This is a genomic window from Pseudomonas sp. GW821-FHT01E10 (assembly GCF_059422365.1).
Genome location: NZ_JBWKWT010000005.1, coordinates 111,633 through 339,103 on the forward strand (window position 1 = coordinate 111,633; position 227,471 = coordinate 339,103).

Genomic DNA, 227,471 nt, shown 5'->3' on the forward strand with positions numbered 1-227,471 from the left:
CGGGATCGGTTACAACCCTGAGAAAGTCAAGGCAGCACTGGGCGTCGACACGATCGATTCCTGGGACACCCTGCTCAAGCCTGAAAACATTGCCAAGCTCAAGGGCTGCGGCGTGAGCTTCCTGGATTCGCCGACCGAAATGCTGCCGGTCGCCCTGCATTACCTGGGTCTGCCAACCGACAGCCAGAAGAAAGAAGACATCAAGAAAGCCGAGGAGCTGTTCCTCAAGATTCGTCCTTCGATCACCTACTTCCACTCCTCGAAGTACATCTCGGACCTGGCCAACGGCAACATCTGCGTAGCCGTCGGCTATTCGGGTGACGTCCAGCAAGCCAAGTCCCGTGCTGCCGAAGCCGGTGACAAGGTGAAAGTCAGCTACGCCATTCCAAAAGAAGGCGCTGGCAGCTTCTACGACATGGTCGCAATCCCCAAGGATGCGGAAAACGTCGAGGGGGCCTACAAGTTCATGAACTACCTGCTGCAACCGAAAGTAATGGCTGACATCACCAACGCTGTGCGTTTCCCTAACGGTAATGCTGAAGCCACCCAGTATGTGAGCAAGGACATCACTTCGGATCCGGGCATCTATCCGACTCCTGAAGTACAGGCCAAGCTGTATGCGATCGCTGATTTGCCAGCCGCCACCCAGCGTGAACTGACCCGCAGCTGGACCAAGATCAAATCCGGTAAATAAGTAATAAACCCTGTAGCAGCTGCCGAAGGCTGCGTTGAGGTCCGAAGGACCTCCGCTTTTCGACAGCACAACTGCTTCGCAGTTGAACGCAGCCTGCGGCCGCTGCTACAGGATCTTCATAAAGTTTGCTGGAACGGTTTTTCGAGGGTAAGTTGCGCGCCGGTTTTGTTGTCAGGCAGCCATGGCTGTCATGTAGCGCGGGGCAACTTGGGCCCAACTAATTTTAGAGGACCTCCACTTGCCTGTTTTTTCTTTGTTGCGCAATGCCCTGCTGGTCGGCGCCGGGCTGACGCTTGCCGTCAGTGCCCAGGCCACCGGCACGGTGCATATTTATAACTGGTCGGACTACATCGGTGAGACCACCCTGGCCGACTTTCAGAAAGACGCCGGTATCAAGCCGATTTACGACGTATTCGATTCCAACGAAACCCTGGAAGGCAAATTGCTGGCCGGGCGTACCGGTTACGACGTGGTCGTGCCGTCCAACCATTTCCTTGGCAAGCAGATCAAGGCCGGCGCTTTCCAGAAGCTCGACAAGTCTAAGCTAGGCAACTATTCCAACCTCGACCCGGTGTTGCTCAAGCGCCTGGAGCAGAACGATCCGGGTAACCAATATGCCGTGCCATATCTGTGGGGCACCAACGGCATCGGTTACAACGTCGACAAGATCAAGGCTGTGCTGGGGCTCGACAAGATCGACTCCTGGGATGTGGTGTTCGAGCCGCAAAACATCAAGAAGCTGCACAGCTGCGGCGTCGCGTTCCTCGACTCCGCCGATGAAATGATGCCCACGGTCCTCAATTACATGGGCCTGAACGCCAATAGCACCAACCCCGAAGACTACAAAAAGGCCGAGGCTAAATTGCTGGCGGTGCGGCCTTATGTGACGTACTTCCACTCATCCAAATACATCGCGGACCTGGCCAACGGCGATATCTGCGTTGCAATCGGTTTTTCCGGCGATATGTTCCAGGCCAAGGCCCGCGCGGCTGAAGCCGGTAAAGGCATAAACATCGCCTACTCGATTCCAAAAGAGGGTGGCGCGCTCTGGTTTGACATGCTGGCGATCCCCAAGGATGCGGCCAACGTCAAGGAAGCCCACGCCTTCATCAACTATTTGCTCAAGCCTGAGGTGATCGCCAAGGTCAGCGATACCGTGGGCTACGCCAACCCAAACCCTGGGTCGGACAAACTGATGGAACAATCCATACGCACCGACGCGTCGGTTTATCCGCCGCAAGCGGTCCTCGACAAGATGTACGTGTCCATCGAGTTACCGCCGAACATTCAACGTTTGATGACGCGCAGCTGGACCAAGGTCAAGTCGGGCAAATAGCGTCAAACTATCCAGGTTCGCCACGTTGAGCGAACTGCAAATTCTGTTGGGAGTTTCGTAAATGGCAGTTGCCTCCGGCGCCTATAAGAAAGCCCTCGAGGGCGACCAATCACCTAAACAGGTGTTGGTCAAAATCGACCGGGTCACCAAAAAGTTCGACGAGACGATTGCCGTGGACGACGTGTCCCTGGAAATCAAGAAAGGCGAAATCTTCGCCTTGCTCGGCGGCTCGGGTTCGGGCAAATCCACCTTGCTGCGGATGCTGGCAGGTTTCGAACGGCCCACGGAGGGGCGCATTTTCCTCGATGGTGTAGACATCACTGACATGCCGCCGTACGAGCGGCCGATCAACATGATGTTCCAGTCCTATGCGTTGTTCCCGCACATGACCGTGGCGCAGAACATCGCCTTCGGCCTCAAGCAGGACAAGATCCCGACGGCCGAGGTCGATGCCCGCGTGGCCGAGATGCTCAAGCTGGTGCAGATGAGCGAGTACGCCAAGCGCAAACCGCATCAGCTGTCCGGTGGTCAGCGTCAGCGCGTGGCCCTGGCGCGTTCGTTGGCCAAGCGGCCGAAGCTGTTGTTGCTCGACGAACCGATGGGCGCGCTGGACAAGAAGCTGCGTTCGCAAATGCAGCTGGAACTGGTCGAGATCATCGAACGCGTCGGCGTAACCTGCGTCATGGTGACCCACGACCAGGAAGAGGCCATGACCATGGCCGAGCGCATCGCGATCATGCACCTGGGCTGGATCGCCCAGATCGGCAGCCCGATCGACATCTACGAAACCCCGACCAGCCGCCTGGTCTGCGAATTCATCGGCAACGTCAACATCTTCGAAGGTGAAGTGGTGGACGACGCCGAGGGCCATGCACTGATCACCTGCAAGGATCTGGACCGCAACATTTACGTGGGTCACGGCATCAGCACCTCGGTGCAGGACAAGTCCGTTACCTATGCGATCCGTCCGGAAAAACTGCTGGTGACGGCCGAAATGCCGACCTGCGAACACAACTGGTCCAGCGGCAAGGTGCACGACATCGCCTACCTCGGCGGCCATTCGGTGTTCTACGTCGAACTGCCGAGCGGCAAGCTGGTGCAGTCCTTCGTCGCCAACGCCGAGCGCCGTGGCCAGCGCCCGACCTGGGGTGACCAGGTTTACGTGTGGTGGGAAGACGACAGCGGCGTGGTACTTCGCTCATGAACATGCGCAAACTCAAACGCCGGCTCAATCGAATACTTCCCGGTGGCCGTCAGCTGGTCATCGGGGTTCCGTTCATCTGGCTGTTCATGTTCTTCATGCTGCCGTTCTTCATCGTCCTGAAGATCAGCTTCGCTGAAGCCGACGTGGCCATTCCGCCGTACACCGAGATCTACACCTTCGTTGACCAGAAACTGCAGGTGCTGCTCAACCTGGCCAACTACGCGATGCTGGGCGATGACGAGTTGTACATCGCCGCTTACCTAGGCTCGCTGAAGATGGCGCTGTTCAGCACCATCCTCTGTCTGCTGATCGGCTACCCGATGGCCTATGGCATTGCCACCGCCCGCAAAGAGCTGCAAACGGTGCTGGTGCTGCTGATCATGATGCCGACCTGGACCGCGATCCTGATCCGCGTGTATGCGTGGATGGGCATCCTCAGCAACAACGGGCTGCTCAATGGTTTTCTGATGAGCATGGGCTGGATCGACGAGCCGTTGCAGATCCTCAATACCAACCTGGCGGTTTATATCGGGGTTGTTTACTCCTATCTGCCGTTCATGATCCTGCCGCTCTACGCCAACCTGGTGAAACACGATCACAGCCTGCTGGAAGCCGCATCGGACCTCGGTTCGAGCAACTTCAACAGCTTCTGGAAGATCACCGTGCCGCTGTCGAAAAACGGCATTATCGCCGGCTGCATGCTGGTGTTCATCCCGGTGGTGGGGGAGTTCGTGATCCCGGAACTGCTCGGTGGTCCGGAAACCCTGATGATCGGTAAAGTGCTCTGGCAAGAGTTCTTCAACAACCGCGACTGGCCGGTGGCGTCTGCCCTGGCGGTGGTGATGCTGGCAATCCTGATTGTGCCGATCATCCTGTTCAACCGCAGTCAGGCCAAGGAAATGGAGGGTAAAGAATGAAGCGCTTCCGTTTCTCGAACCTGATGCTGGTGCTGGGTCTGCTGTTCATCTACGCGCCAATGCTGATCCTGGTGATCTACTCGTTCAACGCCTCGAAACTGGTAACGGTGTGGGGCGGCTGGTCGGTGAAGTGGTACGTCGGCCTGCTCGACAACACGCAACTGATGGGCTCAGTGGTGCGCTCGCTGGAAATCGCTTGCTACACGGCGATAGCGGCGGTGGCATTGGGGACGCTGGCGGCGTTCGTGCTGACCCGCATCACCCGCTTCAAGGGCCGCACACTGTTTGGCGGCCTGGTGACGGCGCCGCTGGTGATGCCGGAAGTGATCACCGGTCTGTCGCTGTTGCTGCTGTTCGTGGCCATGGCGCAGATGATCGGCTGGCCGCAGGAGCGCGGCATCGTCACCATCTGGATCGCTCACACCACATTCTGTGCAGCCTATGTGGCGGTGGTGGTGTCGGCGCGCTTGCGTGAATTGGATTTGTCCATCGAAGAAGCGGCCATGGACCTCGGTGCGCGGCCATGGAAAGTGTTCTTCCTGATCACCATCCCGATGATCGCGCCGTCACTGGCGGCCGGCGGCATGATGTCGTTTGCCTTGTCGCTGGATGATTTGGTGTTGGCGAGCTTTGTTTCGGGGCCAGGGTCGACGACCCTGCCGATGGAAGTGTTCTCGGCGGTGCGTTTGGGCGTGAAGCCTGAGATCAATGCCGTGGCCAGCCTGATTCTGCTGGCGGTGTCGCTGGTGACCTTCCTGGTCTGGTTCTTCAGCCGTCGCGCCGAAGAAAGCCGCAAGCGTGCGATCCAGCAAGCCATCGAGGAAGCCGCTGCCGACTCCTGGAAACAACCGGACGTACGTCGGGCGCAGGCACCGGAAGCGGCTTAAAACTGCTGCCGATCAAAAGATCGCAACCTGCGGCAGCTCCTACAGTGGAATGTGAATCCCGTAAGAGTTGCCGCAGGCTGCGATCTTTTGACTTTATGGCCCAGAGTTTTGCGGCGAAGGCGTCAGCCCGGCCAGAAAAAATCTACCGCGCCGGCAACAGCTTCAAGGTGCTGCGGGTATTGGCCATCACTTCTTCCTCATTGAAATTCGCCTGGTAATAAACCCCTTCGATATACGCCTCGGCTTGGTCGGCATAATGGCTGTCGAACGGCACGCCGCTCTGGCCCACCGGGTTGATGGTCAGGCTGTGGGCCGGGTCGGCGAAGTCGATCAGCCGCCGGGTCGACGGGCCGTAGGTCACGGGCCACGGCGCCGGGCCGATCTTGGCCGAGAGGTTGTTCGGTACTTCGTGGGTGCCGGGGGCCGCGAATGGGCCAACGTTGAAAATCTGGTCCAGGGGCTTTTGCATCCCCAGCGGATGGCCGTGGGTCAGGGTGTGCGCCTTGCCCCACTGCCATTGCGCGGAATCGGCGCCAAGGGTGGCTTTGAGATGAGCCATGCTCGCTTGCCAGGCCACCTTGACCGTATCGGCGCGGGTTTCCTTGCCAGGGGTGTTGCGGTTGTCCCACCACGGCGAGTCGGCGGAGGCCGCCAGGCGCGGCAGCGCGGCATCGATCACCCGGGTCGGGAGCAGCGTTTCGAAGAAGTCATTGCCCAGTTCATCGCGCAGCGCCGCGTCGGCGAGGTTGAACAGGAACTGGTTGAACAGGGTGGCGCTGATGGAGTCCAGCGGGTAATCGCCGCTCCACTGCGCCAGTTGCTCCACCAGTTTGAGTTCGGCCGGATCGCTCACCACTTCACGCAGTACCGGCAGCAAAGGCGCCAGCAAGCGCGGCCCGTAGGCGGTGGTGGTACCCAGTTGCAGCTTCTGGTTGGCCGCGTTGTCCCACTTCACGTTCTTGTCGCTGAGCTGGCGATTGAGCTGCTGCCCGCGATCGGCGAGGTTGTAGTAGCCGGGAATTTCCATGCCGGTCGGCGACACCGGTTGGAAGTTGGCCGAGACGATGTAGCCCCGCGCCGGGTTCTCTTCCTGCGGGTTGGCACTGAACGGGTAAAAACCTTCCTTGTCCGCCTGAGGGGTGCTGCCGTCGAGGATGAAACCGGGCTTCACCCCGGCCGGACGCTTGGGCAGCAACGCCGAGGCCCACCAGCCGATGTCGCCCTTGGCGTTGGCGTAGACGATGTTCAGCCCCGGTGCCTGAACCTTGGCGGCCGCGGCGCGGGCCTTGGCCAGGGTGTCGGCGCGGTTGAGCTGGTAGAAACCGTCGAGGATCGGATTCGGGGTTTCGAGGAACGCCCACCACATGGCAACCGGCGTCTTGCCGGCGGCAGTGCCAAGCGCATCGTTGACGATCGGGCCATGGGGCGACTGGCGCAGCGTCAATGTGACCGGTGACTGGCCTTTCACTGCGATCTGTTGTTCGGTGGTGACCATGTCCACCCACTTGCCGCGATACCAGACCTGGTCCGGGTTGTCCGGGTTGACCTTCTCGGCGATCAGGTCCAGATCGTCGTTCTGGAACATCGTCAGGCTCCAGCCGAAGTCCAGGTTGTGGCCGAGAAATGCAAACGGCACCAGCGCCTGATGGTAGCCATACAGCTCGAAGCCTGGCGCCGACAGGTGCGCCTCGTACCACACTGACGGCACCGAGAAGCGTATGTGCGGGTCACCGGCCAGCAGCGGCTTGCCGCTTTTGCTGCGGTTGCCGGAAATCACCCAGGCGTTGCTGCCTTCGAATTGCGGCAGGCCGTGGTCGGCCAGAGCCTGCTCACTCAGACGGGCAAGGGCGTTCAGGTCTTTCCAGTCACTGGCGGCGAGGACCGGCGCGGGGCTGGGGCGCCTTTTGGCCAGCAGGCCCTTGGGCTGCCAGTCGAGGTCGAAGATGTTCAGGTAATCGGCGCCCAGTTGGTCACGCACGTAAGTCAGCAAGGGTTCGGTGCGAAACGCCGCGGCAAAGCTGTAGGCCATGTAGCCGGCGATGCTGATGCTGTCTTCGGCGGTGAAAGGGCGCTTGGGGATTCCCAGCACGTCGAACTCTACTGGCGCGGCGTGGCTGTCCTGATATTGATTGATGCCGTCCAGATAGGCTTGCAGGGCCTTCCACGCCGGCGACTCACGATCCAGCGCGGCCACGTAACTGTCAGCACGTTCGCGGATGCGCAGGCTGCGAAACAGTTTGTCGGTGTCGAGCAGTTTCGGGCCGAGGACTTCGGCCAGCTCACCACGGGCCAGGCGCCGCACGGCTTCCATCTGGAATAGTCGGTCCTGGGCCTGCACGTAGCCGAGGGCGCGGTAGAGGTCGGTTTCGTTTTCGGCGCGGATATGCGGCACGCCGCGCTCGTCGTAGCGCACGGTCACTGAGCCTTGCAGATGCTGCAACGCCACCTGGCCCTGGCGCGTCGGTTGTTTGCTGTACACATACCAGCCGCCCCCGGCGGCGAGCGCGACGATCAGCAAGGCAAGTACGGTCAGGACGCGTTTCATGGTGGCTCCTTGTTCTTTCGGGATTGCCGCCCGTGTGGGCTGCAAACGTGTAGCACAGACCTCCTGTGCCGGGCATCGCGGTCCTGGAAAAGTCAGGAATGCCTTACTTCGCCACCGCGGGCCACGGGCAGTAGCAACCCACCGCCATCGTATGGGTGGCGTTCACCGCCCTGCCTGCGTTCAGCGCTTGCAGGATAGGCTCGATAAAACTGTTGCTCGAATTGCAGGTCAGGCCTTCGCTGTACGGGCCGAAATATGCCAGCTTGCCGTCGCGGTCCCATATCGCCACTGCCGGACTGGCGGGAATCTGTTCGGAGCCAGGCAGGACAGCGAGGGTTTTCAGGCGGCTCAAGGTGCCGGGCAACTGGCCGTGACTGCCGGGCTTTTGTACCGTATAGAACTCGACGCCCTGCGGTACATATTGCTCAACCAGTTCAGTCAGGTGTTGTTGGTTGCCGACATTGCATGGGCAGGCCGGGTCCCAGAAGTGCACCAGGCGAATGGCGCCGGGGCCGGCGAGTTCGTCGGGCAGGCGCAACGGGTCGCCGGAGAACACGGCGGTGTGCGAACTGAAGGCTCGCAGGTAGCGTCCCTGAAACCAGTCGTAAGCGGCCCACAGCACACTGGCACACACAAGGGCGAGCAGGCTGGCAAGCAGTGTGGTGCGATAGGCCGGGCGCATGGGTTTCAATCCTCGAAGGTCGGCTAGCTTGCCATGCTTGCTGCGACAGATGAATATCGCAGGCCGATAAAGTCCGTTTAGCGCTCTGGAATAGCCCATGTCTGCCACTTTCGACCCCGATCATTTGCGTGCCAGCCTGCGGCCGTTGGCCGAGTGGCGGCCGCTGTCGACGGAGGCCATGGCCTATCAGCGTTTTTACGGGCTGGATTTTCCACAGCGGACCCTGCGCCGTGGCTTGGGGCGTTTCGAGATCGATGGTTATGAAGTGGTCAGCCAGCTCTGGTGGCCCGAGCGGGCGAAGGCGACGCTGTTTCTATTTCACGGCTTCTACGATCACACCGGGCTCTACCGGCATGTGATTGAGTGGGCGCTGGACCAAGGGTTTGCGGTAATCGCCTGCGACCTGCCGGGGCATGGCTTGTCCAGTGGCGAACGGGCGAGTATCAAGGACTTCGCCGAGTACCAGAGCGCCCTGCAAGGCCTGCTGGCCGAGGCGCAGTCGTTGGGCCTTCCGCAGCCCTGGCACTTGTGCGGGCAAAGCACCGGCGGGGCGATTGTGATCGACCATGTACTCAATCAAGGTGCGAGCAGCCCGGCCCAGGGGCAAGTGATTCTGCTGTCGCCCTTGGTGCGGCCGCGAGCCTGGGGTTGGTCGCGGCTCAGTTATTACCTGCTCAAGCCGTTTGTCAAAGGCATCGCCCGGCGCTTCAGCGAGAATTCCAACGACCCTGACTTCCTCGCGTTCCTGCAGGCCGATCCGCTGCAACCGCTGCGTCTGCCAACGGCCTGGGTCGGTGCGCTGGGACGGTGGATCAAGCGTATCGAAGCGGCACCGAGCAGCCCGCGGCGGCCGCTGATCGTGCAGGGGCAGGCGGACATGACCGTGGATTGGGAGCACAACCTTGAAGTGCTGCGAGGCAAGTTCGATCGGCCCCAGGTGTTGATGCTGCCTGAGGCGCGGCATCATCTGGCGAATGAGTCGCCGGGGCTGCGGCAGGAGTATTTCGGGTTTTTGACCAAGCGCATGAGTCGGGATCGGCGGTGACATTTCGATAGTCTTCGCGGGCCATTTCACGGACGCCAAAAATTACTGGGTCAGGCTCGACGTACTTTGCCCCACTGCCAACCCCGCCCGAATCGCCGCCAATGCCGCTTGGTAATAAGCCTTGCCTTCAGAGGACTCGGCAAAGGTCGAAAACTCTTCCAGTTCGTCATCCGACAGGTCGCGATAGACATACAGCAGCGTGTTGTTCAGGTCGGCGCCGATCTGCTCCATCAGGCGCTGGCGCTGACCGTTCAACATGCCTTGAGCCTGACCGTTGCCGAGCAGGCCGGGGATCATCGAACTCAGGCTGTCGGCCGCGACGCCTGCGATCGCCAGGCTGACTTCAGCGCCGGCCTCGCGGGCGGGCAGGGCCTGGGCCAGGTGGCCGATGATCAGTTGACGGGTATCGCTGGCTTGCATCTTCGGCAAGCCCTTGGCGTTTTTCGCCAATTGATCGCGACGGGTCGCCAGCAGTTCGGCGGCGACGATTTTCTTGCCCAGGGGCGATTGAAAGAAGGTCAGCGCAGGTTTCGGGTCGGCGAGCTTCTTGCGCAGTTGCGCTTCGGCGCGCTGGTCCATGGCCTTGGGGGCGAACCGCAGATTGCTGTTGTCGACCAGGGCCTGGAACACTGCCGGTGGCAAGCTGTTCTGATAGCGCTGCTGAGCGGCCGAGAGAGCATCGTTGAAATGCGCGCGTTGTTCTGGCCAACCGGCGACCTTGTACAACTGGTCGTGGCCGTCCGCCCAGGCGGGCAAAACGCAGAACATCAACAGTGAGAAAAGCAAGCGACGCATAGGGACTCCTGTCAGCAGGCGACTATTCTCCGTGCGGCATTCGTACTTGTCGAGAATTCGTATCAGGTTGAGTACCTTATCCGACCAATCCTCCGCTGCGTGGCTCTGTCGGATTTGCGGGCACAGGAATACTATGCGCGCCATGCACATACCCTCTGATCATCCACTGCTGTTACGTATCGTCGACGACCTGGCCGAACACGGCTGGTCGCAGCAGAATATTTTCCTGCCCCTGGACCTGACCCGGGCGCTGGCCGCCGAATGTCGTAAACGTGCCGCCGAGGGTGAGCTCGCCCCGGCCGCCGTGGGGCGCGGGGCGTTTTCGGAGATTCGCGAGGGCATTCGCGGCGACCATATCCAGTGGCTCGAACCCGGCCAGGCCGAGTCCTGCGACAGCTACCTGGGGTTGATGGACAGCCTGCGTGAGGCGATGAATCGTGGTTTGTTCCTGGGCCTGGAAGATTTCGAAAGCCATTTCGCCCTATACCCGCCCGGCGCTTTCTACCTCAAGCATGTCGACCGTTTCCGTGACGACGACCGGCGCATGGTCTCGGCGGTGATCTACCTCAACGACGCCTGGCTGCCCGAGCATGGCGGTCAGTTGCGCATGTACCTGGACGAAGGCGTCGAGCACGATGTGGTGCCCACCGGCGGATGCCTGGTGGTGTTCCTGTCGGGCGACGTGCCCCACGAAGTCCTGCCCGCGACCCGAGAACGCCTGTCCTTGACGGGCTGGTTCCGCCGTCGTGGCAACGAGCCGTTCTAATCATGCAAAAAATTCTGGTAAGCCGCTGTTTGCTCGGTCACCGCGTCCGTTACGACGGCGGGGCCAGCGGGCCGTTCGATCTGTTGGAACAGTGGATTGCCGAGGGCCGGGTGGTGCCGTTGTGTCCGGAAGTCGCCGGCGGGTTGCCGACACCCAGGGCTGCGGCGGAAATTCCCGGCGGGCAGGGCGGTGAAGTGCTTGATGGCCTTGCATCGGTCATCACCACCGAGGGCGAGGACGTCAGTGCCGAGTTTCTATCGGGGGCTTCTCAGGCGCTGGAGCTGGTGCAACAGCACGGCATCCGGATTGCCGTGCTCAAGGCCAACAGCCCGTCTTGCGGGAATCTGCTGACCTATGACGGGACGTTCAGTGGAGTGAAGGTCAGCGGTGAGGGCGTGACCGCCGCGCTGCTCAAGCGCCATGGTGTGCAAGTCTTCAGCGAGCTGGAGTTGCCGCAAGCGGCGCAGGCCCTGGCAACCCTGAAGTAACAGCCCGCAGGGTTACTCATTCGCCCGAATCAAGGTTTCGGCGCCACACCCGCATCTGCCCCAAACCACTTTTGCTCCAGCGCCTCCAGCCGGCCATCGGCCTTGATCCGCTGCATTGCATTCTCAAGGCTGGCATGAAACGCCGGATTACCCTTCTGAAACGGAATCGCCAGGCTCACAGGGGTGGCCTTCGGTTTTTGTTCCGTCAGCGACTGCACCAACAGGATTGATCGCGGTTGCTCTTCTTTCTGCGCGATCAATTGTGCGTTGGTGTGAATGTAAGGTTCGCTGAAGTCGAAACGATCCTTCAGGTCCGGGGTCAGTGCTATGTGATTGATGGCAACGTCGTATTTGCCGCTTTCGACGCCGGTCATCAGATCGTCGGAATCGGTGACGACGAAGTCGGCCCGTACATCCAGCTCATTGGCCAGCAGTTGACCCAACTCGACCTCGAACCCGGTCAGTTTGCCGTCATCCTTGAAATTGAAGGGCGGTGTATTAGCCTCAAGAGCAATGCGCAATTCGCCGCGGTCGTTTACATCGTCCATCAGTTCGGCATGAGCCAAAGGGCTCAAAAGGGGTAGCAGGCAGATCAGGCCAGGCAAAAAGCGCATGGTCACTCCTTTGAATTCATTTATCTATCGCGACGCGCTGTTCAGGCTCGCTTTGCTATGGTTATTGAGTGCCTTCGACAACGAATGGCCGTTAAGTTGTTCACGGTCGAGCGAATTTTACGGAAAAACTGGAGAAGAGAATGAAAAGCTTTATGTCACGAGCAGCATTGGCTGGTGTGCTGATGGGTGTTTCGGTGCTGGCCGGTGCCGCCACCCCGGCTCCGAAGGGGGCAGAAGTGTTCATCGTATCTCCTGCGGACGGAGCCACGGTCGCGCAAACCTTTACAGTGAATTTCGGCGTCAAGGAAATCGCACTGGCACCAGCGGGCGACACCACCAAAAACACTGGGCACCACCATCTGCTGATCGATGTCGACAAACTACCGGCTGCCGGCGCTCCGATTCCAAACGATGCCAATCACATGCACTTTGGCAAAGCGCAGACTCACGCTGAAATCAAACTGGCACCGGGCAAGCACACCTTGCAGCTCGAACTGGGCGACAGCGGTCACATGCCGTTCGATCCGCCGATCGTGTCGAAGAAAATCACCGTGACGGTGAAGTAGCTTTTCCACAGCGATGAAAAAGCAGCCGTAAAAAAGGGAGCTCCGAGGAGCTCCCTTTTTTGTCGCTCAAGTCGCGATCAGAACAACACGCGGCAACGAATGGTGCCGTTGATGTGCTGCAGCTTCTCTTGCGCCATTTCCGAGTAATCGGCATCCACGTCGATCACGACGTAGCCGACTTTCTCGTTGGTCTGCAGGAACTGACCGGAAATGTTGATGCCGTTTTCGGCGAAGACCTTGTTGATCTCGCTCATCACACCCGGAATGTTTTCGTGGATGTGCAGCAGACGGTGCTTGCCAGGGTGAGCCGGCAAGGCCACTTCCGGGAAGTTCACGGACGATACCGACGTACCGTTGTCGCTGTACTTGACCAGTTTTTCCGCCACTTCCAGGCCGATGTTGGCCTGCGCTTCAGCGGTAGAACCACCGATGTGCGGGGTCAGGATCACGTTGTCCAGGCCACGCAGCGGGCTTTCGAACTCTTCTTCGTTGGAGCGTGGCTCCACCGGGAATACGTCGATGGCCGCGCCGATCAGGTGCTTGTCCTTGATCGCGTCCGCCAGGGCGTCCAGTTCGACCACGGTGCCGCGCGCGGCGTTGATCAGGATGCCGCCCTTCTTGATGGCGCGGATTTCCTTCTCGCCGATCATCCACTGGGTGGCAGCGGTTTCCGGAACGTGCAGGGTGACGATGTCGGACATGCCCAACAGCTCGTGCAGGTTGCCGACCTGGGTGGCGTTGCCCAATGGCAGCTTGGTCACGGTGTCGTAGAAGTAAACCTGCATGCCCAGGCCTTCCGCCAGGACCGACAGTTGAGTGCCGATCGAGCCGTAACCGACGATACCCAGCTTTTTACCGCGGATTTCGAAGGAGTTGGCTGCGCTTTTGATCCAGCCGCCACGGTGGCAGGAAGCGTTCTTCTCAGGGATGCCGCGCAGCAACAGAATCGCCTCGGCCAGCACCAGCTCGGCAACGGAGCGAGTGTTGGAGTACGGCGCGTTGAATACCGCGATACCGCGTTCGCGAGCCGCGTTGAGGTCGACCTGGTTGGTGCCGATGCAGAAACAGCCGACAGCCACCAGTTTCTTCGCGTGATCGAAGATCTCTTCGGTCAGTTGAGTGCGGGAGCGAATGCCGATGAAGTGAGCATCAGCGATCTTTTCCTTCAGCTGGGCGTCCGGCAGAGAACCTGTGAGGTACTCGATGCTGGTGTAGCCCGCCGCCTTGAGGACGTCGACAGCCGATTGGTGGACGCCTTCGAGAAGAAGGAACTTGATCTTGCTCTTATCGAGAGAAGTCTTGCTCATCTGCGTAAACCTGTGTCCCGGAGAAAAAATGGCAGGGAAGGGAGCAGCCAGAGCTGACCCGGACGGCAGGAAAGCCGTCGCCGCAGAACAGCCTTTGGGCACTATCCTGCGGGGTCGGTATGCTAGCATATGCGACCTGCTAACACTCATTCTGCGACGTGAAGCGTACTCAGGATGACCATGAATTGTTCGAGAGTTCTGTCGATGACCAATCCTGCGCTGATTGATGAGCTGAAGACCCTGGTTGAGCCTGGCAAGGTGCTGACCGACGCCGACTCCCTGAACGCTTACGGCAAGGATTGGACCAAACATTTCGCCCCGGCCCCGACGGCCATTGTGTTCCCCAAGACCATCGAGCAGGTCCAGGCCATTGTCCGTTGGGCCAATGAACACAAGGTTGCGCTGGTGCCGTCCGGCGGTCGTACCGGGCTTTCTGCCGCAGCAGTGGCGGCCAATGGCGAAGTGGTCGTGTCCTTCGACTACATGAACCAGATTCTCGACGTGAACCTCACCGATCGCACCGTTGTTTGTCAGCCGGGCGTGGTTACCGAACAATTACAGAACAAGGCTGAAGAGCACGGTTTGTACTATCCGGTGGACTTCGCTTCGGCAGGTTCCAGCCAGATAGGTGGCAATATCGGCACCAATGCCGGCGGGATCAAGGTGATTCGCTACGGCATGACCCGTAACTGGGTGGCCGGCATGAAAGTCGTCACCGGCAAGGGCGATCTGCTGGAACTGAACAAAGACCTGATCAAGAACGCCACCGGCTACGACCTGCGTCAGCTGTTCATCGGCGCTGAAGGCACCCTGGGTTTTGTCGTCGAAGCCACCATGCGTCTGGACCGTGCGCCGAAAAACCTCACCGCGATGGTGCTCGGTACAGCCGATTTCGATTCGATCATGCCGGTATTGCACGCGTTCCAGAGCAAACTTGACCTGACTGCCTTCGAATTCTTTTCCGACAAAGCCCTGGCCAAGGTCATGGCACGCGGCGATGTGCCGGCGCCATTCGAATCCGACTGCCCGTTCTATGCGCTGCTGGAATTCGAAGCGACCACCGATGAAGTAGCCAACCACGCCCTGGAAACCTTCGAGCACTGCGTCGAGCAGGGCTGGGTGCTGGACGGCGTGATGAGCCAGAGCGAAACCCAGTTGCAGAACCTCTGGAAGCTGCGCGAGTACATCTCCGAAACCATTTCCCACTGGACGCCGTACAAAAACGACATTTCGGTCACTGTGTCGAAAGTCCCGGGGTTCCTGAAGGAAATCGACGCGATCGTCGGCGAACACTACCCGGACTTCGAAATCGTCTGGTTCGGCCACATCGGCGACGGCAACCTGCACTTGAACATCCTCAAGCCGGATAACCTGAGCAAGGATGAGTTCTTCGCCAAGTGCGCCACCGTCAACAAGTGGGTGTTCGAAACCGTCGAGAAGTACAACGGTTCGATTTCCGCCGAACACGGCGTGGGCATGACCAAACGTGACTACTTGACCTATAGCCGCTCACCGGTTGAGATCGAGTACATGAAAGCCGTCAAGGCGGTGTTCGACCCGAACGGCATCATGAACCCGGGCAAGATTTTCGCTGTTTGATTCTTCGAATTTTAAGAGCACGAAGCAGGAGTCGGTCAATGAGCTATCAGCACCAGTATGTCGACGGAACGCGTATTCATTTTCCGCTGGGGAAAGTGGTGTGCATCGGCCGCAACTACGCCGAACACGCCAAGGAACTGGACAACCCGGTGCCCACCGAACCACTGCTGTTCATCAAGCCCGGCAGCTGCGTGGTGCCACTGGAAGGCAGCTTCAGCATTCCGACCGAGCGCGGTTCGGTGCATTACGAAGCAGAAATAGCGGTGCTGATCGGCAAGCCATTGTCGACCAAGCCGAGCCGCGAAGAAGTGCTGGATGCCATCTCCGGCTTCGCCCCGGCCCTGGACCTGACCCTGCGCGACAAGCAGGCCGAGCTTAAAGCCAAGGGCCTGCCGTGGGAAATCGCCAAGTGCTTTGACGGTGCGGCGGTGATTGCGCCATTCGTGGCTGGCAGCACGTTTACCGACCTGACCGACATCGGCATCCGCCTGACCATCAATGGTGAAGTCCGCCAGGATGGCAACACCAAGGACATGCTCAATCCGATCGTGCCAATGATCCAGTACATGGCCGGCTGCTTCTCGCTGCAGGCCGGTGACGTGATCCTCACTGGCACGCCGGTGGGCGTTGGCCCGCTGAACGTCGGTGACGAACTGGTGCTCGAATTGCCGGGTGTCAGCCGCTTTACCAGTAGCGTTCTCTAAAAAGCAAAAAACCGCAGCCTGCCGCAGGCTGCGATCTTTTGATCTTGGCTGCCCACACAGGGCAATCCGGCCATTTCCCGTTTTTTTCACATTTTGTCTGGATAATTCCGGGGCTTATGGCATCTGAGCCTGTCCCAATGTGCTATTACCCATAGCCTGAATTTCTGGAACGCATCCCTGAATGGCCATCGAATCGCTGCCCAAGCTGAAAACTGCCCGCCGCTCGCGCTTTGTCATGCGTTGGTATTCCTGGCTTTTACTGGTGGCGGTCGCCGCTTATGGCCTTGCGTTTGCGATGCATTGGGATGATCGCGGTGTGCTCTGGGTGAAGGAGCGCTTCGAAAGCCCTGCCGAACGAAAAGAGAGTGTCTGGCTGCCGGACTATCGGGCGGTGATCGACGCCAAACTGCTGCCGGGCATGGAGAAGGACGAAGCGTCGGACGTGTCTTACGACCCGCAGACCAAAACCCTGTTCTCCGTGATGGGCAAGAACCCGTTCCTGGTCGAGCTGACGTTGCAAGGCGACGTGTTGCGCAAAATGCCGCTGGTGGGGTGGAGCAACCCGGAAGGGGTGACGGTAATGGGCAATGGTTTGCTGGCGATTACCGATGAGCGCGAACACCTGCTCTCGATCGTCAAGGTCGATGCCGATACGCGCGAGCTGAACATCGCCAATTTCCCGAAGTACGATCTCGGTCCCTCGAAAAACCAGAATAAAGGCTTCGAAGCCGTCGTCTGGGATGCCCGTCGCCAGCAACTGCTGCTGGGTGAAGAGCGTCCACCAGCGCTGTTCAGCTGGAAAAGCGATGGCAGCCAGATCCTGAAGGGGGACAAGCAGAAACTCTCCAGCGACGCACTGGATGTCCGTAACCTGTCGGCCCTGGCCATCGATCCGCGCACCGGTCACACCCTGGTGCTGTCCGCCGACTCTCACTTGTTGCTGGAACTGGACGAGAAGGGCGAGCAGGTCAGTTTCATGACCTTGCTCGGAGGGTTCAATGGCCTGAAGAAAACCATTCCCCGTGCCGAAGGCGTCACCATGGACGAAGCAGGCACGCTGTACATGGTGAGCGAGCCGAACCTGTTCTACCGCTTCGAAAAGCAACAGGTTCGGTAGTTGCGGTAGAAGGTCGCGGGCCATTAGGGTTTTAATTCAGGCAGCCGTGGTGTTTCATCCGCCCGTCCTGTTTCCGAGTTTGCCTGAATGCGTCGACTTGTCCGCCCCAAACCCCTGATGCTGATCCTGTCGGTCATTGCCCTGATCGTGTTGGTTGCCGTCGGCCAGTACCAGCGCCTGTTCGAACGCAGCGGGTTCAATGTGCAGGCGCTATGGCAGCCGATGAATACCCGATCCATTGGCCTGGACCAGTATCAGGTGGCGATCGAGGCGCGAGTCATTGACGGTCTGGACGACGATGTTTCAGCGCTGACCTTCGATCCCGTGCGCAAAAGCCTGTTCACGGTCACCCAAAAAAACGCCGAGCTGATCGAGTTGTCCCTGGAAGGCAAAATCCTGCGGCGTGTGGCGCTGGTCGGATTCGGCGACCCGGAAGCAGTGGAGTTCATTAGCGCTGACACTTACGTGATCACCGATGAGCGTGAGCAACGGCTGATCAAGATTCATCTGCGCAAGGGCACGACGTTCCTCGATGCCGCGGACGCCGAGCAGATGACCCTCGGCGTGCACATGAGCGGCAACAAGGGATTCGAGGGGTTGGCCTATGACTCGGTGGGCAAGCGCTTGTTCGTCGCCAAGGAGCGCGACCCGATGCTGATCTACGAAGTGCAGGGCTTTCCCCATTACAACCCGGAGAAGTCCTACGCGGTGCACGTGGTGAACAATCCCAAGCGCGATGGCGGAATGTTCGTGCGAGACCTGTCGAGCCTGCAATATGACGAGCGCAGCGGCCATTTGCTGGCACTGTCCGATGAGTCGCGGTTGATTCTTGAACTGGATGTGGACGGGCGACCGCTGAGCACCCTGTCACTGAGCAAGGGTCGTCAGGGATTGCACAAGCCGGAAGGCATTGCCATGGATGACGACGGCACCCTGTACCTCGTCAGCGAGCCGAACCTGTTCTACGTCTTCAAAAAACCGGCACAGCCCTGACCAACACCGCAAAACCAATTGTAGGAGCGAGCAAGCTTCGCTCCTACAAATGGGTGTGGCATCAGGCCTTGAGGGTTTTCACGCCTTCGCTCGTGCCCAACAGCAGCAAGTCCGCCGGGCGCGCCGCGAACAAACCGTTGGTGACCACGCCGACGATGGCGTTGATCTGTGCTTCCAGCTCCACCGGGTTGGTGATCTGCATGTTGTGCACGTCAAGGATGATGTTGCCGTTATCGGTCAGCACACCTTCACGGTAAACCGGGTCGCCGCCCAGCTTCACCAGTTCGCGGGCCACGTGGCTGCGAGCCATCGGGATCACTTCCACCGGCAATGGGAACGCACCGAGCACCGGCACCAGTTTGCTGGCGTCGGCGATGCAGATGAAGGTCTTGGCCACGGCCGCCACGATCTTCTCGCGGGTCAGGGCTGCACCGCCGCCTTTGATCAGGTGCAGGTGCTCGTCGCTTTCATCGGCGCCGTCGACGTAGAACTCCAGATCGCTGACGGTATTGAGCTCATACACCGGAATCCCGTGGCCCTTGAGGCGCGCGGCGGTGGCTTCGGAACTGGCCACTGCGCCGTCAAACGCGCCTTTGTGCTTGGCCAGGGCGTCGATGAAGCAATTGGCGGTAGAGCCGGTGCCGACCCCGACGATGCTCTTGTCATCGAGTTTAGGGAGGATGAAGTCGACGGCGGCCTGAGCCACTGCCTGTTTGAGTTGATCCTGGGTCATGCGGGCTCCGAGGTGCCGAAGAGGGGGACGAAAGGCCGGCATTATAGGCCTCGCGATGTGGAAGGTCATTGCCAGTGTGTCGAATGGAGACGAGGGGGCTTGTCTGTGGCGAGGGAGCTTGCTCCCGCTCGGCTGCGCAGCAGTCGTAAACCTGCCAATACAGTGTGTTTGAAGAAACGGGCTGCCTGTTTTGGGGAGCACTTCGCACTCCAGCGGGAGCAAGCTCCCTCGCCACAATGAGTCTCTTGCGTTTGCGAGTGGCTAAAACCACCTGTTTAGTGTGGTCGCCCGCCCGAAAGCCGGGTTAGACTCCTTGGCCCTGCCCAACCCGTTCAGTGATGCTTTCCGATGCTCGAACAGTACGTCAAAAAGATCCTCACCTCGCGCGTTTATGACGTTGCCGTAGAAACCCCATTGCAGACTGCTCGCCAGCTCTCCGAGCGGCTGGGCAACGAGATTTGGCTCAAGCGTGAAGACTTGCAGCCGGTGTTCTCGTTCAAGATTCGCGGCGCTTACAACAAGCTGACGCAACTGAGCGATGAAGAGCGCGCCCGTGGCGTGGTCACCGCTTCGGCGGGCAACCATGCGCAAGGCCTGGCCCTGGCAGCCAAAGTGCTGGGCGTGAAAGCGACCATCGTGATGCCCAAGACCACCCCGGAGATCAAGGTCGAGGGCGTGCGTTCGCGCGGCGGCAAAGTGGTACTGCACGGCGATTCGTTCCCGGAAGCCCTGGCCTACTCGCTGAAACTGGTCGACGAAAAAGGCTACGTCTACATTCACCCCTACGACGATCCCCACACCATTGCCGGGCAGGGCACGGTGGCCATGGAGATTCTGCGCCAGCACCCGGGGCGTCTGGATGCGATCTTCGTTCCGGTGGGCGGTGGCGGATTGATCGCCGGGATTGCGGCGTACGTGAAATACCTGCGTCCGGACGTCAAGATCATCGGCGTCGAACCGGATGACTCCAACTGCCTGCAAGCCGCCATGGCGGCCGGTGAGCGCGTGGTGTTGCCGACCGTGGGCCTGTTTGCCGATGGCGTCGCGGTGGCGCAGATCGGCCAGCACACCTTCGATATCTGCAAAGACTACGTTGATGAAGTGATCACCGTCAGCACCGATGAAATCTGTGCGGCGATCAAGGATATCTACGACGATACCCGCTCGATCACTGAACCTGCCGGCGCCTTGGGCGTGGCCGGGATCAAGAAATACGTCGAGCAACGTGGCGTCACCGGCCACACCTTCGTGGCCATCGATTCCGGCGCCAACGTCAACTTCGACCGCTTGCGACACGTCGCCGAGCGTGCCGAGCTGGGCGAGGGCCGCGAAGCTATCATCGCCGTGACCATCCCCGAGAAACCGGGCAGCTTCAAGGCGTTCTGCGAAGCCATCGGCAAGCGCCAGATCACCGAATTCAACTACCGCTACAACACCGGCAGCGAAGCGCACATCTTTGTCGGCGTGCAGACCCATCCGGAAAACGACCCGCGCAGTGCGCTGCTCGCCAGCCTGACCGAGCAGGGTTTCCCGGTACTCGACCTGACCGACAACGAACTGGCCAAATTGCACATTCGCCATATGGTTGGCGGGCGTGCCGCCCAGGTGGTCGATGAGGTGGTGCTGCGCTTCGAGTTCCCGGAGCGTCCGGGTGCGTTGTTCAACTTCCTCAACAAGCTCGGTGGGCGCTGGAACATTTCGATGTTCCACTACCGCAACCACGGCGCGGCGGATGGCCGTGTGGTCGCGGGCCTGCAAGTGCCCCACGACGAGCGTCATCTGGTACCGGCGGCGCTGGAAGAAATCGGCTACCCGTACTGGGACGAAAGCGACAACCCGGCCTATCAGCTGTTTCTCGGCTGAGCGGCTACGCTGATGGGCAGCCTATAAGGAATTCGAACAATGGAAACGTTAACCGCCCTCAAAGTCGCGCATGGCGTGGCGACGGTGCTGCTGTTGATCAGCGCACTGGGGCTGGCAATCTGGGTCTGGCGCACTCGTCGTAACGGTGATGCGACGGCGCCTGCGCGTACCTTGCAGCGACCGCAGGTGTTCATCTGGTTGTTGATGGGCCTGGCGCTGTTGAGCATGCCGTTTACCGGCTGGTGGATGGTGCATCTGGTGGGCTGGCCGTTGGGGCAGACCTGGTTGCTGGCGTCCAGTGTGCTGTACACCGTGGCGGCGCTGGGCTGGTTCTGGCTGCTGGTGCGGCTCAATCGGCTGCGCAAGGCGCCGGCGGCGGGGAATGGGAAGTTTACGTTGGCGTTGGCGTTGTTCAGTTTTGTCTGCTTGATCGCCATTGCGGGGTTGATGGGGGCCAAGCCGGTATAGCGCGGAATCTGTAGCTGCTGCGAGGTGCGAGGCTGCGATGGGCTGCGAAGCGGCCCCGAAGGGCGGTCCTGCGGACCGCAACGCAGCCTCGTACCTCGGTAGCTGCTACAGGCTTAATCAATCGCGCAAACTGATCACCGGCCAGCCACGTTTCTCGGCCTCGGCCCGCAAGTTAGGGTCCGGATCGACCGCGATCGGATTCGTCACTTGCTCCAGCAACGCCAAGTCGTTCATCGAGTCGCTGTAGAAATAACTGTCTTCCAGGCTGTGGCCGGTTTCTTCCAGCCAACGATTCAACCGGGTCACCTTGCCTTCACGGAAGCACGGGATATCGGTGCTGCGCCCGCTGTACCGGCCGTCGATCATTTCGCATTCGGTGGCGATCAGGGTTTCAACGCCTAAACGCGTGGCAATCGGCCCGGTCACAAAACGGTTGGTGGCGGTGATGATGACCAGCTTGTCGCCGGCCTCACGGTGTTGGGCCAACAGTTCGAGGCCCTTGGGCAGCACGAGCGGTTCGATGCAGTCGCGCATGTAATCCAGGTGCCATTGATCCAGTGTCGCCATTTCGGTGCGGCCGAGGACTTCCAGGCAGAAGTTCAGGTAGGCGGCCTGATCCAGCTTGCCGGCCAGGTAGTCCTGATAGAACTCGTCGTTGCGTGCCTTGTAGGCGACGGCGTCGAGGAAACCGCGTTCGCACAGATAATCGCCCCAGGCGTGGTCACTGTCGCCGCCCAGAAGCGTGTTGTCCAAGTCGAATAAAGCCAGCCGCATTGCAGTTACTCGCTGAAAAGTCTGTAGAAAGGTCTCCAGAATACGGACTTTTCACAAGAGTGCACATAAGGTAGGTCGGCTCGTTGCTGCTTTCACAACCTTTGTGGAACAATGCGGCGACATGCGTTTGCGAGGTTGTTGCCGTGATCGACCCCGATGGTTTCCGCCCCAATGTCGGGATCATTCTGACGAATGATGCTGGCCAGGTGCTATGGGCTCGCCGAATCAATCAAGATGCCTGGCAGTTTCCACAGGGCGGGATCAACCCCCAGGAGACGCCGGAAGACGCCTTGTACCGCGAGTTGAACGAAGAAGTGGGCCTGGAGCGCGAAGATGTTGAAATTCTCGCCTGCACCCGGGGCTGGTTGCGTTATCGTTTGCCGCAACGTCTGGTCAGAACGCACAGCCAACCGCTGTGCATCGGCCAGAAGCAGAAATGGTTTCTCCTGCGCCTGATCTCCAACGAGCAGCGGGTGCGGATGGATTTGACCGGTAAACCGGAATTCGATGGCTGGCGCTGGGTCAGCTATTGGTATCCGTTGGGCCAGGTGGTGACATTCAAGCGCGAGGTGTATCGACGCGCTCTCAAAGAGCTTGCCCCGCGCCTTTTAGCGCGCGACTGACGACGGAGTTCGACCCCGAGCCATGCTCAATACGCTGCGCAAGATCGTCCAGGAAGTTAACTCCGCCAAGGATCTCAAGGCGGCGTTGGGGATTATTGTGTTGCGCGTCAAAGAGGCCATGGGCAGCCAGGTCTGCTCGGTCTACCTGCTTGATCCAGAGACCAACCGCTTCGTGCTGATGGCCACCGAGGGCTTGAACAAGCGCTCGATCGGCAAAGTCAGCATGGCACCCAACGAAGGTCTGGTCGGCCTGGTCGGCACGCGTGAAGAACCCCTGAACCTCGAAAACGCCGCGGATCACCCGCGCTACCGTTACTTCGCCGAGACCGGTGAAGAGCGCTACGCGTCGTTCCTCGGGGCGCCGATCATTCACCACCGCCGCGTCGTCGGCGTATTGGTCATTCAACAAAAGGAACGCCGCCAGTTCGATGAGGGTGAAGAAGCCTTCCTCGTGACCATGAGCGCGCAGCTCGCCGGCGTTATCGCCCATGCCGAGGCCACCGGTTCGATCCGTGGCCTGGGCCGTCAGGGCAAAGGTATCCAGGAAGCAAAGTTCGTCGGCGTACCTGGTTCGCCGGGCGCGGCGGTCGGCACCGCAGTCGTCATGCTGCCGCCGGCCGATCTGGATGTGGTGCCGGACAAGACCATCACCGACATCGATGCAGAACTTGGGCTGTTCAAGACGGCCATCGAAGGCGTGCGCGCCGACATGCGTGCCTTGTCCGCCAAGCTGGCAACCCAGCTGCGACCTGAAGAGCGGGCCCTGTTCGACGTCTACTTGATGATGCTCGACGATGCTTCGCTCGGCAGCGAAGTCACCACCGTGATCAAGACCGGTCAGTGGGCCCAGGGCGCGCTGCGTCAGGTGGTTACCGATCACGTCAACCGTTTCGAACTGATGGACGACGCCTACCTGCGTGAGCGGGCCTCGGACGTCAAGGACCTCGGCCGCCGTTTGCTCGCCTACTTGCAGGAAGAGCGGCAGCAGACGCTGGTCTACCCCGACAACACCATTCTGGTCAGCGAAGAACTGACGCCGGCAATGCTCGGCGAGGTACCGGAAGGCAAGCTGGTGGGCCTGGTGTCGGTACTCGGTTCTGGCAACTCCCACGTGGCGATCCTGGCGCGCGCCATGGGTATTCCGACGGTGATGGGCCTGGTCGACCTGCCGTACTCCAAGGTCGACGGCATCCAGATGATCGTCGACGGCTACCACGGCGAGGTCTACACCAACCCGAGTGACGTGCTGCGCAAGCAGTTCGCCGACGTGGTCGAGGAAGAGAAACAACTGGCCCTCGGGCTGGATGCATTACGCGACCTGCCGTGCGTAACGGTTGATGGCCACCGCATGCCGCTGTGGGTCAACACCGGCCTGCTGGCGGACGTGGCACGGGCGCAGAAGCGCGGTGCCGAGGGCGTGGGTCTGTACCGCACCGAAGTGCCGTTCATGATCAACCAGCGTTTCCCGAGCGAAAAGGAACAGCTGGCGATCTATCGCGAGCAACTTGCCGCGTTCCATCCACAACCAGTGACCATGCGTAGCCTGGACATTGGCGGTGACAAGGCGCTGTCGTACTTCCCGATCAAGGAAGACAACCCGTTCCTCGGCTGGCGCGGGATTCGCGTGACCCTCGACCACCCGGAAATCTTCCTGGTGCAGACCCGCGCCATGCTCAAGGCCAGCGAAGGCCTGAACAACCTGCGTATTCTGCTGCCGATGATTTCCGGCACCCATGAACTGGAAGAAGCCTTGCACCTGATCCACCGGGCCTGGGGCGAAGTCCGCGACGAAGGCACCGACGTGCCGATGCCGCCGGTTGGCGTGATGATCGAGATTCCGGCAGCGGTGTATCAGACCAAGGAACTGGCGCGGCAGGTGGACTTCCTGTCGGTCGGCTCCAACGACCTGACCCAGTACCTGCTGGCCGTGGACCGAAACAACCCACGGGTGGCCGACCTCTACGACTACCTGCACCCGGCGGTGCTGCAAGCCCTGCAGAGCGTGGTGCGCGATGCGCATGCCGAAGGCAAACCGGTGAGTATCTGCGGCGAAATGGCCGGTGACCCGGCGGCGGCGGTGCTGTTGATGGCAATGGGCTTCGACAGCCTGTCGATGAACGCCACCAACTTGCCGAAAGTGAAGTGGATGCTGCGTCAGATCAACCTGAGCAAGGCCAAGGAACTGCTCGCCGAGCTGATGACCATCGACAACCCGCAAGTTATCCACAGCTCGCTGCAACTGGCGCTGAAAAACCTTGGGTTGGCACGGATGATCAATCCGGCTTCGGTCAAGACCCTTTAAAAGGCTGATGGCCTCATCGCTGGCAAGCCAGCTCCCACAGGAATTTGGGTCGATTCACTGATTTGTGATCAACACCAAAACCTGTGGGAGCTGGCTTGCCCGCGATGGGGCCAGTCCAGGCAGCACAAAATTAAATCCTGACTTCCACTTCCCCCAAATGCCCCCCATACGGCCCGAAACTCCGCTCGACCATATGCCGCATCCCATTCGCCTGAACAATCAACGCCGTGCTCGCCCGCGTCCCATAAGCCTGGCTCTTGATAAACACGCTCGACAACAACGTCTCGGTGGCTTGCCCCACGCCAGTGTCCGGCAGCTCGGCAAGTGGTGCGATCTGCGGATCGCTCAGCAAGGCCAATAACGCCTGTGGTTGTGGATCGTCCAGGACTTCGCTCAACGCTGCCTTGGCCTTGAGCACTTTTGGCCACGGCGTATTCAGCCCCGCGTTCGATAACCCATAAAGCCCTGGTTCGAGCCTGACCGCCGAGGTTTCCCGAGCGTTGAAGTGCCAGAGCTCTTTGGCATTGCCGATCAGCAGATTGAACCCGGCATATTCAGCCGAACGTGCGATAACGTCGCTTAAATAGTCTTCAATGGGCGTTTCCCCGCTGAGAAACTGCGCCACCAGTTCGCCTCGCGACTTGGCGGCCGGCGGTTGAAGGGGATTACGGATGTTGGTCAGTGCGGCGAAGCGCCCATTGGCGCCGACACCGAGCCACGTACCGCCGGCCTCGAGGTCACGCCCGGCGTAGACATGCGGGGCGTGCGGCCATTGCGCCAGGGGCAGGCTGGGCCGGGCATAGAATTCGTCGCGGTTGGCCGCCACGATCAGCGGCTGGGCATGACCCGGCCGCCAGGCAAAGACAATCAGGCACATAAGGTGGTCCTTGTGTGTTTTTTGCTCACTCTACGCAGACATCGCTCATCGATCCATCGCCATCCGCAGTGGAGCCCGAGGCCATGCATCCGTTACCATGCCGCTCCTGTTTCGGGATGCTTGGGGACGTGGCCATGGAATTTTTGCTCTATCTGGCGCTGGGCGCCTGTGCGGGCGTGCTGGCCGGGCTGTTTGGGGTAGGCGGCGGGATTATCATCGTCCCGGTGCTGGTGTTCAGCTTCACCTTGCAGGGATTTGATCCGTCGATCCTGACGCATCTTGCAGTCGGTACTTCCCTGGCGACGATCATTTTTACGTCGGTCAATGCGGTTCGCGAACATCATCGCCGCGGCGCCGTGCGTTGGCCGATTTTTGCCTGGATGACTCTCGGCATTCTGATCGGTGCCGGTTTCGGCGCGCTGACCGCCGAAGCGATCTCCGGGCCGAATCTGCAGAAGATCATCGGCATATTCGCGTTGATCATCGCTGTTCAACTCGCCTTGGACTTCAAACCCAAGGCCAGCCGAACGGTGCCCGGTAAAGTCGGTCTGACCGTGGCCGGCAGTGTGATTGGCTGGGCTTCGGCGATTTTCGGGATCGGCGGCGGCTCGCTGACCGTGCCATTCCTGACCTGGCGCAGCGTTCCGATGCAACAAGCGGTGGCCACATCGTCGGCCTGTGGCCTGCCCATCGCTTTGGCAAGTGCATTAAGTTTCATGATTCTGGGCTGGCACGATCCACTGCTGCCGGCCCATAGTCTCGGTTTTGTTTATTTGCCGGCGCTGCTGGGGATCGCTCTGACCAGCATGGTCTTCGCCCGCCTCGGTGCACGACTGGCCCACAGGCTGTCGCCACGCTTGCTGAAAAGACTGTTTGCCGCTTTGCTGTTTTGCGTCGGCTTGAACTTCCTGCTCTGACACCTAACGCAATCCTGGCTTAATCCTGGCGTGACAGCGTCGCCCGGGAATTTTGAAGGTTTCAACTCTAACGAGGAGTCGCAATGCTGCCTTACCCGCAGATCGACCCGGTGGCCCTGGCCATCGGTCCGCTGAAAATCCACTGGTACGGCCTGATGTATCTGGTCGGCATCGGCGGCGCGTGGCTGCTGGCGTCCCGTCGGCTGAACCGCTTCGACCCGACCTGGACCAAGGAGAAACTCTCCGACATGGTGTTCTGGATGTCGATGGGCGTCATCGTCGGCGGCCGTCTGGGTTATGTGCTGTTTTATGATCTGAGCGCTTACCTGGCCAACCCGATGTTGATCTTCGAAGTGTGGAAGGGCGGCATGTCGTTCCACGGTGGCTTCATCGGTGTGATGCTCGCAGCGTTGTGGTTTGGTAAAAAGAACAACAAGTCGTTCTTCCAGCTGATGGACTTCGTTGCGCCGATGGTGCCGATCGGTCTGGGTGCCGGGCGCATCGGCAACTTCATCAACGCCGAGTTGTGGGGCAAGCCGACCGACGTGCCGTGGGCGATGATCTTCCCGCCGTTCAGCGACCCGGCGCAGTTGCCGCGTCACCCGTCGCAGCTGTACCAGTTTGCGCTGGAAGGTGTGGCGCTGTTCCTGATCCTCTGGCTGTTCTCGCGCAAGCCACGGCCGACCATGGCGGTATCCGGGATGTTTGCGCTGTTCTATGGCATTTTCCGTTTCATCGTCGAGTTCGTCCGCGTTCCGGATGCGCAACTGGGCTATCTGGCGTGGAACTGGCTGACCATGGGCCAGGTGCTGTGCGTACCGATGATCGTCGGCGGTCTATTCCTGATCTGGCTGGCTTATCGACGCGCCCCGGCGGCCCCCGCAGCGGCTGTATAAGCAGCTGGCGCAAAAAATTCGAACCCCGGGGCGACGGCTCCGGGTTCAAGGACACAGGTAATTCATGAAGCAATATCTCGATCTGGTCGCCCACGTCATCAAGAACGGCACCAAACAGGCCAACCGCACCGGCGTGAACACCATCAGCTTTCCGGGTGCGATGCTGCGCTTCGATTTGCAGGAAGGTTTCCCGGCGATCACCACCCGCAAGATGGCCTTCAAGTCGGCCATCGGCGAGATGTGCGGTTTTCTGCGCGGGGTGAACAACGCCGCTGAATTCCGTGCGCTGGGTTGCAAGGTCTGGGACCAGAACGCCAACGAAAACGCCCAGTGGCTGGCCAACCCGTTCCGTCAGGGTGAAGACGACCTCGGCGAGATCTACGGCGTGCAATGGCGCAAATGGCCGGCGTACAAGCAGATCCCGGTCAGCAACCAGGCCGCCATCGAGCAGACCCTGAGCCAGGGTTATCGGCAGATTGCTGAAGGCGAAGAAGATGGCCAGGCGTATGTGGTGTTGTACAAGGCGATCGACCAGATCCGCCAGTGCGTCGACACCATCATCAAGGACCCGGGCAGCCGTCGCATTCTGTTCCACGGCTGGAACGTTGCGCAGCTCGATGAAATGGCCCTGCCGCCGTGCCACTTGCTGTACCAGTTCCACCCGAATGTCGAGACCAGGGAAATCTCCCTGACCCTCTACATCCGCTCCAACGACCTGGGCCTGGGCACGCCGTTCAACCTCACCGAAGGCGCCGCGCTGCTGAGCCTGATCGGTCGCCTGACCGGTTACACGCCGCGCTGGTTCACCTATTTCATCGGTGATGCCCACGTCTACGAAAACCACCTGGACATGCTCAACGAACAGCTCAAGCGCGAGCCATTCGCCATGCCGAAGCTGAAGATCTCCGACCGTGTGCCAGAGTTTGCCAAGACCGGTGTGTATCAGCCGGAGTGGCTGGAGCTGATCGAGCCAAGTGATTTCTCGCTCGAAGGCTATGAGCACCACGCTCCGATGACGGCGCCGATGGCGGTCTGAGTCTGGCACCGCTTCGCGGGCAAGCCTCGCTCCTACAGGTTCACACGATACCTGTAGGAGCGAGGCTTGCCCGCGAAGGCATTCTTAATGCCCATGGCTTCGGCCGACATGGGAATGCTCAACCTCCGTCGCCACAACCCCGCCACTCACCTCCAGCCGCTGCAAAATCCCGCACTGATCGATATCCGGCCCTTCGCTGCAGCGTTGGCGCAGGTCGAGCAGTTGTGTCTGCAAGGCCAGCAAACCGTCGATTCGTGCCTTCACATGATGGATATGTTCGTCGATCAACGCGTTGACGTTTTCACATTGATCCTGCGGGCTGTCGCGCAGGGCCAACAGGCTGCGGATTTCCTCCAGGGTCATGTCGAGGGTCCGGCAATTGCGGATGAAGGTCAGGCGTTCGGCGTGGGCCTGGGTGTAGACGCGGTAATTGCCGTCGCTGCGGGCCGGTTCCGGCAGCAGGTTTTCGCGCTCGTAGTAGCGGATGGTTTCCACGGCGCAGTCGGTGAGTTTCGCCAGTTCTCCTATTTTCATCGCGTCAATCTCCAAAAGGGTGCTTGACCCTATAGTGGCTACAGGGTCTTTACTTGGCAACAGGCACCTTCATGGACGCGACCAATGAGCGATTCTCTTCACACCCACAAACCCGAGGCTGATCACGATCACGATCACGATCACGATCACAGCCACAAGCTGCAGCCTGCGTCCCAGCATGCCCATGGTAGCCATGATCATGGCGGCCACGGCGATTCCTGCTGTTCCTCCAAAGCCGCGGCGCCATCGCTGATCAAGTTGAGCGAGACACCGACCGCCGGCGCGCGGCTGAGCAGCTTCCGCATCGAGGCCATGGACTGCCCGACCGAGCAGACGCTGATCCAGAACAAACTCGGCAAGCTTGCGGGCGTACAGCAACTGGAGTTCAACCTGATCAACCGGGTGTTGGGCGTGACCCATGACCTGCCAGGCACCGCGCCGATCATCGAGGCGATCAAGTCCCTCGGCATGCACGCCGAGCCGCTGGAACAAGGCGTCGAAGCGCCAATACCTGTGCCAGAGAAAAAACCTTGGTGGCCATTGGCGCTGTCCGGCGTTGGTGCGTTGGCGGCTGAAGTGATCCACTTCACTAACGCGGCGCCCACTTGGGTGGTGGCGGTGATTGCGCTGATCTCAATCCTCAGTGGCGGCCTGGGTACCTATAAAAAGGGCTGGATCGCCCTGAAAAACCTCAACCTGAACATCAACGCGCTGATGAGCATCGCGGTGACCGGTGCGGTCCTGATCGGCCAGTGGCCGGAAGCGGCAATGGTGATGTTCCTGTTTACCGTCGCCGAGTTGATCGAAGCCAGGTCCCTGGACCGGGCGCGCAACGCCATCGGCGGACTGATGCAGATGGCGCCCGAGCAAGCCACGGTGCAACAAGCCGACGGCAGTTGGGTCGCACAACCGGTGAAAAGCATCGAACTGGGCGCACGGGTGCGGGTGCGTCCCGGTGAGCGGATCGGTCTGGACGGCGAAGTGTTGTCTGGCAGCTCGACCATCAACCAGGCGCCGATCACCGGTGAAAGCCTGCCGGTCGAAAAAACCATCGGCGACAAAGTGTTCGCCGGCACCATCAACCAGTCCGGTTCACTGGAATACACCGTGACCGCAGCGGCCGACCACTCGACCCTCGCGCGGATCATCCACGCCGTCGAACAGGCCCAGGGCGCGCGGGCGCCGACCCAGCGTTTCGTCGACAGCTTTTCGAAAATCTACACACCGGCGGTGTTCATCCTGGCCCTCGCCGTGGCGGTGATCCCGCCGCTGTTCATGGATGCGCTGTGGTTCGACTGGATCTATCGGGCGCTGGTGTTGCTGGTGGTCGCCTGCCCATGCGCCTTGGTGATTTCCACTCCGGTGACCATTGTCAGCGGCCTCGCGGCAGCGGCGCGCAAAGGGATTCTGGTCAAGGGCGGCGTCTACCTGGAGCACGGCTACAAACTCGACTACCTGGCCCTCGACAAGACCGGCACCCTCACGCATGGCAAACCGGTGCAGACCGACTATTTGTCCCTCGACCCGACCGCCGATCAAACAGCCCCGGCCCTTGCGGCGGCGCTGGCTGGTCGCTCGGATCACCCGGTGTCGCTGGCCATCGCCAACGCGGCAGTTGTGGATAACCAGCGCGCGCCGCTGACTGTGGATAACTTCGAAGCCTTGGCGGGGCGTGGAGTACGCGGTGAGATCAATGGTGAGCTCTATCACCTGGGCAACCATCGACTGGTGGAAGACTTGGGCCTGTGTTCTCCAGCGCTGGAAGAAAAACTGTTTGCTCTGGAGAAACAGGGCAAGTCGGTGGTGCTGTTGCTCGACAAGTCGGGTCCGCTGGCCTTGTTTGCCGTCGCGGACACCGTGAAAGCGACCAGTCGCGAAGCGATCCAGCAGTTGCATGAACTGGGCATCAAAACCCTGATGCTGACCGGTGACAACGTTCACACCGCCGAGGTCATCGCCGCCCATGTGGGCATCGATCAGGCGCAAGGCGATCTGTTGCCGAGCGAGAAGCTGCAGGCCATCGAAACGCTGTATGCCCAGGGCTATCGCGTGGGGATGGTCGGCGACGGCATCAACGACGCTCCTGCACTGGCGCGGGCCGAGATCGGTTTCGCCATGGCGGCCGCCGGGACCGACACCGCCATCGAAACCGCCGATGTCGCCCTGATGGACGACGATCTGCGCAAGATCCCGGCCTTCATCAGCCTGTCGCGGCAGACCTCCAATATCCTCAAACAGAACATTGCCCTGGCATTGGTCATCAAAGCGATCTTTCTTGGGGTAACCTTCGCCGGGATCGCCACCATGTGGATGGCGGTGTTCGCCGACATGGGCGTGAGCCTGCTGGTGGTGTTCAACGGTTTGCGCCTGTTGCGCAAATAGACGATGGGGAAAGGGTGTGCTGAGTGCCGAGCTGAAGGCGTTTTACATGGTGGCCCGGCTGGGCAGCATTACCCTGGCGGCGAAAAAGCTCGGCCTGAGCCAACCGACGGTGACGACCCAGATCCGGCACCTGGAAAGCCAGTATTCGGTTGAGCTGTTCTACCGTGGCGGCCGCCGCCTCAGCGTCAGCGACGAAGGTGCGCGGCTGTTGCCGATGGTCAAGGCACTGCTGCAGCAGGAAGCCGATATCGAGTTCTTCCTGCGTAACAGCGGTCAGGTCCAGGGCACGTTGCGCATCGCCGCCACGGCGCCGTATTACATCCTCGATCTGGTGAAGACCTTTCGCGAGCGCTTGCCGCAGGTGGAGGTGTCGGTGGAAATCGGCAACTCCCAGCAGGTGCTCGAAGCGCTGGAGGATTACCGGGTCGATGTTGCCGCGTCCTCGCAGTTGCTCGACGATGCGCGGTTGATTCGCCGGGTGCTCGGCAGCGATCCGCTGGTGTTGGCGGTGCATCGAAATCATCCGCTGGCGGTGCATGACCATGTGCCGCTCAGTGCGTTGGCTGGGCATACCTTGTTGATGCGCGAGTCGGGCTCGACCACCCGGCGCTTGACCGAAGAGTTGCTGGCCAGTGCCGGGGTGAGTTTCGGGCCGCTGCTGGAGATTGGCAGCCGCGAGTCGATCCGTGAAGCGGTGCTGCGCAACATCGGCATCAGCATCATCGCGCGGCAGGAAGTGCCGCACGATCCGCAATTGCGGGTGCTGACCCTCGAGAATGCGCCGCAGATTCCCGAGTACCTGTACTGCCTCAAGGAGCGAAGAGGCGCCCGGCTGCCGGCGGCGTTTCTCGGACTGGCGCAGGAAATGGCCCCGGCGTAGATCCTTGTGGCGAGGGAGCTTGCTCCCGCTGGACTGCGCAGCAGGCCCATTTTCTGGGGCCGCTTCGCAACCCAGCGGGAGCAAGCTCCCTCGCCACAGGTTACTCATCGCTCGTTCTACCCAACCCAAATCCTTGAATACCACTATCGGCCGTTTTTGCCTCGTTGCCACATGACGGACGCATTGCAAACCTAGGATGGCCCTCATCTGCTTGATGAGGCCTGTCCATGAACCACTCGATCGCAACTGCCCTGACCAACCCCGGCGCGCCGATGAAAGTGCGCGGCGTGCAGAAGCGCTTCGGCGCGTTCACCGCGCTGGATAACGTTTCCCTCGACGTGGCAGCCGGTGAACTGGTGTGTCTGCTGGGGCCGTCGGGTTGCGGCAAGACCACCTTGCTGCGTTGCATCGCCGGCCTTGAGCGCCAGGACAGCGGCGAGTTATACCTCGGTGATCGCGACGTTTCCCACCTGGCGCCTCAGGCCCGGGACTACGGCATTCTCTTCCAGTCCTACGCGCTGTTTCCCAATCTCACCGTCGAAGCGAACATCGCCTACGGCCTCGCCGGCAGCGGTCGCGATGAGGTGCGCAAGCGTGTCGGTCAGATGCTGGAGCTGGTTGGCCTCACCGGCAGCGAGAAAAAATACCCCGGCCAGTTGTCCGGCGGTCAGCAGCAACGCGTAGCGCTGGCCCGGGCTCTGGCGCCGGCCCCTTCCTTGTTGCTGCTGGACGAACCGATGTCGGCGCTCGATGCCCGGGTCCGCGAGCATCTGTGCACCGAGTTGCGCCAATTGCAGCGCAACCTCGGCATCACCACCCTGATGGTCACGCACAATCAGGACGAAGCCATGCTGATGGCCGACCGCATCGCCGTGATGAACAACGGCAAGGTCGAGCAGTACGCCACACCGCAGGACATCTACGACCGCCCGGCCACACCGTTTGTGGCGGAGTTCGTCGGTCAGGGCAACTGGCTGCCGTTCCGCCGTAGCAGCGACAGTCATGCCCTGGTCGGCGGGATGCACATGCGCCTGGCCGAAGGCAGTGCGAAAACCGCGTCGGGCCGCTTGTTCTGCCGCCCCGAAGCGATCAACGTCAACCCGCTGGTGCATGAAGAAAACCTGTTCCCGGCCAAGGTTCGCGAAATCACTTTCCTCGGCAATCGTTGCCGCATGAGCTTCGAACTCGATCAGCTGCCGGGTCATGCATTGCTGGCGGAACTGGCGCCGGAAGCGATGCCGCGTCTCGGTGCGCAGCAGATCATGGTCGCCTTGCCGCCGCGTAGCCTGCAGGTGTTCGCCTGATGAGCGCGAACGTCGCGCTGCCGATACCGCACAAGCAGCTTCGGCAGGCCTCGCGTGCCGAGATCGGCGACCGGCTGTTCGTGGTCGGCGGCAAGCTGCTGTTGTTGGTGTTGCTCTGTGTGGCAGTGTTGATGCCGTTACTGGCGATCTTCTGGCGCGGGTTCAGTTCGCAGGCCGGGCAGGGCGGTGGTCTGGTGGCTGCCGGTGAATTGCTGACCGGTGCGAATTTCCATTGGTTGCTGGGTAACAGCCTGAAGGTTTCCCTCAGCGTGGCGGCGATTGTCGTACCGTTGGCCTACCTGTTTGCCTACGCCCTGCAACGCACGTTGATTCCCGGCAAAGGTATCTGGCGCGGCATGTCGCTGCTGCCGTTGATGGCGCCGTCGATGTTGCCGGGGATTGCGCTGGTTTATCTGTTCGGTAATCAGGGCCTGTTGCGCGGTCTGTTCTCGGACAATATCTACGGTTTCTGGGGCATTGTGCTCGGCGAGGTCATCTACACCTTCCCGCACGCCTTGATGATTTTGCTGTCAGCGCTGTCCCTGGCGGATGCGCGACTGTTCGATGCCGCCTCCAGCATGGGCGCGAGCCCGGCGAAAGCCTTTCGCAGCATCACTTGGCCGGCGACGCGTCAGGCGGTGTTCGCAGCGTTCTGTCTGGTGTTCACCCTGACCATCACCGACTTCGGTGTGCCCGTGGTGGTCGGTGGCGACTATCAGGTATTGGCGCTGGAAGCCTACAAAGCGGTGGTCGGCCAGCAACAATTCGGTCGCGGCGCACTGATCGGCATGGTTCTGCTGCTGCCGGCGCTGTTCAGCTTTGGTGTCGACGCCTGGCTGCGTCGGCGTCATGGCGATTCCATGAGTGGTCGGGCGCAAGTCTTTCAGCCAATGCCGTCGAGGCTGCGCGACGGTTGTTATCTGGCCATCGTGCTGCTGATCTGTGCGGTGTTGCTGCTGGTGTTCGGCATGGCGGTGTACTCGTCGCTGGTGAAGTTCTGGCCGTACAACCTGTCGCTGTCGCTCAACCATTACCAGTTCAACGACACCGCGGGCGGCGGCTGGCTGGCCTACGGCAACAGCGTGAAGATGGCGTTGTGCACGGCGTTGATCGGCAGCGTGCTGATCTTCACCGGCGCCTACCTGATGGAGAAAACCCGTGGCCAGCGCGGCCTGAATCTGACACTGCGCATGCTCAGTTTCGTACCGATGGCGGTGCCGGGTCTGGTGCTGGGCCTGGGTTACGTCTTCTTCTTCAACCTCAGCGGCAATCCGCTGCATGTGCTCTACGGCAGCATGACGCTGCTGGTGGTTTGCACCATTGCTCACTATTTGACCACCGCGCAAATGACCGCCACCACCGCGCTGCGCCAGCTCGACGCCGAGTTCGAAGCCGCCGCGCTGTCGCTCAAGGCGCCGCTGTATCGGCATTACCTGCGAGTCACCGTGCCGATCTGCCTGCCGGCGTTGCTGGACATCGTGCGCTACCTGTTCGTCTCGGCCATGACCACCGTTTCGGCGGCAATCTTCCTCTACAGCCCTGACACCATCCTCGCGGCGGTGGCGGTGCTGAACATGGACGACGCCGGCAACGTCGGCGGTGCGGCGGCGATGTCGACCCTGATTCTGTTCACCTCGGCGGGCGTGTCCCTGCTGCTGGCCTGGGCCTCGCGCGGTTTATTGCGCCGCTCCCAGGCCTGGCGGCAGACCGCGCCCGGTCTTTGATTCACACCTTCAACTCACACAGGAATTGCACCATGTTCAAGCCCTTGGCCCTGGCCGCTGCTGTCCTCACCGCTTTCAGCCTGAACGCCTTCGCTGCGAAAACCGAGTTGACGGTGTACACCGCCCTCGAAGCCGAACAACTGAAGACCTACAAAGAAGCCTTCGAGAAGGCCAACCCGGACGTCGAGATCAAGTGGGTGCGCGATTCCACCGGCATCATCACCGCCAAGCTACTGGCCGAAAAAGCTCGCCCGCAAGCCGACGCGGTGTGGGGTCTGGCGGCATCGAGCCTGGCGATCCTCGATCAGCAAGGCATGCTGCAAAGCTACGCGCCGAAGGACCTGGGCAAGATCGGCGGTAACTACCGTGATGTTGCCAACCCACCGGCCTGGGTCGGCATGGACGTGTGGGCGGCGACCATTTGCTTCAACACCGTCGAAGCCGAAAAGCAGGGGCTGAGCAAACCGGTCAGCTGGCAGGACCTGACCAAGCCTGAGTACAAAGGCAAGATCGTCATGCCCAACCCGGCCTCGTCCGGCACCGGTTTCCTCGACGTCAGCGCCTGGCTGCAAACCTTCGGCGAGAAGCAGGGCTGGCAGTACATGGACGACCTGCACCAGAACATCGGCCAGTACGTTCACTCCGGTTCCAAGCCGTGCAAGCTCGCCGCTGCCGGTGAATTCCCGATCGGTATTTCCTTCGAATACCCGGCTGTTCAACTGAAGCGCCAAGGCGCGCCGCTGGACATCATCCTGCCGAAAGAAGGCCTGGGCTGGGAGATCGAAGCGACTGCCGTGATCAAAGGCACCGCGCATGAAGAAGCAGCGAAGAAACTGGCCGACTTCTCTGCAAGCCCGGCGGCGATGGAGCTTTATAAAGAGAACTTCGCAGTGCTCGCACAACCGGGTATCGCCAAGCCACAGACCGAATTGCCGGCGGACTATGAGCAGCGCTTGATCAAGAACGACTTTGCCTGGGCCTCGAAGAATCGCGACGAGATCCTGACTGAATGGCGCAAGCGCTATGACGGCAAGTCCGAGAAAGTGGCTGCCAAGTAACTGACTCACACCTTGTGGCGAGGGAGCAAGCTCCCTCGCCACAAAAAGCGGGATTATCTTCATGACACACCACAGCGACATGCTGATCGTCGGCGCCGGCATTCTAGGCCTGTCCCACGCCTATGCCGCCGCCAGGCGCGGCCTCAAGGTCAAAGTCTTCGAGCGCAGCGCCACACCATTGGGCGCATCTGTACGCAACTTCGGTCAGGCACTGGTCACCGGCCAGCCACCAGGGCCGATGCTCGAATTGGCCAGGGCCAGTCGAGAAATCTGGGGCCGATGGGCAGAACTTGCCGGCCTGCACCTCAAGCGCAACGGCTCGTACCTGTTCGCGCGTACCGAAGCGGAAGAATACCTGCTGGAAGCCTTCTGCGCCGGGCGTGCCGTGGAGCACGGTTACCGTGTCGAGCTGTTGCGCGGCAACCCATTGCGGGATTTATACGGCGGTCAATTCAGCCATCACCGCGCCGCGTTGCACGGCATGGACGATCAACAGCTGTATTCCCGCGAGGCGATTCCGGCATTGATCGACTACCTGCGCCGTGAGTGGGGTGTCGAGTTTCACTTCTCCACCCTGGTGCGCGACATCGAGCCGGGCCGCTTGCACAGCACCGCCGGCACCTTCAGCGCCGAGCAGATCATCGTTTGCTCCGGCCACGATTATCAAACTTTGCTGGCCGAGCCGATTGCCGAACTCAACCCGCAAATCTGCCGCCTGCAAATGCTCCGCGCCCGGCCGCAGATCAACCTCAACCTGCAACACGCACTGCTCACCGGTCTGAGTTGCGTGCACTACGGCGCCTTCGCCGATCTGCCGGAAGCTGCGGCGGTACAGGCGCAAATTCTGCGCGAGGCGCCCCATCTGCATGAAAACGGCATTCACCTGCTGATCAGCCCGACACCGTACGGTGAGTTGATCATCGGCGACTCCCACCATTACGGCAGCGATCCATCACCGTTCAATGCCGAACAGGTGGACGACTGGATGCTCGAACTGGCCGAGCAGACGTTGGGCTGCAAAGTGCAAGTGGTCGAGCGTTGGCAGGGTGTTTACGGTTCACGCGGCCCCGGCCCGTTTTCTTTTCTGCGTCCGATGCCGGGTGTGAGCGTGGCGCTGATGCACTCCGGTGTCGGCATGAGCGTCGGGCCGGCGTTGGCGGAACGTAATGTCGCCAGCTTATTGGGAGACAGGTGATGGACCGCCATCAGAAAGTGATCGCCGAGGTGTTCGGTCTGTACGAACGGTTTGGCGATCACGACTACATCGGTGAACCGGTGTCGCAGATCGAGCACATGTCGCAAGCGGCCGAACTGGCGATGGCCGAGGGCTTCGATGATGAAGTGGTACTGGCGGCGTTCTTTCACGACATCGGGCATCTCTGTGCCGAGGGGGTCGAGAGCATGGGTGGCTTCGGGGTGGTCAGCCATGAGCGTTTGGGCGCTGATTATTTGCGTCGGGCCGGTTTCAGCGAACGCATGGCGCGGCTGGTGGAATATCACGTGCAGGCCAAGCGTTATCTGACGCTCAGAGAGCCTGGGTACTACGAGCGTTTGAGTGAAGCCAGTCGGCGGACGCTGGAGTATCAGGGTGGGGTGATGAGTGCTGAAGAGGCTGAGGCTTTTGAGCTCGATCCATTGTGCGAGGTCAGTCTGCGGATGCGTCAGTGGGATGAGTGCGCCAAGGACATGGACGTGCCGGTGATGGACCTCGACGTCTTGAAACGCAAGGCTGCGGGCCTGTTGTCCGGCGTTCTGCGCTGAGTTGTCTGACACACGATAGGGAATCGGTTTATGGATCAACGCGCGTCGAAGCATCAATCTGGCCTTTTCGCAAAGGAGCGCATGGATGCATTTTTTGAAAGTGATTGCACAGGATCGAAGCGGGAAGGGCTCGGCAGATACCGTCGTTTTCCAGTTCTTTGAAGGTGAACAGTTGCAGCGCGAGGCGACGGACGCGGATCGTCAACAGCTCAAGTCGTTTGGCAAGACGTACTTGAAATGCGCCTGGTATAACGCGGATGAAGCTGAGGAGCGGCACTTGCGCATCTTCTCGCAGAATCCATCCGCTGACGGTACGCCTGAGACGGTACGACTGCATTTTCATGACGGACCGAGGATTGCCTACAAGGCTGCGGTCCGCGATCTGGATAACGATGGGGTTTTTGAGTGGGTGTTGAGCTCGGATGTGGACAATGACGGGCGAGCGAACAGGACCGATCGTAGCCGTGTGAAGGCATTGGCCAAAGAGTTTCTGAAACTGGATTGGCGCTGACGATCGTTGGTTAGAGCTGCTGCGCCAACACCTCAACCTGCTCCTGCCGCTCCGCCTGATTCACCTTCGAATGAGGATTGAGCGACGACCACAGCGGATGTGCCCGCGCCTTGTTCAGCGCTTCCGGCAGTTTGCCTTCGCGCCAGGTTTTGTCCTGTGGTGTGGCGACCTGAATGCTGTCCATCGCCGCGTGCCCGCGCTGGTTCAGGGCTTGCAACAGTTGTCGCTGACGCAGGGCCAACAACCGCAGCACGCTGTCGTCGACAGTCAGTTCTCGCTGGCCCTTGATCTTGCCCAGCAGGCGGCTGCCGTAACTGCGGGCGGTTTGCAGGGCGCCGCCGGCAATCGCTCCGGCCAGTGCCGCCGCGCCGAGGGTCAGGCCGCCCACCAGCAAATCGACGCCGGCCCCGGCCGCCGCGCCAGCCGCGATGCCACCGCCGACTCGCACACCGAGCTGCTTCAGGGTTTCCGGGTTGAACAGGTCATCGCCCCAGCGGCCATCGAGCAGCGGCAGGTCACTGGCCGCCGCGTCCTGTGGGCGGAAGGCGTAGAGCTTGAGCAAGGCTTCGACGCAACGTTGTTCACGCTGACGCACCGCTTTGCGCAGTTCGCTGATCGCTTGCTGTTCCTGCTCCGCCTCGCTGGCGACACTGCGGCGGCAGGCGGCGCAATCGATCAATAAATCGGCAATCAACTGCGCTGCACTCTGCTGACGGGCCAGGCGTTGGGCCTGCTGATCGGCGATCAGGCGTTCCAATTGTTCGCGGGAGTTTTCCAGCAGCAGCGCGAGGCTTTCATACAGTCGGCGTTCGCCATCTTCCGGCGGCGCGACGCTGTCGAACCGCACCAAGGCATGCAAGCCCAACCGCGCCAGGGCTTCACGCCAATCCGGTTCGCGCTGCTGGGCGCTGCTGACAAAATTCAGCACTGGCAGCAGCGGTTTGCCGCAACTGGCCAGCACTTGCAGTTCGTCGCGGTACTTGGCCAGCACTGGCTCCCGAGCGTCGATCACATAGAGGCCGGCGTCGGAGGCGAGCAATTGTCGCAACACCTTGGCTTCCTGTTCGAAGCGCTGCCGGGCTTCGCTGCCCTCAAGGAAGCGCGCCAGCCGCGCCGGGCCGTCGAGGCGTTCACCGGGTCGCTCCAGGCGCTCGAGGTAGTCGAGCAGGGCGATGGCATCTTCCAGGCCCGGCGTGTCGAACAGATCGAGCAACGGCTCGCCGTCTACCGACAATCGCGCGCCTTCGACGTGGCGCGTGGTGCTGGGGCGATGGGAGACTTCGCCGAAGCCGACATCCCGCGTCAGCGTTCGCAGTAACGAGGTTTTGCCGACGTTGGTGTGGCCGACCACGGCGAGTTTCAATGGCCGTTTCCAGGCATCAGTCATGACCCGTCTCCAGCCAGCTCAACGGCGCGCAATCGGCGAATGGCAAGTCCAGTTGTTGCAGCGCAACGTGCCAGTCGCCCAGGCGTTCGGCATCCAGCGCTTCGCCGGGCGGCGCTTGCAGCAACCACACGCGGGTGGCGGTGGCGCTGCGAGCCAGTTCGGCAATCAGCGCGAGGCTGCCACGGTCCGGCGAACGCCGTGGATCGCAGGCGATGGCCAGGCGGGCCGGGGGAAAGCGACTCAGCTGTTCGAGCAGTTTGTGCCGGGATTCGCGGCTGTCGAGGATGCCGGCGTCGTTGACGCTTTTCGGCAGCTGCGGCGGCCAGGGGCGTTGATCGTCCAGCTCGATGGCCACCAACAGTGCGCCATCGCTTTGCAGATCGCTGGCCGCGTTTTCAACCCGGTGAAGTTGCTCAGGCGCGGCATCGCTAATACCCAGGCGTTCGCTGGTGGGCATCAGCCGTTCGCGCAGTTGGGCGTAGCCGGGCAGGTTCAAGTCCAGATGCAAGGCTGCCTGGCCGGTTTTCCAGCGCCACCGGCAGAACAATGCGAGCAGCAAACGCGGTAACACGCCGTACACCAGCAGCACGCCCACCAGCCACGCCGCCCAAGCCTGGCGGGCGCTTTCGATGTTCAGCGCGGCATCGCCGCTGGCGCGGATCATCTCCACGCTGGGCACACTTAAACCGAGCAAGGCCGGCAGGGCGCCGAGGGCCTGGGTCATGGCGACGAAGGTGTCGGCGCCGAGAATGGTGGTCTCCCAGACGAAGCCATAGCGCCGGGTCGCCATCAGCGTCAGCAGCATCACCAAGGCACTGAGCATCGCCAACAACCACAAGCCGTTGACCAGCACACCCAGCGCCCACCGATTGAGTTTCTGCCGTTGCAGTAACAGCAGCAGGGCTGGCGCCAGTTGCGCGGCGTTGGCATCGCGGGCGAGTTTTTCACTGAGCCACAACCACAAGCGTCCGAGAGCGGCGCCCTGTTCGCCGGCGAACACAAGGCCCAGGGCCCAGCTCAATAGCAGAATCAGGTTCAGCCCCAGCAGGCTGCCCAAGGCCCAGAACACATTGACCGGGGACTGGCCGTCGCCCAGCGCGGCAAACGCCAGGCCGGCGCCACTGATCACGGCCAGCACGGCGAGCACGATCAACGCCAGTCGCGCGCCTTGCAGCCAGTGTTTGAGGGCGCGGGTCTGCCCGTCGCGCTCGGCCAGCCACCGGGCGCGGCATTGAATACGCGTCGGCAGGTCGCCGCCGGCGCTACGGGCGACTCGGTTGGCTTCCAGATCATCCAGGGGGCCGGCGTGTTCTTCACGCAGGCGTATGGTTTCGCTCAGCCAGAGGTTTTGCAGGGGCGTCAGTTCAGTCACGCGGCATCCCGTCGCTTCATTGAGCGATGAGCATAACCGCTGTGACGCTTATCGGGGTAAGGGAGGCTCTGGTATCCTCGCCGGCATGACTAAATCACTCCCCCTCAGCCTGATCGCAGCCCTCGGTGAAAACCGTGTGATCGGCGTCGACAACAGCATGCCCTGGCACTTGCCGGGGGACTTCAAATACTTCAAGGCCACCACCCTCGGCAAGCCGATCATCATGGGGCGCAAGACCTGGGATTCCCTCGGTCGTCCGCTGCCGGGCCGGTTGAACATCGTGGTCAGTCGCCAGGCGGATCTGCAGCTGGAAGGCGCGGAGGTTTATCCGTCACTGGAGACGGCCGTGGTTCGCGCCGAGGAATGGGCGCTGGAGCAGGGTGCCAATGAGTTGATGTTGATTGGTGGTGCGCAGTTGTATGCGCAAGGTCTGGAGCAGGCCGATCGGCTATACCTGACGCGCGTGGCGCTGAGCCCGGAAGGGGATGCGTGGTTTCCGGAGTTTGATGTGAACCAGTGGAAGCTGGTGTCGAATGTTCCGAATCCGGCAGAAGGCGACAAACCGGCGTATAGCTTTGAGGTTTGGGAGAAGGCCTGAGCGCATCGCGGGCAAGCCCGCGATAGCGATCCATCAGGCGCCAATCAAGCCTGAGCCAACGCCCCATGCTCATCTGCGTCCAACAGCGCTTTATCCGTCTGCTGCATGATCTGGCTGGTGATCGCCCCAGCGGTGATCGAGCCACTGACGTTCAACGCCGTGCGACCCATGTCGATCAGCGGTTCAACGGAAATCAGCAACGCCACCAGTGACACCGGCAAACCCATGGCCGGCAACACGATCAGCGCGGCGAAGGTTGCACCGCCACCAACCCCGGCCACCCCGGCCGAACTCAGCGTCACAATCGCCACCAACGTCGCGATCCACAGCGGGTCCAGCGGGTTGATGCCCACGGTTGGCGCAACCATCACCGCCAGCATTGCCGGGTACAGACCGGCACAGCCGTTCTGGCCAATGGTCGCGCCAAACGAGGCAGCGAAACTGGCGATGGACTGTGGAATACCCAAACGGCTGGTCTGGGCTTCGATGCTCAGCGGAATGGTGGCGGCGCTGGAGCGGCTGGTGAAGGCGAACGTCAGCACTGGCCAGATCTTGCGGAAGAAGCGCAACGGGTTGATCCCGGCGGCCGACACCAGCACGCCATGGATCACAAACATCAGGCCCAGGCCGATGTACGACACCACCACGAAACTGCCGAGCTTGATGATGTCTTGCAGGTTGGAGCCGGCGACCACTTTGGTCATCAGCGCCAACACGCCGTATGGGGTCAGCTTCATCACCAGGCGCACCAGACGCATCACCCAGGCTTGCAGGGTGTCGATGGCGTTGATCACTTTCTGACCTTTCTCGACATCATCCTTGAGCAGTTGCAGCGCCGCGACCCCAAGGAATGCGGCGAAGATCACCACACTGATGATCGACGTCGGTTTGGCGCGAGCGAGGTCGGCGAACGGGTTCTGCGGGATGAACGACAACAACAGTTGCGGCACATTCAGGTCGGCGACCTTGCCCGCATAGTCGGTCTGGATGGTTTGCAGACGCGCCATTTCCTGGGTGCCGGCGACCAGACCTTCGGCGGTGAGGCCGAACAGGTTGGTCAGGCCGATACCGATCAGCGCCGCGATGGCGGTGGTGAACAGCAGCGTGCCGATGGTCAGGAAGCTGATCTTGCCCAGCGACGAAGCGTTGTGCAGACGGGCCACGGCACTGAGGATCGAGGCGAACACCAGCGGGATCACGATCATCTGCAGCAACTGCACGTAACCATTGCCCACCAGATCGAACCAACCGATCGAAGCTTTCAACACCGGGTTGCCCGCACCATAAATCGTGTGCAGGGCGATACCGAATACCACGCCCAGCACCAGCGCCAGCAACACCTTTTTCGCCAGGCTCCAGGTGGTGTGACGGGTTTGCGCCAGGCCAAAGAGCAAGGCGAGGAATACCAGCAGATTGAGGATCAGCGGCAGATTCATAGAGGCTCCATAGACTTGTGCCAGCCACCTTCGTGTGTGACTGCGAACCGGTGAGCCTAACAGCTTGATATGTAATGATTTAATATCAAAAACAGCGGTCAACTGTCGTTTTTGGAATAAGCCAATGCCGCTATAAGGAATGCCGCTGACGGAATCAGGATGCAAGCGGTCGCGGGCAGGCGAGGACTGTCACACTTATTTGTTAGCGTCGATTTCTTTGAACCGGGGAGAAACGCCGATGAAGCTTGCACCGAAATTTCTTGCTGCTGCACTTGGATTGGGTTTGAGTCTTGGCCTTGCCGGCCAGGCGTTCGCTACCGACCTGAAGCACTGGCCAGCGGATCAGGCCAAGGCGCTGGACGCGATGATCGCGGCCAATGCCAACAAGGGTAACTTCGCGGTGTTCGACATGGACAACACCAGTTACCGCTACGACCTCGAAGAGTCATTGTTGCCGTTCATGGAAAACAAGGGCCTGATCACCCGCGAGAGCCTCGACCCCTCGCTGAAACTGATCCCGTTCAAAGACACCGCCGACCACAAGGAGAGCCTGTTCAGCTACTACTATCGTCTCTGCGAAATCGACGACATGGTCTGCTATCCATGGGTCGCCCAAGTGTTTTCCGGCTTCACGCTTCAAGAGCTCAAGGGCTACGTCGATGAGCTGATGGCGTCTGGCAAACCGGTGCCGAGCACTTATTACGACGGCGATGTGGTCAAGACCATCGACGTCCAGCCGCCGAAAGTCTTCACCGGCCAGGCCGAGCTCTACAACAAGCTGATGGAAAATGGCATTGAGGTCTACGTGATGACCGCTGCCTCCGAAGAATTGGTGCGCATGGTCGCTGCCGATCCGAAGTACGGCTACAACGTCAAACCGCAGAACGTGATCGGTGTGACCACGATGCTCAAGGACCGCAAGACTGGTGAACTGACCACGGCGCGTAAGCAGATCACTGCGGGCAAGTATGACGAGAAGGCCAACCTTGGCCTCGAGTTGACCCCGTACCTGTGGACTCCGGCAACCTGGATGGCCGGCAAGCAAGCGGCGATCCTGACCTACATCGATGAATGGAAAAAACCGGTCCTGGTGGGTGGTGATACGCCGAGCAGCGACGGTTACATGCTGTTCCACAGCGTCGACGTGTCCAAGGGCGGCATCCATTTGTGGGTCAACCGCAAAGACAAGTACATGACCCAGATTAACGGCATGATGGCCAAGCACGCAGCGGCCCAGGCGAAAGAAGGGTTGGCGGTGACGGCGGACAAGAACTGGGTGATCGTCAAACCGGAAGAGATTCAATAAGCGCTGTGATCTCGTTCCCACGCTCTGCGTGGGAACGATCAAAAAAATGCCCCGCACTTGGCGGGGCATTTTTTTGTTCGACGGTTAAGTATTACAGCCCGTCGAGCATCGCTTTGTTACGCACGGCACCCTTGTCGGCGCTGGTCGCCAACAGGGCATAGGCTTTCAGAGCGGTGGTCACTTTACGTGGACGCTTTTCCACCGGCTTCCAGCCTTTCTTGTCCTGCTCGACCCGGCGCGCGGCCAGTTCTTCGTCGCTGACCAACAGGTTGATCGAGCGGTTCGGAATGTCGATCAGGACCTTGTCGCCGTCCTGCACCAGACCAATCGCGCCACCGGCAGCGGCTTCTGGCGAAGCGTGGCCGATGGACAGGCCCGAAGTGCCGCCGGAGAAACGGCCGTCGGTCAGCAGGGCGCAGGCTTTGCCCAGGCCTTTGGATTTCAGGTAAGAGGTCGGGTAGAGCATTTCCTGCATGCCCGGGCCGCCTTTCGGGCCTTCGTAACGAATGATCACGATGTCGCCAGCCTTCACTTCGTCGGCGAGGATGCCGCGTACGGCGCTGTCCTGGCTTTCGAAGATCTTCGCGTTGCCTTCGAAGACGTGGATCGACTCGTCGACACCGGCGGTTTTCACCACGCAACCGTCCAGCGCGATGTTGCCGTACAGAACGGCCAGGCCGCCTTCTTTCGAGTAAGCGTGTTCGACACTGCGGATGCAGCCGTTTTCACGGTCGTCGTCCAGGGTTTCCCAGCGGGTCGACTGGCTGAACGCGGTTTGCGTCGGGATGCCCGCCGGGCCAGCCTTGAAGAAGTGATGCACCGCTTCGTCGTTGGTCTGGGTGATGTCCCACTTGGCGATACCTTCGGCCATGGTCTTGCTGTGTACGGTCGGCAGGTCGGTGTGCAACAGGCCGCCACGGGCCAGGGAGCCGAGGATGCTGAAGATCCCGCCGGCGCGGTGCACGTCTTCCATGTGGTACTTCTGGATGTTCGGCGCGACCTTGCACAGTTGCGGTACATGGCGGGAGAGGCGGTCGATGTCGCGCAGGTCGAAATCGATCTCGGCTTCCTGGGCCGCGGCCAGCAAGTGCAGGATGGTGTTGGTGGAACCGCCCATGGCGATGTCCAGGGTCATGGCGTTTTCGAACGCCTTGAAGTTGGCGATGTTGCGCGGCAACACCGACTCGTCGTTCTCGCCGTAGTAACGCTTGCACAGCTCGACGATGGTGCGGCCGGCTTGCAGGAACAGCTGTTCGCGGTCGCTGTGGGTGGCCAGGGTCGAACCGTTGCCCGGCAATGCGAGACCCAGGGCTTCGGTCAGGCAGTTCATCGAGTTGGCGGTGAACATGCCGGAGCAGGAGCCACAAGTAGGGCAGGCGCTACGCTCGTACTCGGCGACCTTCTCGTCAGAGGCGCTGGAGTCGGCGGCGATCACCATGGCGTCGACCAGGTCGAGACCGTGGCTGGCCAGTTTGGTCTTGCCGGCTTCCATCGGGCCGCCGGACACGAAGATTACCGGGATGTTCAGGCGCAAGGCGGCCATCAGCATGCCAGGGGTGATCTTGTCGCAGTTGGAAATGCAGACAATGGCGTCGGCGCAGTGGGCGTTGACCATGTATTCGACGGAGTCGGCGATGATCTCGCGGCTCGGCAGCGAATAGAGCATGCCGTCGTGGCCCATGGCAATGCCGTCATCCACGGCGATGGTGTTGAATTCTTTGGCTACACCGCCGGCCCGTTCGATTTCACGTGCGACCAGTTGACCCAGATCCTTCAGGTGCACATGGCCCGGTACGAATTGGGTAAAGGAGTTGGCAATAGCGATGATCGGCTTCTTGAAGTCGTCATCTTTCATCCCCGTGGCGCGCCACAGTGCGCGAGCACCGGCCATGTTGCGACCGTGGGTGGATGTTTTCGAGCGGTAATCAGGCATGGAGCACTCCGGGCGGCAAATCAGGTATCAAAAGGGAAGTGAGCTTCTATTGACGTCTGGAACACTCAGAAATGGCCGTGTGTCCGGAAGTTGCCGATAACTTTGCGGGATCGCCGCGCGCCTCAGCTTGAGCTCATAAACCCGCCGGGGGATGACTGGCGATGAATCTCGCGATTCTACACCGCTGGCGTCAGGAGGGAATGCCGGAAAACGTTGATCCAGTGCTGACGGGGCGTGTGGGATGACGACTGGCAGGATTATTCGACGCTTGGGCTGGCTCCCGGGCTCTTGGCTCGGCTATGGATACGACTGTTGAGTACCAGCGCCACGCTGCTCAGGATGATAAAGCTGTATCCCAGCGTGGATTGCAGGTTGGCCGGGCTCAGGCTGATGAGCGCACTGATCAACCCGCCACAGATGAAAATCACCGTACTGCCGGCCGACGCCGAAGTTCCCGCATTTTCAGGGAACAGGCTCATGGCTTTGGACGTGGCGGCCGGTCGGGCAATGGTGGTGCCGGCGGTACAGATGAGCATCGGTACCAGGACGGTGATCGGGGACAACGCAAAGTGGCTTGAGAGGTAAAGCATGATCAGGCCGGACAGCAGGATCAGGCTCAGCCCGCTGATGACTTGATGGCCGGGACTGAGACGTTTACCCAGCAGCGTCGCAACCATGCCGCCGATAATGTAGGCGCCGCCGTATGCCAGCAGGACCAGGGAGAAGTCATAGGCCGATAGCTGCAGTCGATCCATGAAAATCAGCGGCGAAATCACGATGAAGGAAAAATGGCAGGCGAAAGCAAAGGCTGAAATCAGCCAGTAGGACAGAAAGTCGACATCGCACAAGACCCGGCGGTAGGGCTGGAAGATATTCGATAGCGCCCTGGTTGCCGCAGGCCGAGTGTTTTCGAGAAAAAAACAGGCCTTGAGCAGTACTATTCCAGCCAGTGCGATAAACACCACAAAGCTGCCCTGCCAGCCCAGCGTGGCTTGCAGGAACGTGCCGGCCAACGGTGAGACCGAGATGAAAACGCCGGTGGCAGTCACCATCAGGATCCGCAAGCGGTCACGCTCCTCGCCCTCGAACAGGTCCTGGATCAATGCTTGTGACAGCACGAAACACCCGCAGCCGAGTGCCTGAATCACACGGAACAACAGGAAGTGAACATAGTCCGTGGTCAGCGTGCAGCCCACTGCACCCAGCATCGAGATGGTTATTCCAGCGAGCAACAGTCCTTTGCGCCCGATCACATCCGACAGCGGCCCGATCAGCAGTTGGGAGACCGCTATGCCGACGGCAAACAGACTGATCGACAGCGCAATGTCGGCGGGTGTGCTGCGAAAGTGTTCGGCGAGCGCCGGGAAAGAGGGCAGCAGGACATCCAGCGGGAACACGCCAAGCAGTACCATGGCCAACAAAAGGCTGACCGCCCCCCGACGTTGTTTGACGGTCGCCGCGGATTGTCCTTCAGCCATCGATAAGCCCTGCCTTCATGAACAGTTGCTGGTTGGAGGGCAGGTCGAAGAAACCAGCCTTTTTTAACGCCTGAAGCGTTGCGCCAGCACCGGATCGCGCCCGTTGATGGGTGGCTTGGGGGCTGGTCAGTCCGCCAAGAATTTCCGTGATGGAGGTCTCGCCAAGACCCGCGCTGAGCAGGCTTTCGCGCATCCATCGCTCATCGGCTTCGAAGAACATCCGGATGATGTCCAGCAGCGCTTTGGCGACAAACGTGCGTTGAGGGCTGTTCAGCGTCAGCCACAGGTAATGGAACACTTCAGAGAAATAGCGACTATGGCGCGCCTCGTCCGCCAGATGATCCCTGAGCATTGCCTGGACGCTGGAAACCAGGTCGTTACGGCAGACATCGAGCAGTTCCTTGGCAATGATCGTCTCCGACACGAACCCGACGAGGAACCAGGCCAGCGCCCTGTATCTTTCCGGGGCGCCGTCAAGCAGGGCGTTCAATCGCATGATGCGGTGGGGCATGACCGGACGTCGGCTGATCCCGTAGAAACTGGCTACTTGCTCGGCAAGGCTGTTGGAAAACAGGGCGTGATAACCCTCGTCGGTATAAAGCTGAAGCGCGGCGGTCTTCATTCGTGCGGGAATGTGGACGTTCAGTTCATCATGGATGATGGTTTCCACGGAGCGGTTGACGATGCGGTGCTCAAGCAAGGTGGTGTAGTCGAGGAAGTACACCAGATGACTGGCCGACAACCGATGGATGACGGTTTGACCTGCCGCCTGGATGGCCGGGTGAGTCAGGTAAGCCAGGAAGCCTGGAGGAAACCAGTGGCGCGTTTCCAGTTGCTGTTCCAGGTCTGGTGGTAATAGATAGTCGTGTTCGCTGGTGCGCACTGACGCACGGGTATTCCAGTCGCCCAGGGTGTAACGATGAGCCCAGGACACGGGCTGCTCCAACGGGGCAATGATGGGAGTGGTCATTGTTGCGGCTCCCGACTGCTCAGAAGATCTTTCAATTCCTTGCACATCACTTGTCCGTCGCTGTAGCCACAGCCGACAAAAAACAAAGGTTGTTCCGCGCTGTTCTCGATCCCCAGCAAGACCTCGACCTGATCATCGGCCAGCGCCCCCGTCAGCCAGGTGTTCAACCCCAGTGCAGTGGCCACCAGTTGGAATGTTTGCGAGATATGCCCTGCTTCCACGAAGGCCATTCGGTAGGCTCGCGAGTGTTCATATTTCCACCACAGCTTGTCGAACCGACTGGTGATGAACAGGCCCACGGGCAGGTTGTTGATGAAGTGCTGTCCACACAGCAACTGCCCCAGTGGTGAGTCAGGTGTCGGGTTGACGAAACTCAAGGCGTGGTCGGTGGGGTGATAGGCGTAGAGCCCGGGTTTCAGGCCGCTGACGTTGTGTACATGAAGAAAGCCTTCGCAGGCATTCAGCCCGCCACCGGATGGGCTGCTGCGCCGGGCATCGAGACCTTCGACAAGGGTTTCGTCGACATCGTTTTCGCGCTCATGCAAGTAGCCAAGGGACAGGTAAAGCAGCGTGCCGATAGCTTCCAGTGAAACTGCTGCGTCCGTGAAGGTGCGGCAGGTTTTTCGGCCGATCAGGACGTTGGCAAGAGACCCTTCCGGCAGGCAGGAAGGCTTTGGCAGGCCAATCAGCTCCCGCGCCTGGCGTTCTGTGGGCCGGTTGCTCGGCGCAGGAGCGGCCAGCACTTCGGTGCAGTGGTCCAGGTAGTGTCTGGACCATTCATGAATATCCTGAGGGATATGTTCGCAGGGGATGTTTTTGGTACCGATATGGAATATCTTCGACAGTTCATCCCAGCCCCATTCAACAGTACCTTGTATTGATGTTGTCAGTATTCCTGCGTTCAGGAGTTGAGTGTCAACTATGTTGCTGTCGTTATAAAGTTCGGGGTTGTTGATTAGTTGCGTAAGTCTGCTTGAGTACTCAAGGCTTAGTTCAAATTGTTTGTGATTTTTGTAATCCCAGACTATTTGGCCAGGAGTGCGAGGAAGTATGAATAAATATGGGTTTATCTGCATGGTGGGGCGGTTCGCTCTGGACGGGTGCCATAGAACACGCTGGGTAGCCGGCACTCCCCAGCGTCTCATTTACTTAGCGGGCTTTTGGTGCAACCAGAAAAGCCAGGTTGGCGATTTTGTTAGCTTCCAGAGTAATTGCTTTCATGTTGTTGACTCCTTGTCATTTGATAGTGAGTGTCACTTCGAGGTGACAACTCAATCATAGGCTTTAATAGGCTCTTATCAAGGGGGGATTAAGTAGGAATATTCCAGTAATTTTGTCGGAGCGGTCTTGGGGTTGGAGAAAGTTTGTAAGTTATATTCTTTCAAATCAAATGTGCAGGGAAACGTCCTGCAAGTTTGTAGGACTGCAAGAGTAAGACGATGGGGCGGGAGAGGAGATGTCGCGGCGTCAGAATGGCTGACGGAGAGCCTGTCGGCTCCCCGTCAAACCGGCGTACTCAGCTGTTTGGCAGCAGACGGCAGGTAATGCTCTTGATGTAGCGGGTTTCGGCAATGGCTGGGTGAACCGGGTGATCCGGGCCTTGTCCGCCGCGCTCCAGCATCTGGATGTTGCGGTCCAGGTGACGGGCGCTGGTCAGCAGGATGTTCTGCAAATCGTCTTCCGGCAGGTGCATCGAGCACGATGCGCTGACCAGGATGCCGTCCTTGCTGAGCAGGCGCATGGCTTGTTCGTTCAGGCGACGGTAGGCACCTTCACCGTTTTTCATGTCTTTCTTGCGTTTGATGAATGCAGGAGGGTCGGCCACGATGACGTCGAAACGTTCTTCGCTGGCTTTCAGCTCTTTGAGGGCTTCGAACACGTCGCCTTCAATGCAGGTCATTTTTTCGGCGAAACCGTTCAGTGCGGCGTTGCGCTCGACGCCGTCGAGGGCGAAGGCCGACGCATCGACGCAGAACACTTCACTGGCGCCGAAGGCGGCCGCTTGCACGCCCCAGCCGCCGATGTAGCTGTACAAGTCCAGCACGCGTTTGCCTTTGGCATAAGGTGCCAGACGCGCGCGGTTCATGCGGTGGTCATAGAACCAGCCGGTTTTCTGGCCCTGGATGACCGGCGCTTCGAACTTCACGCCGTTTTCTTCCAGCGCCACCCACTCCGGCACCAGGCCGAACACGGTTTCGACGTAACGGTTGAGGCCTTCGGCGTCACGGGCTGCGGAGTCGTTCTTGAACAGGATGCCGCTTGGCTTGAGCACTTGGGTCAGGGCCGCGATCACGTCATCTTTGTGAGCTTCCATGGTCGCCGAAGCGATCTGGACCACCAGGATGTCGCCGAAACGGTCGACCACCAGGCCTGGCAGCAGGTCGGAGTCGCCGTAGACCAGACGATAGAACGGCTTGTCGAACAGGCGATCGCGCAGCGACAGGGCGACGTTCAGGCGATGCACCAGCAGCGATTTGTCCAGCGGCAACTTGATGTCGCGCGACAGCAGGCGGGCGCAGATCAGATTGTTCGGGCTCATGGCAACGATGCCCAGCGGCTTGCCGCCGGCGGCTTCGAGGATCGCCTGATCGCCAGCCTTGAAGCCGTGCAATGGGGTGGCGGCTACATCGATTTCGTTGCTGTAGACCCACAGGTGACCGTTGCGCAGGCGTCGGTCGGCGTTGGCTTTGAGGCGCAGGCTAGGCAGGGACATGACGTCGCTCCGGAAAAAAGAGCGGGAGTATAGCGTGTTGAGGGAGTGGCGGGTTTGACGGACGATGAAACGCGCATGGCGCCATCGCGGGCCCGCACACATATGGATTGAGTTTGACTGGCTGTCGGATCGATCTTTTTAAGGGTTAGAATCCCCGCCTGACCCGGAGTGCGTACTTATGTCCCAAGAGCTGTCTTCTGAACAGATTCAACAGTCCCTGCAAGGCATCAGTGTGCCGGCCCAGCCGCAGATCATGGTGGATCTGCAGATGGAGCAATATATGCCCGACCCGGACCTGGAGGTGATCGCCAAACTGATCTCCCAGGATCCAGGCCTTTCGGGCGCCTTGTTGAAAATCGTCAATTCGCCGTACTACGGCTTGAGTAACAAGATCACCGCGATCCAGCGTGCAGTAAACCTGTTGGGCAGTCGTTCGATCATCAACCTGATCAACGCGCAGTCGATCAAGGGCGAGCTGAACGACGAGACCATCGTCACCCTTAACCGTTTCTGGGACACGGCGCAGGACGTGGCGATGACCTGCCTGAGCCTGGCCAAGCGCGTCGGTGTCCAGGCTGGCGATGAAGCTTATGCGCTGGGCCTGTTCCACGATTGCGGCATTCCGCTGATGCTCAAGAAATTCCCCGATTACATGAAAGTGCTGGAGCAGGCCTATGCCAACGCCAGCGTCGAATGCCGCGTGGTGGATACCGAGAACAAGCACTACAACACCAACCACGCCGTGGTCGGGTATTACACCGCCAAGTCCTGGCGTCTGCCGGAACATGTCACCCAGGCCATTGCCAACCATCACAATGCCCTGGCCATTTTCAGCGATGAGTCATGCCGCAATACGCCGCTGAAAAACCTGCTGGCAATCCTGAAGATGGCCGAGCACATTTGCGCCTCCTATCGGGTGTTGGGCAACCAGGCCGAAGACCACGAATGGAACAATGTCGGGCATCTGGTGCTCGATTACATCGGTCTATCGGAATACGATTTCGAAACCCAGAAACAAGAAATTCGCGACCTCGCCACACGTTGAGTGTCGAACCTCGCCTGATTCGAGAGCCCCATGCCAGAACTGCCGGAAGTCGAAACCACCCGCCGCGGAATTGCACCGCACCTGGAAGGCCAGCGCGTCAGCCGGGTGATCGTGCGTGAGCGCCGTCTGCGCTGGCCGATCCCCGAAGACCTGGATGTGCGGCTGTCGGGCCAGCGCATCGTGCTGGTGGAACGGCGGGCCAAGTATTTACTGATCAATGCCGAAGTCGGCACGTTGATCAGCCATTTGGGCATGTCGGGGAATCTGCGGCTGGTGGAAGCTGGCTTGCCGGCGGCCAAGCATGAGCATGTGGACATCGAGCTGGAATCGGGCCTGGCCCTGCGTTACACGGACCCGCGTCGGTTCGGGGCGATGCTCTGGAGTCTGGACCCGCTGAATCACGAACTGCTGGTTCGCCTGGGGCCGGAGCCGTTGACCGATCTGTTCGATGGCGAGCGTCTGTTCCAGCTGTCCCGCGGGCGATCCATGGCGGTCAAGCCGTTCATCATGGACAACGCGGTGGTGGTTGGCGTCGGCAATATCTACGCGACCGAAGCGCTGTTTGCTGCCGGCATCGACCCGCGCCGCGAGGCCAAGAGCATTTCCCGGGGGCGTTATTTGAAGCTGGCGATCGAGATCAAGCGCATCCTGGCGCTCGCCATCGAACGGGGCGGCACCACGTTGCGGGATTTTATCGGCGGCGACGGCCAGCCGGGGTACTTCCAGCAGGAGCTGTTCGTGTACGGGCGTGGTGGTGAACACTGCAAGGTCTGTGGCACGGGGCTGCGGGAAGTCAAACTCGGGCAGCGCGCCAGTGTCTTTTGTCCGCGCTGTCAGAGCTGATATCGGCTACGGTCTATAGTCAGTGTTCTCACTGCCTAGCCGAAGGACCGTGCCATGAATCTGTTTCGAACCTTTGTCGTCACGCTGCTGCTGAGCATCGCTGCGCCCACGCTGGCTACTGAGAACGGCAGCGGCGACCCGCGTTACACCATCCAGAATCCACCGGCCTACGCCATGCTTGGCGATCTGCTGATTGCCCGACCGTTGCTGGTGGTGGCGACAGTGATCGGTGCCGGGGCGTTTGTGGTGTCGCTGCCATTTACCGCGCTGGGCGGCGGCATTGGCGATGCAGGGCAGGCGCTGGTGGTCGACCCGGCGAAAGCGGCGTTTGTGCGGTGTCTGGGGTGCGTCGGGGAAGGGTTTGAGCAGCGGGAGTGAGGCATAAAAAAGATCGTCCGAAGGTTCGGGCCGCCTTCGGACGATCTTTCCAGGCTTTCAAGCCTTACCGGTAATCTTCCGGTACTTCTCCATCAACTGTTCTTCAGTTTCCGGATGGGCCTCGTCCAGTGGAATGCAATCCACAGGGCAGACCTGCTGGCACTGCGGTTCGTCGTAGTGGCCGACACATTGCGTGCACAGGTTCGGGTCGATCACGTAGATCTCTTCGCCCTGGGAAATGGCGGCGTTCGGGCACTCGGGTTCGCAGACGTCGCAGTTGATGCAATCGTCGGTGATGATCAGGGACATGCTAACTCCAGCCGGGGCGGCAGGCCCTGGCGCAATAAACCAATGCGCACAATTGTGCCGCATTGGCGCCCGCAGTGCACGCGGGCGCGATCAAGTGCAGCAGATCGCAGCCTTCGGCAGCGCCTACTTTTTGAAGCGTTCGGTGAGGGCATCGGCCACCACCGGGTGGACGAACTTGGTGATATCGCCGCCCAGGGCCGCGATTTCACGGACCAGTGTCGAGGAAATGAACGAATAACGCTCGGACGGGGTAAGAAACAGGCTTTCCACATCCGGTGCCAGTTGGCGGTTCATATTGGCCAGCTGGAATTCATATTCGAAGTCCGACACCGCGCGCAAACCACGCAGGAACACATTGGCGTTCTGCTCTTTGGCGAAATGCGCGAGCAGCGTCGAGAAGCCGACGACTTCAACGTTCGGCAAATGTTTGGTGACCTCGCGGGCCAGCTCCACACGTTGTTCCAAGGGAAACAGCGGGTTTTTCTTCGGGCTGGCGGCGACGGCGATGATCACGTGATCGAACAGGCGCGAGGCGCGTTCGACCAGATCGCCATGGCCCTTGGTAATAGGGTCGAAGGTACCTGGGTACAACACTCGGTTCATCGCGTCGTCCTGGCGGGAGTCCGTTGGGGAGTCGGATGGTATCGCAGCCTTCCCGGTCGGCCAAGTCGCCTGTTGGGTAAGAAAGCACTATAGACGATGGGAATATTCCTCGTTTTCATGGGTTTTTCAAACGCTGGGCCAGTGAATTCGCCAGTTGTGCCGTCAGTCCGTAGACCGACAATTGTGGGTTTGCACCAATGCTGGTGGGGAATAGCGAGCCGTCGTGAATCGATAGATTGTGCAGTTGGTGATGTCGGCCGAGGCTATCGGTCACGGCGTTTTTCGGGTCTTCACCCATGGCACAACCGCCCATTACATGAGCACTGCCCAGGCGCGTGCGATACAGCTCAAGGCTCAATCCATCGATCAAGGCACGCGCTTCGGTGAGGGTTCTGACGTAACGGGCGTCGGCATGCATCGGCATCACGGCGTTGGCGCCACCGGCGAACTGGATCTCGGCCATGCTATGGAACGCCCGACGCAACCCGTCCCAGGCATACGATGAAACCTGATAGTCGAGCACCGGCGTGCCGTCACTGCGCAATTCGACATTGCCGCCGGGGCTGTCCGGGTGAAAGCCGTCTCGCAGCAATGCCAGCATGGCGTGGGTATGCGGAAGGTTTTCCATGTGCCGGGCGTTTTCCGTGCCGAAGCCACCGAGCAGGGTGGTGGCCAGCGCCGGGTGCAGCGGTGGGACCTCCAATTTGTAGGACATCTTGCCGGTGATGCCGTCCTGCCACTGGAAATGGTCGGAATAAATCGACTGCGGCGCGCCGTAGAACGGGTTGATCACCTCGTCGAACAGCCCGGCGGACATGTTGACCAAATGCAGGAACGTCCGTTTTCCCAGTCGCTCATGGGGATCCGGCGCCTCTGAACGCAATAGCAGCGCCGGGCTGTTGATCCCGCCGCCGGCCAGCACGTAATGCCGTGCCTTGACCGTGATTGTGCGTCCGGTAGGGGCAACGCAACGCTCATCCATCGCCACACAGTGCAGACCCGTGACCCTGGCGTCCTTGATCGACAACTTTTCAGCGCGGGCTAGATAGAGCAGCTCGCCACCTTTTTCCAGGGTCGCCGGGATGGTCGTGACCAGCATCGATTGTTTGGCGTTGGTCGGGCAACCCATGCCGCAGTAGCCGATGTTCCAGCAGCCGCGCACGTTGCGCGGGATCACATGCCAGGCGTAGCCGAGTTTTTCGCAGCCTTTGCGGATGACGTCGTTGTTGGCGTTGGGCGGCACTAGCCACGGGGCGACGCCCAGGCGTTGTTCCATTTTCTCGAACCAGGGCGCCATCTCGGCCGGTGTGTGGCCTACGACGTCATGTTCTTTGGCCCAGTGTTCGAGCGTCTGATCCGGGGTGCGAAAGCTCGAAGTCCAGTTGATCAGCGTGGTACCGCCCACCGCCCGGCCCTGGAGGATGGTGATCGCACCGTCCTTGCTCATGCGCCCGATGCCTTCCTGATAGAGGCTGGTGTAGGCCTGATCTTCGAGCATCTTGAAGTCGCTGCTGGTCTTGAGTGGGCCTTCTTCGATGAGCAAGACCTTGTAGCCTGCGGCGCTGAGGATTTCGGCGGTGGTTCCGCCGCCGGCACCGCTGCCGATGATCGCCACATCCGCTTCGAGGGTCAGGTCCTGGGGCAATTGCGAACCGTTATAGGTTTTCCAGCCACGGGCCAGGCCTTCGCGAAACGGATCGGGTACGGGCATGTTCGGGTTCTCTTGTTGTTATGTTTTGGGTGCGATGGTGAGGCGGCTTGCCCGCGAAAGGGACGCCACGGTTTCAGACCGTAGGCGGCCCCGGATACCCACAATGCGCCCAAGACTCCGCCCGGCTGTACCACGCCATCATCACCATTTGCAGCAACGAGCTATGGCCCATGCGCAGCAGGCTCAACGAGCTGTTTTCCCAACGGTCGAGAAAATGTCGGATGGCTTCGCTGCTGGCGTTTTCCCAGCTGCCCCAGATCCCGGTCAGTGGGCCGCGGGTGATGCTCATCCCCAGCGCATCGAACAATTGTCGGGTCAGCTTGAGCATTTCCGGCGACAGGTGATCGAGGCTGTAATCCAGGCTTTTGAGGGTGCCTTCGACGGCGGCCGGCATTTTCTCGACGGCCAAGGCTCCGTCGAGCATCACCGGGATCAGTGCCCGCAGAAACAACAGGTCACCGCTGCGCAGAGTCGCGAAACCGCTGGCCGCCGTGCTCGACGAGCAGCCGCTGAGGCTCGCGCCGAATCCGGCTGTGGCCAGAAAGGCGCTGGCGCCCAGGCTGAATTTAAGCAGGCCGCGCCGTGACAGCGCGGGTGTGTCGGACAGGCTTGGGCTCATTATTGTTATTACCCGGCGGTGTTGATCGTTAGCGGATAAACAGCTTCTGGATCAGTTTCTGAATGGATTTGCCGTACGGCGGATAGATCAGCTTCGCCGCGTTGAAGCGCTGTTTGATCAGCACGCCCTTGGCCTTGCTGAAGGTCAGGAAACCCTCATGGCCGTGGTAGTGGCCCATGCCCGAGGCGCCGATGCCGCCGAACGGCATGTCGTCCTGGGCAACGTGCAGCAAGGTGTCATTGAGGCATACGCCGCCGGAATGGGTTTCGTGGAGAACGCGGTTTTGCTCGCGCTTGTCGTAGCCGAAGTAATACAGCGCCAGCGGACGAGGCCGTTGGTTGATGTAGGCAAATGCTTCATCGAGATCCTTGTAGGGGACGATCGGCAACAGCGGGCCGAAAATTTCGTCCTGCATCACCGTCATGTCGTCGCTGACGTTGAGCAGCAGGCTATGACCCATGCGCCGGCCCTGGCCCTGATCGAACAGCGGAATCAGCAGCGCGCCCTTGCTGGTAGCGTCGCTGAGGTAACCGTTGAGCCGCGCCAGTTGTCGGTCATTGATGATGGCGGTGTAGTCCGGATTGTCGGACAGGGTCGGATAAAACCCGCGAATTGCCTGGCGATAGGCTTCGACGAAGGAGCCGACGCGGTCTTCCGGCACCAGCACGTAGTCCGGGGCGACACAGGTTTGCCCGGCGTTGAGGGTCTTGCCGAAAGCGATGCGTTCGGCGGCATCCTTGAGCGGCACATCGCGGGAAACGATGGCCGGGGACTTGCCGCCCAGTTCGAGGGTCACTGGAGTCAGGTTCTCGGCGGCTGCGCGCATCACGTGTTTGCCGATGCTGGTGGCGCCGGTGAACAGCAGGTGATCGAAGCGCAACCGGGAGAACGCCACGCCGATGTCGGCCTCGCCGAGCACCACGCAGACCAGGTCTTGAGGGAATATCCGCCCCAGCAATTCCTTGAGCAGCAAACCGGTGGCGGGGGTCGATTCGCTGAGTTTGAGCATCACCCGGTTACCCGCCGACAGCGCCCCCACCAGTGGCCCGATGGCCAGATACAACGGGTAGTTCCACGGCACGATCACCCCGACTACGCCCAGCGGTTGATAAACGACTTTGGCCGAGGCGGGTTGAAAGGCGATGCCGACTTTACGCCGCGAGGCCTTCATCCAGCTTTTGAGGTGTTGGCTGGCGTAGTGAATACCATGCAGACTGGGCATCAATTCGGCGAGCAAGGTTTCGTCGGCGCTGCGGTGGCTGAAATCCTGGCTGATGGCGTCGATCAAGGCCTGGCGCTCATTGCTCAACAGGTCCCGCAATGCCTTTAGCCATTGTTGGCGCTGAGCTGCCGGCGGCATCGGGTTGCCTGTATACGCAGCGCGTTGAGCATCGAACAGGGTTTGGAGCTCGTCCAGAGGCTGCTGCAAGTTCTTCAGGTAGGCGATGTCAGCAGGCATGGTCGGCTCCGGATTTATTGTAATGAGGGGATTTTTAGAGTCAGTACTCTAAAAAGTCAAATGACATCCTGACGCAGCTTTGTTTTATCCACCCGCGGATAGGTCGTAAGATGCCCGTCACCGCACTCTGAATTAAAGCTCAAGCCATGGCCCCTCGGATCAAAACCAGCGAGCGCATCGTGCAGAACAGCCTGGAGCTGTTCAATCAGCAGGGCGAGCGCAGCATCAGCACCAACCACATTGCTGCCCACATGGAGATTTCTCCGGGCAACCTGTACTACCACTTCCCCAACAAGCAGGCGATCATCGCTGTGCTGTTCAGTGAGTACGAAAGCCTGGTGGACAGCTTCCTGCGCCCACCCCAGGGCCGCGCCGCGACGGTCGAAGACAAGCGCTTCTACCTCAAGGAATTGCTCGCCGCCATGTGGCGTTACCGTTTTTTGCATCGCGACCTCGAGCACTTGCTCGACAGCGATCCCGAGCTGGCCGCCCGTTACCGGCGCTTTTCCCAGCGCTGCCTGATCCAGGGCACCGCCATTTACGAAGGGTTCGTCGCCGCTGGCATCCTGAACATGGATAAGGTTCAGATCGAGTCCCTGACGCTGAACGCCTGGATCATCCTCACGTCGTGGGTGCGGTTTCTGTGCACCACGCGGGAAAACTCCAACCACTTGAGCGAACAGGCTATTAAGCGCGGCGTGTATCAGGTGTTGGTGCTTGAGGCCGGGTTCGTCACCGATCAATCGCGCGACGCGGTAAATGCGCTGTTCGACGAATTTTACGTGCCACTGGCCCAGGCGCTGGAAGAAGTGCATTAGGATTCAAGACTGACAACATCACAGGAGCCCGTTATGCCCATTGCGCAACTGATCAGCCCGCAAGCGTTGGACCTGAAAAAGGAGACCCCGGGGCTGGTGATTCTGGATTGTCGTTTTGCCCTCGAAGACCCGGATTATGGTCAGCGCAGTTATGCCGAAGGGCATATTGCCGGGTCGAGTTTTGCCGATCTCGAGCGTGATCTGAGCGGGGCGGTGGTCAAGGGGGTTACCGGGCGTCATCCGTTGCCTGAACCCGAAAAGCTGATCGAGCGCCTGCAAGCCTGGGGCATCAATGCCGACAGCGAAGTGGTTTTGTACGATGACGGTCCAGGCGCCTACGCGGCGCGGGCCTGGTGGTTGCTGGCCTGGCTGGGCAAGCGCGACGGTGTGTTCATTCTCGATGGCGGGCTGAAAGCCTGGCATGCCGCCGGATTACCCCTGAGTCTTGATCCGCCGTCGATCAATCGCGGCACCTTCACCGGGACGCCGGATGCTTCGCTGGTGCTCAGCGCCAAACAGCTCCAGAAACGTCTCGGCCAGCCCGCGTTGACCTTGCTCGACGCCCGCGCCCTGCCGCGCTTCAAGGGCGAAGTGGAACCGATCGATCCGATTGCCGGGCACATTCCCGGCGCACAATGCGCCGCGTTCACCGAAAACCTGGGCAGCGACGGACGTTTTCTGCCCGCCGATCAGCTCAAGCAGCGGTTTGCCGCGAAGCTCGGTGATCGTTCGCCGACGGAGCTGGTCGCGTATTGCGGTTCCGGCGTGACGGCCTGCCACAACCTGTTCGCCCTGTGCCTGGCGGGTTATCCATTGGGGGCGTTGTATGCCGGTTCGTGGAGTGAGTGGATCAACGACCCTGCACGAGGCGTCGCCACCGGCGAGTAAGCGCAGAGCAGATGTGGGAGCGGGCCTGCTCCCACATTTGGATCTTCGTTGTCATCTATGGTCGGGCAATTGCCGCGCGCTGCGATACGCTCCCGGTCCAACGCCATAAACCTGCTTGAATTGCCGACTCAGATGACTTTGGTCGGCAAAACCCAGTTGCGTCGCGACTTCCAGCGGCAGACAGCCGTCCTGTAACAACGCCCGTGCCCGAGCGATACGCTGCTGCATCAGCCAGGCGTGCGGCGGCATGCCGGTGGTGCGGCGGAACACCCGGGCGAAGTGGAAAGGGGACAGGTTCACCGTCGCCGCCAGTTCTTCCAGCGAGGGCGGCGCCGCCAATTGCGATTGCAGCCGTTCTTTGGCCAAGGTCACCGCGCGGTGTTCCTTGCCGGGTTTGCCGGCGATCGGGACAGCTGCGTGGCGTTGCAACAGCGACAACATCATTTCCCGCCAGACCGTTTGCTGCTGCAGGGCCGTGGACGGACTTTCCAGCAGTCGATGCAGTTGGCAGAACCCCCTCACCAGATCCGGGTCGCGGTACAGCGTGGCGCCAAACACCGGCAAGGTGTCGCTCGGCAGTTCAAGCTCTTCCAGCAGCGAGAGAATTTGCCCGCTGTCGGGATAAAACGCCCGGTACAACCAACCGTCTTCCGTACCTTTGTGGCCGGTGTGCAGTTCGTCCGGATTGATCAGCACCAGCGTGCCGCTGCCCGCCAGATGCTCGGCACCGCGATAGCGATAACGCTGGGCGCCGGCCATGATCATGCCGATCACATAGCCGTCATGCACATGCGGGGCGAAACGGTGTTCGATGTAGCGCGCAGACAACAACTCGACCCCGGCCAGCGGTGCCGTTTGCCAGAAGTGGATCGACTCGCCCTGATCGACTTCCACTGGTTACTTGCGTCCTGTGGCGGCCAGCCATTGGGGAATGCGCCGTTCCAGGTAGTAACCCGGTTGCCTGAACGAACCCTCGACGAAACCGACATGCCCGCCCTTGGCCTGCAGCTCGAATTGAGTGCTGGCGGACAATTCGTCGGCTTGCGGCAGGCTATGCGGAAACACAAACGGATCGTCAGCCGCCTGGATAATCAGGGTCGGCGTGCGAATCTCTCCAAGGAAATAACGACTCGAAGCGCGACGATAGTAATCCGCGGCATCGGCGAAACCATTGAGCGGTGCGGTGACCCGGCCGTCGAAATCCCAGAAGGTACGCAAGTTCTCCAAAGAGCCCAGCGCCTCCAATGCCGCCAGGCCATCCTCATGTCCCTCATGCTGGAATCTGCGTTGCTTGTTCTTGATGTAGGCGACCATCTCTCGCATGAAATGCGCTTGGTAGAACTGGGAAAAACCCTGGCTGATACGATCGGCACAGTGATCGAGGCGAAACGGCACCGACACTGCCACCGCACCGAGTACACCGCTGTTGCTGCCGGTTTCACCCAGATGCTTGAGCAACACGTTACCGCCCATGGAATAACCGACCGCATACAGCGGCGCGAGGGGGCGTTGGGTGCGCAGGTGCCTGATGGTTTCGGCCAAGTCTTCACTGGCCCCGGAATGGTAGCTGCGCGGCAACAGATTGGGCTCGCCGGAGCAGCCTCGCCAGTTCAACGCGACGCTGGCCCAACCCTGGGCACCCAACGCTTTCTGCATGCCGGCCACATAAGGCGAATTCGACGAGCCGGTCAGGCCGTGCAATACCAGCACCAACGGTGCATTCGCGCTGTGTGGGCCGTGCCAGTCCAGGTCAAGGAAATCGCCATCTTCAAGCCACAATCGCTCGCGCTCACGCTCGATATGTGTGGTTTTGCGCCATAGCGGTCCCCACAAGGTTTGTAAGTGCGGATTACCCAGGCCGTAGGCGGGCGTGAAGGCAGGGGTGAAACGTTCTGGCAGATGGGACACGATTGCTCTCGATGCTGCGGCGCGTACCCGCAGCGTTAGCTGACTGAGCTTCGCACCGTTTTCTCAGGCCGGACTAGCCGGCGATCCCTGCCATACGTTGCCACAACGCGTAGTACACACGTCCCGATTTTTGCTCCCGATGCAGGCGCCAATTTTCTGGCAAACCCAATATCGACGGTGCGCTTTCGCTTTCAGTGTAGACCCACGCATCGTCGGCCAGCCAATGACGTTCTTCGAGCAGAGTGCAAACCACAGGCAACAGATTCTGATTGAACGGCGGGTCGAGGAATACCAGGTCGAACGCCGTGGCCGGTTGGGTTTCCAGATAGCGCAAGGCGTCGGCAGTCTGTACCTGGCCGTTGGTGCAGCGCAGGGTGCCCAGATGTTCTTTCAGGCTGGACACCGCGATGTTGCTGGCGTCCAGCGCCTGGCCCATGGCGGCGCCACGGGACAAGGCTTCCAGGAACAGCGCGCCGCTGCCGGCAAACGGATCGAGTACCTTGGCCCCGGCGACGTAAGGCGCGAGCCAGTTGAACAGGGTTTCCCGCACCCGGTCCGGCGTCGGGCGCAGGCCCGGAGCATCCGGGAAGCTCAGCTTTCGGCTGCGCCATTCGCCACCGATGATGCGCAGTTGGTTCACACCGTTATGCACGTTATGGACAGGTTTTTTTGGGCGAGTGGCCATTAATGCTCCGGAACCCCGAGCGGCTGCTCGGCAGGTTTGTCAGTAGGGGCCGGCAACGGCTTTTGTGGCACGGTCGGGCCAGCGCTGACGATGACCAGTTTATCCGTGCTCAGGTGTTTGTTCAGTGCGGCTTTGACTTGCTCGACGGTCAGGCTCTGGGACTGTTGCATGAAGTCTTCCAGGTAGCTCAGCGGCAAGTTGTAAAAGCCCATGGCGCCGAGCTGACCGACGATATCGGCGTTGCTGGCGGTGGACAGCGGGAAGCTGCCGGCCAGTTCACGCTTGGCGTCGTCGAGTTCTTTCTCGGTGGGGCCGGTCTTAAGGTAGTCGGCGAGCACATCCTGCACCAGTTTCAGGGTGCCTTCGCTCATTTCGGCGCGGGTTTGCAGGTTGATCATGAACGGGCCGCGAGCCTGCATCGGGCTGAAACCCGAATACACGCCATACGACAAGCCACGCTTCTCGCGCACTTCGCTCATCAGCCGGGTGCCGAAACCGCCGCCGCCAAGAATCTGGTTGCCCATGGACAGCGCTGCGTAATCCGGATCGTCACGGTCGATACCCAGTTGCGCGATCATCAGGTTGGTCTGTTTGGACGGAAACTCAATGTGGCCGATGCTGGGCTTGGGGTCGGTCGGTTGTTCGATTTTCGCCAGGGCCGGGCCTTTGGGCAGGTCGGCGGACACTTGTGCGGCAACTGCCTCTGCCTCGGCACGCGACAGGTCGCCTACCAGCGCAATCACCACGTTGCCGGCGGCGTAGGCTTTCTGATGGAAGGCTCGCAACTGCGCCAGGGTAATCGGGGGAATACTCTTGGCTGTGCCGTCGCTGGAGTGTGCGTACGGATGATCGCCGTACAAACGGTTCATCAGCTCCAGGCTGGCGAGTTTGCCGGGGTTCTGTTTCTGGTATTCGAAGCCGGCGAGCATCTGGTTCTTGATGCGCGCAAACGAGTCGGCGGGGAAGGTCGGCTTGCCGACGACTTCAGCGAACAGCTTCAAGGCAGGCTCGCGCTTGTCCACGGCACTGAGGCTGCGCAGGGAGGCAAGCGCCATGTCCTTGTACGCGCCGTTGCTGAAGTCGGCGCCCAATCCTTCGAAGCCCTGAGCGATGGCGCCGACATCTTTGCCGGCCACACCTTCGTTGAGCATGGCGTTGGTCAGCAATGCCAGGCCGGGTGCATCACCGTCCTGGCTGCTGCCGGCGGCGAAGATCAGGCGCATGTCGAACATCGGCAGTTCACGGGCTTCAACGAACAATACCTTGGCGCCTTCGGCGGTATTCCAGGTCTGCACGTTCAGCGAGCGATGGCTTGGGGCCTTGCCGTCGAGTTCGGCCAGCGATTGCAGCTTTTGGCTGGACTTGGCCTTGTCGAGGGCTTCGCTGGCGTTGGACTCGTCGGGTTTTGACAGATAGAAGGCGGCAGACCCGATCAGTGCAACAGCGATCAGGCCGATCAGGGCCAGACGCGACTTTTTACGCTCACTCATGAGTCGTCTCCTGTGGCAGTACATGGGCGACGCTGAGACGTTCGCGGGTGAAATACAGCTTGGCGGCCTTCTGGATATCTTGCGGGGTCACGCTTTCCAGGTCGGCGAGTTCGGTGTCCATCAGTTTCCAGGACAGGCCGACGGTTTCCAACTGACCGATGGCGGTGGCCTGGCTGGTGATCGAGTCACGCTCAAAAACCAGGCCGGCAATGACCTGCGCTCGTACCCGCTCCAGTTCTTCAGCGGATGGCGCGGTGGTTTTCAGTTGTTCGAGCAGTTTCCACAGGCCGGCTTCGGCCTGGGCCATGGTTTTATTTTTCTGGGTGTTCGGCGAAGCCGACAAGGTGAACAGGCTGTCGCCACGGGTATAGGCGTCGTAGCTCGACGACCCGCCGGACACCAGCTCTTCGCCGCGTTCCAGTTGCGTCGGGATGCGGCCGCTGTAGCCGCCGTCAAGCAGGGCGGAAATCAAGCGCAGGGCGTTCACCGAGCGTTTGTCTTCGGCGGTGGCAATGCTCGGCACGTTGAAGGCCAGCATCAGGCTCGGCAATTGGGTCTGCACATGCAGGGTGATCTTGCGTTCGCCGGGCTCAGCCAGCTCCAGCGGGATTTTCGCCGGTGGCACGTCGCGCTTGGCGATCGGGCCGAAGTAACGCTGGGCCAGGGTTTTGACTTCGTCCGGGGTCACATCGCCGACCACCACCAGAGTGGCGTTGTTCGGCACATACCAGGACTGGTACCAATGGCGCAGTTCTTCGACTTTCATGCGGTCGAGGTCGGCCATCCAGCCGATGGTCGGCGTGTGGTAACCGCTGGCGGGGTAGGCCATGGCCATGAAACGTTCGTAGGCCTTGGACATCGGCTTGTCGTCGGTGCGCAGGCGACGCTCTTCTTTGATCACCTCGATTTCGCGGGTGAACTCGTCGGCCGGCAGGCGCAGGTTGGCCATGCGGTCGGCTTCCAGTTCGAAGGCCACGCCCAGACGGTCGCGGGCCAGCACCTGGTAATACGCGGTGAAGTCGTCGCTGGTGAAGGCGTTCTCCTCGGCGCCGAGGTCACGCAGGATCAGCGAGGCTTCGCCGGGGCCGACTTTCTCGCTGCCCTTGAACATCATGTGTTCCAGTGCGTGGGACAACCCGGTCTGGCCCGGGGTCTCGTAGCTGGAGCCGACCTTGTACCAGATCTGGGAAACGACGACCGGCGCACGATGGTCTTCGCGCACGACAACCTTCAGGCCGTTGTCGAGGGTGAATTCGTGGGTCGGTTGTGGATCGGCAGCCAGGGCCGAGAGGGGCAGACAAACTGTGCTGAGCAGCAGGCCTGCAGCGCGGCGGGCTAGAGCATTCATTCGTTTTTAAACCTGTTGGGCTGCCCGCTTGGTCTTAGCGTCGGCGGGCGAGAGGGTGCTAGGATACTGATCCGTTTTACTGGCGGCCACGCCTATCAAGCCTTTGATCGGCTTGCAGGTTGTATGGGTTACCGGCAGAAGCTTTGAGTTTGTCAGCTAAACTCTGCGTTTTCGCCGACGATGCCGTTCCAGTCCTTCGTATTAGTCGACCTTTGAGGCGCCGTTGGCTCCTCGACAAAATGTTGCGCGTGAACAAGCTGGATGAATCGCAGTCTGTTCAGCATCGAATTATTTATTTGCCGAGGCGCCTTTTGGCGCGTCGCTACCGTGAGATAGCCGTCCTCCATGTTTGGTTCCAACGACGACAAGAAGACCCCAGCTGCGGCTGGTGAGAAGAAAAGCCTGTTCGGATGGCTGCGCAAAAAGCCGCAGGAACCCGTTGTCGAACAGCCACAGCCACTTTCTGAGCCAACCCCGGCACCGGTTATAGAGCAAAAGCCTGCGCCGATTGCCGAGCCGGTGCTGCAACCTGCGGCCGCGCTCGTACCTGAAACCGAAGTCGCGGCCCCATTGCCGCTGACGCCAGTTGCCACGCCGTGGCTGACTTTGCCGGTAGCGGAAGAGCCGGTGGCGTTGGTTGAAGATGAGCAAGCGCCGCACATCACGCCACCGATTCCGGCCCCGACTGCGTTTGCGCCGGAGCCGGTTCGGGCGCCAGTGGTTGAGCCGGCAGTCGTTGCACCGGCAGCCGTTGCGCCCGTGTTCGTGGCCGAACCTGCTCCAGTGGTTCCAGAGCCGGCAGTGCCAGCATTTGTTGCTCCGGTTGCTCCGGTTGCTCCGGTTGCTCCAGCGCCTGCACCCGTCATCGCTCCTGTTGCCGCCACACCGGTTGCGCCCCTCGAAACTCCAGTCGAGCCTGTGCGTACCGAAGAGACCAAAGCCGGTTTCTTCGCCCGTCTCAAGCAAGGCCTGTCCAAGACCAGTGCCAGCATTGGCGAGGGCATGGCCAGCCTGTTCCTCGGCAAGAAAACCATTGATGACGAACTGCTCGAAGACATCGAAACCCGTCTGCTGACCGCCGATGTCGGCGTCGAAGCGACGTCGGTGATCATTCAGCGCCTGACTCAGAAAGTCGCCCGCAAGGAGCTGGCCGATGCCGACGCGCTGTACAAATCCCTGCAAGCCGAATTGGCAGCGATGCTCAAACCGGTCGAGCAGCCGCTGAAAATCACCTCGCAGAACAAGCCGTTCGTGATTCTGGTGGTCGGCGTCAACGGTGCCGGCAAAACCACCACCATCGGCAAGCTGGCGAAGAAGCTGCAACTGGAAGGTAAGAAAGTCATGCTCGCCGCCGGTGACACCTTCCGCGCCGCAGCGGTCGAGCAACTGCAGGTCTGGGGCGAGCGCAACAAGATTCCGGTGATCGCCCAGCACACCGGCGCCGACTCGGCTTCGGTAATTTTCGACGCTGTGCAGGCCGCCAAGGCCCGTGGCATTGATGTGTTGATCGCCGACACCGCCGGTCGCCTGCACACCAAAGACAATTTGATGGAAGAGTTGAAGAAGGTTCGCCGGGTGATCGGCAAGCTCGATGCCGACGCGCCTCATGAGGTGCTGTTGGTGCTCGACGCCGGTACCGGCCAGAACGCCATCAACCAGGCCAAGCAATTCAACCAGACCGTCGAATTGACCGGCCTGGCGCTGACCAAACTCGACGGCACGGCCAAGGGTGGGGTGATTTTCGCCCTGGCCAAGCAGTTTGGCTTGCCGATCCGTTACATCGGCGTTGGTGAAGGCATCGACGATTTGCGTACTTTTGAAGCAGAACCCTTTGTCCAGGCATTGTTTGCCGAGCGGGAGCGTTCATGATTCGTTTCGAACAGGTCGGTAAACGCTACCCGAACGGTCACGTCGGCTTGCATGAGCTGAGCTTTCGAGTCCGTCGGGGCGAATTCTTGTTTGTCACCGGCCATTCCGGCGCCGGTAAAAGCACCTTGTTGCGGCTGTTGCTGGCCATGGAGCGTCCGACCACCGGCAAATTGCTGCTGGCCGGGCAAGACCTGAGCACCATCAGCAATGCGCAGATTCCGTTCCTGCGCCGACAGATCGGCGTGGTGTTCCAGAACCACCAGTTGCTGTTCGATCGCACGGTGTTCAATAACGTCGCGTTGCCGTTGCAGATCCTTGGCCTGTCCAAGGCCGAGGTCGTCAAGCGCGTGGACTCGGCCCTGGAGCGCGTGGCGCTCTCGGACAAAACCGATCTCTACCCTGGCGACCTGTCTACCGGCCAGCAACAGCGCGTCGGCATCGCTCGCGCCATCGTTCACCGCCCGGCCTTGCTGCTGGCGGATGAACCGACCGGTAACCTCGACCCGCGTCTGGCGGCAGAAATCATGGGCGTGTTCGAAGACATCAACCGTCTGGGCACCAGCGTGCTGATCGCCAGTCACGACCTGGCGCTGATTGCCCGCATGCGTCATCGCATGCTGACCCTGCAGCGTGGCCGATTGATCGGCGACGGGGAGGCTGGCGTATGAGTGCGACACGTAGCCCCAAGGTTTCCGAGCGTGTGGCCCCGAAGGCCGCCGACCCGCAACCACAGCAGAAGAAAAAACGCGACGATGACGATGGCCCGGATTTCGCCACGCTGTTCCGCGCCTGGATCGAAAGTCATCGCGCCAGTTTGCTGGACAGCTTGCGTCGCTTGGGCAAGCACCCGATCGGCAGCTTCTTCACCTGCATGGTGATGGCGGTGGCCCTGAGCTTGCCGATGGGTCTGTCACTTTTGCTGAATAACGTCGAGCGTCTCGGTGGCTCCTGGCAGCGTGCGGCGCAGATTTCCCTGTATCTGCAACTTGAGGCCAGCCCTGCCGAGGGTGAGTCGTTGCGTGAGCAGATCAAAGGCATGCCGGGCGTAGCGGATGCCGAATACGTGGGTCGCGATCAGGCGCTGGAAGAATTCCAGCAGCAGTCCGGTCTGGGCGAAGCCCTTAAGGAACTGCCGGAAAACCCGCTCCCGGGCGTGGTCCTGGTGACTCCGAAAGAGGTCGACAAGCCTGCGCTTGAAGCATTACGACAAAAACTTTCCGAGTTGCCGAAGGTACAACAGGCGCAACTTGATCTAGTCTGGGTCGAGCGTCTGGCGGCCATTCTCAAGCTGGGCGACCGTTTTGTCTTCGGTCTGACCGTGCTTTTGGTTTCTGCATTACTTTTGGTGATAGGCAATACCATTCGTCTTCATATTGAAAACCGCCGCACAGAGATAGAAGTGATTAAACTCGTCGGCGGCACGGACAGTTATGTGCGCAGGCCCTTTCTGTACATGGGCGCGCTATATGGCTTCGGTGCGGGGATTCTTTCCTGGGGCGTATTGGCGTTCGGCCTGAACTGGCTGAACGACGCGGTGGTTGGACTGGCCGGTTTGTACGGCAGTGATTTTGCGCTGGCCGGAGTGCCAGTTGCCGACGGTCTGTCGCTCTTGCTTGGCGCGGTGCTGTTGGGGTATATCGGTGCATGGATTGCAGTCGCACGCCACCTGCGGGAGCTTGCGCCAAAGTAATATCATTTTGCTCGTATTGACCTTTCAGCGTTTATGGGAACTTGTTTTTTGGTTTCCGGTCAATTTTCGCAGTGCTGAACTGCACGAGTTATGTAAGTCGGAGGTTTTTTCGTATGACCAATTCTTTGCAACCTGCATATGCTCTGGTCCCGGGTGCGAACCTGGAGGCCTATGTGCACACGGTGAACAGCATTCCATTGCTGACGCCGGAGCAGGAGCGTGAACTGGCCGAGAGTCTCTATTATGAGCAGGATTTGGGGGCGGCTCGGCAGATGGTGCTCGCCCACCTGCGTTTTGTCGTACACATTGCCCGTAGCTATTCCGGTTACGGCCTGGCCCAGGCTGACCTGATCCAGGAAGGCAACGTCGGCCTGATGAAAGCGGTCAAGCGTTTCAACCCGGAAATGGGTGTGCGCCTGGTGTCCTTTGCGGTGCACTGGATCAAGGCGGAAATCCACGAGTTCATCCTGCGCAACTGGCGGATCGTCAAAGTCGCGACCACCAAGGCTCAGCGCAAGCTGTTCTTCAACCTGCGCAGCCAGAAGAAACGTCTGGCCTGGCTGAACAACGAGGAAGTCCACCGTGTGGCGGAAAGCCTCGGCGTAGAGCCGCGGGAAGTGCGCGAGATGGAAAGTCGCCTGACCGGCCATGACATGGCCTTCGACCCGGCCGCGGAAGCGGACGACGACAGTGCCTTCCAATCGCCGGCCAACTACCTGGAAGACCACCGGTACGATCCGGCCCGTCAACTGGAAGATGCCGACTGGAGCGACAACTCCAACCACAACCTGCACGAAGCGCTTGAAGTGCTGGACGACCGCAGCCGCGACATTCTCTATCAGCGCTGGCTGGCAGAAGAAAAAGCCACGCTGCACGACCTGGCGCAGAAGTACAACGTGTCGGCCGAGCGTATTCGTCAGCTCGAGAAGAGCGCGATGAACAAGCTCAAGTTGTCGATCGCTGCGTAACTGCGGCAACGGCAATAAAAAACGCCCCGATCATTGATCGGGGCGTTTTTGTTTCTGCCCAATTTCCGGTTTAGCGTCGACTTTGTGGGATCTTCGGTGTCATTGAGCCCATGGCGCCCGGCGGGAATCGTTGAGGCCGACCAGATAGCTGTCCCCGCCCAACTGATTCATCTGCTGGCGAATCCACCCCGCCCGCCTTGCAACGTAAGAAGTCGGATGGCTGGCACTCCACACCCGCGGGTTCGGCAGTACCGCGGCCAACAAACTTGCCTGCTGCCGGGACAGCGAACCAGCGCCCACGCCAAAGTGATGCCGGGCCGCTGCTTCGGCGCCGAACACACCTTCATCCCACTCGACGCTATTAAGGTATACCTCAAGAATCCGCTGCTTGGGCCAGAACACTTCGATCAGCCCGGTAAACCAGGCTTCCAGGCCTTTACGCAGCCAGCTGCGGCCAGACCACAGAAACAGGTTTTTCGACACTTGCTGGCTCAGGGTGCTTGCGCCGCGAATCGAGCCGCCGCGCTCGTTATGTGCAAACGCCGCCTGAATCGCGCTGAAATCAAAGCCCCAATGCTCGGCAAACTTCTGGTCTTCACCGGCAATCACCGCGACTTTCAGGTCGTCGGAGATTTCATCCCAGGGTTTCCAGGTGCGTTGCAGATCGATGGGCTCGCCGTCGACCCAGGATTCGATCTTGCGCTCGACCATCAATGCCGTTCCCGGTGGCGGCACCACCCGAAACAGCAGAACCAGCAAAACACTGCCGACCGCGAACCAGAGCAGGGCCTTTGTGAAACGACGGAAAATTAACTGCAGCATAGAGATGGCTTGGCCGAACCCGTTGAGCCGGCCATTATACAGACCCTGCTGATCGAGTCTGACTGGAGTTCTTCATGCTGCGTGGCTTTCTGATGCTTGCCGCTTTCTTCGGATTCACCGGCGTTGCCTTGGGCGCATTCGCCGCCCACGGCCTGAAAAACCGCCTGACGCCTGAGTATTTGGCGATTTTCCACACGGGCGTCACTTATCAACTGGTGCATACCCTGGCGTTGCTGGGTGTTGCATTGCTGGCCACGCAGATTCCCGGTCGTCTGATTACCTGGGCCGGCGCGTCTTTTGCTCTCGGCATTGTGTTGTTTTCCGGCAGCCTGTACCTGCTGACGATGACCGGCGTCAGCAAGCTCGGGATCGTTACACCGTTCGGCGGCCTCGCGTTTCTGGTCGGCTGGGTTTGCCTGGGGCTAGCCGCCTGGCGGCTGAGCTGACCACGCAGTCCATTTCGTGACGAATGGCTTGGGTCGCCAAGTCTGATCGGGCTAGAATGCCAGCCCCTAAAAATGATGGCGGCATTCGGCATGCGCATTCAGTTGAACGGCGAATCCCTTGAACTGCCCGACGGTGAAACCGTTGCGGCCCTGCTGACCCGTCTGGAACTGACCGGGCGCCGGGTGGCGGTCGAGCTCAATCTGGATATCGTCCCGCGCAGCCAGCACGCTGAAACCACGCTGAACGACGGCGACTCGGTCGAAGTGGTACACGCCATCGGCGGCGGCTAGCCGCCCGGCCCGAGCGGCCACAGAATCATTGTGCAAGAACCTCACCCCAACAGAGGATTTCCCATGAGCATCGTTCGTAGCGACAAGCCCTTCGTCCTGGCCGGTCGTACTTACCAGTCGCGTTTGCTGGTAGGCACCGGCAAGTACCGTGACATGGAAGAAACCCGCCTGGCCATCGAGGCTTCGGGTGCCGAGATCGTCACCTTCGCCGTGCGCCGGACCAACCTCGGCCAGAACCCGGGCGAACCGAACCTGCTCGAAGTCCTGTCGCCGGATCGCTACACCTTCCTGCCGAACACTGCCGGTTGCTACGACGCCATTGAAGCCGTGCGCACCTGCCGCCTGGCCCGTGAGCTGCTCGACGGCCACAACCTGGTGAAGCTGGAAGTGCTGGCGGATCAGAAAACCCTGTTCCCCAACGTGATCGAAACCCTCAAGGCCGCCGAAGTGCTGGTCAAGGAAGGTTTCGACGTGATGGTGTACACCAGCGATGATCCGATCATTGCCCGTCAACTGGCGGAAATCGGCTGTATCGCGGTCATGCCGCTGGCTGGTCTGATCGGCTCGGGCCTGGGGATCTGCAACCCGTACAACCTGCAGATCATCCTCGAAGAGGCGAAAATTCCGGTGCTGGTGGATGCCGGTGTCGGTACTGCCTCCGACGCCACCATCGCCATGGAGCTGGGCTGTGAAGCGGTGCTGATGAACTCGGCCATCGCCCATGCCCAGCAGCCGATCATGATGGCTGAAGCCATGAAACACGCCATCGTGGCAGGTCGTCTGGCCTACCTCGCGGGCCGCATGCCGAAAAAACTATATGCCAGCGCCTCCTCGCCGCTGGATGGTCTGATCAAGTAAGAGCCATTGATGACTGAATCAAACGACACGCCTATCCAGCAGGAAGAAGGCGAAGAGCGCCAACACCGCCGCATCAAGAGTTTCGTGATGCGCGCCGGGCGCATGACCGAAGGCCAGCAACGCGGCCTGGAGCAGGGCGCTCCGCTGTTCGTGCTGCCTCTGGCCGATGCGCCGGTGGATTTCGACCAGGTGTTCGGCCGTTCGGCGCCGCGCTCGCTGGAAATCGGTTTCGGCATGGGCCATTCGCTGTTGGAAATGGCCGCGGCCTCGCCGGAGCAGGATTTCATTGGCGTTGAAGTTCACCGTCCGGGTGTTGGCGCGCTGCTCAATGGCGTGCTGACTCAGGGCCTGACCAACCTGCGTGTCTACGATTGCGATGCGATCGAAGTGCTCAACCGTTGCATCGCCGACAACAGCCTCGACCGCCTGATGCTGTTTTTCCCGGATCCGTGGCACAAGAGCCGTCACCACAAGCGTCGTATCGTTCAGGCATCGTTCGCTGAGCTGGTGCGCAGCAAGTTGAAGGTCGGCGGTGTGTTGCACATGGCCACCGACTGGGAGCCGTACGCCGAGTACATGCTGGAAGTGATGAACGTCGCTCCGGGCTATCGCAACCTCGCCGAAGACGGCAAGTGCGTCCCGCGCCCGGCCGAACGCCCGATCACCAAGTTCGAACGCCGCGGCGAACGTCTTGGGCATGGCGTGTGGGATCTGAAGTTCGAAAAGCAGAACTGACCGACCTGAAATCCGTAGGAGCGAGGCTTGCCCGCGAAGGGGACGCCGCGGTGTAACTGATACACCGTGTCATCGTTCTTCGCGGGCAAGCCTCGCTCCTACGGGATTTGTGTTGTGCCCGGCTTAGCGGCGGTCTGCCACAACCCCGATCAACACCAGCACCACCAACAACACCGGCGCCAGGCTGTAGTTGTTGAACTGGCTCAAGCCTTTGATGATCCATGGCGTGGCATAGATCAGTGCTACGCCGCTGCCGACCATGCACAGCAGGGCCATCAGCGGGATGCGCAAGGCGCCGGCGATGCTGCCCAGGCGTTGGTCGACCCAGCCCTTGAGGTCGGCGCCAAACAGCACGAGCAGGCAGCCCACCAGTGCCAGAGAGATTTCCGACAGGTTGCTACGGCTCCAGCGGGACACGGTGGCGAGCAGGTCGAGTACCAGATCCATTCGATTTCCTTATGTCAGAAAAGTCTGCAGCAAGTCATTGAGAAAGAGTTGTCCGCGCATCGTGGCTGCCAGACGTGACGGTTCGACCTGCAACAAGCCACTTTGTTCGGCCTCTCGGCGGCCTTCGGCAAGGCTTTCCAGGGGCAGCCCGGTGCGCTCCGTATACAACCGCGCTTCGACGCCCTCGGTCAGGCGCAAGGCGTTCATCAGGAACTCGAACGGCAGTTCTTCGTTGGTCAGCGCTTTCTCGCCAGCCTTGAAGCTTTTGGCCGGATTGAGGTAATCCTTCGGCAGGCGAGTCTTCCAGGTGCGTACGATGCGCCCGTCCGGATGGCTGAGCTTGCCGTGGGCACCGGCGCCGATGCCGATGAAGTCGCCGAAACTCCAGTAATTGAGGTTATGCCGCGCCGGACGGCCGGGCTGGGCATAGGCCGAGACTTCGTACTGCGCGTAACCGTGCTCGGCCAACAGCGCCTGGCCGGCCTCTTGAATGTCCCACAGGGCGTCATCTTCCGGCAGCGTCGGCGGCTGGTTCCAGAACACCGTGTTCGGCTCCAGGGTCAGCTGATACCAGGACAGGTGCGTCGGCTTCAGGGCGATGGCCTGGCGCAGGTCGCTCAGGGCATCGTCCAGCGTCTGATCGGGCAAACCGTGCATCAGGTCCAGATTGAAGTTGTCGAAGCCAGCCTGGCGCGCCATGTCGGCGGCACGCACGGCTTCATCGCCGTTGTGGATCCGCCCCAGCGCCTTGAGTTTTTCTTCCTGAAAGCTCTGGATACCGATCGACAGGCGATTGATGCCCAGCGCCCGGTAGGCGCGGAATTTCTCCTGCTCGAACGTTCCTGGATTGGCTTCCAGGGTGATTTCTATGTCGCTGGCAAACGGAATACGTTGCTCGACACCCTTGAGCAAACGGCCCAACGCCTCGGCGCTGAACAGGCTCGGCGTACCGCCACCAAAGAAGATCGAACTCAGTTCGCGGCCATAGACCGCATGCAGGTCCTGATCGAGGTCGGAGAGCAGGGCGTCCACATACTCTTGTTCCGGCAGCACTGGGCTGGCGGTGTGGGAGTTGAAGTCGCAATAAGGGCATTTGCGTACACACCACGGGATGTGGATGTACAGCGCCAAGGGCGGCAGCACAGGCAAAGCGGCCCGAGGCGAATGCGCGCCGCCGAAGATCAGCGGCGACGCGGACGATTCAATGGTCATTTCAAGCCCAGACGCTGGCGCAGCAGATCCATTGCACGGGCGCGGTGACTGATCTGGTTCTTGTCGCTGGGCTTAAGCTCGGCGCTGGAGCACTCGCGTTCTGGCACCCAGAACAGCGGATCGTAGCCAAAACCGTGCTCACCGCTGGCCTGGGTCAGGATGCGCCCATGCCACAGGCCTTCGCAGAGGATTGGCAACGGATCGTCGGCATGACGCACCAGCGCCAACACGCAGACGAATTGCGCGCCGCGCTCCGCTTGTGGCACGTCTTTCATGACGTCGAGCAGTTTGGCGTTATTCGCCGCATCGCCCTTGCCGTCGGCATAACGGGCCGAATAGATACCCGGCGCACCGCCGAGGAAATCCACCGCCAGCCCCGAATCGTCGGCCAAGGCCGGCAGGCCGGAAATACGCGAGGCATTGCGGGCCTTGAGAATGGCGTTTTCGACGAACGACAGGCCGGTTTCTTCAGGCTCAACGCTGCTGAACTCGCCGATCGAGCGCAAGTGCACCGATTCGCCCAGCATGGCCTGGAGTTCCTTGAGTTTGCCGGCGTTATGGCTGGCCAGTACGAGTTGCGTGAAATTGATCATTCGCCGGGGAAGAGCTCTTGGTTGAAATTGATGGTGTTGATTTTGTCACCGGTCTGCACCTTGATTTCAAAGGTGCGGATTTCCTGCTGTGGCACCGGATACTGGGCGATGTAGTAGACCGCGCCGGTTTCGGTGATCTGTTTGAACTGCAATGGGACGCTTTGGCTGGTCAGGTCTTTGACCGTCCCGCTGACTTGTGCGGTTTGCGGTTTGCCGTCCTTGATCACCGACACGTTGATCACGCCCTGGTTCTTGCTGCGGATCAGCTCGGCAGCCTTGGCGATGTCCGGTGTCAGATAAGTCGAGTTGAAGGTGTTGTAGTGCACTGTCACATCGCCAAATGTTTCCTGGCGTTCGCTTTTGATGACGTCGGCGGCCATGGCGGTGACGCTCAGGCAGGCAGTAAGTACAAACAGCGCTAGACGACCCATGATCGTTCTCCTCGAAGTGTCGTGATTCAGACCGCGACCTTGTGGTCCGGCAGACCGGGACTGCTGACGCGATAGATACCGATCTCACCTAACAGATTAGGCCATAGCTTACTGGCCCACCCGTGTCGATGCTGTTGATCCACGGCAAGTCGATCAATGACCTTGGCTTCACGTTCGCGACACAGCGCTTCAAAGTCTTCGAAGGTGCAGAAGTGAATGTTTGGCGTGTTGTACCAGGTGTACGGCAGAAACTCCGAAACCGGCATCCGGCCCTTGCTCGCCAGGTACCAGCGGCAGCGCCAGTGGCCAAAGTTGGGGAAGGTGATGATGCACTGGCGACCGACCCGCAGCATTTCGTCGAGGATCTTGTCCGGGTAATGCACGGCTTGCAGGGCCTGGGTCATGACCACGATGTCGAAACTGTTGCTGGCAAAGTTGCCCAGGCCCTTGTCCAGGTCCTGCTCGATGACGTTGATGCCTTTGGCGACGCACTCGGCAATGTTGTCCGGGTCGTTTTCCAGGCCATAGCCGGTGACCTGCTTGTGGTCACGCAGCCAGGTCAGCAGCTCGCCGTCACCGCAGCCGAGGTCGAGCACGCGGCTGCCGGCGGGGATCCATTCCTGGATGATTTCCAGATCGGCTCTCATGTCTTCCTCAAAGCGATATGCGGTTCATGTAATTGCTGAAGGCCTGCAAGTAACGCGGGATCGGAATCAGGAAGGCATCGTGGCCTTGCGGAGCGTCGATCTCCAGATAGCAGACGTCTTTCCTGGCCGCCATCAGCGCGTCCACCAGCTCCCGCGAGCGGGCAGGGGAGAAACGCCAGTCGGTGGTGAAGGACATCACGCAGAACTTGGCTTTCGCGCCTTCGAAGGTTTTCGCCAGGTCATCGTCGAAGTTCGCCGCAGGATCGAAGTAGTCCAGCGCCTTGGTCATCAGCAGGTAGGTGTTGGCGTCGAAACGTCCGGAAAACTCCTCGCCTTGATAGCGCAGGTAGCTTTCGACCTGGAACTCGACACTGTGGAAGTCGTAGTTGAGCTTTTCGCTCTTCAGACCGCGGCCGAATTTTTCGCCCATGGAGTCATCGGACAGGTATGTGATGTGCCCGACCATTCGCGCCAGCATCAGCCCGCGCTTGGGGATTACCCCGTATTCCTGGAACGAACCGCCGTGGAACTCCGGGTCGGTAAGAATCGCCTGGCGTGCGACTTCGTTGAACGCGATGTTCTGCGCCGACAGTTTCGGTGCCGAGGCGATCGCCAGGCAGTGCCGCACGCGATCCGGATAGGTGATGGTCCACTGCAAGGCCTGCATGCCGCCCAGACTGCCGCCGATCACCGCCGCCCATTGGCCGATGCCGAGCAGGTCGGCAAGGCGTGCCTGGCTGTGCACCCAGTCTTCCACGGTCAGTACAGGGAAGTCGGCGCCAAACGGCTTGCCGGTTTCCGGATTGACGCTGCTGGGGCCGGTGGAGCCGTTGCAACCGCCGAGGTTGTTCAGGCTGACCACGAAGAATTTGCGGGTGTCGATCGGTTTGCCGGGGCCGATGCAGCTGTCCCACCAACCGGGTTTGCGGTCGTCGGGGCTGTGGAAGCCGGCGGCGTGATGGTGACCGGACAAGGCATGGCAGATCAGCACGGCATTGCTCGCCGTGGCGTTCAGCGTGCCATAGGTTTCATAGATCAGGTCATAAGCGGGCAGCGAACGACCGCAGGCCAGGGCCAGGGGTTCACTGAAGTGCGCCACTTGCGGCGTCACCAGACCAACAGAATCGGGGGGGAAGGCAGCTGGCATCGACCCTGCTCTCATTGAAATGAGGCGTAAGTCTAAAGACCGCTGTGGCTAGCGGCAAGCAAAGGCCGGGCCTGATTTTCCCTCGCCACATTGAGGTCAGGCCGGGCGCACCAGATCCGGCAAATCCGGCAGCTTCTTCGGCGAACAGATCCGCACTCGCTTCTGCCGGTTCAACTCGCCGCTGATCAGGCTGACCTGGCTCTTGGAAACCCCGAACGCCTTGGCCAGAAACGCCATCAGGTACGCATTGGCCTTGCCCTCGACCGGCGGCGCCGTCAGACGGATCTTCAGGCGATCACCGTGCAGTCCGCAGAAATCATCGCTGCGGGCCGCAGGTTGCAGGTGACATTCCAGAATCAGGTCATCACCGTCCCAGCGAAAGTAGCTCACCGGATCAGATCAGCAGGCGCAGGATCTGCGGCATCATGGTCAAGGCTGCGAGGTTGTTGATCACCAGCATGTCGATCAGCTTGAGCACCATGAACGCCAGGATCGGCGAGATATCCAGGCCGCCGAGGTTTGGCAGAATCTTGCGGAACGGCGCCAGGGCCGGCTCGCAGATCTGGTTCACCAGCTCGGCGCCGGGGTTGTGGCTGCCCGGCGCGACCCAGGACAGGATCACGCTGATGATCAGGGCATAGAAGAAGATATTCAGGAACAGCGCCGTTACGCCGATCAGCGACCAGATCAGCAATTGCAGCGGGTTACCGGTGGTGCCGAAGGTCAGCAGCAGGGTCAGGGCCATCAACGCCAGTTGCACGAGGATTGCCAACACCAGCGAGGACATGTCCAGGCCGAACAGGCTCGGGATGATCCGGCGCAGTGGCTTGAGCAGTGGCTGGGTGGCTTTCACGGCGAACTGGCACAGCGGGTTGTAGAAGTTTGCGCGCACCAGTTGCAGCACGAAACGCAGCAGCACGATCAGCAGGTACAAACTGCCGAGGGTTTGCAGCACGTAAATCGCCGCAGTGTTCAATCCAATCATGTAAGGCTCCTTATTTGCCCAGTTGTTCGGCCATCTCGGCCGAGCGGTGCGCGGCGGCGCCGAGTGCTTTTTCCACCAGGGCTTCGAAGCCGCCGGCCTGGAACGCTTTGATCGCCGCTTCGGTGGTGCCCGCAGGCGAGGTCACGCGGCGACGCAGTTCAGCGGCGTCGACATCACTGGCGACTGCCATGTGTGCAGCGCCCAGCGCGGTTTGCACGGTCAGTTGTGCAGCGATTTCGGGTGGCAGGCCGAGCTTCACGCCAGCGGCGGTCATGGCTTCGATCAGCAGGAAGAAATACGCAGGGCCAGAGCCGGAAACGGCGGTGACCGCGTCCAGTTGCTGTTCTTCGTCCAGCCACAAAGCGATGCCGACTGCCGACAGCAGCTCTTGGGCCTGCTGGCGTTGCTCGGCGCTCACTTGGGCGGTGGCGTACAAACCGCTCACACCCTGGCGCACCAGCGCCGGGGTGTTGGGCATGCAGCGCACGATCGGCTGGGCACCCAGCCAGTTGTTCATGCTGGCGCAGGTGATGCCGGCCGCAATCGACACCACCAGCTGGTTCGGCTTGAGGCTTGGGCGAATGGCTTCGCAAACGGCTTTCATCGCCTGTGGCTTGACCGCCAGCACGACCACGTCCACGCCCTCAATGGCTTGGGCGTTGTCGGCAAACACTTCGATGCCGTGTTCGGCTTTCACGCGGGTACGGGTTTCTTCGCCCGGATCGCTGGCGCGGATCTGCGCGGCGTCCAGACCTTTGGCGCGCAGGCCGCCGATCAGGCTGGCGGCCATGTTGCCGGCTCCGATAAAGGCAATACGAGTCTTGCTCATGTCAGGTCCTTATAGAGAGGTGAGTCAGCCATGTTCATGGTCGACTGTAATCGCGGGCGCCAAACAGGGCCGTACCGATACGGACCCAAGTGGCGCCCTGGGCGATGGCCGACTCGAGGTCGTGGCTCATGCCCATGGAAAGTGTGTCGAGTGGCAGGTTCAGGCTGGCTTGCAGGCTCTGCACGGCAGCAAAAGCGGCGTCCTGGGCGGCGCGATCTTCAGTCGGCTCGGGAATCGCCATCAGCCCGCGCAATTTCAAACGCGGCAGCGCACTGATGGCATCGGCCAGGGCGGGCAGGTCGGCCGGGGTGCAGCCGGATTTGCTGGCTTCACCACTGACGTTGACCTGGATGCAGATGTTCAAGGGCGGCAAATCGGCAGGGCGCTGTTCGGACAGGCGTTGTGCGATTTTCAAACGATCCACGGAGTGCACCCAGTCGAAATGCTCGGCGATAGCACGAGTCTTGTTCGATTGAATGGGGCCGATGAAGTGCCAGATCAAGGGCAGGTCGGCCAATTCGAGCTGTTTGCCCAAGGCTTCCTGCAGGTAGTTTTCGCCAAAGTCGCGGATCCCGGCGGCATAGGCTTCACGCAGGGCCTCGGCGGGCTTGGTTTTGCTCACGGCCAATAGCTGGATGCTGTTCTCATCGCGGTGGGCGGCTTTGGCTGCTGCCTGGATGCGTGAACTAACCTGAAGAGTGTTGTCTGCTATCGTGGACATCAAGAGGCGCCAGCGGTCTGAAGGTTCGCGGCATTCTACTGGAATTGAGGAGCGCTATGGATATCACTGAGCTGCTGGCTTTCAGCGCCAAACAAGGCGCGTCCGACCTGCACCTGTCCGCCGGTCTGCCACCGATGATCCGTGTCGATGGCGATGTGCGACGCATCAACTTGCCGGCCCTGGACCACAAGGAAGTGCATGACCTGATCTACGACATCATGAACGACCTCCAGCGGGTGGACTTCGAGAAGCATCTTGAAACCGACTTTTCCTTCGAAGTGCCCGGCGTGGCGCGTTTCCGGGTCAATGCCTTCAACCAGAATCGTGGCGCGGGCGCGGTGTTCCGGACCATTCCGTCGAAGGTCCTGAGCATGGACGATCTGGGCATGGGGGACGTGTTTCGCAAGATTACCGAAGCGCCCCGGGGCCTGGTGCTGGTGACCGGCCCGACCGGCTCCGGCAAGTCCACCACGCTGGCGGCGATGATCGATTACCTGAACAACCATCGCCATCACCACATCCTCACCATCGAAGACCCCATCGAGTTCGTCCACGAATCGCGCAAATGCCTGATCAATCAGCGTGAAGTCCATCGCGATACCCGCAGCTTCGCCACGGCCCTGCGCTCGGCCCTGCGTGAAGACCCGGACGTGATTCTGGTGGGGGAAATGCGTGACCTGGAGACTATTCGGCTGGCGTTGACCGCCGCCGAGACCGGCCACCTGGTATTCGGCACGCTACACACCACCTCGGCGGCGAAAACCATCGACCGGGTGGTGGACGTGTTTCCGGGTGACGAGAAATCGATGGTGCGCTCGATGCTCTCCGAGTCGTTGCTGGCGGTGGTGTCCCAGGCACTGATCAAGAAAATCGGCGGCGGGCGGATTGCCGCCCACGAAATCATGCTCGGCACCTCGGCGATCCGTAACCTGATCCGTGAAGACAAGGTGGCGCAGATGTACTCGTCGATTCAGACCGGTGGGTCGCTGGGGATGCAGACGCTGGATATGTGCCTGAAGGATCTGGTGACCAAGGGTGTGATCAGTCGCGAGCATGCGCGGGAGAAGGCGCGGTCGCCGGATAATTTTTGAGGGTTGGAGCGCGACCTGTGGCGAGGGGGCTTGCCCCCGTTCGGCTGCGAAGCAGTCGCAAACTCGGGCGATGCGGTCTTTCTAGTAACGCTTGGTGGCAGGTTTTGGGGCCGCTCCGCGGCCCAACGGGGGCAAGCCCCCTCACCACAATCGGATCAGCGCTGTACGACGCGCAGTTGATTCGGTTCTTTTGGCAGAACCCGCTTGGCAACCACGTAGTGGTTATCCCAATACGGCTTCTTCAGGGTGTCGATGCTTACCGACTTGCCACGGCGTGGTGCGTGGATGAAGCGGTCGTTGCCCAGGTAGATGGCCACATGGTTGACCCGGCGGCTCTTGATGTTGAAGAAAATCAGGTCGCCTGGCTTCAGTTCGTTGCGATCGACTTTCTCACCGTGACCGCTGGCCATGGCATTGGAGGTGCGTGGCAGGTCGAAGGTCGCGTCGTTGAACGCGTATTTCACCAGGCCGCTGCAATCGAACCCTTTACTTGGGCTGCTGCCACCCCAACGATAAGGTGTGCCGAGCACGTTTACCGCGCGGCTCAACACGTTGCTGCTTTCCTTGGTCGCCATCGGCGGAACCAGCTTGCCGTTGGCGCGGCTCAGTTGGGTGGAGCGTTTTACCGTCTGTTGGTTTTTGCTCGAAGGAGCAGAAACATGGGATTTTGGGGTGTAACCATTAACGTTCGGAAGACGTTGCTCACGATTGGTGGCGTGGGCGGCCAGGGGCAATAATAGGCAAATGGTTAGCCATGTCTTGAAAAATGGACGCATTAGGCAAGGCTCGTATGGGTTAGCGCGCAACTTTATAACAGCTTTTTTGTCCCTTCCGAGGCCGTTGGTCGATTCAACCTTGGGGTCAACGGAACCAAATAAGCGGAAAAAGGACGCAATTGTCTGACACAAGTCAGGCGGTACAGGGCTTTGACGGAAGTGAAGGTAGCATTTGCCGTATGTCGGCTGCCTGTAAAAAAGTCACAAAGAATTCAAGAATATTTCTCTATCGCGTGAATCGAGGTCATCCATGAACACCTATCGACAACCCGTTTCACAACAAGACACGCACAGCAAAGTGATCGGTTACCTGCTGTGGATTTTCGGTTTTACCGGGGCTCACCGCTTCTATTACGGCAAGCCGGTGACCGGGACGATCTGGTTTTTGACCTTGGGCCTACTGGGTATTGGCTGGTTGATCGACGTGTTCCTGATTCCGGCCATGGATCGTGAAGCAGACCTGCGCTTTACCGCCGGCCCCATCGAATACAACGTCGCGTGGATTCTGCTGACGTTCCTTGGGGTATTCGGCGTACACCGGATGTATCAGGGGAAGTGGATCAGCGGGTTGCTGTACCTGGTCACGGGCGGGTTGTTCTTTCTGGGGGTGTTGTATGACTTCTGGACGCTGAACGATCAGATTTCAATTCGTAACGCGCAGAACAGAGGCGCCTTCCAGTAAGTAGCGGCGAGGGAGCAAGCTCCCTCGCCACAGGGTTTTACGCCTGGTGGCTGATCCGCCCATCCACCAGGGTATAACGCACCACGCCCGGCAGGCTGTGGCCAATGAACGGGCAGTTTTCGCCCTTGGACAGCCAGGTTTCACCGGCCACGGTCGAGGCCGTCGGGTCAAACAGCACGATGTCTGCCGCGCCACCTACTGCCAATTTCCCTGCCGGCAGGCGCAACGCCTCGGCAGGGCCGGCACTCAGGCGTGCCAACAGCGTCGGCAGGTCGAGCAAACCGTCTTCCACCAAGGTCATCGCCAGCGGCAGCAGCAGTTCAACGCTGCTGATGCCCGGTTCGGTCGCGCCGAACGGTGCCAGCTTGGCGTCGCGCTCATGGGGCTGGTGATGGCTGGAGATGGCGGATACCACACCGGACTTCACCGCTGCCCGCAGGCCGTCGCGGTCGGCGCGGGTGCGCAGCGGCGGCTGGACGTGATAGAGGCTGCTGAAGTCGATCAGCGCTTCGTCGGTGAGGATCAGTTGATACAACGCCACATCCGCCGTGACCTTCAGCCCGCGAGCCTGGGCCTGAGCGATCAGCGCTACGCCGCGCGCGCTGGTGAGCTGGCTGAAGTGCGCACGTACGCCGCTTTGCTCGACCAGCAGCAGATCCCGGGCCAGGGCCACGGTTTCGGCGGTTTCCGGAATGCCCGGCAGACCGAGGAAGCTTGCGGTCGGGCCTTCATGGGCCAGGCCACCTTCGGCCAAGTCGTGATCCTGCGAGTTGAAAATCACCGTCAGGTCGAACGTCGCCGCGTACTCCAGCGCCCGGCACAGGGTGCGGGTGTTGCGGAAGCTCTCCAGGCCATTGCCGAAAGCCACGCAGCCGGCATCGCGCAAGGCGACCAGTTCGGCCAGCTGCTCGCCGTCCAGGCCTTTGCTCAGGGCGCCGATCGGGAAGACTTTGGTGTTGCCGGCCTCACGAGCACGGTCGAGGATCAATTCGGCCACGGCCGAGGTGTCCAGCACCGGTTTGGTTTTCGGCGGGCAGCACAGGCTGGTCACGCCGCCGGCGGCAGCTGCGCGGGTTTCGCTGGCGATCGAGCCTTTGCGGCTGTAGCCCGGCTCGCGCAGGGCAACGTTCAGGTCAACCAGGCCCGGGGCGGCCACCAGGCCCTTGGCGTCGATGGTGTCGACGGCAACAAAACCGGCCGGAGCGGCGCCAAGGGCGACGATCTTGCAGGCTTCAACATGGATGTCAGTCACTTGATCCAGGCCGCTGGCCGGATCGATAACGCGTGCGCCGAGAATGCTGAGCTTCACTGGGCGTTCTCCTGCTCGAATTGGCGCTGGGCTGTTTGCCCGCTCATGGCCATGGACAGCACGGCCATACGAATCGCGATGCCGTAGGTCACTTGGTTGAGAATCACCGAGTGCGGACCGTCGGCCACCGCCGACTCAATCTCCACCCCACGATTGATCGGCCCAGGGTGCATCACGATGGCATCGGGTTTGGCACCGGCCAGGCGCGCGGTGGTCAGGCCGAACAGGCGGTAGAACTCGCCTTCGCTCGGCAGCAGGCCGCCGGTCATGCGCTCACGCTGCAAGCGCAGCATGATCACTACGTCGACGTCTTTCAGGCCTTCGGTCATGTCGGTGTAGACCTTCACACCGTATTGCTCGATGCCGATCGGCAGCAGGGTTTTCGGCGCGATCACGCGGATGTCCGGGCAGCCGAGGGTTTTCAGGGCCAGCATGTTCGAGCGCGCCACCCGCGAGTGCAGGATGTCGCCGACGATGGCCACCGAGAGGTTTTCGAAGCCACCCTTGTGCCGACGAATGGTGAGCATGTCGAGCATGCCCTGGGTCGGGTGCGCGTGACGGCCGTCGCCACCGTTGATGATCGCCACTTGCGGGCAGACATGTTCGGCAATGAAGTGCGCCGCGCCGGAATCACCGTGACGCACGACGAACATGTCGGCGGCCATGGCTTCGAGGTTGCGCAGGGTGTCGAGCAGGGTTTCGCCCTTGCTCGCCGATGACGTGGACACGTTCAGGGTGATCACGTCGGCCGACAGCCGCTGGGCTGCCAGTTCGAAGGTGGTGCGGGTGCGGGTGGAGTTCTCGAAGAACACATTGCACACGGTCTTGCCGCGCAACAACGGGACTTTTTTCACCGCCCGGGCGCCGACTTCGAGGAACGAGTCGGCGGTGTCGAGGATTTCCGTCAGCAGCTCGCGGCGCAAACCGTCGAGCGAGAGGAAGTGGCGTAGCTGGCCCTGATCATTGAGCTGCAGCGGGCGCTTGGTTTCTAGAGGCGTCATCGCGAGGGGGACTCTCAATAGGGCGAATTAAAGGGCGAGGTCTTGCAGTTCGAGCTTGAGCTCCGGGCCGGACAGCTTCACCCGTTCGTGGGCCGCCAGCGACAAGGTCGCGCCAACCACGTTCGGGCGGATCGGCAGCTCGCCGGCGTCCAGGTCCAGCAGGCACACCAGCGTTACGCTGGCCGGGCGGCCGTAGTCGAACAGTTCGTTCATCGCGGCACGGATCGTCCGACCGCTCATCAGTACGTCGTCGATCAGCACCAGATGCTGGCCTTCGATCTCGAAGGGCAGCGCCGAAGGGCGTACTTGCGGGTGCAGGCCGCTCTGGCTGAAGTCGTCGCGGTAGAAGGACACATCAAGGGTGCCCAGCGGCGCGTCGCTGCCCAACTCCTTGAGCAACGCCTGAGCGACCCAGATGCCACCGGTCCGAATACCGATATAACGCGGTTCGCTGATGCCACGGTTTTCCAGGTAAGCCTTGAGACGGATCGCCATCTGGCTGATCAGTTCGGCGGGATTAGGCAGGCTCATGGTTTGCTCCTTCTTGGTCCCGAGCCCTGCTTTTGGGGTATAGCGCCTGGGTGGGGGCTCGGGTTGTAGCTAAAAGAGACGCGCAGCGACTCGTCAGGATCAGGTGCTTGAGGATTCGAACAGTGCGGTGTTTTCGTCGAGCCAGCCTTGCAGTAGCAGGGCGGCGGCGATGGCATCGACCGGGTTGTCGCGGTAACTGCCTTTCTGGCCGCCACGGACCAGGCGTTCGCCTTTGGCCTCGAAGGTGGTCAGGCGTTCGTCGTGAGTATAGAAGGGCAGGTTGTAGCGGCCGTTCAGGCGCCGGGCGAATTTTTCGGCCCGCAGGCACATGTCGCTGGGCGTGCCGTCCATGTTCAACGGCAGGCCGACCACCACGGCGTCGGGTTTCCACTCTTTGATCAGGGCTTCGACCTGATTCCAGTCGGGAATGCCATTTTGTGCCTTCAAGGTGCACAGCTCGCGGGCCTGGCCGGTAATCACCTGGCCGACCGCAACGCCGATCTGCTTGGTGCCGTAGTCGAAACCCAGAATCAGCCGCAGGGCCATCAGGCGTGCCCCGCCTGGCTGGTGAGCAGGCTGAGGTTGATACCCAGGTGCTTGGCCGCCGCTTCGAGACGTAACTCGCTGCTGGTGTTGAACAGGATGTCGGCATGGAACGGGCAAGTCAGCCAGGCGTTGTCGGCCAGTTCGGCTTCCAGTTGCCCGGCTTCCCAACCGGCATAGCCGAGGGTGATCAAACTTTTCGCGGGGCCGACGCCATCGGCGATGGCGAACAGCACGTCCTGGGAGGTCGACAGCGACAACTCGCCATCCAGATCAACGGTAGCCTGATAGGTTTTTCCCGACGGGTGCAGGACAAAGCCGCGATCGGTTTGCACCGGGCCGCCGATAAAGATCGGCACGTGCTGGCAGAGCACTGGCGGTTCGATATCGGGGCGCAATTGCTCGAGGATATCGGCCAGGTTCAGGTCCTGCGGACGGTTGACCACCAGCCCCATGGCACCATTGGCCGTGTGCTCGACGATGTAGGTCAAGGTGTGCGCAAAGTTCGGGTCGGCCATGTGGGGCATGGCGATCAGGAAGTGATGCTTGAGGTAGCTGGGGCTGACGTTCTTCATGAGCGCTAGTGTGGCGTTGGAGGGGCGAACTGACAAGCTGAGGATGCACAGGAAATGCCTGTGCAGGTGTCTTTTTGATCCGGGCTTGCCCGCGAAGGCATTGGCTCGATCACTGCAAATCTTCCGGCTAATTACTGGACAACCGGTCCCCGCGCGCAAACCTCCAGGTGCGGATGATTTCCAGGCGGTCGATGTCCGACAGATCCCCGGTAAACGGTGCGAACGGCGCGGCCAGCCGCACGATGCGCTGCGCCGCCTGATCCAGCAGCGGTTGGCCGGACGATTCCAGCACCAACACTTCATACAGCGAGCCGTCGCGGTTGATCGAGACCATCAGGCGCAAATTGCCATAAATCTGTTTGCGTCGGGCCTCGTCGGGGTAGTTGAGGTTGCCGATGCGCTCGACCTTCTTGCGCCATTCATCCTTGTACCAGGCACCCTTGTCGCGCATGGTCGACGCGGCGCTCAAGCGGTGGATGCGCGGGCGCTTGGCGTACAGCTGTTGCTCGTTGGCCAGTTCCGCTTCCAGGCTGGCGATGTCGCTGGACAACTGTGAGCTGTCGAAGGTCGGTGCTTCGACCTTGGGCTTGGTCTCGGTCTTGACGTCTTCCTGCTTGGTCGCGGCTTTTTTCGGCTTCGGCGCGACCGTCGTCACGGCGGCCTTGGGCGCGGCTTCCTGCACTTGGGGTTTGGCGGTTGGCGGCGGAGTGACCGTCTGCACCTTGTTGTCCTGGAAGGGCGCGACCTCGGTGGTCTTTGGAATGGCCTTTTTATCCAGGGTGCCGCTGCCTTGCTGATTCTCTTGAGCGAGGAAATCGGCTTTTTTCGGCTTGGTTTCGCTTTTGAAGGTGGCGAGGGTGATTTCCAGGGTTTTGCTGATTTGCTTGGGTTCGACCATGGTGAACCCGACGCCCAACAGCAAGGCCAGGTGAATCAGCGCCGCGAGAAACAGGGTAAAACCGAGGCGATCGGCCGGGCGCACGCCACGATGGGCGAGTTCAGGGGGCAGATCGGACGGGAGTGTCATGACAAGAAAACCAACATCGCGTTTTTTACAGGCCGGCGATGATAACGCAATGTTGGTTGTCTCTTGGCTGTTCTCGATCAACGAGCCTTGAGCTTCTGATCGATGGCATCCATCAACTGGCCGCCGATGTCGGTGCCGAACGCGTTATCGATCTCGCGAATGCAGGTCGGGCTGGTGACGTTGATTTCGGTCAGGTGCTCACCGATCACGTCGAGACCGACGAACAGCAAGCCCTTCTCGCGCAGGGTCGGGCCGACTTGCGCGGCGATCCAGCGATCTTTCTCGGTCAGCGGTCGGGCTTCGCCACGGCCACCGGCGGCGAGGTTGCCACGGGTTTCGCCTGCTGCTGGAATCCGCGCCAGGCAATAATCCACAGGCTCGCCGTCGATCATCAGGATGCGCTTGTCGCCATCAACGATCGCCGGCAGGTAGCCCTGGATCATGATCTGCTGTTTGCCATGCAGGGTCAGGGTTTCAAGAATCACCGACAGGTTCGGGTGGCCGGCGGTATGACGGAAGATCGACGAACCGCCCATGCCGTCCAGCGGCTTGAGGATCACGTCACCGTGATGGTCGGCGAATTCACGCAACACGTCCGGGCGACGGCTGACGATGGTCGGCGGCGTGCACTGCGGGAACAGCGTGGCGAACAGCTTCTCGTTGCAGTCACGCAGGCTTTGCGGCTTGTTGACCACCAGCACGCCAGCGTTCTCGGCTTGCTCCAGCAGGTAAGTGGAGTAGACGAACTCCATGTCGAACGGCGGATCCTTGCGCATCAGAATCACGTCCAGGTCGCTCAGCAGTGCGTCGGATTCGGCGCCCAGCTCGAACCACTTGTGCGGGTCGGCGAAGACTTTCAGCGGACGCATCCGCGCGCGCGCCTGGCCCTCGGCCTGATACAAATCGCGCTGTTCCATATAGAACAGTTCCCAGCCACGCTTTTGCGCGGCCAACAGCATGGCCAGCGAGCTATCCTTTTTATAGGAGATGCTGGCGATAGGATCCATGACAATCCCGACGCGAACGCTCATGGGGTTTTCCTCGAAATTGGGGTGGAAAGTGCGATGAAAAAGTGGCGTCAGAGTGGCGCTGAGTGGGTTCCCGGTCAAGGAAAAACCACCGCACAGGTCACCCGATAGATTGGACGGGGAGACTGTGCTAAAAAGGCTGCCATGCCGTCTTGGCCCTTGAGTATCAAGGGTTTCGGGCCGCAAACGGACAAATTGATTCACAAAGGCGACGGTAGAGCCCCTATGGAACAGCATTCCAGCGCCTTGAAGGTCATGGTGATCGATGATTCGAAAACGATTCGTCGCACCGCCGAAACGCTGTTGAAAAACGTGGGCTGTGAAGTCATCACCGCAATCGATGGTTTCGATGCCCTGGCCAAGATTGCCGACAATCACCCAGGCATCATCTTTGTCGACATCATGATGCCGCGTCTGGATGGCTATCAGACCTGCGCGTTGATCAAGAACAACAGTGCGTTCAAGTCCACGCCAGTGATTATGCTGTCGTCCAGGGACGGGTTGTTCGACAAGGCCAAGGGGCGGATCGTCGGCTCCGACCAGTTTTTGACCAAGCCTTTCAGCAAGGAAGAACTGCTGAACGCGATTCAGGCCCACGTACCGGGCTTTGCTGTCGTTTCGCCGCAGTAGGACACGCACAGTGACGCTCGGCCAGTGGGCCTTGCGTCGACAAGAATGGGGAAGACCATGGCACGTATTCTGATCGTCGATGATTCGCCGACCGAAATGTACAAACTGACCGGCATGCTCGAAAAGCACGGTCATGAAGTGTTGAAAGCCGAAAACGGCGCCGACGGCGTGGCCCTGGCCCGTCAGGAAAAACCCGACGCGGTACTGATGGACATCGTCATGCCCGGCCTCAATGGTTTCCAGGCGACCCGTCAGCTGACCAAAGACCCGGAAACCGGGCACATCCCGGTGATCATCATCACCACTAAGGATCAGGAAACCGACAAAGTCTGGGGCACGCGCCAGGGCGCCAAGGACTACCTGACCAAACCGGTCGATGAAGACACCCTGATCAAGACGCTGAACAACGTGCTGGCCGGTTGATCGTCCGGCCATGACCGAGTCGCTGACGGCCTTCGAACTGCTGCTGCAGATTGATCAACGTTGTCGTCTGCTGGCGGCGGACCTGCCGTCCCAGCCGACTCGACAGGACAGCTGGAGCGGCATCGGTTTTCGCTTGGGCGAGCACGGGTACGTCGCGCCCATGGGCGAAGTCAGCGAAGTCCTGCACGAACCGCGCGTTACCCAAATGCCGGGGGTCAAGCCCTGGGTCAAGGGCGTAGCGAACCTGCGTGGGCGGCTGCTGCCGATCATGGATGTGTACGGCTTCTTTTATGGTTATGAGGCCGGCCATGAACTGTCGGCCCTGCGCAAGCAGCGGCGGATACTGGTGGTGGAGCACAACGACGTGTTCGCCGGGTTGCTGGTCGATGAGGTCTTCGGCTTGCAGCACTTTGCCCAGGACAGCCTGGAGCCGGTGCCCATGGACGAGCTGCAGGGGCCGATCGCGCCGTTCGTCAAAGGCCGCTTTCAGCGTGAACAGAATTGGCAGGTGTTCAGCCCGTTTGCGTTGGCGCAGTCGCAAGGTTTCATGAATGTAGCGCTGTAGCCGGGGAGTAGGTTGAATTGGGCAGGACAGGCGAGGACCGATGATTAAAGCAAACGCAGGTACGCCGGAAGGGTCGCGCAGCCGGTCGCAGATCATCGTGCTGTTCATCGCGCTGATCATCTTCATCATGCTGCTGTTCGCCAACTTCGCGTACCTCAACACCCAGGCGAATTACGACAAGCAGTACATCGGCCACGCCGGTGAGCTGCGGGTGCTGTCGCAACGCATCGCCAAGAACGCCACCGAAGCCGCCGCTGGCAAGGCCGCGGCGTTCAAGTTGCTCAGCGATGCGCGCAACGACTTCGCCCTGCGTTGGGGCTATCTGAAGAAAGGCGATCCCTCCACCGGCCTGCCGCCGGCACCGTCCACCGTGCGCCCGGAAATGCGCGCGGTACAGCTGGATTGGGAGCGGCTGCTGAAAAACACCGACGCCATTCTCTCCAGCGAACAGACCGTATTGTCGTTGCATCAAGTCGCCGCGACCCTGGCCGAAACCGTGCCGCAGTTGCAGGTCGAGTATGAAAAGGTCGTCGAAACCCTCCTGCAACGTGGCGCCCCGGCCGCTCAGGTGGCGATGGCCCAGCGTCAGTCGCTGCTGGCCGAGCGGATTCTCGGTGCAGTGAACACCGTGCTGTCCGGCGACGAAAACTCGCAGCAGGCCGCCGACGCCTTCGGTCGCGACGCGGCGCGTTTCGGCCAGGTACTCAACGGCATGCTTCAAGGCAATGCGGCCCTGAAAATCAGCCAGGTCGAAGACCGCGATGCCCGTGCCCGGTTGACCGAGATTTCCGAGCTGTTTGAATTCGTGTCGGGCTCGGTGGACGAAATCCTCGAAACCTCGCCGGAGCTGTTCAAGGTCCGCGAATCGGCCAGCAACATTTTTACCCTGTCGCAAACCCTGCTCGATGAAGCTTCGCACTTGGCCAGCCGTTTCGAAAACCTCGCCGGCGGGCGCAACACCGATACCATCGGCGGCTACGTGCTGGGTTTGCTCGCGTTGATGTCGATCATTCTCATTGGCCTGGTGATGGTGCGCGAAACCAACCGTCAGTTGCGTGAAACCGCTGAGAAGAACGAGCGCAATCAGAGCGCGATCATGCGCCTGCTGGACGAAATTGAAGACCTGGCCGACGGTGACCTGACCGTGACCGCCTCGGTGACCGAAGACTTCACCGGGACCATCGCCGACTCGATCAACTATTCCGTCGACCAACTGCGCGATCTGGTGGCGACCATCAACCTCACCGCCGGCCAGGTCGCCGCCGCCGTGCAGGAAACCCAGGCCACCGCGATGCACCTGGCCCAGGCCTCGGAGCATCAGGCGCAGCAGATTTCCGAAGCCTCCATGGCGATCAACGACATGGCCGAGTCCATCGATCAGGTCTCGGCCAATGCCGCCGAATCCTCAGCGGTGGCCGAGCGCTCGGTGGAAATTGCCAACAAGGGCAACGAAGTGGTGCACAACACCATCCACGGCATGGACAATATTCGCGAGCAGATCCAGGACACCGCCAAGCGCATCAAGCGCCTCGGTGAGTCTTCTCAGGAAATCGGCGACATTGTCAGCCTGATCGATGACATTGCCGATCAGACCAACATCCTCGCCCTCAACGCGGCCATTCAGGCGTCCATGGCCGGTGACGCCGGGCGCGGTTTTGCGGTGGTGGCCGACGAAGTACAGCGGCTGGCCGAGCGCTCGTCCGCGGCGACCCGGCAGATCGAAACGCTGGTGCGGGCAATTCAGACCGACACCAACGAAGCGGTGATTTCCATGGAGCAGACCACCACCGAAGTGGTGCGCGGCGCGCGTCTGGCGCAGGATGCCGGAGTGGCCCTGGAAGAAATCGAAGGCGTATCGAAGACCCTCGCGGCATTGATCCAGAGTATTTCCAACGCCGCGCAGCAACAGACGTCTTCGGCCGGCCAGATTTCCCTGACGATGAACGTGATCCAGCAGATCACCACGCAGACCTCGTCCGGCTCCACCGCCACTGCCGAGAGCATTGGCAACCTGGCGAAAATGGCCAGCCAGCTGCGGCGTTCGGTGTCCGGTTTCACCTTGCCGGCCAAGCCTGCGCAAGCTGCGGACAACGCTTGAACCGCCTCAGGGCGTATGCATTTGATTGGAGTAGTTATGGGTGATCGGCACGACTATGTGGCCCTCGAATGGGTCAAAGGCGAGATTGCCGAAACGCTGAAGCAGGCTCATCGGGCGATAGAAACCCTGATCGACGACCCGCAGGCGACGCACGCGCTGAGTGAGTGTCTGGCCTGTGTCCATCAGGTGCACGGCAGTTTGCAGATGGTCGAGTTCTACGGCGCGGCGCTGCTCGCCGAAGAGATCGAGCAACTGACCTGCGCCTTGCAGCAGAACCGCGTCAGCCATCGCGACGAGGCCATTCGTTTGCTGCTGCATGCCCTGGGGCAATTGCCGACTTACCTCGACCGGGTGCAAGGCGCCCGGCGTGACCTGCCGCTGGTGGTGTTGCCGCTGATCAACGACCTGCGCAGTGCCCGTGGCGAAAGCCTGTTGTCGGAAACCAGCCTGTTCAGCCCGCAACTGCCGGAACTGCCGCCCCTGAGCGAAGAAGCCCTGGCGCTGCTGGAGCCGTCCGACTTGCCGGATGTGCTGCGCAAGTTGCGGCAAATGCTGCAGATGGCGCTGGTCGGCTTGCTGCGCGAGCAGGATGACGAAACCCACTTGGCTTACCTGGCCAGGGTTTTTGCACGCCTTGAAGGGCTGTGCGGCAATGCGCCGCTGAGCCCGTTATGGCACGTCGCTTCGGCGCTGGTCGAAGGCATGCGCAATGGCTCGATTGCCAACAGCCCCGCGTTGCGCAGTCTGTTCAAGGACGCCGACAAAGAGCTCAAGCGTCTGCTCGAGCAAGGCATGCCCGCGATCAATCAACCGGCACCGCCAGAGCTGCTCAAGAGTTTGTTGTTCTATATTGCCAAGGCCGAACACCCCACCGGGCAGATGCTGACCATGAAAGATCGCTACTCACTGGACGACGCGCTACCCGACAGTGCGATGGTCGATGAAGAACGGGCGAGGCTGGCCGGCCCTGATCGCGATGCCATGCGTTCGGTATTGGCGGCGTTGTGCGAAGAGCTGGTGCGGGTCAAGGAGCGCCTGGACCTGTTCGTGCGCAGCGACCGCCAGCACACCTCGGACCTCGAAAGCCTGCTGGCGCCCCTGCGGCAAATCGCCGACACCCTGGCGGTGCTCGGTTTCGGCCAGCCGCGCAAGGTCATCATCGATCAACTGGCGGTGGTGCTGAGCCTCGCCCAGGGCCAGCGCGAACCTAACGACGCGACCCTCATGGACGTCGCCGGGGCCTTGCTCTACGTCGAAGCGACCCTGGCCGGCATGGTCGGCACCGTGGAGCCGGAAAGCCAGGAAGACAGCCGTCTGCCGACCACCGACCTGACGCAGATCCACCAGATCGTGATCAAGGAAGCGCGCATCTGCCTGCAGCAGGCCAAGGACATGATCGTCGACTACATCGACGCCGACTGGGACCGTCAGCATTTGCAACCGTTGCCGGCATTGCTGACCCAAGTGCGCGGTGCGCTGGCGATGATTCCGTTGGCCCGCGCGGCGAGCCTGGTCGAGGCCTGTAACGGTTTCATCCGCGAGCATCTATTGGTGGACCCGGGGCAGCCCGGCTGGCAGCAACTGGACAGCCTGGCTGACGTCATCACCAGCATCGAGTATTACCTGGAGCGTCTCAGCGACGACCCCGAAGCGCCCGGTGAACAACTGCTCGACGTTGCGGAAAAAGGCCTGGCCGCACTCGGCTGTTTCCCCAGCGAACAGCACGTGCCGAAGCTTGAGGATGTGCTCAGCCCCAGTGAAGCCCTGGTGATGCAGGACATGCAGGAGCTGGACGACCCCGAAACCGTCCAGTCGTTGGCCGATGTACTGGCCAGCCCGGTGTCGTCCGTCAACCCGCCGGCACTGACGATGCCCGGTAGTCTGTTGCCGCCGCCCGCCGATGAACAACCGGTGGACGATGAACTGCGGGAAGTCTTCCTCGAAGAAACCGACGAAGTTCTGGAAATCCTCCAGGAGTACCTGCCGCGCTGGTCGGCCAATCCCGACAGCACATCGGTTTTGAGTGAATTACGCCGCGCCTTCCACACCCTCAAGGGCAGTGGCCGGATGGTCCGCGCGTTGGTGCTGGGCGAGCTGGCCTGGGCGGTGGAAAACCTGCTCAACCGCGTGCTTGAACACAGCGTTGCACCTTTGCCTGCAGTGCAGCAACTGGTGGGCGACGCGCTGAAGTTGCTGCCGGAACTGGTGGCCGAGTTCGCCGCCAACGCCCAGCGCCAGCGCAACGATGTCGATCAATTGGCCGCCCGCGCCCATGCCCTCGCCAAGGGTTATGAACCGCTGTCCGATGAGGACGCGCAGGATGTCGCGGCGCTCGATCCGCTGTTGCTGGAGATCTTCCGCAACGAAGCCGAAACCCATTTGAACAGCCTCAATCGCTTCCTCGATCAGGCCGCCGAGCACGTACCGCTGCAGGCCAGCGACGAGTTGCAGCGAGCCTTGCACACCCTCAAGGGCAGCGCGTCGATGGCCGGCGTGCTGCCGATTGCCGAGCTGGCGGCGTCGCTGGATCAACTGGCCCGGGAGTACAAGGCGCACCGGATTGCCCTCGACCTGGACGAAGTCGAGTTGCTGCTGGAAGCCGAAGGCTTGTTCCGCCTGGGGCTGCGACAGCTCAAGAGCGACCCGCTGGCCGAAATCCCCGGCGCCCGTTCGTTGATTGAACGCACCCGGACATTGCTGGCCGAACATTTGCAAAGTCTGTCGAGCGCGCCCGGCACGGGGCTGCGGATCAAACGCGACCCGCAACTGATCAACAACTTCCTCGCCCAGGGCATGGACATCCTGCTGGACGCCGAAAGCCTGTTGCAGCGCTGGCAGCAGCATCCCGGCGAGCGCCAGGAACTCAGCGCACTGCTGGACGAATTGACGACACTCGGCGAAGGCGCGCACCTGGCCGACCTGCATCCGGTGGATGAACTCTGTGAAGCCTTGCTCGATCTCTATGGCGCTGTGGAAGAAAGCAGCCTGGCGGTCAGCGACAGGTTCTTCCACGAAGCACAAAGTGCCCACGAAGCGCTGATCAACATGCTCGATGAACTGGCTGCCGGCCAGGAAGTCACTGCGCAACCGCAGCGGGTGCGGGCCTTGCGCGACTTGCTGGATGAGAGTCTCGACCCATCCGCCATGGGCCTGATTCGCAGTGATGGCAGCCGCACCCTGAGTATTCGAGAACTGGGCAGCGCCACGGCCGAGCTGGAGCAGGCCGCGACTGAGGTGGATCTGGACGACGAAATCGTTTCGATCTTTCTTGAGGAAGCGGTGGATATCCTTGAAAGCGCCGGCCAGGCCTTGCAACGCTGGTTGAGCGACCCGGAAAACGCCGCGCCGCTACTGTCTTTACAGCGCGATTTGCACACCCTCAAGGGCGGTGCGCGGATGGCCGAGGTCGAGCCGGTCGGCGATCTGGCCCATGAACTGGAAAGCCTTTACGAAGGCCTGGTGGACCGCCGTTACAGCCACAGCGAAGCGCTGGCGCAGTTGCTGCAACAGAGCCATGACCGACTGGCCGTGTTCCTCGAACAGTTGCAGCACAACCGTCCGTTGGGCGATCCGGGCGAATTGATCGAGGCCATTCGTGAGTTTCGTCTGGGTAATGCCGGCAGTGCCGAGGTGATCGAACCGGCGGCCAGCAACGACTCGCCGGGGCATGATCCCGAGCTTCTGGACATCTTCCTCGAAGAAGGTTTCGACATCATCGAAAACTCCGGCGCGGCGCTGTTGCGCTGGCAGGCCGAGCCTTCGAATCGTCAGGAAGTGGAAACCCTGCTGCGCGACCTGCATACCCTCAAGGGTGGCGCGCGAATGGTGGAAATCGCGACGATCGGCGACCTGGCCCATGAGCTGGAATTCCTCTACGAAGGCTTGTCCGCTGGCGCGCTGCAACCGACCGCGGCGCTGTTCACGCTGTTGCAAAGCAGCCATGACCGACTGGCGCAGATGCTCGACGCCACCCGCGCCGGTCAGCCACTTCCACCGGCCGATCAGCTGATCGAGGCGATCAAGAATTTCAGCCACCCGGCGGTGCCGGAAACACCGACACCGGCGGCGATGCCCGCAGCGCCCAAAGCCGAGCCAGCCGCGTTGCAACCCGAAGGCGCCGACACGGTCAAGGTCTCGGCGGAGTTGCTCGACGATCTGGTCAACCTGGCCGGGGAGACTTCGATCTTCCGTGGCCGTATCGAACAACAGGTCAACGATGCACGGGTGGCCCTGAGCGAAATGGAAACCACCATCGAGCGCATGCGCGACCAGTTGCGCCGCCTCGATACCGAAACCCAGGGGCGGATTCTCAGCCGTCAGCAAGTCGAGGCCGAGCGCCTGGGTTATGAAGAGTTCGACCCGCTGGAGATGGACCGTCACTCGCAGTTGCAACAGCTGTCGCGGGCATTGTTCGAGTCCGCCTCCGACCTGCTTGACCTCAAGGAAACCCTCGACCGGCGCAATCAGGATGCGGAAAACCTGCTGCAACAGCAGGGCCGCATCAACACCGAATTGCAGGAAGGCCTGATGCGCACGCGCATGGTGCCGTTCGAACGAATGCTGCCGCGTTTGAAACGCATCGTGCGTCAGGTTTCCAGCGAACTGGGCAAGGATGTGGAGTTCATCGTTGGCAACGCCGAAGGCGAGATGGACCGCAACGTCCTCGAGCGCATGGCCGCGCCGCTGGAACACATGCTGCGCAACGCCGTCGACCATGGGCTGGAATCGGCCGAGGTACGGATCGCGGCCGGGAAACCGGCTCAAGGCAAGATCACCCTCGACTTGTCGCGAGAGGGTGGCGACATCATTTTCGACATCTGCGACGACGGTGCCGGCGTGCCGCTGGACGCCGTGCGGCGCAAGGCGATCAAGCGCGGCTTGCTCGCCCCGGACAGCGACATCAGCGACCGCGACGTGCTGCAATTCATCCTGCAACCGGGGTTTTCCACCGCCGAGAAAATCACCCAGATCTCCGGGCGTGGCGTCGGCATGGACGTGGTTCACGAAGAAGTCCGGCAGCTCGGCGGGACCATGAGCATCGACTCGACGTCGGGGCAGGGCGTGCATTTCCGGATTCGCCTGCCGTTCACCGTGTCGGTCAACCGCGCGCTGATGGTGCAGTGCGGGGAGGATCAATACGCGATCCCGCTGAACACCATCGATGGCATCGTTCGCGTGCTGCCCAACGAACTCGAAGGGCATTACCGGCTCGATCCACCGAGCTACGAATACGCCGGGCAACGCTATGAGCTGTGCTACCTCGGCGATCTGCTGAAAACCAGTACCCGCCCGAAACTGCTGGGCCAGAGCCTGCCGTTGCCGGTATTGCTGGTGCAGTGCAACGAACGGCACGTTGCGGTGCAGGTGGACGCCATGGCCGGCACCCGGGAAATCGTGGTCAAAAGCCTCGGCCCGCAATTTGCCGCAGTGCAGGGTTTGTCCGGTGCGACGATTCTCGGCGATGGTCGGGTGGTGCTGATTCTCGACTTGCTGGCGCCGATCCGCGCGATGCAAGCGCAGGTGCCGCAACGACCGGTGACACAGGACGTCGAGCCCGAGGCGCAACGGCCGTTGCTGGTGCTGGTGGTCGATGATTCGGTCACCGTGCGCAAGGTCACCAGCCGTCTGCTGGAGCGCCACGGCATGAACGTACTGACCGCCAAGGACGGTGTCGACGCCATGCTACTGCTGGAAGAACACATGCCCGACCTGATGCTGCTGGACATCGAAATGCCACGCATGGACGGCTTCGAAGTGGCGACCCAAGTGCGCGCCGACGAACGCTTGCAGCATCTGCCGATCATCATGATCACCTCCCGCACGGGTCAAAAACACCGCGACCGCGCCATGGCCATCGGCGTCAACGACTACCTCGGCAAGCCGTATCAGGAATCGGTGCTGCTCGACAGCATCGCCCGCTGGAGCAAAACCCATGCATGAGCACCGCTCCAGCAACCTCACCGGTTTGCTGCTGCCCCTGGCCGACCGCAACCTGATCCTGCCCAACGTCGCCGTCGCCGAACTCATCGATTACCAACCCGGCGCCTTCGACCTCGACACCCCTGCGTGGTACTTGGGGCGGGTGACGTGGCGGGAACGGCAGATTCCGTTACTCAGTTTTGAGTCGGCATGTGGCAGCAAAGTGGTGATCGGCGAGCGGGCGCGGATCGTCATCCTCAATGCCCTTGGCGGGCGGCCTGAGTTGAAGTTCATTGCGCTGCTGGTGCAGGGGATTCCGCGTTCTTACAAGCTCGACAGTCAGTTGAGTTATGTTGACGTGCCGTTGTGTTCGCTGGAGAAGGCGGCGGTGCAGGTGGGGGAGCAAGTGGCCAAGGTGCCTGACTTGCTCGCGCTGGAAGACCTGCTTGTGAATGCGGGTCTGGTCTGACCGGACCCTGTGGCGAGGGGGCTTGCCCCCGTTCGGCTGCGCAGCAGTCGTAAAACCATTGTTCTCGGTTTACCTGATACAGCTCGGTTGCAGGTTTTGGGGCTGCTTCGCAACCCAACGGGGGCAAGCCCCCTCGCCACAGGGGGTGGTGCGTTAAACCCCGGCCCGAGCCTTCATCTGCAACGACTCATGATGATCCAGCACCCGCTCCACCAACAACTGCACGCCATCGGCCAAACGGCTGAGCGCCAAGGCTACAGAGCGGCGTGAGCCTTCCACATCGTCCGCGAGATCGGCAGCAATGGCGCTGATGGACAGCAGGTCTTCGGAGGCATTGGCCAGAAGGGCTTCGGTGTCGATGTCGGGGGAGACGCTGAAGAGGCGGAGTTTGCGGCGTTTGGCCGGTTTTTCGTGGAGCGGAGGGAAGTAATGGGAGAAGGCGCGGTCGGCGGCTTCCTTCATTTTTTCTGCATCGAGGGATGCTTGGGAATCGACGCCGGTTTCCGGGGGATTGGGAGTAGCTTTGAACATAGTGAATCACCGTATAGGGTTGGAGCTGGCCCATTCGGTTTCCAAGACGAAGGGGTGACAGCTGTACGCAGGCTGGAAACCCGGGGTACGGCAACCCGGTCGACCCGAAGGTCTCCCGCGCACAGCCGCCATAACGGAGTGCACACTTTGAAAGGTGCGCAAGCATACGTTATGAAGGGCGCTTTGGCGCCAGTAACTCATCGGGGTTTCCAGTCCCGGTCGCTGAGGTTGTCAGCGACACACAAACGATAAAGATCAACGCAAAACCTCACCAGTCAGCGGCTTCCGGCATTGCTGTAGGCAGCGACGCACGACTGTGTAGCCTCACACCGTTCCTGCTGACATACCTTTAAACACAAAACCCCAAGCGGTCGGACCTTTCTGTGGCGAGGGAGCTTGCTCCCGCTGGGTTGCGAAGCAGCCCCAAAACCTGCAATCGAGGTGTATCAGGTACACCGAGAACAATGGTTTTACGACTGCTTCGCAGCCGAACGGGGGCAAGCCCCCTCGCCACAAAGGTTTCTGCATTAGGTTGAAGATTCCCAAAAAGGGACCTATCGTTCCTTTTTTGGGACTTATCGGTCGTTGCCGTGAAAAACCTGTCATTGAGTGAAGCCTTGTTCACCACCACCCAGCAAAAAGTGCTCGGCCTGCTGTTTGGTAAACCCGACCGAAGTTTTTACGCCAACGAGATCGCCCGCTGGGCTCAAGTGGGTAAAGGCAGCCTCATGCGCGAGCTGGATCGGTTGCAGCGGGCAGGCGTGCTGACCATGACCCGTCAGGGCAACCAGACCCACTATCAAGCCAATCCCGACTGCCCGATCTATGCCGAACTGCTGGGCATTGCCCGCAAAACCTTTGGTATTACCGAGCCTCTGCGTCAGGCGCTTCAACCCTTTGCCGAACAGATCACCTGGGCATTTGTGTACGGCTCTATCGCCAAGGATCAGGCAAACGCATCCAGTGACATTGATCTCATGCTGATCGGCGAGGGCCTGCACTACAGTGAAGTGATGGAGCGGCTTATACCAATGGAGGAGCAGTTGGGCCGCGTCCTCAACCCGACGCTCTACACCCCCGACGACTGGGCCGCAAAACTGGCGGCTGAAAATAGTTTTGTCGTGCGGGTAGCGCAGCAGGACAAGATCAATCTGATGGGGGCAAACCCTTTGGAGTCCAAGGATGGGCAGCAACGAGAACCTGGAAAACCTGTTACGTAGTGGTGGACTGAAAGCTGAGCCGCCGGATCGCAAGGAATGCGAAGGGCTGATGCGTTCGGCTGTGGATCGATTGAAGGACGCCCAAACGTCTTCACTTTCCTTCGCGAGTCGTTTCGACCTGGCATACAACGCTGCCCATGCCCTTGCACTGACGGCTCTTCGTTTGTGCGGCTACCGTTCAGACAAACGCTATCTGGTGTTTCAGTGCCTGGTTCATACCGCTGATATTGGCAAAGTACAGGTTCGGCTATTCGCCCTGTGTCATGAGCGACGAAACCTGGCGGTGTTCGATCATTACGGTCAGCGTAATGATCCGTCTCTCTGCTTGATTGATGCCCCCCACCCAACACTCCTAAGGTGACTCCCACGACAGCGAACCCGTGGAGTGGTCATGACAACAACAATATCCCCCGACTCGCGATGGACGCGGCGGCGCAGCGAAAAGCAGCGGCGTCTCGAATTGGTGAAGGGGCTTGCCGACGGTGTGGTGTTGCCCACCGACAAGATCGTGGCAGCGCTGGAGGCGTTGATTCTGCCCGGCGACCGTGTGGTGCTGGAGGGCAATAACCAGAAGCAGGCGGATTTCCTTTCCCGCTCCCTGGCCAAGGCCGATCCGGGCAAGCTGCATGATTTGCACATGATCATGCCCAGCGTCGGGCGCTCCGAGCACCTGGATCTGTTCGAACGCGGCATCGCGCGCAAGCTCGATTTCTCGTTCGCCGGTACCCAGAGCCTGCGCATCAGCCAGTTGCTCGAAGACGGTTTGCTGGAAATCGGCGCGATCCACACCTACATCGAACTCTATGCGCGGCTGGTGGTGGACCTGATCCCCAACGTCGTGCTCTCGGCCGGTTTCATGGCCGACCGCGCCGGCAACATCTACACCGGCCCAAGCACCGAAGACACGCCCGCGTTGATCGAACCGGCGGCCTTCAGTGACGGCATCGTCATCGTCCAGGTCAATCAACTGGTGGACGATGTCAGCGACCTGCCTCGCGTGGATATCCCCGCCTCCTGGGTCGACTTCGTGGTGGTGGCGGACAAGCCGTTCTACATCGAGCCGTTGTTCACCCGCGACCCACGGCACATCAAGCCTGTGCACGTGTTGATGGCGATGATGGCGATCCGCGGGATCTACGAAAAACACAATGTTCAGTCGCTGAACCACGGCATCGGCTTCAACACCGCCGCCATCGAATTGATCCTGCCGACCTACGGCGAATCCCTCGGCTTGAAGGGCAAGATCTGCCGCAACTGGACGCTCAATCCGCACCCAACCCTGATTCCGGCCATCGAAAGTGGCTGGGTCGAAAGCGTGCATTGCTTCGGCACCGAACTGGGCATGGAAAACTACATCGCCGCCCGGCCTGATGTGTTCTTCACCGGCCGCGATGGCTCCCTGCGCTCCAACCGGATGTTCAGTCAGCTCGCCGGGCAATACGCGGTGGACCTGTTCATCGGCGCGACCCTGCAAGTCGATGGCGACGGTCATTCTTCGACAGTGACTCGCGGTCGCCTGGCCGGTTTCGGTGGCGCGCCGAACATGGGGCACGACCCGCGCGGGCGTCGTCACGGCACACCCGCCTGGCTCGACATGCGCCACACCGACGTGGCCGAGCCGATGCTCGAACGCGGCAAGAAACTCGTGGTGCAAATGGTCGAGACCTTCCAGGAGGGCGGCAAACCGACCTTCGTCGAAACCCTCGACGCGGTGGAGGTGGCGAAGAAAAGCGGCATGCCGCTGGCGCCGATCATGATCTATGGCGACGACGTCACCCACCTGCTCACCGAAGAAGGCATCGCCTATCTGTACAAGGCCCGTTCCCTCGAGGAACGCCAGGCGATGATCGCTGCCGTCGCCGGGGTGACCGCCATCGGCTTGCGCCACAACCCCAAAGACACCGCGCGCATGCGCCGCGAAGGGCTGATCGCCTTGCCCGAAGACCTCGGCATCCGCCGCACCGACGCCACTCGCGAACTGCTCGCAGCGAAAAGCGTGGCCGATCTGGTGGAATGGTCCGGTGGCCTCTACAACCCGCCCGCCAAGTTCAGGAGCTGGTAATGCACGCATTCAACCTGCAACCGAAAACGTTAACCCTGGCCGAACGGCTGGCGGACCTGGCGGTGGACGCGCTGATCGACGAAGCGGACCTGTCGCCGAAACCGGCGCTGGTGGACCGTCGCGGCAATGGTGCGCACACCGATTTGCACCTTGGGCTGATGCACGCTTCGGCGTTGTCCCTGTGGCCGGCGTTCAAGGCAATGGCGGACGCGGCCATCGAGTTCGGTGAAGTCGGCCTGCCCCTGCGTGAAGCTGTCGGGTGCATTGGTCGTGAAGGCGAGCAAGTGATGCTCGCTACTACAGGCGGTGTGAACACCCATCGTGGGGCGATCTGGGCCTTGGGGCTTCTGGTCACTGCCGCCGCGCTGGAACCTGAATCCTGTGCCGCAAGCTCAATCGCTTTGCGCGCTGCACGCCTGGCCTTACTCGACGACCGTTACTCGCCACGTCCTTTAAGCCACGGTGCCCAGGTCGCCCAACGCTACGGCGTTCGCGGTGCCCGTGAAGAGGCGCAGCTTGGTTTCCCGGCGGTGCTGCACCGTGGTTTGCCGCAACTAAAACGCAGCCGTGCTGCAGGCCATGGCGAACAGAACGCCCGGCTCGATGCTCTGCTGGCGATCATGACGACACTGGCCGACACCTGCGTCCTTTACCGCGCAGGCGAACAAGGCCTGCACACCATGCAACTCGGCGCGCAAGCCGTGCTCGATGCCGGCGGCAGCGCCAGCCTCGCCGGTCGCCGTCGTTTGCATGAGCTGGACCAACAATTAATCGCGTTGAATGCCTCGCCCGGTGGCGCTGCGGACTTGCTCGCAGCCTGCCTGTTCATCGACCGCATTGAGTCGCGCGACGGCATCTCCCAGGGAGCGTTTTGATGGAAACCTTATCCTTTGAATTCCCCGCCGGGCAGCCGCCACGGGGCAGGGCGCTGGTGGGCTGTGTGGGCTCGGGCGATCTGGAAGTGCTGATCGAACCAGGGCTGGCGGGCAAGTTGACGATCCAGGTGCAGACCTCGGTCAATGGCAGTGAACAACGCTGGCAGCATCTGTTCGCACGGATGTTCGATGGCCAGACACCGCCCGCGATGGCGATCGATATCCACGATTTCGGCGCCACCCCCGGTGTAGTGCGCTTGCGTCTGGAACAGGGCTTTGAGGAGATCGGTCATGACTGACAGCGCAGCGCTTCTCAACCCATTCCTTGAAAGGCAGAGCTTCGTCGAACTCGGTGCCCGGCAACGGGCAAAAGCGCTGCTCGATGCCGGCACCTTCCGCGAATTGCTCGACCCGTTTCAGCGCGTCATGTCGCCCTGGCTGTCGCGCCAGGGCGTGGTGCCGCAAGCCGATGACGGGGTGGTGATCGCCAAGGGCAGCATTGGCGGTTTGCCGGTGGTGATCGCGGCCATCGAAGGCGCGTTTCAGGGCGGCAGCCTGGGTGAAGTCGGCGGGGCGAAGATTGCCGGTGCGCTGGAACTGGCCGCCGAGGATAACCGCAAAGGCATTCCCACCCGTGCCGTGTTGCTGCTGGAAACCGGCGGCGTGCGTTTGCAGGAAGCCAATCTCGGGCTGGCGGCGATTGCCGATATTCATGCGGCGATCGTCGATCTGCGCCAGTACCAACCCGTGGTTGGCGTGGTCGCTGGCAGCGTCGGCTGCTTTGGCGGGATGTCGATTGCTGCCGGGCTGTGCAGCTATTTGCTGGTGACCCAGGAGGCGCGCCTGGGCCTGAACGGTCCGCAAGTGATCGAACAGGAAGCCGGGCTTGAGGAATACGACTCCCGGGATCGTCCTTTCATCTGGAGCCTGACCGGTGGCGAGCAGCGTTTCGCCAGCGGTTTGGTGGATAGTTTTGTTGCCGACGATGTGGCGCAGGTGCAACAACAGGTCAGCCAATTGCTCAAGCGCGGTTTGCCAGCGCAGCAGCGCAGTCGTCAGGCCGAGTTGTACCTGCAACGGCTGGCTCGTCTGGACGCCGCACCGCAAATCGAGCCGTCAGTGGTTCGCGATCTGTATCAAGGAGAGCGCTCATGAGCACGTATTCCCTCAGAGGCCTGAACTGGTTCAACGCCTTGAGTGCAGGCGCAAAACCGGTGGAGGGTTTGCCGGCTTCATTGAAAGTGGCTGACGGCGTCTTGGGTGACCGGCCCGTTCGCTTCATCGCTGTGGTGGCTGATCCTGACAACCGGTTCGTTCGTGCGCGCAATGGCGAGGTCGGGCTGCTGGAAGGCTGGGGGTTGGCCAAGGCGGTGGATGACGTCATCACCGCTGATGCTGACAAAGCGCACAAACGCGCCTTGATCGCCATCGTCGATGTGCCGAGTCAGGCTTACGGTCGGCGCGAAGAAGCCCTTGGCATTCATCAGGCCCTGGCCGGTGCGGCGGACAGTTATGCCCGCGCCCGACTGGCCGGCCATGCGGTGATCGGTTTGCTGGTGGGCAAGGCGATGTCCGGGGCGTTTCTGGCTCACGGGTATCAGGCCAACCGGCTGATTGCGTTGCGCGATCCGGGGGTGATGGTGCATGCGATGGGCAAGGCGTCGGCGGCGCGGGTGACGTTGCGCAGTGTCGAAGAGCTGGAGGCGTTGGCCGCCAGCGTGCCGCCGATGGCCTATGACATCGACAGCTATGCCAGCCTGGGCTTGCTCTGGGAAACCTTGTCGGTGGAGCAGATCGAGCAGCCGACGACGGCGGATCTGGCTCGCGTGACGGAGTGCCTGAGCCAGGCGATTGGCGATGTCGCTGCCAGCGGTCGCGATCTGAGCAGCCGCTTGGGCGCGAGTAACCGCGCAGCGTCGAGCAAGGTTCGTCAACTGCTGAGAGCGCAGTGGTGAACACGTTTCTGGCCCACGACCTGCTTTGGGGGATGACCCTGGAGCAGTTGCCGGCGGATGCACCTGCGTGGGTGGTCGAGTCGATCAGCGCGGGTCAGCCGGTGGTAGTCCGGCGCGCGATCACCGCGCCGGATCAGATCGCGGTCGGGGTGCGTGGGCGCTTGCGCGAGCAGCGTTATGCAACGTCGATGGCGATCGCGGTGATTTCGAATCGGGTAAGGCCGGAAGACCTTTGCCATGCAGAGTCGACTCGCGACCTGCCGGCCCTGCGAGCGCTGGCGCAACTGCGGCCGATGCTCGACGCCTGCGGTTGGGTGTGGGGTGTCAGCGGCAGCGCCGGGTTCGAATTGGCCAGCGGTTTTACGGCGCTCCATGAGCGCAGCGACCTCGACTTGATCCTGCGTACACCGCAGCCGTTGAGCCGTACTCAAGCGCGGGCATTGATGATGCTTCTCGGCAGCGCCGAGTGTTTGGTGGACATGCAATTGCAGGCGCCGAATGGCGCTGTCGCCCTGCGCGAATGGGCTAGCCCGTCGCAACGGGTTCTACTCAAAAACGCCCATGAAGCGTGTTTGGTCAACGATCCCTGGAACCCGCAGGAGCAAGCAGCGTGAGCAGCTTGCTGGTGTTCCCCGGCCAGGGCGCGCAGCAGCCGGGCATGCTCCATCGTTTACCTTGGGAAACGCTGATCGAGGCCAGCGAGGTGCTTGGCGAAGACGTCTTGCTGCTCGATTCTGCCGAGGCGTTGCAGTCGACAAGGGCGGTTCAGCTGTGCCTGCTGATTGCCGGCGTCGCCGCTTCGCGTCAGTTATCAATGGCACCGGATTACGTGGCGGGACTGTCCATCGGTGCCTACCCGGCGGCGGTGGTTGCGGGCGCCTTGAGTTTCAGTGATGCGCTGCATCTGGTCAGCCTGCGCGGTGAGCTGATGCAGCAGGCTTATCCTCAGGGCTACGGCATGACCGCGATCATCGGTCTGGAATTGGCGACGGTGGAAGGGTTGCTGGCGCAGGTTCACAGTGTTGATACACCGGTTTACCTGGCCAACATCAACGCCGATAACCAGGTGGTGATTGCTGGCAGTGATTCGGCGATGAAAGCAGTTGCCGACCTGGCGCGCAGCCGTGGCGCCGGTCTGGCCAAGCGTCTGGCGGTCAGCGTGCCGTCCCATTGCCCGCTGCTGGAAACACCGGCGAAAACTCTGGCCGAAGCCTTCGCCAAGGTGCAATTGAAAACGCCGACCCTGGGTTACCTGAGCGGCAGTCGAGCCCGGCCCGTCATCAACACGGATGCCTTGCGCGACGACCTGGCGTTCAACATGTGCCGCGTCGTCGATTGGCGCGGTACGGTGCAAAGCGCTTACGAGCGCGGCGTGCGTTTACAGATCGAACTGCCGCCCGGTGCGGTGTTGACCGGGCTGGCGCGCCGGGTGTTCGAGCAGGGCACCGTGATTGCCTACGACGGTGCACGGCTCGATACCTTGCAGGCGCTGTTGCGTGAGGAGGGAAGCCGCCAACCCTAGATCACCGACTCAGGTTGCGAACTACAAAAACAACAATTCCGACGATGCACTTTGAGGACTACAACAATGATTATTTACGGTGTGGCGCTGTTGGCGATCTGTACGCTGGCAGGGGTGATCATGGGTGACATGCTCGGCGTGTTGCTGGGTGTGAAATCCAACGTCGGCGGGGTCGGGATCGCGATGATCCTGCTGATTTGCGCGCGGTTGTGGATGCAAAAACGCGGCGGCATGACCAAGGATTGCGAGATGGGCGTCGGCTTCTGGGGCGCCATGTACATTCCGGTGGTGGTTGCCATGGCGGCGCAACAGAACGTGGTCACCGCCCTGCACGGCGGCCCGGTGGCGGTGCTGGCGGCGATCGGTTCGGTGGTGCTCTGCGGCTGCACCATTGCGTTGATCAGCCGAACCCACAAAGGCGAACCCTTGCCCGATGAACCGGTGGACATAACACCGGTCGGCACGCCAGTAGGAGGTCGCTGATATGTGGGAACTCATTGAGAAAGGCCTGGTAAATAACAGTCTGGTCACGGCATTCGCGTTTGTTGGCGTAATCATGTGGGTGTCGGTGATTCTGTCCAAGCGCCTGACTTTCGGGCGGATTCATGGCTCGGCGATTGCCATCGTCATCGGCCTGGTGCTGGCCTGGGTTGGCGGCACCATGACCGGCGGGCAAAAAGGCCTGGCGGATCTGTCACTGTTTTCCGGCATCGGCTTGATGGGCGGCGCCATGTTGCGTGACTTCGCCATCGTTGCCACGGCGTTCGAGGTGCAGGCCACCGAAGCGAAAAAGGCCGGGATGATTGGCGTCATCGCGCTGCTGCTGGGCACGATTCTGCCGTTCATTGTCGGGGCGAGCATTGCCTGGGTGTTCGGTTATCGCGATGCGATCAGCATGACCACCATTGGCGCGGGTGCGGTGACGTACATCGTCGGGCCGGTGACGGGTGCTGCGATTGGGGCCTCATCCGATGTGATGGCGCTGTCGATTGCCACCGGGTTGATCAAGGCGATTCTGGTGATGGTCGGCACGCCGGTGGCGGCGCGCTGGATGGGCCTGGATAACCCGCGCTCGGCGATGGTATTTGGCGGCTTGGCCGGGACGGTGAGTGGTGTGACTGCCGGGTTGGCGGCGACGGATCGGCGGTTGGTGCCGTATGGCGCGCTGACGGCGACGTTCCATACCGGGCTTGGGTGCTTGCTTGGGCCTTCGTTGCTGTACTTCGTTGTTCGCGGGATTGTTGGTTAACGAATGACTGCTTCTTGTGGCGAGGGAGCTTGCTCCCGCTGGGCTGCGCAGTAGCCCCAACTTCTACCACCGAGGTGTATCAGGTAAATCCGGTGGCCTGGTTTTGCGGGCGCTCCGCACCCGAGCGGGAGCAAGCTCCCTCGCCACATTCAAGCCTGGCGATTGGCATACATCCGGCACTCCGCCAACAGCGCCAGCAGATTCGGGTCACGCTCCTTGGCCTTGAGAAACACCACGCCAATGTGCTGCTGCAACCGGTACTTTTCCTGCAATGGAATCAGCTTCACCCGGTTCTCATACACCGCCGCAATCCGCCCCGGCAGCAACGCATAACCCACCCCCGAGCTGACCATGCTCAGCAGGGTGAAGATGTCGTTGACCTGCATCGCCACCTTCGGCTCGAACCCCGCCTGCTTGAACACTCGAATGCCGTCCTGGTGCGTGGCGAAGCCTTGGGTCAAGGTGATGAACGTTTCGTCGCGCACCTCGGCCAGGTCGACTTCGCTCCGCTGGGCAAAGGGCGAGTCCGCCGGGGTGGCGAGGAAGATGTCATCGGAAAACAGCGGGATCTGTTCGCAGTCCGGGTCGTTGACGCTGTCGTCCAGTGACACCAGGATCGCGTCGACTTCCATGTTCTTGAGTTTGTACAGCAGGTCGATGTTCGAACCCAGGATCAGGTCGATATTGAGTTCGCTGCGGCGGATTTTCAGGCCCATGATCAGCTGCGGCACAGTCTTCACCGTCAGCGAATACAGCGAGCCGAGCTTGAAGCGTTCGGCGGAGAACCCGGCGGCTTCGCGGGTCAGGCGCACGGTTTCGAGCACGTCCTGAATCAGCTTCTGCGCCCGCTCTTCCAGCACATAAGCGCTTTCCAACGGGGTCAGGTTGCGCCCTTCGTGCTTGAATAGCGGGCAACGCAGGGCGCTTTCCAGGGAGTGGATGGCGCGGTGCACGCTGACGTTGCTGGTCTGCAACTCGACGGCGGCGCGGGCCAGGTTGCCGGTGCGCATGAAGGCCAGGAACACTTCGAGTTTTTTCAGGGTCAACTCTTCATCGATCAACATGGGCCAGACTCTTATTCGTATGTCTCGATTGTGCCCAATTGGCTAACGTTTGGCTCGATGGCTTTCGTAGGGGGGCATTGTGTTCTGAAACATTGCGCTTTTAACCTTGAGGCCTGAGCCTTGCGCGCGGCGGTAATGAACGTAGAGGTGAGCAACACATGTATCACGGGGAAAGATTGAACGCCTGGACGCATTTGGTTGGGGCGGTGGCGGCATTGGTCGGGGGCGTGTGGCTGCTGGTGATCGCCAGTATGGATGGCAGTCCGTGGAAGATCGTCAGTGTGGCGATTTACGCGTTTACCTTGCTGGTGCTCTACAGCGCCTCGACCGTGTACCACAGCGTGCGTGGGCGCAAGAAAGCGATCATGCAGAAGGTCGATCACTTTTCGATCTACTTGCTGATTGCCGGTAGTTACACGCCGTTCTGCCTGGTGACCCTGCGCGGGCCATGGGGCTGGACCTTGTTCGGGATTGTCTGGGGGCTGGCGCTGATCGGTATCCTGCAAGAGATCAAACCGCGCTCGGAAGCACGGATTCTGTCGGTCGTGATTTACGCGGTGATGGGCTGGATCGTGCTGGTGGCGGTCAAGCCGTTACTGGCGGCACTGGGCCCTGTCGGCTTTACCTTGCTGGCGTCGGGCGGGGTGTTGTACACCGTGGGGATTATCTTTTTTGCCCTCGACCATCGTCTGCGCCACGCCCATGGGATCTGGCATCTGTTCGTGATAGCCGGGAGTTTGCTGCACTTTGTGGCGATTTGGTTCTACGTCTTGTGACTGCTTTTGTGGCGAGGGGGCTTGCCCCCTCGCCACAAGGCCCTAGAAGTCACCCCAGAGTTGTTGGGCCACCGCCAATGCCACCACCGGCGCGGTTTCGGTGCGCAGCACGCGCGGGCCGAGGCGGGCGGCGTGGAAACCGCCAGCCTTGGCCTGTTCGACTTCGACGTCCGACAAGCCGCCCTCCGGACCGATCAGGAACGCCAGGCTTGCAGGTTTGGCGTGGCTCACCAGCGGCTCGGCCACCGGATGCAGCACCAGTTTCAATTCGGCCGCGGTCTGCTTCAACCAGTCAGCCAACAGCAATGGCGGATGAATCACCGGCACCCGTGAACGCCCACACTGCTCGCAGGCGCTGATCGCCACCTGACGCCAGTGCATCAGGCGTTTGTCGGCGCGTTCGTCCTTGAGGCGGACCTCGCAGCGGTCGGTGAAAATCGGGGTGATTTCGGTGACGCCCAGTTCGGTGGCTTTTTGAATCGCCCAGTCCATCCGCTCGCCACGGGACAAACCCTGGCCGAGATGGACCGCCAGCGACGACTCGACCTGACCGGTAAAGCTTTCATCGATTTGCACCACCACGCGCTTCTTGCCGACTTCCACCAGTGTGCCGCGAAACTCATGGCCCGAGCCGTCGAACAGTTGCACCGCATCACCCTCGGCCATGCGCAGCACACGGCCGATGTAATGCGCCTGGGCTTCGGGCAACTCGTGTTCGCCGGTGCTCAAAGGGGCGTCGATAAAGAAGCGGGACAGTCTCATCTTGGGTCTCTACGGTAAGTTCGGATCGAGTTGCTTTTGTGGCGAGGGAGCTTGCTCCCGTTCGAGCGCGAAGCGGTCGCAAGGTTTACCTGACACTCCTCAGTGTCAGGTTTTTGGGGCTGCTACGCAGCCCAGCGGGAGCAAGCTCCCTCGCCACAGGGTTACTACTCAGTGGCAGCTAGCCCGGATCGCGATAGCCCGGATGAAAGTCCTTCGGTACCGCCACGCTGACGCTGTCACGGGTGGCGATGTCGATGCCTTCGCTGGCCACTTCGGCCAGAAAATCGATCTGCTCCGGGGTAATCACGTAAGGCGGCAGGAAATACACCACGCTGCCCAACGGCCTCAGTAAAGCACCTCGTTGCAGTGCATGCTGGAACACGGTCAAACCGCGACGTTCCTGCCACGGGTAAGCGGTCTTGCTGGCCTTGTCCTTGACCATCTCGATCGCCAGCACCATGCCGGTCTGGCGCACTTCAGAGACGTTCGGGTGATCGGCCAGGTGCGCGGTGGAGGAGGCCATGCGCTGGGCCAGAGCCTTGTTGTTCTCGATGACGTTGTCTTCTTCGAAGATATCCAGCGTCGCCAATGCCGCCGCGCAGGCCAGCGGATTGCCGGTATAGCTGTGGGAATGCAGGAAGGCGCGCAGGGTCGGGTAGTCGTCGTAGAACGCGCTGTAGACCTCATCGGTGGTCAGGCAGGCCGCCAACGGCAGGTAACCGCCAGTCAGGGCCTTGGACAGGCAGAGGAAGTCCGGGCGGATACCAGCCTGTTCGCAGGCGAACATTGTGCCGGTACGACCGAAGCCGACGGCGATTTCATCGTGGATCAGGTGCACGCCATAACGATCACAGGCGTCGCGCAGCAGCTTGAGGTACACCGGGTGATACATGCGCATGCCGCCGGCGCCCTGAATCAGCGGCTCCAGAATCACGGCGGCCACGGTATCGTGGTTGTCGGCCAGGGTCTGCTCCATGGCGGCGAACATGTTGCGTGAGTGTTCTTCCCAGCTCATGCCCTCGGGGCGCAGGTAGCAATCGGGGCTCGGCACCTTGATGGTGTCCATCAGCAGGGCTTTGTAGGTTTCGGTAAACAGCGGCACGTCGCCCACTGCCATCGCCGCCATGGTCTCGCCGTGGTAGCCGTTGGTGAGGGTGACGAAGCGTTTCTTGTTCGGCTGGCCGCGGTTGAGCCAGTAGTGGAAGCTCATTTTCAGCGCGACTTCAATGCACGATGAACCGTTATCGGCGTAGAAACACCGGGTCAGGCCTTCGGGCGTCATCTTCACCAGACGCTCGGACAGCTCGATCACCGGCTGATGGCTGAAACCGGCGAGGATCACGTGTTCCAGCTGATCGACCTGATCCTTGATGCGCTGGTTGATCCGCGGGTTGGCGTGGCCGAACACATTGACCCACCAGGAGCTGACGGCGTCGAGGTAGCGTTTGCCTTCGAAGTCTTCCAGCCACACGCCTTCACCGCGCTTGATCGGGATCAGCGGCAGCTGTTCGTGGTCTTTCATCTGGGTGCAGGGATGCCATAACACGGCGAGATCGCGTTCCATCCACTGTTTATTCAGGCCCATTTTCTGTCTCCTCGAGGCTACCCGTGACGTAGGCGGGTAAACAATCGCGCAAGCCTATGCAATGCGCGTCACGGGGACAACCCATTGTGTCGATTGAGCTACTTTGTATAGGACGATAGACGTCGCTGGCGGCGTTTTGATGGCTGACGTATTCTTCGCGGCTCTTTGAGTCGTCTGACTCGTAAAACCGCTATTTCCTCGTGTATTTCCGGAGTTCTCTGAATGTCTGCTGGTTGGCTGCGCGCCTGTGCGCTGGTGATGTTAGGACTGTTCAGCGTTTCGGCGCTGGCCAAGGATAAAACGGCGATCGTGGTCGGCGGCGGGCTTTCGGGCCTCACCGCGGCGTACGAACTGCAGAGCAAAGGCTGGCAGGTCACCTTGCTGGAAGCCAAACCGACCCTGGGCGGTCGTTCCGGCATGGCCACCAGCGAGTGGATCGGCAACGACAAGACCCAACCGGTTTTGAACAAGTACATCTCGACGTTCAAGCTGAGCACCACGCCAGCCCCCGAGTTCGTGCGGACCCCGGGTTACCTGATCGACGGTGAATACTTCAGCGCCGCCGATCTGGCGACTAAACAGCCGGCCACCAGCGACGCGCTGAAACGCTACGAAAAGACTCTGGATGACCTGGCGCGCTCGATCGAAGACCCGCAAAACCCGGCCGCCAACAGCACGCTGTTCGCCCTGGACCAGATCAACGTGGCCAACTGGCTCGATCGCCTGAATCTGCCTGCCACTGCGCGTCAGTTGGTGAATCAGGAGATTCGTACCCGTTACGACGAACCTTCGCGCCTGTCGCTGCTGTATTTTGCCCAACAAAGCCGCGTCTACCGTGGCATTGCTGACCGTGACCTGCGCGCCTCGCGCCTGCCCGGCGGCAGCCCGGTGCTAGCCCAGGCCTTCGTCAAACAACTGAAAACCATCAAGACCGGTTCCCCGGTTTCGTCCATTACCCAGGACAAGGATGGCGTGAGTGTCAAGGTCGGCAGCGTTGGCTATCAGGCGGACTACGTCGTGCTGGCCGTGCCGTTGCGCGCACTGAGCAAGATCCAGATGACTCCGGCGCTGGACGCCCAGCACATGGGCGCCATCAAGGGCACCAACTACGGCTGGCGTGACCAGATCATGCTGAAGTTCAAGACGCCAGTGTGGGAAAGCAAGGCGCGCATGTCTGGCGAGATCTACAGCAACGCCGGTCTGGGCATGTTGTGGATCGAGCCGGCCTTGAAGGGCGGCGCCAACGTGGTGATCAACATTTCCGGCGACAACGCGCGGGTGATGCAGGCCTTTGGCGACAAGCAAATGGCCGATCAGGTGCTGATTCGTCTGCACGCCTTTTATCCACAGGCACGCGGTTCGTTCACCGGTTATGAAATCCGCCGCTACAGCACCGACCCATCAATGGGCGGCGCTTACCTGGCCTTCGGTCCGGGGCAGATCAGCAAATACTGGCGCCTGTGGGAGCGTCCGCTGCAACGTGTAGCCTTTGCCGGCGAACACACTGACACCTTGTACCCAGGCACCCTGGAAGGCGCCTTGCGCACCGGTCAGCGTGCAGCCAGTCAGCTGGAAGACCTGGCAGCGGGCAAATCGTTTGAACCGGCGAAAGTTGTGCCGGCAGCGACCGCTGCGGCGGCAGGCGCGGTAGTGGCGAAGAAAGGCAATTTCTTCAGCAACATGTTCGGTGGTTCGTCCGATAAAGCGGCCGACAAGGCAGAACCTGCGAAGGTTGAAGCGAAAGCTGAAGAGACCAAGCCTGGCTTCTTCTCGCGGATGTTTGGTGGTGGCTCCGACAAGGCTCCGGCCAAGGCGCCAGAACCCGTGGCCCCCGTTGCTCCGGCACCCGCGCCAGTTGCTGCGCCGGCTCCGGCACCTGCACCGGTTGAGGCACCGAAGCCAGTGGTGCCGGCGCAAGCCGAGCCGGTGAAGAAAGCACCGGCCAAAGCGCCAGTGAAAAAGCCTGCTGCCAAAACCGGGGCCAAAAAGGCTCCGGCCAAGGCAACGGCGAAAAAGGCTGAGCCAGTGAAGAAACCAGTGGCGAGTACCGCTGCGAAGGCACCGGTGGCGACTGAAACCAAGACACAGTAAGTCTTGGGATCAAAAAAAAGCGCGGCAGAGATGCCGCGCTTTTTTTATGTCTTTGCACCCTCGTAGAGGCCGGCTGATTCTTTGGTACTAAGGTAGATCGACGATATGGACTTCGTCGCCTTGGTAGTCGCTGATATAGGCGCAGTTATGATGATCAAGAACCATATGATGCGGGTCGATAGCCCCAGGGATGGGAAACCTGCGAACAATCTTATGGGTGGCGGTATTCACTTCCACGACCTCTTTTTCGGTGTGATCAACGGCGTAAGCGTTCTTTTTGCTAAACACTATTTCCCCTTCGCAAGCCACAAAATCGAAATGCCGGGTGGTCAGTGACCGGGTGTCCAACACGGTCAGTCTTCGAGCGTCCAGACCCACGATATACACTTTTCTACCGTCGGGACTGACAGTAACGGCTGACGGATATTTTTCGGTTTTGATGATGTTGATGACTTCGAACGTCTTGCTGCTGATGACCGTGAGCGCGTCCTGAAAAGGGCGACCAGGGGAATCGGTACTGGAAATATAGAGACGCGAATCGTCCTGGCTGATGTCCACACTTATGGACGGTGAAGGTAACCCTCGGACTCTGCTCACCACATAAGTGCGAGCGTCAATTATCGCCAGCCACTCTTTATCCTGCCGTACGGTGACGTAAACATGCCTCCCGTCCCGGCTCGCGACGACTCCCCAAGGGTGTCTACCCACCGTGATGTTACCCACCGCGTATGTTTCGGTATCAATAACCGAAACCGAACTTGAACCGTAGTTGGTCACGTAAGCTCTTTTCCCCTCATGGCCAAGGGCAATGCTTCGGGGATACTGCTCCACGGCGATGGTGCGGATTACCTTTTTGTTCCGGGTGTCGATGACGGACACATTGTCCGACATGTAATTGCAAACAAATACACGTGATCCATCGTTGCTGATGGCCATCCCTCGCGGTCCTTCCCCTACGGGTATTGAATTGGATTGACTGCGTGTTATCACGGGGGATGAACTCGAATTGTGACTCATGGTAGAACTCCTGTTCAGACACTTGGACTGACGTCCAAGTTCAAGTTCATCAATGACCTGCAATGAAAGCCACTGTTAAATGTGACAGTTCTGACGAGTGGTATCGGCTCATAAATGAATATAAGGAGGGTGCGTGAAGGTTTTTTCCTTCGGTTAACACTCTCTTAACCTCCCGGCCCCAAGGTCTTGATCGTATTTCTCGATATTTCAGAGCGAAATTTTCCGCTTTAAATCGATAGATAACTCGATAGTCTTGGGCGCAGTTCTTACAGGATTTGGGCAATGCAGCTACGTAACTCTTCTTCCCGCTACGGTTGGGTCAGCATCTTTATGCACTGGGGTGTGGCGTTGGCCGTCTTCGGCCTGTTTGCGTTGGGGTTGTGGATGGTCGGTCTCGATTACTACAGCACCTGGCGTAAAGACGCGCCGGATCTGCACAAGAGCATTGGTCTGGTGTTATTTGCCGTGATGTTGCTGCGGGTAGTGTGGCGCTTCATCAGCCCACCGCCGCCGCTCTTGCCAAGCTATAGCCGCATGACCCGCCTTGGCGCCAAGTTCGGCCATTCGTTCCTTTATCTCAGTCTGTTCGCTGTGATGATCGCCGGTTACCTGATTTCCACCGCAGACGGTGTCGGGATTCCGGTGTTTGGCCTGTTTGAAATTCCTGCACTGGTTTCCGGACTACCGGACCAGGCAGACACCGCGGGTGTGATTCATTTGTACCTGGCCTGGCTGCTGGTAATTTTTTCCGGTTTCCATGCGTTGGCTGCATTGAAGCACCACTTTATCGATCGTGATGCGACCCTGACGCGAATGCTGGGGCGCAAAGCCTGATGTTCTACCTCGACTCCAAAGGAATAGAAAGCATGTTGAAAAAGACGCTCGCCGCTCTGGCAATCGGTTCTGCTCTGCTGTCGGCTAACGTGATGGCGGCCGACTATGTGGTCGACAAAGAAGGCCAGCACGCCTTTGTTGACTTCAAGATCAGCCACTTGGGCTACAGCTACATCATCGGTACCTTCAAGGATATCGACGGCAAGTTCAGCTTCGACGCTGCCAAGCCTGAAGACAGCAAGATCGAGTTCAATGTGCGCACCGCCAGCGTGTTCACCAACCACGCCGAACGCGACAAGCACATCGCCAGCGGTGACTTCCTGAACGTGGGCAAATTCGCCGACGCCAAGTTCGTCTCCACCAGCGTCAAACCTACCGGTAAAAACGCCGCAGGCAAAGACACTGCCGACGTGACCGGCAACCTGACCCTGCTGGGCGTGACCAAGCCAATCGTGGTCAAAGCCACGTTCCTGGGTGAAGGCAAGGATCCATGGGGCGGCTACCGTGCCGGCTTCGAAGGCACCACCAGCATCAAGCGTTCCGATTTTGGCAAGCAGAAAGACCTGGGCCCAGCGTCCGACGCAGTCGATCTGTACGTGACGTTTGAAGGTGTCAAAGCGAAATAATCTTCGCACCTGACACAAAAACGCCCCCGATCTCACGATCGCGGGCGTTTTTTATGGTCGGAGAAAATCTGCAGGGATGTTCTCAACTGAAATGAAAATGCCCCGATCGCAAGATCAGGGCATTTTTTATAACGGTGCTAACTCAGCGGTTGCGGGTCAGCAATGCTGGTTTTTCGCCGCGCGGACGGCCTGGCAGTTGATCCAGTTGCTCAGGGGTCGGGAAGCGATCGCTTTTCGACTCCTTGTGAATGATCTTCGGTGCCGGGCTCCGCGGGTTCTGCACGGCCGGTTCCGAACGAGACTGGTCGTCACGGGCCGGACGGCGGTTGCGTGACTCTTCGCGACGGGCCTGGCCGTCACGTGGAGCGCCGTTGCGCGGGCCACTGCGCTTGGCCGGTGGGGTGCCGGTGGTTGCGCCGCTGCTGTTGCGCGGACCGTTCTGGCGACCTTGTGGCTGACCGGCGCGCGGAGCGCCAGCGCCTTGTGCCGGTGCGCCCGGACGGCGGCCACGGCCCTGAGCCGGTTTGGCTTGAGGCACGTAGTCGACGCGGTTACCGAAGTTATCGATATCGTCGTCCAGGAACTCGTCCGGAGCACGGTCGGCGGCGGCGCGAGGGGCCGGGCGCTGTTGCTCGCGGGCCGGAGTGCCTTCGCGTGGCTTGTGTTCACGGGCCGGGCGCTCGCCACGGCCGGCGGCAGGTTTTTCCTTGCCACCCTTGTCCTTGCCTTTGTCTTTACGACCGCCACCACCACCGCTGCCGTTCGGGCCGTCGCCGCGTGGGCCACGTGGGGCGCGCGGGTTACGCACATCCGGACGCTCGCGGACCTCCGGTTTCTCGGCTTCCACAGCGCTGGAGTCGAAGCCCATCAGGTCGCCGTCGGCGATTTTCTGCTTGGTCATGCGCTCGATGCTTTTCAGCAGTTTTTCTTCGTCCGGAGCGACCAGCGAGATCGCCTCGCCCGAACGACCGGCACGGCCGGTACGACCGATACGGTGCACGTAATCTTCGTCGACGTTTGGCAGTTCGAAGTTGACCACATGAGGCAACTGGTCGATGTCGAGGCCACGAGCAGCGATGTCGGTGGCGACCAGGATGCGCACTTCACCGGCCTTGAAGTCGGCCAGGGCCTTGGTGCGGGCGTTCTGGCTCTTGTTGCCGTGGATCGCGACGGCGGTGAGGCCGTGTTTGTCCAGGTACTCGGCCAGGCGGTTGGCGCCGTGCTTGGTGCGAGTGAATACCAGCACCTGTTCCCAGGCGCCGGCAGTAATCAGGTGTGCCAGCAACGAACGCTTGTGGCTGGCGGCCAGACGGAATACGCGTTGTTCGATCCGCTCGACCGTGGTGTTCGGTGGCGTGACTTCGATGCGTTCCGGGTTGTGCAGCAGCTTGCCGGCGAGGTCGGTGATGTCTTTGGAGAACGTCGCCGAGAACAACAGGTTCTGCCGTTTGGCCGGGAGGCGGGCGAGGACCTTTTTCACGTCATGGACAAAGCCCATGTCGAGCATGCGGTCGGCTTCGTCCAGCACGAGGATTTCCACGTGGGACAAATCGACACTGCCTTGGCCGGCGAGGTCGAGCAGGCGACCTGGGCAGGCCACCAGCACGTCGACACCACGGGACATGGCTTGAACCTGCGGGTTCATGCCGACGCCACCGAAGATGCAGGCGCTGACGAACTTCAGGTCACGGGCATAGACCTTGAAGCTCTCGTGCACCTGAGCCGCGAGTTCGCGGGTTGGGGTCAGGACCAGTACGCGTGGTTGGCGCGGGCCGTGACGCTGGGATTTGTCCGGGTGACCGTTGGGAAACAACCGCTCCAGAATCGGAAGGGCGAAGCCACCGGTTTTACCAGTACCTGTCTGAGCCGCAACCATCAGGTCGCGACCTTGCAACACGGCGGGAATGGCCCGCTGTTGCACCGGAGTAGGCTCGGTATAGCCCGCTGCCTCGATGGCGCGGACTAAAGCCTCGGAGAGACCGAGGGAAGCAAAGGACATGAGTAATCCTGTTTTAGTTAGGGCTTGGCCCAATGGGAGTCTTGCCTGGCGCGAATGGCGTTTAAGAGGACGCAATCCCGTCCGGTCCTGCTGGGCCTCGAAGGCTCGTCTGGAGCGCTCGCGCGGGCTGAAAAGCTGCGCTGTAGCGGGATCGAGATGCCTTGAACAAGTCCGAGCGTCCGGGCGTGAGCCTGGCGGGAAGGCCGGAGTATAACAGAGCAATCACTGTGCGCCGCTTTCCTGCTGCTCAACGGTTTTTCCGCCGGTTGCGGTGGCGCTGGCGGCCCGGGCTTCGGCAGCCGGACCGGCACCATAGCGGGCGCTCAGTTCGGCGTAGGCCGGTTCGCGCTTGAAGCGCTTGAGCTCGGCGCCGAAACGCTGCACCAACAAATCCATCCCGGCATTGCGGCGCACCGCCAGGTACTGGCTCTGCTGGCTGATGACGGTCGGGTTCTCGGTGATCTTGTCGCGGATGTCCAGTTGATCGAGCAAGTGCTGGCCGACCCGGCGATCGGTGATCAACAGGTCGATCCGCCCGCGCACCAGTTTGCCGAAGTTGGCTTCATGGGTAGGCGCCGGTTCCCGGGTAAACAACGTCGATTCGCTGAAATCCTTGCTGTACAGGTAGCCCGGCGAGGTGCCGATGGTCAGGCCTTTCAGGTCGTCCAGGGTGCGAAACGGGAACGGCCGTTCATTGGCGTAGAACATCACGAATTCGACTTGCGAGAGCGGTTCGCTGGGGTAGAGCAGGGTCGCTTCGCGTTCATCGCTGTGGAAAATATCCAGCACACCGTCCGCCTGGCCTTGCTCAAGCATCGACAGGCAGCGCTTCCACGGCAGGAACTGCCATTCCACGTCAATCCCGAGGCGTTTGAAGACGATGGCCGTGGTTTCGTAGTCGAGCCCGAGGTTCTTGCCACCTTCTTCATAGACGTAAGGCGCCCAGGGTTCGGTGACAATACGCAGCTTCTCGCCGCGAGCGGTGAAGCTCAGGCAAGTGAATAGAAGCACGGTCAGTAACTGGGTGATCAGGGGCATGGCTTGAGATTACGACGAGAAATCATAAAGAGCCAGAAACCGGATCCAGAAGCTCTGGATCGGGCATTAAAAGCAAAAGATCGCAGCCTTCGGCGGCGCCTGCAGAGGTACATATTCCCCTGGAGGCGCTGCCAAAGACTGCGATCTCTTGATTTGCGTTAACGGCTATTAGCGCGGCAACTTCAGGTTATTCCATACCGCCAGGCTCGGTTCAGCCTGGTTCAGTGTGTAGAAGTGCAGCCCCGGTGCGCCACCTTGCAACAGGCGTTCGCACATCTCGGTGACGACTTGCTCACCAAAGCTTTGAATGCTCTGGGTGTCGTCGCCGTAGGCTTCCAGTTGCTTGCGGATCCAGCGCGGGATTTCCGCGCCGCAAGCGTCGGAGAAGCGCGCCAGCTTGCTGTAGTTGGTGATCGGCATGATCCCCGGCACGATCGGGATGTTCACACCCTTCGCCTGTACACGCTCGACGAAGTAGAAATAACTGTCGGCGTTGAAGAAGTACTGGGTGATCGCACTGTTGGCACCGGCGTTGGCCTTGCGCACGAAGTTGTTGAGATCGTCTTCGAAATTGCGCGCTTGCGGATGCATTTCCGGGTAAGCGGCGATTTCGATGTGGAAATGATCGCCAGTCTCTTCACGAATGAATTCAACCAGGTCATTGGCGTGACGCAACTCGCCGCTGGCCATGCCCATGCCCGAGGGCAGGTCACCGCGAAGCGCGACGATTCGCTGGATGCCGGCTGCCTTGTACTGGGTCAGCAGGCCGCGCAGATCGTTCTTGCTGTCACCCACGCAAGACAGATGCGGAGCGGCAGGGACTTTGACTTCACTTTCCAGCTGCAACACGGTGTTGAGGGTGCGATCACGAGTCGAACCGCCAGCGCCGTAGGTGCAGGAGAAGAAGTCGGGATTGTAGGTCGCCAGCTGACGGGCAGTGGCGATCAGTTTTTCATGCCCAGCATCGGTCTTCGTCGGGAAGAATTCGAAGCTGTAGCGACGTTCTTGGGACATGGTCATATCCTTGGAAACACGTAAGCCTTGTAGGCGCCGTGCTTCCTGTAGGAGCGAAGCTTGCTCGCGAAGCAGGCGCCGCGGTCTTTCAGCAGCACCGCGGTGAAGCGTTCGCGAGCAAGCTTCGCTCCTACAGGAAGCGTGGTTCCTGCATAAGTCCGCTCCCATGGGGAGCGGACTGCTGGACCGATCAGTAGCGGTAAGCGTGCGGCTTGAACGGGCCTTCGACGGTAACGCCGATGTAGTCAGCCTGTTGCTTGGTCAGTTGAGTGACCACGCCGCCGAAACCGCGGACCATTTCCAGGGCCACTTCTTCGTCGAGTTTCTTCGGCAGTACTTCAACGGTCAGGCGCTCGGCTTTCTGGGCTGGCGACAGGTCGGCGTACTTCTGGCCGAACAGGAAGATCTGCGCCAGAACCTGGTTGGCGAACGAACCGTCCATGATGCGGCTTGGGTGACCAGTGGCGTTACCCAGGTTAACCAGACGGCCTTCGGCCAGCAGGATCAGGTAGTCGTCGTTCTGAGCGTCGAAAGCGCCTGGACCGGTGCGGTGAACCTTGTGAACCTGCGGCTTCACTTCTTCCCATGCCCAGTTCTTGCGCATGAAAGCGGTGTCGATTTCGTTGTCGAAGTGACCGATGTTGCAGACCACAGCGCGTTTCTTCAGGGCTTTGAGCATGTTTGCGTCGCAAACATTGACGTTGCCGGTGGTGGTCACGATCAGGTCGATCTTGCCCAGCAGCGCTTTGTCGATACTCGCTTCGGTACCGTTGTTGATACCGTCGATGAACGGCGAAACCAGTTCGAAACCGTCCATGCAGGCTTGCATGGCGCAGATCGGGTCGACTTCGGAGACTTTAACGATCATGCCTTCCTGACGCAGGGACTGGGCCGAGCCCTTGCCCACGTCACCGTAACCGATGACCAGCGCTTGCTTGCCGGACAGCAGGTGGTCGGTGCCGCGCTTGATCGCGTCGTTCAGGCTGTGACGGCAGCCGTACTTGTTGTCGTTCTTGCTCTTGGTCACCGAGTCGTTGACGTTGATGGCCGGGATTTTCAGCTCGCCCTTGGCCAGCATGTCCAGCAGACGGTGAACGCCGGTGGTGGTTTCTTCGGTGACGCCGTGGACGCGGTCCAGTACTTGTGGGTACTTCTTGTGCAGCAGCTCGGTCAGGTCGCCGCCGTCGTCGAGGATCATGTTGGCATCCCAAGGCTGGCCATCCTTGAGGATGGTTTGCTCCAGGCACCACTCGTACTCTTCTTCAGTCTCGCCTTTCCAGGCGAACACCGGGATGCCGGCAGCGGCGATGGAAGCGGCGGCCTGATCCTGAGTCGAGAAAATGTTGCAGGACGACCAGCGTACTTCGGCACCCAGGGCAACCAGGGTTTCGATCAGCACGGCAGTCTGAATAGTCATGTGGATGCAGCCGAGAATCTTCGCGCCCTTGAGCGGTTGCTCGACGGAGTACTTGCGGCGCAGACCCATCAGGGCCGGCATTTCGGATTCGGCGATGATGGTTTCGCGACGGCCCCAGGCAGCCAGGGACATGTCGGCGACTTTGTAATCGTTAAAATCTGCAGGCGTGATAACAGCGCTCATGAAGAGCCTCCATTCGTAATGTATGCGAATGGGCGCCGTTGTGCGTTTAGTGTCTGGCCGTGGCCAGTCAACGCCCCATCCGAGCCTGACAGGTTGAACCTGCTGCAGCGCCCCTCGGACAGGTGGCGGGAAAACGGTATCAATCAAACATGACCGTTTTGAAACGGGGGCGATTATAGCGGGCTATGCTGATCTTCCAAAGCGTTTCTGTTGGTCAATGTCCGAACGGTAATCGAGACCATAGTCGATGCTTGATAGAGCTCTAGTCCGGGCTCTGCCATGATGGCCGGCATCAATCGGCAAGACGGTCAGGAGTGAGTATGAATTTCCACACCCGCAAATGGGTAAAACCCGAAGACCTCAACCCCAACGGCACGCTGTTCGGCGGCAGCCTGCTGCGCTGGATCGACGAAGAAGCGGCGATCTACGCCATCGTCCAGTTGGGTAATCAGCGCGTGGTCACCAAGTACATTTCCGAAATCAACTTCGTCAGCGCCTCGCGTCAGGGCGACATCATCGAGTTGGGCATCACCGCCACCGAGTTCGGTCGCACCTCGATCACTCTGACCTGCGAAGTGCGCAACAAGATCACTCGCAAGAGCATTTTGACGGTAGAGAAGATGGTGTTCGTGAACCTGGGCGAAGACGGCCTGCCCATGCCGCACGGCCGGACCGAGATCAGGTACGTCAAAGACCAGTTCAAGGATGATGACATTGGCGAGTAGTTGCCGCTCTGTGGCGAGGGAGCTTGCTCCCGTTGGGCCGGGCTGGCGCTCCAGCGCGAAGCGGCCCTGAAATCTATCATTGGGTTCTTTCAGGCAGGCTTCACGTCAGCTTACGACTGCTTCGCAGCCGAGCGGGAGCAAGCTCCCTCGCCACAGGGTTTGCTGCGTTCCCCCGGTAGTGAACAGCTCCGAACCCCGCGTGTCGTACGTAAACGACACGCCACCGGTTCAGGAGCAGCCTTATGGACACGCCCAACGACGGCAAGACCCCGGACCTCTCGGCACAGGAACAGCGCGAGGTCGATAAAAACCAGCCCCCGCGTGCGGCGGTGTTGCACGAAATCATTCGCACCCAAGGCGATCAGGAACTCGAACGTAGCGTTGCGGCGCTGTGGTGGTCGGCGCTGGCTGCCGGCCTGACCATGGGCCTGTCGCTGATGGGCATGGGACTGCTCAACTCGCGCCTGCCGGACGGCGAAGGCTACAAGGTGATCGCCAGCTTCGGTTATTGCGCCGGTTTTCTAGCGGTGATTCTCGCCCGTCAGCAACTCTTCACCGAAAACACCCTGACCGCCGTGCTGCCGATCATGAGCAAGCCAACGTTGGGTAATGTCGGTCGGTTGCTGCGGCTGTGGACGGTGGTGCTGGTGGGCAACCTCTGCGGCACCTTGCTGGTGGCATATGTGATGCTGCACCTGCCGATATTCGACAGCAAGACCGATCTGGCCTTCCTTGAGATCGGGCGCAAGGTCATGGAGAACGATGCCGGCAAGATGCTCGCCAAAGGCATCATCTCCGGCTGGATGATCGCCACCATGGTCTGGATGATCCCGTCCATGGAAAGCGCCAAGATGTGGATCATCATCCTCATCACCTATTTCATGGCGCTGGGCGATTTCACCCACATCGTGGTCGGATCGGTCGAGGTTTCTTACCTGGTGTTTGCCGGCGAGTTGCCGTGGAAGGATTTCTGGTGGGTGTTCGCAGGTCCCACGCTGGTGGGGAACATTATTGGCGGCAGTTTTATCTTCGCGCTGATCAGTCACGCGCAGATTCGCAGTGAAAGCGGGCCGCCGAAGACCTCTGCGGAGCGGGCTCAGGAATCCGAACCGCAGAAGATCAAAAAATGATCAATGTCAGCTAGAGACGTTGATTGCGGCAGCACTGCGACGTTGCAGGTAGATGAAGAACAGCGCCGTCAGCAGCGTGAATACGCTGACCAGTGCGCCGGTCCACGGCAAGTCCGCCAGGTCCGCGCCACTGGCCACCACCAGTCCGCCAATCCAAGCCCCGGCGGCGTTGCCGAGATTGAATGCGCTTTGATTCAACGTCGACCCGAGGTTTGGCGCCTCATGGGCCTGATCGATAATCAGCAATTGCAGGATCGGGCACAGCGCGAAGGCGAAGATGCCCCACAACACCAGCGTGATCGCCGCCGGTATCACTGAATGGCTGGTTTGGCTGAAGGCGGCCAGCACGATGGCCACGGCCAATGTCATCCCCACCAGCGAAGGCAGCAAACGACTGTCCGCCAATCGGCCGCCGAGCATGCTGCCCCCGGTCAAGCCGACCCCGAACAACAGCAACATGATGGTTACGCCATGCGGACTGACGCCGGTGATGTCCTGCAGGATCGGCGCAATGTAAGTGAACACGCTGAACAGGCTGGTAGACGCCAGCACGCTCATGCCCAGCGCCAGCAGCACATTGACCTTGCCCAGCACTTTGAATTCGCTGGCCAGGTTGGCTTTGTCCATGGGGATTTCCTTGGGCAGCCAGACCCACTGCGCAATGGCTGCAATCACGCCAATCACCGACACTGCCCAGAAGGTCGAGCGCCAGCCGGCGTATTGCCCCAGAGCAGTGCCCAATGGCACGCCCAGCACGTTGGCCAAGGTCAGGCCGGTGAACATCATGGCAATTGCCTGGGCTCGTTTGTTCGGTGCCACCAGACTGGTAGCGACCACTGAGCCGATGCCGAAAAACGCGCCATGGCACAGCGCGGTGATCACTCGTGCGGCCATCAAGGTGGCGTAGTTCGGCGCCAGGGCGCAGAGGATGTTGCCGAGAATGAACATCAGCGTCATGCCCAGCAGTGTGGCTTTGCGCGGCATGTTGGCGGTGCCGACCGCGAGAATCGGCGCACCGAACACCACGCCCAGGGCATAACCGGTGATGAGCAGGCCAGCATGAGGAATGCTCACGGCGAGGTCGCGGGCGACATCGGGCAGCAAGCCCATGATGACGAACTCAGTGGTGCCGATGCCGAAAGCGGCAACGGCCAGTGCAAGCAAGGCGAGTGGCATGCGCAAGGTCTCTGTCGGTAGTCTTGACGCTTTGATCAGGCATACGCAGGCCGACGACCGTTCTCGATGAGAGCGGGCAGAGGCAGGAGTTATTGGAATTAGTCTGTGCGCAACTGAGTGCGGCGTGGTCGCTTGCAGTATAAACAGCTGCGGACATATGGCGAATCAAATCTCTGTCCCGCGATGTAGGGGCAATACAAGGAGTGTGCCGTGCTTGCGACAATTCTGGTGTTGGTGGCGGCGCTGTTGCACGCGGCGTGGAATACCCTGATCAAGTTCAGCGCGGAGCGGCTGTTGGTGGTGGCCTGCATGGACAGCGTGGCGTTGCTGTTTGTCGCGCTGATGCTACCCTTCGTGGCGCTGCCGCCACTGGATATGTGGCCGTGGATTCTTGCGTCGGCGGCATTCGAGTTGCTCTATCGCTACCTGTTGATCCAGGCCTATCGGGTCGGCGATCTCGGCCTGGTCTATCCGTTGATGCGTGGCCTGTCACCGTTGGTGGTGCTGGCGCTGACGCTGATCTTCGCCGGTGAAGTGCTGACGGCTCAGCAGATCTTCGGGATTTTGCTCATCCCGTTCGGCATGGTGTGCCTGCTCTGGCAGGGCGGTGGCGGGGTGCGCCTGCCGTGGTCGATGCTGCCGGTGGTGGCGCTGATCGGGTTGTGCATCGGTTGCTACACCTTCATCGATGGCCAGGCCTTGCGGCGCTGGTCCCATCCGCTGGACTACCTGGTTTGGGTCACAGTGCTCAGTGCCTGGCCGTTCCCATTGCTGGCGCTGGTGCGCAAACGCCCGGCGTTCATGTTGTTCTGGCGTGAGCAGTGGCGGTTGGGGTTGGCGGTCGGGTTCTGCGTATTGTTCAGCTACGCTCTGGTGCTGTGGGCCATGCAGCTCGGATCGATTGCCGAGGCTGCGGCGCTGCGCGAGATCAGCGTGATTCTGGTGGTGCTGTTCGGCATGCGCTACCTCAAAGAACCTTTTGGCAGGCCACGGCTCTTAGCCTGTGGACTGGTATTGATCGGCATGTTGGTGATGAAGTTTTAGTCGCCGCTGATGGAATTCGATTCTCTACAACTTGAAGAAGGGACTGCGTTATGACGGTTGCTCTGTGGTGCATTTTGATTGCGATCTGCTTGCCTTATCTGTGCACAGGCGTCGCCAAGTTCAGCAATGGCAAGTTCGGGCTGAAACAGAATCACGACCCAAGGGCGTTTCTGGATTCGCTCGAAGGCGTGGCCAGGCGTGCGCATTCGGCGCAGTTGAACAGCTTCGAAGTGACCCCGGCGTTTGCCGCGGCGGTGATCGTGGCGCATCTGGCCGGCAATGCCGAACTGGTGACGATCAATGTGCTATCGGTGCTGTTCATCACCAGTCGGCTGCTGTACATCATTTGCTATCTGGCGGACTGGGCGATTCTGCGGTCGCTGGTGTGGGCCATTGGCATGGGGCTGATTGTCAGTTTCTTTGTGGTGTCTGTTTAACGGCAAGATCAAAGGATCGCAGGCTGCGCCATTCCCAGCAGGGATCGATGTTCATTCGCGATATTGCGACGAACGCTCTCGATGTTGAAGCTGGCGCAGCCTGCGATCTTTTGCTTCTAAAGTTTGTCAGCCACCTGCGGCACCTGAGGCAACGCCGCCCCTTTAGGCCAGAGCATCCAGATCTGCCCCTGCTGTTTCATGTCGCCGGCCAATTGCCCGGCGGCTTCGCCCGTGCCCCAGAACAGGTCTGCGCGGACCTCGCCGGCAATCGCGCCGCCGGTATCTTGAGCGGCCACCGGACGCACCAGTGCGCTGCCGTCCGGTCGCGTCGTCGATAACCACAACAGGCTACCGAGCGGAATCACCTTGCGATCCACTGCCGCGCTATAACCTGCGGTCAATGGCACATTCAGCGAACCGCGCGGCCCTTCGTTGCTGTCCGGGTTGCGATTGAAGAACACGTAGCTGGGGTTGCTGCCGAGCAGTTCGGGAATGCGCGTCGGATTGGCCTTGGCCCAGTTATCGATGGCGCTCATGGTTACCTCTTCTTTCTTCAGCTCGCCCTGATCCACCAGCCAGCGGCCGATAGGTCGATAGGGGTGGCCGTTCTGGTCGGCATAACCAATGCGCAATTGACGGCCATCATCGAGCTGGATGCGCCCCGAACCCTGGATTTGCAGGAACTGCAGGTTCATCGGGTCGGTCAGCCAGGCAATCACTGGCGCCTTCACGCCATTGGTTTCAATGGTTGCCGCATCGTCATAAGGCTTGAGCACGCGACCTTCGAGTCGTCCGCGCAGGCGTTTGCCTTTGAGTTCCGGGTAAATGCTGTCCAGCGAGACGATGATCATGTCCTCGGGCACGCCGTACACCGGGATGTTCGCTTGCTCGGTCTGGGTCAGGCTGCCGGGATACACCGGTTCGTAGTAACCGGTGATCAGGCCGTTGGGGTTGTCATTGGTGGCGCGCAAGCCGTAAACATCGAGGTTTTGCTTGAGGAAGCCGCGGATTTCGCTGGCGGTTGGCTGAACATTGGCGGAAGCGGCGCAGGTGCCACCCCAGACCGGGTCGGCCTTGAGTCGGGTGCAGGCGCTGCGCCACGAGCCAAAACCGGCGACGAGGTCATTGTCGGACACCGCTGGAAGGGCTTCCCAGGTAGCGCTGGAGTAGGTCGCCAGTGCGTGGGTTTTCGGTTTGCTACTGTCGCCACCGGTGCAGCCAGCAAGTATGGCCACCATCGGAAGGGTCCAGGCCAGGTTGTGACGCCACGCCTTGAAACGGCTGTTCATGGAGTAATTCCTTTGCCGGTTGCCTGAGTGCTCCATGCGCTCAAACAACCCGTATTGATAATAGGGCTATTGGTCTTTGCCGGTGACGCGAGGATACTGGCTGCCGTTTCCAGTGATCTGAAGCCACCATGACTCTTAAAAGACTCTCTGTTGTATTGCTGGCCTGCCTGACCTTGTCCGCCTGCGGCGGTGTCGACCCGAACTCGCCTCTGGGCCAGCGCAAGGCGATCTTCAAGCAAATGCTCAAGACCGGCGAAGACCTGGGTGGCATGTTGCGTGGGCGTATTCCGTTCGATGGCCCGAAATTCGCCGACGGTGCCGTGAAGCTCGACGCGTTGTCCCATGAGCCGTGGAAACATTTCCCGCAGGTGCGCGAAGCAGATCACACCAGCGCCAAGGACGATGTCTGGCAGAAGCAGGCACGCTTCCAGGAAATGGCCCGCACCCTTGAAGGCGCCACCGGTGAACTGGTGATCGCCAGCCAGGTTCAACCCTACAAGGCCAGCAACCTGGGGCCGGCGGTGCAGAAAGTCGAAGACGCCTGTAGTGCCTGCCATAAAGAGTTTCGGGATCATTGAGGTGGCGTGTTCAAACCGGATTACTTATCCAGCTCGTCGAGCGCGTCCTGTAAATCCTTGCGCGATTGAGCCAGTTTGTCTTTGCGTTTGTTGATCTTCTCGGCGTCGCCTTTTTTCATCGCCTTGTCGAGGTCGGCCTGACGCCGGCTGACTTCGTGCTTGGCGTCGAGCACCTTGTTTTCCCGTTCCTTCTTCAAGGAAGCGTCGGTGCAATGGGCGGTGACCTCGCTCAGGGCGGTTTCCAGGCCTGCCTGTTGATCGGCGTTGCCGTGAGATTTGGCCAGTTCGATCTGGTTGATGATGCCTTGTTTTTTGGCGGCGCAGCCGGTCAGGCCCGGGGCGTCTTCGTCGGCCATTAATGGAGCGGCCATCACGCTGCACAGGGTCAACAAGGCGAGCGGTGAAAGAAGTTTCATAAAGGCTCCAGGTGAAAAAATCGATGTAGCGATGGGCTGTTTGAGCGCATCGGTACCTATGGGTTCCCAGGCTGACGGGCGTCGCCGGCTGCTAAAAACCGTCAATCCCGGCAACACGTAATGTCTCGCTCAAGGCCAGGACCTGCGGGTCGCGGAAAAATGCGCTCAGTTGCGCCGCGCGTCCCGGGCCGATGCCGGTTTCGGCCTGCCATTGTTCGGTGTTTCGTTGCGCCAGCACCTGCCATGAATCGGCGAGATGTGCCTGGCCGGTCGGCGGCAAGCCCAGGGCTTTGAGCCAGCGAGCGAACGGTCGTTGCCGGGCGCTGTTGAAACTGTTCAAAAGACGAGCACTGCTGCGTTCGCCGAAGCCGTCAATGTTAGCAAGCTCTTGCTCATCGAGGGTCAACCAATCGAGCAGGTTGTCGAGACGTTCGGCCTTGAGCAGTTTCTCCCAGGTGCCCGGCCCGACATGCGGCAAGGCCAGCCCCTGTTTGCCGCTGAGCCAGGCCAGCCGTGCGAGAAACTGGCTTTCGCATCCGGGTGTCGGCTGCCAGCAACTCAACGGATGAAAATCTGCTGCCAGCGGTGCGTTCAATTCAGGACGTTCGGTGCTGCGCAATACCACACCGTCGAGCCTGGGGATGGTCAGCCCGGCCAGGCTGATGGCGACCTGATCGCCGGGACGAATGTCCAGCGCTTCCCAGCGCTGCAGGGAGCTGACGCTGACACGCTTGATCTGCCGGTCATCGAGCATCACCGGTGCCAGATCCAGCACCGGTGTGATCCGGCCGGTCCGTCCAATCTTGAAGTGGACCTTGCGCACCTCGGCCAACGCCTGGGCGAAGGGGTACTTCCAGGCGACACTCCAGAAAGGCGTTTTCGCCTGCCAGCGCTCGGCGGGTGGGCGCTGGTTCTGTCGTAAAACGACGCCGTCGCTGGCAAAGGGCAGGGGCGAGCGATACCAGTAATCGCGCCAGCGTTCGGCGTCGGCGAAGGCCTCGATCGGCTGGCTGTAGGGCGCGGTGCTCGGGAATCCCAGCTCATCCAGAGCCGCCACGCGGGCGGGCAGGCTTTTCGGGCCTTGTGGCCAGTCCCAGACGAACACGCCGATACCGGCGGCTTGCTCGGGGTTCAGCGTCTTGCGTGCCATTAACCCGGCCACCGTGGCGCGGGCATTGAGGCTGCCGGCCTCGGCTTGCACGTGTTCGGTCAGGCGCCAATAGAGTTCGCCTTGCAACAGCAGGTCGAGCGGTTGTGGAAGTTTTTGAGGGATGGCGGCGATCTGGCGCGCTGAGGCAGTCCAGTCGTGGCCGGTTATCCCGTCACCACGACTGATCGCCTGGTGCAGCCAGCCGTTGCGATAGATCAACGTCACAGCCACACCGTCGACCTTGGGTTGAATCCAGACCTCATCCCGATTTTTCAGCCAGGCTTCGACGGCGCGCCCATCGCGCAGTTTTTCCAGGCCGGTGTGGGCGATGGGGTGAGCAATCGTGCCACGGGCAGTGCGCAACGGTTCGGCTGAAGGGCCTGAGTCAAAACACTCGCGCCATTCGCTTAGTCGTATGCGGGATTGATCATAGAGTTCATCGGCGACCAAAGAGCGTCCTTCGCGATGATAGCTGTCGTCCCAGAGGTCGATTCGCTTTTGCAGTGCGTTGATTTCGTCCAGAGCGCGGGCCGGCGGCCAATCGGGGCAGTCGGCGGCATTGGCGGTCAGGCAGGTGAGGGTCAGCAGGAAACCGAAAAACAGGCGCAGGTTGGGCAGCATCGAGAGCGTCCTTGCTCGTTGGGATGCTTTCAAGGCTAGTCAGGTTTCGAGTGTGGAGTGCAGAGGTGTAATTCTGCGTGTTTCGAGGTGGGATCTTCTTCATGAAAAAGCCCCGCACGGCGAACCGTGCGGGGCTTTTTGTACAACCGGAGAAGTCTTACAGGCCGGCAGCAGAACGCAGAGCGTCGGCGCGGTCGGTTTTTTCCCAGGTGAACGTGGTGAACGTATCGTCGCCCACGGTTTTGGTTTCCGGGGTGCGACCGAAGTGGCCGTACGCCGCGGTGTCCTGGTACATCGGGTGCAGCAGGTCGAGCATGGTGGTGATCGCGTATGGACGCAGGTCGAACACTTCGCGGACCAGTTTGACGATCTTGTCGTCGCTGATCTTGCCGGTGCCGAAGGTGTTCAACGAAATCGAAGTTGGTTGAGCGACGCCGATTGCGTAGGAAACCTGAATCTCGCAACGCTCGGCCAGGCCGGCAGCCACGATGTTCTTGGCCACATAACGACCGGCGTAGGCCGCCGAACGGTCAACCTTCGATGGATCTTTACCGGAGAACGCGCCGCCGCCGTGACGGGCCATGCCGCCGTAGCTGTCAACGATGATCTTGCGACCGGTCAGGCCGCAGTCGCCCACCGGGCCGCCAATGATGAACTGGCCAGTCGGGTTGATGTGGAACTGGGTGTCCTTGGACAGCAGTTCGGCAGGCAGCACGTGCTTGACGATCAGTTCCATCACGCCTTCGCGCAGGTCTTTGTAGGACACTTCCGGGTTGTGCTGGGTCGACAGTACAACGGCGTCGATACCGACAACCTTGCCGTTTTCGTAGCGGCAGGTCACTTGCGACTTGGCGTCTGGACGCAACCAAGGCAGCAGGCCGGACTTGCGGGCTTCGGCCTGGCGCTGAACCAGTTGGTGCGAGAAGGTGATCGGTGCTGGCATCAGCACGTCGGTTTCGTTGCTGGCATAGCCGAACATCAGGCCCTGGTCGCCGGCGCCCTGGTCTTCAGGCTTGGCACGGTCAACACCCTGGTTGATGTCGGGGGACTGCTTGCCGATGATGTTCATCACGCCGCAGGTCGCGCCGTCGAAGCCGACATTGGAGCTGTTGTAGCCGATGTCGAGAATCACGTTACGGACGATGTCTTCCAGATCGACCCAGGCCGACGTGGTGACTTCACCTGCGATGATTGCCACGCCGGTTTTCACCAGAGTCTCGCACGCCACGCGGGCGAACTTGTCTTCAGCAATGATGGCGTCCAGCACCGCATCGGAAATCTGGTCGGCGATTTTGTCCGGATGCCCTTCAGACACGGACTCGGAGGTGAAGAGGGAGTATTCGCTCATCTCGATTTTTTCCTGAATTTACCGATGGTGAGTGTCGCCAGCCGGTCGCTGAAAATGGCGGACCTGTATCTGGAAACCATTACGTAAGCCTACATAGAGGCTTTCCCCGGGAACGAGTCCCGCAGCGGTGGCCCAACGGGCCAGATCGTCCTGTTCAAACCCCAACCAGAGATCACCGCAGGCCTCCCTGGCCCAACTCTGGTTGTGGCTACATAACTCTGTCACTAACAGGCTACCGCCTGGTTGCAGCAAACCGGCCATGTGCTTGAGCGCTTCGGCCGGCGCGGCAAAATGGTGCAGCACCATGTTCAATACAACGCAGTCGGCCTGAAGGTTTACACCGTTCAATGCATCGGCCAATTGCAGGCTGACGTTAGCCAGCGTTTCACGTTCGCAGACCTGGCGGGCCAGTTCGAGCATCGCCGGGCTGTTGTCCAGCGCCGTGACCTGAGTGAAGCGACGCGCCAGCTCCGGCAGAAAGGCACCATCGCCGGGGCCTACTTCGATGGCCGTGGCGCCGGGGCCGAAACTCAGCTTGTCGAGCAGGGCCACCACGCTTTCGCGGTATTGCGGCAGGCCGGCGATCAAGTCTTGCTGGGCGCGAAACTTCTCCGCGACCCGCGAGAAAAAGTCCTGGCTGGCCGCCTCACGTTGCCCGTGGACCTGACCGATCCGCGCCTGGACGTCAGTCGGCAGGGTCAGGTTATCCACTTCTTCGAGCAGCGCGGCATGCAGCTTGCCGCCCAGCAGATCGGTGTGGGGCAGGGCACGACGGTAGAAAATCGCATTGCCTTCACGGCGGGTCGCCACCAGTTCGGCCTGGGCCAATACCTTGAGGTGATGACTCATGCCGGACTGACCGATGCCGAAGATCTGCGCTAGTTCCAGTACGCCGAACGAATCGTTGGCCAGCGCGCGCAATACATTCAGCCGCAGAGGATCGCCGCCGGCCTTGCACAGGGCCGCCAGCTCATCGCAATCGTCATGTTGAATGGAAGGCACGCGCAGATTCATAAGGCCAGCAGTCTAGTGACGGTAAGAAAACACCGCAAGAGCAATATCAAAAAGTTTTGATATTGGTCGATAGATGGCACTTCTTAACGTTAGTTTCAGTCCACAAACCAACAGCGGAAAGGTTTCATCAGTCGAATACGCCGTTATCCATTGGAAAAACGCCTTCGGATGACTATCTGTCATTGCCCCGAGGCGGGTCGGTGAGGGAAAATGCTCGCCTTTTTTCCGTTTCGTTTTATTCACTCTCGATTCAATATCCGCAGGAGATCAGCGATGCCCAGCCGTCGTGAGCGCGCCAACGCCATTCGTGCCCTCAGCATGGATGCCGTGCAAAAAGCCAACAGCGGCCATCCCGGTGCCCCTATGGGTATGGCGGATATCGCCGAAGTACTTTGGCGTGACTACCTGAAGCACAACCCGAGCAATCCATCGTTCGCCGACCGTGACCGCTTCGTGCTGTCCAACGGTCACGGCTCGATGTTGATCTACTCGCTGCTGCACCTGACCGGCTACGACCTGTCGATCGATGACCTGAAAAACTTCCGCCAGCTGCACAGCCGTACCCCGGGTCACCCGGAATATGGCTACACCCCGGGCGTTGAAACCACCACCGGTCCACTGGGCCAAGGCCTGGCCAACGCAGTCGGTTTCGCCCTGGCGGAAAAAGTCCTGGCGGCGCAGTTCAATCGTCCTGGCCATAACGTCGTCGATCACCACACCTACGTATTCCTGGGTGATGGCTGCATGATGGAAGGCATTTCCCACGAAGTCAGTTCCCTGGCCGGTACGCTGGGCCTGGGCAAACTGATCGCCTTCTACGATGACAATGGCATCTCCATCGACGGTGAAGTCGAAGGCTGGTTCACCGACGACACGCCGAAGCGTTTCGAATCCTACAACTGGCAAGTGATCCGCAATGTCGACGGTCACGATCCGGAAGAAATCAAGATCGCGATCGAAACCGCGCGCAAAAGCGCACAACCGACGCTGATCTGCTGCAAGACCACCATCGGCTTCGGCTCGCCGAACAAGCAAGGCAAGGAAGATTGCCACGGCGCCCCGTTGGGTGACGCGGAAATCGCCCTGACCCGTGAAGCGCTGAAGTGGAACCACGGCCCGTTCGAAATTCCGGCTGATATCTATGCCGAGTGGGACGCCAAGGAAGCCGGTCGCGCTGCCGAAGCCGAGTGGGACCAGCGTTTCGCTGCTTACTCTGCTGAATTCCCTGAGCTGGCCAATGAACTGGTTCGTCGCCTGAGTGGTGACCTGCCGGAGGATTTCGCCGAGAAGGCCCAGGCCTACATCGCTGAAGTCGCGGCCAAAGGCGAATCCATCGCCAGCCGTAAAGCCAGCCAGAACGCCCTGAACGCCTTCGGCCCGCTGCTGCCTGAACTGCTCGGTGGTTCGGCTGACCTGGCCGGCTCCAACCTGACCCTGTGGAAAGGTTGCAAAGGCGTCACCGCCGAAGACGCCAGCGGCAACTACATGTACTACGGCGTTCGCGAGTTCGGCATGAGCGCGATCATGAACGGCGTGGCCCTGCACGGCGGCCTGGTGCCTTACGGCGCGACCTTCCTGATGTTCATGGAATACGCCCGCAACGCAGTGCGCATGTCGGCGCTGATGAAAAAACGCATCGTCTACGTGTTCACCCACGACTCTATCGGTCTGGGCGAAGACGGCCCGACTCACCAGCCGATCGAGCAACTGGCCAGCCTGCGCTGCACGCCGAACCTCGACACCTGGCGTCCGGCCGATGCCGTTGAATCGGCGGTGGCCTGGAAGTTCGCCCTGGAGCGTGACGACGGTCCTTCGGCACTGATCTTCTCCCGTCAGAACCTGCAACACCAAACCCGCAACGCGATCCAGATCGAAGAGATCGCCCGTGGCGGTTACGTGTTGAAGGACTGCGCAGGCGAGCCTGAGCTGATCCTGATCGCCACCGGTTCGGAAGTCGGCCTGGCCGTTCAAGCCTTCGACAAACTGACTGAGCAAGGCCGCAAGGTTCGTGTGGTGTCGATGCCATGCACCAGCGTCTTCGAAGCCCAGGACGCCGGCTACAAGCAATCGGTTCTGCCATTGCAGGTCAGCGCGCGTATTGCCATCGAAGCCGCCCACGCGGACTACTGGTACAAGTACGTGGGCCTGGAAGGTCGCGTGATCGGCATGACCACCTACGGCGAGTCGGCGCCTGCGCCGGCCTTGTTCGAAGAGTTCGGCTTCACCCTGGAAAACATCCTGGGTCAGGCTGAAGAGCTGCTGGAAGACTAAGGCACGCCGCGGTGGTTTTATGGCCACCGCGTTCCCTGTGTAGGAGCTGCCGCAGGCTGCGATCTTTTGATCTTAAAAGATCGCAGCCTCGTTTCACTCGACAGCTCCTACAGGGATTTGTGTTGTTAGCAAGAATTCGTCTGCCGCGACTATCGAGAACCCCATGCCTCAACCGCGTCCTTACAAAGTTGCACTCAACGGCTACGGCCGGATTGGTCGTTGTGTCTTGCGTGCGTTGTTTGAGCGAGGCTCGACGGCTGGGTTTGAAATTGTCGCGATCAACGATCTGGCCGACATGGCCAGCATCGAATACCTGACACGCTTCGACTCCACTCACGGGCGGTTTCCCGGTGAAGTGAGGGTTGAGGGCGATTGTCTGCATATTAAGGGCGACTGCGTGAAGGTCCTGCGCAGTGCCACCCCCGAAGGCATCGATTGGGCGTCGTTGGGCGTCGATCTGGTGCTGGAGTGCTCCGGCGCTTATCACACCCGTCAGGATGGCCAGCGTTTTCTCGACGCCGGTGCGCCACGGGTGCTGTTTTCCCAGCCGATGGCCAGCGAGGCGGATGTCGACGCCACCATCGTCTACGGCGTGAACCAGGATTGCCTGACCGGTGACGAGCTGCTGGTGTCCAACGCGTCCTGCACCACCAACTGCGGCGTGCCGCTGTTGCGCCTGCTGGATCAGGCCATTGGTCTGGAATACGTGTCGATCACCACCATCCACTCGGCGATGAACGATCAGCCGGTGATCGACGCCTATCACCACGAAGACCTGCGCCGCACCCGTTCGGCGTTCCAGTCGGTGATTCCGGTGTCCACTGGTCTGGCGCGAGGCATTGAACGCTTGCTGCCGGAACTTGCCGGGCGAATTCAGGCCAAAGCCGTGCGGGTGCCGACGGTTAACGTGTCCTGCCTCGATATTACGATGCAGACCGTAAGCGATACCGACGCCACCGAGGTCAACCGGATTCTGCGCGAGGCCGCCACCCATGGCCCGCTCAAAGGCCTTCTGGCCTACACCGAGTTGCCTCACGCCAGTTGTGATTTCAATCATGACCCCCATTCGGCCATTGTCGATGCCAGTCAGACCCGCGTTTCCGGCCCACGGCTGGTGAACATCCTGGCCTGGTTCGACAACGAATGGGGTTTTGCCAATCGAATGCTGGACGTTGCAGAACACTATTTACAAGCAGTTGCTACTCCACAATCTGTCTTTCAAAAACCTGCTCTCTAAAACAGCTATCCAGGAATTGCGACCCATGACCGTGTTGAAGATGACCGACCTCGATCTGCAAGGTAAGCGCGTACTGATCCGCGAAGACCTCAACGTCCCAGTCAAGGACGGTGTTGTCACCAGCGATGCGCGTATCCTGGCTTCGCTGCCGACCATCAAGCTGGCCCTGGAAAAAGGCGCGGCAGTGATGGTCTGCTCGCACCTTGGCCGTCCGACCGAAGGCGAGTTCTCGGCCGAGAACAGCCTCAAGCCAGTGGCTGACTACCTGAGCAAGGCCCTGGGCCGTGAAGTGCCGCTGGTGTCCGATTACCTGGGCGGCGTCGACGTGAAAGCCGGCGACATCGTGTTGTTCGAAAACGTGCGCTTCAACAAGGGCGAGAAAAAGAACGCCGACGAACTGGCCAAGCAATACGCCGCCCTGTGCGACGTGTTCGTAATGGACGCTTTCGGCACCGCTCACCGTGCCGAGGGCTCGACCCATGGCGTGGCCAAATTCGCCAAAGTCGCCGCTGCTGGCCCGTTGCTCGCCGCCGAACTGGACGCACTGGGCAAGGCCCTGGGCTCCCCGGCCCAGCCAATGGCCGCCATTGTTGCCGGCTCCAAAGTGTCGACCAAACTCGACGTACTCAACAGCCTGAGCCAGATCTGCAACCAGCTGATCGTTGGTGGCGGCATCGCCAACACCTTCCTGGCCGCTGCCGGTCACCCGGTTGGCAAATCGCTGTACGAGCCGGACCTGCTGGACACTGCCCGTGAAATTGCGGCGAAAGTCAGCGTGCCATTGCCAGTGGACGTGGTGGTCGCCAAGGAATTCGCTGAAAGCGCGACCGCGACTGTCAAGCTGATCGCCGACGTGGCTGCAGACGACATGATCCTGGACATCGGTCCACAGACCGCGGCGAATTTCGCCGAGCTGCTGAAGTCGTCCAAGACCATCCTGTGGAACGGCCCGGTGGGCGTGTTCGAATTCGACCAGTTCGGTAACGGCACCAAAGTGCTGGCCCAGGCCATCGCGGAAAGCACGGCGTTCTCCATTGCCGGCGGTGGCGACACCCTGGCGGCCATCGATAAGTATGGCGTTGCCGAGCAAATCTCCTACATTTCTACCGGCGGCGGCGCGTTCCTCGAATTCGTCGAAGGCAAAGTGCTGCCGGCCGTTGAAGTCCTGGAAAGCCGGGCCAAGGCCTGAGGCCGCTCATTTGACCAGGCAAAGGAGTGTTCAGATGGTCAGGACATTAATGCTGTTGATCGCCGCGGGTATGCTGGCGGCTTGCGGGAGTAACCCGAAAGCCACGCCGGAGCCCGCGCCATCCGCGTCGGATAAAGGCTGCTACCAGGCTGACTGGCAAGCGGAAACCAACCCGGTGATCAACAAGCGGTCCGGGCCCGATGGCCTGGACAAATACGAGACACAGACCCCGACCAAGGAACATGGCTGCCCTTGACGGGTCTGACTCTTTAACTCAGGGCTGGCGGCGTGTGCTGTCAGTCGAGGAACACGGATGAAACGCTTTATTGCCGTTGCGGCAGTGGCATTGCTGGCAGGTTGTTCGAATTTCGAACTGTTCAAGCCTGCCGAATCAACGGGCAACTGGACCACCTGGACCTGCGACAGCCAGGCCAAAGTGCTCTGGCGCTACACTGATGTGAGCCGCAAGGCAGTCGATGTTCGTTTGGGCGGCGCCGATCAGGTCTACCGCCTGAAGCTTGAACCGGGCGCCGAAGGCTCGCTGTACAGCAACGACATGCTGGCGTTTCACATAAAGGGTGAGGAAGGCCTGGTGTACTGGGTCGCCACCAATGATTTGATTGGCCGCGGTTGTAAAGCGCAGTAACAACGCCGATCGCAGGACTATTGTTGTGGCGAGGGAGCTTGCTCCCGCTGGAGCGCGAAGCGGTCCCAAAGCCAGTCGATTTGGTGTTTCAGAAGGACCGAGTCGACGGGTTTACGACTGCTTCGCAGCCGAACGCGAGCAAGCTCGCTCGCCACAGGTTCTTCGTTACGCACAGGTTTTTGTTGTACCGAATTCGCAGCCCGGGCCAACCCCCGATCTGCAATAACTTGAATAGCCGCCGCCGCTACGGCAGGCTGGCACGATTAACGACCCTCAACCGGGAGAGACACACACAATGGCACTTATCAGCATGCGCCAGATGCTGGACCACGCAGCCGAGTTCGGCTACGGCGTTCCAGCCTTCAACGTCAACAACCTTGAGCAGATGCGCGCCATCATGGAAGCCGCTGACAAGACTGACTCCCCGGTGATCGTCCAGGCTTCGGCCGGTGCTCGCAAATACGCAGGCGCCCCGTTCCTGCGTCACCTGATCCTGGCGGCCATCGAAGAATTCCCGCACATCCCGGTGTGCATGCACCAGGACCACGGCACCAGCCCTGACGTCTGCCAGCGCTCCATTCAACTGGGCTTCAGCTCGGTCATGATGGACGGCTCCCTGGGCGAAGACGGCAAGACCCCGACCGACTACGAGTACAACGTTCGCGTTACCCAACAAACCGTGGCCATGGCTCACGCCTGCGGCGTATCGGTGGAAGGCGAGCTGGGCTGCCTGGGTTCGCTGGAAACCGGCATGGCTGGTGAAGAAGACGGCATCGGCGCCGAAGGCGTTCTGGATCACAGCCAAATGCTGACCGACCCGGAAGAAGCCGCGGACTTCGTCAAGAAGACCCAGGTCGACGCCCTGGCCATCGCCATCGGCACCAGCCACGGCGCCTACAAGTTCACCAAGCCACCTACCGGCGACGTGCTGGCCATCGACCGCATCAAGGAAATCCACAAACGCATCCCGAACACCCACCTGGTGATGCACGGTTCGTCTTCGGTTCCGCAAGAGTGGCTGGCGATCATCAACCAGTACGGCGGCGACATCAAAGAAACCTACGGCGTACCGGTTGAAGAAATCGTCGAAGGCATCAAGCACGGCGTGCGCAAGGTCAACATCGACACCGACCTGCGTTTGGCGTCCACCGGTGCGATGCGTCGCCTGATGGCCACCAACCCGAGCGAGTTCGACCCGCGTAAATTCTTCGGCGCGACTGTTACTGCGATGCGTGACGTGTGTATTGCGCGTTATGAGCAGTTTGGTACTGCCGGTAATGCTTCGAAGATCAAGCCGATTTCGTTGGAAGCGATGTTCCAGCGTTACCTGAAAGGCGAGTTGAACGCTAAGGTTAACTGAGCCTGAGCGTTAAGCTGCGTTGAATAAGAAACCCGCCGAGAGGCGGGTTTTTTATTGGAAGAAAGTTTGCTCGCCTTGCACCAACCGAGCCGCGATTACTCCTTCGGTTCGACGTGATCCAGCGCCAGATTCACCGCCAGTTCACCGAGCATGACCACTTGGGCAATGCCCAGCAGGGTCTTGCGATGTGAGGTTTCCAGCAGCGCGGCGAAATTATTGAGCATGAGGGTGGCCGAGCCGAGTGTTTCGCTGGCGTTGGCCAGCAGGGCTTCGGTGTTGTACTTCGGATTGGCGAGGTACATGGGCTCGGGTTCGTGGGTGGTGGCCATGATTTGGGCGGCGGGGTTGAGGTAGTGGTCGAGGGCGCGCTCGGCGGCTTCGTGGAGTTTTTTTGAATCGAGGGATTCGTAGGGGGATGCCGGGTCTGTGACCGGCGGATGCGGCGTTGATTTAGTCATTTGCTCGAAACCTGATTGGAGTGCCCCTCTCTGGCTACTAATCAAAGTGGAGGCAACTGTACGCAGGTTAGTAGACCGGGGTTTCGAGCAAGCCGGCGCACCCGAAGGTGCCCTGCGCACAGTTACCATCAAGCGCAGGAATCGAAATCCCTGACTGACAGATGCTTGTGCACCAAGCTCGAAACCACGGGCTACTAAACCCGATCACTGCGAATCAGTGACACGAATCAAGTTACCGATGGCCTCCCAGACGCACAAGCCGGCGGATTCTGGCGTACCCGTAGGCAGTGACGCAAGCCGATGTAGGCCTCATGAAGTAACGCTGCGTGTCTTTAAACGTTGGCGTTTAAGTGGGGGCTGATGCCGGTCAGTGAAGAGATGGAGTTGGACATAAAGAACCTGTGGCGAGGGAGCTTGCTCCCGCTGGGCCGCGAAGCGGCCCCCAAAAAGAGGGTCTGCTGCGCAGCCCAACGGGAGCAAGCTCCCTCGCCACAAAGGGTGGATTCCTGCGGTCTTTCAGGGATTACGTATTGTGATCGATATCCAGATGGCTGAACGTCACTTCCCCGCCTTCAGTGGTGTACCCGGTGTTGTCCTGCACATAAACCCCGGCCTTGAAATACAGCGGCTTATCACGCCACATCGTGCTGATGTCGGTGTCCCATTGGTACCCCGCTGCACTGATGCCTAATGCACCGCCCGGGCTGAGGTGGATGAGGTAGGAGAATTCCTGATTGAGTTTCACGCCGGTGGCGATGGTGATGACCCGGGCGGTGTCGTCGTCGGGGTGCATGCGGACTTTGGCGACGATGTTGCCGGTCGAGGTGGAGGTTTTGTATTGATACTCGACCTTCACCAAGGGCTTCTGGCTCTTATAGGCGTGAATCTGACCAATGACGATCTTGCCCGAACTGGGCACCTGGCTGACCGAGAGGGTGGCACGCAGGGTGTTGTCCGCGTCAGGGTAGTACCAGTTTTTCAGCGTGCCGTTGCTGTAGGTTTCGCGCAGTTCGGTGCGCGGGTAGATCGCGTTTTCGGTTTTGGAGCCGGTGACCGGGGACCAGAAAAATAAAGTGCCGGTGTCGGAGTGGAAGTATTGATCCTTGAAGCCGTCCACCAGCTTGGTGGTTTCGACAGTGTACGGCGGGCTGCCGACGGGAACACTGAGGTTCCAGGTTGCGAGATCGATCATAATTCAAGCTTCCACTTTTTTACTGCACGTGCGTGCCAGAAGCTCTAGCTCGCGCCTTCGGGTGGGTCTTTATAAGCGTAGAAGGCCTCTTTGTTAATGCCCTTCTGGCAGATGATTGGCGTCAACAACCTGTCGAAATGCCATCCTTCCCGGTTTATAAGGCCTGCAGGGCTGACCGTTAGTCGGCTATATGAAACTTTACCGAAGTGATGGGATACGAGCGGCTTCTGCTTTAAGGGATCCGGGTCTAGAGTGAAGTCGCAATAGGTGACCGGTTTTAACAAAAGGCCGGCCTGAGGCCCCGAAAAAGAGATGCAGCATGGAATGCGCACAATCTAAGCCAGCTGAAGGCAACTCAATCCTGTTAATTGTTGATGATTACCCTGAAAACCTGATCAGCATGCGCGCGTTGTTACAGCGCCAGGATTGGCAGGTCATGACCGCGGCTTCCGGTTTTGAAGCCCTTGGCCTGTTACTCGAACACGATGTCGACCTGGTGCTGCTGGATGTGCAGATGCCGGGCATGGACGGTTTTGAAGTGGCGCGCTTGATGCGCGGCAGCCAGCGAACCCGTCTTACGCCAATCATTTTTCTTACCGCCAACGAACAGTCCCAGGACGCCGTGATCAAGGGCTACGCCAGTGGCGCGGTGGATTACCTGTTCAAGCCGTTCGATCCGCAAATTCTCAAGCCTAAAGTCCAGGCGTTGCTCGAGCACCAGCGTAATCGCCGTGCCTTGCAGCGGTTGAGCCATGATCTGGAAGTCGCCCGGGCCTTCAATGCCTCGGTGCTGGATAACGCCGCCGAAGGCATTTTGGTGGTGAGTGAGGACGGGCTGATTCGCTTCGCCAACCCGGCGATGTCTCGCTTGCTCAATGCCACGGTGAACGACCTGCAAGGCAAGGAGTTTCTGGATTTCCTGCAAAAACCGCACATTCCGATCTGGGCCGATTCCGAGTTGTTTGCCGGTTACAAACGCGGTGAAACCCTGCGCTTGCACGATGCGCTGCTGCGTACCGCGCCCGGCCAGCAAGTGCCCGTGGCGTTGTCTTGCGCGCCTTTGCCCGCCGAACAACATGCGATGGTGGTGACGGTGCTGGACATGTCGGTGGTGCGCCATCTGCATCAGCAGTTGGAGTTCCAGGCGGTGACCGACCCGCTGACCGGGCTGCTCAATCGCCGGGGTTTCTACCAGACCGTTGAAAACCTGCTGCTGCGCGGCGAACGTTCCGACAGCACTTGGGTGCTGTTGTACCTGGACCTCGACGGCTTCAAGCGGGTCAATGATTCCCTCGGCCACGATGCCGGCGACCGGGTGCTGCGTTGGGTGTCCGAGCAGTTGAAGGCATGCCTGCGGCCCTTCGATATTCTGGCGCGGATGGGGGGCGATGAGTTCACTGCGTTGCTGGATCTTGAGCTCCCCGAGCAGGCGGCAAAGATTGCCGAGAAGCTCATCGAGCGGGTGTCGATCTGTCAGCAGATCGAAGGCATGGACATCGCCTTGGGTGCCAGCATCGGCATCGCCACTTATCCCGATTGCGGGTCTAATCTGGACGGGCTGATGCGCGCCTCCGACATTGCCATGTACGAAGCCAAGCGCGCCGGGCGTCAGCAATATCGCTTCTACGATCACGAAATGAACGGCCGGGCACGCTCGCGGCTGATGCTTGAAGAGAGCGTGCGCACGGCCATCGAGAACCGCGATTTCAACCTGGTGTATCAGCCCCAGGTGGCGATTGCCGATGGGCAGATCCGCGGGTTCGAAGCGTTGTTGCGCTGGCAGCATCCGAGTGTCGGCGATGTACCGCCGGGGCTGTTTTTGCCGTTGCTGGAAGAGGCGCGGTTGATCAGTCGCCTGGGTAGCTGGATTTATCATCGCGGGGCCAAACAGCGCAAAGCCTGGGAAACCTTGTTTGCCGAAGATCTGGTGCTGGGCGTCAGCTTGAGCAGCACCCAATTCGGGTTGCCCAACCTGGTCACCGAGCTGCGTCAGGTGCTGGAGCGCCATGGCCTGAAGCCGCAGCAGCTGGAAGTCGAGGTCACGGAAGAGGCCTTGATGTCTAACCCCGACGAGACCCGCAAACAACTGCGTTTGCTGCGCAATCTGGGGGTACGGGTGGCGCTGGATGACTTCGGCTCCGGGGCTTGTTCGCTGGCGCATTTGCGCGACCTGGAACTGGACACGCTCAAGCTCGACCGGCATTTGATCGCCCGGTTGCCAGGGTCCGAACGGGATGCGGCGCTGGCACGCAGTGTCATCGATTTGTGCAACCGGTTAGGGCTGTTGGTGATCGCCGAAGGGGTTGAAACGGTGGCGCAATATGAGTGGCTGCAAGCCAACGGTTGCCAGTATGTGCAGGGTTTCCTGGTGGCGCGGCCGTTGATGGCCGAGGATACCGGTCACTTTGTCGAGCCGTTCGACTGGGGCGCGCTGACGAGTTGAATTCGCTACACTGGCAACCTTTTCGTGATGCGTGTTGCCGCTCCAATGACTGTGTTGAAATACCTCCAGGCTTATCCTGCCGCGTTGCAGGACCAGGTGCGCCAACTGATCGCCGAAGGTCGGCTGGGCGATTACCTGAGCCAGCGCTATCCGGAAAAACACGGGGTGCAGAGCGACAAGGCGCTGTACGCCTATGCCCTGGACCTCAAGCAGGAATACCTGCGTAACGCCCCGGCCATCGACAAGGTGTTGTTCGACAACCGTCTGGACCTGACCCACCGCGCGCTCGGTCTGCACACCGCGATCTCACGGGTGCAGGGTGGCAAGCTCAAGGCCAAGAAAGAAATTCGCATCGCCTCGCTGTTCAAGGACGCGGCGCCGCAGTTTCTGAAGATGATCGTGGTGCATGAGCTGGCGCACTTCAAAGAGTCGGATCACAACAAGGCGTTCTACAAGCTGTGCGAGCACATGTTGCCGGGGTATCACCAGGTGGAGTTCGATTTGCGGGTATACCTGACGTGGCGGGATATGCACTGAACAAATCTGCTAATTAATCGGGAGCGCATGGATGGACGTGAGCAAGACCAAGAGCAGCTTCTACCGCCGATTGTACGTGGCGTACCTGATCGACAGTGGGCTGGCCAGTAACGTCCCTGCATTGACCGAGGTGACCGGCATGCCCCGACGCACGGCTCAGGACACCATCGCGGCGTTGGCGGATCTGGATATCGTTTGTGAATTCGAGCAGGAAGAAGGCGCACGTAACCACGCGGGGCGCTATCGGATTCGCGAGTGGGGGGCGATTGATCGGGGGTGGATCGAGCGTAATCTGCGGCAGATCAAAGCGGTGCTTGAATACCCCTGAATTCCCGACCCCGATCATTCCCACGCAGAGCGTGGGAACGCTCATAGGGGCCTCAGGAACGGCGCATCCCGATATGCGGAATCTGATCCTCGAGGTATTCCTCACCCACCACCACAAACCCGTACCGCCCGTAGTACCCCTGCAAATGCGCCTGGGCCGAGAGGTAGATCGGCACCTCGGGCCAGTGCTTCTCGGCCTGTTTCAACGCCTGGCTCATCAACTCATGCCCAAGCCCGGCACCGCGTGCCTGGGGTGCAATGATCACCCGGCCAATCACCACGTCGCCGCCCTGCAATTGCGGGTCGAGCAATCGCAGGTAGGCCACCAGCCGATCCCCGTCCCAGCCCATCAAATGGCAAGTGTCACCTTCCAGGTCCTGGCCATCGATGTCTTGATAAGCGCATTTCTGCTCGACGACAAACACTTCGGCGCGCAGTTGCAAAATGGCATACAGCTGCTCTTTACCCAGATCGCTGTGGTGTTTGCAGACCCAATCGATTGTCATCTTCACATTCCTTGAACAACGTTGTTCCGATACTAAGCGCCCTGAGGCGGGATGTCTTTATCGCAGGGAATCTGTGATAAAGACCAAAATGCCATCATTCATTTCTCGCGAAGTTGTCTTCTTTGTGTAATCTGCGATGAAGCGCTGTGCAATGGCCTCAATGAGCTAATGTTAGGACCTGGGTTCGCCGGTAGAGGAATCTTGGAGTTTTGGCTGAAAAACACGTCGGGCAGCCCGCCCGCTAAGGATTTCTGGCATGCCGCGGTTTCATCGAGCGTTTGCTTTGATCGGATTGCTGTTGCTGACACAGGCCGAGGCTGCGGAAAAGCTGCGTCTGGTCGCCGATGCCTGGCCACCCTTTACCGACGCCACGCTGGTCAATGGCGGTGTGGCCACGGACATCGTCAGCACCGCGCTGGCCCGGGCCGGTTACGCCAGCGATTTCGAACAAGTGCCGTGGGCCCGGGCCTTGTTTGGGGTGGGCGAGGGACGTTACGACGTACTGGTCAACACCTGGTACACCGACGAGCGCACGAAGCTGGGGCAATTTTCCGGCGAGTACCTGCTCAACCGCGTGCGCTTTCTCAAGCGCAAAGACACGCCAATCGAATACAACAACCTGCAACAACTGCACACCTACCCGATAGCGGTGGTACGCGGTTATGCCTATTCGCAGGAATTTGATGAGGATGTGTCGTTGCAGAAGGTCCCGGTGCATAACTTCGCCATGGCTGTGCGCATGGTCGCGGCCGATCGGGTCAAGCTGACTTTGGAAGACGAGTTCGTCGCCCGGTATTACCTGGCGCGGGAATCACCCAAAGTGCGCAATGCCGTGGAGTTCCTGCCCAAGCCGTTGAGCGAGAACAGTCTGCATATTCTGGTGAGCCTGAAGAACCCGGAGCATGAACAGATCGTCGCCGGTTTCGATCGCGAGATTGCGGCGATGAAGGCTGACGGGAGTTATGAGAAGTTGCTCAGGCAGCATGGGATGTGATCTGAAAGGCCTGCAGTGTCCGAGCTGAAGCCTTCGCGGGCAAGCCCGGTCGCTGCACATTTCAGGCTTCGTTAGTGTCCTTGATCAAATGCGCCGCCAACGTCCGCAACGGCCCCAGTTGCCGACAGATCAACGCCAGTTGTGTCTGTACCAGCCGCTGGCCTTCATCGATTTCATCCGGCATCTGCTCAAGCGCATTGGCCAGTGCTTCTTCCTCATCACTCTGAATCGCAATCGGCTGTTTGCTCGCCAGGCCCTGGGCAATGTCGTCGAGGCTGGCGGCCACGCTCACGCCCGCACCGTCGATCAGGTGCTCGCGCACATCCGACGGCAGTTGGGTTTCACGGTGTGCCCCAAGCCCCGACAAATAGCTGAGCAGGGTGTGCGACAGCACCAGGAATCGGAACCCGACATCGGCTTCCTTACGGAAGTGCCCCGGCTCCATCAGCATGTTGGCCAGTGTCGTCGACAACGCCGCGTCGGCGTTGTGCGCGTTACGTCGGGCCAGGCGGTAAGCCAGGTCGTCGCTTTTACCGGCGGCGTATTGCTGCATGATCTGGCGCAGGTAAATGCTGTTGCAGGTCAGGGTATTGGCCAGCACTTTGTTCAGGCGTCGGCCCTGCCAGTCCGGCAGGAACAGGAATACCGCCAGGCCGGCGATCAGGCTGCCGAGCAAGGTATCGAACAGTCGCGGCAGAAGCAGCCCGTAACCGTCGCCCACCTGGTTGAAGCAGAACAGCACCATGATCGTAATGGCGGCTGTCGCCAGGGTGTAGCGGGTGGTGCGGTTGGTAAAGAACACCACCCCGGCGACGATGGCGAAGCTCGACTGGATCAACGGGTTGGGGAACAGATCGAACAGCGCCCAGGCCACGGTCAGGCCGATGGCGGTGCCGATGATCCGTTGGCCCAGTTTGCGGCGGGTGGCGCCGTAGTTCGGCTGACAGACAAACAACGTGGTGAGGATGATCCAGTAACCTTGCGAGGGGTGGATCAAATGCACCATCGCGTAGCCGATGCTCAATGCCAGGGGCAGGCGCAGGGCGTGGCGGAATAGCAAGGACGTTGGCGTCAGCTGTGTGCGCAAGCGAATCCACACATCCTTGAGGCTGCGTGGCGAACGGTCGAGCAGGCTGCTGTCGGTGGCGTCTGCAAGCGCATCGGGGTTGCTGGCGTCGCTGAGCAAACGGTCGAGGGTGCCGAGGTTGGCGGCCAATGCCCGCAACGAGCGCAACAGACCGCGCCAGGCCGGATTGCTCTGGATGCGCAGGTGTTCGAGGGAGGCGTGCAGGTCGCTCAAGGCTTCGGCGAAGCTGGCGTCATAGATGAACGGCTGGCGCATCTGGATCGATTCGGCCAGCGCGCGGCACACCTTGCCTTGTTGGCGCAGCAGGCGCTGACAGCGGAACAGTACGTCGCTGTGGAAGAACGCCTCGGCCAGCGCGTTGTAAGGGTAGTGCGAGGAGCTGGCGCGCTCGTGGATGTCCTGGGCGAGGAAGTACAGCTTCAGGTAACGGCTGAGTTTCGCCCCCGGCCGGCCATCGCCGACCCGGTGCAGAATGATTTCCTTGGCGGCGTTCAGGGCTGCCACCACCCGACCGTTCTGCTGGGCCAGTTCCAGGCGGCGCGCTTCCACGTCCAACTGCCGGATCGGTTCGAACAACGACGATTTCAGTTTCAGGTAATAACCCAGTTCACGGAACAACCGCGCCAGGCTCTGTTGCACCGGCTGGTTAGAAAACAGCACCTGCCACAACACCGAGAGCAAGCCATACCACGCCGCACCCGCCACCAGCAGTACCGGCTCGTGCCAGAAATCAGTGACTGCGCCGCCGCGCTGGTCCACGCCGATCATGGTGTAGACCGACAGAATCAGCGTCGCTGACGCAATCGCGCCATAACGCTCGCCCAGCGCGCCGAGCATGGTCAGGCAGAAGCTGGCCAGGGCAAAGGCGATGATAAAGAGGATGGGGTAGGGGAAGAGCAGTTCGACGGACAGGGCGGCGACCATAAAACACACCAGCGTCACGGCCAGTGCGTTGAGGCGGCCCTGCCAACTGTCGTCGGTTTCGGCCAGGGCGCTGGCGATGATCCCCAGGAACAACGGGATCAGCAGCCCCATTTGATCCTGAGACCAACACAGCGCCATGGTGCCGGTCAGGGCGATGAATACCCGAACGCTGTAACTGAATTTATCCAGCGCCCAGAGGCGACGCAGAGACTGCCGAAATGTGGTCGATGACATGAAGTGCGAAGGCCTTCCGAGGCAATGACGCTAAATTGAGCCACTAATGACGCCGACGCAATGGCGCCGATCACATCAGACAGCAAAATCTGTTCCTTCCTCGTTCTGTGTTGCCTGTCAGGACGTCTTCGCGGGCAAGCCTCGCTCCTACAGGGATTTAGGTGACCCTTGTAGGAGCGAGGCTTGCCCGCGAAGAACGATAACGCGATCGGTCAGACGTATTGCGCCGCCGCGTAACCGGAGGCCCAGGCCCATTGGAAGTTGAAACCACCCAGATGCCCGGTGACGTCGAGCACTTCACCGACGAAGTACAGGCCAGGGCTTTTCAGCGATTCCATGGTCTTGGACGACACCTCGCGCGTGTCGACGCCACCCAGGGTCACTTCGGCCGTGCGGTAGCCCTCGGTGCCGGCCGGCACGACTTTCCAGCTCGCCAGTTTTTCAGCGATGTCTGCAATTTCTGCGTGGGTGTATTGCTTCATCGGTTTGGAGACGAACCAGTTGTCTGCCAGCAAGTTGGCCATCTTTTTGGTGAAGATTTCACCGAGCAGGGTTTTCAGCTCACTGTTGGGGCGTTCGACTTGCTGCTGTTGCAGCCAGCTCGGTACGTCGTGATCCGGCATCAGGTTGATCTCTACCGTGTCGCCGGATTCCCAGAACGAAGAAATCTGCAAAATCGCCGGGCCGCTGAGACCGCGGTGGGTGAACAGGATGTTCTCGCGGAAACTCTGGTCGTTGCAGCTCACCAGGCAATCCACCGACGTACCGGACAGCTCGGTGCACAGCTCCTTGAGCTGATCGGTGATGGTGAACGGTACAAGACCGGCGCGGGTCGGCAGCAGGTCGTGGCCGAACTGCTTGGCCACCTGATAGCCGAAACCGGTGGCGCCGAGGGTCGGAATCGACAGGCCGCCAGTGGCGATCACCAAGGATTGGCAAGTGATCTGGTCCAGCGTGGTATCCAGCAGATAACCGCTTTCGAGCTTCTCGATGGTCTGGATCGAGGTGTCCAGGTGCAGGCTGACGCCAACCTGATTGCACTCGTCGAGCAGCATGTCGAGGATGTCGCTGGATTTGTTATCGCAGAACAACTGGCCGAGTTTCTTCTCGTGGTACGGCACGCCGTGTTTGGCCACCAGACCGATGAAGTCCCACTGGGTGTAACGTGCCAACGCAGATTTGCAGAAATGTGCGTTCTGCGAGAGGAAATTGCTCGGCTCGGTGTACATGTTGGTGAAATTGCAGCGGCCACCGCCCGACATCAGGATTTTCTTGCCGGCCTTGTTGGCATGGTCAAGCAACATCACCTTGCGCCCGCGCCCGGCGGCGGTCAGCGCACACATCAACCCTGCGGCGCCAGCGCCAATGATCACGACTTCGGTAGAGCGCAAAACGGTGTCCTCACATAAATCTCAGAGCTAACGGCGATCCCGTAGGAGCGAGGCTTGCCCGCGAAGAACGATAACGCGTTGCATCAGGTGTACCGAGTTTTCGTTCTTCGCGGGCAAGCCTCGCTCCTACAGGGGGGGCGGTGCGGTTTTACAAAATGCGTACGCGCAGCGAACGGCCTTTGATTTTACCGTCGTTCAGACGCTGCAAGGCTTGCTTGGCGATCCCGCGTTCCACGGCCACATAGGCCTGGAAGTCGAAAATCGCGATCTTGCCGACCTGGGCGCCGGGAATGCCCGCCTCACCGGTCAGTGCGCCGAGAATGTCGCCTGGACGGACTTTGTCTTTACGGCCCGCACCAATGCACAGCGTGCTCATCAGCGGCAGCAGCGGACCGCCGCCCTGGGACGTGAGGTTATCCACCTGATCCCAATTCAACGGCGACTTCTGCAGTTGCTCGATGGCTTGGGCGCGATGGGCTTCGGACGGTGCGACCAGGCTGATCGCAATGCCTTTCTCACCGGCACGACCGGTACGGCCGACACGGTGAATGTGGATTTCCGAGTCACGGGCCAGTTCGACGTTGATCACCATGTCCAGCGCATCGATGTCCAGGCCGCGTGCGGCGACGTCGGTGGCAACCAGTACCGACGTACTGCGGTTGGCGAACATGGCCAACACCTGGTCGCGGTCACGCTGTTCCAGATCGCCGTGCAGGCCGACGGCGGAGATGCCTTTGGACGTCAGGTGATCGACGGTTTCCTGCACCTGCTGCTTGGTGAAGCAGAACGCCACGCAGGACGCCGGACGGAAGTGGCCGAGCACCTTGGTCACCGCGCTCATGCGCTCTTCCGGGGAGATTTCGTAGAAGCGCTGCTCGATCTGCGTGTCGTCGTGGAACGCCTCGGCCTTCACTTGCTGCGGATTACGCATGAACTTCGACGCCAACTGCTTGATGCCCACCGGATAGGTGGCGGAGAACAGCAGGGTCTGGCGACGTTCCGGGCACTGGGCGATGATTTCTTCGATGGAATCGTAGAAACCCATGTCGAGCATGCGGTCGGCTTCGTCGAGGATCAGCGTGTTCAGGCCGTGAAGCACCAGCGAACCCTTGCGCAGGTGTTGCTGGATGCGCCCTGGAGTGCCGACGATGATGTGCGCGCCGTGCTCCAGCGAGCCGATCTGCGGGCCGAAAGACACACCGCCGCACAGGGTCAGGACCTTGATGTTGTCTTCGGCACGGGCCAGGCGACGGATTTCCTTGGCGACCTGGTCGGCCAGCTCACGGGTCGGGCAGATGACCAGTGCCTGGCAACCGAAGAAGCGCGGATTGATCGGGTTCAACAGGCCGATACCGAAGGCGGCGGTCTTGCCGCTGCCGGTCTTGGCCTGGGCGATCAGGTCCATCCCCTTGAGGATCACCGGCAAGCTTTGCGCCTGGATCGGCGTCATCTGGGCATAACCGAGGGAGTCGAGGTTAGCCAGCATGGCGGCGGACAGCGGCAAAGTATTAAAAGCGGTGGCGATGGTGGTCACGGGACTGGCCTGCAAAACAAAATGTCGCGCAGTGTATCAGTCCCAGGCTCTCCACCTGCAAATTCTGGACGAATAGCCGTAGCAGCTGTCGAGGTACGGGGCTGCGTTGCGTGTCCGCAGGACCGCCCCGGCTGGGCCGCTTCGCAGCCCAACGCAGCCTCGTGCCTCGGCAGCTGCTACGGGTCAGTGCTCGATATCGTGCTCACGGCTGACCATCCGTCGGCCATCCTTTGGTGAAAGCTGCGAGAAGATGGTTGCAGCCAGCATCGCCATGACGCCGACCGTCACAAAAGTCAGCTGGAACGCGCCCAGCACCGTGTCCACGTCGTCATTGCCCATCTCCGCCGTGAATCCGCCGAGCAGCGCACCGGCGCACGCCACGCCCAGGCTCAGGGACAATTGCGCTACCACCGACAGCAAACTGTTGCCGCTGCTGGCGCTGGCGTCGTCGAGGTCGATCAGTGTCACGGTATTCATCGCGGTGAACTGCAAGGAGTTGATCGCCCCCAGAATCGCCAACTGGCCCAGCAACAGCCAATACGGTGTCTGCTCGCTGACCAGGCCCATGCTTGCCAGCATGATCCCCAGCGCCAGTGTGTTGCCGGTCAGCACGATGCGGTAGCCGAAACGTTCGATCAACGGCCGCGCCACCGATTTGGCGACCATCGCGGCCGCGGCCAGGGGCAGCATGCTCATCCCGGCCTGTGACGGCGAATAGCCCAGCGCCACTTGCAGCAGCAACGGCACCAGGAACGGCAATGCGCCGCTGCCCAACCGGGCGAACAGGTTGCCGAGGATGCCCACGGCGAAGGTCCGGGTCTTGAACAGCGATGGCGCAAACAGTGGATTGTCGATGTGCCCGGCCCGCAGCCAATAGGCCGCCAGACAGGCCATGCCGGCAAACAACAGCAACATCACCCGCAAGTGCGGCAGACGCAGTTCGCCGAGGCCTTCCATGGCGATGGTGATCAGCACCATCGCCGCGCCGAACAGCAAGAAGCCCAGGCTATCGAAGCGGGTGCGCTCGCTGCCGCGCAAGTCGGGGATGAATTTCCATACCGCGTAGCAACCGAGAACGCCCACCGGCAGGTTGATCAGGAAGATCCAGTGCCAGGTCAGGTATTGCACCATCCAGCCGCCCATGGTCGGGCCGATCAGCGGGCCGAGCAGGCCGGGAATGGTGATGAACCCCATGATCCGCACCAGATCCGAGCGCGGATACGCGCGCAGCACTACCAAGCGTCCGACCGGCAACATCAAGGCGCCGCCCAGGCCCTGGATCACCCGGGCGCCGATCAGCATGCTCAGGGTGCTCGACAAGGCGCAGAGCAATGAGCCGATGCTGAACAACAGGATGGCGCCGAAGAAAATTTTCTTGGTGCCGAAACGGTCGGCGATCCAGCCGGAGGCGGGAATCAGCAAGGCGACGGTGAGCATGTAGGCGATGATCACACCCTGCATGCGCAGCGGGTCTTCGGCCAGGTCCCGGGCCATGGCGGGGAGGGCGGTGTTGAGGATTGTCCCGTCGAGGGACTGCATGAAGAAGGCAATGGCCACGACCCATGGCAACCAGCGGGCGGTGACGGCGTCGAGAGGTGGGCGGTTGGGCATGGGGCCTCTTGTTAATGCAGATTCGTGGCTGGCGCTGAACCCTGTGGCGAGGGAGCTTGCTCCCGCTCGGCTGCGTAGCAGTCGTAAATCCGGTGAATGCGGTCTGTCTGATAGAGCACATTGCCGGTCTGGGGCCGCTTCGCAGCCCAGCGGGAGCAAGCTCCCTCGCCACAGGTTTTTGTGTTTACAGGGTCAAGGTCAATCGGCTGACGAGCGCTCCCGGCAGCAATGCCGAAGACGTGTTCCGCTGACTGTAGGTGCTGGCCGACAACATCAGCTCGCGTTCCTCGGTCAACGCTTCCAGCTGCGAACCGAGCAGGCTGTAGGCGCTGTCATCGAAACGCATGGTGCTGACCGGTGCCTGAATCTCGCCGTTCTCGACCCAGAAGGTCGCGAACCGTGTCATGCCGGTCAGGCGCGCCGCCGGTTGGTCCGAGTAGTTCAGGTACCACAGGTTGCTGATATACAAACCGGTGCCCAGTTGCTTGAGGATCTCGGCGTCAGGCAACGAGCCGGCCGCCATGTTCAACGCACTTGGCGCTTCACCGCCGCCAGCACCGTTGGCGGTCAGGCCGTACTCGGCGGCGCTGCGTGAACCGACCAGTTGCTCACCCGCCTTGCCCTCAACAATCAGCCGCAGATCACTGCGCGGATAACCTTCACCGGAGAACGCTGGGCTCAGGGAGCCGCTGACTTTTTCATCCAGGGACACCAACGGGCTGAACGAGCTGTCGCCACCGTAGAGCTTCTGCAACGGACTGCTCTTGCTGGCAATCGACTGCGCCGAGAACCCGCCCCAGCTGAGCATGCCCATGATTTCTTCCAGGGCTGCCGGCGCGAGGTAGGCGCGGTACTGACCCGGCGCCAGCGTGCGCAATGGCCGCCCGAGAAACGCCAACTGCTCGCGGGCCTGCTGGAAACGCCGGGCAAAGCCTTCGCTGTTCCAGTCGTGCCCGGCATAGCTGGCTTTCACCGCCTGACCGTTTTCATGGAACAGGCTGAAATCGAAGTTGAAGCTGTTGGCCTGATGCCAGCCGAACGCGCCCGAAGAACTGGCGAAACCGCGACTGATCGGCCCGGCGGCATAGAAACCGACCAGATCCAGCCCCTCGCCGGCCTGAGTGATTTCAGCGACCACCTGCTCGGTGTCCGGCAGCGGATGATCCTGCACGTTGTTGCTCTGCCAGTCGTCATGGTTGAGCAGCAGGTACGGGTCCTGAGGCAGCAACGGCAGGGTTTCGCGCAACTGTTGTAGCCCATCGGCCAGACGCTGAAGGTCGACTTCCGGATCGCCCGACAACGTGATATCGAGGTCGGCGTGGCGGCCGTCGTTGATCAGTTTGAAGCCGATGCTTGCCTGCTGCACCTGCCCGGCCTGACGCACCTTGGCGTGGTTGAAACGCACGAAGGCCGACGATTCGGCGGCGTAGCTGAGGGTGAACTGCTCAGGCGTGCGCAGTGCATCGCGCAGCCAGTTGACCAAGGCCTTGAACGAATCGGCCTGGTTTTTTGAAGTGCTCGTGGACGTACTCATCAGGCATCTCCCCCAAACACATCAACATTGCTGAACACACAGGCCGGCGACGCATGGCCGACACGGATCACCTGGTTCGGTTCGCCCTTGCCGCAGTTCGGCGTCCCCAGCACCTTGAAGGTGCTGGCGTCACCGACGGCGCGCAGGCTCTTCCAGAATTGCGCGGAAATCGCCCGGTAGTTCGGGTTCTTCACCACGCCTTTGAGTTCGCCGTTTTCGATCAACTGGCCCCATTCGCAACCGAACTGGAATTTGTTGCGCGCATCGTCGATGGACCACGAACGGTTGGTGCTCATCAAAATGCCGTGCTCGATGTTGCCGATCAGTTGCTCAAGCGGCTGATCGCCGGGCTCGATGTTGAGGTTGGCCATGCGGTCGATCGGCGGACGGTTCCAGCCGCAGGCGCGGCTGTTGGCCACGCCGTCGAGGCTGGCCCGGAACTGCGAGAGCGCGCCGCCCAATGGTCGCAGCAGCAAACCTTGCTTGATCAGGAATTGCTTGCTGGCGGCGGTGCCTTCGTCGTCATGGCCGTAGCTGGCGAGCTGTTCGGGGATGTCCGGGTCGAATGTCACGTTGAGCAGTTCGGAGCCGTATTGCAGGCGGCCGAAGTCTTGCGCCTTGACGAAACTGGTGCCGGCGTAATTGCGCTCGTCGCCCAGGATGCGGTCCAGTTCCAGCGGGTGACCGATGGACTCGTGGATCTGCAGCATCATCTGGTCGGGCATCAGCAACAGGTCGCGCGGGCCTTGCGGGGTGTTCGGTGCCAGCAGCAATTGCAACGCCTGGTCGGCGACTTTCGGGCCGGCGCCGATCAGGCCGCAGCGGCTGATCACATCAAAGCCGCCCTGCTGACCGAAATTCTCGCGGCCGAGGGTGCGGGTCTGGCTGTCGCTACCGTCGTAGGCGGTGACGTCCATGCTCGGGTAGACGAAGCGCTGGGCCTGGCGCAGTTCGGCGCCGGCGCTGTTGAGGTAGATCTGCTCGACGTTGGTGATACCGATGCTCGCCTGCCAGTTCACCAGGCGTTCGTCCTTGGGCACGGCGGCAGATTCGGCGCCGAGCAGTTGGTAGCAATCGCTGAGAGACGGGAAGGGTTGGTCGAGGCTCGGCGAGAAATAGTCGGCGCGCTCGCTGGAAACCGCTTGCTCACGCAAGTCGAGGAGGGCGTGTGGCTTGAGTCGACGGGCTTGTTGCTCGGCCTTCTCCAGCGCGGCTTGCAGCCCGGACTGAGACAAATCGTTGGTCGCGGCATAGGCTTCGACGCCGTTGACCCGAACGGTCAGCATCGCACCTTCGTCCCGGCTCAGGCTCGGTGGTTCGGCGACGTTCTTGCGCACTGAAAGATACTGACCGGATTCGCGAACATAACGCAGCGAAAAGAATTCAGCGCCCGTGCGCAACGCAGCGAAGCGCTGCTTGAGCTGGGGGTGGAAATCGAACATTCGGGAACCTCCTTGGTATGGAGTGGCGGCGAATCGGTGTTGCGAGGGGGGGGAACGTTTGCGTGGCGCTAGATTAGGCCTGCGTGGGGGGTAGGATCAAGTGAAGAGCGGTGTAGGAAGAGTTGAGGTTGGGTGAGTCAGGAATTTATCTTATTGCTTGGGCGGACGCTTTCGCGGGCAAGCCTCGCTCCTACAGGGCGAATGCGATTCCCTGTAGGAGCGAGGCTTGCCCGCGAAGGCCGCGCCTCGGTGTTACGGCTTACTGAGCGCTCACATCCCGCAACGGCTTGCCCTTCACCGGTGCACCGCCGGCCACGTAGTATTTGGCCTTGCTGCGCGGCAATGGTTTGCGACCGCGGATCTTGTCGGCGATTTTCTCGGCCATCATGATCGTTGGTGCGTTCAGGTTGCCGGTGGTGATGATCGGCATGATCGAGGCATCGACCACGCGCAGGCCTTGCATGCCATGCACACGACCTTCGCCATCGACCACGGCCATTTCGTCGGTGCCCATCTTGCACGAGCAGGACGGGTGGAACGCGGTTTCGGCGTGCTCGCGGATGAACTTGTCCAGCTGCTCGTCGGTTTGCACGTCGATGCCGGGGCTGATTTCGCGACCACGGAAGGCATCCAGCGCCGGCTGTTGCATGATTTCACGGGTCAGGCGGATGCCATCGCGGAATTCCTGCCAGTCCTGCTCGGTGGCCATGTAGTTGAACAGGATGCTCGGGTATTCGCGCGGATCCTTGGACTTGGCCTGGATGCGACCGCGGCTTGGCGAACGCATGGAACCCATGTGCGCCTGGAAGCCGTGCTCTTTCACGCCGTTGCTGCCGTTGTAGTTAATCGCTACCGGCAGGAAGTGATACTGGATGTTCGGCCATTCGAATTCCGGGCGGGTACGAATGAAACCGCCGGCTTCGAACTGGTTGCTGGCGCCGATGCCGGTGCCGTTGAACAGCCACTCGGCACCGATGGCCGGCTGGTTGTGCAGGAGCAGCGACGGGTACAGCGAGACCGGTTGGGTGCAGGCGTATTGCAGGTACAACTCGAGGTGATCCTGCAGGTTTTCACCGACGCCCGGCAGGTCGTGGACCACCGGAATATCAAGCTTTTTCAGCAGTTCGGCCGGGCCGACACCGGAGCGTTGCAGGATCTGCGGCGACGCGATGGCGCCGGAGCACAGCAACACTTCTTTGCGGGCACGGACTTCAACGCGTTCTTCGGCGGCACCGATCAGGTAACGCACGCCGACTGCACGCTTGCCTTCGAACAGAATCTTGTCGGTCAGGGCGTGGGTGACGATGGTCAGGGTCGAACGCTTCTTGGCGATGTCCAGGTAACCGCGAGCGGTACTGGAGCGACGGCCTTTCGGCGTCACGGTGCGGTCCATCGGGCCGAAACCTTCCTGCTGGTAACCGTTCAAGTCTTCGGTACGCGGGTAACCGGCCTGCACGCCTGCTTCAACCATCGCGCTGAACAGCGGGTTGTTGCCGGCTTTGGGCGTGGTCACGCTGACCGGACCGTCGCCACCGTGGTAGTCGTTCGGGCCGATGTCACGGGTTTCCGCCTTGCGGAAATACGGCAGGCAGTCGAGGTAAGTCCAGTCTTCCAGGCCTGGCAGTTTCGCCCAGTTGTCGTAGTCCATGGCGTTGCCGCGGATGTAGCACATGCCGTTGATCAGCGAAGAACCACCCAGGCCCTTGCCGCGACCGCATTCCATCCGGCGACCGTCCATGTGTGGCTCTGGATCGGTTTCGTACGCCCAGTTGTAGCGACGACCTTGCAGCGGGAACGCCAAAGCCGCCGGCATTTGTGTGCGGAAATCCAGACGGTAATCCGGGCCGCCCGCTTCGAGCAGCAGGACGGTGACGCCTTCGTCTTCAGTCAGACGGGTCGCCAGGGTGTTACCGGCCGAGCCGGCACCGATGATGATGTAATCGAATACTTGGGACATTGAATGCACCCTCTTTGAAGTTGGTCAGGTCGCGGTCGCGGATTTGTCACTTACTGTGGCGAGGGAGCTTGCTCCCGCTCGGCTGCGCAGCAGTCGCAAATCAGCGACCGTGTTCTGTCTGAATGAGCGCTGAACCTGAAGTTGGGGCTGCTTCGCAGCCCAGCGGGAGCAAGCTCCCTCGCCACAAAGGCCCCAGCTTCAGGTTCGCGTCAGATCAGAAAACCGAGGCGTAATCGCCCAGTTCGACCTGTACCGATTTGATGCGTGTGAAGTTGTTCAGCGAGCTGATGCCGTTCTCACGGCCCACGCCCGACTGCTTGTAGCCGCCGACCGGCATCTTGGCGTCGGACTCGCCCCAGGCGTTGATCCAGCAGATACCGGCTTCCAGTTGATGAATCACGCGGTGCGCGCGGTTCAGGTCTTTGGTAACAACGCCGGCAGCCAGACCGAAGTCGGTGTCGTTGGCGCGACGGATCACTTCTTCTTCGGTTTCGTAGGTCAGGATGCTCATCACCGGGCCGAAGATTTCTTCGCGCACGATGGTCATCTCGTCGGTGCAGTCGGTGAACACGGTCGGGGCCACGAATGCGCCTTTGGCGAATTCGCCGTCGGTCAGACGAGCGCCGCCGCACAGCAGGCGAGCACCTTCTTCCTTACCTTTGGCGATGTAACCCAGCACGCTTTCCATGTGGGCGAAGCTGACCAGCGGGCCGAAGTTGGTGTTTTCGTCTTCCGGGTTGCCAACGCGGATGCGCGCAACGCGCTCAACGATCTTGGCTTCGAACGCGGCTTTCAGGTGGCTCGGGACGAACACGCGAGTGCCGTTGGTGCAGACCTGACCGGAGCTGTAGAAGTTGGCCATCATCGCGGTGTCGGCGGCGCGATCGAGGTCGGCGTCGTCGAAAATGATCAGCGGGGATTTGCCGCCCAGTTCCATGGTCACGTCTTTCAGCGTGGAAGCGGAAGCGCTGGCCATGACTTTCTTGCCGGTGTCGGTGCCGCCGGTGAAGGAGACTTTTTCGATGCGTGGGTGTTCGGTCAGCCAGGTGCCGACTTCACGGCCGCTGCCGGTCAACACGTTGAACACACCAGCCGGCAGGCCGGCTTCGGTGTAGATCTCGGCCAGTTTCAGGGTGGTCAGCGAGGTGACTTCGCTTGGCTTGAAGATCATCGCGTTGCCGGCCGCCAGGGCTGGAGCGGATTTCCACAGGGCGATCTGGATCGGGTAGTTCCACGCGCCAATACCGGCCACGATGCCCAGCGGCTCGCGACGGGTGTAGACAAAAGAGGTGGTGCGCAGCGGAATCTGCTCGCCTTCGATGGCCGGTACCAGACCTGCGTAGTATTCCAGCACGTCAGCGCCGGTGACGATGTCGACGTAACGGGTTTCGGAGTACGCCTTGCCGGTGTCCAGGGTTTCCAGGGCGGCCAGTTCATCGTTGCGCTCGCGCAGGATGTCGACGGCACGACGCAGGATGCGTGAACGCTCCATGGCGGTCATCGCGGCCCAGATTTTCTGGCCCTTTTCGGCACTGACCACTGCACGCTCGACGTCTTCCTTGGTCGCACGCTGTACGGTTGCGAGGACTTCACCGTTAGCCGGGTTGATGGCTTCGAAGGTGGCGTCGCTGCTGGCGTCACTGTAACCGCCGTCGATGTAGAGTTTTTGCAGTTCGAAACGGGCCATAAAGTCCTCGCAAGTGCATAAGTTGGTTGGCGTTAACCACTGGGACGTGCCGTGTAGCGTTGGCGACGCTGATCAGTGGCGTTCAGGGGCTGAGCGGTTTTATGTGTGCTCTAACTCACCTGCTTGGCCAATTGGATATCCATGTATTCGTAAGCGATTCTTTGCGCCTGCTCGGTGTCGAAAGCATCTCCCGACAACGCGCCGCGCAACCACAAACCGTCGATGAGGGCTGCCAGGCCCCGGGCGGCGCTGCGCGCTTGATCAAGCGGCAACGCACGGCGGAACTGGCAGCACAGGTTGGAATACAGACGGTGATCGTTGATCCGCTGCAACCTGTGCAAAGACGGCTGGTGCATGCTGGTGGCCCAGAAGGCCAACCAGGTTTTCATTGCCGGGCCATTGACCTGGCTGGCGTCGAAGTTGCCTTCGATAATCACCTGCAGATGCGCCCGTGGGCTGTCATCTGCCATCGCCTGACGGCGCGCGGTGACGTTCTCGCTGAGGACGCTCATCAGATACCGCATCGTGGCGGCGATCAGGCCATTCTTGTCCTGAAAGTAGTGACTGATGATGCCATTCGAGACACCGGCCAAACGGGCGATCAGCGCAATGCTGGCGTCCCCCATGCCGACCTGATCGACGGCCTGTAGCGTGGCTTCGATCAATTGCTGGCGGCGGATGGGTTGCATACCGACCTTGGGCATCTTGCACATCTCCTTAGGCCTCCCGGTGGACGAAATACGCCTACCGGATTGAGGGCCAGTCTATTTTGTTTTGATTGAACGTTCAATCAACAAAGAATAAGATCTGCGACAATTCGTCGCTGCCTACAGGTTTTTCCTACGTGTAGTGGGCGGAAAAACGACATCTGAACATGCTCGAAACCCACGCGCACTGGCGTTCCATGGGTTTCGGGCTTTTTTCGGGGTGTCTTTATATCACCCGCCGGTCGGCTGCCAACTAATCGATTGGTCGGGTATCGCGTTGCCTTGTGTTCTTCTCTCGCACTGCCCGGAGCATCTGTGCCATGAGTTCTGCCTCTCTAATAAAGACCCCACCCGAGAAGGTGATGGTCAACGGTTGGGTGTTCTACACCTCTACCGCGTTGATTCTGTTGTTGACCGCCATTCTGATCATCGCCCCGCAAGAGGCCGGCAGAATGCTCGGCATTGCCCAGGCGTGGTTGTCCCGCAGCTTCGGCTGGTACTACATGGTAGTGATCGCCGCCTACCTGGTGTTCGTGGTTGGCCTGGCGTTTTCGTCTTATGGCAAGCTCAAGCTGGGCAGCAAGGACGATACCCCGGACTTCAGCTACGGCGCCTGGGCGGGGATGCTGTTCTCGTCGGGTATCGGCATCTCGCTGTTGTACTTCGGTGCGTCCGAGCCGCTGGACCATTACTTCAACCCGCCGGAAGGCGTCGCCGGCAGCAACCTTGCCGCACGTCAGGCAGTGCAGCTGACGTTCCTGCATTGGGGCCTGCATGGCTGGGCGATCTACGCCTTGGTCGGCCTGGCCGTGGCGTACTTTGCTTACCGTCATAACCAGCCGTTGGCATTGCGTTCGGCGCTTTATCCGCTGGTCGGCGAGCGTTGGGTCAAAGGCGCGGCCGGTCATGCGGTGGACGGCTTTGGCATGTTCGTGACCCTGCTGGGGCTGGTGACGAACCTGGGGATCGGTTCGCTGCAAGTGTCGTCGGGGCTGGAAAACCTGTTCGGCATGGCGCACAGCAACACCAACTTGCTGATCGTGATCATCGTGATGAGCACCGTGGCGACCATCGCCGCTGTGTCCGGCGTGGAAAACGGCATTCGCCGTCTGTCCAACCTGAACATCGTGCTGTTCAGCGGTCTGCTGATTTTCGTGCTGTTGTTCGGCCCGACTCTGCACCTGCTCAACGGCTTTGTGCAGAACATCGGTGACTACCTCAATGGCGTGGTGCTGAAGACCTTCGACCTCTACGTGTATGAAGGCGACAGTGAGAAGTCTGACCGCTGGCTGGGCCTGTGGACCCTGTTCTACTGGGCCTGGTGGATTTCCTGGGCGCCATTTGTCGGCATGTTCATCGCGCGTATTTCCCGTGGTCGCACGGTGCGTGAGCTGGTCGCCGGCGTGCTGCTGATTCCGCTGGGTTTCACCCTGGCATGGCTGTCGATCTTCGGTAACTCGGCCCTGGACCTGGTGATGAACCATGGGGCGGTGGAGCTCGGGAAGACGGCGCTGGAACAGCCATCGATGGCGATCTACCAGTTGCTTGAGCATTACCCGGCGTCGAAAGTTGTCATTGGCGTGTCGATTTTTGTCGGTTTCGTGCTGTTCCTGACCCCGGCGGACTCCGGCGCGGTGATGATGGCCAACCTTTCGTGCAAGGGCGGCAACGTCGACGAAGACGCGCCGCACTGGCTGCGGATTTTCTGGTCGGTGGTGATCACCCTGGTGACCATCGGTCTGCTGTTCGCCGGTAACTTCGAAGCCATGCAAACCATGGTGGTGCTGGCGGGGCTGCCGTTCTCGGTGGTGCTGGTGTTCTTCATGTTCGGTTTGCACAAGGCCATGCGCCAGGACGTGCAGATCGAACAGGAGCAAGCGGAACTGGCAGCGCGTGGTCGTCGTGGTTTCAGCGAGCGTCTGACCCAGCTGGATCTGCAGCCGAATCAGTCGATTGTTCAGCGTTTCATGGACAAACAAGTCAGCCCGGCGCTGGAAGAGGCCGTGGTTCAACTGCGTGGCAAGGGCCTGAACGTGCAAACGTTGCTGGGTAAAGCCAAGCGTTGCATGGGCCTGCGGATCGAGATGGAAGAGGGCAACCCTTTTGTCTACGAAGTGAGCCTGGACGGTTATCTGGCGGCGGCGAGTGAAGCGGTGTCGGCCGAAAGTGCCGATGAACCGCGCGCACGTTACTACCGCGCTGAGGTGTACCTGCACAACGGCAGCCAGGACTATGACTTGATGGGCTTCACTCAGGATCAAATCACCCGTGACGTGCTCGATCAGTTTGAAAGCCATCGGCAGCTGCTAGGCCGGGTTTATAGCTGAGGTTTGAGGTGATGCGGTGCAGTGAATGCACCGCATCTCCATTGTGGCGAGGGAGCTCGCTCCCGTTCGGCTGCGAAGCAGTCGTAGATCCTGGTTACGCGATCTATCTGAAATACCGTGGTGTCTGGATTGGGGTCGCTCCGCAACCCAGCGGGAGCAAGCTCCCTCGCCACAGTTGTCGGTATTCCAGACCTGATATCTGCACAAACAAAAACGCCGCGATCATCTCGCGGCGTTTTTGTGTCTGCTGTCTTGCTTACCCCAGGTTCTTGCCGAGCAGCGCGTGGTACAGCTCGCTGTCGCCCAGGATCCCGACCACTTTGTTGTTGTCGTGCAGCACCAGCTTGTTGCCGGTCTGGTAACGAATCTGCAGCGCATCACGCATGCCGATGTTGGAGTCCACCAGTGTTGGCCGACGGCCCAGGGCTTCAACCGCTTGCCCAGGTATCCATTTCTGCAGATCCAGGCTCGAGCCGTTCTGGCGCGCGCCTTTGATGGTGTTGCCTTCGGCCAGGTCCAGCCACGAATCGCCGCCCGGATCCAGGCACACCGAACCGTTGATGCGTTTGCAGTTGTCCAGGGTGCGCATCAGGCTGCGACCACACAATACGTTCAGCGGATTGGTGTGGGCGACGAAGGTGCGCACATAATCGTCCGCAGGGTTCAGGACGATTTCTTCCGGCACGCTGTACTGGATGATCCGGCCGTCTTTCATGATCGCGATACGGCTGCCCAGCTTCAGGGCTTCATCGAGGTCGTGGCTCACGAAGACGATGGTCTTGCTCAGCTTGTTTTGCAGTTCCAGCAGTTCATCTTGCAGGCCTTGGCGAATCAGCGGGTCGAGGGCCGAGAACGGTTCGTCCATCAGCAAGATGTCGGCGTCCATCGCCAGCGCACGGGCCAGGCCGACACGCTGCTGCATGCCGCCGGAGAGCTCATTGGGTTTCTTGTTGCGCCACTGGGTCAGGCCCACCAGCTCAAGCTTCTCGTCCACCAGTTTGCGGCGTTCTTTCTCGGGGCGACCCTGCATTTCCAGACCGAAGCTGATGTTCTCGCGCACCGTCAGCCAAGGCATCAGGGCGAACTTCTGGAACACCATCGCGATGCGCTTGGTGCGCATCATCTTCAGTTCCGCCGGGGTGCAGGACGCGATGTCGATCTGCCGGCCTTCGTGTTCGACGAACAACTTGCCACGGCTAACGGTGTTGAGGCCGTTGATGCAGCGCAACAGGCTGGATTTGCCGGAGCCGGACAAACCCATCAGTACGCAGATTTCACCTTTCTCGATGTCCAGGCTGGCCTTTTCGACACCGACGATTTGCCCGGTCTTTTTCAGAATCTCGTTGCGGGTCATGCCCTGGTCGAGCAGTTTGAGAGCGGCGCGTGGATCTTTGGAGAAGATCACGTCCACGTCTTCGAAGCGAATAATGCTCATGCGTCACCCCCTACTTTGGCTTCGGGTTGTTTGCAGATACGGTCGAGCATGATCGCCAGCAGTACGATCGCCAGGCCTGCTTCGAAGCCCAGTGCGATATCAGCAGTGTTCAGTGCGTTGACCACAGGTTTGCCCAGGCCGTCGGCGCCCACCAGTGCCGCAATCACCACCATCGACAACGACAGCATGATGCACTGGGTGATACCGGCCGCGATGCTTGGCATGGCGTGGGGCAGTTCGATGCGCGAGAGCAACTGACGGCGCGAGCAGCCAAAGGCTTTGCCGGCGTCCATCAGTTCGTCCGGAACATCGCGGATACCCAGGTAGGTCAGGCGGATGGGCGCGGCAATCGCGAACACCACCGTCGAGATCAGACCCGGGACCACACCCAGACCGAAGAGGGTCAGGGTAGGAATGAGGTACACGAAAGTCGGTACGGTCTGCATCAGATCGAGCACCGGCCGCATCAGTGTGTAGAACATCGGTTTGTGCGCGGCGACGATACCCAACGGCACGCCGATCACTACGCAGACCAGGGTGGCGAACAACACCTGGGCGAGGGTTTCCATGGTTTCCTGCCAGTACCCCAGATTGAGGATCAGCAGGAAGGAGGCGATGACGAAAACGGTCAGGCCCCATTTGCGTTGGATGAAATGTGCCAGTAGTGCGATGAGGCCGATCAATGCCAGCGGGTTGAACCAGGTCAGCGCAAAAGTCACGCCGTGGATCATCGTTTCCAGTGACACGGCGATGGCGTCGAAGGTGCTGGCGCCGTGTTGCGTCAACCATTCAACGAAGCTCGCGATGTACTGGCCTAAGGGTATTTTCTGATCAATCAGCATGGTAGTGAACGTCCGCATGCAAGGAAATAAACAGCCCGGGCAGGCGAGCCTGCCCGGCGTAAGCGATTACTGCGCGAGCTTGGCTTTCACGGCCTCCAGGCCTGGTTTACCGTCAATGGTGGTCACGCCAGCGAGCCAGGTATCGAGCACCTGTGGGTTCTTTTTCAGCCAGGCCTTGGCGGCCGCTTCAGGCTTCATCTTGTCGTCCAGGATGTTGCCCATCAGCGTACTCTCCATGTCGACGGTGAACTCCAGGTTTTTCAGCAGTTGGCCGACGTTGCTGCACTCTTGGGTATACCCCTTGCGAGTGTTGGTCGCAACGGTGGCAGCACCGAAATCCGGGCCGAAGAAGTCATCGCCACCGGTCAAGTACTGAATCTTGAAACGTTTGTTCATCGGGTGCGGTGCCCAGCCGAGGAACACCACGGCGGTGTCGCGTTTTTGCGCACGGTCGACTTGCGACAACATGCCCGCTTCGCTGGACTCGACGACTTTGAAACCGGCGGTTTTGAGACCGAAGGCGTCTTTGTCGATCATGCTCTGGATCAGACGGTTGCCGTCGTTGCCTGGCTCGATACCGTAGATCTTGCCGTCGAGTTCTTTCTTGAATTTGGCGATGTCGGCAAAGTCATGCAGCCCTTTGTCGTACAGCGCTTGTGGTACGGCGAGGGTGTATTTGGCACCTTTGAGGTTGGTGCGCACGGTTTCCACGGTGCCGGCATCCCGATAGGCCTTGATGTCGTTTTCCATGGTCGGCATCCAGTTACCCAGGAACACGTCCATGTTCTTGCCGTCGGCCAGGGACTTGTAGGTCACCGGCACGGAAATCATCGTGGTCTTGGTCTTGTAGCCGAGGGCGTTGAGCACAACGCTGGTGGTCGCGGTGGTCGCGGTAATGTCCGTCCAGCCGACATCGGAGAAGTTTACGGTGCTGCATTGGGCCGGCTCTGCGGCTTGAGCCAGGAACGGCAGACTCAGCATGGCGGCCAACAACAACGACGGGGAACCTTTCATAGGGGCGACTCCTAAGTGTTTTTTTTGGCAGTGTTCCGACTGGACCACCGCACTTATCTGTTGCGGTTGGATGGCGTTTTGGAGACAGCTCTACCACAGCGCCTTGCAATCGAGTCGATACGATCATGTACCAGTGAAAATCTGACGCCTACAGGGTGCGTCGTAACCAGTACAGGGATGGTCGCATCCAGTGTCGGTGACGTCGTTTACAGCTTTTTTCAGCCCGATTTGCCCCGCTGATCCGCAAAAAAACGGCGAAAACATTGCGTAAGAGACCTGCGGCGCTAGTGGGCATGAGTGCGTCGGTGTGAGACGTTGAACGACATGGTAAAAGCCTGATGATGCGGCCATCTCGACGGATTGCAGCTTGAGCGTAGCAGCTCCGTCACTGGGCGCTTTTGCGCCTGGAGCAGGCACATCCAGGAGTTCAGCAGTAATGGCTATCAGCGTTTTCGACTTGTTCAAAATCGGCATCGGCCCTTCCAGTTCGCACACCGTGGGGCCTATGCGCGCCGCGGCGCTGTTCGTGCAAGGTTTGCGCGAGCGGGGGCTTCTGGAGCAGGTGTGTCGCATCGAAGTTCAGCTATACGGATCGCTCTCGGCCACCGGCATCGGCCACGGCAGCGACAACGCGGTGATCATGGGGTTGATGGGCGAGTGGCCCGACGCGATCGATCCGTCGCAAATCGGCATCCGTATAGAAGCCTTGCGTGAAACTCACACGCTATTGCTCGACGGCCGCTTGTCGGTCCCGTTCATCTGGGCTCGGGACATGCGCCTGATCGACGAGAACCTGCCGTTCCATCCGAACGCCATGACCCTGGTCGCCGAAGGCGATCACGGCGAGCTGCATCGCGATACCTATTATTCCATCGGCGGCGGTTTTGTCGTCGACGAGGCGCAAGCTTCCAGCGGTGTGGTGGATCTGGATAACACCGTACTGCCTTACGACTTCTCCAGTGCCGTCGAATTGCTCAGCCTGTGCAAGAAGCACAACCTGCGCGTGGCCGAATTGATGATGGCCAACGAGAAAGTCTGGCGCAGCGAAGAAGAAATCCGCAGTGGCCTGATGAAGCTCTGGCGCGCCATGCAGGATTGTGTGGAGCAAGGCCTCAAGCACGAAGGCATCCTGCCCGGCGGTCTCAATGTGCGCCGTCGCGCGGCCAAGTTGCACCGCAGCTTGCAAGAGCTGAACAAGCCCAACGTGATCGGCTCGACCTTGAGCGCGATGGAGTGGGTCAACCTGTTCGCGTTGGCGGTCAACGAAGAAAACGCTGCCGGCGGGCGCATGGTCACGGCGCCGACCAACGGTGCGGCGGGGATCATTCCGGCGGTGTTGCACTACTTTATGAAATTCAGCGAGGCGGTGACCGACGCCAATGTGGTCGATTACTTCCTCAGTGCCGCGGCGGTGGGGATTCTGTGCAAAAAGAACGCCTCGATCTCCGGTGCCGAAGTCGGTTGCCAGGGTGAAGTCGGTTCGGCTTGCGCCATGGCGGCGGCCGGGTTGGCGGAGGTTCTTGGTGCCACGCCGGAGCAGTTGTGTAACGCGGCGGAAATCGGCCTGGAGCATAACCTCGGCTTGACCTGCGACCCGGTGGGCGGGCTGGTGCAGGTACCGTGCATCGAGCGCAATGCGATTGCTGCGGTGAAAGCGATCAACGCCGCGCAGATGGCGCTGCGCGGTGACGGCCAGCACTTTATCTCGCTGGACCGGGTGATCCGCACCATGCGTGATACCGGTGCCGACATGCACGACAAATATAAAGAGACGTCGCGCGGTGGCTTGGCGGTTAGCGCGGTGGAGTGCTGAAACCGAGTTGACCTGTGGAGAGGGGGCAAGCCTGCTCTCCACAAAGACCTCATGTGCTACACCAGACCAGTCAAAACTGCGCACCAAGTGAACACGCGCACTAAAACGCGCCACGTTTTGGCGCGTCGCAAACAGGCAAGCCCGGCTCCCCGGTCGGGGATCAAATTCAAACCCTGACCGTTCGTCACCTGTGCCAGCGGTGACACTCTTGACCGCCGCGTCGCAGACCTGTTCCCACAAGTGCTACCGATTTGCTCACACGCAACGGGGGCACGGGTTTGGGGCCTTTGATGGCACTTTTAACCTCTTATCTCTGCGCGCCATATCTAGACGCATCGCGACGTCGTTTTCAGGAGTTATTGAACGCGCATTCAATTTAGGCATGGCAATTGCTCTGTCATTACAAAGCCCGTCTCCCACGCGAGAACGATGGCAATAAAAAGAGCCTCCGCCTGAGGCCATCACCCGCTTTGTGTGAGGAGATACCGCGATGACGACGTTCAACTCCGGGGCCCAACCCCAGAACCGTGCGCCTCAATCCATCGGCTTTCTGCTGCTGGACAATTTCACGCTGATTTCTCTGGCCTCCGCAGTAGAACCCCTGCGCATGGCCAACCAATTGTCCGGTCGCGAGCTGTACCGCTGGACCACGCTCACCGTCGATGGCGGTCAGGTCTGGGCCAGTGACGGCCTGCAGATCACCCCCGACGCCTCCATGCACAAAGCACCACCCATGGACACCGTCATTGTCTGCGGCGGCATCGGCATTCAGCGCACCGTAACCCGTGAGCATGTGTCGTGGCTGCAAAGCCAGGCGCGTCAGTCCCGTCGTCTCGGCGCGGTCTGCACCGGCAGCTGGGCCCTGGCGTGCGCCGGCCTGCTGGACGGTTTCGATTGCAGCGTGCACTGGGAATGTCTGGCCGCTATGCAGGAAGCTTTCCCGCGAGTGGCCATGAGCACCCGGCTGTTCACCCTCGACCGTAACCGGTTCACCAGCTCCGGCGGCACCGCGCCGCTGGACATGATGCTGCACCTGATCAGCCGTGATCACGGTCGTGAGCTGTCGGCCGCGATTTCGGAGATGTTCGTCTACGAGCGCATCCGCAACGAGCAGGATCACCAGCGCGTGCCGCTCAAGCACATGCTCGGCACCAACCAGCCGAAACTGCAGGAAATCGTGGCGCTGATGGAGGCTAACCTCGAAGAGCCGATCGATCTTGATGAACTGGCGGTTTATGTCGCCGTTTCGCGTCGTCAGCTGGAGCGGCTGTTCCAGAAATACCTGCACTGCTCGCCGTCGCGTTACTACCTGAAACTGCGCCTGATCCGTGCTCGGCAATTGCTCAAGCAAACGCCGATGTCGATCATCGAAGTGGCGTCGGTGTGCGGGTTCGTGTCCACGCCGCACTTCTCCAAGTGCTACCGCGAATACTTCGGCATTCCACCGCGTGACGAGCGCGTAGGCTCCAATACCACGCAACAAGTGGCGATGATGCCGCTGCCGCAAGCACTGGTGCTGTCGCCGTTGTCCGGGCCGCTGTCGGCGTTGAGCCAGGCGCGTAATGAATCGACGTTTGCCAGCGTAAGGCTCTAAACCAGGCAAACTATTGTGGCGAGGGAGCTTGCTCCCTCGCCACAAAGTGTTCACACCCCGGAAATCAGGCGCTATGGCTCTGTTGGTACTGCGCCAATGCCGGTAACAGTTGCTTGTCAATGGCCTGACGCACGGCCGGCTGGATTGACGCGCTGCTGGTGTACATCTGCTTGACCATGGTCCGCAGTTCCATTGCCCGCTCGTTGTTCAAACCCCGTACTGCGCATTCGCAGGCTTGCTCGGCGGTTGCGCCGGGGGGCACTGAAAACCCCAACGCTTTCAGCTGGCTCAACAGGTCTTCCTGGTCTATCAAATCGGCGTACATCATGACGCAATCCTTCTTCAGGGAACGGTGTCGTGGTTCGATTCTGGTAGGGGCTGTAGGCGTCGGCAAGGACGATTTGTCGCAATGGCCGCAATACCTATGAACAGGTCGTTTTCGGCTAACTTGCTAAGGATGGGAGTAGGCACACTGGACTCAGCTGGCATCACGAAGGTTTGGTCACCCTCGCGCAACAGCTCCTCAACAGTACCCTCCTCAGCTCCGATCTTGTCACGGCTTGATCGGGGTTTTTTTTGCCTGTGAATCGGTAATGGACGTGTTGATTGGGCTGACGCTTTCGCGGGCAAGCCTCGCTCCTACAGGGATCGCGAATACCCTGTAGGAGCGAGGCTTGCCCGCGATGAACGATGACGCGGTCTAGCGTTGTAAAACGAGAATGCGCGACAGCAATTCATCCCGGTCGACATAGCAACCCTGGAAATGCCGGGCGCCGGTGGCGGGGTCGAAGGCGTTGCGGGCGTGGAGGGTGCGGCGGTTGTCGAAGCACCACAACTCGCCGGGGTTGAGCCGTGTCATCACCCGGAAGCGCGGCTCGCGGGTCATCGCAATGAAACGCCGGTAAGCGCGATACAGCCTGGGCATCTGCTCCACTGAAGCATCGAATGGCCCGCGCAGAAAGTTCGCCATGCGGATTTCCGACACTTGCCCGAATGCATCCAGCGCGATGATCGGTGCCAGGCAGCGGTAGTCGCTGTGGCGGTCCTTGTTGCGGAACTCCACGGGGATTTCACACAAGGCTTGAAACGCCTCTGGATCTTCCTGACGCAAAGCTTGGGCGATGGCAAAACCGTCGACGAAAATACTTTCGCCACCGTCGGCGTCATTCACCAGGCAATGCAGAAATTGCAGCCCCGGTTGCAACTCCCGGGTCGGCAAATCGCTGTGCAGTGGCAGGTTGAAGGCGGTGTAGGCATTGCTGTCGGCATCGGCCTTGGATTGCACGTTGAACAGCACGCCGAAATTGCTCTCGCGGATGAACGAAATCCGTTGGGCGATCAGCTTCAGCGAGCCCGGCTCGGTGGGGACTCCGCGCACTTGAGTCAGGCCGATATCGCGCACGGCCAGCAGCCATTGCAACAAGGCGTCGTTGTTCTCCATCAGGGCCTGGTATTCGAACACTGGCAGCTGCAAATCGCTGTGCCAAAGCCTGGCTTTCGGTTTTCCGGCCTGGCGTTCGGCGCGGGACTCGTCGTCATAGGCATGGGCCCGCAGCCAGCCCGGATCGAAGCGGCTGAGGTGGCCATCCTGCCAATCGACGCACAGGCAGCCTTCGGCATCGACGGTGGCGTTTTCAGGCATCAGGTGCTCTGCGACATCGACGATTTCCAGCACTTGCTCGCGCGTCACCGTGTAGACGCACTGTGGGCACGGGCAGTTGTCCCGCAGCCATTGATGATGAAAAGGGCTGACCCGACCGTCCGCCCACTTCACTTGAATTCGGTCCGCCAGGGTGTGCACGGCGGTCAACGCGCTGATCAATGGATAGGTGCGGAAATCGGCAAAAGCGGCGGCGGTGTTCATGGCGGGCTCCTTATTATTTTGGTAAAGCAATCACTCGGCCGATCCAGGCGGGTGCGGGCAAGTCGGTTTGATCGGCGACGATGGCCTGCAGCTTGCTCAAGGTTGCTTCGCTGAACGGTGCGGATCGCGGTCCGGCGAGGTCGACGTGCAGCAGCATCTGTTCATTGCCCGCCAGCTCCTTGTCACCGCCCACCAGATGCAGGCTGTGGTAGAGGTGCAGGCGCTTGCGGTCGTGGCCGATGATCTGCGTATGCACTTCGACGTCGGCATCGAGTTTCACTTCGTGCAGGTAATTGAGGTGCAGTTCGAGGGTAAACAGCGAGTGGCCGCTGGCCTCGCGGTTGTTGCTGTCCATACCCAGCCGGTCCATCAACGCGTCAGTGGCGTAGCTGAAAATCAGCAGGTAGAAGGCATCGCGCAGATGGCCGTTGTAGTCGACCCAGTCGGGGATGATTCTGGTTTGGTAGGTGGTGAGGGTGGGCATGGTGGAACTCCACAGATAATCGCTGGTGTACACATGTGTGGCGAGGGAGCTTGCTCCCGCTGGACTGCGAAGCAGTCCCAAAACCGGTGGATGCGAGGTATCAGTCAAATCGCGTTTGCTGGTTTTACGACCGCTTCGCGGCCGAGCCGGAGCAAGCTCCCTCGCCACAGGGTGTGTGTTTATTCGCTGAAGGCCATCCCATGCTTCTCTTTGGTGGTTTTCACCGCCTCCAGCACCGCCAACAAGCAATCGTCACGATAGCGTTCCAGTGCCGAGATGCTGTGTGTGCCCAACTGATCGCTGGTGCCATCCACCACATCGTCAATCAACTTGTCGGTCAGCTCCGGTGCCGGCAGGTACGTCCAGGGCAGCTGCAATGTTGGTCCGAACTGCGCCATGAAGTGCCGCATCCCGGCATCGCCGCCTGCCAGGGTGTAAGTCAGGAAGGTGCCCATGAACGACCAGCGCAGACCCGCGCCAAAACGAATCGCATCGTCGATTTCACCCGTGGTCGCCACGCCGTCGTTGACCAGGTGCAGCGCCTCACGCCACAAGGCTTCGAGCAAACGGTCGGCGATAAATCCCGGTACTTCCTTGCGCACATGCAGCGGGCGCATCCCCAGGGATTCATAGACTTTCATCGCCGCTTGCACCGCTTCTGGCGCGGTGTTCTTGCCGCCGACCACTTCCACCAATGGCAGCAGATAAACCGGGTTGAACGGGTGCCCGACCACGCAGCGTTCCGGGTGCGTCGAACTCTCGTAAAACTCGCTCGGCAACAGTCCCGAGGTGCTGGAACCGATCAACGCATTGGGCTTGGCCGCCGCGCTGATTTTGCTGTGCAGTTCCAGTTTCAGGTCCAGGCGCTCAGGGGCGCTTTCCTGAATGAAATCCGCGTCGCGAACACATTCTTCGATGGTGGCGACAAAGCGCAGCCGATCCTGCGATGCGCCGGGTGCCAGGCCTTGTTTCTCCAGCGCGCCCCAGGCATTGGCGACACGTTTGCGCAGCGCCGCTTCGGCACCGGGTGCCGGATCCCAGGCCACCACATCGAGGCCGTGGGCGAGGGCGCGGGACACCCAGCCGCTGCCGATGACACCGCTGCCCAGTGCTGCGAAGGTTTTGATATCAGTGATAAAGCTCATGGCGACTTCCTGAATTTGGCTCAAAAAAAAGTGGGAGCGAACCTGCTCGCGATGACGCCGGTACAACCGATGCGTTATCTGCGGCAGGACAACCGTCATCGCGAGCAAACTCGCTCCCACAGGGGGAAAGGGTGATTTGTTTCAACCGCGCTTGGTCAGGCCCATTTTTGCCCGGCCTTCGGCCGGGGTCAGAACGCGGGCGCCGAGGCGGCTGAGGATTTCCGAGGCGCGTTCGACCAGTTGGCCGTTGGTCGCCAGTACGCCCTTGTCCAGCCACAGGTTGTCTTCCAGACCGACACGCACGTTGCCACCGAGCAGCACGGCCTGTGCGGCCATTGGCATCTGCATGCGACCGATGCCGAACGCGGCCCAGACCGCGTCGGCCGGCAGGTTGTCGACCATGGCTTTCATGGTGGTGGTATCTGCTGGCGCACCCCACGGGATGCCCAGGCACAGCTGGAACAACGGGTTATCCAGCAGACCTTCCTTGATCATCTGCTTGGCGAACCACAGGTGACCGGTGTCGAAAATTTCCAGCTCAGGCTTGACGCCCAGCTCTTGAATTCGCTTCGCGCCGGCCCGGAGTTGCGCCGGGGTGGAGACGTAAATGGTGTCGCCGTCGCCGAAGTTCAGGGTGCCGCAATCCAGGGTGCAGATTTCTGGCAGCAATTCTTCAACGTGGGCCAGACGGGTCAGTGGGCCGACCAGATCGGTGTTCGGACCGAACTCCATCGGGTTCTCGCCTGCGCCGATTTCCAGGTCGCCGCCCATGCCGGCAGTGAGGTTGACGATGATGTCGACGTCCGCCTCGCGGATGCGCTCCATCACTTCGCGGTACAGCGCCACGTCACGGCTGAACTTGCCGGTTTGTGGGTCGCGAACGTGGCAGTGGACCACGGTAGCGCCCGCCTTGGCGGCTTCCACGGCGGCGGCAGCGATTTGTTTCGGGGTGACCGGCACGTGTGGGCTCTTGGCGGTCGTGTCGCCAGCACCGGTGAGTGCGCAGGTGATGATGACGTCGTGGTTCATGAGGCGGTTTCCTTCAGGCTTGAGTTTTTTGGTGGAGCTTGGGCGTGGCGATTCCGCTCGCAGCCCGCATCGGGCTGCGAATCGGTGGTTCATTTCGGTTCTATTTGCTGGTCAGTTTCAGGTTTTCAGCGGCCGGCTTGCCATCGAATGTGGTCACGCCTTCAAGCCAGCGTTGCTTGTCTTGCGGGTGATCCTTGAGCCACTGTTTGGCCGATTCGAAAGCGTCCTTGTGATCCAGCAGCGGCTGCATCATCCGGCTCTCGTCTTCGGCGGTGAACGTCAGGTTGCTCAGCAGGCGACCGACGTTCGGGCATTGCTGCGCGTAGTTCGGCGAGGTGACGGTCCAGACCGTGGCCATGCCTTCGTTCGGACCGAGGGCGTCGTCGCTGCCGGTGAGGTAGGTCATCTTCACGTTGACGTTCATCGGGTGCGGCGCCCAGCCGAAGAACACCACGGCTTCCTTGCGGCGTACCGCGCGATCTACTGCCGCCAGCATGCCGGCTTCGCTGGACTCGACCAGCTGGAACTTGCCGAGGCCGAACTGGTTCTTGGCGATCATCGCCTTGATCTGGGTGTTGGCGCCCGAGCCAGGTTCGATGCCGTAAATCTTGCCGCCCAGTTCTTTTTCAAACTTGGCGATGTCGGCGAAAGTTTTCAGGCCCTTTTCGGCAAGGTAAGTCGGTACTGCCAGGGTGGCGCGGGCGTCCTTGAGGCTTGGCGCTTCAAGCACTTTGACCTGCTTGGCATCGACAAACGGCGTGATGGTCTGGGTCATCAGCGGGTTCCAGTAGCCCAGGAACAAATCCAGGCGCTGGTCGCGAATGCCGGCAAAGACGATTTGCTGGGAGGCGCTGGTTTGTTTGGTGCTGTAGCCGAGGCCGTCGAGCAGGACCTGGGTCATGGCGCTGGTGGCGATCACGTCGGTCCAGTTCACTACGCCCATGCGCACGTTCTGGCACGAGGCGGGTTCGGCTGCCATGACACTGGCGCTCAAGAAAGCGGTACCGCTGAGTGCAAGAACACAGCTGCTGATCAGTCGTTTCATGTCGGGGTTCCTCGGCAGGTCGTTTATTGTGGGTTCCGGTGTCTGATGCGCCGGTGATGCCAAGTTACGCAGCAAAGCCCCCGTGAAAACGCACTGCGGCGACCAGCTCTTGCACTGCGGCGACCTGCGCACTTGAATGCTGCTTGCAAGTGGCGTATCAACGTCCACACGCTTCCCGCCCTCTCGTTGCCTGCCAGTCGAGTGCGCTCCATGTCCCAGGATTTCTACTTCTTGTTGATGCCGGGTTTTTCGGCGATCGGTTTTATCTCGGCGATCGAGCCGCTGCGGGTCGCCAATCGCTTTCGCGGCGAGTTGTACCGCTGGCATGTGTTGAGCGCCGATGGCGGGGCGGTTCTGGCCAGTAACGGCATGTCGGTCAACGCCGATGCAGCGCTGGAGCCGCTGAAGAAAGGCGCAACCCTGTTGGTGGTCGCCGGTTTCGAACCGCTGAAGTTCGCCACCCCGGCCCTGGAGCATTGGTTACGTCGCCTGGACAACGAAGGCGTGACGCTCGGCGCCATCGACACCGGCAGCTTCATCCTCGCCGAAGCCGGCCTGCTCGACGGTCATCGCCTGACCCTGCACTGGGAAGCCATCGACGCCTTCAAGGAATCTTATCCACAGCTGAGCGTCACCCAGGAACTGTTCGAGATCGACCGACGGCGTATCACCTCCGCCGGCGGTACCGCCTCGATCGACCTGATGCTTGACCTCATCGGTCAGGCCCATGGCCCGGAACTGGCGATTCAGGTCAGCGAACAATTCGTACTCGGGCGCATTCGCCCGCGCAAAGATCACCAACGCATGGAAGTCGCCACGCGATATGGCATCAGCAACAAGAAACTGGTGCATGTCATTGGGGAGATGGAACAGCACAGCGAACCGCCGCTCAGCACTTTGGAGCTGGCGGAATCGATCAAAGTGACCCGGCGTCAGCTAGAGCGCCTGTTTCGCCTGCACCTGCACGACACGCCGAGCAATTTCTATCTGCGACTAAGGTTGGAGAAGGCGCGGCAGCTGCTGCGCCAGACGGACATGAGCGTGTTGGAGGTGAGTATCGCCTGCGGGTTTGAATCGCCGTCGTATTTCACCCGCAGTTATCGGGCGAGGTTTGAGCGGTGCCCGCGGGAGGATCGCCGACAAAGCCAGAAGGCCTGAAACCGACCCCTGTAGGAGCGAGGCTTGCCCGCGAAGAGGCCGGCACATTCGAAATCATTGTTGTCTGACACGACGCCTTCGCGGGCAAGCCTCGCTCCTACAGGAGATGTGTCGTTTTTACTTCTTCATCAGCGCCGAGCAGGCCGCTTTGTAAGCCTCGTGCTGATACTTGTTCAGCGTGGCCGGCAGTTCAAAGTCGAACTTTTTGTTCTGCGCATTGATGGTTTGCGGCGACAGCAGCGTCACCTCGCAATTTTCCAGCAACTGGAAAACCCCTTCGATCTTGAAGGTGGTCGGCCCACCGGCGAACTCACCTTTCTTGCTGCGCTTTTTGATCGCGATGCGGTCGATTGAATTCTCACGAATAAACGACGCCACCTGAGCGGCAAAGACTTTGACGTTGGCGGCTTCGTCGTCATCGTCGAGGGCGATTTTCTTGGTGGCCAGCGCGACGTGGGTCAGCCCCTGATCGTCGAGGGAGGCCACGGCAAGGATTGCTTCGCTGCCTTTGATTTCGATACCGCAGATTTTCATTTCAATCCCTTTTCCGATGTTGGCGTGCAGCTTACAGCTCTAGTTGATTGGCGGTGATGCCAAAAGCCGCGGCGATTTTCTCACGCGTGGCCTTGCGGGGCTTGGCAACCGTTTCCTGCTGGGCAAAGGCTGGTTGGGAGATGCCCATGCGTCTGGCCACTTCATCCTGCGTAAGGTTCAGGTGTTCACGCCAGGCACGAACAGGGGGGGGGCGCCATCGACGATGCGGCTGACTACTTCGTGTGGGATCAAATGATTCTCCATTTTTATGTTTTTATTCCTGCCCAATCGACTCCAAAAACTCCGACCGCTCGTCACTCATCCGCGCCACGCAATCATTTTGCGCAATGTTGAAGGCTTTACTGCCGCTCGTCGCCGGGAACGCTTCCACCGCGCAATCGGCATCCCGGGTCTTCAGCCATTGTTGTTGCGCAGTTTTGATTTTTGCGGTGATGTCGGCCAGTTGCGCCTTGTTACTGCCGTAGCGCGTTTGCATGCGTTCGTTCAGGCCTTGGTAGTTGTCGCTCAGCAGCTGTTCGGCGGTGTTTCTGCTGTAAGCCGAGCATTCCAGGGTCTGGACTTCGTTTTCGACGGCGTCACAGGGGTTGTCGTCGGCCCCTTCGGCCGCCTGTACGCCGGTCGCTATCAGTGCCAAAGCCAAGAAGATGGATTTCATTGCGTCGCCGCCCTTAATTCAGTGAAACATTCGGTGATGCGACGAATTCTGGCCCATGCGAACGGGCTTGAACAGGTAGGCAATCATGTCGGTTGGCGACCCTTTGTCGCGGATTGACGCTTTCGGCAATTCCCCTGTCGTTTTTGCACCCGGCTGCACCGTCCCTCAGGCATATGCTGGCCCCAAAGCGCCGGCACACGATTCGGCGCATGAATCGTTAATAGGGGACTGCCTGATGAGCCCAGCCGAATTACACGCCGACAGCATCGTTATCGACGGCCTGATTATTGCCAAGTGGAACCGTGAGCTGTTCGAAGACATGCGCAAGGGCGGTCTGACCGCGGCCAACTGCACCGTGTCGGTGTGGGAGGGCTTCCAGGCCACCGTCAACAACATCGCCGCCAGTCAGAAGCTGATTCGCGAGAACAGCGACCTGGTGATCCCGGTGCGCACTACCGCCGACATCCGCAAAGCCAAGGAGCAGGGCAAGACCGGCATCCTGTTCGGCTTCCAGAACGCTCACGCCTTCGAAGACCAGATCGGCTATGTCGAGGTTTTCAAGCAGCTGGGCGTCGGTATTGTGCAGATGTGCTACAACACCCAGAACCTGGTCGGTACCGGTTGCTATGAGCGCGATGGCGGCCTGTCGGGTTTCGGTCGTGAAATCGTTGCCGAGATGAACCGCGTCGGTGTCATGTGCGACCTGTCCCACGTCGGCTCGAAGACCTCCGAAGAAGTCATCCTCGAATCCAAGAAGCCGGTCTGCTACTCCCATTGCCTGCCGTCGGGCCTGAAAGTGCACCCGCGCAACAAGTCCGATGAAGAACTGAAGTTCATCGCCGATCACGGCGGTTTCGTCGGCGTGACCATGTTCGCGCCGTTCCTGGCCAAGGGTATCGATTCGACCATCGACGATTACGCCGAAGCCATCGAATACACCATGAACATCGTCGGCGAAGACGCCATCGGCATCGGCACCGACTTCACCCAGGGTCATGGCCAGGACTTCTTCGAATACCTGACCCATGACAAGGGCTACGCCCGCCGTCTGACCAGCTTCGGCAAGATCATCAACCCGCTGGGCATCCGCACCGTGGGCGAGTTCCCGAACCTGACCGAAACCCTGCTCAAGCGCGGCCATTCCGAGCGCGTGGTGCGCAAGATCATGGGCGAAAACTGGGTCAACGTTTTGAAAGACGTTTGGGGCGAATAAGCCGCCGCATCTGAAGAATCCTTTCCCCCGGCCGTCCGTGCCGGGGGCAACACAACGAATTTTCTGGAGTTAAGTTTCCATGGCCAAGATCGCCCCGCAATTGCCAATCGAAGTCGACAGCGAAACCGGTGTCTGGACCTCCGACGCCCTACCGATGCTGTATGTGCCGCGTCACTTCTTCGTCAACAACCACATGGGCATCGAGGAAGTGCTGGGCGCCGACGCCTACGCCGAAATCCTCTACAAGGCCGGCTACAAGTCCGCTTGGCACTGGTGTGAAAAAGAAGCTGAATGCCATGGCCTGGAAGGCGTCGCGGTGTTCGAGCACTACATGAAGCGCCTGTCGCAGCGCGGCTGGGGTCTGTTCAAGATCCAGGACATCGACCTCGACAAAGGCACCGCCAGCGTCAAGCTCGAACACTCCGCATTCGTCTACGTGTACGGCAAGGTCGGGCGCAAGGTCGACTACATGTTCACTGGCTGGTTCGCCGGCGCCATGGACCAGATCCTGGCTGCTCGCGGCAGCAAGATCCGCACCGTCGCCGAACAAGTTTACGGTGGCTCCGAAGAAGGCCACGACGACGGTTTGTTCACCGTCAAGCCGTTGTAAGTCGAGGAACCCGCCATGGCTTTCGAAGCAATGTTCCAGCCGATCCAGATCGGCAAACTGACCATCCGCAACCGCGTGCTCAGCACCGCGCACGCTGAGGTCTACGCCACCGACGGCGGCATGACCACCGATCGGTACGTCAAGTATTACGAAGAGAAAGCCAAGGGCGGGATCGGCCTGGCGATTTGCGGCGGTTCCTCCAGCGTGGCCATCGACAGCCCGCAAGGCTGGTGGAAGTCGGTCAACCTGGCCGACGACCGGATTATTCCGCACTTCCAGAATCTGGCCGATGCCATGCACAAGCATGGCGCCAAGATCATGATCCAGATTACCCACATGGGTCGCCGCTCCCGCTGGGACGGTGAGCATTGGCCAACCCTGCTGTCGCCGTCGGGCATCCGCGAGCCGGTGCACCGCGCGACCTGCAAAACCATCGAGCCGGAAGAAATCTGGCGGGTGATCGGCAACTACGCCAGTGCCGCAGCACGGGCCAAGGCCGGTGGCCTGGATGGCGTCGAGCTGTCTGCCGTGCACCAGCACATGATCGACCAGTTCTGGAGCCCGCGAGTCAACAAGCGTACCGACGAATGGGGCGGCAGCTTCGAGAACCGCATGCGTTTCGGCCTGGAAGTGATCAAGGCTGTGCGCAAGGAAGTCGGTCCGGACTTCTGCGTTGGTATCCGTATCTGTGGTGACGAATTCCACCCTGATGGCCTGAGCCATGAGGACATGAAGCAGATCGCCAAGTACTACGACGACACCGGCATGATCGACTTCATCGGTGTCGTGGGCTCGGGTTGCGATACCCACAACACCCTGGCCAACGTTATTCCCAACATGAGTTATCCACCGGAGCCGTTCCTGCACCTGGCCGCCGGTATCAAGGAAGTGGTGAAGGCTCCTGTGCTGCACGCGCAGAACATCAAGGACCCGAACCAGGCAACCCGTATTCTGGAAGGCGGTTACGTCGACATGGTCGGCATGACCCGCGCTCACATCGCCGACCCGCACCTGATCGCCAAGATCAAGATGGGCCAGGTCGACCAGATCAAACAGTGCGTGGGCGCCAACTACTGCATCGACCGTCAGTACCAGGGCCTGGACGTCTTGTGCATCCAGAACGCCGCGACCTCCCGTGAATACATGGGCGTGCCGCACATCATCGAGAAATCCACCGGGCCGAAGCGCAAAGTTGTGGTCGTTGGTGCCGGCCCTGCCGGGATGGAAGCTGCTCGTGTATCCGCTGAACGTGGCCACGACGTGACCCTGTTCGAGAAGAAAGAATTCATCGGCGGGCAGATCACTACCGCCTCGAAAGCCCCGCAACGGGACCAGATCGCCGGTATCACCCGTTGGTTCCAGCTGGAACTGGCGCGTTTGAAAGTCGACCTGCGCCTGGGCGTGGCGGCGGATGCGGCGACCATTCTCGACCTGCGTCCGGACGTCGTGGTGCTCGCCGTTGGCGGCCATCCGTTCCTGGAGCAGAACGAGCACTGGGGTGCGGCTGAAGGCCTGGTGGTCAGCAGCTGGGACATCCTCGACGGCAAAGTGGCGCCGGGCAAGAACGTGCTGGTCTACGACACCATTTGCGAGTTCACCGGGATGTCGACAGCCGACTTCCTCGCCGACAAAGGCAGCCAGGTCGAGATCGTCACTGACGACATCAAGCCGGGCGTGGCCATCGGCGGTACGTCGTTCCCGACTTACTACCGCAGCATGTACCCGAAAGAAGTGATCATGACCGGCGACATGATGCTGGAAAAGGTCTATCGCGAAGGCGACAAGCTGGTGGCGGTACTGGAAAACGAATACACCGGCGCCAAAGAGGAGCGGGTGGTTGACCAGGTGGTCGTCGAGAACGGCGTGCGTCCGGACGAAGAAATCTACTACGCCATGAAGGAAGGCTCGCGCAACAAAGGCCAGATGGACATCGAAGCCCTGTTCGCGATCAAGCCACAACCTTCGCTGAGCCAGGCGGGCGACGGCTACTTGCTGTTCCGCATCGGTGACTGCGTGGCCCAGCGCAACACTCACGCGGCGATCTACGACGCGCTGCGGTTGTGCAAGGATTTCTAACGGATTTACCACCATCACCTGTGGCGAGGGAGCTTGCTCCCGCTGGGCTGCGAAGCAGCCCCAAAACCTGCAGTCGAGGTGTATCAGGTGTACACCTGAGACTGTTTTGGGAGCGCTTCGCACTCCAGCGGGAGCAAGCTCCCTCGCCACAAGTAGGTGCGTCGCTCTCATCGGCACGCACATGACCCCGAGGTCTTTGGGAGCTCCACCATGTTGAACACCCTTCTTCCAATCCTGTTGTTCGCTGCCCTGGGCCTGGCTGTCCTGGGCGCGTTGCGGCGGGTGGCTATGTGGCGTCAGGGCCGGGCTTCGAAAGTCGACCTGATCGGCGGTCTGTTCGCCATGCCCAAGCGTTACATGGTCGATTTGCACCACGTCGTCGCGCGGGACAAATACATCGCCAATACTCACGTCGCCACGGCCGGTGGTGCGGTGGCGTCCATTGTGCTGGCGATTCTGGTTCACGGTTTCGGCCTGCATAACCGCATCCTCGGTTATGCACTGCTGTTGATGACGGCAGTGATGTTCGTCGGTGCGATCTTTGTCTTCCTGCGCCGCCGCAACCCACCGGCCCGCTTGTCCAAAGGTCCGTGGATGCGCCTGCCGAAAAGCCTGCTGGCATTCTCGGCGTCGTTCTTCCTGTTGACCCTGCCGGTGGCGGGCATCCTTCCGGAAAACTTCGGTGGCTGGGTACTGGCGGCGATTCTCGGCGTCGGTGTGCTGTGGGGCGTGTCGGAACTGTTCTTCGGCATGACCTGGGGCGGGCCGATGAAGCACGCCTTCGCCGGTGCCTTGCACCTGGCTTGGCACCGTCGCTCCGAACGGTTTGGCGGCGGTCGTTCCACTGGCTTGAAGCCGCTGGATCTGAACGACCCGACCGCGCCACTGGGCGTGGAAAAACCCAAGGATTTCACCTGGAACCAACTGCTCGGCTTCGACGCCTGCGTGCAGTGCGGTAAATGTGAAGCTGCGTGCCCGGCGTTCGCCGCCGGCCAGCCGCTGAACCCGAAAAAACTGATTCAGGACATGGTCGTCGGCCTGGCCGGTGGTACGGATGCCAAGTTTGCCGGCAGCCCTTACCCAGGCAAGCCGATCGGTGAGCACGCCGGTAATCCGCATCAACCGATCGTCAACGGTCTGGTGGACGCTGAAACCCTGTGGTCCTGCACCACCTGCCGCGCCTGCGTCGAGGAGTGCCCGATGATGATCGAGCACGTCGATGCCATCGTCGACATGCGCCGCCATCTGACTCTGGAAAAAGGCGCGACCCCGAACAAGGGCGCCGAGGTCCTGGAAAACCTGATCGCCACCGACAACCCTGGCGGCTTCGCGCCGGGCGGGCGGATGAACTGGGCGGCGGATCTGAACCTGAACCTGCTCAGCGAAAAGAAAACCACCGACGTGCTGTTCTGGGTCGGCGACGGTGCCTTCGACATGCGCAACCAGCGCACCCTGCGTGCCTTCGTCAAAGTGCTGAAAGCGGCCAAGGTCGACTTCGCAGTGCTGGGCCTTGAAGAGCGCGACAGCGGTGACGTGGCCCGGCGTCTGGGCGACGAGGCGACGTTCCAGCTGTTGGCCAAACGCAACATCCAGACCCTGGCCAAATACCGCTTCAACCGCATCGTCACCTGCGACCCGCACAGCTTCCATGTGCTGAAAAACGAATACGGCGCCTTCGATGGCAACTACCTCGTGCAGCACCACAGCACTTACATGGCGGAGATCATTGGCGAAGGCGCACTGAACCTCGGTCAGCACAAAGGCAACAGCGTGACTTATCACGACCCGTGCTACCTCGGCCGCTACAACGGCGAATACGAGGCGCCACGCGAAGTGCTGCGCGCCCTGGGCATCGAGATCAAGGAAATGCAACGCTCCGGTTTCCGTTCGCGCTGCTGCGGCGGCGGTGGCGGTGCGCCGATCACCGACATTCCGGGCAAGCAACGGATCCCTGACATGCGCATGGAAGACATCCGCGAAACCGGCGCCGAACTGGTGGCCGTGGGTTGTCCACAGTGCACCGCGATGCTTGAGGGCGTGGTCGAGCCACGGCCATTGATCAAGGACATCGCCGAACTGGTGGCTGATGCGCTGCTTGAAGACGCCGCGCCGGGAAAGCCTTCGGCACCGGCCAAACGTGAACCTGCGGAGGTGCATTGATGAGCGACATTATCCGCCGCGACCCTCGCGCTGAATGGATCGCCCGCAACCGTCTGCACCCGCTGCACGCGGCCATGCAACCGGTGCAACACAGCTGGATGGGGCCTAACGGCGTCATCCGCAAGAATCCCCACGGGATCGGTTTTATCGGTCCCAACGGGATCAAACGGATCGACCGCAGTGGCGCTCAGCAGGGCGGGGCAACTAAACGCTCGGCCGCGGTTGAAGTGCAATTGCCGCTGCATCAAGTGGCTGCACCCGCGTTCTACATCAGCGTGGTGCCGGACATGGTCGGCGGCCGCTTGAGCAGCCACGACCGCGATTTGCTCGGCCTGGCCCATCAGTTGGCCGGCAAGGACGGCGCGGTACTGGCGGTGGTCTTCGGTGAGCACAAGGAAAACGCCTTCGCCACGGCAGGCGTTGACCGCTTGCTGGTACTGGAAGGCGACGAATTCAGTGGTTATGCACCGGAACAACGCGTCCAGGGCCTGCGGGCTGTGGATAACCAGTTCAGCCCGCGTCACTGGCTGCTGCCGGACAGCCGCAGTGGTGGCGGCGAACTGGGTCGACGCTTTGCTGCCGCACTGGGCGAACGTCCGGCCACACGGGTCTGGCAGGTCAAGGATCAGGAATGCATCGGCCGTGCCGGTGCCGGTTTGCAGGACCTTGCGCGGCCGGTGGCCCGCTTGATTCTGGCGGCTGCCGAATGCGCCGAACCGGTCAGCGAAACCCGTCACGAAGCGTTGCCGGTGGAGTTATCCACAACGGTCGCTCGCAGCCTGTCGCGGATCGAAGATCTGGGCGCGGTGGCGGTGGACCCGGCGGCGATTCCGATGGCCGAAGCCGAGTTCATCTTCTCTGGCGGCAACGGTGTCAAGGACTGGGGACTTTTCCACAGGACGGCCGAAGCGTTGGGCGCGACCGAAGGTGCGTCGCGGGTGGCGGTGGACGATGGTTTCATGGCGCGCGACCGTCAGGTCGGCGCGTCCGGCACCTGGGTAACCGCGCGGGTTTACGTGGCGGTGGGGATTTCCGGGGCGATCCAGCACCTGCAAGGCATCGGTGCCTGCGACAAGGTGGTGGCGATCAACCTCGATCCGGGTTGCGACATGATCAAACGGGCCGACCTGTCGGTGATCGGCGAGAGCGCCGAGATTCTTCAAGCCTTGATCGATGCGGTAGAGGCTTACCGCAACGACGCCAAGCGCGATGCGGCTTAAGGGAAGGAAAGGGTTATGAGCACGAAAATCATCAGCCTGGTGTCCATCGGTGCCCACCCGACCTCCGGCCGGCCACGCCGCGCCGAGCAGGACGCGCGGGCCGTTGAGCTGGGTCTGCAGCTGGCTGGGGATAACCTGCAAGTGCTGCACGCCGGCGACGTTGCGGAACCGGCGCTGCGTGCCTATCTGGGCATGGGCCTGGAACAGTTGCATGTGCTGGAACAACCGGTCGGCGCAGATGCGCTGCCAGCGTTGACCGACTATTTGCGTGACGCCGGGGCGCAGGTGGTGTTGACCGGCAGCCAGGCGGAAACCGGTGAAGGCTCGGGCATGTTGCCGTTCCTGCTGGCCGAAAGCCTCGGCTGGCCGCTGGTGGTGGGTTTGGCGCAAGTCGAATCCATCGACGGTGGTTCGGCGCTGGTTCTGCAGGCCTTGCCGCGCGGTCAGCGCCGTCGCTTGAAAGTGCGCCTGCCGTTTCTGGCGACTGTGGATAACGCAGCGCCCAAGCCTCGGCAAAGTGCCTACGGTCCGGCGCGACGCGGGGTATTGCAGGCAGATGAAGTTGAAGTGGTCGACGATGAACTGCTGGCAGTGGCCACGCTGCAACCGGCCAAGCCACGACCCAAGCGCCTGAAAGTGATCAAGGCCAAGAGCGGTGCTGACCGCATGAAGGCCGCGACGGCCAAGGCCAGTGGCGGCGGTGGGCAAGTGCTCAAGGGCGTGACCGCGCAGGCGGGCGCCGAAGCCATCCTCAAGTTGCTGATTGAAGAAGGCGTGGTTCGCTGACAAGTAGTCACCATCGATGTGGGAGCCTGTGTGGCGAGGGGGCTTGCCCCCGTTGGGCTGCGCAGCAGTCCTGAAATCTCTGATGTACCAAAGATCCTGTGAGTGCTACGCACTCAAACGGGGGCAAGCCCCCTCGCCACAAAGTGCTCCTGACGTGCTGGAGACGCAGGTCTGAAAACCATCTCACCGAAGTTAATGGGGAAATAATGGAAGTTGAATTTCGTCCGGCATTGCGCACGGATGCGCGGGAGATTGCCCGTTTGTTCCAGATTTCGTCAGAGGGGGCTTCGGATTACATCTGGAGCCAGCTGGCGGAGCCCGGGCAGGATCTGTTGGAAGTGGGGGCCATTCGTTACGCCCGTGAAGATGTCGATTTCTCCTATCAGAACTGCGTTATCGCGCAGGCACAGGGGCGGGTCATCGGCATGATGCACAGTTACGTGACGCGTCACGATCCGTTGGCAGCTCCCGTGACTGATCCGGTCCTGGCGCCTTACGCCGACATGGAAGTTCCCGATACCCTCTATATTTCGAGCCTGGCCCTGCATGAAGGTTGGCGCAACAAAGGCTTGGGTGTGCGCTTTCTCGAGCATGCTCAACAGCGCGCCGATCAACTGGAACTCAACGGCCTGAGCCTGATCGACTATGCAGCGAATACCGGGGCCCGGCGTTTTTATGAGCGCCATGGTTTTGGGATCGTCAAAACTTGTCAGGTCGTTCCTCATCCGATGATTCGGGTGACGGGTGATGCCTATCTCATGCATCGGCCTTAGGGGCTTCCCGGTTTTGATTGTGCACATATCCGTTGCTGCGGTAATGGCGACTGGCGGTTTCGCTCTTACAGCGAGTCACTTTCGAAAAGCCGGAATGCCGGCCCAGGCGAAAGTAACCAAAGCGCTCTTGCCCCTTTCGTTCGGCGCCTCGCCTAGGCTCGGCATGCCCTCGTTCCGGTCCTGCTCCGTGGGCCCACTGCGCAGAACCTCCACTCGGCCTCTCGAGGGGGCGGTGCGTCAAAATCAAAAGCAAGGCGGCCTACCGGCCGGCCTGATCTCACGTGCACGCATTTCCCTGTAGGAGCTGTCGAGCGAAGCGAGGTGGCGATCTTTTGATCTTGCTTTTGCTTTGCTTTGCTTTGGTTTTTGATCTTGATCTGTACGCCCCTTTCCCAGAGGCCGAACGCAGGCGTTGCGCAGGGGGCACCGCGGCAAGGATGCCGCGGTAGCCGCCCCCGGCCATGGATGGCCGATGGCGGCGGGCCCCCGGAGCAATGCCGGAGTGAGGGTATGCCGAGCCTAGGCGAGGCACCGAATGGCGGGGCAAAAGCGTTTTGGTTACTTTGGCGCTTTTCCAAAGTGACCCGCTGTAAGAGCGGAACCATAAGCCGCCGTTACCGCTGAAACGGATATGTACTCCTAACGCACTTGGGTTACCCACAATCCCTGTTAGCGCTTCTGTGGATAACATGTTCGCCCCTCGCTACACCCCATGCCAATCAAGCCCTGCAGCCCTCCGTACAAAAAACAACCAGCCTAACCCACGGTTTTTTCGGGCTTTTTCCACAGAGTAACGTCGCTCACTGGCCGACACTTGCCCCCAATCTCTGTTGGCGCTTCTGTGGATAAGATGTTCGCTGTCCGCTACAGGCCATACAGATAGCGGCTTTCATTGGGTTGATCAAATATTGTTCAATTCGACGTTTTCCTCCGCTAATCGTCCCGTAAACCCGGAATACTCGCGGGTTTCAGCGGTTTTCCACAGAGACCGCAAAGTTGCCCCCAAAGTCTGTTGGTGCTTCTGTGGATAAGGTGTTCGCCATCCCCTGCACGCTATGTAAAACGTGGTCTGCAAGCTTCTGATTAAAAAACAACCAGTGCCTGGCTAAAACCCTGCTTCTGGATAAGTCACGGTTTTTCTTCGGTTTTTGTGAATAGATTTAGCCTGTCATCCACAGTTGTCCCCATTTGCTGTGGGTGGAGATGTGGATAACTTGTTCGCTGAACCCTGTAAGCCACGGCCCGTATAGGCCGGAACGCGATAGATCAGATTTCATACAGTTCTAAGGCACTTCCTTGACTTCGATCTGTCGCCTGTCTTCACTCTCATCGCATAAGGACAACTGTCACTTATCCACATCTGGTTCAGGGAGAACGCGTGATGGATAGCCAGCCACATCGCTCGCAGCCACATTCGCACCCCAGCCCCTGCGTGACCTGTGTTCCGACATCCGCCACCTCGTTGCACAAGCGGATTCATCGTCGCGCCGCCAATCAGCGCGCTCGTCTATAGCGCCTGGCCCCCTTATGCCATAACACCGCTGCCATTGAGGCCCGACCGTGCCCGGTGACCAGGCGTTTGTTCGTCTATCGATTGCAGGCAACCGCAGAGTTGCCCCATCTGCCCGAGAGGAAATGACCCATGACACGGATCGCCACGCCCATCAGCGATATCAAGGAACATTACGACGTGATCGTCATTGGCTCCGGCTACGGCGGCGGGATCGCGGCGTCGCGCCTGTCCCGGGCCGGCAAGCGGGTATGCCTGCTGGAGCGAGGCCGGGAAATCCAGCCCGGCGAATACCCCAATACGATGCTGGCGGCCACTGAAGAGCTGCAAGTGCATGACCCGGACGGGCACATCGGCTCGCGCACCGGGCTGTTCGACCTGCACGTCAACGCCCAGCAGAACGTAGTGGTCGGTTGCGGCCTGGGCGGCACGTCGCTGATCAACGCCAACGTCGCGCTGGAACCTGAACCCGGTGTGTTCGATGATCCGCGTTGGCCGTTGGCGGTGCGTGAACATCGCGACACGCTGCTCAAAGACGGTTACGCCCGGGCTCGGGAGATGCTCAAGCCCAATCCCTATCCGAAAACCGCTCCGACCTTGCCCAAACTCGAGGCTAACCAGAAGTCCGCCGATTACCTCAAGCAAGGCGCACACTTCTACAAGCCGCCGATCAACGTGACCTTCGACAAACTGCCGAACAACCTCAACCACGTCGGCGTCGAGCAATTGCCGTGCAACCACTGCGGCGACTGCGTTTCGGGCTGTAACAACAAGGCCAAGAACACCACGTTGATGAATTACCTGCCGGATGCCTGCAACCACGGCGCAGAGATTTTCTGCCAGGCCGAGGTCCGGCATCTGGAGCGCGACGGCGATGGCTGGATCGTGCACTTCCAATACCTGGACAGCGGCCGCGAGAAATTCTCCGCGCCGACGCTGTTCGTCAAGGCGGACATCGTCGTGGTGTCGGCCGGCACTCTGGGTTCCACCGAAATCCTCCTGCGCTCTCGGGACAAAGGCCTGTCGACGTCCAATCAGCTTGGCGAAAACATGAGCGGCAACGGCGACATCCTCGGTTTCGGCCACAACTGCGATGAAACGATCAACGGCATCGGTTTCGGTGCCCATCCGGCGAAGGAAATGAAACCGGTCGGCCCGTGCATCACCTCGATCATCGACATGCGCACCGAAGGCGACTGGCGCAGCCGCATGGTCATCGAAGAAGGCTCGATCCCCGGCGCACTCGGCCGGCCCATGGTGCCGAGCATGGCCACATTCGCCGGGTTGATCGGCAAACCCACCGATGACAGCTTCACCGGCAAGCTCAAATATGCCGAGCGCGAAGCCGAAAGCTTCCTGCGCGGCCCGTACCACGGCGCCCTGCACAACATGCAGACCTACCTGATCATGAGCCACGACGACGGCAAGGGGCGCATGGTGCTCGACAGCAAGGATCAGCTGCGCATCGACTGGCCGGGCGTTGGCGAGCAGGAAAACGTCAAGATCGGCAACGAGCGCCTGCACCAGAGCACCAAGGCCTTGGGCGGGATCTGGGTGGAAAACCCGATCTGGACCGAGCTGCTCAAACACAGCATCGTTTCCGTGCACCCATTGGGCGGTTGTGTGATGGGCGAGGATGCGACGCAGGGCGTGGTCAACCACAAGGGCCAGGTGTTCAGCGGCGTCAGCGGCACTGATGTCTATGCCGGGTTGTACGTAGCCGACGGCGCGGTGATTCCGACCTCCCTGGCGGTCAATCCACTGCTGACCATCTCTGCCGTGAGCGAGCGCAATATGAGCCTGCTGGCCGCCGATCGCGGGTGGCACATCGACTACACGTTGCCCTCGGCACCGCGCAAACCGGTGGTGGCACCGACCCTCGGCGTGCAGTTCACCGAAACCATGAAGGGCTATTTCTCCAAAGATTTCACCCAGCCCCAGGGCACCGATCTCAAACTCTACGAAGCGGCGGCCAAACGCGGCAAGTCGGATAACTCGCCGATCGAATTCACCTTGACCATCACCGCCAACGACCTCAATCGCATGATCAAGGAGCCGGAACATGCCGCGACACTGGTCGGCACCCTGGATGCGCCGGGCCTGTCGCCAGAGCCGCTGACCGCCAGCAATGGCGTGTTCAATCTGTTCGAGGAATATCAGGAACAGGTCGGCGTGCGGCACATGAATTACGACATGAAACTGACCGCCGAGGACGGCAGCGATTATTACTTCAGCGCATTCAAGACCGTGCCCGAAGACAACGGCGTGCTGAACGTCTGGCACGACACCAGTACGCTCTATGTGACGCTGTATCGCGGGCCGGACAAGACGGGCGAAGTGATCGGCTCGGGGGTGATGCACATCGAGCCGGCCGATTTCGCCAAGCAGATGACCACCATGAAGGTGCTCAACGCGCGCAACGAACGCGAGCGCATTGAGGGGCTGGCGCGGTTCGGCAAGTTCTTCGCCGGCATCTTGTGGGAGAGCTACGGCGGGGTATTCGCCGGCGACATCTACTTCAACCCCGATGCGCCGCCCCGGCAGAAACGGCCGCTGGATGCACCGACGCCAAGCGTGCAGTTCTTCCAGACCGAAGACAGCGTCCAGCTACGCCTGACCCGCTATCAGGGCGGCACCAAGGGGCCGGTGATGCTGGTGCATGGTTTGGGTGTGGGCTCGAATATTTTCTCCACCGACACCATCCAGACCAACCTGCTGGAGTACCTGTGCAAGCACGAGTACGACGTCTGGCTCCTGGATTTCCGGGTCAGCATCCTGCTGCCGGCCAGCAAACATGAATGGAACGGCGACCAGATTGCCCAGTACGACTTCAAGGCCGCCATCGAGCATATCCAGCAGGCAACCCTCGCCGCTGACGTGCAGTGCGTGGTGCATTGCTATGGCGCGACGACCTTCTTCATGTCGCTGCTGGCCGGGTTGCAGGGCGTGCGTTCGGTGGTCTGTTCGCAGATCGCCGCGGACACGGTGGTCGCCACGGCAACGGGGCTCAAGGCCGGTCTGCATTTGCCGGGGATGCTCGACGCCATCGGCATTAAATCCCTCACCGCGTATGCCGACAACAAGGAGAGCTGGTTCAACAAACTCTACGACAAGGCCCTCAACATCTACGCCCGCATCGAGGCTCAAGGTTACTGCACCAACCCGGTGTGCCACCGCATCACCTTCATGTACGCGTCGCTGTACCGCCACGACACACTCAACGAAACCCTGCACGACAACCTGCACGAGTTGTTCGGCGAGTCGAACATACAGACCTTCGAGCACCTGGCGCTGATCCTGCGCAAAGGCCATCTGGTGGACTTCAAGGGCCAGGACGTCTACATGCCGCACTTCGACCGGCTGACCATGCCGATCTGCTTCATCAGTGGCGAAGACAACCAGTGCTACTTGCCCGAAAGCACGCTCAGGACCTATGAGCGCGTATGCAAAATCCATGGACCGGAACGCTACAGCCGGCATGTGGTGCCGGGTTATGGGCATATCGACTGCATGTTCGGCAAGAACGCGGTGGTCGATGTGTACCCGATCATCCTGCAGCACCTGGAGAAAACCGCCCTCGGCTAGCACTGCTCACCTGTGGCTTGGGGCTTGTTGTGGCGAGGGGGCTTGCCCCCGTTGGGCTGCGAAGCGGCCCCAAATCGGCAAATGCGGTCATTCAGGAACATTGCGATTGCATGTTTCACGACTGCTTCGCAGCCGAGCGGGGGCAAGCCCCCTCGCCACGGGTATGTGCCCACTCAAGATTCGTTGGTGGCTAGGGACAAAAAGGAAATGGATGCCATGGACAGTTACATCCGCTGGTTTCAACGCTTCATCTGGATAGGCATCGCAATGAACATGGTCTTCGCGATTCCGGCGCTGTTCGCGCCGGCGTTGCTGACCTCGATGCTCGGGATGCCTCCGCAGCTCTCCGATCCTTGGCTGGAGAACGCCGGCATGTTGCTGGTGGGGATCAGCCTTTTTTACATGCCGTCAGGCTTCAATGCCCCCAAATACGTGGTGCATTCGTGGCTGTGCGTATTGTCACGGTTGGTCGCCGTGGCGTTCTGGATTTACCTGATCAACACCAGCAACCAGGCCCAGGTGTTCGTGCCGATGCTGCTGGGCGATCTGGGCATGTTCCTGATCCTCGGGATTCTGCTGTACCTGGGCAGCGCGCCGGCCAATCGGCCGTTCGCCCTGCTTCGCGATGGCTGGCGTGAGTGGTGCGCAGCGTGGGCGCGACGCTGGCGGCGGCACAGCTTCAAGGTCGCCACGCTGGTCGTGGTGCTGGCGCTGGGGTTTATCGGTTACGAAACCTGGTACCAGATGCTGCGGGTGGTGCCGGCCGAGCAATACGCTTCTGACGAAGACCACTACAAATACGCCGCCATCGGCCTGGGCATCGAAGCACGGATTCCCTATTACCTGTTCGCCGTGTTGCCGCAGATGTGCCCGGAGAAACTGCCGAAGCCCGGGGGTTACGAAGTGTTCGGTTTCCTCTACGAGAACGGCAAGGACCTGCCGATCGGCATGGCCAAGCGGCAGATCGGCTACCCGACCGTGGAGCCCAACTGCGCCTTGTGCCACACCGGCTCCTACCGCGCCAATGCCAGCGATGTTGCTACCCCGGTGGCCTCCGCACCGGCCAATACCCTGCAACTGCAGGCCTTCCAGTGGTTCGCCTACGATTGCGCGAGCGACCCCAAATTCACCCCCGACGCGGTGATGACTGCGATCAACAGCAAGTTCCAGCTCGGGTTTTTCGAGCGCCTGTACAACCGCTACCTGATCATCCCGATGGCCACCAGCGCGCTGATCAAACAGAAGCAGGCCTATGCCTGGCAGAAGCTGCGCGCACCGCAGGGGCCGGGGCGTACCGACACTTTCAACCCGACGAAAATGGTGGTGTTCGGCTTCCCGGATGACTCGACCATCGGCACCGTCGACTTGCCGCAAGTCTGGAACCAGAAACCCCGGGAATCGCTGTACCTGCACTGGGACGGCAACAACAACGATATCCATGAGCGCAACTACGCGGCGGCCATGGCCGTGGGTGCGACGCCGGAGTCGGTGCTGCCGGACAGTTTCAACCGGGTGACCAATTGGCTGCTGGGCCACAAGGCACCGGCCTGGCCGTTCGCGCTGGATCAGGCCAAGGTCGCCCGGGGCAAGCCGGTCTGGGAAAAAAATTGTGCCGGTTGCCATGACTTCGGCCGCACCGACACCGGTCAGGTCACCACCACGATTGATGAACTGGGCACCGATTCCCATCGGCTGAACTCGTTCACCACCGGTTTAGTGACAGCCTTCCACGGCTTCAAGAAACCGCCGTTCGACTTTGGTGCTTACCGCAAGACCCAGAGCTACAGCAATACGCCCACTGACGGTATCTGGTTGCGCGCGCCGTACTTGCACAACGGCTCGGTGCCGACCCTATGGGATTTGCTGCAGCCGCCGGAACTGCGGCCGCAGGTGTTCTTCACCGGTTCCGACATTTACGACAAGGACAAGGTCGGCTTCATCACCAGTGGCGAGCAGGTGAAAGCCTCGGCGGACTTCAAATACGACACGCGCCTGGAGGGCAACCACAACGGTGGCCACCTGTACGGCACGCAGTTGTCGGAACTCGATAAGCGGGCGCTCATCGAGTTCATGAAAACCCTGTGATTCCACTACGGATGGAGGAAAGCGACATGTCATTGGTCAGACATTGGGAACATGAATACGACAAGGTGAAGGTGCGCCTGCACGGGCTGTTCACACGGATGGAAATGGCCTGGAAGAAGCTCGTCAGCGAGCTTGAACCGGAGGAGTACCAAGCCATCGTCGCGCTGCTGCAGCGGGGGCACGATCAGGCGCAATACGTGCTCAAGCACGGCGACTTGCCGGACGATCAACCGAGTGTGCCGTGGGAGTTGTCCCACGGTTTGTCGATCCTGCACATCGGCAACGCCAGCCCCTTGCCGCAATCGGTAGATGAGCTGCAGACCCAAGTGCTCAAGGATGGCAGCCTGCTCGGTTGTCGCAAATGGGAGCTGCTGGATCTGTTGTGGAGCGAAGCGTTGCTCAAGTGGATCGAGAACCTGCGGCATCACGCACCGTTCGCTACCAACCCGGCGTTGATGCGCATGGACAGTGACGTGACCCTGGCCATTGCCGGCGACTGGGGCACCGGGCCGTTCGACAGTCATGCCCCGGCAGTGGCGGTGGCCGATCAGATGCAACTGGCCCAGGCCGACTTCACCATTCATCTGGGGGATGTGTATTACGCCGGCACCCGCTCCCAGGAAGACGTCGACATGGTCGGTTGGCCGATGGGCAAGCAGGGCTCATTCACTCTCAACTCCAACCACGAGATGTACAGCGGCGCCCATGGCTACTTCAAGGAACTGGCCAAACGTTTCCCGGCGCAGCAGGGCACCAGTTATTTTGCGTTGTACAACGATGACTGGCTGGTGGTCGGGATCGACTCGGCTTATGCCTCCAGTCCAATCAACCTGTATATGGACGGCGCGCTGAACAAGCAGCAGATCGACTGGATGAAAGACCTGCCCAAACGCAAGAAGATCATGGTGCTCAGTCATCACCAGGGCTTTGACATTACCGGGCGTGACAAGACCGCGTTGTACAAACCGGTCTGCGATGCCTTGGGGCGCGAGCCGGATTACTGGTATTGGGGGCATTTGCATAACGGCATCTGCTATGCCACTCAAGGTGGCTTGCATGCACGTTGCGCCGGGCACGGGGCGATTCCCTATGGCAATGCCAGCGAGCTGAACGGGCATCCGGGGGTGCTGTGGTCGGAAACGCAAAATGCGCGGGATGAGGCGTACCCGGATCGGGTGTTGAACGGTTATGTGAAGGTGCGGCTGGTGGGGGAGAACATCGAAGAGACGTTTATTGGCGAGGATGGTTCGGTGCGGTGGTCTTCAATTTAGCGAGGAAGGATCGTTCCCACGCCTGGCGTGGGAACGATCAGATTTCGATTAACCCTGAACCGGAACACCTTTGAGGTAAGGCGCAGGCTCGGCCCCCAGGTTGTTCAGCATCCGCTCGCTGTACCAGTCCACGAAGTTCACCACGCCGAACTCATAGGTCTTGGAGTAAGGCCCTGGCTGGTACGCGGTGGAGTTGATCCCGCGCTGGTTCTCTTCGGCCAGGCGACGGTCCTGGTCGTTGGTCGCATCCCAGACCTGGCGCATGCGCTCCACGTCGTAGTCCACGCCTTCGACCGCGTCCTTGTGGACGATCCACTTGGTGGTGACCATGGTTTCCTGGGCGCTGATCGGCCACACGGTGAACACGATGATGTGGTCGCCCATGCAGTGGTTCCACGAGTGCGGCAGGTGCAGGATGCGCATCGAGCCCAGGTCCGGGTTCTTGATGCGGCCCATCAGTTTGGCGCAGCCTTGTTTGCCGTCCATGGTCATCGATACGGTGCCCTTGAGCAGCGGCATGCGCACGATACGGTTACGCAGGCCGAAACTGGCGTGGGCGTAAGGGATCTTCTCGGCTTCCCAGGCAGCGGCGGAAGCGGCTACGTGGTCCTTGAAGGCCTGGTCGGCACGCGGATCGGTGACGTCGTCCCATTCCAGCAGGGTTTTCAGCAATTCCGGGTGTGAACCGCCGCAGTGGTAGCACTCGCGGTTGTTTTCCAGCACCAGTTTCCAGTTGGCCTTTTCCATCAAGGTGGTTTGCACCGCCACCTTGGTGTTCTCCATGTCGTACGGTTCCATGTAATGGCTGAGCGTCGACAGGAAGTCATCGATGGCCGGCGGGTTTTCTGCCAGGCTGATGAAGATGTAACCGCCGGCGGTCTTCACGTTCACCGGTTTGAGGCCGTATTGCTTCATGTCGAAGTCGGCGCCCATTTCGGTGCCGGCGAACAGCAGGCGACCGTCCAGCTCGTACGTCCACTGGTGGTAGTGGCAGACCAGTTTGGCGACCTTGCCTTTTTCACTGGTGCACAGGCGTGAACCACGGTGGCGGCAGACGTTGTGGAACGCATGGACCACGCCATCGGCGCCACGAATCACGATGATCGGGTTCTTGCCGACTTGCAGGGTCAGGTAGTTGCCCTTGGTCGGGATCTCGCAGGTCATGCCGGCAATCAACCACTCTTTCTGGAAGATTTCCTGCATGTCGATATCAAACAGCCGCTCGTCAGAGTAAAACGGCTGCGGCAGCGAGAAAGTGCGCTCGCGCTCTTGCAGCATCTGCGCAGTGGCCTTGCGTGCGGGTTCCAGTGGATCGCCCAGGCTCAGGGTAGTGGTGACGTCCATCGTTTAATCCTCAAGGCCATTCTGTGTGGCCGGCGAAAGTGGCTAATCAGGTTTGCTACGCAAGGTGTAAAGGTTGTGTCTTGGTATGGGGCGAGTGTGGGGCCGGCGCTCCCCGGAACCTTATCCATGGGCGACATGGCCCAATCTGTTCCCGACGCCCAACCCCCGGTAATTGGGGGCTGGTCGCGATAAGTATGTCAATGTCGCAGATAGGTAAATGGCGGGGCTGCGCTATACGCAGAATCGCCAACATAAAGGCCGGTAGTCGGCCGTGGAGATCAGCATGTCCAACAACTTCCTGAACCCGGTAACCACCCAGACCTGGGCCAATGGTCGACACATTGTCCGTTGCGTCAAAGTCATCCAGGAAACCTGGGATGTGCGCACCTTCTGCTTTATGGCCGACCAGCCGATCATGTTCTTCTTCAAGCCGGGGCAATTCGTCACCCTGGAGCTGGAAATCGAAGGCCAGCAGATCATGCGTTCGTACACCATTTCCAGCTCGCCGTCGGTGCCGTACAGCTTCTCGGTGACGATCAAGCGCGTACCGGGCGGCAAGGTCTCGAACTGGTTGCATGACACCCTGCATGAAGGCTACGAACTGGCGGTGCACGGCCCGGTCGGGCTGTTCAACGCCATCGACTTTCCGAACCCGAAAGTGCTGTACCTCAGCGGCGGCGTGGGCATCACCCCGGTGATGTCCATGGCGCGCTGGTTCTTCGATACCAACGGCAATGTCGATATGGCCTTCATCCACAGCGCCCGCTCGCCGAAAGACATCATTTATCACCGCGAGCTGGAGCACATGGCGGCGCGGATCGAAAACTTCAGCCTGCACCTGATCTGCGAGAAACACGGTTTCGGTGAGCCGTGGGCCGGATACCGCGGTTATCTCAACCACAAGATGCTCGAACTGATGGTCCCGGACTTCCTTGAGCGGGAAGTGTTCTGCTGCGGCCCGACGCCCTACATGAATGCGGTCAAGCGTTTGCTGGAAAACGCCGGCTTCAATATGAAGCGCTACCACGAAGAGTCCTTCGGCGCCACACCGCCAGAGGCTATCGCCGATGCAGAGGAACACGCTGAACAAGCGGCCGACGCCCCTGCAATCGACGCCGCCGACCTGCACCAGGTGGAATTCACCGCCTCCGGCAAGAGCATCCGCGTGGCTCCGGGCGAAACCGTCCACGCCGCTGCCGCCAAGCTGGGCCTGATGATCCCCAAGGCCTGCGGCATGGGGATCTGCGGTACCTGCAAGGTAATGAAGCTTGCCGGCGAAGTGGCAATGGAACACAACGGCGGGATTACCGAGGAAGACGAAGCCGAAGGGTTCATCCTGTCTTGCTGCAGCGTGCCGAAGGGTGACGTGCGGATCGAGTATTGATCGGTCGGATGATCGCTGAATAACCTCTACAGGAGCAGCCTTCGGCAGCGCCTGTAGAGGGCGCGCTTCAGTCAGTCGACAAACAGGTCTGGCATCAGTTTGTCGGTGGAATCAGGCGCATACCGATACCTTTCAAAATCCGTCACCCCTTGCTCGCGCAAAATCTCCTCATCGATCAGCAACCGACCGGTAATGCTGCGACCGCTGCTGTCGAGAATGACGTGGGCGGCATCCGCCATGATCGCGGGTGTGCGGGCATGTTTGAAAGATTCTCGCGATCCGAGCTGAAACTCGATCGCGGCCGTGGCGATCATGGTCTGCGGCCATAGAGAGTTGACGCTGATACCGTAGGCGGCGAATTCCTCGCTCATGCCCAGGGTGAGCATGCTCATGCCGTACTTGGTGACGGTGTAGGGGCTGTATTGGGCGAACCATTTGGTGGCCAGGTTCAACGGCGGTGACAGGTTGAGGATGTGGCCGCTGGATTTTTTCAGATAGGGCAGGGCGGCCTGGCTGCACAGCAGCACGGCGCGGGTGTTGATCTGGTGCATCAGGTCGAAGCGCTTGAGTTCGATGTGCTGCACGCCGGTCAGCTTGATCGCTCCTGCATTGTTGACCAGCGCGTCGATGCCGCCGAAATGCTCATTGGCGTCAGCCAGGGCCTGGCGCACGATGGTTTCATCGCGCACATCCACCTCCAGGGCCAGCGCCTTGCCACCCGCGGCTTCGACTTCCGCTGCCACGCTGAAGATGGTGCCAGGCAGTTTGGGGTGAGGGGCGGCGCTTTTCGCGGCAATCACGATGTTGGCCCCGTCGCGCGCGGCCCGCAGCGCAATCTCACGCCCGATCCCGCGACTGGCGCCGGTGATGAACAGGGTTTTGCCTTGTAGTGACATGCGGACGCTCCCGATTGGCGTGATCCGAGCGGATCGAAACGGCTCGCAGTCAATGTAGACCAACTCGTGCGGGACTGTGGCAAGGGGGGGCAAGCCCCCTCGCCATAAGATCTCTTGCCAATCAAATAGCTGAGGTCGAGCGCAGAACCTGTGGCGAGGGAGCTTGCTCCCGTTGGGTTGCGAAGCAGCCCCAAAGCCTGAGCATGCGGTCTGTCAGGTGGACCGCGTTGGCTGGTTTTACGACTGCTGCGCAGCCGAGCGGGAGCAAGCTCCCTCGCCACAAAGTCGCACTTCAACCAAATAGCTGAGGTGGAACACAGAGCCTGTGGCTAGGGGGAGGGAGTCAGGCTGTCATCACGTGCCGAATATCCGCCGCCAGTTCCCGCACGCGTTCTTCTTCGGTGTCCCACGAGCACATGAACCGTGCGCCGCCGTTGCCGATGAAGGTGTAGAAGCGCCAGCCCTTGGCGGTCAGTGCGGCGATGGCCGGCTCGGAGAGTTGCAGGAACACACCGTTGGCCTGCACCGGGAACATCAGCTCGACGCCAGGAATGTCGCTCACCAGTTCGGCCAGCAACTGCGCGCAGTGGTTGGCGTGGCGGGCGTATTTGAGCCAGGCGTCGTTTTCAAGAATCCCGACCCAGGGGGCCGAGAGGAAGCGCATCTTCGACGCCAGTTGCCCGGCCTGTTTGCAGCGGTAGTCGAAGTCTTCAGCCAGTTTGTGGTTGAAGAACAGAATCGCTTCGCCCACCGCCATGCCGTTTTTCGTACCGCCAAAGCACAGCACGTCGACGCCGGCCTTCCAGGTCAGGTCGGCTGGCGAGCAACCCAGATAAGCGCAGGCGTTGGAGAAACGGGCACCGTCCATGTGCAGGTTCAAGCCCAGTTCTTTACAGGTGACGCTGATGGCGCGGATTTCTTCCGGGGTGTACACGCTGCCGACTTCAGTGGCCTGGGTCAGGGTCACGACGCGCGGTTTCGGGTAGTGGATATCCTGGCGCTTGAGGGCAATTTCGCGGATCGATTCCGGGGTCAGCTTGCCGTTTTCGGTGCGGGCGATGAGCAGCTTGGAACCGTTGGAGAAAAACTCCGGAGCGCCGCATTCGTCGGTTTCGACGTGGGCGGTTTCCGAGCAGATCACGCTGTGGTAACTCTGGCACAGCGACGACAGGGCCAACGAGTTGGCCGCGGTGCCGTTGAAGGCGAAGAACACTTCGCAGTCGGTTTCGAACAGTTTGCGGAATTGATCCGCGGCGCGTGCGGTCCACTCATCGTCGCCATAAGCGCGCTGGTGTCCGTGGTTGGCCTGTTCCATGGCAGCCCAGGCTTCAGGGCAAATACCGGAATAGTTGTCGCTGGCGAATTGTTGGCTCTTGTCGGTCATGGCCGGCTTCCGTGATCGAGGCGCTTGTGGCGCTTCGTTGGTCAATGATGATGTGCACTTTACCGAAGATCGTCCGGGGAGCACACGGGATGAGTCTGTCAGAAAAATACAAATGCCTCGGGCAATTATGCACATGACGCAGAGGGACGGTGCACTGGATCTGCTCAAGTGGCTGGCGCTGTTGAGCATGGTGCTCGATCACCTGCGATATGTCGGTTATTCCCTCGATCTGCTGTATGTGCCGGGCAGATTGGCGTTCCCGTGGTTCTGTCTGGCGATGGCGGCGAACCTGGCGCGTGTCCGTACAGTGACGACCGACGGCCAGTGGCGCTACCTCGGTTGGTTGTTGCTGTTCAGTGCCCTGAGCGAAATTCCGTATCGGATGTACATTCCTGATCACGACACCTTGAATGTATTGCCTACGCTGGTCATGGGGTTGCTGGTGGCCCGTGGCTGGCAGCACGGGCCAGTTCAGTCGCGTCTGTTGGCGGTCGTTGCCTTGGTGCTGGCGGCACTGTTCCCGCAGCGATTGATGTTCGGCTTTTTCGGCGTGCTGTTGCCACTGGCGATGTTGCTGGTGATCCAGCGGCCCTGGTATTTCGGCCTGTTGCCGGGGCTGGTGTGCCTGGCGGCCAATCAATGGCAAGTGCTGTACTCCGCTGCCTGGTTCGGCAGCGGTGCGGCGATTTTGGGTATTGTCGTTTGTCTGATTGCGCCATTCTCGGGCCTGCTGCTATTGCGACATGCCCAAGGCATCCAGCCACCGCCGATGCGCCGCTGGGCCTACGCCCTTTATCCCGGGCATTTCCTCGTACTTTTGGCCTTGCGCCAACTCATCGCCTGACGCCCGTCCCCTGTGGCGAGGGGGCTTGCCCCCGTTGGGCTGCGAAGCGGCCCTAAACCCTCAGAGCGTGGTTTATCAGGCAAACCCCGTTTGTTGATTTTGCGACTACTGCGCAGTCGAACGGGGGCAAGCCCCCTCGCCACAAGAGCCTTCCTGGCTCAGCCTTCTCGGCCCATGTCGTAAACGCACCTTTGCGTGGCGTCCATAGGCATTTGACCTGTCTGCGCCGGTCATACCATCGCTATCAAAGGGCACTGCCGAAATGCCAGTGCCTCACCGAGACGAAAGGCGCACCGCCGCCGCTGGGAGAGACGCGATGTTCAGCAAGCAAGACCAGATTCAGGGTTACGACGATGCACTGCTGGCGGCGATGAATGCCGAGGAGCAACGCCAGGAAGATCACATCGAGCTGATCGCGTCAGAGAACTACACCAGCAAGCGCGTGATGGAAGCGCAAGGCAGTGGCCTGACCAACAAATACGCCGAAGGCTATCCGGGCAAGCGCTACTACGGTGGTTGCGAGCACGTCGACAAGGTTGAAGCCCTGGCCATCGAACGCGCCAAGCAATTGTTCGGTGCCGATTACGCCAACGTGCAGCCGCACTCCGGTTCTTCGGCCAACAGCGCCGTTTACCTGGCCCTGCTGCAAGCCGGCGACACCATTCTGGGCATGAGCCTGGCCCACGGCGGTCACCTGACCCACGGTGCCAAAGTGTCGTCCTCGGGCAAGCTGTACAACGCCGTGCAGTACGGCATCGACACCAAAACCGGCCTGATCGACTACGACGAAGTCGAGCGTCTGGCCGTCGAATGCAAGCCGAAGATGATCGTCGCCGGTTTCTCGGCCTACTCCAAGACCCTCGATTTCCCGCGTTTCCGCCAGATCGCTGACAAGGTCGGTGCCCTGCTGTTCGTCGACATGGCTCACGTTGCCGGTCTGGTCGCCGCTGGCCTGTACCCGAACCCGCTGCCATACGCCGACGTGGTGACCACCACCACCCACAAGACCCTGCGCGGTCCGCGTGGTGGCCTGATCCTGGCCAAGGCCAACGAAGAAATCGAGAAGAAGCTCAACGCCGCGGTATTCCCTGGTGCCCAGGGCGGTCCGTTGATGCACGTCATCGCCGGTAAAGCAGTGTGCTTCAAGGAAGCACTGGAGCCTGGCTTCAAGGCCTACCAGCAACAAGTGATCGACAACGCCAAGGCAATGGCCGGCGTATTTATCAAACGCGGCTACGATGTAGTGTCCGGCGGTACCGATAACCACCTGTTCCTGGTCAGCCTGATCCGTCAGGGCCTCACCGGTAAAGAGGCGGACGCAGCACTCGGTCGCGCCCACATCACCGTGAACAAGAACGCTGTCCCGAACGATCCACAGTCGCCGTTCGTGACCTCCGGCCTGCGTATCGGCACCCCGGCGGTGACCACTCGCGGCTTCAAGGTTACCCAGTGTGTTGAACTGGCCGGCTGGATCTGCGACATCCTCGACAACCTCGGCGACGCCGATGTCGAGGCCAATGTCGCGCAGCATGTGGCAGCCCTGTGCGCGGACTTCCCGGTTTATCGCTGAGCGCGGTTTTGGAGTAAATGACTATGCAACGCTATTCGGGCTTCGGCCTCTTCAAACACTCCCTCAGCCACCATGAAAACTGGCAGCGCATGTGGCGTACGCCGACCCCGAAAAAGGTCTACGACGTGGTCATCGTCGGCGGTGGCGGGCATGGTCTGGCGACCGCCTACTACCTGGCCAAGGAACACGGCATCACCAACGTGGCCGTGGTCGAGAAGGGCTGGCTGGGCGGCGGTAACACCGCGCGCAACACCACCATCGTGCGCTCCAACTACCTGTGGGACGAGTCGGCACATCTGTACGAACACGCGATGAAATTGTGGGAAGGCCTGTCCCAGGACCTGAACTACAACGTGATGTTCTCCCAGCGTGGCGTCTACAACCTGTGCCACACCCTGCAGGACATTCGTGATTCCGAGCGTCGGGTCAGCGCCAACCGCCTCAACGGCGTGGACGGCGAACTGCTCGATGCCAAGCAAGTGGCAGACGAGATCCCGTACCTCGACTGCTCCAAGAACACCCGCTACCCGGTGATGGGCGCTACCGTCCAGCGTCGCGGCGGCGTGGCCCGTCACGATGCCGTGGCGTGGGGCTTTGCCCGTGCCGCCGACGCCTTGGGCGTGGACCTGATCCAGCAGACCGAAGTGATCGGTTTCCGTAAGGAAAACGGTGTGTGCATCGGTGTTGAAACCAACAAGGGCTTCATCGGCGCCAAGCGCGTCGGTGTGGTGACTGCCGGTAACTCCGGGCACATGGCCAAACTCGCCGGTTTCCGCCTGCCGATCGAATCGCACCCGCTGCAAGCGCTGGTGTCCGAGCCGATCAAGCCGATTATCGACAGCGTGATCATGTCCAACGCCGTACACGGTTACATCAGCCAGTCCGACAAGGGCGACCTGGTGATCGGCGCCGGTATCGACGGCTACAACGGCTACGGCCAGCGTGGTTCGTACCCGGTGATCGAGCACACCATCCAGGCCATCGTCGAGATGTTCCCGGTGCTGTCGCGCGTACGCATGAACCGTCAGTGGGGCGGCATCGTCGACACCACGCCGGATGCGTGCCCGATCATCTCGAAGACTCCGGTACCGAACATGTTCTTCAACTGCGGTTGGGGCACCGGTGGCTTCAAGGCTACACCTGGCTCGGGCAACGTGTTTGCCGCAAGCCTGGCCAAGGGTGAAATGCACCCATTGGCTGCACCTTTCTCCATCGACCGCTTCCACAGCGGTGCGTTGATCGACGAACACGGCGCTGCAGCAGTCGCCCACTAACAGGAGAAATCCCTATGTTGCATATCTTCTGTCCTCACTGTGGCGAACTGCGCTCCGAAGAGGAATTCCATGCATCCGGCCAGGCGCACATCCCGCGTCCACTGGATCCGAACAGCTGCACCGACGAGGAGTGGGGCGACTACATGTTCTTCCGCGATAACCCTCGCGGTCTGCACCACGAACTGTGGGATCACGTCGCCGGTTGCCGTCAGTATTTCAACGTGACCCGTGACACCGTGACCTACGAGATTCTCGAAACCTACAAGATCGGCACCAAGCCGCAGTTCACCGACAAGACCGACAGCCCGAAAGCGGCCGCCACGGCTCTGGGAGAGAAGGTATGAGCCAGATCAATCGCCTGTCCAACGGCGGACGCATCGACCGCAACAAAGTGCTGAGCTTCACCTTCAACGGCCAGGTCTACAAAGGCTTTGAAGGCGACTCGCTGGCCGCAGCCTTGCTGGCCAACGGTGTCGATATCGTCGGCCGCAGCTTCAAGTATTCGCGCCCACGCGGCATCTTCGCCGCCGGTGCCGAAGAGCCGAACGCCGTGCTGCAGATCGGTGCGACCGAAGCCACGCAGATTCCGAACGTACGCGCCACGCAACAAGCGCTGTATCAAGGCCTGGTCGCCACCAGCACCAACGGCTGGCCAAGCGTGAACAACGACATGATGGGGATTCTCGGCAAGGTCGGCGGCAAGCTGATGCCACCGGGCTTCTACTACAAAACCTTCATGTACCCGCAATCGTTCTGGATGACTTACGAGAAGTACATTCGTAAGGCAGCCGGTCTTGGCCGTTCGCCGACCGAGAACGATCCGGACACCTACGACTACATGAACCAGCACTGCGACGTGCTGATCGTCGGCGCTGGCCCTGCGGGTCTGGCGGCTGCACTGGCGGCTGCCCGCAGCGGCGCCCGTGTGATCCTGGCCGATGAGCAGGAAGAGTTCGGCGGCAGCCTGCTCGACTCCCGCGAAAGCCTCGATGGCAAACCAGCTACCGAGTGGGTTGCCAGCGTCATCGCCGAGCTGAAAAACACCCCTGACGTGCTGCTGTTGCCGCGCGCCACGGTCAACGGTTACCACGACCATAACTTCCTGACCATTCACGAGCGCCTCACCGATCACCTCGGCGACCGCGCTCCGATCGGCCAGGTGCGTCAGCGCATCCACCGGGTTCGCGCCAAGCGCGTGGTGCTGGCGACAGGCAGCCACGAGCGTCCACTGGTTTACGGCAACAACGACGTGCCGGGCAACATGCTCGCCGGCGCTGTGTCGACCTACGTGCGTCGCTACGGTGTGGCACCGGGCAAGAAACTGGTGCTGTCGACCAACAACGACCACGCCTACCGCGTTGCCCTGGACTGGCTCGACGCCAGCCTGCAAGTGGTGGCCATCGCCGACGCCCGCAGCAACCCTCGCGGTGCGCTGGTGGAAGAAGCGCGCGCCAAAGGCATTCGCATCCTGACCGGCAGCGCCGTGATCGAGGCCCGTGGCAGCAAGCACGTGACCGCCGCTCGCGTTGCAGCGATTGATGTAAAAGCACACACCGTGACCAGCCCGGGCGAATGGCTCGATTGCGACCTGGTCGCCAGCTCCGGCGGCTACAGCCCGGTGGTTCACCTGGCTTCGCACCTGGGTGGCAAGCCGATCTGGCGTGAAGACATCCTCGGTTTCGTACCGGGCGAAGCACCGCAGAAACGCGTGTGCGTCGGTGGCATCAACGGCGTCTACAGCCTCGGCGATTCGTTGGCCGATGGTTTTGAAGGCGGTGCTCGCGCTGCCAGCGAAGCTGGATTCGGCAAGGTCGAAGGCGTACTGCCCAAAGCCCTGAGCCGACTCGAAGAGCCGACGCTGGCGCTGTTCCAGGTGCCTCACGAAAAAGCCACTGCCCGTGCGCCGAAGCAATTCGTCGACCTGCAGAACGACGTCACCGCAGCCGCCATCGAACTGGCGACCCGCGAAGGCTTCGAGTCGGTCGAGCACGTCAAGCGCTACACCGCACTGGGCTTCGGCACCGATCAGGGCAAGCTCGGCAACGTCAACGGCCTGGCCATCGCTGCCCGTTCGCTGAACGTGACCATCCCGCAGATGGGCACCACCATGTTCCGCCCGAACTACACGCCGGTGACTTTCGGCGCCGTGGCCGGTCGTCACTGTGGGCACATCTTCGAGCCGGTTCGCTTCACCGCGCTGCATCACTGGCACGTTAAGAATGGCGCCGAGTTCGAAGACGTCGGTCAGTGGAAACGTCCTTGGTACTTCCCGAAAAACGGTGAAGACCTGCATGCCGCCGTCAAACGCGAATGCAAAGCCGTGCGCGACAGCGTCGGCCTGCTGGACGCTTCGACCCTGGGCAAGATCGACATCCAGGGCCCGGACTCCCGCGAGTTCCTCAACCGTATCTACACCAACGCCTGGACCAAGCTCGACGTGGGCAAGGCGCGCTACGGCCTGATGTGTAAAGAAGACGGCATGGTGTTCGACGACGGCGTGACTGCATGCCTGGCCGACAACCATTTCGTGATGACCACCACCACCGGCGGCGCTGCGCGCGTGCTGCAATGGCTGGAAATCTACCACCAGACCGAATGGCCAGACCTGAAGGTGTACTTCACTTCCGTGACGGATCACTGGGCAACCATGACCCTGTCCGGGCCGAACAGCCGCAAGCTGCTCAGCGAAGTCACCGACGCCGACCTGAGCAACGAAGCCTTCCCGTTCATGACCTGGAAAGAAGCCCTGGTCGGTGGCGTGCCGGCGCGGATTTTCCGGATTTCGTTTACCGGTGAGCTGTCGTACGAAGTCAACGTGCAGGCCGACTATGCGATGGGCGTGCTGGAAAAAATTGTTGATGCTGGCAAGAAGTACAACCTGACGCCATATGGCACTGAAACCATGCACGTACTGCGGGCCGAGAAGGGCTTCATCATCGTCGGTCAGGATACTGACAGCTCGATGACCCCGGACGACCTGAACATGGGCTGGTGTGTCGGTCGCACCAAACCGTTCTCGTGGATCGGCTGGCGTGGCATGAACCGCGAAGACTGTGTGCGTGATCAGCGCAAACAGCTGGTTGGCCTGAAGCCGATCGATCCGACCAAATGGCTGCCGGAAGGTGCGCAACTGGTGTTCAACACCAAGCAAGCGATTCCGATGACCATGGTGGGTCACGTGACTTCCAGTTACTTGCACAACTCCCTGGGCTATTCGTTTGCCATGGGCGTGGTCAAGGGCGGCTTGAAGCGCATGGGTGAGCGGGTGTTCGCACCGCTGGCCGACGGCAGCGTGATCGAGGCGGAAATCGTTTCTTCGGTGTTCTTCGATCCGAAAGGCGATCGCCAGAACGTGTAATCGATCACCCCCCGCGCCAGGCGCGGGGGGCGACAAAGAATTCAAGTTCAAGACAGGTGCTTTATGACCGCAGCCAATGTTTACCAACAACGCCCAACCACCGGGGCCAAGGCCGAGTCGTCGCTGCATCATGCCGACCTCGCCAGCCTGGTGGGCAAGGGTCGCAAGAACGCCGGCGTGATCGTGCGTGAGAAAAAACTCCTCGGTCACCTGACTATCCGTGGCGATGGCCACGACGCCGCGTTCGCCGCTGGTGTGCACAAGGCCCTTGGCATCGAGTTGCCAGGTGCGCTGACCGTGATCATCAAAGGCGAAACCAGCCTGCAATGGATGGGGCCGGATGAATGGCTGCTGGTCGTGCCGACCGGTGAAGAATTCGCCGCCGAGAAAAAACTCCGTGAAGCGCTGGGCGACCTGCACATCCAGATCGTCAACGTCAGCGGTGGCCAGCAGATCCTCGAACTCAGCGGCCCGAACGTGCGTCAGGTGCTGATGAAGTCCACCAGCTACGACGTGCACCCCAACAACTTCCCGGTGGGCAAGGCTGTGGGCACGGTGTTCGCCAAGTCGCAACTGATGATCCGCCATACCGCCGAAGACACCTGGGAACTGCTGATTCGCCGCAGCTTCTCGGATTACTGGTGGTTGTGGTTGCAGGATGCGTCGGCTGAGTACGGGCTTAGCGTCCAGGCGTAATTGTGGCGAGGGAGCTTGCTCCCGCTCGGCTGCGCAGCAGTCGTAAAACCTGAATCCGCGTTCCTTCTGCAGGAATGCGGTTGCTGACATAGGGGTCGCTTCGCAACCCAGCGGGAGCAAGCTCCCTCGCCACAGAGTTCTCTCTGATCACAGATGTAGCAGCAGGAGTCACCGCACTATGAGCCGCGCCCCAGACACATGGATTCTGACCGCCGACTGCCCAAGCGTCCTCGGCACCGTGGATGCGGTGACCCGCTTTCTGTTCGAGCAGGGCTGCTACGTCACCGAGCACCACTCCTTTGATGACCGGCTCTCAGGCCGTTTCTTCATCCGAGTGGAGTTTCGGCAACCCGACGCTTTCGACGAACAAGCCTTCCGCGCAGGCCTGGCGGAGCGTGGTGCCGCCTTCGGGATGGTCTTCGAGCTGACCCCGCCGAACTACCGGCCGAAAGTGGTGATCATGGTCTCCAAGGCCGATCACTGCCTCAACGACTTGCTCTACCGCCAGCGCATCGGCCAGTTGTCGATGGACGTGGTCGCGGTGGTCTCCAACCACCCGGACCTCAAGCCGTTGGCCGACTGGCACCAGATTCCGTACTACCACTTTCCGCTGGACCCCAACGACAAACCATCGCAAGAGCGCCAGGTCTGGCAGGTGATCGAAGAGGCCGGCGCCGAGCTGGTGATCCTTGCCCGCTACATGCAGGTTCTGTCGCCAGAGCTGTGCCGCAAACTCGACGGCAAGGCGATCAACATTCACCACTCCCTGCTGCCGGGCTTCAAGGGCGCCAAGCCGTATCACCAGGCCTACAACAAAGGCGTGAAACTGGTCGGCGCCACGGCGCATTACATCAACAACGATCTGGATGAAGGTCCGATCATCGCCCAGGGCGTGGAAGCCGTGGATCACAGCCACTATCCCGAAGACTTGATCGCCAAGGGGCGGGATATCGAAGGGCTGACGTTGGCGCGGGCGGTGGGTTATCACATTGAAAGACGCGTGTTCCTTAACGCTAACAGGACAGTTGTTCTCTAGCGTTTTTACTGCCTGAAAAGATCGCCTGCCTCTGTAGACGCTGCCGAAGGTTCGGGCCGCGTTCGGACGATCTTTTGATTTATCGAGCAATCAACGCGCCGCCGTTTCCTGGCGACGCGACCGCTACATAAAAACAACAGCGAGGTGAAAGCATGTCTGGTAATCGTGGTGTGGTGTATCTCGGCGCAGGCAAGGTCGAAGTACAGAAAATCGACTATCCCAAAATGCAGGACCCGCGCGGCAGGAAGATCGAGCACGGTGTCATCCTGCGCGTAGTTTCCACCAACATCTGTGGTTCCGATCAGCACATGGTGCGCGGGCGTACCACCGCTCAGACCGGTCTGGTGCTGGGCCACGAGATCACGGGTGAAGTGATCGAGAAGGGCAGCGGTGTCGAGAACCTGCAGATCGGCGACTTGGTGTCGGTACCTTTCAACGTTGCCTGTGGCCGTTGCCGTTCGTGCAAAGAGCAACATACTGGCGTCTGCCTGAGCGTTAACCCGGCGCGTCCGGGCGGTGCCTATGGTTATGTCGACATGGGTGACTGGACCGGTGGCCAGGCCGAATACGCGTTTGTACCGTATGCCGACTTCAACCTGCTGAAACTTCCAGATCGCGACCGGGCCATGGAAAAAATCCGTGACCTGACCTGTCTCTCCGACATCCTGCCCACCGGTTACCACGGCGCAGTGACTGCCGGCGTCGGCCCTGGCAGCACCGTGTACATTGCCGGCGCCGGCCCGGTTGGCCTGGCAGCTGCCGCTTCCGCTCGCCTGTTGGGTGCTGCTGTGGTGATCATCGGTGACGTCAACCCGATCCGCCTGGCCCATGCCAAGGCTCAGGGTTTCGAAATCGCCGACCTGTCGACAGACACCCCACTGCACGAACAAATCGCTGCACTGTTGGGCGAACCAGAAGTGGACTGCGCCGTCGATGCCGTAGGCTTCGAAGCTCGCGGTCACGGCCATGCCGGCGTGAAGCACGAGGCTCCCGCCACCGTACTCAACTCGCTGATGGGCGTGGTTCGCGTCGCTGGCAAAATCGGTATTCCTGGCCTGTACGTCACCGAAGATCCGGGTGCAGTGGACGCTGCCGCGAAAATGGGCAGCCTGAGCATTCGCTTCGGCCTGGGCTGGGCCAAATCCCACAGCTTCCACACCGGCCAGACGCCAGTGATGAAGTACAACCGCCAGCTGATGCAGGCGATCATGTGGGACCGCATCAAGATTGCCGAAATCGTCGGCGTGGAAGTCATCAGCCTGGATGACGCGCCACGGGGTTACGGCGAGTTCGACGCGGGCGTGCCGAAGAAGTTTGTGATCGATCCGCACAAGTTGTTTAGTGCGGCGTAAGGCCTGGAGCAAGACGGAAAAAAGGGCGACAGTGATGTCGCCCTTTTTTATGGCGAGTGGCACGTAATTGCTCAGAGAAAATGAGCGATCACCAATGGAACTCGAACGATAATCTGATTTGCTCCATGCCGTAGACGTCGCTTTCCAGTTGACCTCATTGTCCAGAACTCAGATGCAGCCGGTTCGGTCATACCGTTCATCGGTTGCGTCCCAGGAGGCACGTTTTATAGACGCCACCTGGGGATAAATGCCCACGCAAACGAGGAACATGCTGGCGTACATCCGGTCCAATCAGCAGTTTTGCCGCCCCGCCGTTACCGGGCGGCTTTCATGGCACAAGAGGATGTCTGGATGAACGTTTCACGCTGTTTTGCACTGGCATCGCTCATGGCTGTCGCTTCGTTGACGACGCTGGCCGCCAGCCCGGCCTTTGCACAGTTAAGCCTCAGCGATGCGGTCAAGGCGGTGTCATCGATGCAGGACGACGAGGATGTCGAGGGTGTCGAGGCCGATGATGTCGATGGCATCGTGGCGGCGGCGCCCAAGGCCGCCGGTTTGCTCAATACCCTGGGTTCGCAGCTCGACATTACCCCGGAGCAGGCCATCGGCGGCGCCGGTGCGATGCTGGGCCTGGCGAGGAATCAGCTCAGCGGCCAGGACTTCTCCGAACTGAGCAAAACCGTGCCGGGCCTCGCTCAGATCGCCGGCAACAGCGCGATCAGTAGCCTGACTGGCTTGGGTGGGTTGCTCGGCACGGGCTCGGACAAGAATGCGTTGCTCGATGGCTTGCTGGGTAACGTCAAAGACACCAAGGACCTGAACAACGCCTTCAGCGCCCTGGGCATGGACACCGGGATGGTTGGCGTGTTTGCCCCGGTGATCCTGCAATACCTCGGTCAGCAAGGCGTTGCCGGTTCGCTGTTGCAAAACCTCGGCGGGATCTGGGGCACCGGCGCCGGTAGCTGAGTCAGCCCTCGGCGCGTAGTGCCTGGATGCGCCGGTCCTTCACGATCCAGAGCTGGTTGACCCAGTTCTGGATTGTTTCGCGAAACTCCGGATCGTTTTCGTAATCGCCTTGCCACAGTGCCGGGTCCAGTTCGCGGGTGTGGATGTCGATGATCACTTTGGGCACGTTGCCACTAAGCAAATCCCAGAACCCCGGAATCTTCTGCTGCGGATACACCACCGTCACATCGAGAATGGCGTCCAACTGTTCGCCCATCGCCGCCAGCACGAACGCCACGCCGCCCGCCTTGGGCTTGAGCAGGTGGGTGAACGGTGACTGTTGTTGGGCGCTTTTCGCCGCGGTGTAGCGGGTGCCTTCCAGGTAGTTGACCACGGTCACCGGCTGGCGCTTGTACAACTCGCAAGCTTGTTTAGTGATCTCCAGGTCCTTGCCGGCCAGCTCCGGGTGCTTCTCCAGGAACGCCTTGCTGTAGCGCTTCATGAACGGATAGTCCAACGCCCACCAGGCGAGGCCCAGGAATGGCACCCAGATCAGTTCTTTCTTGAGGAAGAACTTGAAGAACGGCGTGCGCCGGTTCAGTGCCTGGATCAGCGCCGGGATATCGACCCAGGACTGATGGTTACCGATCACCAGATACGAGGTGTCGCCGCGCAGCTCATCGCCGCCGCGAATGTCCCATTGGGTGGGAATGCACAGGCGGAAGATCAGCTTGTCGATCTCGGCCCAGGTTTCGGCAATCCACATCACCGCCCACGAGGCGTAATCGCGAAAGCGCCCGGGCAGGAGCAGTTTGAGCAGCGCGAACACCATCAAAGGCCCGAACAGGACCAGCGTGTTGAGCAATAGCAGCAGGGTAACGAAACAGCCGGTGAGCAGGCGGCGCATAGATAACTCTTGAAAGCGTGTGGGCGCGCCATGATAAGCAGCTTCGGTTGGCAGGCCAAATCGGTGGTGACGAATGTTTCACCTTGGTAGCGGTATGCTCTCAGCGTATCGCTGTTGCCTTTGTGGCGAGGGAGCTTGCTCCCGCTGGGTTGCGCAGCGGCCCTAAAACCAGGCGCCGCGATTTTCAGGTATACCGCAGGCAACGGTTTTACGAGCGCTGCGCCCCCCAACGGAAGCAAGCTACCTCGCCACAAAAGTGGGAAGTGGTCCAACTATCGTTGTTTTTTGCGGTCTAGAATTCGGCCATGCGTCCACATCCCTCAAGGAAGCCCCTTACGTGAAATCTCTCCTTGCACTGCTTGCCCTCGTGACCCTGCCGGTCCTGGCCGCCGAGCCGACCCTGTACGGGCGTTACGAATACATCGCGCTGCCGGAAATCGGCGGTGAAGTCCTCAAGGCCAAAATGGACACCGGCGCCCTGACCGCGTCGCTGTCGGCCAAAGACATCGAAACCTTCACCCGCGACGGCGACGAGTGGGTACGTTTCCGTCTCGCCACCAAAGGCGCGAGCAACAAGGTCTACGAACACAAGGTCGCGCGGATCAGCAAGATCAAGAACCGTGCCGATGAAGAAGATGAAGACAAGGCCGTGAGCGAAGTGACCAAGCGTCCGGTGGTCGATCTGGAACTGTGCCTGGGCAACGTCAAGCGTACCGTCGAGGTCAACCTCACCGACCGCAGCAGCTTCAACTATCCACTGCTGATCGGCGCCAAAGCCCTGCGCGAATTCGGCGCAGCAGTGAACCCGGCGCGTCGCTTTACAGCCGACAAACCCGACTGCTGATTGACGGCGAATCAGCCTTGGGGCACCGTTCGCCCACTTAACCAGTGGGCTCGGACGCCATGCCTCATATCCTGATTGTCGAAGACGAAGCGGCGATTGCCGACACCCTGATTTTCGCCTTGCAGGGCGAGGGCTTTACCACCACCTGGTTGAGCCTTGGCGCGGCGGCGCTCGAACATCAGCGCGCCACGCCGGCCGACCTGATCATTCTCGATATCGGCCTGCCGGATATCAGCGGCTTCGAGACCTGCAAGCAATTGCGGCGTTTCAGTGACGTGCCGGTGATGTTCCTCAGTGCCCGTGACGCCGAGATCGACCGCGTGGTGGGCCTGGAAATCGGCGCCGACGACTACGTGGTCAAGCCGTTCAGCCCTCGGGAAGTGGCGGCGCGGGTCCGGGCGATTCTCAAGCGCATGGCGCCACGACCGGTGGCGGAGGTGTCGGAGGTGGCTTCAGCGCTGTTTCGCATCGACGGCGATCGGGTGCAGATCAGCTATCGCAACCAGCCGCTGAGCCTGACTCGCCATGAGTTTCGTTTGCTGCAATGCCTGTTGGAACAACCTGAGCGAGTCTTCAGCCGCGAGCAATTGCTCGATGCGCTGGGCGTGGCCGCCGATGCCGGTTACGAGCGCAGCATCGACAGCCACATCAAGAGCGTGCGCGCCAAGTTGCGCCTGGTGAAGGCCGACGCCGAGCCGATCCAGACTCATCGTGGCCTCGGCTACAGCTACAGCCCGGGGCACAGCTGATGTCACTGGGGATCCGGATTTTTCTGGTTTACGTGCTGTTCATCGGCCTGACCGGTTACTTCGTGCTCAACACCGTGATGGAAGAAATCCGCCCCGGTGTGCGCCAGTCCACCGAAGAAACCCTGGTGGACACCGCCAACCTGATGGCCGAGATCCTGCGCGACGACTTCAAGGCCGGCACCCTCAGCCAGAACCGCTGGCCCGAGTTGCTCAAGGCTTATGGCGAGCGACAACCGCAGGCGAAAATCTGGGGCCTGTCGAAGAATCAGGTCAATCACCGCATTTACGTCACCGATGCCAAAGGCATCGTGGTGCTGGATTCCAGCGGGATTGCGGTGGGCCAGGACTACTCGCGCTGGAATGACGTCTACCTGACCCTGCGTGGCGAGTACGGTGCGCGTTCGACGCGCAGCAACCCCGATGACTCGAACTCGTCGGTGATGCACGTCGGGGCACCGATTCGCGACAACGGCCAGATCATCGGCGTGGTGACGGTGGCCAAACCCAACAGCTCACTGCAGCCTTACGTCGATCGCACCGAGCGCCGATTGTTGGCATATGGCGCCGGGTTGATCGGCCTCGGTTTGTTGTTCGGTGCGCTGTTGTCCTGGTGGCTGAGCGCGGCGCTGCGGCGGTTGACGGCCTATGCCCAGGCCGTCAGTGAAGGCCGCCGGGTCGAGGTGCCGCATTACCGCGGGGGCGAACTGGAACAACTGGCCACGGCGCTGGAGCACATGCGTACCCAACTCGAGGGCAAAGCCTACGTCGAGCGTTATGTGCACACCCTGACCCATGAATTGAAAAGCCCGCTGGCGGCGATTCGTGGCGCAGCGGAGCTGCTGCAAGGCGAAATGCCGCCAGCCCAGCAGCAGCGCTTCGTCAGTAACATCGACAGCGAAAGTGCGCGCATGCAGCAGTTGATCGAGCGACTGTTGAACCTGGCGCAGGTTGAGCAACGCCAAGGGTTGGAGGAGCGGGTGGTGGTGCCGTTGGCGGGCTTGGTGGAAGAACTGTTGAACGCGCAGGCTGCACGAATCGAAGGCAAGCAATTGCGTGTGGAACGGCAAATTGCGGCGGATCTGAATCTGCTTGGCGAGCCGTTCCTATTGCGCCAGGCGCTGGGCAATCTACTGGAGAATGCCTTGGACTTCACCCCAGCGAACGGCGTGCTGCGATTGTGTGCCGAACGAGTCGGTGAGCAGATCGAGTTCAAGCTGTTCAACCAGGCCGAAGCGATTCCCGACTATGCGTTGCCACGCTTGAGCGAGCGCTTCTACTCACTGCCGCGTCCGGACAGTGGACGCAAGAGCACCGGTTTGGGGCTCAACTTCGTTGAGGAAGTGGTCAAGTTGCATGGTGGTGTGATGAGTATCGGCAACGTCGACGGCGGTGTTCAAGTGCGTTTGCGGTTGCCTTCAAGCCGCTGAAGATCGCAGCCTTCGGCAGCTGCTGCGCCGAGCGCAAATTCCACACACTCTCCACATTCCTCCCACAAAACCCCCACATACCCAATCCAGACTTTCCCCATCCAAACAGGGAGAGTCCCATGAACCGAAGCCTGACCCTAAAACTCGGGGCAATTGCCCTGCTGATTCTGTTGCTGCTGATCCCGCTACTGATGATCAACGGCGTGATCCAGGAGCGCCAGCAACTGCGTGACGGTGTACTCGAAGACATCGCCCGCAGTTCCAGTTACAGCCAGCAATTGAGCGGCCCGCTGATGGTGGTGCCCTATCGCAAAACAGTGCGCACCTGGAAAACCAACGAAAAAACCAACCAGCGTTATCAGGATGTCGGCGAGGAGCGTGGACGTTTGTATTTCTTGCCGGAGCGTTTCGAACTCGACGGCCAGGTCCAGACAGAGCTGCGCTCCCGGGGCATCTACGAGGCGCGACTGTTCCATGCCGATAACCGCATCAGCGGGCATTTTTCGGTTCCGGCACAACTGGGCATCAAGGAAGACTTCGCCGATTACCGCTTCGATCAGCCGTTCCTGGCTGTTGGCATCAGCGACATCCGCGGCATCGAAAATGCGCTGAAACTCGAACTCAATGGCCAGAAGCTGGATTTTGTACCGGGTAGCCAGGTGGGCTGGCTGGGCGAGGGTGTGCATGTGACGTTGCCGGCGCTGGACACCCAACAGGCCACGGAGCTGGCCTTCGGTTTCGACTTGCGTCTGCAAGGCACCGGCCAGTTACAGGTTCTGCCGGTGGGCAAGACCAGCAAGGTTTCACTGGCGGCCAATTGGCCTCACCCCAGCTTCATCGGCAATTACCTGCCGGCCCAGCGGGAAATCACCGATCAGGGCTTTACCGCCAACTGGCAGACCTCGTTTTTCTCCACCAACCTGCAAGAAGCGTTGAACAGTTGCGTGTCGGGCGGTCATTGCGAGGCGTTCAGCGGTCGTAGTTTCGGCGTGAGTTTCATCGACCCGGTGGACCAGTACCTGAAAAGCGACCGGGCAATCAAATATGCATTGCTGTTTATCGTCCTGACCTTCGCCGGTTTCTTCCTGTTCGAAGTGTTGAAAAGCCTGGCGGTGCACCCGGTGCAGTATGCCTTGGTGGGTGTAGCGCTGGCGTTCTTCTACCTGTTGCTGTTGTCGCTGTCCGAACACATCGGCTTTGCCCTGGCGTATCTGCTGTCGGCGAGTAGCTGTGTGGCGTTGATCGGTTTTTATGTCTGCCATGTGCTGCGCAGCGTGCGTCACGGTTTGAGCTTTTCGGCGGGGTTGGCGGCGTTATACGGGCTGCTTTACGGCTTGTTGAGCGCCGAGGATTACGCGCTGTTGATGGGCTCGCTGCTGTTGTTCGGGCTACTGGGTGTGTTCATGGTGCTGACCCGCAAGCTGGACTGGTACGGGATCGGGCAGAAAACCGCGAAGCCCTTGGACTTTGATATAGGTGCCGTGGAATGAGCCGGTGGTTGGGGTTGCGCGAGGATCAGCGAGTGGGTGAGGTGTTGGCGACGCGGATTTGCCAGTTATTTCCGTCAGATCCGGTGTGGTGCCATCGCGAGCAGGCTCGCTCCCACATTGGAACTCAGTTGCGCACCGATGGTGTGAACAACACAAATCCCCTGTGGGAGCGAGCCGGCTTGCGATGAGGCCGGTACAGCCAGCGAAGATTTAAGCCTTGGGCATCGTCGCGATCATCGAAGGCCGCTGACTCACTTCGAAATACCACTCGGCCAACTTTGGATTTTCCTTGCGCCATTCCAGATCCGGATGGCGCAAATCCAGATAACCCAAGGCACAGGCCACGCTGATCGCTGCCACATCGAAATGGCTGGTCAGCTCGGCAATCGCATCGGCCTCCAACAGCGCCAGGGCGCGACGAATCTTGTCGCGTTGACCGTCGAGCCATGCGTCCCAATGTTTCTCCGGTGAGCGCAGTGCCACTTCATAGCGAATCATCACGGCGGCATCCATGATCCCGTCTGCCAGAGAAGCCAGGGTCAAGCGCCGCCAGCGCGCCGAGCCTTCACGAGGAATCAGCGGATTGCCGACGTGCTGGTGATCGAGGTAATCGAGGATCACCCGGCTGTCGTACAACACATTGCCGTCGGCCAGGCGCAGCGCCGGAATCTTGCCCAGCGGGTTGTCTTTGTTGAGAGCCTGATCCGGGCTGACCGGCGTGAGCTGGCAGGCTTGCAGCGCCACGCGGTTCGTTTGGCCGGTCTCGTGCAGCAGCACCATGACTTTGCGAACAAAGGGCGAGGCGGGGTTGTGGAACAAGGTCATGCTGGGGGCGGACATGGCGGCATCTCGATCATGGGCAGTGTCGGGAGCATAGCGCTTTGGTGTTTGAGTGTGGGAGCGAGCTTGTGGCGAGGGGGCTTGCCCCCGTTCGGCTGCGCAGCAGTCGTAAAACCGCCGAATGCGGTTTATATGGCGAAATGCAGGGGGCCGCTTCACGACCCAACGGGGCGGTGCGGCGGTCCGACAAGCCCCCTCGCCACAGGTCAGAAAGAAGGCGCTTGCCGCCGCCGCTTCCACTGACTCAGCCGCTGCTGCAGGTTCAACGGGCTATGAATCTGTTGCTGCCGCGCGCGGCTGAACAAAATCAGCATCAGCTCCGCCGTCGCCAAGGCATCGGCGCTGGCGTTATGCCGTTCGAAGACCTCCAGCTTGAACCAGTCGATCCACTCATCCAGCCCGGCCTCGCGAAAGTGTGCCTGGGGACAAAGCAGCGGGGCGATGTCTGCCACGTCCAGAAACGGATGCTGCAGCTTGTAACCCAGATGTTCTTTCAGTGCGCGCCCGAGCATGTGCTGATCGAACGGCGCATGAAACGCCAACACCGGGCTGTCGCCGACAAATTCCATGAATTCGAGCAGGGCCTGCGCGGGGTCGCTGCCGGCGGCAATGGCGCTCGGACCCAGCCCATGAATCAGCACGCTGGGGCCGAGTTTGAGTTCGGTGCATTGCAGCGTGCGCTCGAACTGCTGGCTGAAGTCGATCGCGCCGTCCTCGATCACCACGGCCCCGATGGACAACAGCCGATCCTTGTTCAGATTCAGCCCGGTGGTTTCCAGGTCGAGCACCACCCAGCGTTGCTCGCGCAGGCTGCAGTCGCTCAGTTGGGCCACGGCCGGCAAGCGATCCAGACGGTGTTGCAGTTCGCCGGGCAAAACGGGACTGGCCGGGCGCAGCCATGAAAACAGGCTCATAACTGATACCGCAGGGTCAGGCTGCTTTGCAGGCGTTGGGCCTGGCGCAGGGATTCACGCAGGATGCGTCGGTCCAGATGATTGAGGCTGTCGGGATCGACCCGGTTGGAGTAGGGCAAGTTCTCACGGGTCTGTAGCTGATGTTGCTGCATGCGGGTTTGCTGGATGAAGTGATACGCCTCTTCATAGGCCGCGCCGTCCAGCTGATCGATGACCTCTTTTTCCACCAATTGGCGAAAACGCTCCAGGGTGTTGTTGGCGTCGATGCCGTGGGCCAGGGCCAGCACTCGCGCGCCGTCGACGAATGGCGTCAGGCCCTGGAGTTTCAGGTCGAGGGTGGCTTTCTCGCCATTCTTGCGCGCCAGGACGAATTCGCGGAAACGTCCTACGGGCGGGCGGTTGCGCAGGGCGTTCTCGGCCATCATGCGCTGGAACAACCGGTTGTCGCCGACCTGATCGAGAATGCCCCGGCGCAGTTGCTCGCAGCCTCGCTCATCGCCCCAGACCACGCGCAGATCGAAATAGATACTCGACCCCAACAGGTTTTCCGGGGTCGCCTCGCGGATAAATGCCGCAAAGCGTCGTGCCCACTCGATCCGGGACAAACACAGCTCGGGGTTGCCGGCCATGATGTTGCCTTTGCACAAGGTAAAGCCGCACAGCGCCAGGCTCTGATTGACCTGCTGGGCGATGGGCAACAACTTGCCGCGAATTTCGGCGGCGTGGGCCGCATCGCGAGCTTCGAACAGAATGCCGTTGTCCTGATCGGTGTGCAGCGTCTGCTCGCGGCGGCCTTCGCTGCCGAAGCAAAGCCAACTGAACGGCACACCGGGATCACCTTTCTCCGCGATGGCCAGTTCGATCACCCGGCAGACGGTGTGGTCGTTGAGCAGGGTGATGATATGGGTGATCTGCGTCGAGGACGCGCCGTGGGCTAGCATCCGCTCGACCAATTGGCCGATTTCGCCGCGGATCGCCACCAGGTTTTCCACCCGCTGGGCGCTGCGAATGGTCCGCGCCAGGTGCACCAGATCGACCCTTTGCAGGGAAAACAGGTCACGCTCCGAAACCACGCCACACAGGCGCTGGTCCTTGACCAGGCAGACGTGGGCGATGTGTCGCTCGGTCATGGCGATAGCTGCGTCGAAGGCACTGTGGTCCGGCGACAGGAAAAACGGCGCCCGGGTCATGTGCCGCTCGATGGATTCATTGAAATCGCTGGTGCCGTTGGCCACCACATGCCGCAAATCGCGCAGGGTGAAAATGCCCAGCGGCGCCTTTTGCTCATCGACCACCACAATGCTGCCGACTTGCTGATCGTGCATCAGCGTCACCGCTTCACGCAGAGGTGTGATCGGGCTGCAGGTTACCGGGTGACGCATGGCCAATTCGCCCAGCCGGGTATTGAGCGAGTATTGGGTGCCGAGGGTTTCCACGGCTTTTTGCTGGACTTGCTGATTGACCTGGTCCAGCAAGCTGCTGACACCCCGTAGGGCAAAGTCGCGGAACGGATTGGACAGTGCGAACAGTTTGATGAACGCGAGCTTGTTCAGCTGTAGGCAAAAGGTATCTTCGGCCGCCAGATGTTCGGTGCGGGTTGCACGTTCGCCCAGCAGCGCGGCAAGGGGGAAACACTCGCCGGTGGTGATTTCGAAAGTGGTTTCGGTGCCGCCCTTGGCCGTGTGCGGGCGCTCCCCCACGACCCGGCCCTGTTTGACGATGTAGAAATGCTCGATCGGGCCATCGGCAGGTTTGATGATGCTTTCGCCGGGGGCATAAAAACGCAGCTGACATTGCTCGACCAGATAGGCCAGGTGAGCGTTTTCCATCTGATTGAAGGGTGGGAAGCGCTGCAGGAATTGCAAAGTGCCCTGGATGTTCTGCAACACCGCGGTTTTCCCTGCCTGGGTGAAGGCGTCCGCTTTACTCATAACCATTACCGCAGTCTTTTTCTGATTGTTGTGTCGGATCGTTGTTTCAGATCGTTCCAGGCATGGTCGACCCCTGCGGGCAGGGTGCCCATTGGACGTAAGTCTAGGTAGGCAGTGCAGCGGCCGGAATATGGGAAATGTCTGACACAACGGTGGGAAAAACCTCCTACATTGTCTATTGGAAAAGATTCCGACGAAGTGCACATTGAAGTCAGCTGAGCGATGTCTGACACCCTGTGTCAGGGATCGCATTGAAAACGTTGAGAACGCCATGTCCGACCACGATATTTTGAGTGATGCCGAGCGCGAAGCGCTCAGCGCCGTCATGCTGGAACCAGACTTGCCGCCGCAGCGGGTGCTGATCGTCGATGACGATAAGGATGCCCGCGAATTGCTGTCGGAAATTCTGGGGCTCGATGGCATTCACTGCATGACGGCGGCCAGTGGCGAAACGGCGCTCAAAATGCTGGAAGAGAAGCCATCGATCGGTCTGGTGATTACCGACCTGCGGATGGGGCACGTCGATGGCCTGGAACTGATCCGCCAAGTGCGTGAGTCGGCACGTGCGGCATTGCCGATCATCATCGTTTCCGGCGACGCCGACGTGAAGGATGCGATCGAAGCCATGCATTTGCACGTCGTGGACTTTTTGCTCAAGCCCATCGATAGCGAAAAATTGCTTGAATTGGTCAAGCATGAGCTGGGGATGGATCTGTAGCGCGGACTTCCAGGTTGGCAGCTTTTGTGGCGAGGGAGCTTGCTCCCGTTGGGTTGCGAAGCAGCCCCAAAAACTGCGATCCCAATGTCCCTGATACACCGCATACACCGGATTTACGACTGCTGCGCAGTCGAGCGGGAGCAAGCTCCCTCGCCACAGGGGACCGCAGCGTGTCTAGTCCTGAAACAGGTGTGAACCTATTTCAGGACTAGACAGCGTAAATGAAAAAGCCCTGATCTCTCGATCAGGGCTTTTTCACGTCCGGCATCAGCGTTTACTCAAAGGCCATTGGCAGCTTTGAACTCGCGACGACGACGGTGCAGAACCGGCTCGGTGTAGCCGTTCGGCTGTTTAGTGCCTTCGACCACCAGCTCGACCGCCGCCTGGAAGGCGATGTTGCTGTCGAAGTTCGGTGCCAGCGGGCGGTACAACGGGTCGTTGGCATTCTGACGGTCAACCACCGGCGCCATGCGCTTGAGGCTTTCCATCACTTGCGCTTCGGTAACGATGCCGTGGCGCAGCCAGTTGGCGATGTGCTGGCTGGAAATACGCAGCGTCGCACGGTCTTCCATCAGGCCGACGTCGTTGATGTCCGGCACTTTCGAGCAACCTACGCCCTGGTCGATCCAGCGCACCACGTAACCGAGAATGCCTTGGGCGTTGTTGTCCAGTTCGTTCTTGATCTGTTCCGCAGTCCAGCTCGGATTCACAGCCAGCGGGATAGTCAGGATGTCGTCCACCGAAGCACGCGCACGTTTGGCCAGTTCGGCCTGACGGGCGAACACGTCGACCTTGTGGTAGTGCAACGCGTGCAGCGCAGCAGCTGTCGGCGATGGAACCCAGGCGGTGTTGGCACCGGCCAATGGGTGAGCGATTTTCTGTTCCAGCATGGCGGCCATCAGGTCGGGCATGGCCCACATGCCTTTACCGATCTGGGCACGACCTTGCAGGCCGGTGCTCAAACCGATGTCGACGTTCCAGTTCTCGTAGGCACTGATCCACTTCTCGGCCTTCATGTCGGCCTTGCGCACCATCGGGCCGGCTTCCATGGAGGTGTGGATTTCATCGCCCGTGCGGTCGAGGAAACCGGTGTTGATGAACACTACGCGCTCGCTGGCAGCCTTGATGCAGGCCTTGAGGTTGACCGTAGTACGGCGCTCCTCGTCCATGATCCCGACTTTCAGCGTATTGCGCGGCAGGCCGAGGACGTCTTCGATGCGACCGAACAGCTCGTTGGTAAACGCGGCTTCTTCCGGGCCGTGCATCTTCGGCTTCACGATGTAGACCGAACCGGTACGGCTGTTCTTGCGCGAGCTGTTGCCGTTGAGGCTATGGATCGCCGCGAGGCAAGTCACCAGACCGTCGAGAATGCCTTCTGGCACTTCGTTGCCGTCTTTGTCGAGGATCGCGTCAATGGTCATCAGGTGACCGACGTTGCGCACGAACAACAGCGAGCGACCGTGCAGGCTCAGTTCGCTGCCATCGAGAGCGGTGTAGGTGCGGTCGGCGTTCATGGTGCGGGTAAAGGTCTGACCGCCCTTGGAGACTTCTTCCGACAGATCGCCCTTCATCAGGCCGAGCCAGTTGCGGTAGATCACCACTTTGTCATCGGCATCGACGGCGGCGACCGAGTCTTCGCAGTCCATGATGGTGGTCAGCGCGGCTTCCATCAGGATGTCTTTGACACCGGCCGCGTCGGTCTGGCCGACCGGGGTGCTGGCGTCGATCTGGATTTCGAAGTGCAGGCCGTTGTTCTTCAGCAGGATCGCGGTCGGAGCCGCTGCATCGCCGTGGAAACCGATCAGTTGGGCATCGTTGCGCAAGCCGGTGTTGCTACCACCCTTGAGGGCGACAACCAGTTTGCCGTCAACGATCTTGTAGCCGGTGGAATCGACGTGGGAGCCGGCAGCCAATGGCGCGGCTTCGTCGAGGAACGCACGGGCGAAGGCAATAACCTTGTCGCCACGTACCTTGTTGTAGCCTTTGCCCTTTTCCGCGCCATCCGCTTCGCTGATGGCGTCGGTGCCGTAGAGCGCGTCATACAGCGAACCCCAGCGGGCGTTCGAGGCGTTGAGCGCGAAGCGCGCGTTCATCACCGGCACCACCAACTGTGGGCCGGCCATGCGGGCGATTTCGTCATCGACGTTTTGTGTCGTTGCCTGGAAATCGGCCGCTTCTGGCAGCAGATAACCGATGTCTTGCAGGAAGGCTTTGTAGGCCACCGCATCGTGCGCAACACCTGCACGAGCCTGGTGCCAGGCATCAATGCGAGCCTGGAAATCATCGCGTTTGGCGAGTAGGGCTTTGTTCTTCGGTGCCAGGTCATGGATGACCTTGTCGGCACCGGCCCAGAACGTGTCGGCGGTGAGGCCGGTACCGGGAATGGCTTCGTTGTTCACGAAGTCGAACAGGACTTTGGCGACCTGCAGGCCACCGACTTGAACGTGTTCAGTCATTGCTTGCCTCACTCTGCTCAGCTATTTCGCTTTTCAGCTCTTCAATTTAACAATGAAGCCTCTGGCCATTTAAACCACAAACCCTTCTACCAGTACATGCCATTGCTGGCGGCTGGGTTCGTTCCGATCAACGGCATTGCGGCCTTGCTGACGGGGCTTTCAGGGTTGCGAGTGTGCCTGCGGCAGACATCGATCCAACGTTATGTAGTGCGCGCTGCGGCATACTACATGATGAATTGCGGTTGTGAAAATTAGACTAATTACGTCGTTCTGCGACCCCATGACGCATTGCAGTCATGTCGGGGGACGGGATGTTCTCAAAAAACTATTGGATTGTTCCAGCTAAATATAAAAACTTGTACACATAATCTTCGATGCCCTGCTATGGGGCATTGCCTTTGTGGCGAGGGGGCTTGCCCCCGTTCGGCTGCGAAGCAGTCGTAGATCGCCTGATGCGAACACGCTGGAGAAACTCAAGGGGCCGCTTTGCGACCCAACGGGGGCAAGCCCCCTCGCCACATCCAGCCCCTTGCCTATACTTGCCTTTCCATAACAAAAGTCATGACAAGAGGGCTGCGCCATGGACCATCTCGTACTCACGGTATTCGCCCCGGACAAGCCTGGGCAGGTCGAGCGCATTGCCCAATGCATTGCCGAGCATGGCGGCAACTGGCTGGAGAGCCGAATGTCGCGCATGGCCGGGCAGTTCGCCGGGATTCTTCGGGTAGGCGTACCGGCCGAAGCCTACGATGAACTGGTAGACGCCCTACAGGGACTGTCGACCCAGGGCATCCGCGTGATGATCGCCGAAAGCAGCATCGAACAATCCTGCACCTGGAAGCCGATTGCCATGGAACTGGTGGGCAATGATCGTCCGGGCATTGTGCGGGACATTACGCGTCTGCTGAGTGAGCAAGGGGTGAGCCTGGAGCGGCTGGTGACCGAAGTGCGTCCGGCGCCGATGAGCAGTGAGCCGTTGTTCCATGCCGAAGCAATCCTCGCGGTGCCCCTGACTTTGTCGCTGGAGGTGCTGCAATCGCGCCTGGAAACCCTGGCGGACGACCTGATGGTCGAATTGGTACTGCGCAGCGAACCTTGAACAGGTTATCCAAGTTATACGTGCACCTGCCTGTGGATAACCTGTAGAGACACCCCGCCAGCCCACGCCGGCCGGGGCTCTTCAGGATCTGATCAAAAAACCAGCAGTTTCAGTGACTTGCGCACAAACGCCGGGGATCACGTTGTGGATAACCTTGGGAAGGATGGATGCAGGCCACGGGAGACGTGGCCTGTAGAGATTTGTACGTTTTCTGATCAACTGCGGCGGCGCAGACTTATCCACGCGTCGACGCTGTAAACCGCCAGACCTGCCCAGATAAAGATGAACGCCACCAGCGTGCTGGACGACAAGTGTTCGCCAAACAGCAGTACGGCTTGCAACAGCACCAGCGTCGGCGCCAGGTACTGGAGAAATCCGAGGGTGGTGTAGGGCAAGTGCCGTGCGGCGGCGTTGAAACACACCAGCGGCACCAGCGTCACCGGACCGGCGGCTACCAGCCACCAGGCTTCGGAGCTGGTCCAGAATGCGGCTTGCGCGCTGGTCGCCGTCGGGTTGAACAGCAGCCAGGCGACAGCAATCGGCACCAGCATCCAGGTTTCCACCACCAGCCCCGGCAACGCCTTGACCGGTGCCTGCTTGCGGATCAGGCCGTAGAAGCCAAAGGTCAATGCCAACACCAGCGACACCCACGGCAGGCTGCCGACCTGCCACACTTGCTGCGCGACACCGACCGCCGCCAGCCCCACCGCGATCCACTGCATGCGCCTTAGCCGTTCGCCGAGGATCAGCATCCCCAGCAGCACGTTTACCAACGGGTTGATGTAGTAACCGAGGCTGGCCTCAAGCATGCGTCCGTTGTTCACCGACCAGACGTAAGTCAGCCAGTTGGCCGCGATCAGCGTGCCGCTCAGGGCTAGGATCGCCAGCCGCCGTGGATTTTCACGCAGCTCACGCCACCAGCCGGGATGTTTCCAGACGAGCAACAGCAAGGCGCCGAACAACGCGGACCAAAGCACTCGGTGGATGATGATCTCCACGGCGGGCACGCTGGCGATGGCTTTGAAGTAGAGCGGGAAAAGTCCCCAGATGATGTAGGCACTCAGGCCCAGGATGTACCCGCGACGCAGGTTGGCGGCTTGCATGAGAATCCTTGCTTAGGCAGCTAACAAAGAAGGGATTGTATAGATGTGTGGCCTTTTTTGTAGGAGCGAGGCTTGCCCGCGAAGAACGATGACTCGGTATGTCAGGCAAACCGCATTATCGTTCTTCGCGGACAAGTCGGATCGCCGCACCGCTCGCTCCTACAGGGACGCGGTGTTTAGAAGAGTTTCAATGGCTCTTCATTCAGTGCCGCCAATTGCTCACGCAACGCCAACACTTGATCGCCCCAATAGCGCTCGGTGCCGAACCACGGAAAGCTGCGAGGGAAGGCCGGGTCGTCCCAGCGACGGGCGAGCCAGGCGCTGTAGTGCATCAACCGCAAGGCGCGCAGCGGTTCGATCAGTGCCAGTTCCCGCGGGTCGAAGTCGTGGAATTCGCTGTAGCCGTCCATCAGTTCCGACAGTTGCCCCAGACATTCCTGGCGGTCACCCGCCAGCATCATCCAGATATCCTGCACCGCCGGGCCCATGCGGCAGTCGTCGAGGTCGACGATGTGGAACATTTCATCGCGGCACATCATGTTGCCGGGGTGGCAATCGCCATGTATGCGGATGTTCTGGTGTGGCGTGGCCTGGTAGACCTCTTCCACGCGCTTGAGCAAGTCGCGGGCGACGGACTCGTAGGCCGGCAGCAGACTGCGCGGTACGAAATTGCCTTCGAGCAAGGTGGCCAATGAGTCGTGACCGAAGTTTTTCACCCCAAGCACTTCACGGTGTTCGAACGGTTTTGTAGCGCCGACCGCATGCAGACGACCCAGCAGTTGGCCCAGGCGATACAGCTGATCAAGGTTGCCTGGCTCCGGTGCGCGACCACCCCGGCGCGGGAACAGGGTGAAACGGAATCCGGCATGTTCGTGCAGGCTTTCATCGTTGTGGATCAGCGGCGCGACCACCGGTATATCGCACTCGGCGAGTTCGAAGGTGAATTGGTGTTCTTCGAGAATCGCTTCGTTGGTCCAGCGCAACGGACGGTAAAACTTGGCGATCAGCGGCTCGGAGTCTTCGATGCCGACCTGATAGACACGGTTCTCGTAGCTGTTGAGCGCCAGAATACGGGCGTCGCTGAGAAA

At 60.5% G+C, this 227,471-nt stretch carries 206 protein-coding genes, 1 pseudogene and 1 riboswitch (2 of these 208 cut by a window edge); of the genes and pseudogenes, 111 read left to right on the forward strand and 96 right to left on the reverse strand.

Going from position 1 to position 227,471, the window contains the following annotated elements; genetic code table 11:
- The 5 genes from AC07V0_RS11865 to AC07V0_RS11885 form a co-directional block, all read left to right on the forward strand.
- Positions 1-694, forward strand: partial view of a polyamine ABC transporter substrate-binding protein gene (locus tag AC07V0_RS11865; RefSeq protein ID WP_018928634.1) — the 3' portion only. It extends 401 nt beyond the left edge of the window; only the last 694 of its 1,095 coding nucleotides appear in the window; its start codon lies beyond the left edge, outside the window; it ends in the stop codon at positions 692-694.
- Positions 695-932: 238 nt separating this feature from the next.
- Positions 933-2,030 carry a polyamine ABC transporter substrate-binding protein gene (locus tag AC07V0_RS11870; protein ID WP_086944379.1) on the forward strand — a complete coding sequence of 366 codons (1,098 nt, stop codon included), beginning with the start codon at positions 933-935 and terminating at the stop codon, positions 2,028-2,030.
- A 61-nt stretch (positions 2,031-2,091) separates the two neighbouring features.
- Positions 2,092-3,234: an ABC transporter ATP-binding protein gene (locus tag AC07V0_RS11875; protein WP_018928636.1), complete on the forward strand. Its 1,143-nt coding sequence runs from the start codon at positions 2,092-2,094 to the stop codon at positions 3,232-3,234.
- Positions 3,231-4,151, forward strand: coding sequence for an ABC transporter permease subunit (locus tag AC07V0_RS11880; RefSeq protein ID WP_018928637.1), 921 nt, complete (start codon positions 3,231-3,233; stop codon positions 4,149-4,151). The genes AC07V0_RS11875 and AC07V0_RS11880 overlap by 4 nt, the downstream gene beginning before the upstream one ends.
- Entirely contained in the window at positions 4,148-5,038 is an 891-nt protein-coding gene (locus tag AC07V0_RS11885; RefSeq protein ID WP_018928638.1) for an ABC transporter permease subunit, read from the forward strand. The genes AC07V0_RS11880 and AC07V0_RS11885 overlap by 4 nt, the downstream gene beginning before the upstream one ends.
- Before the next feature lie 142 nt (positions 5,039-5,180).
- On the opposite strand, the gene AC07V0_RS11890 is transcribed toward AC07V0_RS11885, so the two are convergent.
- Together AC07V0_RS11890 and AC07V0_RS11895 are read right to left on the reverse strand one after the other, a co-directional pair.
- A complete protein-coding gene (locus AC07V0_RS11890; RefSeq protein WP_086944380.1) occupies positions 5,181-7,583 on the reverse strand; it encodes a penicillin acylase family protein in 2,403 nt (800 codons plus the stop codon).
- Between the two features lie 103 nt (positions 7,584-7,686).
- The gene (locus AC07V0_RS11895) at positions 7,687-8,265 is read right to left on the reverse strand and encodes a DUF6436 domain-containing protein (protein WP_086944381.1); all 579 of its coding nucleotides are present in this window, start codon (positions 8,263-8,265) and stop codon (positions 7,687-7,689) included.
- 97 nt (positions 8,266-8,362) lie between these two features.
- On the opposite strand from AC07V0_RS11895, the gene bipL reads away from it, so the two are divergent.
- Positions 8,363-9,310, forward strand: a complete 948-nt coding sequence (gene bipL, locus AC07V0_RS11900; protein WP_018928641.1) for a phospholipase BipL — start codon at positions 8,363-8,365, stop codon at positions 9,308-9,310.
- Positions 9,311-9,352: 42 nt separating this feature from the next.
- On the opposite strand, the gene AC07V0_RS11905 is transcribed toward bipL, so the two are convergent.
- The gene (locus AC07V0_RS11905; RefSeq protein WP_018928642.1) at positions 9,353-10,105 is read right to left on the reverse strand and encodes a DUF2059 domain-containing protein; all 753 of its coding nucleotides are present in this window, start codon (positions 10,103-10,105) and stop codon (positions 9,353-9,355) included.
- Positions 10,106-10,238: 133 nt separating this feature from the next.
- Between AC07V0_RS11905 and AC07V0_RS11910 the strand changes: the two genes are divergently transcribed.
- Together AC07V0_RS11910 and AC07V0_RS11915 are read left to right on the forward strand one after the other, a co-directional pair.
- Positions 10,239-10,871 carry a 2OG-Fe(II) oxygenase gene (locus tag AC07V0_RS11910; RefSeq protein WP_018928643.1) on the forward strand — a complete coding sequence of 211 codons (633 nt, stop codon included), beginning with the start codon at positions 10,239-10,241 and terminating at the stop codon, positions 10,869-10,871.
- Between the two features lie 2 nt (positions 10,872-10,873).
- Complete coding sequence (locus AC07V0_RS11915; RefSeq protein ID WP_018928644.1) at positions 10,874-11,359, forward strand: 2-thiouracil desulfurase family protein; 486 nt, start codon at positions 10,874-10,876, stop codon at positions 11,357-11,359.
- Positions 11,360-11,388: 29 nt separating this feature from the next.
- Here the strand turns inward: AC07V0_RS11915 and AC07V0_RS11920 are convergent, their stop codons facing one another.
- Positions 11,389-11,973: a transporter substrate-binding domain-containing protein gene (locus AC07V0_RS11920; RefSeq protein ID WP_064621014.1), complete on the reverse strand. Its 585-nt coding sequence runs from the start codon at positions 11,971-11,973 to the stop codon at positions 11,389-11,391.
- Between the two features lie 140 nt (positions 11,974-12,113).
- Between AC07V0_RS11920 and AC07V0_RS11925 the strand changes: the two genes are divergently transcribed.
- Positions 12,114-12,539: a DUF4399 domain-containing protein gene (locus tag AC07V0_RS11925; RefSeq protein WP_086944382.1), complete on the forward strand. Its 426-nt coding sequence runs from the start codon at positions 12,114-12,116 to the stop codon at positions 12,537-12,539.
- A gap of 77 nt (positions 12,540-12,616) precedes the next feature.
- On the opposite strand, the gene serA is transcribed toward AC07V0_RS11925, so the two are convergent.
- Positions 12,617-13,846 carry a phosphoglycerate dehydrogenase gene (gene serA / locus AC07V0_RS11930; RefSeq protein ID WP_018928647.1) on the reverse strand — a complete coding sequence of 410 codons (1,230 nt, stop codon included), beginning with the start codon at positions 13,844-13,846 and terminating at the stop codon, positions 12,617-12,619.
- 204 nt (positions 13,847-14,050) lie between these two features.
- Between serA and AC07V0_RS11935 the strand changes: the two genes are divergently transcribed.
- From AC07V0_RS11935 to AC07V0_RS11950, 4 genes are all read left to right on the forward strand, one after another.
- Complete coding sequence (locus AC07V0_RS11935) at positions 14,051-15,445, forward strand: FAD-binding oxidoreductase (RefSeq protein WP_018928648.1); 1,395 nt, start codon at positions 14,051-14,053, stop codon at positions 15,443-15,445.
- Positions 15,446-15,483: 38 nt separating this feature from the next.
- Entirely contained in the window at positions 15,484-16,149 is a 666-nt protein-coding gene (locus AC07V0_RS11940; protein WP_018928649.1) for a fumarylacetoacetate hydrolase family protein, read from the forward strand.
- A gap of 181 nt (positions 16,150-16,330) precedes the next feature.
- Positions 16,331-17,266, forward strand: a complete 936-nt coding sequence (locus tag AC07V0_RS11945; protein WP_064621008.1) for an SdiA-regulated domain-containing protein — start codon at positions 16,331-16,333, stop codon at positions 17,264-17,266.
- Positions 17,267-17,353: 87 nt separating this feature from the next.
- On the forward strand, positions 17,354-18,259 hold the full coding sequence (locus tag AC07V0_RS11950; RefSeq protein WP_026286613.1) for an SdiA-regulated domain-containing protein: 906 nt from the start codon (positions 17,354-17,356) through the stop codon (positions 18,257-18,259).
- 61 nt (positions 18,260-18,320) lie between these two features.
- Here the strand turns inward: AC07V0_RS11950 and rpiA are convergent, their stop codons facing one another.
- Positions 18,321-18,992: a ribose-5-phosphate isomerase RpiA gene (gene rpiA / locus AC07V0_RS11955; protein WP_018928652.1), complete on the reverse strand. Its 672-nt coding sequence runs from the start codon at positions 18,990-18,992 to the stop codon at positions 18,321-18,323.
- A 348-nt stretch (positions 18,993-19,340) separates the two neighbouring features.
- On the opposite strand from rpiA, the gene ilvA reads away from it, so the two are divergent.
- On the forward strand, positions 19,341-20,855 hold the full coding sequence (gene ilvA, locus AC07V0_RS11960; protein ID WP_086944383.1) for a threonine ammonia-lyase, biosynthetic: 1,515 nt from the start codon (positions 19,341-19,343) through the stop codon (positions 20,853-20,855).
- A 39-nt stretch (positions 20,856-20,894) separates the two neighbouring features.
- Positions 20,895-21,323: a DUF2269 domain-containing protein gene (locus tag AC07V0_RS11965; RefSeq protein ID WP_018928654.1), complete on the forward strand. Its 429-nt coding sequence runs from the start codon at positions 20,895-20,897 to the stop codon at positions 21,321-21,323.
- A 117-nt stretch (positions 21,324-21,440) separates the two neighbouring features.
- On the opposite strand, the gene AC07V0_RS11970 is transcribed toward AC07V0_RS11965, so the two are convergent.
- Positions 21,441-22,097 carry a histidinol-phosphatase gene (locus AC07V0_RS11970; RefSeq protein ID WP_018928655.1) on the reverse strand — a complete coding sequence of 219 codons (657 nt, stop codon included), beginning with the start codon at positions 22,095-22,097 and terminating at the stop codon, positions 21,441-21,443.
- Between the two features lie 143 nt (positions 22,098-22,240).
- Here AC07V0_RS11970 and AC07V0_RS11975 point away from each other — a divergent pair, with 143 nt between their 5' ends.
- Both AC07V0_RS11975 and ptsP read left to right on the forward strand, forming a co-directional pair.
- The gene (locus tag AC07V0_RS11975; RefSeq protein WP_007897732.1) at positions 22,241-22,720 is read left to right on the forward strand and encodes an RNA pyrophosphohydrolase; all 480 of its coding nucleotides are present in this window, start codon (positions 22,241-22,243) and stop codon (positions 22,718-22,720) included.
- A gap of 22 nt (positions 22,721-22,742) precedes the next feature.
- Entirely contained in the window at positions 22,743-25,022 is a 2,280-nt protein-coding gene (gene ptsP / locus AC07V0_RS11980; RefSeq protein WP_018928656.1) for a phosphoenolpyruvate--protein phosphotransferase, read from the forward strand.
- A 130-nt stretch (positions 25,023-25,152) separates the two neighbouring features.
- On the opposite strand, the gene AC07V0_RS11985 is transcribed toward ptsP, so the two are convergent.
- On the reverse strand, positions 25,153-25,899 hold the full coding sequence (locus AC07V0_RS11985) for an NRDE family protein (RefSeq protein ID WP_086944384.1): 747 nt from the start codon (positions 25,897-25,899) through the stop codon (positions 25,153-25,155).
- A gap of 134 nt (positions 25,900-26,033) precedes the next feature.
- Between AC07V0_RS11985 and AC07V0_RS11990 the strand changes: the two genes are divergently transcribed.
- From AC07V0_RS11990 to AC07V0_RS12000, 3 genes are all read left to right on the forward strand, one after another.
- Positions 26,034-26,816, forward strand: a complete 783-nt coding sequence (locus AC07V0_RS11990; protein WP_018928658.1) for a sulfite exporter TauE/SafE family protein — start codon at positions 26,034-26,036, stop codon at positions 26,814-26,816.
- A gap of 83 nt (positions 26,817-26,899) precedes the next feature.
- Entirely contained in the window at positions 26,900-27,712 is an 813-nt protein-coding gene (lgt, locus tag AC07V0_RS11995; protein WP_064621002.1) for a prolipoprotein diacylglyceryl transferase, read from the forward strand.
- Between the two features lie 64 nt (positions 27,713-27,776).
- Positions 27,777-28,748, forward strand: a complete 972-nt coding sequence (locus tag AC07V0_RS12000; RefSeq protein WP_064621000.1) for a thymidylate synthase — start codon at positions 27,777-27,779, stop codon at positions 28,746-28,748.
- An 84-nt stretch (positions 28,749-28,832) separates the two neighbouring features.
- Here AC07V0_RS12000 and cadR read toward each other — a convergent pair whose 3' ends face one another.
- On the reverse strand, positions 28,833-29,282 hold the full coding sequence (gene cadR, locus AC07V0_RS12005; RefSeq protein WP_007897786.1) for a Cd(II)/Pb(II)-responsive transcriptional regulator: 450 nt from the start codon (positions 29,280-29,282) through the stop codon (positions 28,833-28,835).
- A gap of 84 nt (positions 29,283-29,366) precedes the next feature.
- Here cadR and AC07V0_RS12010 point away from each other — a divergent pair, with 84 nt between their 5' ends.
- The 8 genes from AC07V0_RS12010 (at position 29,367) to AC07V0_RS12045 (ending at position 38,902) form a co-directional block, all read left to right on the forward strand.
- Positions 29,367-31,664, forward strand: a complete 2,298-nt coding sequence (locus tag AC07V0_RS12010; protein ID WP_310395519.1) for a heavy metal translocating P-type ATPase — start codon at positions 29,367-29,369, stop codon at positions 31,662-31,664.
- Between the two features lie 16 nt (positions 31,665-31,680).
- Positions 31,681-32,544 (forward strand): LysR family transcriptional regulator, encoded by an 864-nt coding sequence (locus AC07V0_RS12015; protein ID WP_086944386.1) that lies wholly within the window; start codon positions 31,681-31,683, stop codon positions 32,542-32,544.
- A gap of 227 nt (positions 32,545-32,771) precedes the next feature.
- The gene (locus AC07V0_RS12020; protein WP_064620994.1) at positions 32,772-33,848 is read left to right on the forward strand and encodes a putative 2-aminoethylphosphonate ABC transporter ATP-binding protein; all 1,077 of its coding nucleotides are present in this window, start codon (positions 32,772-32,774) and stop codon (positions 33,846-33,848) included.
- Entirely contained in the window at positions 33,848-35,572 is a 1,725-nt protein-coding gene (locus tag AC07V0_RS12025; protein ID WP_086944387.1) for a putative 2-aminoethylphosphonate ABC transporter permease subunit, read from the forward strand. The genes AC07V0_RS12020 and AC07V0_RS12025 overlap by 1 nt, the downstream gene beginning before the upstream one ends.
- 32 nt (positions 35,573-35,604) lie before the next feature.
- A complete protein-coding gene (locus AC07V0_RS12030) occupies positions 35,605-36,630 on the forward strand; it encodes a putative 2-aminoethylphosphonate ABC transporter substrate-binding protein (protein ID WP_086944388.1) in 1,026 nt (341 codons plus the stop codon).
- Between the two features lie 61 nt (positions 36,631-36,691).
- Positions 36,692-37,825, forward strand: a complete 1,134-nt coding sequence (locus AC07V0_RS12035; RefSeq protein ID WP_086944389.1) for a TIGR03364 family FAD-dependent oxidoreductase — start codon at positions 36,692-36,694, stop codon at positions 37,823-37,825.
- A complete protein-coding gene (locus tag AC07V0_RS12040; RefSeq protein WP_086944390.1) occupies positions 37,825-38,391 on the forward strand; it encodes a phosphonate degradation HD-domain oxygenase in 567 nt (188 codons plus the stop codon). The genes AC07V0_RS12035 and AC07V0_RS12040 overlap by 1 nt, the downstream gene beginning before the upstream one ends.
- Before the next feature lie 85 nt (positions 38,392-38,476).
- Complete coding sequence (locus tag AC07V0_RS12045) at positions 38,477-38,902, forward strand: hypothetical protein (RefSeq protein ID WP_064620988.1); 426 nt, start codon at positions 38,477-38,479, stop codon at positions 38,900-38,902.
- Between the two features lie 10 nt (positions 38,903-38,912).
- Here the strand turns inward: AC07V0_RS12045 and AC07V0_RS12050 are convergent, their stop codons facing one another.
- Both AC07V0_RS12050 and AC07V0_RS12055 read right to left on the reverse strand, forming a co-directional pair.
- Positions 38,913-40,289, reverse strand: a complete 1,377-nt coding sequence (locus AC07V0_RS12050; protein WP_086944391.1) for a GTPase/DUF3482 domain-containing protein — start codon at positions 40,287-40,289, stop codon at positions 38,913-38,915.
- A complete protein-coding gene (locus tag AC07V0_RS12055; RefSeq protein WP_086944392.1) occupies positions 40,282-41,661 on the reverse strand; it encodes a DUF2868 domain-containing protein in 1,380 nt (459 codons plus the stop codon). Before AC07V0_RS12055 ends, AC07V0_RS12050 begins: the two co-directional genes overlap by 8 nt.
- Positions 41,662-41,746: 85 nt before the next feature.
- Here AC07V0_RS12055 and AC07V0_RS12060 point away from each other — a divergent pair, with 85 nt between their 5' ends.
- A complete protein-coding gene (locus AC07V0_RS12060; protein ID WP_086944393.1) occupies positions 41,747-42,259 on the forward strand; it encodes a dihydrofolate reductase in 513 nt (170 codons plus the stop codon).
- A gap of 44 nt (positions 42,260-42,303) precedes the next feature.
- On the opposite strand, the gene AC07V0_RS12065 is transcribed toward AC07V0_RS12060, so the two are convergent.
- Positions 42,304-43,695: an L-cystine transporter gene (locus AC07V0_RS12065; RefSeq protein ID WP_192350804.1), complete on the reverse strand. Its 1,392-nt coding sequence runs from the start codon at positions 43,693-43,695 to the stop codon at positions 42,304-42,306.
- A 238-nt stretch (positions 43,696-43,933) separates the two neighbouring features.
- Here AC07V0_RS12065 and AC07V0_RS12070 point away from each other — a divergent pair, with 238 nt between their 5' ends.
- A complete protein-coding gene (locus AC07V0_RS12070) occupies positions 43,934-45,001 on the forward strand; it encodes an HAD family hydrolase (protein WP_018928673.1) in 1,068 nt (355 codons plus the stop codon).
- A gap of 91 nt (positions 45,002-45,092) precedes the next feature.
- Here AC07V0_RS12070 and ilvD read toward each other — a convergent pair whose 3' ends face one another.
- From ilvD to AC07V0_RS12095, 5 genes are all read right to left on the reverse strand, one after another.
- Positions 45,093-46,934, reverse strand: coding sequence for a dihydroxy-acid dehydratase (ilvD, locus tag AC07V0_RS12075; RefSeq protein ID WP_018928674.1), 1,842 nt, complete (start codon positions 46,932-46,934; stop codon positions 45,093-45,095).
- A 257-nt stretch (positions 46,935-47,191) separates the two neighbouring features.
- Positions 47,192-48,412 (reverse strand): MFS transporter, encoded by a 1,221-nt coding sequence (locus AC07V0_RS12080; protein ID WP_086944395.1) that lies wholly within the window; start codon positions 48,410-48,412, stop codon positions 47,192-47,194.
- A complete protein-coding gene (locus AC07V0_RS12085) occupies positions 48,405-49,382 on the reverse strand; it encodes a diiron oxygenase (RefSeq protein WP_086944396.1) in 978 nt (325 codons plus the stop codon). The genes AC07V0_RS12080 and AC07V0_RS12085 overlap by 8 nt, the downstream gene beginning before the upstream one ends.
- A complete protein-coding gene (locus AC07V0_RS12090) occupies positions 49,379-50,458 on the reverse strand; it encodes a SagB family peptide dehydrogenase (RefSeq protein ID WP_086944397.1) in 1,080 nt (359 codons plus the stop codon). The genes AC07V0_RS12085 and AC07V0_RS12090 overlap by 4 nt, the downstream gene beginning before the upstream one ends.
- A 440-nt stretch (positions 50,459-50,898) precedes the next feature.
- Positions 50,899-52,095, reverse strand: coding sequence for a class I SAM-dependent rRNA methyltransferase (locus tag AC07V0_RS12095; protein ID WP_017341306.1), 1,197 nt, complete (start codon positions 52,093-52,095; stop codon positions 50,899-50,901).
- 232 nt (positions 52,096-52,327) lie between these two features.
- Between AC07V0_RS12095 and AC07V0_RS12100 the strand changes: the two genes are divergently transcribed.
- The 3 genes from AC07V0_RS12100 to AC07V0_RS12110 are packed head-to-tail and all read left to right on the forward strand — an operon-like array spanning position 52,328 to position 54,361.
- The gene (locus AC07V0_RS12100; RefSeq protein WP_173861133.1) at positions 52,328-53,140 is read left to right on the forward strand and encodes an HDOD domain-containing protein; all 813 of its coding nucleotides are present in this window, start codon (positions 52,328-52,330) and stop codon (positions 53,138-53,140) included.
- Positions 53,141-53,170: 30 nt separating this feature from the next.
- On the forward strand, positions 53,171-53,983 hold the full coding sequence (mutM, locus tag AC07V0_RS12105; protein WP_018928680.1) for a bifunctional DNA-formamidopyrimidine glycosylase/DNA-(apurinic or apyrimidinic site) lyase: 813 nt from the start codon (positions 53,171-53,173) through the stop codon (positions 53,981-53,983).
- Between the two features lie 54 nt (positions 53,984-54,037).
- Entirely contained in the window at positions 54,038-54,361 is a 324-nt protein-coding gene (locus AC07V0_RS12110) for a multidrug transporter (RefSeq protein WP_018928681.1), read from the forward strand.
- 57 nt (positions 54,362-54,418) lie between these two features.
- On the opposite strand, the gene AC07V0_RS12115 is transcribed toward AC07V0_RS12110, so the two are convergent.
- The 5 genes from AC07V0_RS12115 to AC07V0_RS12135 form a co-directional block, all read right to left on the reverse strand.
- Entirely contained in the window at positions 54,419-54,670 is a 252-nt protein-coding gene (locus tag AC07V0_RS12115) for a YfhL family 4Fe-4S dicluster ferredoxin (protein WP_003195146.1), read from the reverse strand.
- A gap of 123 nt (positions 54,671-54,793) precedes the next feature.
- Complete coding sequence (coaD, locus tag AC07V0_RS12120) at positions 54,794-55,273, reverse strand: pantetheine-phosphate adenylyltransferase (protein ID WP_007939322.1); 480 nt, start codon at positions 55,271-55,273, stop codon at positions 54,794-54,796.
- A gap of 115 nt (positions 55,274-55,388) precedes the next feature.
- Positions 55,389-56,984 (reverse strand): GMC family oxidoreductase, encoded by a 1,596-nt coding sequence (locus AC07V0_RS12125; protein ID WP_086944399.1) that lies wholly within the window; start codon positions 56,982-56,984, stop codon positions 55,389-55,391.
- 73 nt (positions 56,985-57,057) lie between these two features.
- Positions 57,058-57,603, reverse strand: coding sequence for a twin-arginine translocation pathway signal protein (locus AC07V0_RS12130; protein WP_086944400.1), 546 nt, complete (start codon positions 57,601-57,603; stop codon positions 57,058-57,060).
- A 28-nt stretch (positions 57,604-57,631) separates the two neighbouring features.
- Positions 57,632-59,062, reverse strand: coding sequence for a coniferyl aldehyde dehydrogenase (locus AC07V0_RS12135; protein ID WP_086944401.1), 1,431 nt, complete (start codon positions 59,060-59,062; stop codon positions 57,632-57,634).
- A 146-nt stretch (positions 59,063-59,208) separates the two neighbouring features.
- On the opposite strand from AC07V0_RS12135, the gene AC07V0_RS12140 reads away from it, so the two are divergent.
- Both AC07V0_RS12140 and AC07V0_RS12145 read left to right on the forward strand, forming a co-directional pair.
- Positions 59,209-59,880, forward strand: a complete 672-nt coding sequence (locus AC07V0_RS12140; protein ID WP_018928685.1) for a TetR/AcrR family transcriptional regulator — start codon at positions 59,209-59,211, stop codon at positions 59,878-59,880.
- Positions 59,881-59,913: 33 nt separating this feature from the next.
- Positions 59,914-60,768 carry a sulfurtransferase gene (locus AC07V0_RS12145; RefSeq protein WP_086944402.1) on the forward strand — a complete coding sequence of 285 codons (855 nt, stop codon included), beginning with the start codon at positions 59,914-59,916 and terminating at the stop codon, positions 60,766-60,768.
- 51 nt (positions 60,769-60,819) lie between these two features.
- On the opposite strand, the gene AC07V0_RS12150 is transcribed toward AC07V0_RS12145, so the two are convergent.
- From AC07V0_RS12150 to AC07V0_RS12170, 5 genes are all read right to left on the reverse strand, one after another.
- Positions 60,820-61,662, reverse strand: coding sequence for an AraC family transcriptional regulator (locus AC07V0_RS12150; RefSeq protein WP_018928687.1), 843 nt, complete (start codon positions 61,660-61,662; stop codon positions 60,820-60,822).
- A gap of 3 nt (positions 61,663-61,665) precedes the next feature.
- On the reverse strand, positions 61,666-62,676 hold the full coding sequence (locus AC07V0_RS12155; protein ID WP_018928688.1) for a hydrolase: 1,011 nt from the start codon (positions 62,674-62,676) through the stop codon (positions 61,666-61,668).
- A gap of 73 nt (positions 62,677-62,749) precedes the next feature.
- A complete protein-coding gene (gene rsmD, locus AC07V0_RS12160) occupies positions 62,750-63,361 on the reverse strand; it encodes a 16S rRNA (guanine(966)-N(2))-methyltransferase RsmD (RefSeq protein WP_018928689.1) in 612 nt (203 codons plus the stop codon).
- Entirely contained in the window at positions 63,361-64,851 is a 1,491-nt protein-coding gene (locus AC07V0_RS12165; RefSeq protein WP_018928690.1) for a M16 family metallopeptidase, read from the reverse strand. The genes rsmD and AC07V0_RS12165 overlap by 1 nt, the downstream gene beginning before the upstream one ends.
- Positions 64,844-66,199 (reverse strand): M16 family metallopeptidase, encoded by a 1,356-nt coding sequence (locus AC07V0_RS12170; RefSeq protein ID WP_018928691.1) that lies wholly within the window; start codon positions 66,197-66,199, stop codon positions 64,844-64,846. Before AC07V0_RS12170 ends, AC07V0_RS12165 begins: the two co-directional genes overlap by 8 nt.
- A 345-nt stretch (positions 66,200-66,544) precedes the next feature.
- Between AC07V0_RS12170 and ftsY the strand changes: the two genes are divergently transcribed.
- The 4 genes from ftsY (at position 66,545) to rpoH (ending at position 70,726) form a co-directional block, all read left to right on the forward strand.
- Positions 66,545-68,068, forward strand: a complete 1,524-nt coding sequence (ftsY, locus tag AC07V0_RS12175) for a signal recognition particle-docking protein FtsY (RefSeq protein ID WP_192350802.1) — start codon at positions 66,545-66,547, stop codon at positions 68,066-68,068.
- A complete protein-coding gene (ftsE, locus tag AC07V0_RS12180; RefSeq protein WP_018928694.1) occupies positions 68,065-68,736 on the forward strand; it encodes a cell division ATP-binding protein FtsE in 672 nt (223 codons plus the stop codon). Before ftsY ends, ftsE begins: the two co-directional genes overlap by 4 nt.
- Complete coding sequence (ftsX, locus tag AC07V0_RS12185; RefSeq protein WP_018928695.1) at positions 68,733-69,758, forward strand: permease-like cell division protein FtsX; 1,026 nt, start codon at positions 68,733-68,735, stop codon at positions 69,756-69,758. The genes ftsE and ftsX overlap by 4 nt, the downstream gene beginning before the upstream one ends.
- A gap of 113 nt (positions 69,759-69,871) precedes the next feature.
- Positions 69,872-70,726 (forward strand): RNA polymerase sigma factor RpoH, encoded by an 855-nt coding sequence (rpoH, locus tag AC07V0_RS12190; protein WP_007897890.1) that lies wholly within the window; start codon positions 69,872-69,874, stop codon positions 70,724-70,726.
- Between the two features lie 99 nt (positions 70,727-70,825).
- On the opposite strand, the gene mtgA is transcribed toward rpoH, so the two are convergent.
- Complete coding sequence (gene mtgA / locus AC07V0_RS12195; protein WP_086944404.1) at positions 70,826-71,548, reverse strand: monofunctional biosynthetic peptidoglycan transglycosylase; 723 nt, start codon at positions 71,546-71,548, stop codon at positions 70,826-70,828.
- Between the two features lie 74 nt (positions 71,549-71,622).
- On the opposite strand from mtgA, the gene AC07V0_RS12200 reads away from it, so the two are divergent.
- From AC07V0_RS12200 to trmB, 4 genes are all read left to right on the forward strand, one after another.
- Positions 71,623-71,994: a DUF423 domain-containing protein gene (locus tag AC07V0_RS12200; protein ID WP_019580607.1), complete on the forward strand. Its 372-nt coding sequence runs from the start codon at positions 71,623-71,625 to the stop codon at positions 71,992-71,994.
- 90 nt (positions 71,995-72,084) lie between these two features.
- Positions 72,085-72,285, forward strand: a complete 201-nt coding sequence (thiS, locus tag AC07V0_RS12205) for a sulfur carrier protein ThiS (RefSeq protein ID WP_007897898.1) — start codon at positions 72,085-72,087, stop codon at positions 72,283-72,285.
- Between the two features lie 63 nt (positions 72,286-72,348).
- Entirely contained in the window at positions 72,349-73,143 is a 795-nt protein-coding gene (locus AC07V0_RS12210; protein WP_007939343.1) for a thiazole synthase, read from the forward strand.
- 9 nt (positions 73,144-73,152) lie between these two features.
- Entirely contained in the window at positions 73,153-73,878 is a 726-nt protein-coding gene (gene trmB, locus AC07V0_RS12215; protein WP_086944405.1) for a tRNA (guanosine(46)-N7)-methyltransferase TrmB, read from the forward strand.
- Between the two features lie 123 nt (positions 73,879-74,001).
- Here trmB and AC07V0_RS12220 read toward each other — a convergent pair whose 3' ends face one another.
- The 10 genes from AC07V0_RS12220 to AC07V0_RS12265 form a co-directional block, all read right to left on the reverse strand.
- Positions 74,002-74,325, reverse strand: coding sequence for a DUF3392 domain-containing protein (locus tag AC07V0_RS12220; protein WP_018928699.1), 324 nt, complete (start codon positions 74,323-74,325; stop codon positions 74,002-74,004).
- A 9-nt stretch (positions 74,326-74,334) separates the two neighbouring features.
- Positions 74,335-75,537 (reverse strand): radical SAM family heme chaperone HemW, encoded by a 1,203-nt coding sequence (gene hemW / locus AC07V0_RS12225; protein WP_064620952.1) that lies wholly within the window; start codon positions 75,535-75,537, stop codon positions 74,335-74,337.
- On the reverse strand, positions 75,534-76,130 hold the full coding sequence (gene rdgB / locus AC07V0_RS12230) for an RdgB/HAM1 family non-canonical purine NTP pyrophosphatase (protein WP_007939349.1): 597 nt from the start codon (positions 76,128-76,130) through the stop codon (positions 75,534-75,536). The genes hemW and rdgB overlap by 4 nt, the downstream gene beginning before the upstream one ends.
- Positions 76,127-76,561 carry a DUF4426 domain-containing protein gene (locus AC07V0_RS12235; protein ID WP_018928701.1) on the reverse strand — a complete coding sequence of 145 codons (435 nt, stop codon included), beginning with the start codon at positions 76,559-76,561 and terminating at the stop codon, positions 76,127-76,129. The genes rdgB and AC07V0_RS12235 overlap by 4 nt, the downstream gene beginning before the upstream one ends.
- 26 nt (positions 76,562-76,587) lie before the next feature.
- Positions 76,588-77,208 (reverse strand): methionine biosynthesis protein MetW, encoded by a 621-nt coding sequence (gene metW / locus AC07V0_RS12240; RefSeq protein ID WP_007939351.1) that lies wholly within the window; start codon positions 77,206-77,208, stop codon positions 76,588-76,590.
- A 7-nt stretch (positions 77,209-77,215) separates the two neighbouring features.
- Positions 77,216-78,355, reverse strand: a complete 1,140-nt coding sequence (gene metX, locus AC07V0_RS12245) for a homoserine O-succinyltransferase MetX (protein WP_018928702.1) — start codon at positions 78,353-78,355, stop codon at positions 77,216-77,218.
- A 96-nt stretch (positions 78,356-78,451) separates the two neighbouring features.
- Positions 78,452-78,745 (reverse strand): DUF167 domain-containing protein, encoded by a 294-nt coding sequence (locus tag AC07V0_RS12250; RefSeq protein ID WP_018928703.1) that lies wholly within the window; start codon positions 78,743-78,745, stop codon positions 78,452-78,454.
- A gap of 4 nt (positions 78,746-78,749) precedes the next feature.
- The gene (locus tag AC07V0_RS12255; protein WP_019580613.1) at positions 78,750-79,340 is read right to left on the reverse strand and encodes a YggT family protein; all 591 of its coding nucleotides are present in this window, start codon (positions 79,338-79,340) and stop codon (positions 78,750-78,752) included.
- 10 nt (positions 79,341-79,350) lie between these two features.
- Positions 79,351-80,169 carry a pyrroline-5-carboxylate reductase gene (proC, locus tag AC07V0_RS12260; RefSeq protein WP_086944406.1) on the reverse strand — a complete coding sequence of 273 codons (819 nt, stop codon included), beginning with the start codon at positions 80,167-80,169 and terminating at the stop codon, positions 79,351-79,353.
- A 34-nt stretch (positions 80,170-80,203) separates the two neighbouring features.
- A complete protein-coding gene (locus tag AC07V0_RS12265) occupies positions 80,204-80,890 on the reverse strand; it encodes a YggS family pyridoxal phosphate-dependent enzyme (RefSeq protein ID WP_018928706.1) in 687 nt (228 codons plus the stop codon).
- Between the two features lie 56 nt (positions 80,891-80,946).
- On the opposite strand from AC07V0_RS12265, the gene AC07V0_RS12270 reads away from it, so the two are divergent.
- Positions 80,947-81,981 carry a type IV pilus twitching motility protein PilT gene (locus AC07V0_RS12270; RefSeq protein ID WP_064620948.1) on the forward strand — a complete coding sequence of 345 codons (1,035 nt, stop codon included), beginning with the start codon at positions 80,947-80,949 and terminating at the stop codon, positions 81,979-81,981.
- Between the two features lie 155 nt (positions 81,982-82,136).
- On the opposite strand, the gene AC07V0_RS12275 is transcribed toward AC07V0_RS12270, so the two are convergent.
- A complete protein-coding gene (locus AC07V0_RS12275; protein ID WP_018928708.1) occupies positions 82,137-82,757 on the reverse strand; it encodes a C40 family peptidase in 621 nt (206 codons plus the stop codon).
- Between the two features lie 250 nt (positions 82,758-83,007).
- Between AC07V0_RS12275 and AC07V0_RS12280 the strand changes: the two genes are divergently transcribed.
- Positions 83,008-83,439, forward strand: a complete 432-nt coding sequence (locus tag AC07V0_RS12280) for an NINE protein (RefSeq protein ID WP_018928709.1) — start codon at positions 83,008-83,010, stop codon at positions 83,437-83,439.
- A gap of 37 nt (positions 83,440-83,476) precedes the next feature.
- Here the strand turns inward: AC07V0_RS12280 and AC07V0_RS12285 are convergent, their stop codons facing one another.
- The 7 genes from AC07V0_RS12285 to gshB all read right to left on the reverse strand — a co-directional run bounded on the left by AC07V0_RS12285 (position 83,477) and on the right by gshB (position 89,456).
- Positions 83,477-84,748, reverse strand: coding sequence for a dihydroorotase (locus tag AC07V0_RS12285; RefSeq protein WP_018928710.1), 1,272 nt, complete (start codon positions 84,746-84,748; stop codon positions 83,477-83,479).
- A complete protein-coding gene (locus tag AC07V0_RS12290; RefSeq protein ID WP_007939362.1) occupies positions 84,745-85,749 on the reverse strand; it encodes an aspartate carbamoyltransferase catalytic subunit in 1,005 nt (334 codons plus the stop codon). Before AC07V0_RS12290 ends, AC07V0_RS12285 begins: the two co-directional genes overlap by 4 nt.
- Before the next feature lie 27 nt (positions 85,750-85,776).
- Positions 85,777-86,280, reverse strand: a complete 504-nt coding sequence (gene pyrR / locus AC07V0_RS12295) for a bifunctional pyr operon transcriptional regulator/uracil phosphoribosyltransferase PyrR (RefSeq protein ID WP_086944407.1) — start codon at positions 86,278-86,280, stop codon at positions 85,777-85,779.
- 99 nt (positions 86,281-86,379) lie between these two features.
- Positions 86,380-86,826: a Holliday junction resolvase RuvX gene (ruvX, locus tag AC07V0_RS12300; protein ID WP_018928712.1), complete on the reverse strand. Its 447-nt coding sequence runs from the start codon at positions 86,824-86,826 to the stop codon at positions 86,380-86,382.
- Positions 86,826-87,398 carry a YqgE/AlgH family protein gene (locus AC07V0_RS12305; RefSeq protein ID WP_018928713.1) on the reverse strand — a complete coding sequence of 191 codons (573 nt, stop codon included), beginning with the start codon at positions 87,396-87,398 and terminating at the stop codon, positions 86,826-86,828. Before AC07V0_RS12305 ends, ruvX begins: the two co-directional genes overlap by 1 nt.
- A gap of 127 nt (positions 87,399-87,525) precedes the next feature.
- On the reverse strand, positions 87,526-88,425 hold the full coding sequence (locus AC07V0_RS12310; RefSeq protein ID WP_026286615.1) for an energy transducer TonB: 900 nt from the start codon (positions 88,423-88,425) through the stop codon (positions 87,526-87,528).
- Positions 88,426-88,502: 77 nt separating this feature from the next.
- Complete coding sequence (gene gshB / locus AC07V0_RS12315; RefSeq protein WP_018928715.1) at positions 88,503-89,456, reverse strand: glutathione synthase; 954 nt, start codon at positions 89,454-89,456, stop codon at positions 88,503-88,505.
- Positions 89,457-89,678: 222 nt separating this feature from the next.
- Here gshB and pilG point away from each other — a divergent pair, with 222 nt between their 5' ends.
- The 6 genes from pilG to AC07V0_RS12345 are packed head-to-tail and all read left to right on the forward strand — an operon-like array spanning position 89,679 to position 99,557.
- On the forward strand, positions 89,679-90,083 hold the full coding sequence (pilG, locus tag AC07V0_RS12320) for a twitching motility response regulator PilG (protein ID WP_007897954.1): 405 nt from the start codon (positions 89,679-89,681) through the stop codon (positions 90,081-90,083).
- Positions 90,084-90,140: 57 nt separating this feature from the next.
- On the forward strand, positions 90,141-90,506 hold the full coding sequence (pilH, locus tag AC07V0_RS12325) for a twitching motility response regulator PilH (protein WP_007897961.1): 366 nt from the start codon (positions 90,141-90,143) through the stop codon (positions 90,504-90,506).
- Between the two features lie 10 nt (positions 90,507-90,516).
- A complete protein-coding gene (locus AC07V0_RS12330) occupies positions 90,517-91,071 on the forward strand; it encodes a chemotaxis protein CheW (protein ID WP_018928716.1) in 555 nt (184 codons plus the stop codon).
- A gap of 40 nt (positions 91,072-91,111) precedes the next feature.
- On the forward strand, positions 91,112-93,169 hold the full coding sequence (locus AC07V0_RS12335) for a methyl-accepting chemotaxis protein (RefSeq protein ID WP_018928717.1): 2,058 nt from the start codon (positions 91,112-91,114) through the stop codon (positions 93,167-93,169).
- A gap of 36 nt (positions 93,170-93,205) precedes the next feature.
- Positions 93,206-99,109 carry an Hpt domain-containing protein gene (locus AC07V0_RS12340; RefSeq protein WP_086944408.1) on the forward strand — a complete coding sequence of 1,968 codons (5,904 nt, stop codon included), beginning with the start codon at positions 93,206-93,208 and terminating at the stop codon, positions 99,107-99,109.
- Positions 99,102-99,557, forward strand: coding sequence for a chemotaxis protein CheW (locus tag AC07V0_RS12345; RefSeq protein ID WP_086944409.1), 456 nt, complete (start codon positions 99,102-99,104; stop codon positions 99,555-99,557). Before AC07V0_RS12340 ends, AC07V0_RS12345 begins: the two co-directional genes overlap by 8 nt.
- A gap of 153 nt (positions 99,558-99,710) precedes the next feature.
- Here AC07V0_RS12345 and AC07V0_RS12350 read toward each other — a convergent pair whose 3' ends face one another.
- On the reverse strand, positions 99,711-100,088 hold the full coding sequence (locus AC07V0_RS12350; protein WP_086944410.1) for a DUF6124 family protein: 378 nt from the start codon (positions 100,086-100,088) through the stop codon (positions 99,711-99,713).
- Between the two features lie 590 nt (positions 100,089-100,678).
- On the opposite strand from AC07V0_RS12350, the gene AC07V0_RS12355 reads away from it, so the two are divergent.
- The 11 genes from AC07V0_RS12355 to madM all read left to right on the forward strand — a co-directional run bounded on the left by AC07V0_RS12355 (position 100,679) and on the right by madM (position 108,971).
- On the forward strand, positions 100,679-101,308 hold the full coding sequence (locus AC07V0_RS12355) for a nucleotidyltransferase domain-containing protein (RefSeq protein ID WP_026331824.1): 630 nt from the start codon (positions 100,679-100,681) through the stop codon (positions 101,306-101,308).
- Positions 101,271-101,669 carry a hypothetical protein gene (locus AC07V0_RS12360; protein WP_086944411.1) on the forward strand — a complete coding sequence of 133 codons (399 nt, stop codon included), beginning with the start codon at positions 101,271-101,273 and terminating at the stop codon, positions 101,667-101,669. Before AC07V0_RS12355 ends, AC07V0_RS12360 begins: the two co-directional genes overlap by 38 nt.
- Positions 101,670-101,699: 30 nt before the next feature.
- Positions 101,700-103,370 (forward strand): malonate decarboxylase subunit alpha, encoded by a 1,671-nt coding sequence (mdcA, locus tag AC07V0_RS12365; RefSeq protein ID WP_019580630.1) that lies wholly within the window; start codon positions 101,700-101,702, stop codon positions 103,368-103,370.
- On the forward strand, positions 103,370-104,245 hold the full coding sequence (locus AC07V0_RS12370) for a triphosphoribosyl-dephospho-CoA synthase (protein ID WP_086944412.1): 876 nt from the start codon (positions 103,370-103,372) through the stop codon (positions 104,243-104,245). Before mdcA ends, AC07V0_RS12370 begins: the two co-directional genes overlap by 1 nt.
- Positions 104,245-104,544 (forward strand): malonate decarboxylase subunit delta, encoded by a 300-nt coding sequence (locus AC07V0_RS12375; protein ID WP_007941972.1) that lies wholly within the window; start codon positions 104,245-104,247, stop codon positions 104,542-104,544. Before AC07V0_RS12370 ends, AC07V0_RS12375 begins: the two co-directional genes overlap by 1 nt.
- Positions 104,537-105,400, forward strand: coding sequence for a biotin-independent malonate decarboxylase subunit beta (locus AC07V0_RS12380; protein ID WP_086944413.1), 864 nt, complete (start codon positions 104,537-104,539; stop codon positions 105,398-105,400). The genes AC07V0_RS12375 and AC07V0_RS12380 overlap by 8 nt, the downstream gene beginning before the upstream one ends.
- Positions 105,397-106,200 (forward strand): biotin-independent malonate decarboxylase subunit gamma, encoded by an 804-nt coding sequence (mdcE, locus tag AC07V0_RS12385; protein WP_019650241.1) that lies wholly within the window; start codon positions 105,397-105,399, stop codon positions 106,198-106,200. Before AC07V0_RS12380 ends, mdcE begins: the two co-directional genes overlap by 4 nt.
- Positions 106,194-106,814: a malonate decarboxylase holo-ACP synthase gene (locus tag AC07V0_RS12390; RefSeq protein ID WP_086944414.1), complete on the forward strand. Its 621-nt coding sequence runs from the start codon at positions 106,194-106,196 to the stop codon at positions 106,812-106,814. The genes mdcE and AC07V0_RS12390 overlap by 7 nt, the downstream gene beginning before the upstream one ends.
- Complete coding sequence (gene mdcH / locus AC07V0_RS12395) at positions 106,811-107,722, forward strand: malonate decarboxylase subunit epsilon (protein ID WP_086944415.1); 912 nt, start codon at positions 106,811-106,813, stop codon at positions 107,720-107,722. Before AC07V0_RS12390 ends, mdcH begins: the two co-directional genes overlap by 4 nt.
- Before the next feature lie 66 nt (positions 107,723-107,788).
- On the forward strand, positions 107,789-108,205 hold the full coding sequence (madL, locus tag AC07V0_RS12400) for a malonate transporter subunit MadL (RefSeq protein ID WP_018928727.1): 417 nt from the start codon (positions 107,789-107,791) through the stop codon (positions 108,203-108,205).
- Position 108,206: 1 nt separating this feature from the next.
- On the forward strand, positions 108,207-108,971 hold the full coding sequence (madM, locus tag AC07V0_RS12405) for a malonate transporter subunit MadM (RefSeq protein WP_018928728.1): 765 nt from the start codon (positions 108,207-108,209) through the stop codon (positions 108,969-108,971).
- A gap of 149 nt (positions 108,972-109,120) precedes the next feature.
- Here madM and AC07V0_RS12410 read toward each other — a convergent pair whose 3' ends face one another.
- Positions 109,121-110,035, reverse strand: a complete 915-nt coding sequence (locus tag AC07V0_RS12410; protein ID WP_019580637.1) for a LysR family transcriptional regulator — start codon at positions 110,033-110,035, stop codon at positions 109,121-109,123.
- Between the two features lie 158 nt (positions 110,036-110,193).
- Here AC07V0_RS12410 and trhA point away from each other — a divergent pair, with 158 nt between their 5' ends.
- Complete coding sequence (gene trhA, locus AC07V0_RS12415) at positions 110,194-110,811, forward strand: PAQR family membrane homeostasis protein TrhA (RefSeq protein ID WP_018928730.1); 618 nt, start codon at positions 110,194-110,196, stop codon at positions 110,809-110,811.
- A 42-nt stretch (positions 110,812-110,853) separates the two neighbouring features.
- On the opposite strand, the gene AC07V0_RS12420 is transcribed toward trhA, so the two are convergent.
- Both AC07V0_RS12420 and AC07V0_RS12425 read right to left on the reverse strand, forming a co-directional pair.
- Positions 110,854-111,573 carry a 16S rRNA (uracil(1498)-N(3))-methyltransferase gene (locus AC07V0_RS12420; RefSeq protein WP_064620925.1) on the reverse strand — a complete coding sequence of 240 codons (720 nt, stop codon included), beginning with the start codon at positions 111,571-111,573 and terminating at the stop codon, positions 110,854-110,856.
- Between the two features lie 178 nt (positions 111,574-111,751).
- Positions 111,752-113,158, reverse strand: a complete 1,407-nt coding sequence (locus AC07V0_RS12425; protein WP_018928732.1) for an adenosylmethionine--8-amino-7-oxononanoate transaminase — start codon at positions 113,156-113,158, stop codon at positions 111,752-111,754.
- Positions 113,159-113,380: 222 nt separating this feature from the next.
- Here AC07V0_RS12425 and AC07V0_RS12430 point away from each other — a divergent pair, with 222 nt between their 5' ends.
- Positions 113,381-115,249, forward strand: coding sequence for a flavin monoamine oxidase family protein (locus AC07V0_RS12430; RefSeq protein ID WP_192350798.1), 1,869 nt, complete (start codon positions 113,381-113,383; stop codon positions 115,247-115,249).
- Between the two features lie 87 nt (positions 115,250-115,336).
- On the opposite strand, the gene AC07V0_RS12435 is transcribed toward AC07V0_RS12430, so the two are convergent.
- Positions 115,337-116,185, reverse strand: a complete 849-nt coding sequence (locus AC07V0_RS12435) for a YncE family protein (RefSeq protein ID WP_018928734.1) — start codon at positions 116,183-116,185, stop codon at positions 115,337-115,339.
- A gap of 363 nt (positions 116,186-116,548) precedes the next feature.
- On the opposite strand from AC07V0_RS12435, the gene AC07V0_RS12440 reads away from it, so the two are divergent.
- Both AC07V0_RS12440 and AC07V0_RS12445 read left to right on the forward strand, forming a co-directional pair.
- A complete protein-coding gene (locus AC07V0_RS12440) occupies positions 116,549-117,100 on the forward strand; it encodes a cytochrome b (protein ID WP_018928735.1) in 552 nt (183 codons plus the stop codon).
- Between the two features lie 32 nt (positions 117,101-117,132).
- Positions 117,133-117,726 carry a YceI family protein gene (locus AC07V0_RS12445; protein ID WP_018928736.1) on the forward strand — a complete coding sequence of 198 codons (594 nt, stop codon included), beginning with the start codon at positions 117,133-117,135 and terminating at the stop codon, positions 117,724-117,726.
- Positions 117,727-117,868: 142 nt separating this feature from the next.
- On the opposite strand, the gene rhlE2 is transcribed toward AC07V0_RS12445, so the two are convergent.
- The 4 genes from rhlE2 to ahcY all read right to left on the reverse strand — a co-directional run bounded on the left by rhlE2 (position 117,869) and on the right by ahcY (position 123,377).
- A complete protein-coding gene (rhlE2, locus tag AC07V0_RS12450; RefSeq protein ID WP_018928737.1) occupies positions 117,869-119,725 on the reverse strand; it encodes an RNA helicase RhlE2 in 1,857 nt (618 codons plus the stop codon).
- Between the two features lie 222 nt (positions 119,726-119,947).
- Positions 119,948-120,763 (reverse strand): substrate-binding periplasmic protein, encoded by an 816-nt coding sequence (locus AC07V0_RS12455; RefSeq protein WP_018928738.1) that lies wholly within the window; start codon positions 120,761-120,763, stop codon positions 119,948-119,950.
- A 168-nt stretch (positions 120,764-120,931) separates the two neighbouring features.
- Entirely contained in the window at positions 120,932-121,777 is an 846-nt protein-coding gene (gene metF, locus AC07V0_RS12460) for a methylenetetrahydrofolate reductase [NAD(P)H] (RefSeq protein WP_086944417.1), read from the reverse strand.
- 190 nt (positions 121,778-121,967) lie between these two features.
- Positions 121,968-123,377, reverse strand: coding sequence for an adenosylhomocysteinase (gene ahcY / locus AC07V0_RS12465; RefSeq protein ID WP_018928740.1), 1,410 nt, complete (start codon positions 123,375-123,377; stop codon positions 121,968-121,970).
- A gap of 23 nt (positions 123,378-123,400) precedes the next feature.
- A riboswitch (S-adenosyl-L-homocysteine riboswitch) is annotated at positions 123,401-123,499 on the reverse strand.
- A gap of 198 nt (positions 123,500-123,697) precedes the next feature.
- Between ahcY and AC07V0_RS12470 the strand changes: the two genes are divergently transcribed.
- Both AC07V0_RS12470 and AC07V0_RS12475 read left to right on the forward strand, forming a co-directional pair.
- Complete coding sequence (locus AC07V0_RS12470; RefSeq protein ID WP_064620913.1) at positions 123,698-124,102, forward strand: acyl-CoA thioesterase; 405 nt, start codon at positions 123,698-123,700, stop codon at positions 124,100-124,102.
- Positions 124,103-124,344: 242 nt separating this feature from the next.
- The gene (locus tag AC07V0_RS12475; protein WP_018928742.1) at positions 124,345-125,232 is read left to right on the forward strand and encodes a formate/nitrite transporter family protein; all 888 of its coding nucleotides are present in this window, start codon (positions 124,345-124,347) and stop codon (positions 125,230-125,232) included.
- 6 nt (positions 125,233-125,238) lie between these two features.
- On the opposite strand, the gene AC07V0_RS12480 is transcribed toward AC07V0_RS12475, so the two are convergent.
- Positions 125,239-126,408, reverse strand: coding sequence for an MFS transporter (locus AC07V0_RS12480; protein WP_086944418.1), 1,170 nt, complete (start codon positions 126,406-126,408; stop codon positions 125,239-125,241).
- Positions 126,409-126,618: 210 nt separating this feature from the next.
- Between AC07V0_RS12480 and AC07V0_RS12485 the strand changes: the two genes are divergently transcribed.
- Complete coding sequence (locus AC07V0_RS12485) at positions 126,619-127,452, forward strand: EamA family transporter (RefSeq protein WP_018928744.1); 834 nt, start codon at positions 126,619-126,621, stop codon at positions 127,450-127,452.
- Positions 127,453-127,502: 50 nt separating this feature from the next.
- Entirely contained in the window at positions 127,503-127,889 is a 387-nt protein-coding gene (locus tag AC07V0_RS12490) for an MAPEG family protein (RefSeq protein WP_018928745.1), read from the forward strand.
- A 116-nt stretch (positions 127,890-128,005) separates the two neighbouring features.
- Here AC07V0_RS12490 and mltA read toward each other — a convergent pair whose 3' ends face one another.
- Positions 128,006-129,178 (reverse strand): murein transglycosylase A, encoded by a 1,173-nt coding sequence (gene mltA / locus AC07V0_RS12495; protein WP_495019599.1) that lies wholly within the window; start codon positions 129,176-129,178, stop codon positions 128,006-128,008.
- A gap of 128 nt (positions 129,179-129,306) precedes the next feature.
- Between mltA and AC07V0_RS12500 the strand changes: the two genes are divergently transcribed.
- On the forward strand, positions 129,307-129,756 hold the full coding sequence (locus AC07V0_RS12500) for a c-type cytochrome (RefSeq protein WP_086944420.1): 450 nt from the start codon (positions 129,307-129,309) through the stop codon (positions 129,754-129,756).
- Positions 129,757-129,776: 20 nt separating this feature from the next.
- On the opposite strand, the gene AC07V0_RS12505 is transcribed toward AC07V0_RS12500, so the two are convergent.
- The 5 genes from AC07V0_RS12505 to AC07V0_RS12525 all read right to left on the reverse strand — a co-directional run bounded on the left by AC07V0_RS12505 (position 129,777) and on the right by AC07V0_RS12525 (position 134,548).
- Positions 129,777-130,172, reverse strand: a complete 396-nt coding sequence (locus AC07V0_RS12505) for a DUF1090 domain-containing protein (RefSeq protein WP_018928748.1) — start codon at positions 130,170-130,172, stop codon at positions 129,777-129,779.
- A gap of 91 nt (positions 130,173-130,263) precedes the next feature.
- Positions 130,264-131,943 (reverse strand): NAD-dependent DNA ligase LigB, encoded by a 1,680-nt coding sequence (gene ligB / locus AC07V0_RS12510; RefSeq protein ID WP_086944421.1) that lies wholly within the window; start codon positions 131,941-131,943, stop codon positions 130,264-130,266.
- 157 nt (positions 131,944-132,100) lie between these two features.
- The gene (gene metK / locus AC07V0_RS12515) at positions 132,101-133,291 is read right to left on the reverse strand and encodes a methionine adenosyltransferase (protein WP_007937912.1); all 1,191 of its coding nucleotides are present in this window, start codon (positions 133,289-133,291) and stop codon (positions 132,101-132,103) included.
- Between the two features lie 18 nt (positions 133,292-133,309).
- Positions 133,310-134,305, reverse strand: coding sequence for an ArsR/SmtB family transcription factor (locus tag AC07V0_RS12520; RefSeq protein WP_064620901.1), 996 nt, complete (start codon positions 134,303-134,305; stop codon positions 133,310-133,312).
- 12 nt (positions 134,306-134,317) lie between these two features.
- Positions 134,318-134,548 carry a hypothetical protein gene (locus AC07V0_RS12525; RefSeq protein ID WP_457326867.1) on the reverse strand — a complete coding sequence of 77 codons (231 nt, stop codon included), beginning with the start codon at positions 134,546-134,548 and terminating at the stop codon, positions 134,318-134,320.
- Positions 134,549-134,578: 30 nt separating this feature from the next.
- Here AC07V0_RS12525 and tkt point away from each other — a divergent pair, with 30 nt between their 5' ends.
- The 6 genes from tkt to fba all read left to right on the forward strand — a co-directional run bounded on the left by tkt (position 134,579) and on the right by fba (position 141,008).
- Positions 134,579-136,576, forward strand: a complete 1,998-nt coding sequence (tkt, locus tag AC07V0_RS12530; protein WP_086944422.1) for a transketolase — start codon at positions 134,579-134,581, stop codon at positions 136,574-136,576.
- Positions 136,577-136,739: 163 nt separating this feature from the next.
- Positions 136,740-137,813: an erythrose-4-phosphate dehydrogenase gene (gene epd / locus AC07V0_RS12535; RefSeq protein ID WP_086944423.1), complete on the forward strand. Its 1,074-nt coding sequence runs from the start codon at positions 136,740-136,742 to the stop codon at positions 137,811-137,813.
- A gap of 25 nt (positions 137,814-137,838) precedes the next feature.
- Positions 137,839-139,002, forward strand: coding sequence for a phosphoglycerate kinase (locus AC07V0_RS12540; protein WP_086944424.1), 1,164 nt, complete (start codon positions 137,839-137,841; stop codon positions 139,000-139,002).
- Positions 139,003-139,036: 34 nt separating this feature from the next.
- The gene (locus tag AC07V0_RS12545) at positions 139,037-139,258 is read left to right on the forward strand and encodes a hypothetical protein (RefSeq protein ID WP_064620894.1); all 222 of its coding nucleotides are present in this window, start codon (positions 139,037-139,039) and stop codon (positions 139,256-139,258) included.
- A gap of 57 nt (positions 139,259-139,315) precedes the next feature.
- On the forward strand, positions 139,316-139,648 hold the full coding sequence (locus tag AC07V0_RS12550) for an MliC family protein (RefSeq protein WP_086944425.1): 333 nt from the start codon (positions 139,316-139,318) through the stop codon (positions 139,646-139,648).
- 295 nt (positions 139,649-139,943) lie between these two features.
- Positions 139,944-141,008 (forward strand): class II fructose-bisphosphate aldolase, encoded by a 1,065-nt coding sequence (gene fba / locus AC07V0_RS12555; protein WP_018928755.1) that lies wholly within the window; start codon positions 139,944-139,946, stop codon positions 141,006-141,008.
- Between the two features lie 95 nt (positions 141,009-141,103).
- On the opposite strand, the gene AC07V0_RS12560 is transcribed toward fba, so the two are convergent.
- Together AC07V0_RS12560 and AC07V0_RS12565 are read right to left on the reverse strand one after the other, a co-directional pair.
- Entirely contained in the window at positions 141,104-141,466 is a 363-nt protein-coding gene (locus AC07V0_RS12560) for a DUF6124 family protein (RefSeq protein ID WP_086944426.1), read from the reverse strand.
- Between the two features lie 523 nt (positions 141,467-141,989).
- Positions 141,990-142,658: a polysaccharide lyase family 7 protein gene (locus AC07V0_RS12565; protein ID WP_018928757.1), complete on the reverse strand. Its 669-nt coding sequence runs from the start codon at positions 142,656-142,658 to the stop codon at positions 141,990-141,992.
- A gap of 319 nt (positions 142,659-142,977) precedes the next feature.
- Here AC07V0_RS12565 and AC07V0_RS12570 point away from each other — a divergent pair, with 319 nt between their 5' ends.
- From AC07V0_RS12570 to AC07V0_RS12580, 3 genes are read left to right on the forward strand one after another with little or no spacing between them, the layout of a single operon-like run.
- Positions 142,978-145,101, forward strand: coding sequence for a putative bifunctional diguanylate cyclase/phosphodiesterase (locus AC07V0_RS12570; RefSeq protein WP_018928758.1), 2,124 nt, complete (start codon positions 142,978-142,980; stop codon positions 145,099-145,101).
- A 45-nt stretch (positions 145,102-145,146) separates the two neighbouring features.
- On the forward strand, positions 145,147-145,638 hold the full coding sequence (locus tag AC07V0_RS12575; RefSeq protein ID WP_007937938.1) for a M48 metallopeptidase family protein: 492 nt from the start codon (positions 145,147-145,149) through the stop codon (positions 145,636-145,638).
- Between the two features lie 31 nt (positions 145,639-145,669).
- On the forward strand, positions 145,670-145,966 hold the full coding sequence (locus AC07V0_RS12580; RefSeq protein ID WP_007937940.1) for a winged helix-turn-helix domain-containing protein: 297 nt from the start codon (positions 145,670-145,672) through the stop codon (positions 145,964-145,966).
- A gap of 52 nt (positions 145,967-146,018) precedes the next feature.
- On the opposite strand, the gene AC07V0_RS12585 is transcribed toward AC07V0_RS12580, so the two are convergent.
- Positions 146,019-146,471 carry a GNAT family N-acetyltransferase gene (locus AC07V0_RS12585; protein WP_086944427.1) on the reverse strand — a complete coding sequence of 151 codons (453 nt, stop codon included), beginning with the start codon at positions 146,469-146,471 and terminating at the stop codon, positions 146,019-146,021.
- A gap of 256 nt (positions 146,472-146,727) precedes the next feature.
- On the opposite strand from AC07V0_RS12585, the gene AC07V0_RS12590 reads away from it, so the two are divergent.
- A complete protein-coding gene (locus AC07V0_RS12590) occupies positions 146,728-147,465 on the forward strand; it encodes a substrate-binding periplasmic protein (RefSeq protein ID WP_018928760.1) in 738 nt (245 codons plus the stop codon).
- A gap of 61 nt (positions 147,466-147,526) precedes the next feature.
- On the opposite strand, the gene yccS is transcribed toward AC07V0_RS12590, so the two are convergent.
- The 9 genes from yccS to betI form a co-directional block, all read right to left on the reverse strand.
- Positions 147,527-149,710 carry a YccS family putative transporter gene (yccS, locus tag AC07V0_RS12595; RefSeq protein ID WP_086944428.1) on the reverse strand — a complete coding sequence of 728 codons (2,184 nt, stop codon included), beginning with the start codon at positions 149,708-149,710 and terminating at the stop codon, positions 147,527-147,529.
- 212 nt (positions 149,711-149,922) lie between these two features.
- The gene (locus tag AC07V0_RS12600) at positions 149,923-151,101 is read right to left on the reverse strand and encodes a BaiN/RdsA family NAD(P)/FAD-dependent oxidoreductase (protein WP_018928762.1); all 1,179 of its coding nucleotides are present in this window, start codon (positions 151,099-151,101) and stop codon (positions 149,923-149,925) included.
- Between the two features lie 148 nt (positions 151,102-151,249).
- Entirely contained in the window at positions 151,250-152,587 is a 1,338-nt protein-coding gene (dbpA, locus tag AC07V0_RS12605; protein ID WP_230139067.1) for an ATP-dependent RNA helicase DbpA, read from the reverse strand.
- 231 nt (positions 152,588-152,818) lie between these two features.
- Positions 152,819-154,405 (reverse strand): multidrug transporter subunit MdtD, encoded by a 1,587-nt coding sequence (gene mdtD / locus AC07V0_RS12610; RefSeq protein ID WP_256580725.1) that lies wholly within the window; start codon positions 154,403-154,405, stop codon positions 152,819-152,821.
- A 25-nt stretch (positions 154,406-154,430) separates the two neighbouring features.
- Entirely contained in the window at positions 154,431-155,780 is a 1,350-nt protein-coding gene (locus tag AC07V0_RS12615; protein WP_086944430.1) for a TldD/PmbA family protein, read from the reverse strand.
- Entirely contained in the window at positions 155,780-157,222 is a 1,443-nt protein-coding gene (locus tag AC07V0_RS12620) for a TldD/PmbA family protein (RefSeq protein WP_086944431.1), read from the reverse strand. The genes AC07V0_RS12615 and AC07V0_RS12620 overlap by 1 nt, the downstream gene beginning before the upstream one ends.
- 259 nt (positions 157,223-157,481) lie before the next feature.
- Positions 157,482-159,179, reverse strand: a complete 1,698-nt coding sequence (gene betA / locus AC07V0_RS12625; protein WP_064620863.1) for a choline dehydrogenase — start codon at positions 159,177-159,179, stop codon at positions 157,482-157,484.
- Between the two features lie 214 nt (positions 159,180-159,393).
- Entirely contained in the window at positions 159,394-160,866 is a 1,473-nt protein-coding gene (betB, locus tag AC07V0_RS12630; RefSeq protein ID WP_018928768.1) for a betaine-aldehyde dehydrogenase, read from the reverse strand.
- Positions 160,867-160,976: 110 nt separating this feature from the next.
- Positions 160,977-161,570: a transcriptional regulator BetI gene (gene betI, locus AC07V0_RS12635; protein ID WP_018928769.1), complete on the reverse strand. Its 594-nt coding sequence runs from the start codon at positions 161,568-161,570 to the stop codon at positions 160,977-160,979.
- Between the two features lie 380 nt (positions 161,571-161,950).
- On the opposite strand from betI, the gene AC07V0_RS12640 reads away from it, so the two are divergent.
- Positions 161,951-163,900, forward strand: a complete 1,950-nt coding sequence (locus tag AC07V0_RS12640) for a BCCT family transporter (protein ID WP_245846248.1) — start codon at positions 161,951-161,953, stop codon at positions 163,898-163,900.
- Between the two features lie 256 nt (positions 163,901-164,156).
- Here the strand turns inward: AC07V0_RS12640 and choV are convergent, their stop codons facing one another.
- From choV to AC07V0_RS12655, 3 genes are all read right to left on the reverse strand, one after another.
- Entirely contained in the window at positions 164,157-165,335 is a 1,179-nt protein-coding gene (gene choV, locus AC07V0_RS12645) for a choline ABC transporter ATP-binding protein (protein WP_018928771.1), read from the reverse strand.
- Positions 165,332-166,177 (reverse strand): choline ABC transporter permease subunit, encoded by an 846-nt coding sequence (choW, locus tag AC07V0_RS12650; protein ID WP_018928772.1) that lies wholly within the window; start codon positions 166,175-166,177, stop codon positions 165,332-165,334. Before choW ends, choV begins: the two co-directional genes overlap by 4 nt.
- Positions 166,178-166,243: 66 nt before the next feature.
- A complete protein-coding gene (locus tag AC07V0_RS12655) occupies positions 166,244-167,191 on the reverse strand; it encodes a choline ABC transporter substrate-binding protein (RefSeq protein WP_018928773.1) in 948 nt (315 codons plus the stop codon).
- Between the two features lie 436 nt (positions 167,192-167,627).
- Here AC07V0_RS12655 and AC07V0_RS12660 point away from each other — a divergent pair, with 436 nt between their 5' ends.
- A complete protein-coding gene (locus tag AC07V0_RS12660) occupies positions 167,628-169,004 on the forward strand; it encodes an L-serine ammonia-lyase (protein WP_018928774.1) in 1,377 nt (458 codons plus the stop codon).
- A 490-nt stretch (positions 169,005-169,494) separates the two neighbouring features.
- The gene (gene gbdR / locus AC07V0_RS12665) at positions 169,495-170,598 is read left to right on the forward strand and encodes a choline metabolism transcriptional regulator GbdR (RefSeq protein WP_007975492.1); all 1,104 of its coding nucleotides are present in this window, start codon (positions 169,495-169,497) and stop codon (positions 170,596-170,598) included.
- Between the two features lie 64 nt (positions 170,599-170,662).
- On the opposite strand, the gene AC07V0_RS12670 is transcribed toward gbdR, so the two are convergent.
- The 6 genes from AC07V0_RS12670 to AC07V0_RS12695 all read right to left on the reverse strand — a co-directional run bounded on the left by AC07V0_RS12670 (position 170,663) and on the right by AC07V0_RS12695 (position 176,165).
- Positions 170,663-170,926, reverse strand: coding sequence for a hypothetical protein (locus AC07V0_RS12670; protein WP_019580667.1), 264 nt, complete (start codon positions 170,924-170,926; stop codon positions 170,663-170,665).
- 372 nt (positions 170,927-171,298) lie between these two features.
- Positions 171,299-172,462 (reverse strand): gamma-butyrobetaine dioxygenase, encoded by a 1,164-nt coding sequence (locus tag AC07V0_RS12675; protein ID WP_018928776.1) that lies wholly within the window; start codon positions 172,460-172,462, stop codon positions 171,299-171,301.
- A gap of 13 nt (positions 172,463-172,475) precedes the next feature.
- A complete protein-coding gene (locus AC07V0_RS12680) occupies positions 172,476-172,946 on the reverse strand; it encodes a thioesterase family protein (RefSeq protein ID WP_064620857.1) in 471 nt (156 codons plus the stop codon).
- A 179-nt stretch (positions 172,947-173,125) separates the two neighbouring features.
- Positions 173,126-174,091: an L-carnitine dehydrogenase gene (locus AC07V0_RS12685; RefSeq protein WP_495019600.1), complete on the reverse strand. Its 966-nt coding sequence runs from the start codon at positions 174,089-174,091 to the stop codon at positions 173,126-173,128.
- A gap of 141 nt (positions 174,092-174,232) precedes the next feature.
- Positions 174,233-175,120 carry a 3-dehydrocarnitine:acetyl-CoA trimethylamine transferase CdhC gene (gene cdhC, locus AC07V0_RS12690; protein ID WP_086944434.1) on the reverse strand — a complete coding sequence of 296 codons (888 nt, stop codon included), beginning with the start codon at positions 175,118-175,120 and terminating at the stop codon, positions 174,233-174,235.
- Between the two features lie 100 nt (positions 175,121-175,220).
- A complete protein-coding gene (locus AC07V0_RS12695; RefSeq protein WP_086944435.1) occupies positions 175,221-176,165 on the reverse strand; it encodes a choline ABC transporter substrate-binding protein in 945 nt (314 codons plus the stop codon).
- A 210-nt stretch (positions 176,166-176,375) separates the two neighbouring features.
- Here AC07V0_RS12695 and AC07V0_RS12700 point away from each other — a divergent pair, with 210 nt between their 5' ends.
- Positions 176,376-177,323, forward strand: a complete 948-nt coding sequence (locus AC07V0_RS12700; RefSeq protein ID WP_064620848.1) for a GlxA family transcriptional regulator — start codon at positions 176,376-176,378, stop codon at positions 177,321-177,323.
- Between the two features lie 117 nt (positions 177,324-177,440).
- On the opposite strand, the gene AC07V0_RS12705 is transcribed toward AC07V0_RS12700, so the two are convergent.
- The 3 genes and pseudogenes from AC07V0_RS12705 to AC07V0_RS12715 all read right to left on the reverse strand — a co-directional run bounded on the left by AC07V0_RS12705 (position 177,441) and on the right by AC07V0_RS12715 (position 178,533).
- Entirely contained in the window at positions 177,441-177,857 is a 417-nt protein-coding gene (locus tag AC07V0_RS12705; RefSeq protein ID WP_019580672.1) for a DUF3010 family protein, read from the reverse strand.
- A gap of 31 nt (positions 177,858-177,888) precedes the next feature.
- Positions 177,889-178,124 (reverse strand): annotated as a pseudogene (locus tag AC07V0_RS12710) (helix-turn-helix domain-containing protein); the annotation flags it as partial.
- A gap of 7 nt (positions 178,125-178,131) precedes the next feature.
- Positions 178,132-178,533, reverse strand: coding sequence for a lysozyme inhibitor LprI family protein (locus AC07V0_RS12715; RefSeq protein ID WP_018928783.1), 402 nt, complete (start codon positions 178,531-178,533; stop codon positions 178,132-178,134).
- A gap of 235 nt (positions 178,534-178,768) precedes the next feature.
- Here AC07V0_RS12715 and AC07V0_RS12720 point away from each other — a divergent pair, with 235 nt between their 5' ends.
- The 10 genes from AC07V0_RS12720 (at position 178,769) to AC07V0_RS12765 (ending at position 195,822) form a co-directional block, all read left to right on the forward strand.
- Positions 178,769-179,746: a dipeptidase gene (locus AC07V0_RS12720; protein ID WP_007907542.1), complete on the forward strand. Its 978-nt coding sequence runs from the start codon at positions 178,769-178,771 to the stop codon at positions 179,744-179,746.
- A 79-nt stretch (positions 179,747-179,825) separates the two neighbouring features.
- Positions 179,826-180,356, forward strand: coding sequence for a DUF5943 domain-containing protein (locus AC07V0_RS12725; RefSeq protein WP_007926354.1), 531 nt, complete (start codon positions 179,826-179,828; stop codon positions 180,354-180,356).
- A gap of 15 nt (positions 180,357-180,371) precedes the next feature.
- On the forward strand, positions 180,372-182,432 hold the full coding sequence (dgcA, locus tag AC07V0_RS12730) for a dimethylglycine demethylation protein DgcA (RefSeq protein WP_086944436.1): 2,061 nt from the start codon (positions 180,372-180,374) through the stop codon (positions 182,430-182,432).
- Between the two features lie 210 nt (positions 182,433-182,642).
- Entirely contained in the window at positions 182,643-184,592 is a 1,950-nt protein-coding gene (gene dgcB / locus AC07V0_RS12735) for a dimethylglycine demethylation protein DgcB (RefSeq protein WP_018928784.1), read from the forward strand.
- Positions 184,592-185,812: an electron transfer flavoprotein subunit alpha gene (gene etfA / locus AC07V0_RS12740; RefSeq protein ID WP_064620846.1), complete on the forward strand. Its 1,221-nt coding sequence runs from the start codon at positions 184,592-184,594 to the stop codon at positions 185,810-185,812. Before dgcB ends, etfA begins: the two co-directional genes overlap by 1 nt.
- A gap of 15 nt (positions 185,813-185,827) precedes the next feature.
- Positions 185,828-186,598, forward strand: a complete 771-nt coding sequence (gene etfB / locus AC07V0_RS12745; protein ID WP_019650283.1) for an electron transfer flavoprotein subunit beta — start codon at positions 185,828-185,830, stop codon at positions 186,596-186,598.
- A gap of 206 nt (positions 186,599-186,804) precedes the next feature.
- Positions 186,805-187,371, forward strand: a complete 567-nt coding sequence (locus AC07V0_RS12750) for a GNAT family N-acetyltransferase (RefSeq protein WP_018928787.1) — start codon at positions 186,805-186,807, stop codon at positions 187,369-187,371.
- A gap of 1,642 nt (positions 187,372-189,013) precedes the next feature.
- Entirely contained in the window at positions 189,014-192,466 is a 3,453-nt protein-coding gene (locus tag AC07V0_RS12755) for a GMC family oxidoreductase N-terminal domain-containing protein (RefSeq protein WP_086944437.1), read from the forward strand.
- 216 nt (positions 192,467-192,682) lie between these two features.
- The gene (locus AC07V0_RS12760; protein ID WP_495019601.1) at positions 192,683-194,551 is read left to right on the forward strand and encodes a c-type cytochrome; all 1,869 of its coding nucleotides are present in this window, start codon (positions 192,683-192,685) and stop codon (positions 194,549-194,551) included.
- A 26-nt stretch (positions 194,552-194,577) separates the two neighbouring features.
- A complete protein-coding gene (locus AC07V0_RS12765) occupies positions 194,578-195,822 on the forward strand; it encodes a metallophosphoesterase family protein (RefSeq protein ID WP_086944438.1) in 1,245 nt (414 codons plus the stop codon).
- Between the two features lie 48 nt (positions 195,823-195,870).
- Here the strand turns inward: AC07V0_RS12765 and gbca are convergent, their stop codons facing one another.
- Entirely contained in the window at positions 195,871-197,166 is a 1,296-nt protein-coding gene (gbca, locus tag AC07V0_RS12770) for a glycine betaine monooxygenase oxygenase subunit (RefSeq protein ID WP_018928791.1), read from the reverse strand.
- A 283-nt stretch (positions 197,167-197,449) separates the two neighbouring features.
- On the opposite strand from gbca, the gene gbcB reads away from it, so the two are divergent.
- Positions 197,450-198,550 (forward strand): glycine betaine monooxygenase reductase subunit, encoded by a 1,101-nt coding sequence (gene gbcB, locus AC07V0_RS12775; protein WP_018928792.1) that lies wholly within the window; start codon positions 197,450-197,452, stop codon positions 198,548-198,550.
- Between the two features lie 71 nt (positions 198,551-198,621).
- Here gbcB and AC07V0_RS12780 read toward each other — a convergent pair whose 3' ends face one another.
- Both AC07V0_RS12780 and AC07V0_RS12785 read right to left on the reverse strand, forming a co-directional pair.
- Entirely contained in the window at positions 198,622-199,446 is an 825-nt protein-coding gene (locus tag AC07V0_RS12780) for an SDR family oxidoreductase (protein ID WP_086944439.1), read from the reverse strand.
- Positions 199,447-199,789: 343 nt separating this feature from the next.
- Positions 199,790-200,830, reverse strand: coding sequence for a threonine aldolase family protein (locus tag AC07V0_RS12785; protein WP_018928794.1), 1,041 nt, complete (start codon positions 200,828-200,830; stop codon positions 199,790-199,792).
- A 127-nt stretch (positions 200,831-200,957) separates the two neighbouring features.
- Here AC07V0_RS12785 and AC07V0_RS12790 point away from each other — a divergent pair, with 127 nt between their 5' ends.
- The 9 genes from AC07V0_RS12790 to AC07V0_RS12830 all read left to right on the forward strand — a co-directional run bounded on the left by AC07V0_RS12790 (position 200,958) and on the right by AC07V0_RS12830 (position 211,926).
- Complete coding sequence (locus AC07V0_RS12790) at positions 200,958-201,674, forward strand: TraX family protein (protein WP_064620833.1); 717 nt, start codon at positions 200,958-200,960, stop codon at positions 201,672-201,674.
- 316 nt (positions 201,675-201,990) lie between these two features.
- A complete protein-coding gene (glyA, locus tag AC07V0_RS12795) occupies positions 201,991-203,244 on the forward strand; it encodes a serine hydroxymethyltransferase (RefSeq protein ID WP_018928796.1) in 1,254 nt (417 codons plus the stop codon).
- Positions 203,245-203,267: 23 nt separating this feature from the next.
- Positions 203,268-204,518, forward strand: a complete 1,251-nt coding sequence (locus tag AC07V0_RS12800) for a sarcosine oxidase subunit beta (RefSeq protein WP_007936415.1) — start codon at positions 203,268-203,270, stop codon at positions 204,516-204,518.
- Positions 204,519-204,532: 14 nt separating this feature from the next.
- Complete coding sequence (locus tag AC07V0_RS12805; protein ID WP_007907563.1) at positions 204,533-204,862, forward strand: sarcosine oxidase subunit delta; 330 nt, start codon at positions 204,533-204,535, stop codon at positions 204,860-204,862.
- Positions 204,859-207,876 carry a sarcosine oxidase subunit alpha gene (locus tag AC07V0_RS12810; protein WP_019650294.1) on the forward strand — a complete coding sequence of 1,006 codons (3,018 nt, stop codon included), beginning with the start codon at positions 204,859-204,861 and terminating at the stop codon, positions 207,874-207,876. The genes AC07V0_RS12805 and AC07V0_RS12810 overlap by 4 nt, the downstream gene beginning before the upstream one ends.
- 63 nt (positions 207,877-207,939) lie before the next feature.
- Positions 207,940-208,572: a sarcosine oxidase subunit gamma gene (locus AC07V0_RS12815; RefSeq protein WP_018928798.1), complete on the forward strand. Its 633-nt coding sequence runs from the start codon at positions 207,940-207,942 to the stop codon at positions 208,570-208,572.
- A gap of 178 nt (positions 208,573-208,750) precedes the next feature.
- Positions 208,751-209,608 (forward strand): formyltetrahydrofolate deformylase, encoded by an 858-nt coding sequence (purU, locus tag AC07V0_RS12820; RefSeq protein WP_018928799.1) that lies wholly within the window; start codon positions 208,751-208,753, stop codon positions 209,606-209,608.
- Positions 209,609-209,760: 152 nt separating this feature from the next.
- Positions 209,761-210,960 (forward strand): formaldehyde dehydrogenase, glutathione-independent, encoded by a 1,200-nt coding sequence (gene fdhA / locus AC07V0_RS12825; RefSeq protein WP_018928800.1) that lies wholly within the window; start codon positions 209,761-209,763, stop codon positions 210,958-210,960.
- A 351-nt stretch (positions 210,961-211,311) separates the two neighbouring features.
- Positions 211,312-211,926: a DUF2780 domain-containing protein gene (locus tag AC07V0_RS12830; protein WP_018928801.1), complete on the forward strand. Its 615-nt coding sequence runs from the start codon at positions 211,312-211,314 to the stop codon at positions 211,924-211,926.
- Position 211,927: 1 nt separating this feature from the next.
- On the opposite strand, the gene yihG is transcribed toward AC07V0_RS12830, so the two are convergent.
- The gene (yihG, locus tag AC07V0_RS12835; protein ID WP_018928802.1) at positions 211,928-212,812 is read right to left on the reverse strand and encodes a 1-acylglycerol-3-phosphate O-acyltransferase, YihG family; all 885 of its coding nucleotides are present in this window, start codon (positions 212,810-212,812) and stop codon (positions 211,928-211,930) included.
- A 337-nt stretch (positions 212,813-213,149) separates the two neighbouring features.
- Here yihG and rloA2 point away from each other — a divergent pair, with 337 nt between their 5' ends.
- From rloA2 to creD, 4 genes are all read left to right on the forward strand, one after another.
- Positions 213,150-213,656: a retropepsin-like aspartic peptidase RloA2 gene (rloA2, locus tag AC07V0_RS12840; RefSeq protein WP_018928803.1), complete on the forward strand. Its 507-nt coding sequence runs from the start codon at positions 213,150-213,152 to the stop codon at positions 213,654-213,656.
- A 59-nt stretch (positions 213,657-213,715) separates the two neighbouring features.
- Entirely contained in the window at positions 213,716-214,405 is a 690-nt protein-coding gene (gene creB, locus AC07V0_RS12845; RefSeq protein ID WP_086944440.1) for a two-component system response regulator CreB, read from the forward strand.
- Positions 214,405-215,832, forward strand: a complete 1,428-nt coding sequence (gene creC / locus AC07V0_RS12850) for a two-component system sensor histidine kinase CreC (RefSeq protein WP_086944441.1) — start codon at positions 214,405-214,407, stop codon at positions 215,830-215,832. The genes creB and creC overlap by 1 nt, the downstream gene beginning before the upstream one ends.
- A 119-nt stretch (positions 215,833-215,951) precedes the next feature.
- Positions 215,952-217,322 carry a cell envelope integrity protein CreD gene (gene creD / locus AC07V0_RS12855; protein WP_064620818.1) on the forward strand — a complete coding sequence of 457 codons (1,371 nt, stop codon included), beginning with the start codon at positions 215,952-215,954 and terminating at the stop codon, positions 217,320-217,322.
- Positions 217,323-217,532: 210 nt separating this feature from the next.
- Here creD and AC07V0_RS12860 read toward each other — a convergent pair whose 3' ends face one another.
- The 3 genes from AC07V0_RS12860 to AC07V0_RS12870 all read right to left on the reverse strand — a co-directional run bounded on the left by AC07V0_RS12860 (position 217,533) and on the right by AC07V0_RS12870 (position 221,013).
- Positions 217,533-218,162, reverse strand: a complete 630-nt coding sequence (locus tag AC07V0_RS12860) for a glutathione S-transferase (RefSeq protein ID WP_018928807.1) — start codon at positions 218,160-218,162, stop codon at positions 217,533-217,535.
- 206 nt (positions 218,163-218,368) lie between these two features.
- Complete coding sequence (locus AC07V0_RS12865; RefSeq protein WP_018928808.1) at positions 218,369-219,076, reverse strand: 3'-5' exonuclease; 708 nt, start codon at positions 219,074-219,076, stop codon at positions 218,369-218,371.
- Complete coding sequence (locus AC07V0_RS12870) at positions 219,073-221,013, reverse strand: putative nucleotidyltransferase substrate binding domain-containing protein (protein WP_018928809.1); 1,941 nt, start codon at positions 221,011-221,013, stop codon at positions 219,073-219,075. The genes AC07V0_RS12865 and AC07V0_RS12870 overlap by 4 nt, the downstream gene beginning before the upstream one ends.
- Positions 221,014-221,278: 265 nt before the next feature.
- Here AC07V0_RS12870 and AC07V0_RS12875 point away from each other — a divergent pair, with 265 nt between their 5' ends.
- Positions 221,279-221,725: a response regulator gene (locus AC07V0_RS12875; protein WP_018928810.1), complete on the forward strand. Its 447-nt coding sequence runs from the start codon at positions 221,279-221,281 to the stop codon at positions 221,723-221,725.
- Positions 221,726-222,003: 278 nt separating this feature from the next.
- Here the strand turns inward: AC07V0_RS12875 and AC07V0_RS12880 are convergent, their stop codons facing one another.
- Complete coding sequence (locus AC07V0_RS12880; RefSeq protein ID WP_086944442.1) at positions 222,004-224,181, reverse strand: malate synthase G; 2,178 nt, start codon at positions 224,179-224,181, stop codon at positions 222,004-222,006.
- 580 nt (positions 224,182-224,761) lie between these two features.
- On the opposite strand from AC07V0_RS12880, the gene AC07V0_RS12885 reads away from it, so the two are divergent.
- Positions 224,762-225,280 (forward strand): glycine cleavage system transcriptional repressor, encoded by a 519-nt coding sequence (locus AC07V0_RS12885; RefSeq protein ID WP_007936467.1) that lies wholly within the window; start codon positions 224,762-224,764, stop codon positions 225,278-225,280.
- A 215-nt stretch (positions 225,281-225,495) separates the two neighbouring features.
- Here AC07V0_RS12885 and rarD read toward each other — a convergent pair whose 3' ends face one another.
- Both rarD and AC07V0_RS12895 read right to left on the reverse strand, forming a co-directional pair.
- Positions 225,496-226,383: an EamA family transporter RarD gene (rarD, locus tag AC07V0_RS12890; RefSeq protein WP_018928812.1), complete on the reverse strand. Its 888-nt coding sequence runs from the start codon at positions 226,381-226,383 to the stop codon at positions 225,496-225,498.
- Between the two features lie 176 nt (positions 226,384-226,559).
- A protein-coding gene (locus AC07V0_RS12895) for a serine/threonine protein kinase (protein ID WP_018928813.1) crosses the window boundary here: on the reverse strand, positions 226,560-227,471 show its 3' portion. It continues 63 nt past the right edge of the window; 912 of the gene's 975 nt are visible here — the last part of the coding sequence; its start codon lies beyond the right edge, outside the window — the gene reads right to left on this strand; its stop codon occupies positions 226,560-226,562.

Excerpts from the sequence above, each read along its gene's own strand:
- metW (WP_007939351.1), bottom strand. The coding sequence starts at position 77,208 with ATGAGAGCCGATCTGGAAATCATCCAGGAATGGATCCCCGCCGGCAGC.
- AC07V0_RS11880 (WP_018928637.1), top strand. The coding sequence starts at position 3,231 with ATGAACATGCGCAAACTCAAACGCCGGCTCAATCGAATACTTCCCGGT.
- AC07V0_RS12265 (WP_018928706.1), bottom strand. The coding sequence starts at position 80,890 with ATGTCCACGATAGCAGACAACACTCTTCAGGTTAGTTCACGCATCCAG.
- AC07V0_RS12715 (WP_018928783.1), bottom strand. The coding sequence starts at position 178,533 with ATGAAATCCATCTTCTTGGCTTTGGCACTGATAGCGACCGGCGTACAG.
- AC07V0_RS11890 (WP_086944380.1), bottom strand. The coding sequence starts at position 7,583 with ATGAAACGCGTCCTGACCGTACTTGCCTTGCTGATCGTCGCGCTCGCC.
- AC07V0_RS12130 (WP_086944400.1), bottom strand. The coding sequence starts at position 57,603 with ATGAGCCCAAGCCTGTCCGACACACCCGCGCTGTCACGGCGCGGCCTG.
- AC07V0_RS12200 (WP_019580607.1), top strand. The coding sequence starts at position 71,623 with ATGCTGCGTGGCTTTCTGATGCTTGCCGCTTTCTTCGGATTCACCGGC.
- AC07V0_RS12140 (WP_018928685.1), top strand. The coding sequence starts at position 59,209 with ATGGCCCCTCGGATCAAAACCAGCGAGCGCATCGTGCAGAACAGCCTG.
- AC07V0_RS12865 (WP_018928808.1), bottom strand. The coding sequence starts at position 219,076 with ATGAGCCTGTTTTCATGGCTGCGCCCGGCCAGTCCCGTTTTGCCCGGC.
- AC07V0_RS12035 (WP_086944389.1), top strand. The coding sequence starts at position 36,692 with ATGACACACCACAGCGACATGCTGATCGTCGGCGCCGGCATTCTAGGC.
- AC07V0_RS12810 (WP_019650294.1), top strand. The coding sequence starts at position 204,859 with ATGAGCCAGATCAATCGCCTGTCCAACGGCGGACGCATCGACCGCAAC.
- AC07V0_RS11915 (WP_018928644.1), top strand. The coding sequence starts at position 10,874 with ATGCAAAAAATTCTGGTAAGCCGCTGTTTGCTCGGTCACCGCGTCCGT.
- AC07V0_RS12345 (WP_086944409.1), top strand. The coding sequence starts at position 99,102 with ATGCATGAGCACCGCTCCAGCAACCTCACCGGTTTGCTGCTGCCCCTG.
- ilvA (WP_086944383.1), top strand. The coding sequence starts at position 19,341 with ATGCTCGAACAGTACGTCAAAAAGATCCTCACCTCGCGCGTTTATGAC.
- AC07V0_RS12565 (WP_018928757.1), bottom strand. The coding sequence starts at position 142,658 with ATGATCGATCTCGCAACCTGGAACCTCAGTGTTCCCGTCGGCAGCCCG.
- AC07V0_RS11965 (WP_018928654.1), top strand. The coding sequence starts at position 20,895 with ATGGAAACGTTAACCGCCCTCAAAGTCGCGCATGGCGTGGCGACGGTG.
- AC07V0_RS12790 (WP_064620833.1), top strand. The coding sequence starts at position 200,958 with ATGCACATGACGCAGAGGGACGGTGCACTGGATCTGCTCAAGTGGCTG.
- AC07V0_RS12660 (WP_018928774.1), top strand. The coding sequence starts at position 167,628 with ATGGCTATCAGCGTTTTCGACTTGTTCAAAATCGGCATCGGCCCTTCC.
- glyA (WP_018928796.1), top strand. The coding sequence starts at position 201,991 with ATGTTCAGCAAGCAAGACCAGATTCAGGGTTACGACGATGCACTGCTG.
- AC07V0_RS11875 (WP_018928636.1), top strand. The coding sequence starts at position 2,092 with ATGGCAGTTGCCTCCGGCGCCTATAAGAAAGCCCTCGAGGGCGACCAA.
- AC07V0_RS12570 (WP_018928758.1), top strand. The coding sequence starts at position 142,978 with ATGGAATGCGCACAATCTAAGCCAGCTGAAGGCAACTCAATCCTGTTA.
- AC07V0_RS12220 (WP_018928699.1), bottom strand. The coding sequence starts at position 74,325 with ATGGATCTGGTACTCGACCTGCTCGCCACCGTGTCCCGCTGGAGCCGT.
- AC07V0_RS12340 (WP_086944408.1), top strand. The coding sequence starts at position 93,206 with ATGGGTGATCGGCACGACTATGTGGCCCTCGAATGGGTCAAAGGCGAG.
- AC07V0_RS12700 (WP_064620848.1), top strand. The coding sequence starts at position 176,376 with ATGTCCCAGGATTTCTACTTCTTGTTGATGCCGGGTTTTTCGGCGATC.
- AC07V0_RS12870 (WP_018928809.1), bottom strand. The coding sequence starts at position 221,013 with ATGGTTATGAGTAAAGCGGACGCCTTCACCCAGGCAGGGAAAACCGCG.
- AC07V0_RS11990 (WP_018928658.1), top strand. The coding sequence starts at position 26,034 with ATGGAATTTTTGCTCTATCTGGCGCTGGGCGCCTGTGCGGGCGTGCTG.
- AC07V0_RS12655 (WP_018928773.1), bottom strand. The coding sequence starts at position 167,191 with ATGAAAGGTTCCCCGTCGTTGTTGTTGGCCGCCATGCTGAGTCTGCCG.
- rsmD (WP_018928689.1), bottom strand. The coding sequence starts at position 63,361 with ATGGCCACTCGCCCAAAAAAACCTGTCCATAACGTGCATAACGGTGTG.
- AC07V0_RS12420 (WP_064620925.1), bottom strand. The coding sequence starts at position 111,573 with ATGAGACTGTCCCGCTTCTTTATCGACGCCCCTTTGAGCACCGGCGAA.
- AC07V0_RS12380 (WP_086944413.1), top strand. The coding sequence starts at position 104,537 with ATGACTGACAGCGCAGCGCTTCTCAACCCATTCCTTGAAAGGCAGAGC.
- AC07V0_RS12310 (WP_026286615.1), bottom strand. The coding sequence starts at position 88,425 with ATGACACTCCCGTCCGATCTGCCCCCTGAACTCGCCCATCGTGGCGTG.
- AC07V0_RS12575 (WP_007937938.1), top strand. The coding sequence starts at position 145,147 with ATGACTGTGTTGAAATACCTCCAGGCTTATCCTGCCGCGTTGCAGGAC.
- AC07V0_RS12045 (WP_064620988.1), top strand. The coding sequence starts at position 38,477 with ATGCATTTTTTGAAAGTGATTGCACAGGATCGAAGCGGGAAGGGCTCG.
- dgcA (WP_086944436.1), top strand. The coding sequence starts at position 180,372 with ATGGCTTTCGAAGCAATGTTCCAGCCGATCCAGATCGGCAAACTGACC.
- AC07V0_RS12280 (WP_018928709.1), top strand. The coding sequence starts at position 83,008 with ATGAACACCTATCGACAACCCGTTTCACAACAAGACACGCACAGCAAA.
- pilG (WP_007897954.1), top strand. The coding sequence starts at position 89,679 with ATGGAACAGCATTCCAGCGCCTTGAAGGTCATGGTGATCGATGATTCG.
- AC07V0_RS12760 (WP_495019601.1), top strand. The coding sequence starts at position 192,683 with ATGGACAGTTACATCCGCTGGTTTCAACGCTTCATCTGGATAGGCATC.
- ftsX (WP_018928695.1), top strand. The coding sequence starts at position 68,733 with ATGAGTGCGACACGTAGCCCCAAGGTTTCCGAGCGTGTGGCCCCGAAG.
- AC07V0_RS12335 (WP_018928717.1), top strand. The coding sequence starts at position 91,112 with ATGATTAAAGCAAACGCAGGTACGCCGGAAGGGTCGCGCAGCCGGTCG.
- AC07V0_RS12580 (WP_007937940.1), top strand. The coding sequence starts at position 145,670 with ATGGACGTGAGCAAGACCAAGAGCAGCTTCTACCGCCGATTGTACGTG.
- etfB (WP_019650283.1), top strand. The coding sequence starts at position 185,828 with ATGAGCACGAAAATCATCAGCCTGGTGTCCATCGGTGCCCACCCGACC.
- ligB (WP_086944421.1), bottom strand. The coding sequence starts at position 131,943 with ATGCTGCCCAACCTGCGCCTGTTTTTCGGTTTCCTGCTGACCCTCACC.
- choV (WP_018928771.1), bottom strand. The coding sequence starts at position 165,335 with ATGAGCATTATTCGCTTCGAAGACGTGGACGTGATCTTCTCCAAAGAT.
- AC07V0_RS11950 (WP_026286613.1), top strand. The coding sequence starts at position 17,354 with ATGCGTCGACTTGTCCGCCCCAAACCCCTGATGCTGATCCTGTCGGTC.
- AC07V0_RS12040 (WP_086944390.1), top strand. The coding sequence starts at position 37,825 with ATGGACCGCCATCAGAAAGTGATCGCCGAGGTGTTCGGTCTGTACGAA.
- AC07V0_RS12115 (WP_003195146.1), bottom strand. The coding sequence starts at position 54,670 with ATGTCCCTGATCATCACCGACGATTGCATCAACTGCGACGTCTGCGAA.
- AC07V0_RS12680 (WP_064620857.1), bottom strand. The coding sequence starts at position 172,946 with ATGCCCACCCTCACCACCTACCAAACCAGAATCATCCCCGACTGGGTC.
- gbdR (WP_007975492.1), top strand. The coding sequence starts at position 169,495 with ATGACGACGTTCAACTCCGGGGCCCAACCCCAGAACCGTGCGCCTCAA.
- AC07V0_RS12065 (WP_192350804.1), bottom strand. The coding sequence starts at position 43,695 with ATGAATCTGCCGCTGATCCTCAATCTGCTGGTATTCCTCGCCTTGCTC.
- trmB (WP_086944405.1), top strand. The coding sequence starts at position 73,153 with ATGACTGAATCAAACGACACGCCTATCCAGCAGGAAGAAGGCGAAGAG.
- AC07V0_RS11925 (WP_086944382.1), top strand. The coding sequence starts at position 12,114 with ATGAAAAGCTTTATGTCACGAGCAGCATTGGCTGGTGTGCTGATGGGT.
- AC07V0_RS12880 (WP_086944442.1), bottom strand. The coding sequence starts at position 224,181 with ATGACTGAACACGTTCAAGTCGGTGGCCTGCAGGTCGCCAAAGTCCTG.
- AC07V0_RS12430 (WP_192350798.1), top strand. The coding sequence starts at position 113,381 with ATGTCTGCTGGTTGGCTGCGCGCCTGTGCGCTGGTGATGTTAGGACTG.
- AC07V0_RS12135 (WP_086944401.1), bottom strand. The coding sequence starts at position 59,062 with ATGCCTGCTGACATCGCCTACCTGAAGAACTTGCAGCAGCCTCTGGAC.
- rpoH (WP_007897890.1), top strand. The coding sequence starts at position 69,872 with ATGACCAATTCTTTGCAACCTGCATATGCTCTGGTCCCGGGTGCGAAC.
- dgcB (WP_018928784.1), top strand. The coding sequence starts at position 182,643 with ATGTTGAACACCCTTCTTCCAATCCTGTTGTTCGCTGCCCTGGGCCTG.
- mdcA (WP_019580630.1), top strand. The coding sequence starts at position 101,700 with ATGACAACAACAATATCCCCCGACTCGCGATGGACGCGGCGGCGCAGC.
- yihG (WP_018928802.1), bottom strand. The coding sequence starts at position 212,812 with ATGCGCCGCCTGCTCACCGGCTGTTTCGTTACCCTGCTGCTATTGCTC.
- AC07V0_RS12585 (WP_086944427.1), bottom strand. The coding sequence starts at position 146,471 with ATGACAATCGATTGGGTCTGCAAACACCACAGCGATCTGGGTAAAGAG.
- AC07V0_RS12750 (WP_018928787.1), top strand. The coding sequence starts at position 186,805 with ATGGAAGTTGAATTTCGTCCGGCATTGCGCACGGATGCGCGGGAGATT.
- AC07V0_RS12540 (WP_086944424.1), top strand. The coding sequence starts at position 137,839 with ATGACCGTGTTGAAGATGACCGACCTCGATCTGCAAGGTAAGCGCGTA.
- thiS (WP_007897898.1), top strand. The coding sequence starts at position 72,085 with ATGCGCATTCAGTTGAACGGCGAATCCCTTGAACTGCCCGACGGTGAA.
- AC07V0_RS12275 (WP_018928708.1), bottom strand. The coding sequence starts at position 82,757 with ATGCGTCCATTTTTCAAGACATGGCTAACCATTTGCCTATTATTGCCC.
- AC07V0_RS12445 (WP_018928736.1), top strand. The coding sequence starts at position 117,133 with ATGTTGAAAAAGACGCTCGCCGCTCTGGCAATCGGTTCTGCTCTGCTG.
- AC07V0_RS12410 (WP_019580637.1), bottom strand. The coding sequence starts at position 110,035 with ATGTTGATCGATGAAGAGTTGACCCTGAAAAAACTCGAAGTGTTCCTG.
- AC07V0_RS12475 (WP_018928742.1), top strand. The coding sequence starts at position 124,345 with ATGGACACGCCCAACGACGGCAAGACCCCGGACCTCTCGGCACAGGAA.
- AC07V0_RS12670 (WP_019580667.1), bottom strand. The coding sequence starts at position 170,926 with ATGATGTACGCCGATTTGATAGACCAGGAAGACCTGTTGAGCCAGCTG.
- AC07V0_RS12000 (WP_064621000.1), top strand. The coding sequence starts at position 27,777 with ATGAAGCAATATCTCGATCTGGTCGCCCACGTCATCAAGAACGGCACC.
- rdgB (WP_007939349.1), bottom strand. The coding sequence starts at position 76,130 with ATGATCAATTTCACGCAACTCGTACTGGCCAGCCATAACGCCGGCAAA.
- AC07V0_RS12070 (WP_018928673.1), top strand. The coding sequence starts at position 43,934 with ATGAAGCTTGCACCGAAATTTCTTGCTGCTGCACTTGGATTGGGTTTG.
- AC07V0_RS12705 (WP_019580672.1), bottom strand. The coding sequence starts at position 177,857 with ATGAAAATCTGCGGTATCGAAATCAAAGGCAGCGAAGCAATCCTTGCC.
- AC07V0_RS12025 (WP_086944387.1), top strand. The coding sequence starts at position 33,848 with ATGAGCGCGAACGTCGCGCTGCCGATACCGCACAAGCAGCTTCGGCAG.
- AC07V0_RS12455 (WP_018928738.1), bottom strand. The coding sequence starts at position 120,763 with ATGCCCCTGATCACCCAGTTACTGACCGTGCTTCTATTCACTTGCCTG.
- AC07V0_RS12615 (WP_086944430.1), bottom strand. The coding sequence starts at position 155,780 with ATGAGTACGTCCACGAGCACTTCAAAAAACCAGGCCGATTCGTTCAAG.
- bipL (WP_018928641.1), top strand. The coding sequence starts at position 8,363 with ATGTCTGCCACTTTCGACCCCGATCATTTGCGTGCCAGCCTGCGGCCG.
- mdcE (WP_019650241.1), top strand. The coding sequence starts at position 105,397 with ATGAGCACGTATTCCCTCAGAGGCCTGAACTGGTTCAACGCCTTGAGT.
- AC07V0_RS12685 (WP_495019600.1), bottom strand. The coding sequence starts at position 174,091 with ATGAGCTTTATCACTGATATCAAAACCTTCGCAGCACTGGGCAGCGGT.
- AC07V0_RS12270 (WP_064620948.1), top strand. The coding sequence starts at position 80,947 with ATGGATATCACTGAGCTGCTGGCTTTCAGCGCCAAACAAGGCGCGTCC.
- AC07V0_RS12815 (WP_018928798.1), top strand. The coding sequence starts at position 207,940 with ATGACCGCAGCCAATGTTTACCAACAACGCCCAACCACCGGGGCCAAG.
- AC07V0_RS12110 (WP_018928681.1), top strand. The coding sequence starts at position 54,038 with ATGAATCTGTTTCGAACCTTTGTCGTCACGCTGCTGCTGAGCATCGCT.
- madL (WP_018928727.1), top strand. The coding sequence starts at position 107,789 with ATGATTATTTACGGTGTGGCGCTGTTGGCGATCTGTACGCTGGCAGGG.
- hemW (WP_064620952.1), bottom strand. The coding sequence starts at position 75,537 with ATGACCATTGAATCGTCCGCGTCGCCGCTGATCTTCGGCGGCGCGCAT.
- AC07V0_RS12090 (WP_086944397.1), bottom strand. The coding sequence starts at position 50,458 with ATGCAGATAAACCCATATTTATTCATACTTCCTCGCACTCCTGGCCAA.
- AC07V0_RS12330 (WP_018928716.1), top strand. The coding sequence starts at position 90,517 with ATGACCGAGTCGCTGACGGCCTTCGAACTGCTGCTGCAGATTGATCAA.
- ilvD (WP_018928674.1), bottom strand. The coding sequence starts at position 46,934 with ATGCCTGATTACCGCTCGAAAACATCCACCCACGGTCGCAACATGGCC.
- AC07V0_RS12490 (WP_018928745.1), top strand. The coding sequence starts at position 127,503 with ATGACGGTTGCTCTGTGGTGCATTTTGATTGCGATCTGCTTGCCTTAT.
- AC07V0_RS12095 (WP_017341306.1), bottom strand. The coding sequence starts at position 52,095 with ATGTCCCTGCCTAGCCTGCGCCTCAAAGCCAACGCCGACCGACGCCTG.
- lgt (WP_064621002.1), top strand. The coding sequence starts at position 26,900 with ATGCTGCCTTACCCGCAGATCGACCCGGTGGCCCTGGCCATCGGTCCG.
- gbcB (WP_018928792.1), top strand. The coding sequence starts at position 197,450 with ATGTCCAACAACTTCCTGAACCCGGTAACCACCCAGACCTGGGCCAAT.
- AC07V0_RS12500 (WP_086944420.1), top strand. The coding sequence starts at position 129,307 with ATGACTCTTAAAAGACTCTCTGTTGTATTGCTGGCCTGCCTGACCTTG.
- AC07V0_RS11910 (WP_018928643.1), top strand. The coding sequence starts at position 10,239 with ATGCGCGCCATGCACATACCCTCTGATCATCCACTGCTGTTACGTATC.
- creD (WP_064620818.1), top strand. The coding sequence starts at position 215,952 with ATGAACCGAAGCCTGACCCTAAAACTCGGGGCAATTGCCCTGCTGATT.
- AC07V0_RS12780 (WP_086944439.1), bottom strand. The coding sequence starts at position 199,446 with ATGTCACTACAAGGCAAAACCCTGTTCATCACCGGCGCCAGTCGCGGG.
- AC07V0_RS12030 (WP_086944388.1), top strand. The coding sequence starts at position 35,605 with ATGTTCAAGCCCTTGGCCCTGGCCGCTGCTGTCCTCACCGCTTTCAGC.
- AC07V0_RS12785 (WP_018928794.1), bottom strand. The coding sequence starts at position 200,830 with ATGACCGACAAGAGCCAACAATTCGCCAGCGACAACTATTCCGGTATT.
- AC07V0_RS11940 (WP_018928649.1), top strand. The coding sequence starts at position 15,484 with ATGAGCTATCAGCACCAGTATGTCGACGGAACGCGTATTCATTTTCCG.
- AC07V0_RS12305 (WP_018928713.1), bottom strand. The coding sequence starts at position 87,398 with ATGAAGAACGTCAGCCCCAGCTACCTCAAGCATCACTTCCTGATCGCC.
- etfA (WP_064620846.1), top strand. The coding sequence starts at position 184,592 with ATGAGCGACATTATCCGCCGCGACCCTCGCGCTGAATGGATCGCCCGC.
- serA (WP_018928647.1), bottom strand. The coding sequence starts at position 13,846 with ATGAGCAAGACTTCTCTCGATAAGAGCAAGATCAAGTTCCTTCTTCTC.
- AC07V0_RS12505 (WP_018928748.1), bottom strand. The coding sequence starts at position 130,172 with ATGAAACTTCTTTCACCGCTCGCCTTGTTGACCCTGTGCAGCGTGATG.
- AC07V0_RS12800 (WP_007936415.1), top strand. The coding sequence starts at position 203,268 with ATGCAACGCTATTCGGGCTTCGGCCTCTTCAAACACTCCCTCAGCCAC.
- proC (WP_086944406.1), bottom strand. The coding sequence starts at position 80,169 with ATGAGCAAGACTCGTATTGCCTTTATCGGAGCCGGCAACATGGCCGCC.
- AC07V0_RS12695 (WP_086944435.1), bottom strand. The coding sequence starts at position 176,165 with ATGAAACGACTGATCAGCAGCTGTGTTCTTGCACTCAGCGGTACCGCT.
- AC07V0_RS11985 (WP_086944384.1), bottom strand. The coding sequence starts at position 25,899 with ATGTGCCTGATTGTCTTTGCCTGGCGGCCGGGTCATGCCCAGCCGCTG.
- cdhC (WP_086944434.1), bottom strand. The coding sequence starts at position 175,120 with ATGAACCACGACGTCATCATCACCTGCGCACTCACCGGTGCTGGCGAC.
- AC07V0_RS12255 (WP_019580613.1), bottom strand. The coding sequence starts at position 79,340 with ATGATTGGATTGAACACTGCGGCGATTTACGTGCTGCAAACCCTCGGC.
- AC07V0_RS12675 (WP_018928776.1), bottom strand. The coding sequence starts at position 172,462 with ATGAACACCGCCGCCGCTTTTGCCGATTTCCGCACCTATCCATTGATC.
- AC07V0_RS12165 (WP_018928690.1), bottom strand. The coding sequence starts at position 64,851 with ATGAGTGAGCGTAAAAAGTCGCGTCTGGCCCTGATCGGCCTGATCGCT.
- AC07V0_RS12290 (WP_007939362.1), bottom strand. The coding sequence starts at position 85,749 with ATGACGCCTCTAGAAACCAAGCGCCCGCTGCAGCTCAATGATCAGGGC.
- AC07V0_RS11905 (WP_018928642.1), bottom strand. The coding sequence starts at position 10,105 with ATGCGTCGCTTGCTTTTCTCACTGTTGATGTTCTGCGTTTTGCCCGCC.
- fba (WP_018928755.1), top strand. The coding sequence starts at position 139,944 with ATGGCACTTATCAGCATGCGCCAGATGCTGGACCACGCAGCCGAGTTC.
- gshB (WP_018928715.1), bottom strand. The coding sequence starts at position 89,456 with ATGAGCGTTCGCGTCGGGATTGTCATGGATCCTATCGCCAGCATCTCC.
- rpiA (WP_018928652.1), bottom strand. The coding sequence starts at position 18,992 with ATGACCCAGGATCAACTCAAACAGGCAGTGGCTCAGGCCGCCGTCGAC.
- ftsE (WP_018928694.1), top strand. The coding sequence starts at position 68,065 with ATGATTCGTTTCGAACAGGTCGGTAAACGCTACCCGAACGGTCACGTC.
- creB (WP_086944440.1), top strand. The coding sequence starts at position 213,716 with ATGCCTCATATCCTGATTGTCGAAGACGAAGCGGCGATTGCCGACACC.
- fdhA (WP_018928800.1), top strand. The coding sequence starts at position 209,761 with ATGTCTGGTAATCGTGGTGTGGTGTATCTCGGCGCAGGCAAGGTCGAA.
- AC07V0_RS12145 (WP_086944402.1), top strand. The coding sequence starts at position 59,914 with ATGCCCATTGCGCAACTGATCAGCCCGCAAGCGTTGGACCTGAAAAAG.
- AC07V0_RS12050 (WP_086944391.1), bottom strand. The coding sequence starts at position 40,289 with ATGACTGATGCCTGGAAACGGCCATTGAAACTCGCCGTGGTCGGCCAC.
- purU (WP_018928799.1), top strand. The coding sequence starts at position 208,751 with ATGAGCCGCGCCCCAGACACATGGATTCTGACCGCCGACTGCCCAAGC.
- AC07V0_RS12085 (WP_086944396.1), bottom strand. The coding sequence starts at position 49,382 with ATGACCACTCCCATCATTGCCCCGTTGGAGCAGCCCGTGTCCTGGGCT.
- AC07V0_RS12805 (WP_007907563.1), top strand. The coding sequence starts at position 204,533 with ATGTTGCATATCTTCTGTCCTCACTGTGGCGAACTGCGCTCCGAAGAG.
- AC07V0_RS12435 (WP_018928734.1), bottom strand. The coding sequence starts at position 116,185 with ATGGCCATCAGCAACGATGGATCACGTGTATTTGTTTGCAATTACATG.
- dbpA (WP_230139067.1), bottom strand. The coding sequence starts at position 152,587 with ATGCTGGCTAACCTCGACTCCCTCGGTTATGCCCAGATGACGCCGATC.
- AC07V0_RS12725 (WP_007926354.1), top strand. The coding sequence starts at position 179,826 with ATGGCCAAGATCGCCCCGCAATTGCCAATCGAAGTCGACAGCGAAACC.
- AC07V0_RS12170 (WP_018928691.1), bottom strand. The coding sequence starts at position 66,199 with ATGAATGCTCTAGCCCGCCGCGCTGCAGGCCTGCTGCTCAGCACAGTT.
- AC07V0_RS12590 (WP_018928760.1), top strand. The coding sequence starts at position 146,728 with ATGCCGCGGTTTCATCGAGCGTTTGCTTTGATCGGATTGCTGTTGCTG.
- AC07V0_RS12620 (WP_086944431.1), bottom strand. The coding sequence starts at position 157,222 with ATGTTCGATTTCCACCCCCAGCTCAAGCAGCGCTTCGCTGCGTTGCGC.
- ahcY (WP_018928740.1), bottom strand. The coding sequence starts at position 123,377 with ATGAGCGCTGTTATCACGCCTGCAGATTTTAACGATTACAAAGTCGCC.
- rhlE2 (WP_018928737.1), bottom strand. The coding sequence starts at position 119,725 with ATGTCCTTTGCTTCCCTCGGTCTCTCCGAGGCTTTAGTCCGCGCCATC.
- metF (WP_086944417.1), bottom strand. The coding sequence starts at position 121,777 with ATGTCCCAAGAACGTCGCTACAGCTTCGAATTCTTCCCGACGAAGACC.
- AC07V0_RS12350 (WP_086944410.1), bottom strand. The coding sequence starts at position 100,088 with ATGTTCAAAGCTACTCCCAATCCCCCGGAAACCGGCGTCGATTCCCAA.
- AC07V0_RS12520 (WP_064620901.1), bottom strand. The coding sequence starts at position 134,305 with ATGAATCTGCGCGTGCCTTCCATTCAACATGACGATTGCGATGAGCTG.
- AC07V0_RS12550 (WP_086944425.1), top strand. The coding sequence starts at position 139,316 with ATGAAACGCTTTATTGCCGTTGCGGCAGTGGCATTGCTGGCAGGTTGT.
- AC07V0_RS12560 (WP_086944426.1), bottom strand. The coding sequence starts at position 141,466 with ATGACTAAATCAACGCCGCATCCGCCGGTCACAGACCCGGCATCCCCC.
- ftsY (WP_192350802.1), top strand. The coding sequence starts at position 66,545 with ATGTTTGGTTCCAACGACGACAAGAAGACCCCAGCTGCGGCTGGTGAG.
- AC07V0_RS11935 (WP_018928648.1), top strand. The coding sequence starts at position 14,051 with ATGACCAATCCTGCGCTGATTGATGAGCTGAAGACCCTGGTTGAGCCT.
- pyrR (WP_086944407.1), bottom strand. The coding sequence starts at position 86,280 with ATGAGCCTGCCTAATCCCGCCGAACTGATCAGCCAGATGGCGATCCGT.
- tkt (WP_086944422.1), top strand. The coding sequence starts at position 134,579 with ATGCCCAGCCGTCGTGAGCGCGCCAACGCCATTCGTGCCCTCAGCATG.
- AC07V0_RS11945 (WP_064621008.1), top strand. The coding sequence starts at position 16,331 with ATGGCCATCGAATCGCTGCCCAAGCTGAAAACTGCCCGCCGCTCGCGC.
- AC07V0_RS11920 (WP_064621014.1), bottom strand. The coding sequence starts at position 11,973 with ATGCGCTTTTTGCCTGGCCTGATCTGCCTGCTACCCCTTTTGAGCCCT.
- AC07V0_RS12370 (WP_086944412.1), top strand. The coding sequence starts at position 103,370 with ATGCACGCATTCAACCTGCAACCGAAAACGTTAACCCTGGCCGAACGG.
- choW (WP_018928772.1), bottom strand. The coding sequence starts at position 166,177 with ATGCTGATTGATCAGAAAATACCCTTAGGCCAGTACATCGCGAGCTTC.
- AC07V0_RS11885 (WP_018928638.1), top strand. The coding sequence starts at position 4,148 with ATGAAGCGCTTCCGTTTCTCGAACCTGATGCTGGTGCTGGGTCTGCTG.
- metX (WP_018928702.1), bottom strand. The coding sequence starts at position 78,355 with ATGCCAGCTGCCTTCCCCCCCGATTCTGTTGGTCTGGTGACGCCGCAA.
- AC07V0_RS12080 (WP_086944395.1), bottom strand. The coding sequence starts at position 48,412 with ATGGCTGAAGGACAATCCGCGGCGACCGTCAAACAACGTCGGGGGGCG.
- mtgA (WP_086944404.1), bottom strand. The coding sequence starts at position 71,548 with ATGCTGCAGTTAATTTTCCGTCGTTTCACAAAGGCCCTGCTCTGGTTC.
- cadR (WP_007897786.1), bottom strand. The coding sequence starts at position 29,282 with ATGAAAATAGGAGAACTGGCGAAACTCACCGACTGCGCCGTGGAAACC.
- mltA (WP_495019599.1), bottom strand. The coding sequence starts at position 129,178 with ATGAACAGCCGTTTCAAGGCGTGGCGTCACAACCTGGCCTGGACCCTT.
- metK (WP_007937912.1), bottom strand. The coding sequence starts at position 133,291 with ATGAGCGAATACTCCCTCTTCACCTCCGAGTCCGTGTCTGAAGGGCAT.
- AC07V0_RS12885 (WP_007936467.1), top strand. The coding sequence starts at position 224,762 with ATGGACCATCTCGTACTCACGGTATTCGCCCCGGACAAGCCTGGGCAG.
- madM (WP_018928728.1), top strand. The coding sequence starts at position 108,207 with ATGTGGGAACTCATTGAGAAAGGCCTGGTAAATAACAGTCTGGTCACG.
- AC07V0_RS12720 (WP_007907542.1), top strand. The coding sequence starts at position 178,769 with ATGAGCCCAGCCGAATTACACGCCGACAGCATCGTTATCGACGGCCTG.
- ptsP (WP_018928656.1), top strand. The coding sequence starts at position 22,743 with ATGCTCAATACGCTGCGCAAGATCGTCCAGGAAGTTAACTCCGCCAAG.
- AC07V0_RS12375 (WP_007941972.1), top strand. The coding sequence starts at position 104,245 with ATGGAAACCTTATCCTTTGAATTCCCCGCCGGGCAGCCGCCACGGGGC.
- pilH (WP_007897961.1), top strand. The coding sequence starts at position 90,141 with ATGGCACGTATTCTGATCGTCGATGATTCGCCGACCGAAATGTACAAA.
- AC07V0_RS12210 (WP_007939343.1), top strand. The coding sequence starts at position 72,349 with ATGAGCATCGTTCGTAGCGACAAGCCCTTCGTCCTGGCCGGTCGTACT.
- AC07V0_RS12020 (WP_064620994.1), top strand. The coding sequence starts at position 32,772 with ATGAACCACTCGATCGCAACTGCCCTGACCAACCCCGGCGCGCCGATG.
- AC07V0_RS12235 (WP_018928701.1), bottom strand. The coding sequence starts at position 76,561 with ATGGGTCGTCTAGCGCTGTTTGTACTTACTGCCTGCCTGAGCGTCACC.
- betB (WP_018928768.1), bottom strand. The coding sequence starts at position 160,866 with ATGGCCCGTTTCGAACTGCAAAAACTCTACATCGACGGCGGTTACAGT.
- creC (WP_086944441.1), top strand. The coding sequence starts at position 214,405 with ATGTCACTGGGGATCCGGATTTTTCTGGTTTACGTGCTGTTCATCGGC.
- trhA (WP_018928730.1), top strand. The coding sequence starts at position 110,194 with ATGTATCACGGGGAAAGATTGAACGCCTGGACGCATTTGGTTGGGGCG.
- AC07V0_RS12440 (WP_018928735.1), top strand. The coding sequence starts at position 116,549 with ATGCAGCTACGTAACTCTTCTTCCCGCTACGGTTGGGTCAGCATCTTT.
- AC07V0_RS11970 (WP_018928655.1), bottom strand. The coding sequence starts at position 22,097 with ATGCGGCTGGCTTTATTCGACTTGGACAACACGCTTCTGGGCGGCGAC.
- AC07V0_RS12860 (WP_018928807.1), bottom strand. The coding sequence starts at position 218,162 with ATGTCCGCCCCCAGCATGACCTTGTTCCACAACCCCGCCTCGCCCTTT.
- AC07V0_RS12425 (WP_018928732.1), bottom strand. The coding sequence starts at position 113,158 with ATGGGCCTGAATAAACAGTGGATGGAACGCGATCTCGCCGTGTTATGG.
- yccS (WP_086944428.1), bottom strand. The coding sequence starts at position 149,710 with ATGTCATCGACCACATTTCGGCAGTCTCTGCGTCGCCTCTGGGCGCTG.
- AC07V0_RS12545 (WP_064620894.1), top strand. The coding sequence starts at position 139,037 with ATGGTCAGGACATTAATGCTGTTGATCGCCGCGGGTATGCTGGCGGCT.
- AC07V0_RS12830 (WP_018928801.1), top strand. The coding sequence starts at position 211,312 with ATGAACGTTTCACGCTGTTTTGCACTGGCATCGCTCATGGCTGTCGCT.
- rarD (WP_018928812.1), bottom strand. The coding sequence starts at position 226,383 with ATGCAAGCCGCCAACCTGCGTCGCGGGTACATCCTGGGCCTGAGTGCC.
- coaD (WP_007939322.1), bottom strand. The coding sequence starts at position 55,273 with ATGAACCGAGTGTTGTACCCAGGTACCTTCGACCCTATTACCAAGGGC.
- AC07V0_RS12470 (WP_064620913.1), top strand. The coding sequence starts at position 123,698 with ATGAATTTCCACACCCGCAAATGGGTAAAACCCGAAGACCTCAACCCC.
- AC07V0_RS12755 (WP_086944437.1), top strand. The coding sequence starts at position 189,014 with ATGACACGGATCGCCACGCCCATCAGCGATATCAAGGAACATTACGAC.
- epd (WP_086944423.1), top strand. The coding sequence starts at position 136,740 with ATGCCTCAACCGCGTCCTTACAAAGTTGCACTCAACGGCTACGGCCGG.
- AC07V0_RS12060 (WP_086944393.1), top strand. The coding sequence starts at position 41,747 with ATGACTAAATCACTCCCCCTCAGCCTGATCGCAGCCCTCGGTGAAAAC.
- mutM (WP_018928680.1), top strand. The coding sequence starts at position 53,171 with ATGCCAGAACTGCCGGAAGTCGAAACCACCCGCCGCGGAATTGCACCG.
- AC07V0_RS12360 (WP_086944411.1), top strand. The coding sequence starts at position 101,271 with ATGGGCAGCAACGAGAACCTGGAAAACCTGTTACGTAGTGGTGGACTG.
- AC07V0_RS12125 (WP_086944399.1), bottom strand. The coding sequence starts at position 56,984 with ATGCCCGTACCCGATCCGTTTCGCGAAGGCCTGGCCCGTGGCTGGAAA.
- betA (WP_064620863.1), bottom strand. The coding sequence starts at position 159,179 with ATGTCCCAAGTATTCGATTACATCATCATCGGTGCCGGCTCGGCCGGT.
- AC07V0_RS12480 (WP_086944418.1), bottom strand. The coding sequence starts at position 126,408 with ATGCCACTCGCCTTGCTTGCACTGGCCGTTGCCGCTTTCGGCATCGGC.
- AC07V0_RS12765 (WP_086944438.1), top strand. The coding sequence starts at position 194,578 with ATGTCATTGGTCAGACATTGGGAACATGAATACGACAAGGTGAAGGTG.
- AC07V0_RS11895 (WP_086944381.1), bottom strand. The coding sequence starts at position 8,265 with ATGCGCCCGGCCTATCGCACCACACTGCTTGCCAGCCTGCTCGCCCTT.
- gbca (WP_018928791.1), bottom strand. The coding sequence starts at position 197,166 with ATGGACGTCACCACTACCCTGAGCCTGGGCGATCCACTGGAACCCGCA.
- betI (WP_018928769.1), bottom strand. The coding sequence starts at position 161,570 with ATGCCCAAGGTCGGTATGCAACCCATCCGCCGCCAGCAATTGATCGAA.
- AC07V0_RS12010 (WP_310395519.1), top strand. The coding sequence starts at position 29,367 with ATGAGCGATTCTCTTCACACCCACAAACCCGAGGCTGATCACGATCAC.
- AC07V0_RS12875 (WP_018928810.1), top strand. The coding sequence starts at position 221,279 with ATGTCCGACCACGATATTTTGAGTGATGCCGAGCGCGAAGCGCTCAGC.
- ruvX (WP_018928712.1), bottom strand. The coding sequence starts at position 86,826 with ATGGCCCTGCGGCTGATTCTGGGTTTCGACTACGGCACCAAGCAGATC.